Here is a 230,686-nt window from a genome sequence, read left to right as displayed (position 1 = left end):
CAGCAAACAAAGCCTGCTGCAACTGCTCAACCGGCTGGTGCGCGTCAATCAGTCGTTGCACACCGAAGGCGAATCGGACCGCGATTCCTTCGGTGTCGCCTTGCGCCGCGCCCGGGAAGTCCTGCGGCCCGGCAGCCTGGCGATCGTGATCTGTGACGAGCGCGCCCTCTCCGACGGTGCCGAGCAGCAGTTGAGCCTGCTGTCGCGTCATTGCGACCTGTTGCTGCTGCCGCTGTCCGACCCGCTGGACCACGCCCTGCCCGCCGCCGGCCTGCTGCGGTTTGCCCAGCGCGGTGAGCAATTGGAGCTCGACACGCTGAACCTGGAACTGCGCCAGACCTACCGCGCCCAGGCCGAGGCGCGCCTGGAGCGCTGGGAACTGCTGACGCAAAAGCTGCGGATCCTGATGCTGCCCCTGAGCACGCAAGGCGACATGGTCGAACAACTGCGCGAGTACCTGAACCCCAAGCGCCCAGGAAAAACCCGATGAGCAGCCTCGATCAGCTGCAACCGCTGATGGCGCCGCCGCCCATCGGTTTCTGGCCGCCCGCGCCGGGCTGGTGGATGTTGTTGGTGTTATTGCCATTGCTGGGCCTGGGCTTGTGGCAGTTGCGCCGCTTCATTCCCGCCAAGCGCACCGACGACCGCGCCGAACAACCCCTGGATCCGGTGCGCCTGGCCGCGCTGGCCGAGCTGGCGCTGTTACCCAAACCCTACGACGGCGCGCCGGCCGGGGCCTGGCTGCAGCAACTCAACGGGCTGCTCAAGCGCCTGTGCCGCAACCATTATCCCTACAGCCAGAGCCATACTCTCAACGGGCGCAAATGGCTGGCCTTCCTCGACAACCGCTGCCCGGCCGCCGGCCTGACCCGCTGGATGATCCTGGTGGAAGGCGCCTACAAGCCCGAATGCAAGCTTGACGACAAAGCCATTGCCGGCCTGACGCAAGCGGTCGAGACGTGGATTCGCAAACATGTTTGAGTTCGCCTGGCCGTGGATTTTCGCCCTGCTGCCGCTGCCCTGGCTGATGCGCATGGTGCTGCCCGCAGCGGACAGTGGCGAACCGGCACTCAAGGTGAGTTTCCTCGAAGACCTCGAAGGGCTGGTCGGGCGCCGGGCCCGGGCCAATCTGCCGACATGGCGCCAGCAGGCGCCGTTCATCCTGCTTTGGTTGTTGCTGCTGATCGCCGCCGCCCGCCCGCAGTGGCTGGGCGAGCCGTTGCCGATTGCCGCCAGCGGTCGCGACCTGCTGGTGGCGGTGGATGTCTCCGGGTCTATGGATTTTCCTGACATGCAGTGGAAAGACGAGGACATCAGCCGCCTGGCGCTGGTCCAGCACATGCTCGGGGATTTCCTCGAAGGTCGGGAGGGTGACCGGGTCGGCCTGATTCTGTTTGGCAGCCAGGCCTACCTGCAGGCGCCGCTGACCTTCGATCGCCGCACCGTACGCCACTGGCTCGACGAAGCGCGCATCGGCATCGCCGGCAAGAACACGGCGATCGGCGATGCGATTGGCCTGGCCCTCAAACGCCTGCGGCAACGTCCGGCCAACAGCCGCGTGCTGATCCTGGTGACCGATGGCGCCAATAACGGCGGCGAAATCGACCCGCTGACTGCCGCCCAACTGGCTGCCGACGAAAACGTGAAAATCTACCCGATCGGCGTGGGTGCCGATCCGGAGCAAAGTGGCACGGCGGGCTTTCTCGGCGTCAACCCAAGCCTGGATCTCGATGAAGCGACACTCAGGGAAATCGCCCAGGTCACCGGCGGCCGGTATTTCCGCGCCCAGGATGGCAAGCAGTTACTGGCGATCAAGACCACCCTCGACCAACTCGAGCCGGTGACCCAGCAGCCGACCCAGGCCCGTCCCGCCCAGGCGCTTTATCATTGGCCGCTGACCGTTGCCTTGCTGTTGAGCATGTTGCTGGTGGTTCGTGAGCGCTGGCCGGACAACCCCCTGCAACGCCTGTTCACCCAGCCGCTGTTTCAACCCTCGCAAACCTCTGAATGGCGCCAGCGGCTCAAGCGCCTGCGACTGCGGAGGCGCCGATGATCGCGCTCTGGCCGCATTGGCTGCGTCCCGCTTTTATCTTGCTGCTGCCCCTGTTGGGCTGGCTGCTCTGGCAACTGTGGCACCGCCAGAAACGCGTGGGCCGCTGGCAGATGATCCTGCCGCCGGCGTTCCATGCCGTGCTGCTCACCGGTGGCAGTGGTCGCGAAAGCAAGCTGCCGTGGATCGCCCTCGGGCTGGGCTGGCTGCTGGTGGTGCTGGCGTTGCTCGGTCCCAGCTGGACGCGGGTCGAACAGACCAGCCAGAAACCCGCCGATCCGCTGGTGGTGATTCTCGAACTGACGCCAGAGATGCTCGCCACCGACGTCCCGCCTACGCGCCTGGAACAGGCCCGGCGCAAAGTGCTCGACGTGTTGCAGAACCGCAGCGACGCGCAGACCGCGATCATCGTCTATGCCGGCAGCGCCCATACGCTGGTGCCGCTGTCCGACGACCTGGCCACCAGCGCCAACCTGCTCGAAGCCCTGGCGCCATCGATCATGCCGCAAGGCGGCCACCGTGCCGACCTGGCCGTCAACAAGGCCATGGCGTTGCTGGACCAGGCCGGGCTCGGCCACGGCCGGATCCTGTTGATCGGTTCATCCCTGAACGAGCAGGAACGCCTTGGCATAAGCCAGAGGCTCGACGGTTCCGCCACACGTTTGCTGATGCTCGGCATCGGTACGCGTGAAGGTGCGCCCGTGGCCCAGGAAGACGGCAGTTACCTGAAGGATGCCCAAGGCGCGATCCTGGTGCCGCGCCTGGACAGCCCAAGCCTCAAGTCATTTCTCGATGAGCTGGACGGCCGTTACCGTCCCGCGCACCTGGACGACAACGACCTGCGCAGCCTGGGCCTGCTGGACGGTCCGCGCCGCCTGCGCAGCGATGGCCAGAAACTGCGCCTGGACACCTGGGCCGACCAGGGTTATTGGCTGCTGTTGCCGCTCCTGCTGCTGGCCGCCTGCGCCGGGCGTCGGGGCTGGCTGTTCTGCCTGCCGCTGCTGTTTGCGCTGCCGCAGACCAGCCATGCCTTCGAGTTCGAGGACTTGTGGCTGCGCCCCGATCAACAGGGCCAGCACCTGCTCAAGCAGAAACGCCCGGCCGAGGCCGCCACTCGCTTCGAGGACAGCCAATGGCAAGGTGTCGCCCTCTACGAGGCCGGCCAGTACAGCGAGGCCGCCCGGCGTTTCGCTGAAGGCAACGATGCCCGCGCGCATTACAATCGCGGCAATGCGCTGGCCCGCAGCGGCGAACTGGAGGCCGCGATCGATGCCTATGAGCAAGCACTGGAGTTGCAGCCGGACCTGCGCCCGGCGCAGACCAACAAGGCCTTGGTGGAAAGCCTGCTGAAAGAGCAGGCTGCGCCACCGGACCCCGCCAAGCCCGACGAAAACCAGGACCCCGCGCCCACCGAGCAATCGCCGGATAGCGATACCCCGAACCAGTCGTCCGAGCCGGGCCAGCCTTCTTCCGAAGCGCCAGCGACGCCGGAGCAATCCCCGGCGTCCCAGGCGCCACCGACCCGCGCCGAAGACGTGCCCGGCAGCGAACTGCCCGACGAGCAGACCACCACCCCGCCGCTGCGCCCGGCCGCGGGCCAGCGCAATGCCGAAGAGCAGCGCCAGGCACTGGAACAATGGCTGCGCCAGATCCCGGACAACCCGGGCGAACTGCTCAGGCGAAAATTCTGGTATGAACAGCAAAGCCACCAGGCTCAGGAAAAACACCAATGACCCGCTTCACCGCCTATCTCCTCGTCTTGCTGCTCTGGGCTGCCGGGTCCCAGGCCGCGCAGCTGGCTGCCAGCGTGGACCGCAGTCGCCTGAACTCCGGGGAGACCGTCGAGCTGACGCTGGAGTCCAACGATGCCACGCTGTTCGGCAAACCTGACCTGAGCCCGCTCCAGGCGCTGTTCGACGTGCGCGGCACCCGCCAGGTCAACCAGTTGACCACCCTTGACGGCGAGAATCGCGCCACCACCCGCTGGATCGTCACGCTGCTGCCGCGCCAGAGCGGCACGGTGGTGATCCCGCCGCTGCAACTGGGCGAGGTCAGCAGCCAGCCGATCACTTTGCAGGTGATCGAAAGCGAAACCCGCAACGCCTCCGGTACCCTCGCGCCGGTGTTCATCGAAGCCAGCCTCGACCAGAACGACGTGTATGTGCAGGCCCAGGCCATCCTGACCCTGCGTATCTACCATTCGGTGTCGCTGTACGACGACAGCAGCCTGACGCCGCTGCACATTCCCGATGCGCGCACCGAGCAACTGGGCGAATCGCGTACCTACGAAAAAGTCATCAACGATGTGCGCCACGGCGTCATCGAACTGCGTTACGGCATCTACCCGCAGCGCAGCGGCGAACTGGCGATCCCGGCCCAGACCTTCAGCGCCACGCTGGTTGAACCCACGGCCCAGGGCGCCGCAGCGCCGGGTGCCAAACCCGGCCAGTTGATGCGCGTCAGTTCCACGCAACTGCAACTGACCGTCAAGCCCAAGCCCGCCAGTTACCCGGCCGACCTCCCCTGGCTGCCGGCGCGCAGCTTGTCCTTGAGCGAAAGCTGGAGCCCGGAACCGACGCACAGCCAGGTCGGCGATTCGCTCACCCGCAGCCTGACCCTGGAGGCGGAAGGCTTGACCAGCGCCCAGTTGCCGCCGCTTCCGCCTACCGAAATCAATGGCCTGCGGCGCTACCCCGACCAGCCGGTGCTGAGCAGCCGCAGCAGCGAGCGCGGCCTGGTCGGCAGCCGCGAAGACCGCGAAGCCCTGGTGCCCAACCGTAGCGGCACCATCGAGCTGCCGCCGGTGGAAGTGGTCTGGTGGAACACCCTGGAAGACCACCTGGACCGCACCAGCTTGCCGGCCCGGACCCTGCAAGTGGCGAACAACCCGAGCCTGATGGTCGACACACCGGCAGGCACCACCCAGATCGTCACCACTGTCGACAGCGAGACCCTCTGGTACTGGCAACTCAGCACGTTGATCTTGGCCTGCACGACGTTGCTCGGCTTCGGCCTGTGGTGGCGCGCGCGCTGGCAACCGGCGATCCTGCGCTCGGCCCAGGCCGGGCCGAGCCCACGCACCTTGCTGGACGACCTCAAGCGCGCCTGCCTGGCCAACGACTCGCACGCCACCCGACAGGCGCTGGATGCCTGGGCTCGACAGCAGCCGGAAACCCTGGCCGACATGGCGGCGCGTTTCGTGCCACTGTCCGACGCCCTTGATGGCTTGAACGGCGCCCTCTACAGCGAAACCGGCCAGTATTGGCAAGGTGAAGACCTGTGGCGGGCGATCCGGACCATTCCGCCTCTGGAAGGAGCGCCGGACGCTGCCAGTGATTCCAGCCTGCCGCCGCTCTATCCCAAATAACCCGGTTTTGTTGCGCAGGGCTTTTGTGGCAAGGGAGCAAGCTCCCTCGCCACAAAAGCCCTGCCGGTCCATCCGACAAAGTTGGGCAGCCCCTGCCCCGCGTTTCCCAGTAAACTCTGCATTTTTGCGCCGCCTCTCCTCCCGCGGCCATCGTCTGTATTCTGGAGTCTGCCTTGCGTCTGTTTCACACCTCCGACTGGCACCTGGGGCAAAACCTCCACGGCCAGGATCGCGACTTCGAACACGCCTGTTTCCTCGACTGGCTGCTGCGTCAACTGGGCAGCGAAAAGCCCGATGTGCTGCTGATCGCCGGCGATATCTTCGACACCGTCAACCCGCCGGTCAAAGCCCAGGAGCGGCTGTATGACTTCATCGTCAGCGCCCACGAACAGAACGCCAACCTGACCATCGTCATGATTGCCGGCAACCACGACTCCGGCTCACGCATCGAACTGCCAGCGCCGTTGATGCGGCGCTTGCGCACCCATGCCCTGGGCCGGGTGCTGTGGCTGGATGATGGGCAACTGGACGTCGAGCGCCTGTTGCTGCCATTGCCCGACGCCAAGGGCAAGGTCCGCGCCTGGTGCCTGGCGCTGCCGTTCCTGCGACCGGCGGAAGTCACCGGTGCGCAGTTGGGGGATGATTACCTGCGCGGCATCGGCCAGGTTCATGAATGGCTGATCGCCGCTGCCAACGACAAGCGCAAGAAAGGCCAGGCGCTGATCGCCGTCAGCCATGCGCACATGGCCGGCGGCTCGGTATCGGAGGACTCCGAGCGTAGCCTGATCATCGGCAATGCCGAAGCGCTGCCCGCCAGCCTCTTCGGCCCGAGCATCAGCTACGTCGCCCTCGGCCACCTGCACAAGCCGCAGAAGGTCAATGGCGAAGAGCGCATCCGCTACAGCGGCTCGCCGATCCCGCTGTCGTTCTCCGAGATCGGCTATCAGCACCAGATCCTCGACGTCACCCTGGACGGCGAAACCCTGGTGAACGTCGAACCCCGGCTGATTCCCCGCGCCGTCAACCTGCAACGCCTGGGCCCGGCGCCGCTGGCCGATATCCTCCTGCAACTGAAAGACCTGCCGGACATCGATCTGCTGGCGGACGTGCAGCGCCAGCCCTGGCTGGAGGTTCGAGTGCGCCTCGACGAGCCACAGCCCGACTTGCGCCAGCAAGTGGAGACGGCATTGCAAGGCAAAGCCGTGCGCCTGGTGCGAATCGCCGCCGAGTACGCCGGCACTGGCGGCTCCAGCGGTGTCGAGGACGGCGCCGCGCTGGTCGAACTGGACCAGCTCAGCCCGCAGGAACTGTTCAGCCGCGCCTGGCAGGACACCTACGGCAACGAAGTGGACGAACAGACCCTCAAGGATTTTGCCGTGCTGTTGCAAGACGTGCAGATGGAGAGCGAGCAACCATGAAGATCCTCGCGATCCGCCTGAAGAACCTCGCCTCGCTCGCCGGGCCATTTGAAATCGATTTCACCGCCGAGCCGTTGGCCAGCGCCGGCCTGTTCGCCATCACCGGCCCCACCGGCGCCGGCAAGAGCACGCTGCTGGATGCCTTGTGCCTGGCGCTTTTTGGTGCGGTGCCACGCCTGAACAACACCGGTCGTGACGCCAAGGTACCGGACGCCGACGGCGAGATCGCCACGGGCGATCCGCGCACGCTGCTGCGCCGTGGCACCGGCGACGGTTATGCCGAAGTGGATTTTCGCGGTATCGACGGGCGCCGCTACCGGGCTCGCTGGGAGGCCAATCGCGCCCGGGAAAAAGCCGGCGGCAAATTGCAGGCCAGCCGCCAGAGCCTGCGCGACCTGGACAATGACCAACTGCTGGCCAGCCAGAAAGGCGAATACAAGACCCAGCTCGAAGCCGCCTTGGGCCTCAACTTCGAGCAGTTCACCCGCGCCGTGCTGCTGGCCCAGAGCGAGTTCAGCGCCTTTCTCAAGGCCGACGACAACGACCGCAGCGAGTTGCTGGAAAAGCTCACCGACACGGCCCTGTATACGCGCCTGGGTCGCCGCGCCTTCGACAAGGCCAAGCAGGCCAGGGAAACCCACAAGCAGTTGCAGGACCAGGCCTCCGGCGTCACGCCGCTGGCCGCCGAAGCCCGCGCCGAGTTGGACCAACGCTTCAACGACGCCCAGCAACTACTGAAGACCCAGCAGGCACAGCTCAAGCAATTGGAACAGCAGCACACCTGGCTCAGGGACCTGCGCCTGTTGCAGGACGAACAGGCCAGCGCCGCCGAACAACTGCAACGGGCCCAGGCCGATTGGGCTGCGCTGGCCGACGAACGCCAGAAACTGACACGCCTGGAACAACTGGCGCCCCAGCGGCACCAGTTCATCCGCCAGGCGGAATTGAACCGCCAGCTGGAGCCGCTGGCAGTCAGGATCCGGCAACTGACCCAGCAGCAAGTCGAATTGCATGAGCAACAGGCCGAACTGGAGAAAGGCCTGGGCGTGGCGCAATTGGCCTTGGCCGCCGCTCGCCAGCAGAGCACGGACACCGCACCGCTGCTACGCCAGGCATTCGATGAACAAAGCAGCCTCGCCCGCCTGGCCAGGGAAACCGGCCAAGGCGCCGAACAGTTGCAACAGGTCCAACAGGCTTGCACCGACGGCCAGCGCAGCATCGACACCCTGCTCGAACAGCAACGGCAGGTTGGCGAGCGCCTGCAACGGATCGCCGGCGAACTGGAACAAAGTACCGATCTCGCACCGCTGGGCGATGCCTGGTCCGCCTACCGCGATCGCCTGCAACAGTTGATGTTGATCGGCAACCGGCTGAACAAGGGCCAGGACGAACTCGCGCTGCTGGAACAAAGCGCCACTCGCGCCGCCGATGACCTGGCAAGCCGCCGGCAAAACCTCGAAGTGCTCTACAAGGAAGCCGGGGCCGAACCGCAAGCGGTGGCGGAACAGATCCAGTTGCTCGGCAACCTGCTGCACGACAATCGCAAGCAGCTGCGCGCATTCGAAGAACTGACCCGGCTTTGGGCCAGCCAGCAAGACCTGGACAAACGCAGCGCGGAGCTTGAGCAACGCCAGCAGCAAGCCCTGCAGGAGCGCGACCGGCTGGTGCGCGAAGGCGGCGAAGCCAAGGCCGAGCTGGCCATTGCCGAACAGACCTTGACTGTCACCCGTGAACTGTTGGAACGCCAGCGCCTGGCTCGCAGCGAAAGCGTCGAGCAACTGCGCGAACAGTTGCAGGACAACCAGCCGTGCCCGGTCTGCGGCAGCGTCGAACACCCCTACCATCAGCCCGAAGCGCTGCTGCAAAGCCTCGGCCGATTCGATGAAAGCGAAGAGGCCAACGCGCGCAAAGCCGTCGACCTGCTCAATGAAAAAGTCATCGATCTGCGCGCGCAATACAGTGGGGTCATTGCCCAGCTCAAGGAATTCAAACAGCAACAGGAACAACTCGTCGCCCAGCAACAAGGCCTCGCGCCAAGCCTCGAAGCCCATCCGTTGTCGGAGCAGTTGCTGGGCCAGGCTCCAGACCAGCGCGACGCCTGGCTGGCCCAGCAAAACAGCCAGTTGAGCCTGCGCATCAGCCAGGACGAACAACGCCAGGCCGCCCTGCTCACCCTGCAACAGGACGCCGCGCGCCTGGCGCAGCAACTGCGCGAAGCGGAAACGGCCAGCCAGCAGGCGTCACTGCACCTGGGCAACCAGCAACAGGAAATGGCCCGCGACCGCCAGCGCCTGGACGAAGAGCTCGGGCATTTCAGTGCGCTGCTGCCGGCCGATACCTTGCAGGCCCTGCGCAGCGATCCCGCCGCGACGTTCATGCGACTCGACCAGCGGATCACCCAGCGCCTGGCGCAACTGGAACAGCAACGCGAGGAACTCGGCGAACAACTGCAACGCCAGCAAGCCCTGGAGAAAGAGCAGGACCGCCAGCAGACCCGCGTGCAGCAACTCGAAGCGGCGCAGCAGCAATTCAACGCACTGAATGAACAACAACTGGCCTGCCAACAAAAGCTCAGCGAACTGCTTGGCGAACATTCCAGTGCCGAACAATGGCAGCAACAACTCGACCAGGCCCTAGAACAGGCCCGCCATGCAGAGGCAGCGGCCGGTCAGCAGTTACAGGAGTTGCGCAATACCCTCGTGCAACTGGCTGCCGAGCTCCAGGCCCGGCATGAGCAGGCCCAGTCGCTTGAGGCCGAACAGCAAACGCTCGCCGCCGGCATCGCCCAATGGCGCGCTTCTCATCCGGAACTCGACGACGCCGCGCTCGATGACCTGCTCAGCCTCGACGAGCAACAGGTCAGTCAACTGCGGCAACGCCTGCTCACCAGCGAAAAAGCCATCGAGCAGGCCCGCGTCCTGCTCACCGAACGCGAGCAGCGCCTGCACAACCACCAGGCCCAACACAACGGCAACCTGCCGCCCGAAGAACTGACCCAAGCCCTGGCGGTACTGCAGGAGCAGTTTGCCGTTAGCGAACAACGCTGCGCCGAGTTGCGGGCCGAACAGGCTGAAGACCAGCGTCGGCAACATGCCAACCAGGCCCTGGCCCGACAGATCGAGCAGGCCTATGCCGAATACCAGCGCTGGGCACGCCTGGATGCCTTGATCGGTTCGGCCACCGGCGACCGCTTCCGCAAACTGGCCCAGGCGTACAACCTCGACTTGCTGGTGCACCATGCCAACGCCCAGTTGCGCCAGCTGGTTCGCCGTTACCGGCTCAAGCGCGGCGGCAGCATGCTTGGCCTGCTGGTGATGGACACGGAAATGGGCGATGAACTGCGCTCGGTGCATTCGTTGTCCGGCGGCGAGACCTTCCTGGTCTCCCTTGCCCTGGCGCTGGGCCTGGCTTCGATGGCGTCCAGCACGCTGAAAATCGAATCGTTGTTCATCGACGAAGGCTTCGGCAGCCTCGACCCCGAATCGCTGCAACTGGCGATGGACGCCCTCGACGGCTTGCAGGCCCAGGGCCGCAAGGTCGCGGTCATCTCCCATGTGCAGGAAATGCACGAGCGAATCCCGGTGCAGATCCAGGTCCGTCGCCAGGGCAATGGGCTGAGCACGCTGGAGGTGAAATGAGCCGCGCCACGCTGTACTCCTTCCGTCGCTGCCCCTACGCCATGCGCGCACGCATGGCGTTGCGTTACAGCGCGGTCGAACTGACAATCGTCGAAGTCAGCCTGAAGGCCAAGCCCGCCGAGATGCTTGCACTCTCGAGCAAAGGCACGGTGCCGGTGTTGCGGGTCGATGGCCAGGTGATCGACGAAAGCCTGGAGATCATCAACTGGGCCTTGGCCCAACACGATCCGCAGGACTGGCAGCTGCGGGACGATGCCAAGGCCCAGGCGTTGACGGCAGCGTTGATCGAGGAAAACGACCAGGTATTCAAGCTTCACCTGAACCGCTACAAATACCCGGAGCGACATCCCGAATACACGCAGGAACACTACCGCAGCGAAGGCGAGGTTTTTCTGCGCAAACTGGAAGGACTGCTTGAAACCCGTCCGTTCCTGGCGGCGGAACATCAGAGCCTGGCCGACGTGGCGGTGATGCCCTTCATACGCCAGTTCGCCCATGTCGATCGCGACTGGTTTGCCCAGGCGCCCTATCCGCGGCTGCAAGGTTGGTTGCAAAAATTCCTGGATTCCGAGCTGTTCGTAGCGATCATGGCCAAGTAGAAAATGCTCTTGCGACCGCGCTTCTTGTGGCGAGGGAGCTTGCTCCCGCTCGGCTGCGCAGCAGACGCCTTGGGTGTAGACCGAATGGGCCTGCTGCGCAGGCCAGCGGGAGCAAGCTCCCTCGCCACGAAAAGCGCGTAGATCCTTCAAGCGGCGACGCTGCACATGCGCACCACCGCGCAATCAACCTGAAACGGCCCAAACTCAGCCACCCTCGGCGCCGACGGCGGATTACCCACCAATACCCCCAATGCCCTGGCGGTGAGGATGTTATGGGCGATGTTGTGGTTGCACTCGATCGTCCGCGCCAAAGAACCCGCCGACGCCTGCCCCAACCCAAGCAACGAAAACCCATTGGTGATAAACGCCAGGAAGGCAATCACCCAGAACCTGCATCTGCTCATGCGCCGACCGCCCCTTTGCCTGCGCCTCGTTCAACGGCAGTGGAAACCGACGCATGCAGCGATGAATCGACGAAGCCTTGGTATTGGGCGCCGAGGCTGACGACCAGCACCAATGCCACGTAAAGGCCGATGGCGATATAGGCGCCGTGTCTGGCGGAAGAAAGGATTGCGCGGGCCATGGGGTTCTCCGTGGGCATGTTTCGATGCCCACAGAATCAATCAAATAAACCGTTATGAATAGCGACGAATATGCATAGTCACCATCAGGTTTATTGATTGATGAAGCCCTGAAATCAGTCGTTGACCAAGCTCAACAATCGCTCGCGAGCCACTTCCAGCTCGCCGGGAATGGGCTGGGCCGCCGAGACAATTGGAGTGGAGTAGAGAAACAGCAGCATCACTGCCAGACGCATCGCCATGGTGTCGATCCTTATTGGTAAGGAGTCAATTAACTAGCGTCAAATTTAAACACATGGCCATGTGATATCACAACGGGATTTTCGGCCCACGCACGAAGCCTGCGATCTTTTCTCTCCGCTGGCATCCAGCAGGAAATGAAAAGATCGCAGGCTTCAGGGGTCAGCGTGGTTCAGTGTTGAGTCTTGTGATCCAGTGCGGCGTAGAAGTTGGCGCTCTGTTGCAGGTATTTCTCGGTGTAGCTCTGGGTGCGGTTTTTCTTGTCGCTGATTTCGATGCTGGCACTGGCTGGCAATGCCACGGTGGCAGAGATAGCGGAAGCGGCAATAACGGAGAAGAGATTCAGATTCATGGCGGTAGTCCTCGGATTCAGTTTGCTGGTTTGCCCGGTGGGGCCGTGAAGCAAACTTACGCGCCGAGGCGCCTCGTCTTGAAATGCTTTGTAATACTAGCGACTATCAGTCTCGTTGATACAACGGCGAAGGCCCCGTGAATCGGGGCCTACAGCTTACTGACGAACCATGAATTTCAAGTCGCTCGGCGCATCCATCGCCAGCTTCTGCACGGTTTTACCCAGCAGGCCGGTATTCGGATCACGCTCGATGACGAGAATCTGGTTGCTCTTCTGGTTGGCCACCAGGACAAATTTTTCAGTCGGGTCGAGGCTGAATTCCCGAGGGTGGTCGCCCTCGACTGAACGTCGCTGGAGCTCCTTCAGCGTGCCAGCCGCCGGGTCGATGGCGAACACCAGCAGTTCGTTGGTGGTGCCCCGATTACTGACGTACAGGAACTTGCCGTCCCTGGACGCATGCAGCGCTGCCGCCGCTTTACCCGGCTGGGGCTTGCCGGCGGCCAGGTCGACCAGTTGACGCTGGGTAAGGCGACCATCCTGGTAATCGAACACCGCAACCTGGGCGGTCATCTCCATGGTCAGCCAGGCGTGCTTGCCATCGCTGCTGAACAGCAGGTGACGCGGCCCGCTGCCCGGCGGCAACTGCACGAATGCCGGATCGGCAGGCGTCAGCGGCAGCTCGGGGTTGGCTTTCGGGTCGTAGCGATAGACGAACACCTTGTCCGCCCCCAGGTCGTTGGCAAACACATACTTGCCATCCGGCGAAGGCACCGCCGAATGCACATGCCCCGATTTCTGCCGCTCAGGGTTGACCCGACTCGGCTGATGGCTGCCCGATTGCACCACCGGCGCGAGCTTGCCGTCTGCTCCCACCGGCAGCACGACCAAGGTACCGCCCGGGTTTTCCAGAACGGAATAATTACTCACCAGCAGATGCTGGCCGTCATGGCTCAGGCTGGAATGAGTCGGCTCGTTGCCCAGAGACTGCACCTGATTGATCAGGCTCAGTTCATGGGTCTTGGGGTCAACGGCGTAGCTGCTGACCTTGCCCACCGGGTCTTTCTGGCCCGGGCCGTTTTCATTGACCACAAACAGCCGGCTCAGGTCCTTGGAAAGGGTCAACCAGGACGGGTTGTCCGTCTTGATCACCTGCAGTGGCTTGGCGTCGAGCTGGCCGGTCCGGCTGTCGAACTGCATGCGGTAGATGCCCTGGCTCTGGTCCGCCGTGTAGGAGCCCACCAGCAATTGATAGTGCTCGGTGGTTTCTGCCTGGACGCCCATGGCGCCCACGCTACCGGCCATCAGCAATGGCCAGAAACTACGCATCTTCATGCTCGGAGTCCTCGTCGTCGTGGCCGCTGGTCGCCTCCACGCATTCCAGATGGTGATCGCCCGAATCACTGGTGATGACCCAATGTTTCGAGGCTGTGTCGAAGGTCGCGGCCTGCATCTGTGCAGGCGTGAAGCGCCAATGCTCGAGGGTGCGGCCGTTCATGCATTCGACGTGCAGTTGGTCCTGCTCGTCGAGGGAAAAATCGAAAGCGTGCAGCCCGTCGATGATCAGCATGTCGCAGTGTTCGAGGGCGTGCAGCAGAGTGTCGGTCGGGGCAGTCATGGCGATCAGTCAGTCATTGGAAAGGCGGCATGATAACCCAATGTCAGAGTGGGGCTTGGGCCATAAGGTTCGAAAGCGGTGCTGGCCGACCTATCGGTTTCGCGAGCAGGCTCGCTCCCACAGGGGATTTTTGGTGAATGTGAATCCTGTGTGGGAGCGAGCCTGCTCGCGAAGAGGCCGGCACATTCAACTTGAATATAACGACCTCACCGCAATCCTCAGAGCGCCTCACGCCCCGGCACGCCATCCACCAATCGCAGGATCCCCAGCGGGTTGGCGTTCTTCAACGGCTCCGGCAACAGGTTGTCGGGGTAGTTCTGGAAGCACACCGGACGCAGGAACCGGTCGATCGCCAGGGTGCCGACCGAAGTGCCACGCGCATCGGACGTCGCCGGGTAAGGCCCGCCATGGACCATCGAATCGCAGACCTCGACGCCGGTTGGATAACCGTTGAGCAAGATGCGGCCGACCTTCTGTTCCAGCAACGGCGTCAGTTCGCCGAACCGTTCGAAATCCGCCGGCTCGCCAATGATCGTAGCGGTGAGCTGGCCGTGCAGGCCATGCAGCGCAGCGCTCAATTGCGCCTGGTCCGCCACTTCGACAAACACCGTGGTCGGGCCGAAGACCTCTTCCTGCAACGCCTCGTCACCGTTGATCAACAGGCTGGCGTCAGCTTTGAACAATTGCGGTTGCGCCTGGTTGCCTTGCTGCTCGCGACCGGCCAGGTGTTCGATGCCTGGGTGGGCCAGCAATTTTTGCAGGCCTTTGCCGTAACTTTGCAGCGTGCCGGCGTTGAGCATGGTTTGCGGTGCCTGGTCGCCGATCAGCGCAGCCACTTGTTGGGTGAAAGCAGTGAACTCGGGTGAGCGGAGACCGATCACCAGGCCAGGGTTGGTGCAGAACTGGCCGCAGCCTTGCACCACCGAGGCGGTCAGGTCGCGAGCAACGCTGTCGGCGCGCGCTTGCAACGCCTGCGGGAGGACGATCACCGGGTTGATGCTCGACATCTCGGCGAAGACCGGGATCGGCTGGGGCCGCGCGGCCGCCATGTCGCACAGGGCACGCCCGCCTTTCAGGGAACCGGTGAAGCCGACGGCCTGGATCGCCGGATGCTTGACCAGCCATTCGCCGACGCCACCGCCGTAGATCATGTTGAACACGCCGGCCGGCATCGAAGTTTTTTCAGCTGCGCGAATGATCGCATCGGCTACATGCTCGGCGGTGGCCATGTGGCCACTGTGGGCCTTGAATACCACCGGGCAACCAGCGGCCAGCGCGGCAGCGGTGTCGCCGCCAGCGGTGGAGAATGCCAACGGGAAGTTGCTGGCGCCAAACACGGCCACCGGGCCGAGGCCGATGCGGTACTGGCGCAGGTCCGGACGCGGCAGCGGCGTACGCTCCGGCAAGGCCCGGTCGATGCGCGCGCCGTAGAAGTCGCCACGGCGCAAGACCTTGGCGAACAGGCGCATCTGCCCGCTGGTGCGGCCGCGCTCGCCCTGGATCCGTGCGGCCGGCAACGCGGTTTCGCGGCAGACCACGGCGACGAACTCATCACCCAAGGCGTCCAGCTCATCGGCGATGGCATCGAGAAATTCGGCCCGGCGCGCCGCGCTCAGGCTGCGATAGGTTGGATAAGCCGCCGCGGCGGCCTTGGCGGCGGCGTCGACTTCTTCCGCCGTGGCCTGGACAAAATCATGCGGCAAGGCCTCGCCGGTGCTGGCGTCGAAACTTTGCAGGCGAGTCTGGCCGGCCGCGCTGCGGGCGCCGCCGATGTAGTTGTGGCCAAGGATCTGGTTCATCGCAAGTCTCCTTTTAAAGTGTGCCGATAGTACCTGGGTTGAACACCGCGTCTACCGGAGCAATGCCGTTGATCAGCGGGGCGCCGAATTCGGCCTGGCTGATTTCGAACACGTCCCCCGGCTGGGTGCGGATGCCGTCGGCGAACGACAGCGTCGCGGTGCCGAAGAAATGAACGTGCACGTCCCCGGGGCGCAGGAACTGACTGTACTTGAAATGGTGGAACTCGAGGTTCTCGAGGCTGTGGCACATGTTCGCCTCGCCGCTGAGAAATTCGTTCTGCCACAGCACTTCGCCGTTGCGCAGGATACGACTGGTCCCGGACAGATGTTGAGGCAGTTCACCGACGCGAAGTTCCGGGCCGAAGCTGCAACTGCGCAGTTTCGAGTGGGCCAGGTACAGATAATTCTTGCGTTCCATGACGTGATCGGAAAATTCGTTGCCCACCGCAAAGCCAAGCCGATAGGGCTTGCCGTCGTGACCGATGACATACAGGCCGCTGATTTCCGGCTCCTCGCCCGCGTCTTCGGCAAAGGGCGGCAGCGGGAACGGATGGCCGGGACGGACGACGATGCTGCCGTCGCCCTTGTAGAACCATTCCGGCTGAACGCCAGCCTGCCCGGCGGCGGGTTTGCCGCCCTCAACGCCCCATTTGAAGATGCGCATGGTGTCGGTCATGGCGCTCTCGTCGCCAGCCTGCTGGTGCATCTTGTCCCGGGCCGAGGCGCTGCCCAGGTGAGTCAGGCCGGTACCGCTGACCAGCAGGTGCGCCGGGTCCGGGTGATCCAGCGGCGGCAGGATGCGCAATTCGCTCAGCAGTCGCGCATAGTCATGGCTCGCTCCCAGGCCCAGGCCGTCGACCTGTTGCTCAAGCTTGACGCCCGCCTCGATGGCGGCCAGCGCCAGGTCGCGCACCGTCGTGGCGCCCTGCACTTCGCGCACCTGCTCGCCGTCAACCACACCGACGCGGCGTTCGCCGTTACTCAATTCGAACTGAACTAAACGCATGGGTTTCTCCCTGTAAACAAAACTTGAATATGAACGCCGACTCGCTTTGCAGGCTTTTTGTGGCGAGGGAGCTTGCTCCCGCTGGGGGCAAAGCCCCCCTACTTCCAGGCGCCGTGTTCATTCAGGCAAAACACATCGCCCATATTGCGACTGCTACGCAGTCGAGCGGGAGCAAGCTCCCTCGCCACAAAAGCTGCAATCAATCAGCTACGCGTCGCCCCGCGGGCGCTTGCCGCGAACTGGTCAGCCGGTAACACGTGCTTGCGTTCGAGCAAGCGATAGACCACGCCGGTCAACACCAGGCCGAACACCATCACGCACGACAGGAAGTACAGCCCGGACGCCAGGTTGCCGGTGTATTCCTTCAAGGCGCCGATCACGAACGGGCCGATGTAGCCGCCCAGGTTGCCTACCGAGTTGATCAAGGCAATGCCCGCCGCCGCGCTGGCACCGGCGAAGAACCGCCCCGGCAAGGTCCAGAACACTGCCGTGCAGGAAAACAGCGCAAACGCCACCAGGCACAACGCCGCCAGTTGCAGCACCGGCACAGTCAACCAGGCGCTGAGGAACAGACCGATGGCGCCCAATACATACAACACGGCCAGGTGACCGTAACGGTCGTTCAGGCGGTCGGAGCTGCGAGGAATGATCAGCAGGCCGATGATGCCGAAGATATAAGGCACGGAAGAGACAAAGCCGGTCACCAGGTCACTGCCACCGAACTGCTTGATCAACGTCGGCAGCCACAGCCCCAGGCCGTAGATGCTCAGGGTCACCGGCAAGTAGAACAGCGCCAGCAGCAGGACGCGCTTGTCCTTGAGCGCATGCAGCGGGTTGCCATGACGGGTCTGGCCGTATTCTTCCAGGTCCTTTTTCAGCTCACCGGTCAACCAGTCCTTCTCGGCCTGGTCCATCCATTTGACCTGTTGCGGGCCATCCGGCAGATAACGCAGCACCGGCCAGGTCAACAGCACCGCCGGCAGGCCGATGACGATGAACAACCACTGCCAGCCGTGCAGGCCGAGGATGCCGTCCATCCCCAGCAAGCCACCGGAAACGGGGCCGGTGATCATCATCGCAATGGGTTGGGAAAGGATGAACAGCCCGAGGATCTTGCCGCGATGACGCACCGGGAACCACTGGGTGATGTAATACAGCACGCCCGGAAAGAACCCCGCTTCGGCCGCGCCCAGCAGAAAGCGCATCACGTAGAAACTATAGGGCCCTTGCACAAAAGCCATGCCGATGGTGATCGCGCCCCAGGTAATCATGATCCGGGCAAACCAGCGCCGCGCACCGAAGCGTTCCAGCATCAGGTTGCTGGGAATCTCCAGGAGGAAATAACCGATGAAGAACAGGCCCGCGCCGAGGCCGTAGGCGGCGTCGCCGATGCCGATGTCCGCGCCCATGTGCAGCTTGGCAAAGCCCACGGCGGAGCGATCCACGTACGCGATCAGGTAAAGCAGGATCAGGAAGGGAATCAGTTTGAGTGTGATGCGACGTATAAGCCGCAATTCCTGGCTCATGGGACCGGTCTCCGATTGTTGTTGTTATAGAACCTCGGGGGATTTCTCTCGCGAATGACCGCCAGGACAATCCCTCCGTTAAATCGGACTATATAGTAATACTATTTACCCAACAACACTTCCAAACGGCGTAAATTGCGCTTATGTTACGCTTCAGCTCGAACAATATAGTCATACAATAAGAGAATCGATCATGTCTGATAAGAAACCCTCCCTGCGCTCGGCCCAATGGTTTGGCACCGCCGACAAAAACGGCTTCATGTACCGCAGCTGGATGAAAAATCAGGGCATCGCCGACCACCAGTTCCATGGCAAGCCGATCATCGGTATCTGCAACACCTGGTCGGAGCTGACACCGTGCAACGCGCATTTCCGGCAGATCGCCGAGCACGTCAAGCGCGGCGTGATCGAGGCCGGGGGCTTTCCGGTGGAATTCCCGGTGTTCTCCAACGGCGAATCGAACCTGCGCCCCACCGCCATGCTGACCCGCAACCTGGCGAGCATGGACGTGGAAGAGGCGATTCGCGGCAACCCGATTGATGGCGTGGTATTGCTCACCGGTTGCGACAAGACCACTCCGGCCCTGCTGATGGGCGCCGCCAGTTGCGACGTGCCGGCCATCGTCGTCACCGGCGGGCCGATGCTCAACGGCAAGCACAAGGGCCAGGACATCGGCTCGGGCACCGTGGTCTGGCAGTTGAGCGAACAGGTCAAGGCCGGCACCATCACCATCGATGACTTTCTCGCGGCCGAGGGCGGCATGTCCCGCTCGGCCGGGACCTGCAATACCATGGGCACGGCGTCGACCATGGCCTGCATGGCCGAGGCGCTTGGCACTTCCCTGCCGCACAACGCGGCGATTCCGGCGGTGGATGCGCGCCGTTATGTGCTAGCGCACATGTCCGGCATGCGCGCCGTGGAAATGGTCCGCGAAGACTTGAAGCTGTCGAAGATCCTGACCAAGGAAGCCTTCGAAAACGCCATTCGCGTCAACGCCGCCATTGGCGGTTCGACCAACGCGGTGATTCACCTCAAGGCCATCGCCGGGCGCATCGGCGTGCAGCTGGACCTGGACGACTGGACCCGCATCGGTCGTGGTATGCCGACCATCGTCGACCTGCAACCGTCCGGGCGTTTCCTGATGGAAGAGTTCTACTACGCCGGCGGCCTGCCCGCCGTGCTCCGACGCCTCGGCGAAGCCAACCTGATCCCCCACCCGAACGCACTGACGGTGAACGGCAAGAGCCTCGGCGAAAACACCAAGGACGCGCCGATCTACGGCCAGGACGAAGTCATTCGCACTCTCGACAACCCGATCCGCGCCGACGGCGGCATCTGCGTACTGCGCGGCAACCTGGCACCATTGGGCGCAGTGCTCAAGCCGTCCGCGGCCACCGCCGAACTGATGCAGCATCGCGGTCGCGCGGTGGTGTTCGAGAACTTCGACGAGTACAAGGCGCGGATCAACGATCCGGAACTCGACGTCGATGCAGACTCGATCCTGGTCATGAAGAATTGCGGACCGAAGGGTTATCCAGGCATGGCCGAAGTCGGCAACATGGGCTTGCCGGCCAAGCTGCTGGCCCAGGGCGTGACTGACATGGTGCGTATTTCCGACGCGCGCATGAGCGGCACCGCCTACGGCACCGTGGTGCTGCATGTGGCACCGGAAGCGGCGGCCGGTGGGCCTTTGGCCGCGGTGAAAGAAGGTGACTGGATCGAACTCGATTGCGCCAGCGGCCGCTTGCACCTGGACATCCCCGACGCCGAACTCGCCGCGCGCCTGGCCGACCTGGCGCCACCGCAACAATTGCTGGTCGGTGGCTATCGCCAGCTGTATATCGACCATGTGCTGCAAGCCGACCAGGGTTGCGACTTCGACTTCCTGGTGGGCTGCCGTGGCGCCGAGGTGCCGCGTCATTCTCACTGACGCCCCATCACCCTGTGGGAGCGAGCCTGCTCGCGAAAGCGTTGGACCAGCCGGCATTCATGTCGCCTGGCCTACCGCATGTGGCGAGGGAGCTTGCTCCCGCTCGGCCGGGCTGGCGCTCCAGTGCGCAGCGACCGCCCAGGGGCCTGCTTCGCAGTCCAGCGGGAGCAAGCTCCCTCGCCACAAGGTCGCTCAGGCCCAAGGGTTTGGTCTGATGAATATCCGCCGCGCCTGCTATCATGCGCAGCACCCCTCGCCCACAGGATCGCGCCGCTCCCCATGGATTACCGCAAACCCTCCGACCGCAAGAGCATGCACGCGCGCATCGTCCAGGAACTGGGCATGCAGATCGTCTCTGGCCGCTTCAAGCCCGACGACAAACTGCCCGCCGAAGCCTTGCTGTGCGAAGAATATGCCGTCAGCCGCCCGGTGCTGCGCGAAGCCACGCGCGTGCTGGTCGCCAAGGGCCTGGTGTATTCGCGGCCGCGAGTGGGCACGGTGGTCAAGCCGCGTCGGGAATGGCACATGCTCGACCCCGATGTGCTGCACTGGCTGATGCAGAGCAGCCCGCAGAACGAGTTCTTCGGACTGCTCACCAGCGTCCGCAGCATCATCGAGCCGGCCGCTGCCGCCCTCGCCGCGCAATTCGCCACCGACGCCGACATCGCCGCCATCAGCGAAGCCTACCAGCGCATGGAAGCCGCCCCGACCCCGGAAGCCCTCCTGCAACCGGACCTGGACTTTCACAGCCGCATCGCCGACGCCACCCACAACGACCTGCTCGCCAACCTGTGCAACATGCTGTCGGTGGCCATCGCCGAAGCCCTCAAGCACTCCAACCAACGGCCCAATCTGCACGAGCTGGCGATGCCACGGCACAAGGCGATCCTCACCGCCATCGAGAACCGCGATGCCCTCGGCGCCCGCCATGCCACGCTGGTGCAACTGGATGATGCCCGCAGCGCGCTGAATGTCGTGCTGGGTACCGATCCTTCCTGAAGACAGCCCAAATAAAAAAGCCACAACCTCAGGTTGCGGCTTTTTTATTTCTGCCAGGCCTCAGTGAGCGAACAACGAATTGCCCTTCTGCCCCGCCAGCTTCTCCGGCTTGATCAGGAACCGCGCCAGCGCGGGTAGCAGCCACAGCGCACCGAACATGTTCCACAACAACATGAACGTCAGCATCAGGCCCATATCCGCCTGGAACTTGATCGCCGAGAAGATCCAGGTGCAGACACCGATGGCCAGGCACAGCCCGGTGAACAGCACTGCCTTGCCGGTGGATTTCAGCGTCTGGTAATACGCCTCCTGCAACGGCAACCCGGCCCGCAGGAAACTTTCCAGCCGGCTGTAGATGTAGATGCCGTAGTCCACGCCGATGCCCACACCGAGGGCCACCACCGGCAGCGTCGCGACCTTCACACCGATGCCCATGAACGCCATCAGGGCGTTGCCCAGCACCGAGGTCAGCACCAGTGGCAGGACGATGCACAGCGTCGCTGCCCACGAACGGAAGGTGATCATGCACATCGTCGCCACGCAGATATACACGAGGATCAGGATGGTCAGTTCCGACTCCTTGATCACCTCGTTGGTGGCCGCCTCGATGCCGGCGTTGCCGGCGGCGAGGATGAACTCCAGGCCATCGCGGTTGTGCTCCTTGGCGAAGTCCTGCACCGCCGTCACGGCGCGGTCGAGCGTCTCGGCCTTGTGGTCGTTGAGGAACACCAGCACCGGCGCCAGGGAACAGCTGTTGTTGTACAGGCCGTCGGCCCGGGCAATGGAGCTGTTCAGTACATCAGGGTTGCGCGACAGGGTTTCCCACTTCAGGTTGCCCTCGTTCATGCCCTTGATCATCTGCTTGGACACAGTCACCAGGGAAATCGCCGACTGCACGCCCTCGGTGTTCTGCATCTTCCACATCAGCTCGTCGATGGGCGCCATGGCTTCGTAGCGCGAACAGCCTTCGGCCTTGGTCTTGACCATCACCACCAGCACATCGGAGCTGGTGGAATAGTTGCTGATGATGAAGTTGTTGTCCTGGTTGTAGCGCGAGTCCGGACGCAGTTCCGGCGCGCCCTGGTCGAGGTCACCGATCTTCAGGTTCTGGCTGTACCAGAGGCCGCCGCCAAACGCGAGCACGGCCAGGGCAATCGATACCGGCGCGACCTTGGCGCTGGCAAAGTTCGACAGCAGGCGCCAGAACGGATGTTCGCGGGTCGCGTCTTTCTTGCTGCGCTCGACCGCGCGCTTGCTGATACCGACGTAGGAAATCGCCGCCGGCAGCAGGATCAGGTTGGTGAACACAATCACCGCCACGCCGATGGACGCGCCGATGGCCAGTTCGCGAATCACGCCGATGTCGATGATCAGCAAGGTAATGAAGCCGACGGCATCGGCCAGGATCGCGATCATCCCCGGCAGGAACAACTGGCGGAAAGTGCGCCGCGCCGCCGTCAAGGCATTGTCCGCCTCGCTGGACTGCAAGGCGATGCCGTTGATTTTCTGTACGCCGTGGGAAATGCCGATGGCGAAGATCAGGAACGGCACCAGCATCGAATACGGATCCAGGCCGAAACCGGCCGCGTGCATCAGCCCCAGTTGCCAGACCACCGCCACCAGGGTGGTGCTCAATACCGCAACGGTGCTGCGCATGCAGTTGGTGAACCAGTACAGCAGGATCAGGGTGATGACGAAGGCCACGCCGAAGAACAGCACCACCATGACCAGGCCGTCGATCAGGTCGCCGACCTTCTTGGCGAAGCCAACGATGTGAATCTGCACATTCGGGTTCTGCGCTTCGAACTTGTTGCGGATCTTGTCTTCAAGCTCGTGGGAAAACTTCCGATAATCGAGGGCGAGCAATTTGCCCTGGTCCTGCGGGTCGGGATAGGACTCCAGCAGCGGGATATCGATGATGCTCGATTTGAAATCGTTCGCCACCAGGCGCCCGACCTGGCCGGACTTGAGCACGTTGTTGCGCAGCAGGTCGAGGCTGTCGGCCGAACCGTTGTAACTCTGCGGGATCACCTCGCCCCCGGCGAAGCCCTCCTCCGTCACTTCGGTCCAGCGTACGCTCGGGCTCCACAGCGACTTCAGGCCAGAGCGGTCGACGCCGGAGATGTAGAAGACCTCGTCGTGGATCTGGCGCAGGGTCTCCATGTACTCCTTGGAGAAAATATCGCCGTTGGTAGCTTCCACGGAAATCCGTACCGTGTTGCCCAGGTTCGCCAGGTCATTGCGGTGTTCGAGCATCTTCTCGATGAACGGGTGCTCGAGGGGAATCATTTTTTCGAAACTGGTGGACGGCCGGATCAGCGTCGCCTGCCAGAACAGGAAAATGCTGACCAGCAGGCAAATGATGATCACTGCCGGGCGGTTGTTGAAAATCAGGCGCTCGAGGAACGTCGCCTTGTCTTGGTGATGACTGCTCATGGGGACCGCCTTCTTGTTATTGTGCCCGTCTGACAGGCCCGGCTCATTTGCTCAGTTCGGCGCCAGTGGGCGTGGTAGCGCGCACGCCACCCTGCCCCGCCAGGATCAGGTTGCCGTTGCCCGCCGCCGTGACGGCCGCCACGGAAATGCGATCCGGACGGTTGAACACGCTGAAGGTCACGCCATCGTCGGTGCTGCGAATCACGCTGCCGCCGTTGCCGACGATCACGATCGAGCCATCCGGCAACAACGTCGCGCCCGACAGGCCGAATTCCAGCGCGCCACGGGCCGCCTTCAGCTCGACCTGCTCCCAGGTGTCGCCGAAATCCGTGGAGCGATAGAGATTGCCGCGAAGGCCGTAGGCCAACAGGGTCGAAGGCTGGGCGGTGCCGATGGCGCCGAACAGCGAGCCTTCGTACGGACCTTCGAGTTTTTCCCAGGTCTGCCCCCAGTCGGCGGAGCGGAACATGCTGCCGGCCTCGCCGACGATGAACAGCCCGGCGTCTTTTACCGCGGCGATAGCGTTGAGGTGATATTGGTCTTCATTCTCCAGGCGATCGCTGGCCTGCTCCCAGTGCTTGCCGCCATCGGTGGTCGCGTACAGCGCACCGTAGGCGCCCACGGCGAGGCCATTGCTGGCGTCCTTGAACCAGACGTCGAGCAGTGGTGCTTCACGGGTGAGGTCTTCGAACTGCTTGGTCCAGGTGGTGCCGCCGTCCTCGCTGGCGAGGATCTGCGCGTCGTGCCCCACGGCCCAACCGTGCTTGTCATCGACAAAGAAGACTGCAGTGAGCAGTTGGCGCGTCGGCACCTTGGCCTGGGTCCAGGATTTGCCCTGGTCATCGGAAAAGACGATATGCCCACGGTCACCGACCGCGACCAGGCGCTGGCCGGCATGGACCACATCGAGCATGAGGGTTTTGCTGGCCTTGGCCGATTCGACGGAATAGATGACATCGGCCGTCGACGCCGCAACCGCCAGCACCGGCGCCGACAAAACGGCAGAGCCCAGCAGCGAGAGCGCCGAGACCAGCAGCGCAACTCTGCGCAGCACTGGCGGGCGGCAGCGGCCCACAGCCATGACAGGCTCATTCATAGACCTTTCCCCCATTTATTATTGTTAGGTCATTCAACCTTTCAGGGCGCCGTAGTCGGGCATGTCGAGATCGCCTGGCCGGAGCATAGCCCTGAAACCTGCAATCTAGAGCCCCTTCGGAAGCTGGCCTATCCTATCGGGCTTTCGAAAGGTCTGACAATCGACGCCACGTTATCTTTTGTTAACCGGGGGGATATCGGCCAAGGGTGAATCAGAAGACATTCGCGAGGGTGATGGATGTGGCGAGGGAGCTTGCTCCCGCTGGAGGCCGAAGGACTCCCTGACCTTGGTCCACTCGCTATTGCAGCGAAAGTGAAATCCGGATCGGGCCTGCTTCGCAGGCCAGCGGGAGCAAACTCCCTCGCCACAAAGGTACGGCAGTGCCTGTTTATGCCAGGCTCTTGCTCACCACTTCAAACACATCGGCCGACAGCCCGCCAGATGCCAGGATGCGCTCCAGCTCGCCTTTCATCAGCGCCTGGCGGGCGCTGTCGTATTTGCGCCAGCGGGTCAGTGGCGCCAGCTGCCGCGAGGCGATCTGCGGGTTGAAGGCGTTGAGCTGGATCACCAGGTCCGCCAGGAAGCGATAACCCGAACCGTCGGCGGCGTGGAAGTTGATCAGGTTCTGCCCGGCGAACGCGCCGACCAGTGCCCGCACCTTGTTCGGGTTCTTGATGTTGAACGCCGGGTGCTCCATCAACGCCTTGACCCGCGCCAGCCCGCCCGGCAACGGGCTGCCGGCCTGGACGCTGAACCATTGGTCCATGACCAGCGGGTTGCCCTTGAAGTTCTCCGCGAAGACTTCCAGGGCCTTGGCCTTTTCGCTCTCGAACGGCGAGTTGACCAGCACCGCCAGCGCCGTGAGGCGCTCGGTCATGTTGTCGGCGGTGTCGAACTGTTCAAGCGTGGCGCTCAACACTTCGGGCTTGTCGGTCAGCATCAGGTAGGACAGCGCGATGTTCTGCAACGCACGCCGCGCGAAGTGCTCGGCCTCGGCCACGTACGGCGTGCGCCGGGACAGGTCGCGGTTGGCCTCGTAGCGCAGCCACAGCGCTTCGAAGAGGTTTTCGGCCAACTGCCGGCGAGCGAACTCGCGGGCGGCGTGGATCGCCTCGACGTCCGCCACTTCGCTGATTTCGGTCAGGTAGGCTTCGCTTGGCAGCGAGAGCATTTCCGCGACCATCGCCTGATCCAGGGATTCATCCGACAGCACGCTGCGCAACGCGCTGACCAGCCGAGGGTCAAGCACCAGGCTTTCGCCTTTCTGGTGCTGGCCGATCAGTTCTTGCAAGACCTGCACCGACAATTGCTGGCCGGCATCCCAACGGTTGAAGCCGTCGCTGTCGTGTTGCATGAGGAACATCAGTTGATCACGGTCGTACGGGAAGCTCAGCTTCACCGGTGCCGAGAAGCCGCGCAGCAACGAAGGCAAGGGCTTTTCAGCGATATCGACGAAGGTGAAGGTCTGCTCGGCCTCGGTCACCGAGATCACCCGGGTGGTACCGTTCGCCGCCGCTTCGCCGCTCAGGCGCAATGGAATTTCAGCGCCATTGCTGTCCAGCAGGCCCAACTCGACCGGAATCACGAAGGGCAGTTTCTCGGCCTTGTCCGGCGTCGGCGGGCAGCTCTGGCGGAACGTCAGGCTGTAGGTCTTCGCCGCGGCGTCGTAGGCCTCGCTCACCGCCAGCCGTGGCGTACCGGCCTGGCTGTACCAGCGTTTGAACTGGCTCAGGTCGACGCCATTGGCATCCTCCATGGCCTTGATGAAATCGTCGCAGGTCACGGCCTGGCCATCGTGGCGCTCGAAGTACAGGTCGCTGCCCTTGCGGAAGCCGTCGGCGCCCAACAGGGTATGGATCATGCCGACCACTTCCGAGCCCTTTTCATACACGGTCAGGGTGTAGAAGTTGGAAATCTCGATGAAGCTGTCCGGGCGCACCGGGTGAGCCATCGGGCCGGCGTCCTCGGCGAACTGGTGGGTACGCAGGTACGCCACGTCCTGGATGCGCTTGACCGTGGCCGAGTTCATGTCCGCCGAGAACCCGGCGTCGCGAAACACCGTGAAGCCTTCCTTGAGCGACAGCTGGAACCAGTCGCGGCAGGTCACGCGGTTGCCCGACCAGTTATGGAAGTATTCGTGGGCGACGATTGCCTCGACCCGCTGTTGCGCGGCGTCGGTGGCGGTTTCGGCGCGGGCCAGTACGGCGCTGGAGTTGAAGATGTTGAGGCCCTTGTTCTCCATCGCGCCCATGTTGAAATCGTTGACCGCGACAATCATGAAGATGTCCAGGTCGTACTCGCGCCCGTACACCTCCTCGTCCCAGCGCATCGACTTCTTCAGGCTGGTCATGGCGTGCTGGCACTTGTCGATGTTTTCCGGCTCGACGTAGATGCGCAGCGCCACGGTGCGCTCGGTCATGGTGGTGAAGGTGTCTTCGACGCACCACAGGTCACCGGCCACCAGGGCGAACAGGTAGGCCGGCTTCTTGAACGGGTCTTCCCAGGTCGCCCAGTGCCGGCCGTCTTCGCCGGGGCCGCTGGCAATCGGGTTGCCGTTGGAGAGCAGCACCGGGTAGCTGTGCTGTTCGGCGACCACGGTGGTGGTGAACTTGCTCATCACGTCCGGGCGGTCAAGGTAATAGGTGATCTTGCGAAAGCCCTCGGCCTCGCACTGGGTGCAGAACATGCTGCCGGATTTGTACAGGCCTTCCAGCGCCGTGTTGGTTTCCGGATGGATGCGCACGGTGGTATCGACAGTGAACGCCTGGGCCTTGGGCTGCAAGGTCAGGTGGCTGTCATCCAGTTGGTAGTCGCCCTGCCCCAGGTCGGCGTCGTCGAGCTTGATCGAGAGCAATTCCAGCTGCTGGCCATCGAGCACCAGCGGCGGCAATCCGGCGCCGCGCTCGGGGTTGCGGCGCATCACCAGTTGCGCATGGACCAGGCTGTGATCCTCGAACAACTCGAAGGTCAGGTGCGTCTCGTCGATCAGGTATTCGGGCGCCTGATAGTCCTTCAGGTAGATCATCTTCGGTTGTTCGGTGCGCATGGGTCGAATCCTTCTACTGATGCACGGCGAGCTGGTAGGCCGTGTATTTACGAATATTGATCACGCCGGTATCGAAAATCAGGTATTGGCCCTTGATTCCCAGCAGCGTGCCTTCGGCGATCGGGTCCTTGTCCAGATTGAAGCTGACGATCTTCGCCGGGTACTGCTGCACCGGGTAACGGATCTCGATCGGTTCGACGTCCGCTATGGTCTGGATCGCCTGCAAGCCGAATCGTTCCTGCAAACCCTGCAGGCCCTGGGCGCAGCTTTCAAACAGTGAATCACGGATCTGCCGCAAGTCCACCGCCGCGGCGTCACCCTTGAGCAAGGCGCGCCAATTGGTCTTGTCCGCCACCTGGCTGCGGAACAGGTCTTCGACGAAACCCGACTGCTGGCGGGTGGCGACCCGCAGGATCGGCAGCGCCTGGCTTGCACCCTGGTCGAGCCAGCGGGTCGGCAGTTGCGTGGCGCGGGTGATGCCGACTTTCACGCCCGATGAGTTGGCCAGGTAGACCACATGATCGGTCATGCAGAACTGCTCGCCCCAGGCCGGGTCGCGACAGGTACCCGCCTCGAAATGGCAACGCTCGGGGCTCATGATGCACAGGTCGCATTGGGCCAGTCTGGTCATGCAGGGGTAGCAATAACCCTGGCTGAAACTGGTCTTGGTCCGCCGTCCACAGTGGCTGCAGTGGATCGCACCGAGGTATTCCAGGCGAATCCTGCTGCCGATCAACGGGTTGACCGGCACCTCGACATCGTCCAGGCGAAAGGCGTATTGAACGGTCGGCCCGTCAAGGCGTGCCGACATCTTGCTGATTGCACCGCGGCCAATCTCGATCAATGGATGGCGTCCGACTTGAACAGGATATTCGGCACGACGGTGGCTTTCGACTGGCACTCCTGCGGGCCCATGTAGCCGGTGCGCTCTTCTTCGGGCAGGTTCTGGATTTCCCAGGCGATCATCGCCTGCAGCGACAGCTCGCGCTGCTCGGCGGTGAGCTTGTTGCCGTCGGCCCATTTACCGATTTCCACCGCCAGTTTCAGGCTGCGGTAGATGTCGGGGGTGATGTTGTTGATCATTTCGTTGAAGGAAGACATGGGTTCTCCGCGCAATTGCGCATTCTCAAAAGGCACAGGCGCCGATCAAAGGGCCATTTTACGGCGGGCGAACAGCCCGCCCAACAAGCCCGTGAAGCAACCGACGAGCAGCCCGCCGACGTGGGCTGCGTTGGCGATCTCGCCGAAACCGATCAGCGAAACCAGCCCGGACAGGCACAACAGCAACCACACCAGCATCATCACCAGCACCCCACGGGGCAAGTGATAGGCCGGGTTCGGCGCGAGCAACTGGTAGATCCAGCAATGGCCCAACAGGCCGTAAAGCACTCCGGACAGCCCGCCGAACAGGGTCCCGCCGCTGAACAGGTACTGGGCGAAATTGGACACGAGGCTGAACAGCAGCGTCAGCCCCAGCAGGTTGATCCCGCCCTGGCGCGCTTCGATCCGGCGTCCCAGTTCCCAGTACCACATGCCATTCATGGCGATGTGCAGGAAGCCGAAGTGAACCAGCATCGGCGTCACCAGCCGCCACCACTGCCCCGCCGCGAGGCTGTCGGCCAACGGCGTGAACTGGATGTAGTCGCCGACGACGCGAAACTCGAGGAAGGTCAACCAGCGCAGGGTTTCAAGATTTTCCCCCAGCAGGGTCACGGCACTGACGATCAGGCTCAGCAGCAATATCAGGGCCGTCACCGGACTGCGAGTCAGTTGCTGGACGAACCCTGCCCGCCGGGACGTGCTGCCGGTGTCAGGCAGTTCCAGCTGTTGCTCCGGATCGCCGGCGGGAAAACGTTCGTACAACGAACGCACGTTTTCGCTGATTTCATCCGGCACCCAGAGCACCTGCTCGCCCGCCTCTTCGCTGACGCGATGAGGCACCTGCATGCGCTGCAGCAGCTTGACGAAACCGCTCAGGTCCACTGCCAGGGGCAGGCGCAGGACAGCGACGACGCTCATCGCACCATCTCCGGCCGCTCGACATCGACCCAGACGAACTTGTGCGGGTCCAGGCGGGTTTCCTGGTCGAGCCGATAGGCGACCAGCTTGCCGTAGAGCACCGCGCTGTAGTCCAGGCAGGCCAGGTTCGGGCGGATCGGCGCCGGTTTGCCGCTGCGCCAGTAATGGCCGACGAACAACATCGGCTCATCGACGCCATACCGCAGCAGGTTGTTTTTCTCGTCCGGCGACAACGGTGTGCGGGCCACCGGCTCCGGCAACGCGTCGGGCTGGAAGACGATGTCGCCGTAGGTCTGCGGGTTGTCTTCCCAGAATTTGGTGCGGAAGAAGGCGCGGGTCAGGCCGTCGCCACCCGTCAGGGTCATGCCATGGGGCAGGCGCATGTCGGTGCCGCGCAACAGGCGATCGAACACTGTGCAGGCAAAACTGCCCGATTCGGCCGAAGCCTGGAGAAAATGCTCGTCGATGCAGCCTTCCGGGAACAAGCCGCGCAATGGCTCGATCAGGCCCGCGTCCCAGCAAGCGTGGACGACCCGGAAGCGCCCGGCGTCGACAAACAGCGGCAGCTCGTAGAACCACTTGAGAAAGTCACGCCATTCACCCGGGTGCTGCTCGAACTGGGTCAGGGTTTCGTTGAGCAAGCGGGCATGCCGCGGTGTGTGTTCGCGCACGTAGCGCTGGCCGCTGCCCGGCAATGCCGGCGTGCTCCAGCCCAAGGCGTTGAACTCGTGGTTGCCCATGATGCACAGCGCCTGGCCGGCCACGACCATGTCGTGGACGATGTGCAGCGCCTCGCGAATCCGCGGGCCCCGGTCGATGATGTCGCCGAGGAACACCGCCATGCGCGAAGGATGCCGCCAGACCCCGGCCTGCTTGCGGTAACCGAGTCGGTCGAGCAGGTGTTCCAGGGTCAAGGCGCATCCGTGCACATCGCCGATCAGATCGTAACTGCGCGCGGGATCGAGCATCAGTCGCCTCCACCCCCCAACCGACTGCCCCAGCCGAGCTTGGTCCGGCAGACTTCGTAGTAGTTGTGATCCAGCGGATGGATCAGGCGCAGCTTCTGCGCCTTCTTGCTGACGGTGATGGTGTCACCCGGCGCGCAGGTGAAATGGTTCTGGCCGTCACAGGAGACTTGCGGGTAGATCTGCATATCCTTGGACACGACGATTTTCAGCTCACTGTTGCCATCGACCACGATGGGTCGCCCAGACAAGGTATGGGGGTACATGGGCACAATCACAATAGCGTCGAGCTTGGGATGCATGATCGGGCCACCGGCCGACAGCGCGTAGGCGGTGGAACCGGTCGGGGTGGCGACGATCAGGCCGTCGGCCTTCTGGCTGCAGACAAACTGGCCGTCGATGTACAGCTCGAATTCGATCATGCGCGTGGATTTGCCAGGGTGCAGCACCACGTCGTTGAGCGCATCGCCCTGGCCGATGGCCTCGGCGTGACGGCGCACCTCGGCTTGCAGCAGGAAGCGGTTTTCCACCAGGTAATGGCCGTCCAGCACCTCGGCGACCTTGATCTCCAGCTCGTCAGGGCGGATATCGGTGAGAAAGCCCAAGCTGCCACGGTTGATCCCCAGCACCGGGATGTTGTGCCGCGCCAGGGCCCGGGCGGCGCCCAGCAGGCTGCCGTCGCCACCGACGACGATGACCATGTCGCAGACTTCGCCGAGCATCTTGCGCGACGACGTCTGCAGCCCGTGGCCCGGCAGCACTTCGGCGATGGTATCTTCGAGGATCACATGCAGGTGCCGCTCCAGGAGGAAGCGCTTGAGACGGCGAACGGTGTCCAACACCTGGGAACTGCCCAGGCGACCGATGATGCCGATATTGCGAAATTGCTCCATGAGGCTCCTGCGAGGTCTGCGACGGGCGAAAAACCCGATTATGGGCGAAACCGCGCCGTAGACAAAATCCTTTAAGCCTTCAGCGCAACGGCTATGCTCGCACCATGATCCTGTTTCCCGAATTGCTCGACCTGCCCCGCCGCCTGCGCCATCCCGAAGTGCGGGACCTGGCGTGGGTGATCGTCGCCCCGCCGATGCTCATCGACACGCCCTGGCCCCAGCGCCATCCGCTGGCGGGCAGCGGCTGGGTGCAGCAGCCCCATCACCTGGAACACTGGTTGCGCGAACTGGACCGCGACAGCTATCCGTTGTTGCAGTGCCTGTCCCTGGGGCGCACGCGGCGCCTGGGGCTGTATTACGAAAGGCTCTGGCAGTTTGCCGTGCAGCATGCGCCGGGCATCGAACTGATCGCGGCGAACCTGCCGATCCGGCGCGAGGGCCATACGTTGGGCGAATTGGACCTGCTGCTACGCGATAATGAAGGTGTGCATCACCTGGAGCTGGCGATCAAGTTGTACCTGGGCCCGCAACAAGGCAACGGGCGGGATACCGCGCAATGGCTTGGGCCCGGCTGTCACGACCGACTCGACCGCAAGCTGACGCATCTGCATGAACACCAGTTGCCGATCTCGGCACGCCCGGAAAGCCGCGACGCTCTGGCGGCGCTGGGCATCGAGTCGTTCAGCTCACACCTTTGGCTCGGCGGCTACCTGCTCTATCCCTGGCCGGGCGAGGCCGAACCACCGAGCGGTGCGCACCCCCGGCATTTGCGCGGCCGCTGGTTGCACCAGCGGGACTGGCCCGGATTCGTCACCCAGCGCCCGCCAGGGCGCTGGCAGCCCCTGCCCCGCGCGGCCTGGCTGGCCCCGGCCCATTACCCGGTTGACCAGGTCTGGACCAACGGACAACTGGAGGCCTGGCGAACCGCCCTTGATCCCATGGCACCGGCGCAACTGATGGTGCGCCTGAGCGAAAATGCCGAGGGCGAATGGGAAGAAGCCGAGCGGGCGTTCCTGGTGGCGGATCTTTGGCCGGATGTGCCGGGTAATGGTTGAGGTTTGGGGTGCCTGTCAGGGCCCCTTCGCGAGCAGGCTCGCTCCCACAGGGGAATTGATTCCTCCAGGGGGAATGCATTCCAGATGTGGGAGCGAGCCTGCTCGCGAAGGCGTCGCCACGGCCTAGAGCGACAACCGCACCGCCAGCGCCGCCAACGTCACCAGCAACACCGGCACCGTCAGCACAATCCCGACCTTGAAGTAATAACCCCAGCCGATGCGGATATCCTTGCGCGCCAGCACATGCAGCCAAAGCAAGGTTGCCAGGCTGCCGATCGGAGTGATTTTCGGCCCGAGGTCGCTGCCGATGACGTTGGCGTAGATCATCGCCTCCTTGACCACGCCAGTGGCCTGGCTGGCATCGATAGACAAGGCGCCGATCAGCACCGTCGGCAGATTGTTCATCACCGATGACAGCAGCGCGGTCAACAGACCTGTCCCCATCGCCGCGCCCCATACCCCGTAACCGGCGAAGCCATCGAGCCAGGCGGCGAGGTAACCGGTGAGGCCGGCGTTGCGCAGGCCATAGACCACCAGGTACATGCCGAGGGAAAAGATCACGATCTGCCAGGGCGCCTCTTTCATCGCCTTGCGCGTGGAAATCTTGTGTCCTCGAGCCGCCACCGCCAACAGCAGCGCAGCGCAGACCGCCGAAATCGCGCTGATGGGGATGCCCAGCGGCTCCAGGGCAAAGCAGCCGAGCAAAAGGATCGCCAACACCACCCAACCGGCATAAAAAGTTGCCGTATCGTGGATGGCGCTTGCCGGGTCGTCCAGTTGCTGCGGGTCATAGTCGCGCGGGATATCGCGACGAAACATCCACAGCAGTATCGCCAGGCTGGCCGCGACGCTGACCAGGTTCACCGGCACCATGACCGACGCGTAGCGATTGAAGCCGATGCCGAAGAAATCCGCGGAAACGATGTTCACCAGGTTCGATACCACCAGAGGCAGGCTGGCGGTATCGGCGATGAAACCGGCGCCCATCACGAACGCCAGGGTCGCCGCCGGCGAGAACCGCAGGGCCAACAGCATGGAAATCACGATCGGCGTCAGGATCAGCGCCGCCCCATCGTTGGCGAACAATGCCGAGACCAGCGCCCCGAGCAACACCATGAACGCAAACAGCTTGCGCCCGCTGCCTCGCCCCCAACGGGCCACATGCAACGCGGCCCAGGCAAAGAACCCGGCCTCGTCCAGCAACAGGCTGATGATGATCAATGCGACGAACGTACCGGTGGCATTCCAGATGATCTGCCACACCAGGGCAATGTCCCCGACCTGTACCACGCCGCTCAGCAAGGCCAACAGTGCACCGAGGGTGGCACTCCAGCCGACGCCCAACCCCTTGGGCTGCCAGATCACCAGCGTAATGGTCAGCAGGAAAATCAATGACGCGATGAGCATGCGTTACGGCCTTGAAAGAAAAAGAAAAAACCAACAGCAGGACGCAACTGCGCCAGCGAACGGCGAAGATAGGGAGTTTCGGATATTCGGTAAAGCAGGAACTGAATGACTTATGCAGTCATGGATGCACTTGTGGCGAGGGAGCTTGCTCCCTCGCCACGGGTTTCACGGTGATATCAAACCTTCTTATGCTGCTCCACCCACTTGCCATAGGCATCGATGAATTTCTGCAAAAACGGCCTGACCGACTCCGACAGGTTACCCGCCTCGTCGAACGCCGTGCCCGCACCGCTCAGGTAGGCTTCCGGTTGTTGCATGCAAGGCACGTCGAGAAAAACCAGGGATTGGCGCAAGTGGTGGTTAGCGCCAAAACCGCCGATGGCACCGGGTGAGGCGCTGATCACTGCACCCGGCTTGCCGCTCAGGCAACTCTGACCGTAGGGGCGTGAGCCGACATCGATGGCATTCTTCAGCGGGGCCGGCACCGAGCGGTTGTATTCCGGTGTCACGAACAACAACGCATCCGCCGCGCCGACCTTCTGGCGAAACGCGGTATAGGCCGCCGGCGGCGAGACGTCGATGTCTTCGTTATAAAGTGGCAGCTCGCCGATTTCGACGATTTCCAGTTTCAGGTTGGACGGCGCCAGGTCCGCCAGGGCCAACGCGACCTTTCGGTTGATCGACGCCTTGCGCAGGCTGCCCACTAAAACCGCCACTGTGTAGACATTACTCATGAGAGGCTTCTCGACTATCGGCTCAAAGGGAGCCTGTAGTTATAGATGATCGGCACCACAATTGGACCAGTGGATCACCTAAAACCTGCCAACCGGACTATTTTTTTACTGTAGGAAAACTTACCGCGCTTGACCAAGGTCTACAGAACCGCAAATCGAGTGATCTATTTTCAGAGGTTCCAAGCAATGGCAGCAGTACTTGTCGGACAATTTCATGCACGGGACGCCGAAGGTCGCGTCTATTCGGTGCATGAATTCCAAGAATCAGACCCGTCGCAGGACGGCATTGGCAAGGATGTCATCACTTATAAGCTGGCCATTGGAGATCGGGTCAACAAAGTCGACGAGGACACGTTCCTCCTGGTGCAATCCGGCATCCACCTGACCCGCGAGCCTGAAACGCCACGGCAGCCTCAGGCGCCAGTCGAAACGCAGATCGCTCTATAACTGTTTGCATGAGCAGAAGTCGCACCCGTAATTGGGTTAGGATTCAGCCACTCAATGGCTTACCTGCCTAATACGGACCTCTTGCATGCGTTTACGCCACATCGAAGTGATCCAGGCGCTGCTGCAGACTGGCCACCTGGGTACCGCGGCCGAATGGCTGCAATTGCCGGTGGCCGAAGTCGAGTCGATCCTGCGCGATGCGGAGGCCCAGCTCGGTTTCATGCTGTTCGCCAGCGTGCGCGGACGCTTGCAGGCGACTCGGGAAACCCTGGAATTACGCGAAGGCATCACGCGGCTGTACGACACCCTCGAACCGATACAGCGAATGGCCGCCAGCCTGAAGCATTATCAGGCGCCGCCCCTGCGCATCATCTGCACCCCACCACTGGCCCAACAGCTGTTACCCCTGAGCATTGCCGCGCTGCGTCGGCGCCATCCGGATGCGCCGTGCACGCTGCTCAGCCAGCCGACCCGGGAAATCGTCAAGAGCCTGCTGCTGCGTGAAAGCGACTTGGGCCTGAGCCTGCACGATCCCGAACACCCCGACATCGATTGCCAGATGATCGCCCAAGGCAAACTGCAGTTGCTGGCGCCCCATGGCTGGCTGCAACCACGACAGAAATACCTGTCGGTTCAGGATCTGGCGGGCCAGTCGCTGGTCGGGCTGGAGGGGCATGATCCGCTGAGCCCGGCGTTCGACCACAAGCTTGGCGCACTGCGCCCGGCGCCGGTGGTGCAGATACGCGTGCAGACTCATCAGATGATGCGGGCAATGGTGGAGGCCGGCGAAGGCCTGGCGATTGTCGACCCGTTTACCGCCTCGGGGGCCAGGGGCGGCGACCTGGACATCTGTCCGGTATCGCCGGCCGTGCCCATCTGCCTCTATGCATTGAGCCTGAACGGTGCGACGCCTTCACCGGCGGTCCAGTCGTTGCTGGAACGGATCACGGAACAAGCCGAGGCGTTGCTGAACCACTGACCGTCATGCCCAGTGGATCGTCGAACAACCGGTACCAGAACAGCGCCACCTCGGCGGTGTGTCGGTCAATGCCGCGATAGCGCAGGTGATCGATGCCGCCGAGCACATAGCCGCAGCGCTCGTAAAGCCGGCAGGCGCCCAGGTTGTTGTTCTGGGTTTCCAGCATGATGCCCGGCAGTTTTTTCTTGCGGCTCCAGAACTGGGCCACATCGAGCAAGGCCTTGGCTACCCCATGTCGGCGTGCCGGGGCATGCACCGCCAACTCGTCGATATGGGCATACCCGTTCCAATTGGTGCTGACGACCAGATGCCCGACCGGCTGGTCGTCCAGGTAGGCCATGAAGATTTCGCTGTCCGGGGCATCGCGAAAACTGCTGAACTCTTCAGGGTCGATGCCGTAGCACTTGCGGTAGGGAACGATCGGCGTCACCGGCCACTGGCTCACCGGCCGGCCGATCTGCGCCGTGCCGTAGACGCTGACTTCGAAACTGAAATCGCTGCCCCAGATATAAGCGGCGAAGCCGTCATCGGCGACGCGCACCGACAGGCCGGGGTGCTTGGGATTCATGACCGGTTGCATACTGGGGAAGGTCCTCATTCCTTGAGACAACCAACGGCGCGAAGCCATCCATTGCCCTTGCTTGTCGAATCTTCACACGTCACGCGAATAACCATGGCCTGCCTTTACTTCAGATTGGAAGGTATTGGCGACTGCGCCGACAACTGAACGATGCAAACTCTTGTGGGAGCGAGCCTGCTCGCGAAGACGTCGGCACATTCGACACAGATGCCAACTGAACCAGCGCTTTCGCGAGCAGGCTCGCTCCCACAGATATCTCATCAACTCGCGGCAGCCTGCGCCTCGACCAATTGCGTCCACAATGCCGGGGCACCGGCGGACTTGGCGATGGCTTCCAGACGCGCGGCATGTTCGGCCAGGTCGCTTTCGCTGGCGCGGATGATCCGGGCCGGCTTGCGGTCTGCCGACAAACGCCGGATCTCGCTCGCCTGGTTACCCGAACCTTCGCCGGTGCCATTGCCGTCAGACGCATTGCCGGCCAGGGACAGGCTGGTCTGACCGCCAGTCATGGTCAGGTAGACGTCGGCGAGGATCTCGGAGTCGAGCAAGGCGCCGTGCAGCTCACGACCGGAGTTGTCGACCCCATAGCGCTTGCACAAGGCATCAAGGCTGTTGCGCTGGCCCGGATGCCGCTCCCGCGCCATCATCAAGGTATCGAGGATAGTGCAATGCCGGGTGATGTCGGCCCGGTCGTGCTGGCCCATCAGGGCGAATTCATTGTTGATGAACCCGACGTCGAACGCCGCGTTATGGATGATCAACTGCGCGCCCTGGATGAATTCGAAGAACTCATCGGCTACCTCGGCGAAACGCGGCTTGCCCACCAGGAACTCGTTAGTGATGCCGTGCACGCCAATGGCACCCTCGTCGCTTTCGCGGTCCGGTTGCAGGTAAACGTGGAAATGACGACCGGTCAGGCGCCGACCGATCAGCTCGACACAGCCGATTTCGATAATCCGGTGACCGTCGGTCACCGGCATGCCGGTGGTTTCGGTATCCAGTACTACAGATCTGTTGGCCATCAGTGTTCAGCTCTCAAACGGGCAGTCTTGCAAAAGCGCGGATATTAGCACGCCCAGACAGGGGATGAGCCTGAGCCTGCTTTTGTGGTGAGGCCCGGATCAAGCCTGCTTATACCCACGCACCTCATCCACCCCACGATTGGCCAACTGGTCGGCCCGCTCGTTGCCGTGGTGGCCGATGTGCCCGCGCACCCATTTCCAGGTGACGTTATGGCGGTTGACCTGCTCGTCCAGCAGCTTCCAGAGATCAGCGTTCTTGACCGGTTCCTTCGCCGCCGTTTTCCAGCCGCGCTTCTTCCAGTTGGCCATCCACTCGTTGATGCCTTTCATTACATACTGCGAGTCGGTCACCAGCAGCACATCGCATGGCCGCTTGAGTTCTTCCAGGCCGCGAATGGCGCCCATCAGTTCCATGCGATTGTTGGTGGTATTGGCTTCGCCGCCCCAGAGTTCCTTTTCCACGCCCTTGCACACCAGCAACGCACCCCAGCCACCCGGGCCCGGATTGCCCTTGCAGGCGCCGTCAGTGAAAAGTTCTACGCTATCGCTCATGCCAATCTATCCAGAAAAAATGCAAAGGCCCGCCGGTCGGGACCGCTCGACGCCCGAAGCCGAATGCCGGCCAGAACCATTGGAAATAAAAGTTACGGCTCGATGTGACGGCGATTGACCTTGGCCATCGGCAAGGGAATCAGCTTGCCCACCGGCTCGCGCCGCGCCTGGCGTACCGGGCGCAAGCCGACGACGATCTTGCGCGCCACCAACAGATAGAAGCCGCCGCCGGACAATTGCCAGTCACCGGCCTTGCGCTCCCAGCCGGCCAGACGGGCCTGCCACTTGGGCGACGCAAGCGGCGGACGATAGCACCCGAAGCGGCGTTTCTCCAGCGCGAAGCCCAGCAGGTTGAGCCAGTCGCCCACTCGCGAAGCCGAGATGCAACGGGCCTGGCGCAGCGCGTCGCCGGCGAACACATGACGCAGCCCCCAACTGCTCCAGGGGTTGATGCCGATAATCAACAAATGGCCACCGGGACGCACGCTGCTGGCGGCCTCGCGCAACAGCCCGTGGGGCGACAGGCAGAAATCCAGGCCGTGCTGCATGACCACCACGTCGGCGGCATGCTCGCTCAACGGCCAGGCCTGCTCCTCGCAGACGATCTCCACGCCAGGCAACGGCGCGCCCAGGCGTACGTTGCGCTGCACCTGCGGCGCCGACGGCGGGGTCTGCGCCGAGGGGCCGTAATGCACCAGGTAGCCGCCGAAGAACCGGCCCAACTCGTCTTCGAGCATGCGCCGTTCTTCTTCCAGCAGGAATTGCCCGACAGGGCCGGACAGCCATTCACGGGCGGAACTGATCAATGCCAGCCATTCAGGATCAGCCTGAGCGAACGCTTCATCGGTCATTGCATTCTCCAACGCGCCAGGAAGTTCTAAGATGCGCCTTTGTTTTGAGCTTGGCGAATTCAGCGATGATACAGATCAGTGCCCTGCCCGCGTTTACCGATAACTACATCTGGTTGTTACAGGATCACTCGACCCAACGCTGCGCCGTGGTCGACCCGGGCGACGCCGCCCCCGTGCGGGCCTGGCTCGACGCCCATCCGGGCTGGGTCCTGAGCGACATCCTGGTCACTCACCACCACCATGATCATGTCGGCGGTGTCGCGGCGCTGAAAAGCGCGACGAACGCCACCGTCTACGGGCCGGCCGGCGAAAACATCCCGGCGCGGGACATCGCCCTGGAGGACAATGCCAAGGTCAACGTGCTGGGCCTGGACTTCGATATCCACGCCGTGCCCGGACACACCCTTGGGCATATCGCCTACTACCATCGCGGCCTGCTGTTCTGCGGCGACACGCTGTTCGCCGCTGGTTGCGGCCGGCTCTTCGAGGGCACGCCCGAACAGATGCACCACTCCTTGAGCCGCCTCGCCGCACTGCCCGACGATACGCTCGTCTACTGCACCCATGAATATACCCTGAGCAACCTGAAGTTTGCCGTCGCGGTCGAGCCGGCCAACCCGGACATTGCCGCGCGCCTGGAGAAGGTCACCGAGCAGCGCAGCCAGGGCGTCATCACCCTGCCGTCGACCCTGGCCCTGGAAAAGCTCACCAATCCGTTTTTGCGCACCTCTGAAACATCCGTTAAAGAAAAAGCAGACGAACGGAACGGCCAGCGTAACCAGACGGCGAGTGAGGTTTTTGCGGCCTTGAGGGCCTGGAAAGATAAGTTCTAAGCCAGCTACCAATTGATACAAAAATTCTGAATGGTTGACCTGTTGGGGTGCGCTTCCTAGAATCGGCCGACATTTTTGCCCGGAACTTACTTCCAGCCAATGTCGTCATCTATTCGCAGGTCCGTCCAGTCAGACACATTGACCCGCTTGGCTCAAGCCATCGCGGTGGCTGTGTCCGCCACGCTGGCCGGCTGCCAGAGCACCAGCCAGGTGCCGCAGACCGATGTCGCGCATACGCCGAATATCGCCGCGCGAGCCAAGCAAAAACCCGTGTGGCTGACGGAAAAACCCAGCCCGCAAGTGCCCCAGGACGTATGGGAACGCATGCGCCAGGGCTTCCAACTGCAGGAAACCGCCGGGGTCAACCCGCGCATCGAGCAGCAGCGCCTGTGGTTCGCCAGCAATCCGTCCTTCCTGGAAAACGCCGGCGAGCGTGGCAGCCTGTACATCCACTACATCGTCGAGCGTCTGGAAGAGCGCAACATGCCGCTGGAGCTGGCGCTGTTGCCGGTAATCGAAAGCGCCTACAACCCGATGGCCTATTCCCGCGCCAACGCGGTGGGCCTGTGGCAGTTCATCCCCTCCACCGGGCGTTATTTCAACCTGCGCCAGACGCGTTTCTACGATGGACGTCGCGACATCACTGCGTCGACCACGGCCGCCATGGATTACCTGACGCGCCTGCACGACATGTTCAACGGCGACTGGCTGCTGGCGCTGGCGGCCTACAACGCCGGTGAAGGCACGGTCAGCCGGGCCATCGAGCGCAACGAAAAGCTCGGCCTGCCCACCGACTACTGGAACCTGCCTCTGCCCAGCGAAACCCAGGCCTACGTGCCGAAGCTGCTGGCGCTGTCCCAAGTAGTACTGGCCCCCGATGCCTACGGCGTGAACCTCAACCCGATCGCCAACGAACCCTATTTCCAGGTCGTCGAGATCAACCAGCGCATGGACCTCTCCAAGGTCGCAGCGGTGGCGAACATCGACGAAGACGAGCTGTTCCAACTCAACCCGGCGTTCAAGCAGCGCACCACCATCGACGGCCCGCAACACTTGCTGGTCCCGACCTCCAAGGCACAGTTGCTGACCGCCAGCCTGTCGACCATGCGCCCGGAAGAGTTGATCAGCCCGCGCTCGCTCAAGCCGGTCTTCGAAAACGCCGATGACAGCGAAGTGGAAGGTGTACGGCGCAGCTACCGGGTCAAGCGCGGCGACAACCTGGCCCAGATCGCCAAGGCCAACAACGTCCAGACCAAGGACCTGCAACGCTGGAACAAGCTCAGCGGCAACAAGCTCAAGGTCGGCCAGACCCTGGTCATGCAGGACGTCAAGGCCACCAAGGCAACCAAGGCCAGCGGCAAACGCATCAACACCGTCGTGGCCGCCAAGGGCAAGGAACAGAAGAAGCAGACCCAATACAAGGTCAAGCAAGGCGACTCGCTTTACGTGGTTGCCAAGCGCTTCAACGTCGAAATGCAGCACCTCAAGCGCTGGAACCCGCGCATGGGCAAGGCGCTCAAGCCTGGGCAGATGCTGACGGTCTATTCCCCGCACTGACACCGGGGCTCCCTGAAGCAAGGGAGCTTGTTGTGGCGAGGGGATTTATCCCCGCTGGGCTGCGAAGCAGCCCCCCTGGATCTATCTGACACACCGAGTTGTCAGGTTCCAGGGCCGCTTCGCGCCCCAGCGGGGATAAATCCCCTCGCCACAAGCCCCCCGCCTTTTTCCTGCCGATACAAGCTGTTACTGTACAGGCCATAAAAGCCCAAGCCGCCTGGATCGGATCTCAGACTTGATACGTCCCCTCCTCCTGTTCCTGATCAGCCTGGCCTTGAGCTCCCCCGCCGGCGCCACCATCAGCGAAAGCCATGGCTATGCGCAGTTCGGCACGCTCAAGTACCCGGCCAGATTCACCCACTTCGACTGGGTCAACCCGCAAGCGCCCAAGGGCGGCACCTTGCGGGTCATGGCATTTGGCACCTTCGACACACTCAACCCGTATACCTTCAAGGGCAGCAGCCCGGTCTCCACGGCAAACTTCCTGCAATACGGCATCAATGAATTGAACGAGCCGTTGATGGTTGGCACCGGCCAGTACGCACCGTCCGGCGACGAACCGACGTCGAGCTACGGCTTGATCGCCCGATTCGTGGAATACAGCGAGGACCGTAGCTGGGTGGTGTTCAACCTGCGGCCGGAGGCGCGGTTCCATGACGGCGTGCCGATCACCGCTTATGACGTGGCGTTTTCCTACAGGACGCTGCTCAAGGAAGGTCATCCGCAATACCGCACCAACCTGCAGGAAGTGCTGCGGGTCGATATCCTCAATCCGCTGAAAATCCGCTTTGTCTTCAAGCGTGCGGGCAATCCCTTGCTGATCCTGCGCCTGGGGGAACTGCCGGTGCTGCCCCAGCACTACTGGAAAGACCGCGACTTCAAGGCGACCACCTTCGAGCCTCCCCTGGGCAGCGGCCCTTACCGCATCACCAAGGTGCAGCCCGGTCGCCAACTGGTCTTCGAACGGGTCAAGGACTACTGGGGCAAGGACTTGCCGGTCAATCGCGGCAAATACAACTACGACCGCATGGTTGTCGAGTTCTACCGCGACAGCGAGGTGGCCTTCGAAGCGTTCAAGGCCGGTGAATTCGATATCTACATCGAACACCAGGCCAAGAACTGGGCCAACGGCTACAACTTCCCGGCGATCAACCGTGGCGATGTGATCAAGGCGCAGATTCCCCATCAGATTCCGACCCAGACCCAGGGCCTGTTCATGAACACCCGGCGCAGCACCTTCGCCGAGGTCAAGGTGCGCGAAGCCCTGGGGCTGATGTTCGATTTCGAATGGACCAACCGCACATTATTCAGCGGTGCCTACAAACGCACACTCAGCTATTACCCCAACAGTGAATTTTCGGCCACGGGCCTGCCGGTGGGCCACGAATGGCTGCTGCTCAAGCCGTATCGGGAACAATTGCCGCCCCGGTTGCTGACCGAACCCTTCAGCCTGCCTCGCACCGACGGTCGCGGCGTTCCGCGCGAGACACTGCGCAAGGCCCTGGGTCTGTTGAAAGAAGCCGGATGGACCCTCCACGGCCAGCACTTGCTGAACGCCGACAAGCAGCCCTTGCGCTTCGAAATCCTGTTGGTGAACCCGAACCTGGAGCGCATCCTCCAGCCCTACGTCGAGAACCTCGCCAGCATCGGCGTCCAGGCCCGTCTGCGCACGGTGGACCGCGCCCAGTACAAGCAGCGCCTGGACCAGTTCGATTTCGACATGATCCTGCTGACCCTGAGCCAGACCCTCAGCCCGGGCCTTGAGCAATGGCAGTATTTCCACTCCAGCCAGGTCGGGATCAAGGGTAGTAAAAACTATGCGGGCATCGCCAATCCCGTGGTCGATCACCTGCTGGAGAAGCTGCTCGCCGCCCAGACTCGCGACGAACAGGTCGCCGCCGGCAAGGCCCTGGACCGCGTGCTGCTATGGCAGCATTACTGCATTCCCAACTGGTATCTCAATTATCATCGCCTGGCGTACCGCAACCGGTTCGCCTTCGTCACTACGCCGCCCTATACCCTGGGCCTGAGCGCATGGTGGCTGAAATCTTCGGAGAAAGATCAATGAAGCCTTTACGCGCCCTGCTCCTGCAGGCCAGCGGTCTGTTATTCGCCGGGCTGGCCTGTGCCGCGCCGCAGCACGCCTTGACGTTGTATAACGAGCCGCCAAAGTACCCGGCCGACTTCAAGCATTTCGATTATGTAAACCCGGATGCCCCCAAGGGTGGGATATTCCGCCAGGGCGGGTTTGGTGGCTTCGACAGCCTCAACCCGTTTATCAGCAAGGGCGTACCGGCCGAGGATATCGGCCTGATCTACGACACCCTGGCCAAGCAAGGCCTCGACGAGCCCTTTACCGAGTACGGCCTGATCGCCGAAAAGATCGAGAAGGCCCCGGACAATGGCTGGGTGCGCTTCTACCTGCGCCCCGAAGCCCGCTTCAACGACGGCCATCCGGTGCGCGCCGAAGACGTCGTGTTCAGCTTCGAGACCCTGACCAGGGACGGCGCCCCGATGTTTCGCGGTTATTACAACGACGTCGCCGAAGTCGTCGCCGAGACGCCACTCAAGGTCCTGTTCAAGTTCAAGCACACCAATAACCGCGAACTGCCGCTGATCCTCGGCCAACTGCCGGTACTGCCCAAGCACTGGTGGGCCAACCGCGAGTTCAACAAGGGCAACCTGGAGATCCCCCTCGGCAGCGGCCCCTACCGGGTCACCGAAGTGAAGGCGGGGCGTTCGATCCGCTACGAGCGCGTCAAGGACTACTGGGGCAAGGACCTGGCGGTCAACCGAGGGTTCTACAATTTCGATGTACTGACCACCGATTACTACCGCGACAACACTGTGGCGGTAGAGGCGTTGAAAGCCGGGCAATTCGATTTCTGGCTGGAGATGGCCGCCAAGAACTGGGCCAACGCCTACAACATTCCCGCCGTCAGCGAAGGCCGCTTGATCAAGGAACAGATCCCCAACGGCAACCCCACCGGCATGCAGGGTTTTGTCTACAACCTGCGCCGCCCGATCTTCCAGGACGTGCGGGTGCGCCAGGCGTTGAGCCTGTTGCTGGACTTCGAGTGGACCAACAAGCAGTTGTTCCACGGTGCCTACGCCCGCACCCGCAGCTATTTCGAGAACTCGGAAATGGCCGCGACCGGTCTACCCGGCGAAGACGAATTGAAGATTCTCGAACCGCTGCGCGGCAAGATTCCCGAACAGGTCTTCACCGAAACCTTCCAGCCAACGGTCTGCGATGGCAGCGGCATGATCCGCGACCAGCAGCGCAAGGCCTATCAGTTGCTGCAAGAGGCCGGCTGGCGCATCGTCGACGACAAGATGGTCGATGCTCAGGGCAAACCGGTGGTGCTGGAATTCCTCCTGGCCCAGACCGAATTCGAGCGGGTGCTGCTGCCCTTCAAGCGCAACCTGAGCGACCTGGGAATCGAGCTGGTGATTCGCCGCGTCGACGTGTCCCAGTACATCAACCGCGTGCGCTCCCGGGACTTCGATCTGGTGGTGGGCAGCTTCCCGCAGTCCAGCTCACCGGGTAACGAGCAGCGCGAGTTCTGGATGTCGGCTGCCGCGGACAAACCGGGCAGCCGCAATATCATGGGCCTGAAGGACCCGGCCGTCGACCAGTTGGTGGAACAGCTGATCAACGCCGATTCGCGCAAGAGCCTGGTGGCCCATGCCCGGGCGCTGGACCGGGTGTTGCAGTGGGGCTACTACGTGATCCCCAACTGGCACATCAAGACCTGGCGCGTGGCCTACTGGAACCACATCGGCCACCCTGAAATCACCCCGACCTATGACATCGGCACTACCACGTGGTGGGTCAAACCGGACATCAAGCCGGCCGAAGAAGTGGAAAAACAAGTGATCGAGCAGCAAGTCGCCGCCCCTGTGAGCGTGGAGTAACCCGATGCTGGCTTATATTTTTCGGCGCCTGCTGCTCATCATCCCGACCCTGTTCGGCATCCTGCTGATCAACTTCGTGATCATCCAGGCCGCGCCCGGTGGGCCGGTGGAACAGATGATCGCCAAGCTCGAAGGTTTCGAAGGCGCTACCAGCCGCATCGCCGGCGGCGGCGCGGAAGTGTCGGTGGCCGGCTCCTCCTACCGCGGCGCCCAAGGCCTGGATCCGGCACTGATCAAGGAAATCGAGCGCATGTACGGCTTCGACAAGTCGGCCCCCGAACGCCTGTGGATCATGATCAAGAATTACGCCCGCCTGGACTTTGGCGACAGCTTTTTCCGCGACGCCAAGGTCATCGACCTGATCAAGGAAAAGATGCCGGTGTCGATCTCCCTCGGGCTGTGGAGCACGCTGATCATGTACCTGGTGTCGATCCCGCTGGGGATCGCCAAGGCCACGCGGCACGGCAGCCATTTCGACGTGTGGACCAGCTCGGCGATTATCATCGGCTACGCGATCCCGTCGTTCCTGTTCGCCATCCTGCTGATCGTGGTGTTTGCCGGCGGCAGCTATTTCGACTGGTTTCCATTACGGGGCCTGACGTCGAACAATTTCGAAGAGCTGAGCCTGGGCGGCAAGATCCTCGATTATTTCTGGCACCTGGCCTTGCCCGTCACCGCCCTGGTGATCGGCAACTTCGCCACCATGACCCTGCTGACCAAGAACAGTTTCCTCGATGAGATCAACAAGCAGTACGTGGTCACCGCCAAGGCCAAGGGGCTGACGCGCAACCGGGTGCTCTACGGGCATGTATTTCGCAACGCCATGCTGCTGGTGATCGCCGGTTTCCCTTCGGCGTTCATCGGGATCTTCTTTACCGGCTCGCTGCTGGTGGAAGTGATCTTCTCCCTCGACGGCCTCGGGCTGATGAGCTTCGAAGCCGCCATCAACCGTGATTATCCGGTGGTCTTCGGCACACTGTTCATCTTTACCCTGCTGGGGCTGGTAGTGAAACTGATCGGCGACCTGACCTATACCTTCGTCGATCCGCGTATCGACTTCGAAAGCCGGGAGCATTGAGATGAATCTCTCCCCTCTCAATCGTCGCCGTTTCGAACTGTTCAAGGCCAACAAGCGTGGCTGGTGGTCGTTGTGGCTGTTTCTGTTCTTGTTCGTCCTCAGCCTGGGCGCCGAGCTTATCGCCAACGACAAGCCGCTGGTGGTGCACTACGACGACGGCTGGTACTTCCCGGCTCTGAAGCGTTACCCGGAAACGACGTTCGGCGGCGAATTCCCGCTGGAGGCCAACTACAAGAGCCCGTATATCCGCGAGTTGCTCGCCGCCAAGGACGCCTGGGTCGTGTGGGCACCGATTCCATTCAGCTACCAGAGCATCAACTACGACTTGAAGGTCCCGGCCCCGGCACCGCCCTCGTCGGTGAACTGGCTGGGCACCGATGACCAGGGCCGCGACGTGCTGGCGCGGGTCATCTATGGCTTTCGTATCTCAGTGCTGTTCGCGCTGACGTTGACGGTGCTCAGCTCGATCATCGGGGTGATCGCCGGTGCGTTGCAGGGCTTCTATGGCGGCTGGGTAGACCTGGCCGGCCAGCGCTTCCTGGAAATCTGGTCCGGGCTGCCGGTGCTCTATCTGCTGATCATTCTCGCCAGCTTCGTCCAGCCGAACTTCTGGTGGCTGCTGGGCATCATGTTGCTGTTTTCCTGGATGAGCCTGGTGGATGTGGTGCGCGCCGAGTTCCTGCGCGGGCGCAACCTCGAATACGTGCGCGCCGCGCGGGCGCTGGGCATGCAAAATGGCGCGATCATGTTCCGCCACATCCTGCCCAATGCCATGGTCTCGACCATGACCTTCATGCCGTTCATCCTCACCGGCGCCATCGGCACCCTCACCGCCCTGGATTTTCTCGGTTTCGGCCTGCCGGCCGGAGCGCCATCCCTCGGCGAGCTGGTGGCCCAGGGCAAGTCCAACCTGCAGGCGCCCTGGCTGGGCATCAGCGCATTCGCCGTGCTGGCGATCATGCTGAGCCTGTTGGTGTTCATCGGCGAGTCCGCTCGCGATGCCTTCGATCCGAGGAAGTGAAATGAACCAGGACAATCTGATCGAAGTACGCGACCTGGCGGTGGAATTCATCGTTGGCGAACGCCGCCAGCGCGTGGTCGAGGGCGTCAGCTTCGACATCAAGCGCGGCGAAACCCTCGCCCTGGTGGGTGAAAGCGGCTCGGGCAAGTCGGTGACGGCCCATTCGATCCTGCGCTTGCTGCCCTACCCGCTGGCCCACCACCCGACCGGGACCATCCAGTACGCCGGTCAGAATCTGCTGGGCCTCAAGGAAAAGACCATCCGCCATATCCGTGGCAACCGGATCGCGATGATTTTCCAGGAGCCGATGACTTCCCTGAACCCGCTGCACTGCATTGAAAAACAGCTCAATGAAGTGCTCGGCATCCACAAGGGCCTGACCGGCAAGGTCGCCACCCGTCGCTCCCTTGAGCTGCTGGAACTGGTCGGCATCCCCGAACCGCACAAACGGCTCAAGGCGTTGCCCCACGAACTGTCCGGTGGCCAGCGTCAGCGGGTGATGATCGCCATGGCCCTGGCCAACGAGCCGGAATTGCTCATAGCCGACGAACCGACCACCGCCCTGGACGTCACCGTGCAGTTGAAAATCCTCGATCTGCTCAAGGATTTGCAGGCGCGCCTGGGCATGTCGCTGCTGCTGATCAGCCACGATTTGAACCTGGTGCGAAGAATTGCGCATCGCGTATGTGTCATGCAGCGCGGTTGCATCGTCGAACAGGCATCGTGCGCAGAGTTGTTCCGCGCGCCGCAACATCCGTACACTCGGGAATTGCTGGCCGCCGAGCCCAGCGGCAACCCGGCGACCAATGTGGTCGGCCCGCCGCTGCTGGAGGTCGAGGACCTGAAAGTCTGGTTCCCGATCAAGAAAGGCCTGTTCAAGCGCACGACGGATTACATCAAGGCGGTGGACGGAATTCGCTTCAGCCTGCCCCAGGGCCAGACCCTGGGCATCGTCGGCGAGAGCGGTTCCGGCAAGTCCACGCTGGGGCTGGCGATCTTGCGGTTGATCGGCAGCCAGGGCGGGATCCGCTTCGAGGGCAAGCAGCTCGACAGCCTGTCGCAGCAGCAGGTCCGGCCGTTGCGCCGGGAGATGCAAGTGGTGTTTCAGGACCCGTTCGGCAGCCTGAGCCCGCGGATGTGTGTGAGCCAGATCGTCGGTGAAGGGCTGCGGATCCACAAGATCGGCACCGCAGCCGAACAGGAACAAGCGATAATCGCGGCATTGAAGGAGGTAGGCCTGGACCCGGAAACCCGGAACCGCTACCCCCACGAATTTTCCGGAGGGCAACGGCAGCGCATCGCCATTGCCCGGGCCCTGGTGCTCAAGCCGGCGTTGATTCTGCTGGACGAACCAACGTCGGCCCTGGACCGTACCGTGCAACGCCAAGTGGTGGAGCTGTTGCGGTCGCTGCAAACCAAGTACAACCTGACGTACCTGTTTATCAGCCATGACCTGGCTGTCGTCAAAGCGCTGAGCCACCAGCTGATGGTGGTCAAGCATGGCCAAGTGGTCGAACAAGGTGATGCCCGCAGCATATTCGCCGCGCCGCAACACCCCTATACACAGCAGTTGCTGGAGGCCGCTTTCCTGGCCCCGACAACTGCCGAATAACCTGAAAGAGGAGCAACACATGGGTTTTCTCGCCGGTAAGCGCGTACTGATCGTCGGTGTCGCCAGCAAGCTGTCCATCGCATCCGGCATCGCTGCCGCCATGCATCGCGAGGGCGCTGAGCTTGCCTTCACTTATCAGAACGACAAACTCAAGGGTCGTGTCGAAGAGTTCGCGCAAGGCTGGGGTTCGAGCCCTGAACTGTGCTTTCCGTGCGACGTGGCCAGCGATGAAGAAATCGCCAAGGTCTTCGAAGAACTGAGCAAGAAGTGGGATGGCCTGGATTGCATCGTGCACTCCGTGGGCTTCGCCCCGGGCGACCAACTGGACGGCGACTTCACCGAAGCCACCACCCGCGAAGGTTTCCGCATTGCCCACGACATCAGCGCCTACAGCTTCGTGGCCCTGGCCAAGGCCGGTCGCGAAATGATGAAAGGCCGCAACGGCAGCCTGCTGACCCTGTCGTACCTGGGCGCCGAGCGCACCATGCCGAACTACAACGTCATGGGCATGGCCAAGGCTTCCCTGGAAGCCGGCGTCCGCTACCTGGCCGGCTCCCTGGGCCCGGACGGCACCCGCGTGAACTGCGTATCGGCCGGCCCGATCCGCACCCTCGCCGCTTCCGGCATCAAGAACTTCCGCAAGATGCTGGCCGCCAACGAAGCGCAAACCCCGCTGCGTCGCAACGTCACCATCGAAGAAGTCGGCAACGCCGGCGCCTTCCTGTGCTCGGACCTCGCGTCGGGCATCAGCGGTGAAATCATGTACGTAGACGGCGGCTTCAACACCACCGCCATGGGCAACATCGAAGAGTAAATCTTCACGTTGCAATAAAAAACGCCGCTTGCCCTGGAAAGGCCAAGCGGCGTTTTTTATTGCGGCTTTTGGGGGACGGCCAACAACACGAAGGCAAAGGCGAGCAGGAACAACAACGCCGCCATTATTCCCGCCACAGCGTCATACAGGTAGGCCAGGGAGACCAACACCCCCAGCAGCGACGTTGAAACAAGGGGAATATTGGCAAGCGCATACACGCTGATACGCAGTCTGAAAGGCCGGAGCCTGAGAAACCTCTGGGCAATACTGCCTATTCCGGTCAGGGCCAATGATGCCGCAGTCAATATGATCAACAAGACCAGGTAGATCGAAACAGCCGGCACACCCCGTGTGTCGTTGAGATCTTTGGGATTCTCCACCACGCTGTCTGCGGGAAAGAAAAACAGCAGTGCACAGGCCGCCAATAGGCAAAGGATAGCGGCGCCCAGTCTTTTCTCGCTGCGTATCATGGTGGGTCACCTTGAAAAATTGATCGGAAGCTCGCCAGTAATTCGTATTTCATAGTCCTGCGCTCGGGCAACTCGCCCCACTTGATGCAGTGCCGTCGTCGCTTTTTCATCAAGTACCGAACGATGATTGCTGGCATTTGCGTCATAACGATCCGAGAAAGCCTTGGCAGTCCCTGTAAACGACAGGCTACCCGAGGTGTTACGGATCACCTGACCGGTTATTTGAAGCGTGATGTTTCCAAGGTAGATCCTTGCGATATTCGAATCCTGAGCCGTGGAATAGGGAACCCTCATATTGACACTGGTTATCCCTACCCCTGCAGTATTGATAACCGCCATCAGGTCGGGAATCTTGTTCGGCGCTGGGCTGATCCCGATTCTGTCGAGTCGAACACTCGTAGGCTTGCCTTTGCCAAGTAGCCAATGACCGATAGCCTTGAAGGGAGTGAACACGCCTCCAGAGAACTCCTCGAGCTTGCTCGCGATGGCGGTGTTTCAGTCGACGGGATGCTGAATGGGCTGGCCTCTTCGCGAGCAAGCTCGCTCCCACAGTGGAGCTGGGTCATCCGGCGTGTCCAGGCACGACACAAAACCAGGTGGGAGCGAGCCTGCTCGCGAAGGCGGTGGGTCAGTCGACAGGGATGCTGAATGGGCTGGCCTCTTCGCGAGCAGGCTCGCTCCCACATTGGTGCTGCGTCATCCGAAGTATCCAGGCACAACACAAAATCCTGTGGGAGCGAGCTTGCTCGCGAAGGCGGTGGGTCAGTCGACAGGGATGCTGAATGGGCTGGCCTCTTCGCGAGCAGGCTCGCTCCCACATTGGAGCTGCGCCATCCGGAGTATCCGGACACAACCAGAATCCTGTGGGAGCGAGCCTGCTCGCGAAGACGGTGGGTCAGTTGAGGTGATGTCGGCGGGCCGCTCAATCAGCTTGGGCTATTGCGCCGCCCCTGCTTCTGCGCATACATCGCCGCATCTGCCTCCGCCAGAAGGCTGTCGATCGACGCATGCCGCTCGGGGTCGTATTCGATCTGGCCCACGCTGAAGTCAATGGCATAGCCACGCTGCAACGTTGTGTTGCGCTCATCGAGCATTTCCCTGAGCCGCGTCATGATTGCTGTCGTCTCGACATGGGAGGCGCCGGTGAGCAAGGCGACGAACTCGTCTCCGCCCAGGCGACCGATCACGTCGCTTTCACGAAAGGCAATGCGCAATACGTCGGCGAACGTCTTCAGCGCGCCGTCACCCTCGGCATGCCCGAAGCGATCGTTGATCGGCTTGAAGTCGTTGAGATCGAAAAACAGCAGTGTCGCCGGTCGCGAAAGACGGCTGCAGACACTCAGCGCGTGCTGGGCCAGCGTCATGAAGCCGCGCCGATTGGAGAGCAGCGTCAATTCATCCATGCTGGCCATCTGCACGGCAACCAGCTCCTGCTCGGCCATGCTCGCCAGATCGCGCAGCAGCTCACGTTCGTCGTCGTTGAGGGTGCGCGGCTGGGTGTCCAACAAGCACAGGGTGCCCATCTTGCTGCCATCGTCCAGCCCCAGCGGATGTCCCGCATAGAAGCGGATGCCAGGTTGGCCCTTGACCAACGGATTATCGTGGAACCGCACATCATGTTCCGCGTCGCAAATCTCCATGATCTCGTCCTGCAAGATCGCATGCCCGCAGAAGGACACCTCGCGCGGGGTTTCACTGGTTTCCAGGCCGGCATTGGACTTGAACCATTGGCGATTGGCGTCCACCAGCGAAACCAGCGCGATCGGCACGTTGAACAGACGCCGGGCGAGACGGGTCAGGCGGTCAAACCGCTCCTCGGGAGGGGTATCAAGCAGTTTGAGCGACCGCAATTGTTTGAGGCGAACGGCTTCGTTGTCAGGTTTGCCTGGCGCTAGCATCGGTAACTCCGTTGGCGGAACTCATTGGAGTCTAGCCCAGACCGGAGCGAACTCGAACGGGCATTTTCCGGCACGGACGCATACACTCAGGCACAGCCAACAAAACAGGACACTGACCGATGAAGCCCGCCAACCACGACGCCGCTCCACGCTTCTGGCGCGACGCGGCGCTGCCTTTCATCGAGGCCCGGGCCATCGCCGATGGCCGCAAGGTCTGTTATTCGCGTCATTCCCATGATCACTTTTCCATCGGCGCGATCACCGCCGGACGCAGCACCTACCTGCACGAACAATCGCGGTTCCAGGTCCAGAGCGGCACGGTAGTGCTGATGAATCCCGGCGACGTCCATGCTTGCAATCCGATCGACGATCAGCCCTGGTCTTATGTGATGCTGTATGTCGACACCCAATGGCTGCGGGATCTGCAACGCCGTATCGGCTTTGCCCTCTCGCTGGACTTCCAGGCATTCGACACAACCCATAGCCGTGATGTCGCGCTTTTCTCCGGCCTGTGCGGGCTCTACGAAACGCTGGTGGCTGAACATATCGATGCCAGCGGCAAGCAAGTCGCCGCCGAGACGTTTTTCACCGATCTCCAGCATCGACTCAACCCGGCCGGACGCCCGGAGCGTGGCAGCCACCCGGCGCTGATGCGGGCGGCGCAGTTCATTCACGACCATTGCACCGAAGCCCTCAAGCTCGAGGATATCTGCGCCTTCGCGCAGCTTTCGCCGTCTTATTTGAGCCGGGCTTTCAAGCGCCACTACGGCATGACACCGCATGCCTTCCTGATCAACCGGCGCATCCAGTTCGCCCGCCGTCAACTGCGCGAGGGCAAGCTGATTGCCGATGTGGCGCTGGACAGCGGGTTTGCCGATCAGGCGCACTTCCAACGGGCGTTCAAGCAACACCTGGCGGCTACCCCCGGGCAATACCGCGGCTGATGTAGCCACTTGACTCCGTGGCGAGGGAGCTTGCTCCCGCTGGGCTACGCAGTAGCCCCAAAACCTGGCGACTGCTGCGCAGTCGAGCGGGAGCAAGCTCCCTCGCCACAAAAAGCGCCATCACCTAACAACCCTTGCTCGAATCAAGGCAACAGCAAATAAACCGCGCTCGCCACCAACAACGCCGCCATCAATCGATTGAACAGGCGCATGGTCGCCGGGTTACCCAGCCACGTACGCAGGAAGCTGCCCGCATAGGCCCAGCAACCCACCGAGACGTAGCAGATGACAAGGTAGATCGCCGCAAACTGCCACACCAGCCGCGCCTCGCCGTCGGCCACGAAGGCGCCCATCCCCGCCACGCAAGCCAGCCACGCCTTGGGGTTGAGCCACTGCATCAGCGCGCCATGGAACATCGAAGGCGCGCGCCCTTCGTCCCGGTCACCCAGCTCGCCATTGTCCACCGCCAGTTTCCAGGCCATGTACAACAGGAACGCCACACCAGCCAGTTGCACCACACGCGTGAGCCCGGGCCAGCGCTGCAATACTTCGTGCAAGCCCAATCCCATCAAGACCAGCAGCAGGACAAACCCGAGGGTGGCGCCGGCGACATGGCGCAAGGTGGCGCGAAACCCGTAGCGGGCACCGGAGCTGAGGGCGACGATATTGACCGGGCCCGGAGTAATGGAAGCCACCAGGGCAAAGGCGGCCATGGAAAATATCAAGCTCATCACATATCTTCTTCAGTTCAGGAAAGAGGCCTCAAGGTAAAGGGGTCGCCTGCTCGGGTATTGAAGAAAACTGCCTTTGTCGTCGAGCACTTCCGCTTCATTTTTTTACGCAAATTTTACGCGGTAAGCGATTCACCAAATCGATACTGGGCAGCTTTTTGAATCAGGCGTTATCCATGTCCATAGCGGTTCTGCGTCTCATCGGTTTCATCCTCGGGATTTTCCTGATCACCCTTGCGATCAGCATGGCGATTCCGCTGTTTACGTTGATGTTCTACGAGCGCAACGATGACTTGTCGGCATTTCTATGGTCGAGCCTGATCACCTTCGTCTGCGGTGTGGCATTGGTGGCCCGTGGAAGGCCGGACCACGTCCATATGCGTCCCAGGGAAATGTACCTGCTCACCACCGCCAGTTGGGTAATTGTCTGCGCATTCGCCGCCCTGCCGATGGTGTTCATCCAGCACATCAGCTACACCGATGCATTTTTCGAGACCATGTCGGGCATCACCACCACCGGCTCGACCATCCTGACCGGGTTGGATAGCGCATCGCCCGGCCTGTTGATCTGGCGGTCAATGCTGCACTGGCTCGGCGGAATCGGCTTTATCGGCATGGCCGTGGCGGTCCTGCCGCTGCTGCGGGTCGGCGGCATGCGGCTGTTCCAGACCGAATCTTCGGACTGGTCGGAGAAAGTCACGCCGCGCTCTCACGTCGCGGCCAATTACATCCTGTGGATCTACGTCGGCTTGACCGTGCTCTCGACGTTGGGGCTGTGGCTTGCGGGCATGACGCCTTTCGAGGCGATCAACCATGCAATGTCACTGATTTCCACCGGAGGTTTTTCCACCTCCGATTCATCCCTGGCGCACTGGCCCCAACCGGCGGTTCATTGGGTGTCAGTGGTCGTCATGATGGCAGGATCGCTGCCCTTCACGCTGTATGTCGCGACATTGCGGGGCCATCGGCGCGCCCTGCTCAAGGACCAGCAAGTCCGGGGCTTCATCGGCTTCCTGGTCGTGACATGGCTGCTGGTGGGTACCTGGCTGAGCCTTAACAGCGACCATGCGTGGTCGGATGCGGTCCGTATCGTGGCGGTCAACGTCACTTCCGTCGTCACGACCACCGGCGTGGCGTTGGGTGACTACACGCTGTGGGGCAGCTTCGCCCTGCTGCTGTTCTTTTACCTGACGTTCGTCGGCGGCTGTTCGGGATCCACGGCCGGGGGCCTGAAGATTTTTCGCTTTCAAGTCGCCAGGGTGCTGCTGATGGGCAGCTTGAAGCAACTGATCCACCCCCGGGCGGTGATTCAGAAGAAATACAACAACCATCCCATCGACGAGGAAATCGTTCGCTCGCTGCTGACGTTCTCGTTCTTCTTCACCATCACGATCGGCGCCATCGCCCTGGGTCTGGCCCTGATCGGCCTGGACTGGACGACCGCCTTGACCGGTGCCGCCACTGCCGTCTGCAACGTGGGTCCGGGCTTGGGCAACATCATCGGCCCGGCTGGCAACTTCTCGACCTTGCCGGACGCGGCAAAATGGCTGCTGACCATCGGCATGCTGCTGGGACGGCTGGAGATCCTGACGGTGCTGGTGCTGTTCACGCCGGTGTTCTGGAAATATTGATATCCGCAAATTTGCTGTCGATTTTTCGGTGGAGGGCTTTCGGCCACGGCTCTATGCTCCTCCCATGAACCGACAAGACTCGCTCCTACCGCCCCACGCCGAAATGGTCCGCGCCATGCTCGAACGAGACACCGCCTACGAGGGGGTGTTTTTCACCGCGGTCAAGACCACCGGTATTTTCTGTCGCCCCAGCTGCACGGCACGCAAGCCAAAGCCGGAGAACGTCGAGTTCTTTGCCCACGCCGACGAGGCGATGTCCGCCGGCTATCGGGCGTGCCTGCGTTGCAAGCCGCTGGATGCCGCCGCCATTGCCCCGGACTGGATCCAGGCATTGCTCAAAGCCGTCGACGCCGAGCCAGACCTGCGCTGGACCGACGCCCTGCTGCTGGAACAAGGCATCGAACCGCTGAAATTGCGCCGCTGGTTCAAACAGCATTTCGGCATGACCTTCCACGCCTACCTGCGCACCCGGCGCCTGGGCATCGCCCTGGGCGGAATCAAGGAAGGCGCCTCGATCGATAACGCGGCGTTCGATTCCGGCTACGAGTCCCTGAGCGGATTTCGTGATGCCTTCGTCAAATCCTTCCATATCACACCGGGCCGCGCCGGCCTCAGCGAACCCTTGCTGTTCACCCGTCTGACCACGCCATTGGGCCCGATGCTGGCCATGGCCGAACGTCGCGGCCTGGTACTGCTGGAGTTTCTCGATCGGCCGGCCTTGACCAAGGAACTGGAGGAACTGCAGCAACGCTACGGCTACACGGTCGCGCCGGGCCACAACGCGCATCTGCAACAGATCGAAAGCGAGCTGGCCGACTATTTCGCCGGCAAGCTCACGGTTTTCAACGTCCCGTTGCACATGCCTGGCAGCGCCTTCGCGGCCAGGGTCTGGGCCGAGCTGCAGAAAATTCCCTACGGCGAAACCCGCAGCTACGGCGCCGTCGCCAACGCACTGGGCAGCCCTGGCGCCAGCCGCGCCGTGGGCCTGGCCAATGGACAGAACCGACTGGCCATCGTCATCCCTTGTCATCGGGTGATTGGGGCAGATGGCTCTTTGACCGGTTATGGTGGCGGCCAGCCGCGCAAGGCGTTTCTGTTACGTCTGGAGCGAGCCGCGGTGCAGGTTTCGTTGCCTTTGGCGTTTTGACTGATGGCGGCGCCTTATTCGCAAGCAAGCATTTTCCTGGCAGGCCAGGACGAAGACTGGCGACGCCATATCGAGTCGATCGGCCCTTGCCTTCTGCAACCCAAACCGGCCCGGGATCCGTATGAGGCGCTGATGCGGGCGATTGCCTATCAGCAACTGCATGCCAAGGCCGGGGACGCGATTCTCGGCCGGCTGCTCGGACTCTACCCATCGGGGACGTTTCCCGGGCCTGAGCAGATACTGGCAACTGATGTCGCGCAATTGCGCGGTTGTGGATTTTCAGCCAGCAAGATCGCCACCCTCCAGGGTATCGCCCAGGCCACGCTGGACGGCATCGTGCCGGATTACGCCACGGCGCAGGCCATGGACGATGAAGCACTGATCAAGCGCCTGGTCACCCTGCGCGGCGTCGGACGCTGGACCGTGGAGATGCTGTTGATCTATAGCCTGGAACGGCCGGATATCCTGCCGGCGGATGATTTTGGGGTTCGCGAGGGTTATCGGCGGCTCAAAGGGCTGGAAACCCAACCGAGCTCCAGACAGATGAGCGAAATCGGCCGGGCCTGGAGCCCCTATCGTACGGTGGCGGCGTGGTATCTGTGGCGGGTGCCCAAGTGATGTTGGCTTCCAGGTCCAGGGGACGCTTTCGCGAGCAGGCTCGCTCCCACATTGGAATCGGGAAATCCACAAATCCCCTGTGGGAGCGAGCCTGCTCGCGAAAGCGTCAGCTCATCAACGCTGAACTCAGAACATAGCCCCATCGAAGTTGTCCAGAGTACTCAGTCCCTGTTTGGAGAGTCTCCCATGCAGCTCGAAGGATCCTGCCACTGCGGCGCCGTGTCATTCAGCCTGGATTGCGCCCACCCCTACCCCTATCAGCGTTGCTATTGCTCGATCTGCCGCAAGACCCAGGGCGGCGGCGGTTATGCGATCAACCTGGGGGGAGACGCCACGAGCCTGAAGGTGCAGGGTCGCAAGCACATCTCGATCTACCATGCGCGGCTCAAGGACGAGGGCGACAAACGCGCCCACCGCAGCAGTGCCGAACGGCATTTCTGCTCGCTGTGCGGCTCGGGATTATGGTTGTTCAGCCCTGAATGGCCGGAATTGATCCACCCATTTGCCTCTGCCATCGATACGCCGCTGCCGGTGCCCCCTGAACGCACCCATCTGATGCTGGGTTCCAAGGCGCCATGGGTAGAGGTCGAGGCGCGCTCGGGCGACCAGCAGTTCGACGTGTACCCCGAAGAATCGATTGCCCAGTGGCATGAACGCCTGGGTTTGACCCGTTGAGATGCAGCGCGGCTTTGGGCCCTATCGCGAGCAAGCTGGCTCCCACAAGGCATTCGGGAAGAACGCAGGATTCTTGTTTAACGAGAGTCCAATGTGGGAGCGAGCTTGCTCGCGATGGCGCCGTCATGAACACCACAGTCCTAAAGCGCAGGCACACCACTGTGGAACCGAAACTCCACGTCCGTTGATTCGATCAACTCGCGCTCCGCCTCGCCGACCCTCTCTATGACCTGGGCAATATCCTTGGCGTCGCCATACTGGTAGGCCAGCTTCAGGTACCCCTGAAAATGCCGGGCCTCGCTTTTCAGCAGGCCGAAATAGAACTTGCCCAGCTCCTCGTCCAGATGCGGCACCAGGGCCTCGAAACGCTCGCAACTGCGGGCTTCGATAAAAGCGCCGACCACCAGGGTATCCACCAGTTTTACCGGTTCGTGGCTGCGCACCACTTTACGCAGGCCCGAAGCGTAGCGCCCGGCGGAGAGCTGGCGCAGGGCGACCTTGCGTTTTTTCATCAGGCGCATGACCTGCTCGTGATGCACCAGTTCTTCCCGGGCCAGGCGCGACATCATATTGATCAGGTCGACATGGGAGTGATATTTGGCGATCAGGCTCAAGGCAGTGCTGGCGGCCTTGAATTCACAGTTCTTGTGGTCGATCAGCAACGTTTCCTGGTCGGCCAGCGCCGCCTGGACCCAGGCATCGGGGGTGCGGCAGCCGAGGAATTCGTGGATTTCGGGAAGGATCATGAGACTCACGGGCAAAGGTAGTCGAGCGAAGGGCGCCGATTATACCGGCCTGCCCCCAGACCACCAGCCACCGGCGTTGATATGCATCAAGTCGACGAGCCGTGCAGAACAACTATAGTTGAGCAACGCCGTGCCTTTTCATTGCTGGAGACGCCGATCATGCAAGCCATTCGCAGCATCCTCGTGGTCATCGAACCCGAACATTCGGAAAGCCTGGCACTCAAGCGCGCCAAACTGATCGCCGGCGTGACCCAGGCCCATTTGCACTTGCTGGTCTGCGACAAACACCATGACCATGCCGGGATGCTCAGCGTCCTGAAGGCCGCACTGGCGGCCGACGGCTACAGCGTGACCACCGAGCAGGCCTGGAACGAAAGTCTCTACGAAACCATCATCGACGTGCAGCAGGCCGAAGGCTGCGGCCTGGTCATCAAGCAGCACTTCCCCGACAGCCCCTTGAAAAAAGCCCTGCTGACCCCGGCCGACTGGAAACTGCTGCGCCATTGCCCGACTCCGGTGCTGCTGGTCAAGACGTCGGGATCCTGGAAAGACCGGGTGATTCTGGCCGCGGTCGACGTGGGCAATGCCGACGGCGAGCACCGCCACCTGCACTCGACGATTATCGACCATGGCTACGACATCGCCCTCCTCGCCAAGGCGCACCTGCATGTCATCAGCGCCCACCCGTCGCCGATGCTCTCGTCCGCCGACCCGACCTTCCAGCTCAAGGAAACCATCGAGGCGCGCTACCGTGAGCAATGCCGGGCTTTCCAGGCCGAATTCGACATTGATGACGAGCACCTGCATATCCAGGAAGGCCCGGCGGATGTCCTGATTCCATACATGGCCCACAAGCTCCAGGCCGCTGTCACCGTGATCGGCACCGTGGCCCGCTCGGGTTTGTCAGGGGTGCTGATCGGCAACACCGCCGAAGCCGTGCTCGATACGCTGGAAAGCGACGTGCTGGTGCTCAAGCCGCAGGAGGTGGAGGATCATCTGGTGGAAATGGCGGCCAAAGAATAAAAAGGCTTGAACGATCAGCTCTTGTGGCGAGGGAGCTTGCTCCCGCTCGGCTGCGCAGCAGACGCCTGGATTTTCCAGATTCAGAAATTATTCAGGATCAAGGGCGAGGGTCGATTCGCAACCCAGCGGGAGCAAGCTCCCTCGCCACAAGAGCTACTGGGTACAAAGCACCTTGCCATATATGAAAGCCTGTCAGCCGCCGATCGCATCCTTCAAGAACCCCGGCGCGATGTAGCGCTGGTAATGCGCTTCGGACAGGAGGAAAAATTCCCGATCAATGGCATCGCGCAGGTCGGGCAGTTCCCAGTCGCGAAATTCCGGCAGCAGCACCATGCCGTACGCTTCCAGGTTGTTGATCACCCGTGCGCCCCGGGCGATCAACTGATAGGCCCAGCAATATTCCGACTGGTGCGGCACGAAGCGGATCTTGCGCGATTCCAGTTGCTGGCGCAGCAACTGAGGGTCGAAAACCTCCAGCTTGGCCACCATCACCTGCACCAGCAGTTGCTCGAGGCGCATCCACACCGCGCGTTTCTCTTCCTCGTTGTAGCCGTTCCAGTGAATCACTTCATGGTGGAACCGCTTGCAGCCACGGCACACCAGGTCGCCGTAGACAGTGGAGCAGAGGCCGACGCAGGGGGTCTTGATGAGCTGGTTGGGCATAAGGCAACGCACACGCAAAAACAGGACAGGCCGGCATGTTAGCCCTTTGTCTAAGATTGATCACCCCTCAAACTTCCAGGCTCAACTTACCTTTAATTTTTTTTTCCCGTAGAATCAGCCAGCCTTTTAAGGCGCCAATGTCCGTTAGAAGCTGTTTTCAAAGCGTCACGAGCACAGTCGTTCCTTCAGAGCGGTGTTGGCGAAGGGTCTTTCCAGCGGGGAAAGCCCAACGCCAACCCTCATCAGCTCCCGTTCTGCAGGCGTAAAACTTTGAAAGCAGCTTCTGTGAGAAACTCCGGCAACTCTGGCGTGGAGGCCCAAAAAGCCGCCTGACGCGCATGAGTGCCGTGAGTTTCTGGATGAGCGTCCCGGACACCCATTTGGGACCACTGATGAGGGTAATAACTGTGCTTGAAGCCTACCGCAAACATATCGAAGAGCGCGCAGCACTGGGTATCGTTCCCCAGCCGCTTAACGCCGAACAAACCGCAGGCCTGATCGAGCTGCTGAAGAATCCCCCGGCTGGCGAAGAAGCTTTCCTCGTTGACCTGATCACCAATCGCGTTCCGCCTGGAGTCGACGAAGCCGCCTACGTCAAGGCCGGTTTCCTGTCCGCCCTGGCCAAGGGCGAAGCCCAATCCCCTCTGATCGACAAGAAGCGCGCTGTAGAACTGCTCGGCACCATGCAGGGCGGCTACAACATCGTGACCCTGGTAGACCTGCTGGACGACGCCGAGCTGGCTCCGGTCGCCGCCGAAGAACTCAAGCACACACTGCTGATGTTCGATGCCTTCCACGATGTGGCGGAAAAAGCCAAGAACGGCAACGTCCACGCCAAGGCCGTCCTGCAATCCTGGGCCGACGGCGAGTGGTTCAAGAACCGTCCGGTGCTGGCCGACAAGATCAGCCTGCGGGTCTTCAAGGTCACCGGCGAAACCAACACCGACGACCTGTCCCCTGCCCCTGACGCCTGGTCCCGCCCGGACATCCCGCTGCACGCCCTGGCCATGCTGAAAATGGCTCGCGACGGCATCGTGCCCGATGAGCAAGGCAAGACCGGCCCGATGAAGCAGATCGAAGAGATGCGTGGCCAAGGCTTCCCGATCGCCTACGTCGGTGACGTGGTCGGTACCGGTTCCTCGCGTAAATCCGCCACCAACTCGGTGCTGTGGTTCTTCGGCGACGACGTCCCGTATGTGCCGAACAAGCGCGCCGGTGGTTTCTGCTTCGGCAGCAAGATCGCGCCGATTTTCTACAACACCATGGAAGACGCCGGCGCCCTGCCGATCGAATTCGATGTGTCGAACATGCACATGGGCGACGTGATCGACCTGTACCCGCATGCTGGCAAAGTCTGCAAGCACGGCACCGATGAAGTCCTGACCACCTTCGAAATGAAGACCCCGGTCCTGCTTGACGAAGTCCGTGCCGGCGGTCGTATTCCGCTGATCATCGGCCGTGGCCTGACCGAAAAAGCCCGCGCCGAGCTGGGCCTGCCACCTTCGGACCTGTTCAAGAAGCCTGAAGCACCAGCCGAAAGCACCAAGGGCTTCACCCTGGCGCAGAAAATGGTCGGCAAGGCCTGCGGCGTGACCGGCGTTCGCCCGGGCACCTACTGCGAGCCGAAGATGACCACCGTAGGCTCCCAGGACACCACCGGTCCGATGACCCGTGACGAACTGAAAGATCTGGCGTGCCTGGGCTTCTCGACCGACCTGGTGATGCAGTCCTTCTGCCACACCGCGGCGTATCCGAAGCCGATCGACGTGACCACCCACCACACCCTGCCAGACTTCATCATGACCCGTGGCGGCGTGTCCCTGCGTCCGGGCGACGGCATCATCCACAGCTGGCTGAACCGCATGCTGCTGCCGGACACCGTCGGCACCGGTGGCGACTCCCACACCCGTTTCCCGATCGGCATCTCGTTCCCGGCCGGTTCCGGCCTGGTCGCCTTCGCCGCCGCCACCGGCGTGATGCCGCTGGACATGCCCGAGTCGATCCTGGTGCGTTTCAAGGGCAAGCTGCAACCGGGCGTCACCCTGCGTGACCTGGTCCATGCGATCCCTTACTACGCGATCCAGAAAGGCTTGTTGACTGTCGAGAAGAAAGGCAAGAAAAACGCCTTCTCCGGCCGCATCCTGGAAATCGAAGGCCTGGAAACCCTGACCGTCGAGCAGGCTTTCGAACTGTCCGACGCCTCGGCAGAACGTTCGGCCGCAGGTTGCACCATCAAGCTGTCCAAGGAATCGATTGCCGAGTACCTGAAGTCGAACATCACCCTGCTGCGCTGGATGATCGGCGAAGGCTACGGCGATGCCCGCACCCTGGAGCGTCGTGCCCAGGCGATGGAAGCCTGGCTGGCCAACCCGGAACTGCTGGAAGCCGACAAGGACGCCGAGTACGCGGAAATCATCGAAATCGACCTGGCCGACGTCAAGGAGCCTGTGCTCTGCGCGCCGAACGACCCGGACGACGCCCGCCTGCTCTCCAGCGTTGCTGGCGAGAAGATCGACGAAGTGTTCATCGGTTCCTGCATGACCAACATCGGTCACTTCCGCGCTGCCGGCAAGTTGCTCGATCAGGTCAAGGGTCAGCTGCCAACCCGTCTGTGGCTGTCGCCGCCGACCAAGATGGACGCTCACCAGCTCACCGAAGAAGGCTACTACGGCATCTACGGCAAGGCCGGTGCACGGATGGAAATGCCAGGCTGCTCGCTGTGCATGGGTAACCAGGCACGCGTGGAACCGAACTCCACCGTGGTCTCCACTTCGACCCGTAACTTCCCGAACCGTCTGGGTGACGGCGCGAATGTCTACCTGGCTTCGGCTGAGCTGGCATCCGTGGCGTCGATCCTGGGTCGCCTGCCGACCGTCGAGGAGTACATGGAATACGCCGGCAAGATCGACAGCATGGCAGCGGACGTATACCGCTACCTGAGCTTCGACCAGATCGCCGAGTTCCGTGAAGCGGCTGCCAACGCCAACATCCCGGTCGTTCAAGCGTAAAGCTTAAAACGCCCGACAAAAAACGCCGCCCTTCTTGCGAAGGGGCGGCGTTTTTTTATGCCTGGGGATTTGATGCAAGCTGACAGACCGCCTTCGCGAGCAGGCTCGCTCCCACCTTGGACTGCGGATGAACGCAGATCCCTGAACACCTTGGCCCCTTGTGGGAGCGAGCTTGCTCGCGATGGCGGCCGGACAGCCAACATCCATGCCGGCTGAGCCACCTTCCCGCCCTGGATTATCAGGCCATCAGGGAATAGACCAGCGCGGTAATCGCCACCAACCCCACCAGCACCACAAAAACGTTGGACGCCTGACCACGATAGCGGGCCATGGCCGGGACTTTGCGGATGGCGTACATCGGCATCAGGAACAGGATGGCCGCGATGACCGGGCCGCCCAGGGTTTCGATCATGCCGAGGATGCTCGGGTTGAGGGTGGCGACGATCCAGCACACCACCAGCATGAACGCTGCGGTCAGCCGGTCGAGAGTCTTCGGTGCCGGGCGGCGGCCGCTCTTGACGACCAGGCCCTTGAGGCCCTCGCTGGCGCCGATGTAGTGCCCCAGGAACGACTTGGAGATCGCCACGAAGGCAATCAGCGGTGCCGCGAAGGCGATGGTCGGGTTGCTGAAATGGTTCGCCAGGTACGACAGGATCGACAGGTTCTGCGCCTTGGCCTCGGCCAGTTGCGCCGGGGACAGGGTCAGCACGCAACTGAACACGAAGAACAGCACCATCACCACCATCAGCACATGGGCACGCGACAGGATCTGCGCACTGCGTTCCTCGGCGTTGGCACCGTAGCGACGCTTCTGGTCCACCGCGAAGGCCGAGATGATCGGCGAATGGTTGAACGAGAAGACCATCACCGGAATCGCCAGCCACAGGGTGTGCAGCAGGGCCGAAGGCTCAGGCACCGTGGACGCCGTAGCGAGGATGCCGCCGTTCCAGTGCGGAATCAGGAACACCGCCAGGAACAGCAGCGCCACGATAAACGGGTAGACCATCAGGCTCATGGCCTTGACGATCGCTTGTTCGCCGCAGCGCACCACTGCCAGCAGACCGAGGATCAGCACCAGTGACAACACGGCCCGGGGCGGCGGCTGGATGTGCAACTGATGCTCCAGGAAACTGCCCACCGTATTGGTCAACGCCACGCTGTAGATCAGCAGGATCGGAAAGATCGCAAAGAAGTACAACAGCGTGATCAACGCGCCGGCCTTGATACCGAAATGCTCTTCCACGACCTCGGTGATGTCCGCGCCGTCGCGACCGGACAACACGAAGCGGGTCAGCCCACGATGGGCGTAGAAGGTCATGGGAAACGCCAGCGCCGCCAGGATCAGCAGCGGCCAGAAACCACCGAGGCCGGCATTGATCGGCAGGAACAACGTGCCGGCACCGATGGCGGTGCCAAACAGGCCCAGCATCCAGGTCGTGTCATGGCGGCTCCATTCGCCGAGGGTGGCGGGGGCTGTCGTTTCAAAGCGCTCTTCAACGCTGTTGGCCTGATCATTCATCCGGTCGGATCTCCGCATTCCGGTCATATGCACCCGGCCGGGACGAGTCGGAAAAATCCGACAGGCAGCGCCCCTGACCGAAACAGGGGCGCGATTGTCCGGGATTCATGAACAGAAGCAAAGACTTAGCTGAGGAATGGTTATCCGGAGCAGATCATCGATAGAGAAATTCCCCCCATATTCCCTGTGGGAGCGAGCCTGCTCGCGAAGAGGCCCTTCCTGTAACACCTCACTGCCTGAACCAGCGCCTTCGCGAGCAGGCTCGCTCCCACAACGCCTGCGCCGGCCGAAAATGAAATACAAAAAGCCCAAGCTACACCTCCCTGCGGCCCCTACAATCAGGTTGAATATCAAAATCGCCCGCGCCCACAGGAGCACAGCATGACCGCAACCGTTCTGGTACTGGTTGAAACCGTCAACGAATACTTGCCGATTCTCGAACGCCAGGGCTATCACCTGGAACTGGCGCCTACGCCAGCCGAACGCTGGACGGCGATTTTCGAACACGGCGAACGGTTCAGCGCAGTGCTGACGCGCGGCCCCCTGGGTTTGACCGCCGAGGAAATCGACGCCCTGCCCAACCTGAGGATCATTTGCGTGATCGGCGCCGGTTATGAGCAAGTGGACCTGCAAGCCGCCCGCAACCGAGGCATCGTGGTCACCAACGGCGCCGGGGTGAATGCCTCGTCGGTGGCCGACCATGCCATGGCCCTGCTGCTGGCGCTGGTGCGGGACGTGCCTCGGTCCGACGCCGCCCTGCGCCGTGGCGAATGGCCGCGCCAGATGCGCCCCTCCCTGGCGGGCAAGCACCTGGGCGTGCTGGGACTCGGCGCCGTGGGCATGGCGATTGCCAAGCGTGCCGCCCTGGGTTTCGACATGAGCATCAGCTACCACAATCGGCGGGTTCGCAGCGACGTCCCGTATACCTTTTGCGCCACGCCAACGGAATTGGCCCGGGTCTGCGACTTCCTCATCGTGGCCACGCCTGGCGGCCTGGACACCCGGCAACTGATCACCCGACAAGTCCTCGATGCCCTCGGTCCCAATGGCTATCTGGTCAACATCGCCCGGGCCAGCGTAGTCGCCACCGCCGATCTCGTCAGCGCCCTTGAACAGCGGCGAATTGCCGGGGCGGCACTCGATGTGTTCGACCACGAACCGGAAGTGCCCGATGCCTTGAAAAACCTGCCAAACGTGGTCCTGACGCCGCACGTGGCCGGGTTGTCGCCGGAAGCGAACCGGGCGATGGTGGAACTGGTGGGCCAGAACCTGACCGCGTTCTTTGCCGGCGAACCGGTATTGACCCCGGTGCCACTGCCTGAAAGGCAACATTGACTCGACCGATACGAACCCTGCATCCATGGTCGCAGCTCATCAGGTCCGCTGATTACCCAGCAACACGCTGACCTATAAGACCCCGGCGTGCTTGTGGCGCCTCCCAAGCGCCATTAGATTAGCCAATGATCGATGGCCTCCAAAATAAGCAGAAGGGATAAGCATGGCAGTTACTGATCAGTCCACCCGCGTGCGCGACGGTGAAGAACTCGATGCCAGCCTGATCGACCCGTACCTCAAGGCCCATATTCCCGGCCTGACCGGCACGCCGCTGATCAGCCAGTTTCCCGGCGGTGCGTCGAACCTGACCTACCTGCTGGAATACCCCGAGCAGGAGTTCGTGCTGCGACGCCCGCCGTTCGGCCACAAGGCCAAGTCCGCCCACGACATGGGCCGTGAATTCCGCATCCTCAATCAACTGCGCGACGGCTTCCCGTACTGCCCCAAAGCCTACGTTCATTGCACTGACGAATCGGTGATGGGCGCCGAGTTCTACGTGATGGAACGAGTCAAGGGCATCATCCTGCGCTCCGAATTGCCGCCGGAGCTGGGTTTCGATGCAGCCCGCACCGAAGCCCTGTGCAAGAGCTTCATCGACCGGCTCGTCGAACTGCACCGTGTTGACTACACCGCCTGCGGCCTGGCCGACCTGGGCAAGCCCGAAGGCTACGTGGCCCGGCAGATCCGTGGCTGGAGCGACCGTTACGAAAAAGCCCTGACCCCCGATGCGCCGGAATGGACGGCGGTCAAGGCATGGCTTAACGACAAGATGCCCGCCGATCATCCGACCTCAAGCATCGTCCACAACGACTACCGCTTCGACAACGTCATCCTCGACCCGGACAACCCGATGCAGATCATCGGCGTGCTGGACTGGGAACTGACCACCATCGGCGACCCGTTGATGGACCTGGGCAACAGCCTCGCCTACTGGATCGAAGCCGACGACCCGGCGCCGGTCCAACTGATGCGCCGTCAGCCCAGCCATGCGCCGGGCATGCTGACCCGCCGGGAATTTGTCGACTACTACGCCGAGCGCGCCGGAGTCCGCATCGACAACTTCGACTTCTATTACACCTATGGGCTGTTCCGCCTGGCCGGTATCGTCCAGCAGATCTATTACCGCTTCTTCAATGGCCAGACCCAGGACAAACGCTTCGCGCAGTTCGTTCAGATGAACAAGCTGCTGGAGCAGATGAGCCTGCAAGTCATCAGCAAATCCACGCTCTGAGCGCACCTATAACAAGGAAACAGCATGTCCAAGACCCAGTTGTTCGACCTCGACGGCAAGATCGCTTTCGTTTCCGGCGCCAGCCGCGGCATCGGCGAAGCCATCGCCAAACTGCTGGCCCAGCAAGGCGCCCACGTGATCGTTTCGAGCCGCAAACTCGACGGCTGCCAGCACGTCGCCGATGCGATCATCGCCGCTGGCGGCAAGGCCACCGCGATCGCTTGCCACATCGGCGAAATGGAGCAGATCAGCCAGGTGTTCGCCGGGATTCGCGAGCAGTTCGGGCGCCTGGACATCCTGGTGAACAATGCGGCCACCAACCCGCAGTTCTGCAATGTGCTGGATACCGACCTGGGCGCGTTCCAGAAAACCGTCGATGTGAACATCCGCGGCTATTTCTTCATGTCGGTGGAAGCCGGCAAGCTGATGCGCGAGAACGGCGGCGGCAGCATCATCAATGTCGCGTCGATCAATGGCATCTCGCCGGGCATTTTCCAGGGCATCTATTCGGTGACCAAGGCTGCGGTGATCAACATGACCAAGGTCTTCGCCAAGGAGTGCGCGCAGTTCGGCATCCGTTGCAACGCCCTGCTGCCGGGCCTGACCGATACCAAGTTCGCCTCCGCATTGGTCAAAAACGACGCCATCCTGAAGACCGCCCTGGCGCAGATCCCACTCAAGCGCGTGGCCGACCCGAGCGAAATGGCCGGCGCGGTGTTGTACCTGGCCAGCGATGCGTCGAGCTACACCACAGGTGTGGCGTTGAATGTGGATGGCGGGTTCTTGTCCTGACAGATATCCCTTTGTGGGAGCGAGCCTGCTCGCGAAGGCGTCAGGTCAGTCGGCCTCGATGCTGACTGGAGTACCGCTTTCGCGAGCAGGCTCGCTCCCACCGGGAGTTCTCAAGGGCAGAGAAATGAATATTTATTCCACGATTTGCAATTAGAGAATATTTATTCCATAAATAGCCTTCTGAAAATAACAATTCAAAGGGCTCTTTCTCATGCGCGAACTTGGCATCGGTCTGATTGGCACCGGCTTCATGGGCCGTGCCCATGCCTTGGCATTCCATAACGCCAAGGCGGTGTTCGACCTTCCCCTGGACTTGAAACTGGCAGCCCTGGCTGACGCCGATCCGCAACGTGCGCGCCAATGTGCACAGAGTTGGGGGTTCGAGACGGCCCACAGCGACTGGCAACAACTGATCGACAACCCGAACGTCCAGTTGATCGCCATTACCACGCCCAACCATCTGCATTTTCCGATGGCCATGGCCGCGTTGGCGGCGGGCAAGCCGGTCTATTGCGAAAAACCGCTGGCGGTCTCCCTGGAACAGGCCGAGCGGATGCGCCAGGCCGCCAAGGAGGCCGGGGTGGTGACGCGCGTCGGCTACAACTATCAGCACAACCCGATCATCCGGTTGGCGCGGGAAATGATCCAGCGCGGCGAACTGGGGCAGATCATCAGCTTCCAGGGCGAATTCAGCGAGGACTTCATGGCCGACCCGACCTCGCCATGGTCCTGGCGCTGCGAAGCCGAGCACGCCGGTGGCGCCCTGGCCGACCTGGGCAGCCATTTGCTGGCCATGGCTCGTCACCTGCTGGGCGCTGTCGATTCGGTGTGTGCCGACAGCCAGACCGTCCACAACCGGCGTCCGGCCAGCGCTGGCGCGATCGAACAGCGGGTCATTGCAGTTGACGATCAGGTCCAGGCGCTGCTGCGCTTCACCAACGGCGCCCGGGGCACGGTGAGCAGCAGTTGGCTCAAGCACGGCTACAAGAACCACTTGTGCTTCGAGATCAGCGGCACCCTCGGGACGCTGGCCTTCGATCAGGAACGACTGAACGAATTGCGCCTGTGCCGTGCCGGCCAGGCAGGTTTCCAGCGACTATTGGCCGGCCCCGACCTGCCGGGCTACGCCGCCTTCAGCCCGGCGGCCGGGCACCAGCTGGGGTACAACGAATTGAAGACGTTGGAAGTTCAGGAGCTGGTCATGGCCCTGGCGGGCGATGGCGGCAACGGGACAGACTTCGAAGAAGCCTGGGAAGTCGAGCGCCTGGCGGCGGCGATCCGCACAGCGGCGCGGGAGGAGCGCTGGGTGAAAGTACAGGAACAATGAGCACAGCATTGGTGGCAAGGGAGGCTGGGGTGAGTCCAGGGTTGTGTGTCTGGAAGTCAAGAGCCCCGTGGCGAGGGAGCTTGCTCCCGCTGGGCTACGAAGTAGCCCCAAGACCATTCAACGCGGTGTGTCAGGTCGAGCGCATCCAGCTTCTTCGGGGTCGCTTCGCAACCCAGCGGGAGCAAGCTCCCTCGCCACGGGGTTCAACGTTGGGCTTGTAACCCAGCCAAGCGCGCCGCCAGCGCCTTGGCCTGGCTCGCCACATCCCTCACCGCAGTGCTTTCCCACCACATCCCGCGCAATGGCGGGCCCATGGCGAACAGGCGGGTGGCCGGCTCGCCATGGGCGTCCAGCACCGCGCCATCGGCACGCGCGGCGATACCCAGCGCCAAGGGACCGGGCTGGACCAGACCTCGGGCCAGCAACTGTTGCGGCAGGGCGAACGCGACACGGCGCCAGTCATATTCGATGCCGCTGGAGTTGATCAAGGCGGCGCCCTGCACCACCGTCAATCCGGTCTCGCCGCGTCGGCGGATGCTGATGCCTACCGATCCTCCGGAAGCCGCAACAAGCCCCTTGAACGACGCAGCCTGGATTCGCAGCCGTCCTTCCTCATGCAGACGCGCCACCAACTGGGCACTCAACGGTGGCGAACGATGGTGGTGGCTTTCCCACCACGGCCGCACATGCCGGACGAACTGTCGACGTTGCACGTCGCTGGCCTGGTTCCACAAACGGCCGATGTGCGCGCGCACGGTATCCAGTGGCGCCTGCCAATCAATCCCCTGGGCTTGCGCCTGACGGCATTGCTCGCGCAGCGCCCGCATCAGTTGCAATGGCGAACGCAGGTCATGGTCTTCGGCAAGGAAATCCACCCAGGCCGGAGGTTGCCGGCGCACATGGGGTAACAGCCCATGGCGTGAGAACACCTCGATGGGCCCACGATGCCCGGCCTGCTCCAGCGACACCACGGCATCAACCATGGTCAGCCCGGAACCGATGATCAGCACCGTGGACTGCGGATCGAGTTGGCGCATGGCCGTCACATCCCAAGGATCCAGCGCCGTAGCGTTCACGCCGCTGGATTCGGTCTGCGGAGTGCGCGCCGCGGCAAACATGCCCGTGGCCAGCACCGCGAAACGACCCTGCAAGACCCGACCATCCGCCAGCGTCACTCGCACGCTGTCGTCGAGGGCCTGAACGTCGACGGCCTCCCCGCGAACATGCTCCGCCACGGACCCATTCCGGGCGCCCACCGCCCGAGCCTCGGCCAGGCGTTGTTGCACGTAGAGGCCAAACATCCCTCGCGGGGGAAACAGCTCGCTGACCGGCACATGCTGCCGGTCCGACTCGGGCCAGCCGCCGGCCTCGATGAATGCGGCGAGCCATTGCGTGAGGTCATCGGCGTTATCCGGATCAACACTCATGCGCGCCGCGTTGCCGTTAAGGGTGTGGCCCAGCTCTATGGCGCTGTAGGCCTCGCCCCGGCCCAACTCGCTGCGCGGCTCGACAACCAGGACTTCGCGCCGTCCAGGCAGGCGCATCAATTGCGCCGCGAGCATGGCGCCGCTCAAACCGCCGCCAATGACTACAATGTCGGCCTCGCGGATGGTGCCACTCACAGGTTGATCCAGCGCTGCATCCATACCGCTCTCCACTCCCTAATCAAATCACCACATTGCGTACGAATCGCGCGGCTACCAGGCCGTCATTGCGATAGCCATGGGGTTGGTTGCTGGCAAACATGAAAAACTCCCCGGCCTCGACTCGACGCTCTTCGCTGCCCAGCAGCAGCGTCAGGCAGCCTTCGAAGACATAAAGCTGTTCGCTCCAACCGTCGGCGTCGGGCTCCGAATGGTAATGCTCACCGGGTTCCAGACGCCACTCCCAAAGCTCTACCTCGCGGCTGGCGGTGGCTTTGGCCAGCAACACCGCTTTGCTGCCGGCAATCGCACCGGCCCAGGCCAGCTCATTGATACGACTCGGATCGCGCGCGTCGGGAGCCTGGATAAGATCGCTGAAGGCCACGTCGAGGGCTTCGGCGACGCGGTCCAGGGTGGTCAGGCTGACATTTTTCTCACCGGCCTCGATGGCCACCAGCATCCGCCGGCTGACCCCGGACAGCTCGGCCAGCGCCGTCTGGCTGAGCTGCGCAGCATGCCTCAGACGGCGGACGTTCTGGCTGACGTGTTGCAGGACGGACGCCCGCTGGCCATTATCTTTGTGCACTATATTGCTCATCTGCCGGGGTTGCGCATTATACTGCCCAAATTCTTCGTTCGGGCGCATTGTGCGTCCACCTCAAGTGGCGCGCAAGATCATGGCATTGGTGAACTCCCCGCAAGCTTCCTCCCGTTTCTCACGGTTCAGCAAGGCCGAATGCGTGCTGGTGCTGATCACCATGATCTGGGGCGGGACATTCCTGCTGGTCCAGCACGCGATGACCGTCAGCGGACCGATGTTTTTCGTCGGCCTGCGCTTTGCCGCTGCGGCGGCATTCGTTGCGCTGTTCTCCTGGCGACACTTGCGCGACCTGACCTGGTTCGAACTCAAGGCCGGAGCCTTCATCGGCGTGGCGATCATGCTCGGCTATGGCCTGCAGACGGTCGGCCTGCAAACCATCCCCAGCAGCCAATCGGCCTTCATCACCGCCCTCTACGTACCCTTCGTGCCGTTGTTGCAATGGCTGGTGCTGGGCCGCCGGCCAGGGTTGATGCCGAGCATCGGGATCATGCTCGCGTTCACCGGGCTGATGCTGGTGTCCGGCCCGGCCGGCGCGTCGCTGAATTTCAGTTCGGGGGAAATCGCCACCCTGATCAGCGCCATCGCGATCGCCGCCGAGATCATCCTGATCAGCGCTTATGCCGGCCAGGTGGATGTGCGCCGGGTCACGGTCGTGCAGCTGGCCAGTACCGCCGTGCTGGCGTTTCTGATGGTGGTGCCGACCCGGGAAGTGATTCCCGGTTTTTCCTGGCTACTGCTGATCAGCGCCGTAGGCCTGGGCGCCGCCAGCGCGGCGATCCAGGTGGCAATGAACTGGGCCCAGAAAAGCGTCTCGCCGACCCGCGCCACGCTGATCTATGCCGGCGAACCGGTGTGGGCGGGTATTGCCGGGCGCCTGGCCGGCGAACGGTTGCCGGCGATCGCCTTGGTGGGCGCCGGGTTGATTGTGGCGGCGGTGATCGTCAGTGAACTGAAGACCCGCAGCAAAGGCGTTGTAGAAGTGGATGAGGGGCTTGAGCGGGAGCAGTGAGGCATTCCCCACAACCGACTGATGCGGATCGACCAACCCGATAGCGCCGAGCAAAAATCCCGTGGCGAGGGGATTTATCCCCGCTGGTCTGCGCAGCAGACCCAAAGCAGGAGACTCCATTGACCTGACACACCACGTCGGCAGATTTCAGGGCCGCTACGCGACCCAGCGGGGATAAATCCCCTCGCCACAGGTGACAGGTAGCGCTAAAAAGTCAGGAAAATCCACCCACCCTGTAGGATTCTGCGACACCCTGGCGGTTGGTGATCGGGAATACGCCACGTATGATCCCGGACATCCTTTGCCGAATAGAAGCCTATGTCACTGATAGTTCTATTGCTTTTGCCCTTTATCGGCAGCTGTGTCGCGGCGCTGTTACCGCATAACGCCCGTAACGCCGAATCGCTGCTGGCCGGCCTCGTAGCCCTGGCCGGCACTGTTCAGGTGGCCTTGTGGTACCCGCAGATCGCCGATGGCGGCGTAATCCGCGAACAATATGATTGGCTGCCCAGCCTCGGCCTGAATTTCGTGCTGCGCCTGGATGGCTTCGCCTGGCTGTTTTCGTTATTGGTGCTGGGCATCGGCACGCTGGTGTCGTTGTATGCCCGCTATTACATGTCGCCGGACGATCCGGTGCCGCGGTTCTTCGCGTTTTTCCTGGCGTTCATGGGCGCGATGCTCGGGCTGGTGATCTCCGGCAACCTGATCCAGATGGTGTTCTTCTGGGAACTGACCAGCCTGTTCTCGTTCTTGCTGATCGGCTATTGGCATCACCGCGCCGACGCCCGACGCGGCGCCTACATGGCGTTGATGGTGACCGGTGCCGGCGGGCTGTGCCTGTTGGCCGGGGTGATGCTGCTCGGCCATGTGGTGGGCAGCTATGACCTGGACAAGGTCCTGGCCGCCGGCAACCTGATTCGTGACCACGCCCTCTACCCGATCCTGCTGCCGCTGATCCTGATCGGCGCCTTGAGCAAAAGCGCTCAGTTCCCCTTCCACTTCTGGCTGCCCCACGCCATGGCCGCACCCACACCGGTGTCGGCGTACCTGCACTCGGCAACCATGGTCAAGGCCGGTGTCTTCCTGTTGGCGCGGCTGTGGCCGTCGTTGTCGGGCAGCGAGGAATGGTTCTATATCGTCGGCGGCGCGGGGGCCTGCACCCTGGTGCTGGGCGCCTACTGCGCGATGTTTCAGAACGACCTCAAGGGCCTGCTCGCCTATTCGACCATCAGCCACCTCGGACTGATCACCCTGCTGCTGGGTCTCAACAGTCCGCTGGCGGCGGTGGCGGCGGTGTTTCATATCCTCAACCACGCCACGTTCAAGGCCTCACTATTCATGGCCGCCGGGATCATCGACCACGAAAGCGGCACCCGGGACATCCGCAGGCTCAGCGGCCTGGTGCGACTGATTCCGTTCACCGCCACCCTGGCGATGGTCGCCAGCGCGGCGATGGCCGGGGTGCCGTTGCTCAATGGTTTCCTGTCCAAGGAGATGTTCTTCGCCGAGACGGTGTTTATCTCGGCCACCGCCTGGGTCGAGTTGGCGTTGCCGATCATCGCCACCATCGCTGGCACCTTCAGCGTCGCCTACTCCCTGCGCTTTACCGTGGACGTGTTCTTCGGCCCCACCGCCACCGACCTGCCTCACACGCCCCATGAACCGCCACGCTGGATGCGCGCGCCGGTCGAGCTGCTGGTATTCACTTGCCTGCTGGTGGGGATTTTCCCGGCCCAGGTGGTCGGCTCGTTGCTCGCCGCCGCCGCACTCCCGGTGGTGGGCGGCCCGCTGCCCGAATACAGCCTGGCGATCTGGCACGGGCTGAACGCGCCCATGATCATGAGCCTGGTGGCGATGTCCGCGGGCATCGTCCTGTACCTGCTGCTGCGCAAGCAATTCAAGCAAGGCCACATCAAGCATCCGCCGCTGATCGGCCGCCTCAGCGGCAAGCGCCTGTTCGAACGCTGCCTGGTGCTGATGATGCGCCACGGTCGTCGGCTGGAGCGCAAGATCAGCACTCGGCGCCTGCAGGCGCAACTGTTCCTGCTGGTACTGGCGGCGCTCCTGGCCGGGCTGATCCCGATGCTGCACAGCACGCTGGTCTGGGGCGACCGGCCGAAGATTCCCGGCTCCGTGGTGTTCGTCACCCTGTGGGTGCTGGCGATCGCCTGCGCCCTGGGCGCGGCCTGGCAAGCCAAGTACCACCGTCTCGCGGCGCTGACGATGGTCAGTGTCTGCGGCCTGATGACCTGCGTGACCTTCGTCTGGTTCTCGGCACCGGACCTGGCCTTGACGCAACTGGTGGTGGAGGTGGTCACCACGGTGCTGATCCTGCTGGGGCTGCGCTGGTTGCCACGGCGGATCGAGGACGTGTCGCCCCGGCCCAACAGCGAACGGCGCGCGCGCATCCGGCGCCTGCGGGACCTGCTGCTGTCCGGCGCGGTGGGCGGCGGCATGGCGCTGCTGTCCTATGCCATGCTGACGCGCCAGACCCCCAACGACATTTCCTCGTTCTACCTCAGCCGCGCGCTGCCTGAGGGCGGCGGCAGCAACGTGGTGAACGTCATGCTGGTGGACTTCCGCGGTTTCGACACCCTGGGGGAAATCACCGTGCTGGTGGCGGTGGCGCTGGCGGTGTTCGCCCTGCTGCGGCGCTTCCGTCCACCGAAGGAAAGCATGCAATTGCCGGCGCAACAACGCCTGCTGGCACCGGACGTGGTTACCGACCTGGTCAACCCGCGCCACGCCAGCGATACCGCGCTGGGCTTCATGATGGTGCCGTCGGTGCTGGTTCGCCTGTTGCTACCGATTGCCCTGGTGGTGTCGTTCTATCTGTTCATGCGCGGCCACAATCAACCCGGCGGCGGTTTCGTGGCCGGGCTGGTGATGTCGGTGGCGTTCATCCTGCAATACATGGTTGCCGGCACCCAGTGGGTCGAAGCGCAGATGAGCCTGCGACCGCTGCGCTGGATGGGCACCGGGCTGCTGTTCGCCAGCGCCACGGGGTTGGGGGCGCTGGCGGCGGGTTATCCGTTCCTGACCACGCATACCTGGCATTTCGAATTGCCGCTGCTGGGGGATTTCCACCTGGCCAGCGCGCTGTTCTTCGACATCGGCGTCTATGCCGTGGTGGTCGGTTCGACCCTGCTGATTCTCACCGCCCTGGCCCACCAGTCGGTGCGCGCCCACAAGCCGGGCCTGCACGCCAAACCCGTCGCCCCTCTCAAAGGAGCCAACGCCTGATGGAAGAAGTCATCGCAATCGCAATCGGCGTACTGGCCGCCTCCGGTGTCTGGCTGGTGCTACGGCCGCGGACCTTTCAAGTGGTCATGGGCCTGTGCCTGCTGTCGTATGGCGTCAACCTGTTCATCTTCAGCATGGGCAGCCTGTTCATCGGCAAGGAGCCGATCATCAAGGACGGTGTACCCCAGGACCTGCTGCACTACACCGATCCGTTGCCCCAGGCCCTGGTACTGACCGCCATCGTGATCAGCTTCGCCATGACTGCCTTGTTCCTGGTAGTCCTGCTCGCGTCCCGGGGCCTGACCGGCACCGACCATGTGGACGGTCGGGAGCCGAAGGAATGACGTTGACGCCACACTTGATCGCCGCGCCCATCCTGCTTCCGTTGCTGACCGCCGCGGTGATGCTGATGCTCGGCGAGAAGCACCGCCCGCTCAAGGCGCGGATCAATCTGTTCTCCAGCCTGCTGGGCCTGGGCATCGCCGTGCTGTTGTTGCGCTGGACCCAGGAGCAGGCGCTGCCCGCGTCCATTGGCGTCTATCTGCCCGGTAACTGGCAGGCGCCGTTCGGCATCGTGCTGGTGGTCGATCGCCTGTCAGCGCTGATGCTGGTGCTGACCGGCATCATCGGCGTCTGCGCGCTGCTGTTCGCCATGGCCCGTTGGGACCGGGCCGGAGCGAGTTTCCATGCGTTGTTCCAGATCCAGCTGATGGGGCTTTATGGGGCCTTCCTCACGGCGGACCTGTTCAACCTGTTCGTATTTTTCGAGGTGCTGCTGGCGGCGTCCTACGGCCTGATGTTGCATGGATCGGGCCGGGCGCGGGTGTCGTCGGGGCTGCACTACATTTCCATCAACCTGCTGGCCTCGTCGCTGTTCCTGATTGGCGCAGCCCTGATCTACGGCGTCACCGGAACCTTGAACATGGCCGACCTGGCCCTGAAGGTGCCCCTGGTGCCGGAGGCCGACCGCGGCCTGCTGCACGCCGGCGCGGCGATCCTGGCGGTGGCGTTCCTGGCCAAGGCCGGCATGTGGCCGCTGAATTTCTGGCTGGTGCCGGCCTACAGTGCAGCCAGTGCGCCGGTGGCGGCACTGTTTGCGATCATGACCAAGGTCGGCGTCTACACCATCCTGCGGCTGTGGACCTTGCTGTTTTCCGGGCAGGCCGGCGCCTCGGCCTATTTTGGCGCTGACTGGCTGGTCTACGGCGGCCTGGCCACTATCGCCTGCGCAGCCATCGCCATCCTCGCGGCCCAGCGCCTGGAGCGCATGGCCAGCCTGAGCATCCTGGTCTCGGCCGGGATCCTGCTGTCAGCCATCGGTTTTGCCCAGCCAAACCTGGTGGGGGCGGCGCTGTTCTATCTGGTGAGCTCGACCCTGGCGCTGTGCGCGCTGTTCTTGCTGGCCGAGTTGATCGAGCGTTCACGCTCGGCCAATGATCTGCCGCTGGAAGACGATCTCGACAGCCTGCCGCGCCCACTGGAATCGCTGCAGCCGCCCAAAGGCATCAACCTCGACGACGAACAGAAAGCCGTGGTCGGCCAAGTGATCCCCTGGACCATGGCCTTCCTCGGCCTGAGCTTCATCGCCTGTGCGCTGCTGATTATCGGCATGCCACCGCTTTCGGGTTTCATCGCAAAACTCGGGTTGCTCAACGCGTTGCTCAACCCCCAAGGGCTCGGAGCAAGTACCGACACGCCCGTCTCAGCCGCCGCCTGGGGCCTGTTGGCGCTGTTGATCCTGTCCGGGCTCGCCGCGCTGATCGCCTTCTCGCGCCTGGGCATCCAGCGCTTCTGGACGCCACAGGAGCGGCCGTCGCCACTATTGCGGCCGTTCGAATGCGTGCCGATCATCGCGCTACTCGGCCTCGGAATCGCCCTGACCTTCAAGGCCGAGCCGCTAATGCGCTACACCCAGTCCGCCGCCGATGCGCTGAACACACCTGAACATTATGTGATGGCGGTGCTAGGCACCCGCGCCGTCCCCAACCCACAAGCCGCCAGCGCAGTGCAGGCGGTGCAGCCATGAAGCGGCTGTTTCCCGCACCCTGGTTGTCGCTGGCGTTGTGGCTGCTCTGGCTGCTGTTGAACCTGTCCGTCAGCGCCGGCCACCTGCTGCTTGGCGCGGCGCTGGGTTTCCTGGCGCCGTTGATGATGCGACCACTGCGGCCACGGCCCATTCGTATCCGCCGGCCCTGGGTCATGCTGCGGCTGTTCCTGCTGGTGGGGCGCGATGTGCTGGTATCCAACCTGACCGTCGCCTGGGGCGTACTGAACGCCGGACGCCGCCCGCCTCGCTCGCGTTTCGTCAAGGTGCCGCTGGACCTGCACGACGCCAATGGCCTGGCGGTGCTTTCAATGATCACCACGGTGATTCCCGGGACGGTCTGGTCGGAGCTGGCGCTGGACCGCAGCATCCTGTTGATGCACGTGTTCGATCTGGAGGACGAAGACGCATTCATAGCGCACTTCAAGGCCACCTACGAGCGCCCGTTGATGGAGATTTTCGAATGAGCCCGTTGCTGTCCAACGCCATCCTGCTGAGCCTGTTCCTGTTCTCCCTGACCATGGTCCTGACCCTGGTGCGCCTGTTCAAAGGTCCCTCGGCACAGGACCGGGTCCTGGCCCTCGACTACCTGTACATCGTCGCGATGCTGATGATGCTGGTGCTGGGCATCCGTTATGCCAGTGACACCTACTTCGAGGCCGCGCTGCTGATTGCCCTGTTCGGCTTTGTCGGCTCGTTTGCCCTGGCCAAGTTCCTCTTGCGTGGCGAGGTGATCGAATGAACGTCGAGCTGTCGATGTGGGTGGAAATTTCGGTGGCGATCCTGCTGGTGGCCAGCAGCCTGTTCGCCCTGCTCGGGGCAATCGGGCTGGTGCGGCTCAAGGATTATTTCCAGCGCATGCATCCCCCTGCCCTGGCTTCGACGCTGGGCGCCTGGTGCGTTGCCCTCGCCTCGATCATCTACTTTTCAGCGATCAAGTCCGGGCCGGTGCTGCATGCGTGGTTGATACCGATCCTGCTGTCCATCACGGTGCCGGTGACCACCCTGCTGCTGGCCCGGGCGGCGTTGTTCCGCAAGCGTATGGCCGGCGATGACGTGCCGGCGGAAGTGAGTAGTCGCAAGAACGACTGACAAACCGGCTTCGGTGAGTCAGGCTGATTTTTGTTCGGTCTTTTTGGGGCTGCTGCGCAGCCCAGCGGGAGCAAGCTCCCTCGCCACGGGGGTTGTGGTTGCATTCAAGCCCACGCCACCGTCAGCAATCCCGCCCCGAGCACGACACACAACGGCGAATAGACCCAGGTGTCGAGCCGGGCAAACGTCGAGCCCTTGACCTCCTTGAAGAAGCCCACCAGGTTCGACTCGCCAATGGCCCGGGCGAACATCAGCAAGGCAATCGCACTGATCAGCCACTGCAAGGCGCGATGAGTGACGGGCGGCGAAATCAGCCCGACCCGCAGGCACACCAGCAGCGCAATCATCAACAGCGCCAGGGCCACCAGCAGCGTCAGCCATCCCGACGGGTTGAACGCCGGTCGCAGCGTGTCGCCCTGCTTCACCGGAACCTGCGGCACCACCGCCAGGGCTGCCCAGCGCCCCCCCAGGGCCCAATACAAATGAAACAAGCTGATGGTCGCAAACACTGCGACCAGCGACCGAGCCAATAAAAGCGTCATTCGCCAGCCTCCTGAAAAAGGTTGAACAATCATCCTAGCTTGAATCTGACATTTCGCTGGACGGGCACAGGTTGCCAGGTTCCAGCGAATGACGATTTGCCCGGGATCAACTGTTCAACAGGCTGGCAGCACAACGCTCTACAGCCCCGCCGCGACTTTGTCGGCGACGTCCTTGGGCAACCAGGCCTGCCAGACCTGGGGATGGGCCTTGAGGAACGCCTCGGCGGCTTCGCGGGGCGGCGTGCGTTTCTCGCTCATGTCGGCCAGGGCCTTGTTCAGCGGTTCGATGGGCAGGTCGACCTTGCTGAAGAACTCGGCGATGTCCGGATGTTGCTTCTGGAACGGCACGGACACACCGATCGACAGCTTCGAGGCCAGGGAGCGAGTCGGTTTCGGATTCGGATTGTCAGCGTCGGTCAGGGTCTTCCAGGCCTCGGCATCGAATGGCGGTTCTTGCAGTTGCACCAGTTTGAAACGCCCCAGCAACGGCGTGGGCGACCAGTAGTAAAACAGGATCGGCTTGCCACGGCGGATCGAAGAAGTAATTTCCGCATCAAGCGCGGCCCCGGAACCGCTGCGGAAATTCACGTAGCTGTCGGAAAGACCATATGCCTTGAGTTTCTGCTTGTTGACGACTTCGGACGTCCAGCCGATGGGGCTGTTGAGGAAGCGCCCCTTGTCGGGGCTTTCAGGATCCTTGAACACATGTTTGTAGCGCGCCAGGTCCTCGACGCTGCGCAGGTCCGGCGCCAACGGCTTGATCCCCTTGGCCGGGTCGCCCTTGATGACGTATTCCGGCACCCACCAACCTTCGGTCGCGCCCTTGACCGTATCGCCCAGGGCAACCACCTTGCCCTCGGCCTCGGCCTTGACCCACACCGGGCTGCGCCCCGCCCATTCTTCACCGATCACCTGGATATCGTTGTTGGCCAGGGCGGTTTCCAGGGTAATGGTGGTGCCCGGTAACGTGTCGGTCGATAACCCGTAGCCTTTTTCGACGATGATCCGCAGGATGTCGGTGATCAGGCTGCCACTTTCCCAGTTCAGGTCGGCAAAGTGGATCGGCGCCGAAGCAGCAGCGGATGCCGGAAGTGGCGAAACCAACACAGCGAGGGTGGTGGCGCAGGCAGCCAGCCACTGTCGAACTCGTTTCATGCTTGATACCTCATGCCGGACACAGCAATAACCGAACGGCGTTGCGAAGCGAACGCAAGCCTGTGAATAGTTCAGTCATTTGACTGTAGCCAAGGTTCCAGCAACAGCCTTTTAAAAACTGTTAAAGGTATGAGGCGGCCGAAAAAGATTCCGACCCATGGGCCATTTCCCGATGGGCGCGGACTGACTATTCGCTGGCCTTGAACGTCACGAGTTCGCCCTTGCGCCATTTGGCGGCCTTGGCGGTGACCGCTTTCAGCGTCTTGGTCAAACCTTCCTGCAATTGTTCGTGGGCCGCAAAGACGGTCAGCACGCTGTGGCCTTCCTTGAACAGAATCGCATGGCCATCGGCAGTCGTGACGAAGGCATAGTCACCGAGGCCATAGACCGTCAACTTGATTTCACGAAAACGGATTTCAAACTTGCCACCCTCGCGACTTGGCAATACCGCCGCGCGAAAATGGTCACCGACCTTGAGTTCAAGCCGAGGTTTGTCATCAACCACTAGCGCCGATTCCGTATCGAGTTCGGCAACATAGATGCCTTCGGCGGTTTGTTCGGTGATATAGACAAAACGTGACTGGAATTGCTTGACCAGCTTTGCCCGAAGGTCACCCAGTACAAATAACGCGTGCATGTCGAGATTACTTACTGCCAAGGAAACATCCCCATCTTTGAATGACCCGCCCTGAAAGACGGACCACGAGAACCCGCAAGGTCGCAATGACCTGTAGTTGAATTCGAATTGAACGGCGGTGCCCAGACCCGGGCGAGAGAAGACTAATGGATTGCCGCTCTCGCCGTCTTTCCCGACGATCGTCAGAGGCTGAAGGAAAACGCCACTCTGCGCATCGGAAAAGGTGGGACTACTAACTTTAGGGAAATTTCTCAGTTAAAAAAGCATTTTTCTGACATCGAGGGCAAAAAAAATTGCTTTAGATAGGCACAGCCGTCCACACGGCGCCGTCGATTCTAGAGCAGCCGATGGCGCGCAGACTACTCGAAACAACCGACAATTCGTCGGTAAACCATAGAAAAGGAATTCACATGGGTACTTCCCCAACCTTGATTCGCCCCCTTGCCTCGCGTGTTGCCCAAGCATATGAGCGCCCCGTCGCCGACAACCACCTCGCAACGGCCCTGATCCAGCCGCAATACCGAGTCGTCCTGGCCGGCACCTGTTTTTTCCATATCGAAGAAACGGCGACTGGACGTGTAAGAGGTTTCCGCGCCGATCATAACGAAGCCTGCTACCTGGCCAGGCGCCTCGAACAGAGCGCTTGCGTTTTATCCGCGCCCCGTCCATGACTTAACTCAGCCGCCGACCGGCAACTGCTGCCATACTGGCCGCCCAGCGCAGGCCGCCATTCATTGGCGGTCTTCGCACAATAAAATGACTTTGAAGGGAAGGCGCGACGTGACGGAATTGGATATCGGCGAATTTTTCATCCGGGGCGAAGCCAGAGAGGTCGAAGGCGAGTTCCAGGCCGTCATTGTGATGCGCGCCAAATCACCTTCCAACGCTCTCACTTACCACCAGGTGGAGAAGGATCGCTGGTTCAAGACTACGGAAATTGCTGCCGAAGCCGCCAGGGATGCGGCAAGGGCATTGAAGCTCGCTGTGGATGAAGGTGCGTTGAAAGCTTGAAATCGATCGAACTCCTGACGACTGCCTGGCCTCAGATAAGGGAAGCAACCGAGGCGCCATGACGGCGGCAGTCCAGAGGAGTCCTGCACAATGGAACAACCATCACACGAGCTCGAAACCCTGTTTGATCAATTGGGCCTGCCTTCGGAAGGCAGTGCCATCGACGACTTCGTCATGGCACACCCGCTGGATCCGGACACCAAATTGGTCGATGCGCCTTTCTGGTCGGACCAGCAAAAAGACCTGCTGCGCGAATGGCTACTCGCCGACGGTGAGGAAGCAGTGCTGGTGGATCAACTGAATGTGCGCTTGCACGACGGCAAGTAACCTCAAGACCACCGCCAGACCGCTCTTGTGGCGAGGGAGCTTGCTCCCTCGCCACAAGAGCTCGTCGCACCGTTGCGTTGAGGCTCAGCGCGGCTTCTCGGGCTTGTAACCCAACCGCAATCCTCCCCAGTGACGCCCCTTGAGGATGATCGGCACCGACAGGTCGTGCATCAGTTCCCCGGTATCGCGCGTATAGGTTTGCAGCAGCACCGGCTGCTGGTGGCTGCCGCAGCGAATCCCGGTGCGATCGGAAAACTTGCGCTTGGTGCGGTTGCTCAGCGTGTCCACCTGGGGATCGCCGGTCAGCGGCTGGCAGAAGGCGTTGTTGTGGGTCGGCACGTAGCCTTGCTGGGTACAGGCAATCGCAAACACCAGGCCTTCATGCCGGGCAAGCAGCGGTTCCTGGATGGCCGGCAGTACCTGATCGGTGTAGCGGTCAAAACGGGTCTGGAACTTGGCCGGATGGGTGTTGGGGATGGGCTGGTAGTTTCGGTCGAACAGATCTTCGAGGCTGATACGGCCCTGATTGATGTCCGCTTCGAACTGCTCGGCAATCCGGCTCGCGCCTTCGCGGGCCAGGTCATAGACCCGCTGGTGGTAATCATCGAGGCCCACCTCGGCCAACCGCTCGCTGATGGTTTCGGCCTGGCCTTCCATCTGTACGGCAGCCTCGGCCAGGCGCTGGGTCTGTTGATCGCTGATCGCCAGATCGCTACGCATCTGCTCGATGGCATGGAACAGGCTGTCGAGCTGCTCGCGGTTGGTATCGGTGCCTTGGGCGATGGCGCTGACCTGGGTTTCGACACCGGCCGCGAGCCGGGCGATGTTCTCCAGGTGCTGGCCGGTGTGCTCGACTTGCTGCACGCCGCTGTCCAGGTCGCCAGCCAGTTGCCGGATCTGTTCAACCACCTGCGCGGTGCGCTGCTGGATGTCCGCCACCATCACCCCGACCTCGCCGGTCGCCGCGGCGGTGCGCCCGGCCAGGCCGCGAACCTCGTCGGCCACCACCGCGAACCCGCGGCCATGCTCACCGGCCCGGGCCGCTTCGATGGCGGCATTGAGCGCCAACAGGTTGGTCTGGCTGGCGATCGATTGAATCACCAGGCTCACGCGCTGGATTTCGTCGCTGCGCACGCTCAGCGCTTCGATCAACTCGCGGCTGTCATTGGCGCGCTGGCTGAGCTGGTGCATGCGGCTGATGGATTCCACCAGTTCGCTGCGCCCGGCGACGCTGCTGCGGTGGGCCTCGCTGGCTGCGCCCAGCGCCTGCTGGCTGAGCTGCGAGGTGGCCTGCTCGGTCGCGATCATTGCTTCGGCATTGCTGACGATCTGCGCCGCGGCGCCCAGCTGCGACTGGACCTTGCCGGCCAACTGCTTGACCGAATACGCCACCCCCGCCGCCGACAGAGCGTTATGGCTGGTGGTGTAGGAAAGATCGCGAGTCAGCTCGGCCAGGCTGTCACTCGCCGCAGGCGTGGGACTACTGGCCAGGCGCGAGCGCAGGCGTGGCAACCAGACGATGAGCATCGCCAGGGGCAGGCCCAGATACAACGACCAACCGCCCAATGCCATGCCGCACAGCAGCAAAACCAGCGCGACGCTTTGCACGGTCGGCGCAAGCCAGCGCGCCGTACCATGCGCCGCGGGCACCGAGGCCGACGCTGTCGCCGCCAGAGATCCGTCTGTCGCCATGTTTTGTCACCCACATTTCTCATTGTTATGCACGCATTAAACGCCACTACAAGGCCATTATCCATGGTCCATTAGTCGTGTTTTTTTGCGTCAGCACAATGAGCATAGGCGAACAGGCGAAAGCAAAAAGATCGCAGCCCCCGAAAGAAGGCTGCGATCTTTTTCTGGAACGGAATCAGGCCTGACGCTGGTGCTTGTCGATCTGCTCGTGACGTTCCTGGGCTTCAATGCAGTACTTGGTGGTCGGGCTGATCAGCAGGCGCTTGAGGCCGATCGGCTCGCCACTGTCGTCGCACCAGCCAAAGCTTTCGTCGCTGATGCGGTCCAGGGCCTGCTCCAGTTGCGGCAGCATGCGTTGATCGCGATCGATGGCGTTGACCAGCCAGGTGCGCTCTTCTTCCACGGAAGCGGCGTCCGCCGGGTCGGCCGGGGTGTCCAGGCTCTCAATGGCGATTCGGTTCTGTTCGATGCGCTCGTGGGTTTCGACTTTCATGTTCTGCAACAGCTTGGTGAAGTAAGCCAGTTGCTCGGCATTCATGTAGTCATCCGCCGGCATGGCCAGCAACTTTTCCTTTGTCATTGATATCTCTATAAAAAAACGTGCATTAAGGCGAATTATGGAGCGTCCCGCACCGGACTTGGTACGAAAGGCGCCTGCGTGACTTCTCGTACCCGTCCTGAGCCGCCACGCTCATCGGGAAGGCGCCGTTTATTCCAAGCGCCACCCGGCACTCAATTTACGAGGGGCGGCAGTCTAAGGCCGAGTTGGGGTGTCAGCAACCGAAAACATGGGGAAAATGTCCGACAACCGCTTCAAATACTGCCTCGACAGGCTTCTACCGGCCATCGGAGTGCGTTTATAACAAGAAATTCGCTTCAATGGCTGTATTAAGAAGACAAATGGCAACGCCACGCGGGTCAGGCGTGGCGCTTTGTCGCATCGGCAGTGACCTAGCGCTTGAGTTTGCGCTTGTTGCGGTATTGGTCGATGACCACAGCGACGACGATGATCAGCCCCTTGATGATGTCCTGGATATAGGCGTCGACACCGACAAAGGTGAAGCCGCTGGCCATCACCCCGAGGATCAGCGCGCCGATCACCGTCCCGGTGATGCGCCCCACCCCGCCGGCCAGGCTGGTGCCGCCGATGACCGCCGCGGCAATCGCGTCCAGCTCATAAGACATGCCCATGCCCGCCTGTCCGGTCGCCGCACGCGCCGAAGCCACTACGCCGGCGAGGCCCGCCAGCAGCCCGGCGATGCTGTAGACGATCACCAGGTGGCGCTTGACGTTGATGCCCGAGGTCCGTGCCGCCTGCATGTTGCCGCCGATGGCGTAGGTGTATTTGCCGTACTTGGTGTAACGCAAGGCGATGTGAAAGATCACCGCCACCACCAGGAAGATGATCACCGGCATCGCGCCGTGACCGATGGCGGTGTAGGAATCGGACAGCATGCTCACAGGCTGGCCTTCGGTGTAGTACCGCGCCAGGCCACGCGCCGAGACCATCATGCCGAGGGTGGCGATGAAGGGCGGGATGCCGGTAATGGCGATGATGCTGCCGTTGATTGCGCCGGCCAGCAAACCGACCCCCAGCCCCGCCACCACCGGGATCCACACGGGCAGGTCCGTCAGGGAAGGAAACACTGCCCGGGCGAAATCCGAGGTCTGGGCCAGGCTGGCGGCAATCATCGCCGACAGCGCCAGCACCGAGCCGGACGACAGGTCAATGCCGGTGGTGATGATCACCTGGGTCACGCCGATGGCCAGCAGGCCGATGATCGACACCTGCAGGATCATCAGCACCAGGCGTTGCGAATTCATCAGGAAGCTCTGGTCGCGCATGATCCAGCCGAACATCTCGAACACCAGCCCGATGCCGATCAGCACCAGGAAAATGCTCAGTTCCGTCGGCAACCGTCGACGCGTCCTGGCCGGTGCGGCCGCGGGTTTGTTTTCCAGTATCGCGTTCATAGCCATTTACCTTTTTATTCTGGGCGGACGGGTATCAGGACAGGCCCGACGCCAGTTGCATGACTCGTTCCTGGGTCGCTTCGCTACGGTCGAGAGTCCCCATCAGGTCACCCTCGTGCATCACCATGACCCGGTCGCTCATGCCGAGCACTTCGGGTAGCTCGGAGGAAATCATGATGACTGCCATGCCTTCGCTGGCGAGGTAGGAAATGAGTCGGTAGATTTCCGCCTTGGCGCCCACATCGATGCCGCGGGTCGGTTCGTCGAGGATCAGGATGCGCGGGTTGGTCATCAGCCAGCGAGCCAACAATGCTTTCTGCTGGTTGCCGCCGGACAAGGTGTCGATGCATTGCTCGAGGGACGGCGTCTTGACCCGCAGTTTCTTGCACATTTCTTCGCACAGCGCACGCAGGGCTTTTTGCTGGATGAAGCCGTTGCCGACGTAATGGGGCAGCACCGCCATCTCCATGTTTTCCAGCACCGACAGGCACGGGAACAGCCCGCTGAGCTTGCGGTCTTCGGTCAACAGGGCGAAGCCCTTCTCGATCGCCATGTGCGGATCGGTGATGCGCACCGGCTCGCCGTCCAGCAGGATCTCGCCGCCGGTGGCCGGGGTCACGCCAAAGATGGCCTCGGCGACGTTGGTCCGGCCCGAGCCCATCAACCCGGCGATGCCGAGGATCTCGCCGGCATGCAGGTCGAACGACACGCCTTTGAAGATACCGTCCAGGCTCAGGTCGCGTACCGACAGCACCTGATCGCCGATGGGCTTGTCCCGCTCGGGAAACAACTGGCTCAACTCGCGCCCGACCATCATCGAAATCAGGCTGTCGCCGTCCATGCTGTCGGCCCGTTGCAGACCGATGTAGGCCCCGTCACGGAACACCGCCACCTCATCGGCGATGGCGAACACTTCGTTCATCTTGTGGGTGATGTAGATGATGCCCTTACCCTGGGCCTTGAGGTCGGCAATGATTGAAAACAGATGCGCGACTTCCGTCTCGGTGATGGCCGAGGTCGGTTCGTCCATGATCAGGATGTCCGAGTCATACGAAACGGCCTTGGCGATCTCCACCATCTGCCGCTCGGCGATGCTCAGGTTGCCCACCTGCTCCTCGGGGTCGAGCTTGATCCGCAGGCGCTCCAGCAGGCGCGCGGTGCAGCGGTGCATCTCACCGTGGTCGATCATGTGCAGGCCGTTGAGCTGCTCGCGGCCGATCCAGATGTTCTCGGCGATGCTCATGTGCGGCATCAGGTTCAGTTCCTGGTGGATCATCGCGATCCCGGCCTGCAAGGCCGCCAGGGGCGTGTCGAAGGTGATCGGCTTGCCGCGCAGGCGCAGCTCACCGGCATCCGGCTGGTAGATGCCGGCGATGATTTTCATCAGCGTGGATTTGCCTGCGCCGTTTTCGCCCATCAAGGCCAGCACCGAGCCGGGGCGCACCCGCAGTTGCACGTCGGACAGCGCCACCACGCCGGGAAAGCCTTTGCTGACGTTGACGACTTCCAACAGGTACGGTTCGTCGGGTAATGCGCCCGGCTGGAAAGTCGCCGCCGGGACGCTCGTAGCAGTCGCTGATGCGAACATGGTCAGGTACTCCCTCGGCAAGGTCGGCGCGGCGACCTTGCCTGTTTATTGTTGTGATGGAACGGGTGGGACGTCACTTGAACTGATCGACGTTCTCCGGCGTGATCAGGCGATAGGGCACCACGACGGATTCCGTTTTCTCGCCCTTGGCCATTTTCACCGCCGTGTCGATGGAGCCATCGGCCTGGCCCTTGGCGTCCTGGAACACTGAGACCGCCATGTCGCCTTTCTTGATGGCGTTCAATCCGTCCGGCGTGCCGTCGACCCCGGCAATCAGGACGCTGCCCTTCTCTTTGCCAGCGCCCTTGAGCGCCATGGCCGCGCCGATGGCCATCTCGTCGTTGTTGGACACCACAGCCTGGAAGTCGCGGCCCTGGGTCAGCCAGTCATTCACCAGGGTCATGCCCTTGTCCCGCGACCAGGTGCCGGTCTGTTCCTGTTCGATCTTGATGCCCGGGTACTTGGCCAGCACTTCCTTGACGCCCTTGGTGCGGTTGGTCGTGGAGTTGTTGGCCAGGTCGCCCAGCAGAATCACGATGTCGCCCTTGCCGCCCATCTTGTCGGCCAGGTATTGCATCTGCATGCGCCCGGCTTCCAGGTCATCGGAGGCCACGGTGACCACCCCTTCCGGCAACTTCGGATCGTCCGGGCGACGGTTGACGTACACCAGCGGGATGCCGGCGGCGACCGCGGCCTTGGTGATGCGCTGGGTCGCGGCGGTGTCAACGGGGTTGACGATGAGCGCATCGACCTTCTGGCTGATGAAGCTTTCCACCTGGCTCAGCTGCTTGACCACGTCACTGCGGGCATCTTCGAATTGCAGGGTAACGCCGTCCGGCAGGGACTTGGCTTTCTTGTCCATGGATTCGCGCAGGTAGGTCAACCAGGTGTCATCGAACTGGGACATGCTGACGCCGATCTTCAGGTCCGCCAGGGCAACGCCGCTGGCGAACATCAACGACAGGGCCAGCGAGGCAATACGGGTCTTGGTCTTCATGAACGGTCTTTCTCCACATTTTTGTTGGTCTTATGGATAAGGCGTGACGGACTTCAGGAACGCGGCAAACGCACGATCGGTGCGCCGGGCATGCAGCACACCACGGCGCCCTTGCGCTGGATGCACAGGGATTCGATAAAAGGAAGGATTGCGGACAGGCGCAAGGGCAGTGGCAGGTGAAACGCAGAGCGGTTGAAGGTTTTCATCGACGGTACCTGGCTGTGTTTCTTGTTTTTGTTTAGTTCGTCGTTCATTCAAGCCGAGCCTGGATAAACGCGAACAGGGTTGTCGGTCACCTGGAATCGACTTTATTGGAAAATATTTTCCATATCAACTGATTTTAGAATTTTATTCGTTTTTTGTTCCATGACCAACGGGCGTGGATAAACACACCACGTTGCCCTGCTCCGCGCTCTGCCTTGCAGCGTCCAGGACGCGGGTCGTGGCCAAGGCGTCGCGAGCGGCGACCGGCAGCGCCCCGTCGCCCTGCAAGGCAGCCTGGAGGCGCTGGTAGAACGCCAGCCAGCAACCGCGTTCCGAGGCCACGCGTTCGCGCTCGGCACCGTGTTCGAACCAGCCCCAGCGCCGGTGCTCCTCGGCGCCCCAGCGCTCGCCTGCGGTGGCCGGGCTCAATCCCGCCAACGCCTGGGCTTCCTGCCCGTCGAGGCCTTCGACGGTATAGCAGCCTTCGCTGCCACTGACCCGAAAGCGTGGGCGCGGCGCGTCCTGCAGGCAACTGCCGCGCAAGTGCGACACTATGCCGTTGGCGTGGGCCAGCGACATGAAGAAGCCGTTGTCGTAGGCTTGGTCCGGCTGGCGATAATCCAGCTCGGCGTAAACCCGCATCACCGGACCAAACAATTGCAAAGCCTGGTCCACCAGATGGCTGCCCAGGTCCCGCAGGAATCCGCCGCCACTGCTCTTGCCCACCGAGGTCGGTGAGTAACGTTCGACGCTGGATTCAAAGCGGATCACCTGCCCCAGTGCGCCGGATCCGAGCAACTTGCGCACGGTCAGGAAATCCGAATCCCAGCGCCGGTTCTGGTACACGCTCAACGGCACATTGCGCCGTTCGGCGGCCAGCACCATCGTTTCGGCCAAGGCGGCATCAAGGGCGAAAGGCTTGTCGCTGACCACCGCCACGCCGTGCTCGATGGCTTCCAGCACCAGCGCCGGGCGCGCTTCCAGCGGCGTGGACACGACCACCGCATCGACGCCGGCCGCCACCAGTTGCGCAAGGCTGTCGAACGCTTGGGCCTGTGGATGCTCGCTTGCCAGTTGCTGGCGTCGCTCGGCAGAGCGGGTCACCACGCCGACGAAGGTAGCCCCCGGCAGACTGCTGATCAGCGGCGCATGGAAAAAACGCCCGCCCTTGCCGTAGCCTACTAATCCGATTCGCATGAAAGCCCCTTATCTAGATGCAACTCCCACAGTTTGACTGCATGCCCAAAGCGCAACTCGGTCAGCCGTAGAACCGTGGCCGCTCGGGCAGCTCGACCTTGACGATCTGCCCGCTCTGCTGCGCTTCGATACACGCGTCCGCCGCCACCGCCGCGGCGAACCCATCCCAGGCCGAGGGGCCGCCGACCTGGCCGGCGCGCACGCCGTCGATGAAGGCCTGCAGTTCGACGTCGTAAGCGCCGATGAACCGGTCTTTCCAGTCCATCAGGATCGCATTGGAAAGCTTGGCGCCGCTGCGCAGTTGCACCTGGGACGGTTCTGGCAGCCTGGCGATGCCGGTCTCCCCCACTACTTCGCACTGGATGTCGTAGCCGTACTGGCAATTGACGAACACTTCAACGTCGATCCTTGTGCCCTTGGCGGTTTCCAGCAGGACGATCTGTGGATCGCGCAAGTGCGCCAGGGCCTTGCTGGTCTTGCGTGGAAACACCACCTGCACCGAGACGTAGTCGTCGGCCAGCAGCCAGCGCAACACGTCCAGCTCGTGAATCAAGGTGTCGGTGATGGCCATGTCAGTCTTGTAGTTTTCGCCCACGCTGGGGTTGCGGTGGGCACAGTGCAGCATCAACGGCTCGCCGATCTGGCCGCTGTCGATCACCGACTTGAGTGCCCGATAACCTTCGTCGTAGGGGCGCATGAACCCCACCTGCACCAGGCGTTTGCCGTGGGCCACTTCGGCTTCGACGATCCGGCGGCAACCTTCGGCGGTAACGGCCAACGGCTTTTCACAGAACACCGGCTTGCCGGCCGCGATGGCCGCCAGCACGAATTCTTCATGACTCGGGCCCCAGGACGTGACGAGGATCGCCTCGACGTCCGGCGCCTTGATCAGTGCATGGCCGTCGGGATAGACCTCGGCGGTCAACTTCAGGTCGGCCACCACTTTCGCCGCCTGCACCAGGTTGATGTCAGTCACCGCGACGACCTGGCTGTTGAGCAACGTCTGGCTGCAACGACGGATATGGTCCTGGCCGATGGCCCCGGTGCCGATGACGCCCAGCTTCAAAGACATGTGGAACTCCTTTCGTAGGGTTGGGGCAATCAGTATTGACGGGCCTTGGCCAGTCGTTCGTTGAGGGTCTTGGCGACGGCATCGGTACGGGCGCTGGTGGAGACTTGCGCCACGCCGACCCGCCACCACGACAGGTACTTGTGGATCATGGTCTTGGGCAGGACCTTGATGTCGATCAGCGTCGAGACCGTCTGGAGTCGGGCGTCGGCCAGCGCGGCGTGCAGCTCCTCCAGCGTCTTGACCTTGTAGGTCTTGCAACCGTAGGCCGCCGCGCTCATGGCGAAATCCACCGGCACGAAGGCGCCGTCGAGCTTGCCCGTCTCGGGGTTGCGAAAGCGGAACTCGGTGCCGAAGCTGTCCATGCCGTGCTCCATCTGCAGGTTGTTGATGCATCCGAACGTCATGTTGTCCAGCAGCACCACATTGATCTTGCGACGCTCCTGGATCGAGGTGGCAAGTTCGGAGTGCAGCATCATGTAGGAGCCATCGCCCACCAGCGCGTAGACCTCTTTGTCCGGCTCGGCGAGCTTCACGCCCAGGGCGGCATTGACCTCGTAGCCCATGCACGAATAGCCATACTCGACGTGGTAGGTGTTCACGCCCTTGCTGCGCCAGCTGCGCTGCAAATCACCCGGCAGGCTGCCGGCGGCGGCGACGATGACGGCGTCATCGGCCAGGGTTTCGTTGAGGGTGCCGAGCACGCGGCTCTGGGTCAGGCAGGAGCCGGTGAGCTCGATGAACTCGCGAAACACCGCCGGGTCCATGTGGTCGTTGATCTCGGGGACGAAGTCATCAGCCTGGAAATCAGCCTGGTAGACCCGGTCCACTTCCGCCTGTAACTGCGCCTTGGCATCGGCGATCTGCCCGCCCCATTCGGCGCGATAGTCGCCCATCGCGGCGGACAAGGCCTCAAGTCCCGAACGCGCGTCGGCGAGCAATTGCACACCGTCGAGCTTCAAGGCATCGCATGGGCTGATGTTGAGGTTGAGAAACTGCACCTCGGGATGCTGGAACAGCCATTTCGACGCCGTGGTGAAATCACTGTAGCGGGTGCCTATGCCGATGATCAGGTCCGCTTCCTTGGCCAGCAGGTTCGCCGCCAGGCAACCGGTTTCGCCGACGCCGCCGACGTTCAATGGATGACTGGAGAGCACGGCGCTTTTGCCCGCCTGGGTTTCGGCGAAGGGAATGTCATAACGCTCGGCGAAAGCCTGGAGCGCGGCGTTGGCGCCGGAATACCTGACGCCACCGCCGCAGATGATCAGCGGCCGGCGCTTGCCCTTGAGCAGCGCCAAGGCATCGCCGAGCATCGCCTCGGTGGCCGGGCGACGGTCGATGCGGTGGACACGTTTTTGCAGGAAATAATCCGGGTAATCGTAGGCTTCGGCCTGTACATCCTGGGGCAGCGCCAGGGTCACCGCGCCGGTTTCGGCCGGGTCGGTGAGCACGCGCATCGCCTGGATCGCGGCGGTCATCAGTTGCTCGGGGCGGTTGATCCGATCCCAGTATTTGCTCACGGCCTTAAAGGCATCGTTGGTGCTGATGCTCAGGTCATGGAACTGCTCGATCTGCTGCAGCACCGGGTCGGGTTGGCGACTGGCGTAGACATCGCCGGGCAACAGCAGCAAAGGAATGCGGTTGGCCGTCGCGGTGGCGGCGGCGGTCAGCATGTTCGCCGCACCGGGGCCGACCGACGAGCTACAGGCGTAGATCCTGCGCCGTAGGTGCTGCTTGGCAAAGCCGATGGCGGCATGGGCCATGCCCTGCTCGTTGCGGCCCTGATGGACCACCAGGTCGCCACTGTCCTGCTCCAGCGCCTGGCCGAGGCCCAGCACGTTGCCGTGGCCGAAAATGGTAAACACCCCGGCGACGAACTTGCTCTGGACGCCATCGACCTCGATGTACTGGTTATCGAGGAATTTCACCAGGGCCTGGGCCATGGTCAGTCGTGTTGTGGTCATGCTTGCACCTTTTCAAACGCAACTCGGTCAAGTGTGGGAGCGAGCTTGCTCGCGATAGCGGTGTATCAGGCAACTGATGTGTTGAATGGGCTGATGTCATCGCGAGCAAGCTCGCTCCCACAGGGGGGCTCCATTGTTTTGGGGATCACCTCAAGTCTGCGAGCTTTGCAGGTGGCTCATACTCGCCCCCAGCGCCTGGCGGATATCGGCCAGTTCATGGACGCTTTCGGCAAACGGCTCGAAGGACAGGTAGCCTTCATAACCGCCAGCGCGCAGCGCCTCGATCTGCGCGGCGTTGCCAAGAATGTCGGCGTCGCCCACCAGCACCCGATGACCGTCGCGAATGGTTGCCAACGGAGCCTGCGCGTCCTCGACGCCGGAGATGTGCACCAGCCCGGTCAGCTCGGGAAAAAATTCCTTCTCGCCGGCCAGGTGATGATGAAAGGTGTCATGCACCAGGCGGAACACATCCAGCCCGCCGATGGCCTTGATCGCTTCCACCGCCGTGCGTTTACGCCGCAGCGAGCACTCTTCGAAACCCAGCGGCTCGATGAAGCCGTAGATGCCGAAGGCGCGCAGGATCGGCGCCAGCTCGCTGAGCGCGGTGCGTAGCCCCGCCGCGCGTTCGGCGGCGTTGCGCGGGTCGGCGCGGTCGTTGAGCGGGCACATCACCAGCCCCTCGGCGCCGCACTCGCGGGCGTAATCGGCCAGGCGCACGGCCTGGGCGCGGCGCTCTTCGTTCCACACGTCGAACGGGTACAAGGCATTGATGGACAGCACTTTGACGCCGCGGTCCTCACACAACTCACGGACCCGGGCCGGCGGCATGCCGTCTTCGATCTCGACGCCCTTGAGGTCATTGCGGATCTCGATGGCATCGGTTTTCAACGCCAGCGCCAGGTCGATGAAAGCGGGCAGCGACAGGCGCGGGGCAACCATTCGGTTCAAGGCAAAACGCAGGGGCTTGTTCATTGTTGTTCTCCCTCCGGCATTCATGGAAATGGGTTATTGAGCAGTGGGCATGCTGAATTCGGGACCCTTGGCGATGCTGTCCGGCCAGCGCTGCATCACGCTCTTGTAGCGACTGTAGAAGCGCAGGCCTTCCTCGCCATAAGCGTGGTGGTCACCGAACAGCGAGCGCTTCCAGCCGCCAAAGGAGTGCCAGGCCATGGGCACCGGAATCGGTACGTTGATACCGACCATGCCGACCTTGATGCTGCGGGCGAATGCCCGGGCGATGCCGCCGTCACGGGTAAAACACGACACGCCGTTGCCGAATTCATGGGCGTTGATCAGCGCGACCGCCGTGGCGAAATCCGGCACACGAACGATCCCCAGCACCGGGCCGAAAATCTCCTGCCGGTAGATGCTCATCTCGGCAGTGACCTGGTCGAACAGCGTCGCCCCGACAAAGAAGCCCTGCTCGGCCCCGGGCACCTTGAAGCCCCTCCCGTCGACGATCAGCCGCGCGCCTTCGGCCACTCCGGCATCGATGAAACCTTCGACCTTGGCCTTGTGTTCGGCGGTCACCAGCGGCCCCATGTCGGTGCCGGGCTGCTGGCCATTGCCGACTTTCAACTGGTCGATGCGTGGCAACAGCCGAGCAATCAATTCATCCGCGACGTCACCCACCGCCACGGCGATGGAGATCGCCATGCAGCGCTCACCGGCCGAGCCGTAGGCCGCGCCGATCAATGCATCCGCCGCCTGGTCGAGGTCAGCGTCGGGCATGACGATCATGTGGTTTTTCGCCCCGCCCAGGGCCTGCACGCGCTTGCCGTTCGCAGTGCCTTGCTGGTGGATGTATTCGGCGATGGGCGTCGAGCCGACGAAGGAAATCGCCTCGATATCCGGGTGCTGCAACAGCGCATCGACCGCCGTCTTGTCGCCCTGGACCACGTTGAACACGCCATCCGGCAGCCCGGCCTCGGTCAGCAACCGAGCCATCAGCAGACTGGCGGACGGGTCGCGCTCCGAAGGCTTGAGAATGAAGCAGTTGCCCGCCACCAGCGCCAGGGGAATCATCCACAGCGGCACCATCACCGGGAAGTTGAACGGCGTGACCCCGGCACAGACGCCGAGTGGCTGGCGCAGGTTCCAGTTGTCGATGCCGCCGCCGATGTTGTCGCTGAAATCGGTCTTCAGCAGGCTCGGCGCACCGCAGGCGTACTCGACGATCTCGATCCCACGGGTGACTTCGCCGTGGGCGTCGGAGAGTACCTTGCCGTGTTCGCGGCTGATGATCTGCGCCAACTCGTCGTGGTGGCGGTCGAGCAGTTCCTTGAACTTGAACATCACCCGGGAACGGCGCAACGACGACTGCTCGGACCAGCCGGGAAAGGCCGCCAGCGCCGAAGCCACCGCTGCCTCGACGGTACCCGGTTCGGCCAGCGCCACCCGGGCCTGTACCGTGCCGGTAGCGGGATTGAAGACGTTGCTGAACCGCGCGGCGTCGCTGCTGTGCACCTGACCGTTGATGTAATGGCCTATTACCGGGGTGTCGCTCATTGTCCTGGTCTCCGTTGGAATGTTCGAATTCAGAGGTCGAGCAGCCAGCTATGCTGCGGATCGTTATGGAATTGCCAGACCCGCTTCGGACCGGCCATGACGTTCAGGTAATACGACTCGTACCCGTAGGGCACGCTGACCGGGTGGTAACCCTTGGGCACCACGACCAGATCGCTGTTTTCCACGGCCATGGCCTGGTCGATGCTGCGATCGTCGGTGTAGACCCGCTGGAACACGAAGCCCTGGGAGGGGTTGACCTGGTGGTAATAGGTCTCTTCGAGAAAGCTCTGGTGCGGCAAATCGTCGGTGTCGTGCTTGTGCGGCGGATAGCTCGACGAATGCCCCGACGGCGTGCGCACTTCCACCACCAGCAGCGAATGGGCCGGCTCGCTGTCCGGCAGGATGTCGCAGACGTAGCGGGTGTTGGCGCCCTTGCCGCGCACGCTGCGCTTCATGCTCTCGGGACGGATCAGCCGTGGGCCGTACTTATTCGGCGCGCCGCCCGGCGCGGCGCACACCGCCACTTGCACATCGTTCAACGCGGTGATCTGGGCCTGGCTGCCGGGCGGCAGATACGCGGCGTAAGGGGATTTGTCCTCGAATACCGACTGGCGATCGCCGAGGTTGTCCCAATCGAAGGCGCCCTGCCCCGGTGCTTCGCCCTTGAGGTTGATGCGGCCGCTGAGCAGTACCACGCACAATTCCCGGTCTGCGGCGGCCACCGGCAGGCTTTCGCCAAGGCTCAAGCGGTAGGCGGCAAAACCGACGTATTCCAGCGCGTCGCGTGGCAGTTCAACCATGGTCCGGTCGCTGGGATTGCTCTTGATCAGCAGGCTCATGGCGCAGTTCTCTCCTGCAACAGGGCACGCAGGGTGTCGTAGCCCTTCTTGGCATAGATATAACTCGGCGCCACCGCCGGGTCCTGCTCGGCTTCCACCACCAGCCAGCCCTGATAATCGGCAGCCAGCAGGACGTCGAGCAACGCGGCGAAGTCGATATCGCCGTCTCCAGGCACGGTGAACGTGCCGTTGATGATGCAGTCGGGAAAGCTCCAGAGGTTGTTGCGCGCCAACTGCACCACGGGTTTGCGCACGTCCTTGAAGTGCACATGGCAGATGCGCTCGATGTGTTTGCGCAGCACCTGCAGCGGTTCGCCGCCGCCCATGTAGCAATGGCCCGAATCGAACAAGAGGCCGACCTCGCTGCCGGTCAGCGCCATCAGCTTGTCGATGTCCGAAGGCGATTCAACGTAGGCGCCCATGTGGTGGTGGTAGGCCAGGCGCACGCCTTGGGACAAGGTGAAGCGGGCCAGCTCGGTGAGCTTGTCGGCATAGGCCTGCCAGGCTTCGTCGGTGTGAAAGCGTGGCCGCTCGAGCAACGGAATGCGCTGGCCCTGGATCGAATCGGCCACTTCGCCATAGACCAGCACCGTTGCGCCGTTCTGCGCCAGCAGCTCGACATGGCTGGCGATCGCATCGATTTCCTCGGCCGCCGAACGACGCGCCAAGCGACTGGAATACCAGCCGGAGACCAACGCCAGGTCGTAAGGGCGCAACACGTCGCCGACGCCCTTGGCGTCCTTGGGAAACTTGCCGTTGAGCTCGAAACCTTCGTAACCGATTTCCTTGCCTTCGCTCAACGCCGTGCTCAGCGGCGTCTCGCCGCCCAACGATGGCAAGTCGTCGTTGCTCCAGGAAATCGGGTTGATGCCAATTCGAATAGCGGGCATGGCTGCACCTTTTGTTGTTTTCTCTAATGTCCAACCGATCACCTGTGGCGAGGGAGCTTGCTCCCGCTCGGCTGCGAAGCAGACGCAAAAACCAGTGGCTACGGTTTACCTGTCGAATCGGGGTAGCTGACCTCGGGACTGCTTCGCAGTCCAGCGGGAGCAAGCTCCCTCGCCACAAAAGCCCTGTATCTCAGGCACGCGCAGCGCGCCAGGCCTCGATCAATTCCACAAACCGGCCCTGCACATCGCGGATCAGCGTTTCATCATCGATCTCCCCGGCCAGCCAGGCGCGGCTCGGTTCCTGGAAGATCGTCCGGCCCACGGCAAACCCTCTGCAAGTGCTGCTCTGGCTGGCCTGGCGAAAGCCTTCGGCCAACGCGGCGGCGGGGGCGTTGAGGCCCAGCAGCACCACGCCACGGCAATACGGATCGCGCTGCTGGATCAGCTCATCAAGTTGCTTCCACTCATCGCAGGTCTGCGCCTCGATTTTCCACCACGCCGGGAAAATACCCAGGTTGTAGAGCCGCTTGAGCGCGCGATACAGCACGTCCGGATGAGCCGAGGGATGATCCTTGGGCGGAATGACTTCCAGCAGCAATTCATGACCGCTGGCCTGGGACGCCTTGTACAAGCCCAGCAACTGCGCTTCCTGCTCCAGGCGCAGCAGCGGTTCATCGTCAGGATGAAATTGCACCAGGCATTTGATGATCTGCTCTTGTGGCCAGGCAATCAGGTTGCTCCCGATGGAACGGCCGTGTTCGAACGCCAGCGGTCGCGAGCCCTGCACCTCCACCGGCCGCGCGATCCACCAGCCACGCCCGGTGGCCGCATTCAGGGAATCCTGGCCGAAACGCTGGTCGGCCAGCAGACCGACATCCGCCTCGATGCCCTGGCGTTGCAGGTCAGCCTCGACCCGCTCCACGGCCTGGATGAACAGTTGCTTGAGCTCGCCGATGCTGTCGAGGCCACGACCGCCCCGCTGGGCCAGTTCCACCAACTGCCAGCGATGGTCAAAGGCAAAGATGAACAGCTGTTTCCAGACCCTGCGCGGCACGCTGACCTGATGCAGCCGTTGCAGCACGACATCCTGGTCAGGACGGGTGATCGGCGCCGGGCTGGCAAACAGGTAATCGAGCTCGGCCCGGGTCGGCATCGCCGGGGCGCAGGCATGACGCGACACCACCAACCCGCCACAGGCGTTGGCCAACTGGCAGCAGCGCTCATCGCTGGCGTCCTCCAGCCAACCGGCGAGGAAACCCGACATGAACGCGTCGCCCGCGCCCAACACATTCAACACCTCGACCCGCACGCCGGGGTAAATGGCGCCGTCTTCCAGGCGGTTCGGGATATCGCCATGGATCACCGTGCAACCTTGCGGGCCGAGCTTGACCACCAAAGTCGCCGCCGTCAGCGAACGCACGGTACGCAGCGCGGTCAGCAGATCTTCGCTACCCCCGGCGATGAGAAATTCTTCTTCAGTGCCGACGATCAGGTCGAAACGCGCCAGGATGCCTTGCACGTGCTGGCTGACCTTGCGGTCGGCGACAAAACGGGTCTCGCCATCGGCCTTGGGCGCCAGGCCCCAGAGTACCGGGCGGTAATCGATATCGAGGATACGTTTGACCTGGTGCGTCTGCGCATAGTCCAGCGCCTGGATGCTGGCCTGGTAGACGCTGTCGGTGGAGAAGTGCGTGCCGGTGATCAACAGCGCCTTGCTGGAGGCGATGAAGGCTTCGTCGATGTCCTCGGCCCGTAGCGCCATGTCCGCGCAATTTTCACGGTAGAACACCAGGGGAAAGGTCTCGCGGTCCTTGATGCCGAGCAAGACCATGGCCGTCAGTCGCTCGGGGTCGACCTTGATGCCGCTGACGTCGCAGCCTTCGCGCAGCAGGGACTCCACCAGGAAGCGCCCCATATGATCATCGCCCACCCGGCTCAGCATCGCCGACCGCAGCCCGAGACGGGCCGTGCCAAAGGCGATGTTGGCAGATGAGCCACCGAGGTACTTGGCGAAGCTCGAGACATCCTCAAGCCGCGCACCGACTTGCTGCGCGTAGAGATCGACGCCCAGGCGCCCCAGGCAGATCACATCCAATTGACGTCCACTGGCAAAACGAGTCTGGCCCATGCTGGCTCCTGTTATTTTTATCAGCCTGCGCTTGACGCCGGAACCGACGCCAACGCTTTGGTGAATGCAGACTAAAACGAGCGAACGGCAATAATCAATATTTTTTCCATAAATTTTTATCGTGGAATATTTTTTCCAATAGACTGTTACTTGGCCGGACCAGACGCGGTGCATCGTTTCAGCATGGCTTCCAACTGCGCGCGCTCATGATTTTCTCCGCGCCTACGCTGTAGACTGCGACCAGCCAACCTATTGTCGAGGACGACCCGTTTCCCAGGGCGTCCTATAAGAACAAGCCAGAAGGATTTTCTATGACCCGCCCCGATCTGCCGGTGCCGTCCGAGAGCGCGTCCGAACCCGCCCTCCCCAGCCCACCGATCAACGCCGAGCGGCTGCTGCAACTGATCACCGAGGAATACGAAGGCCTGCCGCGCCAGCTCAAACGCATCGCCAGCTACATGAGCCAGCAAAGCGACCGGATCATGGTCGATCGCATCAGCGACATCGCCCGGGAGTGCGAAGTGCACCCCTCGGCCATCGTGCGTTTTTCCCAGCGCTTCGGCTTCAGCGGGTTCAGCGAAATGCAGGCGCTGTTTCGCGAGGCGTACACCCACAAGACCACGCCGGTGCAGAACTACCAGCAACGCATTCGCAGCATGATCGCCAACAAGTCGCAGAAGGCCAGCGCTGGCGATCTCGCGCGCGAATGTGTCAACGCCACCCTGTCGGGTATCGAGCGCCTGGGGCTGGAACTCGACGACGAGGCGTTCGAAAAAGCCGTCGACCTGGTGGTCAACGCCGACAACATCTACGTCGTTGGTGTGCGGCGCTCGTTCGCGGTGGCCGATTACCTGGTCTATAACCTTCAGCACACCAACAAGCGTATTCACCTGGTGTCGGGCCTGGGCGGCAGTTATCGCGAGCAGATGCGCAGCGTCCGGGCCAATGATCTGGTCATCGCCATCAGCTTTACCCCGTACGGCAAGGAAACCCAGCACTGCCTGCGCATCGCCCAGCATCACCAGGCCAAGACGCTGATCATCACCGACAGCAACCTGTCGCCCCTGGCCAAGCGGGCCAATGCGGTGCTGCTGGTGAACGAAGGCAGTTCGTTCGCCTTTCGCTCGTTGAGCGCCACCCTGTGCCTGTGCCAGGCGCTGTTTATCGCCGTGGCCTACCGGCTTGAACTCAAGGTTGATGAAATCCACGAACAGGTCGGATTCGAAGATTGAGCCCGGCCTGAAACAAACCGCTGAAGGAGAAGCCATGAAACTGATCGGCATGCTGGACTCGCCCTATGTGCGACGCGTCGCCATTTCCGCGAAACGCCTGGGGATCGCCCTGGAACACCAATCGGTTTCGGTGTTCAGGCATTTCGAGCAATTCCAGGGCATCAACCCGGTGGTCAAGGCCCCGACCCTGGTGCTGGATGATGGCTCGGTGTTGATGGACTCGACCTTGATCATCGATTACCTGGAAACCTTGGCTGGGCCCGGGAAAAGCCTGATGCCGAGCGATCCGGGGCAACGGCTGCAATCGTTGCAACTGATCGGGTTGGCGTTGGCGGCGTGCGAAAAATCGGTACAGATCTATTACGAACGCACTTTGCGCCCAGCACAAATCCAGCATGAGCCGTGGCTTGCGCGGGTGTCGGGCCAGTTGCTGGCGGCATATGGCGAGTTGGAAAAGGCATTGGTGAAACAACCATTGCCCACCGATGGCTCGATCGACCAGGCCGGCATTAGCGTCGCGGTGGCATGGACCTTCACCAACCTGTTGGTGGCCGATCAGGTGCAAGGCAAGGCCTTCCCACAGATCAGCGCGTTTACCGCTTATGCCGAAGGCCTGGAAGCGTTTGTCAGTACACCGGTGGAATAACCTTCCACAGTACAAAAACTGTGGGAGCGAGCTTGCTCGCGATGACAGCACACCAGTCACTATCGATGTCGACTGTGCTGACGCGATCGCGAGCAAGCTCGCTCCCACAAGGGATTTGTGGTGAACAAAAAATCCTGTTCAACCGAAAAACACTGTGGGAGCGAGCCTGCTCGCGAAGGCGCCAGCGCATCAACATTGATGTCGACTGACACGCCGCTTTCGCGAGCAGGCTCGCTCCCACACTGGTTTGGACTCGGCTCTCAGGCCGGTTGCATTTTCCTCGGCTCTGCAACCGCCGCTACTTCAAACCGGTCCGCCAGGAACGGTGTGATGTCCAGCGGCAACGGTTCGTCGTTCACCAGTTTGTCCAGCAGCACCCCGGTGATGGCCGAGGTCAGGATGCCGGTGCGAAAATGCCCGCAGGCGTTGAGGTAGCCCTCCACGCCGCGCATCGGCCCAAGGATCGGCAATTCATCCGGTGAGCCGGGACGCAGGCCGGCCCAGGTGCGTTTCAGGTTGATGTCGGCCAGTTGCGGGATACACCGCACCGCGCCTTGCACCAACCCCTCGATTTCAGGGTAGGTGGTGGTCACGTCGAACCCCTTGTCTTCCGTGGTGCTGCCGATCAGGATCTCGCCGTTGTCCTTCTGCGCCACATAACAATCGCTGGTGGTCAGGCACCCCCTGAGGATTTTCGGCATGCGCTCGGTCAGCAGGATCTGCCCCTTGACCGGCTTGACCGGAATCCGCACGCCCGTCGCCTGCGCGCTCAAGTCCGCCGCCCAGGCGCCGGCAGCATTGATCAACGTCCGGCAGTTGAACGTGCCGGCTTCGGCGGTTTTCACCCCTGTCACCCGACTGCCATTACGCAACACGTCAGTCACATTGGTGTTGAAGAACAGATCAACACCATTCTGCCGCGCGCCCTCGGTGTAGGCGTCGGCCAGGCGGAACGGGCTGACCTGGTGGTCGCAGAGAAACTCCAGCGCGCCCAAGGCCTCACGGCTGACACTCGGCTCGGCCTCGCGCAACGCCGCCTGGTCGAGCCAGCGCACCTGATCAGCCAGGTGCGGAATGCAGGCGACAATGTGTTCGGCGTAGCAGCGGTCCTCATCGTCATAGATCACGAACTTGAGCCCGGTCTCTTCAAATTTGAAATCCATGCCGTGACGCTCGATCAACTCGGCGTGCAATTGCGGGTACATCGCGTTGGACTGCAAGGCGAAATCGAAAAACGAGTCGGGCAGGATATGCGGCGTGCTGGCATCCACCGCCACGGCGGCGCCTTGGGCCTGGCGCTTGCGGTTGGCCGACATCATGCGGAAAAAAATCACCCCGCAGCCCAGACCCACCGATTCGCCGATGGCCCACAGGCCGCCAGCCGATGCGCGCGTGGCGTTGCCTGGACGCTTGGCATCGATCAGGGCGATCTTCAGGTGCTTGCGCTTGGACAGTTGATAAGCGCAGGACGCCCCGATCACCCCACCACCGGCGATCACTACGTCATAGTGCCTGATCATGGGAAACCGCCTCCGAGTCGTCGTTCCGGAACGCAGAGAAAGGAATCGGATCGATCGGAAAACGTGGCCGTAGCCAGCCCACATCGGTCCGTCCGGTAGCTTCGCGCAGGCGGTCGCTGCAGTAGCCGACACACAGGCGACCCTGGCAATCGCCCATGCTCACCCGGGTACGCATTTTCAGGCTGGCCATGTCTTGCACGCCCTGTTCAAGGGCGCGGTCGATGTCCGCGCGGGTGGCGTGTTCGCAACGGCAGATCACTGTATCGGCGGCTGGCAGCGTGGTTTGCCCGGCGCCGCGCCGGGTGTAGCGATCAACGGCGGCGCGAAAACGAATGATCCGGTCCAATTGGGTCTGATAGTGCCTGCGGCGCCCCAGCGCCGTGGCCTCATCGAGGGCATTACGCTGCAGCAAGACCGACAACGCCGCGATGCGCCCGCTCAACATGGCCGCTTCACCGCCGCGGATCCCGCCCATATCGCCCGTCAGGTGGATATGCGCTTCGCTGCTGCGCTGCCAGGCATCGGACATGGCGCGCAGGTAGCCGTCCTCGCTGAAGCCATGGTCAAGCCCCATCTGCTGGCTCAACTGCGTGCGCGGGATAAACCCGTAGCCGACCGCCAGCGTCTCGGCCGGCAGCTGCTCGGCCTGTCCAAGGTCCGGCTTCCAGTCGGCGGAGTAAGGCGCAACGGTCACGCTGCTCAGTTCACCCTCGCCCTCGGCGCGCACCACGCCCCAACCATAACGCACCGGTATGCGGTGCCGCTTGAGGTACGCCAGCATGCCCAGGCCATCGAGGAATAATTGCGGTTTGTTCAATAACGCCAGGCTTTCCTTGGCGATCCTGCCGAAGGCACAGGCTTCGTAGACACCCGCCACGGTGACGCCCGAGGCGTGCAGCTGGCAGGCCACCAAGGGCAGCAACGGGCCGGTGCCGGCAATCACCACCGGGCTCGGCGGCTTGACCACGCCACTCTTGATCTGCAATTGCAGGCCACCGAGCATCATCACCCCCGGCAGTGTCCAGCCGGGGAACGGCACGCTGCGTTCATGACAGCCGGCTGCCAGGATCAACTGGGAATAGGCCACCTCGCGCAGGCGCTCGTCGCCGTCCAGCAGCATCAGCGCCCGGAACCCCTCGGCACCGATGACCCGACTGCCCAGTCGCACATCAATCAGGCCGGCGTTGCGCTGGAATTCCCCATGGAGCTTTGCCAGGGCCTGGCTGTAACGCGCCCCCAGGTAGTCCAGGCTCACGCCATCGCGCAACGGCCCGCGGTAGACCACGCCGCCCAGGCGTGGCGCTTCTTCGAGCAGCGTGCAACGCAGACCATTGGCGGCCAGCTCGATGGCCGCCGCCATACCCGCCGGCCCGCCGCCGACAATCACCGGATCGAGGTTCATGGCGCCTCCGTTGCGGCAATGCGGTTGACCCGGGTTTCGATCTGCATGCCCGGTCGGACCAGCGTCTGGCAGGCCCGTCGCTTGTGGCGGCCATCGATCCTGACGAGGCAGCATTGGCAAATGCCCATGCCGCAGTAGGCACCGCTGACCTGGCCGTGGTCGTTGCGGGCCACCTGGCGTTGGCCCATGGCCTGGATCACGGTGAGGACGGTCTCACCCTCGGCGGCATCGACAGCCTGGCCGTCCAGGCGAACGCTCATGTCGGCCCGTTTCAGCGGTTGAATATCGAATTTACGGCGTAGAACATTCTCGGAGTTGATCATGCGACTCATCCTTAAGGTTCAGTAGGTCTCGGCTCCTTGCGCCACTTGCCACCCGCTTCTCGTCAGTGCTCGCCAGCGACAGCGCGGCAGAACACAGCGAGGGACGCAGCATGATGGTGCGTGCCGGAATATGTTAGGGATTATTTGTGACGAAGTATTGATCCAGGCCAGGGAATGCATTTGCCGGCGCCCATGAACTTTTTTTCAGAAAGCCGACAGGTAATCTTTGGCAGAATGCTGCGCAATAGCTCCACTTCCCAACCGGTAACGCCCATGAACCGTATCCTGACCATCGAAGACGACGCCGTGACCGCCCGTGAAATCGTCGCCGAACTGACCCGCAACGGCCTGGACGTCGACTGGGTCGACAACGGCCGCGAGGGCCTGGAACGGGCTGTCAGCGGTGACTATGACCTGATCACCCTCGACCGCATGCTGCCCGAGCTCGACGGCCTGGTCATCGTCACCCAGTTGCGCAGCATGGGCGTGGCCACGCCGATCCTGATGATCAGCGCCCTCTCCGATGTCGACGAGCGGGTGCGTGGCTTGCGGGCCGGCGGCGACGATTACCTGACCAAGCCGTTCGCCACCGACGAAATGGCCGCCCGGGTCGAAGTGCTGCTGCGCCGCAACAACGGCGCCCGCGAGCCGGAAACCGTGCTGCGGGTGGCGGACCTGGAGCTGAACCTGATCAGCCGCGAGGCCAGCCGCAACGGCCAGTTGCTGAGCCTGCTGCCGACCGAGTACAAGTTGCTGGAATTTCTGATGCGCAACAGTGGCCAGATCCTCTCGCGCATGATGATTTTCGAAGAAGTCTGGGGTTATCACTTCGACCCGGGCACCAACCTGATCGACGTCCACATCGGTCGCCTGCGCAAGAAGATCGACCCGCCGGGCCTGGAACCGCTGATTCGCACGGTACGAGGCTCCGGCTATGTCATTGCTGAACCCCGCTAAGGGCTGGCGTTCTTCCAGCAGCCGCCTGCTGGCGCTGTACAGTTCGCTGTTCGTGATCTGGAGCGCGATCCTGATGGGGGTCATGTATTACGAGGTGTTCGGCTACCTCGACAGCCTCGCCAAGCATTCCCTGATGCAGCGCCAGCACCTGTTCGCGCGTATCCATGGCGAACAGCTGGAAGACGCGCTCATGGCCAGCCTGTCGCTGGATGAACGCGGCGTCGACGCCTACGGCCTGTTCGACCCGCAACTGCGCCATCTGAGCGGACCGATCCAGCGCATCCCCGCCGACCTGCCGCTGGACGGCAAGATCCATATGCTCGGTGGCTGCGTCGACTCCGACGACCCGATGATCCCCTCCGACAGTTGCGACGCGGTCGCGACCCGGACCCAGGATGGCCGCTGGCTGGTATTGGCGCGGGACAACGGCTCGCTGTTCGCCGTGACCCGCATCATCCTGCACGCGCTGCTCTGGGGGGTCTCGTTGACCATCCTGCCGGGCATCGCCGGCTGGCACCTGTTGCGTCGCCGGCCGCTGCGGCGTATCCGCGCCTTGCAGGCCAGCGCGGAAGCCATCGTCGCCGGCGACCTGACCCATCGCCTGCCGCTGTCGAGCCGTCGCGATGAACTGGACATGCTGGCAGCCATCGTCAATGCCATGCTCGATCGCATCGAACGGCTGATGAATGAGGTCAAGGGCGTCTGCGACAACATCGCCCATGACTTGCGCACCCCGCTGACGCGCCTGCGTGCCCAGCTCTATCGCATCCAGCAGGAGGCCGCGGACGGCTCCCCGGAGGCGTTGCAGATGGATCAGGTGATCGCCGAGACCGATACGCTGATGGCGCGGTTTCGCGGTCTGTTGCGGATCTCGGAACTGGAGGACCAGCAGCGCCGCTCCGGTTTCGTGCGTCTGGATCCGCTGCAGTTGTTGCAGGAATTGCATGACTTCTATCTGCCGCTGGCCGAAGAACGCGAGCTGGTGTTCAAGCTGGAAGTGCCCGACACCCTACCCTTGCTCAACGGTGACCGGGCATTGTTGTTCGAGGCGGTATCGAACCTGTTGAGCAATTCGATCAAATTCACCCCATCGGGCGGCGAGGTGATCCTGCGGGGTGTCGACCAGGGCGACAGCAGCCGCATCGAAGTGCTCGACTCAGGCCCTGGCATTCCCGAGGCGGAACGCAAGGCGGTGTTCCGGCGCTTCTACCGCGCCGAGGGCAGCAGCCAGCACGGCGGCTTCGGCCTGGGCCTGTCGATCGTCGCGGCGATTGTCACCTTGCACGGATTTACCCTGGAAGTGGATCGCAGCGAGCTGGGCGGGGCGCGGTTGGCGCTGGATTGTCGGGCGACGTTGCTTTGATTACGCAGCCCCCATTGACGACGCGGTCCCCGTGGCGAGGGAGCTTGCTCCCGCTCGGCTGCGCAGCAGTCGCAAGCTGTTAGACGCGGTGTGCCTGGGGACTGCCGATTCGACAGGTTTGGGATCGCTGCGCGATCCAGCGGGAGCAAGCTCCCTCGCCACAGGATCCCGTCAGGCTTGAGGCTAGGCCGGATCGCTGCGATGCAGCGGCGTGTTGTACAGCTCATAGCGCAGTTCATCGATCAGCTTGTTCAAGCCTTCCTCGGAGCGGATGCTGTCGACGCTCATGCCGCTCACCACCAGGTCGACCTCGCCGCTTTCCTGGCGATACAGGCGAATGGTCAGCGTGCCGTCGCCATTGAGGCTGCATTCACAGGCCAGCGGTGCAAAGCTTTGCTCGAGTCGGGTACGTAACGGAGCCAGATGGGTCATCTATGCACCTCAGCTTCGAAGTCGCAAATGACCGGTGGCCATGCCCGGCCTCCTGGCTCCCGAAGACGTCCTGTCGATCTCGCATTTGAACGGTTTGCTGCACATCGTGGCGTATTCCTTGACTGTTGCGTGGGGACGCGACATCAACAGCAATGCCGCACCCTCCCAGCCTAAGGACGTTGGGGCCTGAGCAGAACCTGAATTTGCACCAGCGCGCCAGGTGCATTTGCACTGGCTATCATGGCGCCTTCATTCGCCATTCGTTCGCGAACAAGCCCCGTTCCCGCGCCCAGACAATTGCCTCGCTACGGCTATGGACGTCGAGCTTCGAATACAGCGTCGCCACGTGATTGCGCACGGTGTTGGGGGCCAGCTTCAAGCGCGCGGCGATCTCCTTGTCCGCCAGACCCTCGCAAATCAGCCCCAGTACATCACGTTCCCGGGCCGTCAGCTCGGTGAAAGAGGTCGTCGGGGTCTGCGCATTGATGCTCTTCACATTGGCCAGCTTTTCGATCAGGGTGCGGCTGAACCACGACGCGTCCTTCATCACCTCTTCGATGGCCGCCACCAGCTCCAGCTCCGAGCGCTTGCGTTCGGTGATATTCATCAGCACCAGCAGGAAACACGGTTTGTCCTGGATGATGACGGTATCGGCCGCCACTTCGCAGTCGATCTGCTCCCCGCCTTTCTTGTGCACCTTGACGTCGACCCTGGACACGGTGGCAGTCTTTTCCAGGCGCCCGAACAACGTCGCGGCCGCTTCCTTCTCGAGGAAGCCGATCTCGTCCACGGTCTTGCCCAACAGCTCTTCGCTGGCATAACCGGTCGCCTGGAGGAAGGCCTCGTTGATTTCCGCCAATTGCAGTTCTGCGCTGCAGATCAGCGTCGGCACCGGCGACAGCCGGAACGACTTGGCAAAGCGCTCCTCGCTCTGGCGCAGCGCCGTTTCGGCCTTGCGCCGCGGCTCCATGTCCATGAACGAAAACAGCATGCAGTCTTCATCGTGCAGGTCCAGCGGCTGGCCGGCGACGATCACCTGTTTGCTGGTGCCATCGGGCAAGCGCAGCTCGGCCTGCATCTGCGGGATGGTCGCGCCCTGCCCCAGGCGCTCAACGGCCAGGCCACGCTTTTCGGCAGCCTCGAGCACATCCAGTTCATACACCGAACGCCCGATCACCTCTTCGCGGCTATAGCCGGTCATTTCCAGGAAACCCGCGTTGACCTTGATATAACGCAAATCGCTGAGACGGCAGATCACCGCCGGTGCGGGGTTGGCGCCGAAGGTTTTCTCGAAGCGCTGTTCGGCGCTGGCCCATTCCGTGGCATCGCTGAGAATCAGCACCAGGTATTCCGGCTCGTCGTTGCGGTCGGTCAGCACCATGCTGCGGATGCGGTGCACCCAGGTGCGGTCCGGATCGGCCACCGGCGTGACCTCCACCAGCACATCGCTGAACTCGTCGCCGCGAGCGACGCGGGCGATGGGGTAGTTGTCTTCGGGCAGCGAATGGTTGTTGCGATAACGCAAGTTGAAACGCCGGGCGTACTCCTTGGCATTGCTGCCCAACTCGCCAAGCTCCTTGACTCCGTGCATGGCCAACGCTGCTTCGTTGGCCCAGGCAATCGTCTGGTCGACTTCGATCAGCATCACGCCATCCGACAGCCCGGCGATGATCTGCAGCAATTGGCGGCGATTGGTATCGGTGCTTGGGACTTCCAGATTCATTGGTTCTCCATGGAGGGTCAGAGGCGCATGGAGGTTACGACTCCCGCGTGAGTGACGCGTTCCCTGCGCGGAAAACGTCGGTTTTTCCTGATCATTGTTGTTCGGCGGCGGTATCGATGCTCACTACCACCGACATACCCGGTCGCAGCCGCTCGCTTTCGGGCTGGCCCGGATCCACCGTGATACGAACCGGTACACGCTGGGATATCTTGACGAAATTGCCGGTGGCGTTGTCGGCCTGCAACAGGCTGAACTCCGAGCCGGTGGCCGGGGAAATGCGTTCGATATGCCCCTGGAATCGGCGATGGCCGAGGGCATCCACGGTGAAGCTTGCCGGCTGGCCGACCCGCACCTTGTCCATCTGGGTTTCCTTGAGGTTGGCGATCACCCACTTCTGGTTCGGCACCAGCGCCATCAACTGCGCCCCGGAATTGACGTAGGCGCCCAGGCGCACGCCGATCTGCCCCAGTTGACCGTCCCGTGGCGCCAGCACGCGAGTGTTGGACAGGTCGATGCGCGCCAGTTGCACCGCCGCCTCGGCGCTGGCGACGGCGGCTTCCAGGGAGCCGCGGTTGACGATGACGGTTTGCCGGTCCTGACGGGCAATTTCCAGGCTGGCCTGGGCCTGGGCGACGGCCGCGGTGGCTTGGGCGCTGGCGGCGCGGCTGATATCCAGTTCACGCCTGGACACCGAACCGTCCTTTACCAACGCCTCGTTGCGGCGCAGGTCGGCGGCGGCTTTGTGGGCCTGGGCCTGGCTGTCGGCCAGCGCGGCCTGGCGCAGCTTGATGGTCGCCTCGGCGCTGTTGCGCTGCTGTACGACGTTGGCCAGGGCCGCCTGTTGCACCGCCAGTTGCGCCAGCGCCTGGTCGAGCCGTTGCCGGTAGATGCGGTCATCCAGGCGCACCAGCAGATCGCCGGCCTTGACGAACTGGAAATCCTGCACCGGGACTTCATGGACATAACCACTGAGCTGCGGCCCGATGATCGTCACCTGCCCGCGCACCAAGGCATTTTCAGTGGTTTCCACGGCGCTGCTGAACGGCGGCAATTGCCAGGCGTAAAGCACCACCAGCACGCCGACAATCGCCACTGCGGCGAATCCGAGGGATGAAAGCATCCGCACTCGCAAGGAGCGCGGTTTTGTCACCGGAGCGGCAGGAGGCGCCTGGTCTTCCGGCGTATCGGCGATGGCATTGGTGGTCGTGGTGGTCGGCTCGGTCATGGAGAAGTGGCACCGCTGGGTTGTGGCGAAGGAGCAGGCGCTGCGGCGGGCTGAGTGGTGCTCATCAGCCACAGCGCACGAATGGAAATCCAGATCATCGTCAGCACGGCAATCACCGCGATCAGCATGAACACATCGTTATAGGCCAGTATGTTGGCTTCGCGGGTAGCGGCCGCAGCAAGGCTGCGAAGGCCCTGCAGGTGACGCAGGCCCGGATCGGCAATCAGCGAGCCCACCGCCGAACCGCCGCTGTCCACCCGTGCGGCGACGCGAGGGTCGAACTGACTCAGGTTCTCCACCAGATGGCTGGAATAGAATTTCTCGCGCACCACCTGGAACGTGCCGAGCACCGCGGCCCCTACCAGACCGCCGAGGCTCTGGCAGATCCCGAACAGCACGGAAAAACTCACCAGGTTTCGCGGGTTGGTCAGCACATTGCGCACCCCCAGGATCATCGTCGGCCCAAGGAAGAACGTGCTGCCGAATGCCAGCAGGAACTGGCTGAAATACATGTTTTGTGGACGGCTCAGGTTGTTCGAATAACTGTCCATCACCGACCCCGTGGCCATCAAGGCCAGGGAAATGATCAGCGGCATGAACAGGTGCGCCGGGTTGATCGTCAGCGCGCTGGTCACCAGCCCGGCGATACTGCCGATCAGCATCACCACGTAAAGGCTGTGCATCTGCTGACTGCTCATGTTCAGCGTTTGCAGGAAACCCACCGCTCCGGTGGATTGTTCCGAGGTCACCATGCGGATCAGAATCACCGCCAGGGCCAGGCGGATCATCACCCCGCTGCCGAGCCAACGCGTCATCAGCATCGGATTGCTGCGGTTATGTTCGATCGCCAGGCCTGCCATGATCAGCACGATGGAAGCCGCCGAGGCCACGCCGATCCATGGCGCTTCCAACCACCAGTCGATGCGCCCCAGCGACAACACCGCGCACAGCAAGGCGACGCCGCTGGCGAGCACGGTGAAGGTCAGGAAGTCGAGTTTTTCAAAGGTCTTGAAGCGATCACCCGGCGGCAACTTGAGCAGCAGCACGCAGCCCAGCGACAGCAGCGCCATGCCCAGTTCGAACAGGTACAAGCCGCGCCATTCGGCGATTTGCAGTAGGTCTTCAGAGAACAGCCGGGCCATTGGCAGCGCCAACTGCGAAGTGCCCAAGCCCAACACCAGCGCCTTGAGCCGCCACTTGGCCGGGAAAGCCTGGACCATGTAATACAGGCCCAGGGAGCTGAGGGCCGCACCGACCATGCCATGGGCCGCACGCACGGCGATCGCCGAGTTCAGGTCGTTGACGAACAGATGGCCGAAGGTCACCAGGGCGTAAAGCGCCAGGAACACTTCGGTAAACGCGCGCAAGCCGAATTGCTGGCGAAACTTCACCAGCAGCAGGTTCATCGAGACGTTGGTCATGACGTAGGCCGCGGGCAGCCAGGCCATCTCCGCCGTGGTCGCCCCCAGGGAACCTTGCAGATAAGGCAGATTGGCGATCACCAGCGAATTGCCCAAGCCCCCGGTCAACGCCACCAGCACGCCGACCAGCGCGTAGGCAAGCCGCTTGGACGTGGGATGCAACGGCGTCGAGGGCGAACCAGGCAGCGTCGGCCGTTCGTGCGGCTGCCAGGCGCGCGGGGTGTAATGATCCATTCAGAAACCTTGGGGGAACATAACGACAATTGGCCGCTGGAAACTTTCAAATGCTTGTTCGACGACAACGAACGCCAAGAAGTGCCGCAGACGCTTTCGTGGCGAGGGAGCTTGCTCCCGCTGGGCTGCGCAGCAGCCCCATCACTGATAACTCGGTGCCGCTGATAGGGGATCTTCAAGAGGGCTGCCAGGCAGCCAGCGGGAGCAAGCTCCCCCGCCACGGATCGAGGTGGGTTCAGGCGTCGCTGGCAGGGCCTGCCGCTTTCGAGCGGGCGCGATCCTTGGCGGCCTTGGCCTCGGCGGCAAGGCATTCCAGGCAGAACTGCTCGGCGTAAGACATCAGGATTTCGGTAGTATCGCCCTTGATCGTACGCGAGCCCGCGAGAATGTAGCGCATGCGTTTTTCAGTGACGCCGATGCGCAAGGCAATCCAGGCCGGTGTCTGGCCGATGCGGTCGACCAGTTTGTTGGCATATTCGGTGGAGTGGTTGTAGCGCTCGGCGTTGGGGAACATAGGGGGTCCATGGAAAGGGGATCAAGGCAGGGCGGCAGGTTACTCCTTTTTGTGCTGGGGTCATGTTTTTACGCAAGCTTGTAGCCGCCCAAGAGCAGCCACAAGGTTGGATATGCCTGGGGTGCAGGGTTGAGACGCAAGTGTCTATGGGCGGACCCATATATCCCTCATTATCCCAGCTTGTCCGAGGACGTTGACTTGGCGAAGGGTAATGTAATAGCCCTGACCTGGTGTTAAATTTTTAAATGTGTATTTGGCATAGGTAATGGGAAGTAACGTAGATTCTACTGCTGAACCAATAGGTTTGCCTTTATCGTCAGCTTTATAAATGCAGACCTCATAATTTTCGCCATGAGGCTGCCTTTTCAACCAACCGGCCAGTATTCTGTCCTCCTCAATCAAATGATGGCGTTCTAACCCAATAAATTGTGGCTCACCAGGAACAGGGGCCGCCCCCGTATTGCCCGAGAACACAGCACTTTGTGACTTCAATCCGGTATTATCTACCGCGTAAACCGACCCTGTGAAATTTGCATTAAAATCCACCTTAAAAGTAGCCGTAGGCCACTCCACGTACCTGTCCTGGTGTTGTACCGTTTTAGTTTCTCCGTTAACGACGGCAACATAATGAGAGACCAGTAAATTATCGGTAGACTTAAAGGACACTACTAACAACCGATCATCAGACTGGTATTTATTCCCTACCACTGGCTTGGAGGGAGGGATGGGTGATGCCTTTTTTATATTGGACGTGATGCAATTCTGCACGATATTTGAAGCTTCAAAAAAATCCACATTGATAATATTGGATTTTTGGAGCCACTCCGAATCTGCTGAGAACCACTCGTTAATGGCCGCTCCGATTTTTTCAGGGCCGTAGCGCCTGGAATACTTGACAACCTGCAGCGATCTCAAACGGTCCGGCGGGTAGATGTTGTGGATGGTATTCATAATATATTCCCTTATCTGAGCCAAACTGGGCAGGTCCTCTCCGACCCAATCACTTTGGACACCACCCCAGAACATTGGCCCGCCCACCACTGCCCAAGCGAGTATGATATGTTTTCCAGGATACTGCTGGTTGATTTCTTTAAGTGTCAAGCTCGCTGCTTCTGGGGGAATCAAGATATCAGACAAGCCGTCCACAAACTTACTTTTTATAACCTCCCACCAAAACTCTCCAATTTCTGAATCTGCGTGATTTATATCAAAAATGATAATTTCATTATTTCGAGCACCCCCACCCTCATTGAAAAACCTTCGGCAATCGTCAATTAGATGTTTTATGGTTCTAGTTGACTCGACATCCCCGTGATAGAAGTTGAATGCAACCGCATCATGGTACCGGTGCATACGAATACGCAAGTCCAATACGCGAATACCATTCATTAACTGGTAATAGAAGGAGTCTTCTTGACAGGCAACCCAACCCTCTTCCGCGCCCAACACCCCTTTTTTATCCACCCCCGAGTTATGGGCAGAAGGAAGTGCTAACTCATGAAGTTTAAGGATGCCAAGTTTCTCCTTGTTGTCGGTCATCCAAGTATCTGTTCTATGCGCTAATGGTTCGATTGGGGTTGACATGTCTGCGTTCTCTTTGTGGCGAGTAAGGTAAAATGCATGTAGCGCACAGATAGTAAAATCTCCTAACTCCTGAGCGCACAGGCGGCAATTTAAGCTCACTGCCGAGAGAGGGCTACTGTCAGAAATGACAGGTAACTTGATTTTGTTGCTATAGGTCTGATCGTAATTTCATATAAGAGTGGTACTGCACATAAAGGCAAATACCTATGATCGTTTTCCGCGAGATACACACGCCGTGGCGAGGGAGCTTGCTCCCGCTGGCTGCGTAGCAGCCTAGGGAAATATGGCAACGAGCGCATCGTGTAGATATTTTGAAGCTGCTGCGCAGCCCAGCGGGAGCGAGCTCCCTCGCCACAGAAGCTTTATCGGCTTGCCATTCGACTAATGTCTTAGACCAGTCATCGCACAACCCAATCTCCTCGCAGCTATGCTGAGACTGCGCTTTTCTCCACAGCAAAGCCCTTTTCAGCCTAATGCAGCGCCCCTATAAAGCTAGGAAATGCCTACCGTCAGCGGCCACCAGCGAGAAAATTCCCCGTAATGGCCAGTTGACAAGAATCAGCCGCCACCAAATAATCCCTGCCATGTTGTACGACGACGTATAACAAATAAAAACAACAAAAAAGCAAGGGAGCGTCAGAGTGAGCACACGTGTCCGTTTTTCGCCCAAGAACCGTCCAACCCGTCCTTTTTGCCCATCGAATGTCGCCCTGGGCCTGATCAGTTGCAGCAGCCTTGCCATGTTCCTGCCCATGACCGCCAGCGCCGCAGGTTTTGTCGATGACGCCAAAGCCACGCTGAATCTGCGCAACGCCTATTTCAACCGCAACTTCGTCAACGACGCCGCCGCCCAAGGCAAAGCCGAGGAATGGACTCAAAGCTTCATCCTCGACGCCAAGTCCGGTTTCACCCAAGGCACGGTCGGCTTCGGCGTGGACGTGCTCGGCCTGTACTCGGTCAAGCTCGACGGCGGTCGCGGCACCGCCGGTACCCAGTTGCTGCCGGTGCACGACGACGGTCGCCCGGCCGATGACTTCGGCCGTTTGGGCGTGGCCCTCAAGGCCAAGGTCTCGAAGACTGAATTGAAAGTCGGCGAGTGGATGCCGGTGCTGCCGATCCTGCGTTCCGACGATGGTCGTTCCCTGCCGCAAACCTTCCAGGGCGGCCAGGTCACCTCCACCGAGATCAACGGCTTGAGCCTCTATGGCGGTCAGTTCCGTGGCAACAGCCCGCGTAACGACGCGAGCATGGAAGACATGTCGATGAACGGCCGCAGCGCCTTCACTTCCGACCGTTTCAATTTCGGCGGCGGCGAATATGCCTTCAACGAAAAACGCACCCAGGTCGGCGTCTGGTACGCGGAACTGTCCGACATCTACCAGCAGCAATATTTCAACCTGACCCACAGCCAACCCATGGGCGACTGGACCCTGGGCGCCAACCTTGGCTACTTCATCGGCAAGGAAGACGGCAGCGCCCTGGCCGGCGATCTCGACAACAAGACCGCGTTCGCCATGCTCTCGGCCAAATACGGTGGCAACACCTTCTATGTCGGCCTGCAGAAAGTCGGCGGCGATGACGCCTGGATGCGCGTCAACGGCACCAGCGGCGGCACTCTGGCGAACGACAGCTACAACTCCAGCTACGATAACGCCAAGGAAAAATCCTGGCAGTTGCGCCACGACTTCAACTTCGCCGCCGTCGGCGTGCCGGGCCTGACCCTGATGAACCGCTACATCAGTGGTGACAACGTGCACACCGCCACGGTCGACGATGGCAAGGAATGGGGCCGCGAGACTGAGCTGGCTTATACCGTGCAGAGCGGTGCGCTGAAGAGTCTCAACGTGAAATGGCGTAACGCATCGATTCGTCGCGACTTCAACACCAACGAATTCGACGAGAACCGTATCTTCATCAGCTATCCGATTTCGCTGCTGTAACGGAAGGATTCAGCCTGGGCGCATCCCATGGCAATCTACGGCAAGGACGCCGTTCCAGAGCGGTTCGTCGATCAAACGTTGACAAGGCAGCAGAAGGATAAGGATATTCGCCCTCGGTCGTACGACAACTTATAACAACTGTACCTCTCACTGTTTGCTCAGGTAATGCCATGACCACGACACAAATTCGCCACCCCTTCAATCGCCTGCTGTTGACCGGTGCCGCCGGCGGCCTTGGCAAAGTCTTGCGCGAACGCCTCAAGCCTTACGCCCGCCATATTCGCCTGTCGGACATCGCCAACATGGCGCCGGCCATCGACGAAAGCGAAGAAGTGGTGCCCTGCGACCTGTCGGATAAACAGGCTGTGCACCAGTTGGTGGAAGGCGTCGACGCCATCCTGCATTTTGGCGGCGTGTCGGTCGAGCGTCCGTTCGAGGAAATCCTCGGCGCCAACCTCAGCGGCGTGTTCCATATTTATGAAGCCGCGCGCAAGCACGGCGTCAAGCGCGTGATCTTCGCCAGTTCCAACCATGTCATCGGTTTCTACAAGCAGGACCAGACCCTCGACGCCCTCTCCCCGCGCCGTCCGGATGGCTACTACGGCCTGTCCAAGTCCTACGGCGAAGACATGGCCAGTTTCTACTTCGATCGCTACGGCATCGAGACCGTGAGCATCCGCATCGGCTCGTCATTCCCGGAACCACAGAACCGCCGGATGATGAGCACCTGGCTGAGCTTCGACGACCTCACCCAACTGATCGAATGCTCGCTCTACACCCCGAAAGTCGGCCACACCGTGGTTTACGGCGTGTCCGCCAACCGCGATGTCTGGTGGGACAACAGCCACGCCGCGCACCTGGGTTACCAGCCCAAGGACACTTCGGAAATCTTCCGCGCCAAAGTCGAAGCCCAGCCAATGCCGGCCGAGGATGATCCGGCCAGGATCTACCAGGGCGGCGCCTTTGTCGCTGCCGGCCCGTTCGACAACTGATTCGCCTGTTTCATGGGATACACACGAACCAAGGAATCGCCATGCAAGCCGAATTGATTGTCGATGCACGCAACGCCGTCGGGGAAAGCCCGGTGTGGGTCCCCGAGGAGAACGCCCTGTACTGGGTGAACATCCCCAGCGGCGGCCTGCAACGCTGGAACGCCAGCACTGGAAAAATCCAGGGCTGGGAAGCCCCCGAAATGCTCGCCTGCATTGCCCGTCACCAGGACGGTGGCTGGGTCGCGGGCATGGAAAGCGGTTTCTTCCGTCTGCACCCCAATGACGACGGCAGCCTGGACAGCGAACTGTGCGCCAGCGTCGAACACAGCCGCAGCGACATGCGCCTTAACGACGGCCGTTGCGATCGCCAGGGCCGTTTCTGGGCCGGCAGCATGGTGTTGAACATGGGCGCCAATGCCGACGAAGGCCGGATGTACCGTTTTGACGCTGGGCAAAGCAGCCCGGTCGAGCCACAACTCAGCGGTTTCATCGTACCCAACGGCCTGGGTTTCAGCCCCGACGGACGGACGATGTACCTCTCCGATTCGCATCCGTTGAGCCAGCAGATCTGGGCCTTCGACTACGACATCGACAGTGGCACCCCGTCCAACCGGCGCCTGTTCGTCGACATGATGCCCCTGGCCGGTCGCCCGGACGGCGCAGCGGTGGACGCCGACGGTTGCTACTGGATTTGCGCCAATGACGCCGGGCTGATTCACCGCTTCACCCCGGACGGACGCCTCGACCGTTCGCTGGAAGTGCCGGTGAAAAAACCGACCATGTGCGCCTTCGGCGGAAGCCGGCTCGATACGCTCTTCGTCACCTCGATCCGTCCGGGTGACGACAATGATCCGCAATCCCTGGCCGGTGGCGTGTTCGCTCTCAAACCCGGCGTCAAGGGTCTGGCTGAACCTGCTTTCGGAGGACGGAAACACTCCGCGAACTGATCTGCTTTGCCGCTTCACATCGATAGATATAAAAACAACAACACTGGAGATTGACCATGAATTTCAAACGCACGCTTCTGATCGCGGCCCTGCCCCTGGCCTTCCTGGCGCAGGCGGCACAAGCGCTCGATATCAAGATCGCCGACATCCACCCCAAGGGCTACCCGACCGTGGTAGCCGAGGAATCCATGGGTAAAACCCTGGAAAAGGAGAGCAACGGCGAACTGAAGTTCAAGTTCTACCCTGGCGGCGTACTCGGCTCCGAAAAAGAAGTCATCGAGCAGATGCAAGTCGGCGCGATACAGATGTCCCGGGTCAGCCTGGGCATCGTCGGGCCTGTGGTGCCGGACGTGAACGTCTTCAACATGCCGTTCATCTTCCGCGACCAGGCGCACATGCGCGCAGTCATCGATGGTGATGTCGGCGATGCGATCCTCGACAAGATCACCACCTCCGAATTCGGCCTGGTAGCCCTGGCCTGGATGGATGGCGGCACCCGCAACCTCTACACCAAGAAGCCGGTGCGCAAGATCGAAGACCTCAAGGGCATGAAGATCCGCGTCCAGGGCAACCCGATGTTCATCGAGACCTTCAACGCCATGGGCGCCAACGGTATCGCCATGGACACCGGCGAGATCTTCAGCGCCCTGCAGACCGGCGTGATCGACGGCGCGGAAAACAACCCGCCGACCATGCTTGAGCACAACCACTACCAGAACGCCAAGTTCTACAGCCTGACCGGCCACCTGATCCTGCCTGAACCGATCGTGATGTCGAAAAAAACCTGGGAAAAACTGACCCCGGATCAACAAACGATGGTGAAAAAAGCCGCCAAGGCTGCCCAGGCTGAAGAGCGTGTACTGTGGGACAAGAAGTCCGCCGCCAGTGAAGAAAAACTCAAGGCCGCCGGCGTCGAGTTCATCACCGTCGACAAAAAACCCTTCTATGACGCCACCGCGCCGATCCGGGCCAAATACGGTGCTCCGTACGCCGACCTGATCAAGCGCATCGAGGCTGTCCAGTAAGACCCTCTTAATCTGTACTCATGAAAAGGCTGGGCGCGCCTGCGGTTAAAAGGCGCGCCCAGTTACGGTGGAACCCGATGAAGAATTTGCTGCTGCGTATCAACGACAAGATTTACATGACGTGCATCTGGGTCGCCGGCCTTTCCGTCCTGGCAGTTGCCCTGATGATTCCCTGGGGTGTATTCGCCCGTTACGTGCTGGGCTCAGGCTCCAGCTGGCCAGAGCCCACCGCCATTTTGCTGATGATCGTGTTCACCTTCATTGGCGCCGCCGCCAGTTACCGCTCCGGCTCGCACATGGCCGTTGACATGGTCACCAGCCGCCTGCCACCGCATCTGAAAAACGCTGCCTCGATTTTTTCCCAGCTGTTGATGGCCGCTGTCTGCATTTTCATGACCGTCTGGGGCACCAAGCTGTGCATGGCCACTTGGAATCAATTCATGAGCGCCATCCCTACCCTGCGCGTCGGCATCACGTACATGCCGATCCCGATCGGTGGCTTCCTGACCCTGATTTTTGTCCTGGAAAAACTCTTGCTGGGTGATCAAAGCCAGCGTCGGGTCGTGCAGTTCGACCTGGTTGAAGAAAACGAAGGTGCCGTTTAATGGACGCTCTGATTCTGCTGGGCAGTTTTTTGTTGTTGATCCTGATCGGCATGCCGGTCGCCTACGCATTGGGCGCCGCCGCCCTGATCGGGGCGTGGTGGATCGATATTCCGTTCCAGGCCATGATGATTCAGGTAACGGGCGGGGTGAACAAGTTCTCGCTGCTGGCCATTCCGTTCTTCGTCCTGGCCGGCGCGATCATGGCCGAGGGCGGCATGTCCCGCCGCTTGGTGGCATTCGCCAGTGTGTTGGTAGGCTTCGTGCGCGGTGGCCTGTCTTTGGTCAACCTCGTGGCCTCGAGTTTTTTTGGCGCGATCTCCGGCTCCTCGGTGGCCGATACCGCCTCGGTCGGCTCGGTGCTGATCCCGGAAATGACACGCCGGGGCTATCCGCGTGAATACGCCACCGCCGTCACTGTCAGCGGTTCGGTACAAGCGCTGCTGACACCGCCCAGCCACAACGCGGTGCTGTACTCGCTCGCCGCTGGCGGCACCGTCTCGATTGGTTCGCTGTTCATGGCCGGCATCGTCCCCGGTATCATGATGAACCTGTGCCTGATGGCGCTGTGCCTGGTTTTTGCGAAAAAGCGCAATTACCCCAAGGGCGAAGTGATTCCGCTCAAGCAAGCGTTGAAGATCTGCAAGGAAGCCATGTGGGGCATGATGACCCTGTTCATCATCCTTGGCGGCATTCTCTCGGGTGTGTTCACTGCCACCGAATCGGCCGCCATTGCCGTGGTGTGGGCGTTCTTCGTGACCATGTGCATCTATCGCGACTACAAGTGGAGCGAGTTGCCGAAACTGATGCACCGTACGGTACGCACCATCTCCATCGTGATGATCCTGATCGGCTTCGCCGCCAGCTTCGGCTACATCATGACGCTGATGGAGATTCCGGCGAAGATCACCACCGCGTTCCTGACACTGTCGGACAACCGCTACGTGATCCTGATGTGCATCAACGTGATGTTGCTGCTGTTGGGCACCGTGATGGACATGGCGCCGCTGATCCTGATCCTGACGCCGATCCTGATGCCGGTGATCGTCGGCATCGGCGTAGACCCGGTGCAGTTCGGCATGATCATGCTGGTGAACCTCGGTATCGGCCTGATCACACCGCCGGTGGGCGCGGTACTGTTCGTCGGTTCCGCCATCGGCAAGGTGAGCATCGAAAGCACCGTCAAGGCGCTGCTGCCGTTCTACGCCATGCTGTTCCTGGTGCTGATGCTGGTGACCTACATTCCTGCCATTTCGCTGTGGTTGCCGAATCTGGTGTTGTAACCCCAACAGTGAGCAAGCCCTCTTGTGGCGAGGGAGCTTGCTCCCGCTGGACTGCGCAGCAGGCCCCTCCGGTGTCAATCGGGGCGTCTGCTTCGCAGCCGAGCGGGAGCAAGCTCCCTCGCCACAAAAGCTTTCAGCCCTTCCGAAAAAGACGCCGCCATGACACCACCTCTTCTCCATCTCGAAGACGAACTCACTCGCCTCACCCTGGCTCCGCACCTGGGTGCCAGCCTCGTTGAATGGACATTGCGCAGCACCGGTGCGCCGTTGCTGCGCCCGCCCGCACCGCAAGCACTGGAAAACCGCCTGCCGGGAAAGCTCGGCTGCTTTCCGTTGATCCCCTGGTCGAACCGGATTGCCGAGGGCGGTTTCGATTGCCCTGGCGGCTGGCTCGCCCTGGAAGCCAACAGCCCCAACGATCCCTTTCCGATCCATGGCAGTGCCTGGCAGCAACCTTGGCAGGTTACCGAGCGAACCGGCCAGGAAGCCTTGCTGCAACTGGACAGCCTGTACCCCTTCGCCTATTGCGCCAGCCTGCGGATCCGCTTGAGCGGCGGCCAACTGCAAATCGCCCTCCACGTCACCCACATGGCCGAACAGGCTGCCTGGCACGGGTTGGGTTTGCATCCATATTTGCCACGCACCGCCGGTACCCGCCTGCAAACCCGCGCCAGCGAAGTGTGGATGTGCGACGCCTCGAAACTGCCAACGGAACTGAGGGACGTTCCTTCGAAGTGGGATTTCCAACAACCGCGGCTATTGCCCGACACCCTCGTCGACAACGGCTTCGGCGGCTGGGACGGACGATGCCTGATCCAGCAACCGGAACTGGGTTATGAACTGGAATGCCGCGCCAGCGGCAGCGAATATTTCCTGTTGTACTGCCCCGTCGGTCTGGATTTCTTCTGCATCGAACCGGTCAGCCATCCGGTCAACGCTCATCACCTGCCAGGACGGCCGGGGTTGCGCTTGCTGGAGCAAGGACAGTCGGTGGCGTTGGGGTTTTCGATGCAGTGCCGGGAGTTATAAGCACCGCGATCTACGTGGCGAGGGAGCTTGCTCCCGCTGGACTGCGAAGCAGGCCCATCCATTATCAAGCCTGGCGTCTGCTTCGCAGCCGAGCGGGAGCAAGCTCCCTCGCCACAAAAGCCTCCTCCTCCGCTAAGCCCGCAGCAACATGAACCCCGCCACCGCCAGGCACACCCCGGCAAAACCCACCTGCAACGCCCGCGCTGGAACCTTCGCCGAGAAGCGTCGCCCCAAAATCATCCCGACGATGCTCGCCGCAATGAACGCCGCCCCGACCCGGTCGATGCTCACCCCGGCATGAAACGCGCCGACCACGCCGATCAACGAAATCAAGCTGATGACCATCAAGGAGGTGGCGACAATGCCGCGCATCTGCACGTCGGTCAGTTGTTTGAACGCCGGGACGATCAGGAAACCGCCACCCACGCCCAGCAGGCCCGAAACCATGCCCGTGACCGCACCCAAAGCCGACAAGGTGGCGGTGCAGCGGGCGGTCCAGGCCAGGCGCCCGGTCTGCTGATCCAGCATGCAGTTCTTCTGGCCCCAACTGGCCGCACCGTGGTCGCTGGGCCCCGGCCGTGGGGTTTCCCGGCGCAGCATGCGCGCCGCCACCAGCACCATCAGCAGGCTGAACAGAATCATCAGGATTTTTTCCGCAAGCTGGTGGGCGAAATAGACACCCACCGGCGAAAACACCGCGCCCAGCAGCGCAATGAGCAACGCAGCGCGGTAACGCACCAGCCCATGGCGCAACCCATCGATGGCGCCGACAGCTGCGGCGCTGCCCACCGCAAACAACGCCACCGGCGCGGCCTGGGTCATGCTCCAACCCAGGCCCAACACCAACGCCGGCACGGCCAGAATTCCGCCGCCCGCCCCTGTCAGGCCAAGGATCAGGCCCATGATCACACCAAAAAAACTTGCCAGTAACATAACCGTCTCTCAAGCCGCGCACGCCTGTTGTCAGGTGTGATCGCATTTGCAGGACGCGGTGGCCCTCACTTAAGCTGCGGACCATATGTTGTAAGCCCCAAGCGTTGCAACCCGCTATTCATAGATTGGTCTATGACGAGCGAGCTTGCTCCCGCTGGGCCGCGTAGCCGCCCCTTTCATGAGTTCTTCCCGCACAGGTTCGTTGTCATGCCCGCGCAGATCCAAAGCTTCCTCGACCCCGCTTCAAAGACCTATACCTACGTGGTTTATGAACACGCTGGCGGGTCCTGTGCGGTGGTCGACCCGGTGCTCGACTACGACCCGGCGTCAGGCCGCAGCGGCACGGAGCAGGCCGATCGGGTGATCGCTTTCGTGGCTGAACACCAGTTGACGGTGCAATGGCTGCTGGAAACCCACGCCCATGCCGATCACTTGTCCGCCGCCCCTTACCTGCGGGAGAAACTGGGCGGCAAGATCGCCATCGGCGAATCCATCCATCAGGTCCAGAGTGTCTTCAAGACGCTGTTCAATCTCGAAGCGCAATTTGCCGTGGATGGTTCACAGTTCGATCACCTGTTCGCGGCCGACGAATCTTTTTTTATCGGCAACCTCAAGGCCACCGCGCTGCACGTTCCCGGCCACACCCCGGCGGACATGGCCTACCTGATCGATGGCGATGTGATCCTGGTGGGCGACACCCTGTTCATGCCTGACGTGGGCACTGCCCGCTGCGACTTCCCTGGCGGCGACGCCCATCAGCTCTACGCTTCGATCCGCAAGCTGCTGGCCTTCCCTGCCGGCGTTCGACTCTACGTATGCCACGATTACCCGCCGGAGGGCCGCGAGCCCCAGTGCATGAGCACCGTTGGCGAACAGCGCCAGCACAACATCCATGTTCGCGACGGCATCGACGAGACCGCGTTCGTGGCCATGCGCACCCAGCGCGACAAGACCCTGGGCATGCCGACGCTGCTGTTGCCGGCGATCCAGGTGAATGTGCGGGCGGGCCACTTGCCGCCGGCGGAGGGTAATGGCGTGACCTATCTGAAGATTCCGATCAATCAGCTCTAGGATCACCCCATATCCAATGTGGGAGCGAGCTTGCTCGCGAAGGCGGTGGGTCTGCTTGCATTGATGTCGGATGTAATGGCCCCATCGCGAGCAAGCTCGCTCCCACAGAGATCGGCGGCGGTCACATTGCCCGGTCACACCATAAATCCAATGTGGGGGCGCAGCCTTTCAGGTACCCAGCGTCAAGCCATTGGCCGGCAGCGGCAGCGCGGTCTTGTAGCGCACCTGCTTGAGGGCGAAGCTTGAGCGGATATTCGCCACCCCGGGGACTTTGGTCAGGAAATCCATCATGAACCGCTCCAGTGACTGGATGGTCGGCACCAGCACGCGGATCAGGTAATCCGGGTCGCCCGCCATCAGGTAGCACTCCATCACTTCCGGCCGGTCGGAGATCGCCTCTTCGAAATGCTGCAGCGCCTCTTCCACCTGCTTCTCCAGGCTGACATGGATAAACACGTTGACGTGCAGGCCCAGCAGGTCGGCATCCAACAGGGTGACCTGCTCGCGAATCACTCCCAGCTCCTCCATCGCCCGGACCCGATTGAAGCACGGCGTCGGCGACAGGTTGACCGAACGGGCAAGGTCGGCATTGGTGATGCGGGCGTTTTCCTGAAGGCTGTTGAGAATGCCGATGTCGGTGCGATCCAATTTGCGCATGAGACAAAATTTCCTGTTTCTTATCGTTGTGCAGATTTTTTATCTGCAAATCATCTAAACAGCAAGCCAACAGAGAAAAAAATTCTTCTACGTCGAGCCTATGATTGTTGTAGGACAATTTCCCACCTACCCAGGGAAATTCGTCAGCTAGCGCGCCCACTACAAGAAATTCACAAGATCGAGCGTAGAAAGCCATGAACCCAGCGTACGAACCGCTACGCCTGCACGTCCCCGAACCTTCGGGCCGTCCCGGCTGCAAGACCGACTTCTCCTACCTGCATCTGACCGATGCCGGCACGGTGCGCAAACCTCCCATCGACGTCGAACCCGCCGACACCGCCGACCTGGCGCGCAGCCTGATCCGCGTGCTCGACGACCAGGGCAACGCCCTCGGCGAATGGGCTGAAAACGTCCCCGTCGAAATCCTCCGCAAGGGCATGCGCGCCATGCTCAAGACACGCATCTACGACAACCGCATGGTCGTCGCCCAGCGCCAGAAAAAAATGTCGTTCTACATGCAGAGCCTTGGCGAGGAAGCCATCGGCAGCGCCCAGGCCCTGGCCCTGAACATCGACGACATGTGCTTCCCGACCTACCGCCAGCAAAGCATCCTCATGGCCCGCGACGTGCCGCTGGTGGACCTGATCTGCCAACTGTTGTCCAACGAGCGCGATCCGCTCAAGGGCCGGCAGTTGCCGATCATGTATTCGGTCAAGGACGCCGGTTTCTTCACCATTTCCGGCAACCTCGCCACCCAGTTCATCCAGGGCGTAGGCTGGGGCATGGCCTCGGCGATCAAGGGCGACACCAAGATCGCCTCGGCCTGGATTGGCGACGGCGCCACCGCCGAATCGGACTTCCACACCGCCCTCACCTTCGCCCACGTCTACCGCGCCCCGGTGATCCTCAACGTGGTCAACAACCAGTGGGCGATTTCCACTTTCCAGGCGATTGCCGGCGGTGAAGCCACCACTTTCGCCGGACGCGGCGTCGGCTGCGGCATCGCCTCGCTGCGGGTCGATGGCAACGATTTCATCGCCGTCTACGCCGCGTCGCGCTGGGCCGCCGAACGGGCCCGCCGTAACCTCGGTCCGGCCCTGATCGAATGGGTCACCTACCGCGCCGGCCCGCACTCCACGTCTGACGATCCTTCGAAATACCGCCCGGCCGACGACTGGAGTCACTTCCCGTTGGGCGACCCGATTGCGCGCCTCAAGCAGCACCTGGTGAAGATCGGCCAGTGGTCCGAAGAGGAACACGCCGCCGTCACCGCCGAGCTTGAAGCCGAGGTGATCGCCGCGCAGAAAGAAGCCGAGCAGTACGGCACCCTTGCCGGCGGGCAGATTCCGAGCGCCGCGACCATGTTCGAGGACGTCTACAAAGAGATGCCGGAGCACTTGAAGCGCCAGCGTCAGCAGTTGGGGATCTGACATGAACGATCACAACAACAATATTGCGTTGGACACCGCCATGACCACTACCACCATGACCATGATCCAGGCGCTGCGCTCGGCCATGGACGTGATGCTCGAGCGCGACGACAACGTCGTGGTGTTCGGCCAGGACGTCGGTTACTTCGGCGGCGTGTTCCGCTGCACCGAAGGCCTGCAGAACAAGTACGGCACCTCGCGGGTGTTCGACGCGCCGATTTCCGAAAGCGGCATCGTCGGCGTGGCCGTGGGCATGGGCGCCTATGGGCTGCGGCCGGTGGCCGAGATCCAGTTCGCCGACTACGTCTACCCGGCGTCGGACCAGATCATTTCCGAAGCCGCGCGCCTGCGCTATCGCTCGGCCGGCGAGTTCACCGCACCGATGACCCTGCGCATGCCCTGCGGCGGCGGCATCTATGGCGGCCAGACCCACAGCCAGAGCATCGAGGCGATGTTCACCCAGGTCTGCGGGCTGCGCACCGTCATGCCATCCAACCCCTACGACGCCAAGGGCCTGCTGATCGCCTCCATCGAAAACGATGACCCGGTGATCTTCCTTGAACCCAAGCGCCTGTATAACGGCCCGTTCGACGGTCACCATGACCGCCCGGTAACGCCGTGGTCCAAACACCCGCAGGCGCAAGTACCCGACGGCTACTACACCGTGCCGCTGGACGTCGCCGCCATCACCCGTCCGGGCAAGGACGTGACGGTGCTGACCTACGGCACCACGGTCTACGTCTCCCAGGTAGCAGCCGAAGAAACCGGGATCGACGCCGAAGTCATCGACCTGCGCAGCCTGTGGCCGCTGGACCTGGACACCATCGTCAAATCCGTGAAGAAGACCGGCCGCTGCGTGGTGGTCCACGAGGCCACCCGCACCTGCGGTTTCGGCGCCGAGCTGGTGTCGCTGGTGCAAGAACATTGCTTCCACCACCTGGAAGCGCCCATCGAGCGTGTCACCGGTTGGGACACCCCCTACCCGCACGCGCAGGAGTGGGCGTATTTCCCAGGGCCGTCCCGTGTGGGCGCGGCGTTGAAACGGGTCATGGAGGTCTGAATGGGCACGCACGTTATCAAGATGCCGGACATCGGCGAAGGCATCGCGGAAGTTGAATTGTCGGTGTGGCACGTCAAGGTCGGCGACATGGTGGTCGAAGACCAGGTGTTGGCCGATGTCATGACTGACAAGGCGATGGTGGATATTCCTTCGCCGGTGCATGGCCGGGTCATCGCCCTCGGTGGCGAACCGGGTGAGGTCATGGCGGTGGGCAGCGAGCTGATCCGCATTGAAGTGGAAGGCGCCGGCAACCTGAAGGAATCGGCTCAATCGACGGCACCGGTGGCCAAGCCTGAACCCGTCGCGAAGCCTGAACAGGCTTCCCGCCCCGAACCTGTGACGGAAAAACCCGTCGCCGCGCCCCGCCCGGCCCAAGCGGCACAGGCGCCGGTGGCCCGCGATCCCGACGAGCGTCCGCTGGCCTCGCCGGCCGTGCGCAAACACGCGCTAGACCTGGGTATCCAGCTGCGTCTGGTCCAGGGCAGCGGCCCCGCCGGGCGAATTCTGCATGAAGACCTGGAGGCCTATCTGGCCCAAGGCCCATCGTCCCAGGCCAAGGGCGGCTCGGGTTATGCCGAACGTCACGACGAGCAGCAGATCCCGGTGATCGGCATGCGCCGCAAGATCGCCCAGCGCATGCAGGAAGCCACCCAGCGCGCGGCCCATTTCAGCTATGTCGAGGAAATCGACGTCACCGCCCTGGAAGAACTGCGTGTTCATCTGAATGAAAAACACGGTGCCAGTCGCGGCAAGTTGACGTTGCTGCCGTTCCTGGTCCGCGCCCTGGTCGTGGCGCTGCGGGATTTCCCGCAGATGAACGCCCGTTACGACGATGAAGCCCAGGTCATTCACCGCTCCGGCGCCGTGCATGTCGGCGTCGCCACCCAGAGCGATGTCGGCCTGATGGTGCCGGTGGTGCGCCACGCCGAGGCCCGCAGCCTGTGGGACAGCGCGGCGGAAATCTCGCGCCTGGCGACAGCGGCCCGCAACGGCAAGGCCAGTCGCGACGAATTGTCCGGCTCGACCATCACCCTGACCAGCCTTGGCGCGTTGGGCGGCATCGTCAGCACGCCGGTGCTGAACCTGCCGGAAGTGGCGATCGTCGGCGTCAACAAGATCGTCGAGCGGCCCGTGGTGATCAAGGGCCAGATCGTGATCCGCAAGATGATGAACCTCTCCAGCTCCTTCGATCACCGGGTGGTCGACGGCATGGATGCGGCGCAATTCATCCAGGCCCTGCGTGGCCTGCTCGAACAACCCGCCACTTTGTTTGTGGAGTAAGCAATGCACACTCTGAACACCAAGCTGCTGATTATCGGCGGCGGTCCTGGCGGTTACGTGGCGGCGATTCGCGCCGGCCAACTGGGCATTGAAACGATCCTGGTGGAAGGCCAGGCTCTGGGCGGTACTTGCCTGAATATCGGCTGCATTCCGTCCAAGGCGTTGATCCATGTGGCCGAGCAGTTCCACCAGACCCGCCATCACAGCCAGGGCTCGGCCTTGGGCATCACCGTGGCGGCGCCGAGCCTGGACATCGGCAAGAGCGTGGAATGGAAGGATGGCATCGTCGATCGCCTGACCACCGGCGTCGCCGCGTTGCTGAAAAAGCACAAAGTCCAGGTCATTCAGGGCTGGGCCAAAGTGATCGATGGCAAGACCGTTGACGTCGGTGACACCCGCATCCAGTGCGAACACCTGCTGCTGGCCACCGGCTCGAAAAGTGTCGAGCTGCCGATGTTGCCGATTGGCGGGCCGATCGTCTCGTCCACCGAAGCCCTCGCCCCCACCTCGGTGCCCAAGCATCTGGTGGTGGTCGGCGGCGGCTACATCGGTCTGGAGCTGGGCATCGCCTATCGCAAGTTGGGCGCCGAAGTGAGCGTGGTCGAGGCCCAGGAACGGATCCTGCCAGCCTACGACGGCGAGCTGACGCAACCGGTGCACGAGGCGCTCAAGCAACTGGGCGTGAAGCTGTACCTCAAGCACAGCGTCGAAGGCTTCGATGCCCAGGCCAGCACCTTGCAAGTGCGCGATCCCAACGGCGACACGCTGAACCTGGCGACCGACCGCGTGCTGGTGGCGGTCGGACGCAAGCCCAACACCCAGGGTTGGAACCTCGATACGCTGGACCTGGCGATGAACGGCTCGGCGCTGAAAATCGACAACCGGTGCCAGACCAGCATGCGCAATGTCTGGGCCATCGGTGACCTGAGCGGCGAACCGATGCTCGCCCACCGGGCCATGGCCCAGGGCGAAATGGTCGCCGAGCTGATTGCCGGCCAGCATCGGGAATTCAACCCGACGGCCATCGCGGCAGTGTGCTTTACCGATCCGGAGGTGGTCGTGGTCGGCAAGACGCCGGACGAGGCCAAGGCCGCCGGGGTCGATTGCATCGTGTCGAGCTTCCCGTTCGCCGCCAATGGCCGGGCCATGACTCTGGAATCGAAAAGCGGTTTCGTCCGGGTCGTGGCGCGCCGGGACAATCATCTGATAATCGGCTGGCAAGCCGTCGGTGTCGGCGTGTCGGAGTTGTCCACGGCGTTTGGCCAATCCCTGGAAATGGGCGCACGGCTGGAAGACATCGCCAGCACCATCCACGCCCACCCGACGCTGGGCGAGGCCGTGCAGGAAGCGGCGTTGCGGGCATTGGGGCATGCGTTGCATCTATAGGCATGCGGTGCACTGCAGGTATGGGTTTCACCCGTGGCGAGGGAGCTTGCTCCCGCTGGGCTGCGAAGCGGCCCCAATCCCGATGTAGAAATCTTTAAGTCACACCGCGTTGACCGGGTTACGACTGCTTCGCAGCCGAGCGGGAGCAAGCTCCCTCGCCACGGGCAGTCGGCAGAAAATCTGCCTGTTGCCTATCTCTCAGGCTGCGAAACACCCCCGGAATGAAGTATTGTTGTCCCCATTAAAAAACGTCAGAAGCCTTGAACCGTTTCGACGGTTGTCAGGAAATAGAGGGTGTCATGGGTAACGAGAGCATCAATTGGGACAAACTGGGCTTTGACTACATCAAGACCGACAAGCGCTACCTGTCGCACTGGCGCGACGGCGCCTGGGACGCAGGCACCCTGACCGACGACAATGTGCTGCACATCAGCGAGGGTTCCACGGCCCTGCACTACGGCCAGCAATGCTTCGAAGGCCTGAAGGCCTATCGTTGCAAGGACGGTTCGATCAACCTGTTCCGCCCGGACCAGAACGCCGCCCGCATGCAACGCAGCTGCGCCCGCCTGCTGATGCCACATGTCGACACCGAGCAGTTCGTCGAAGCCTGCAAGCAAGTGGTCCGCGCCAACGAGCGCTTCATCCCGCCGTATGGCACCGGCGGTGCGCTGTACCTGCGCCCGTTCGTGATCGGCGTGGGTGACAACATCGGCGTGCGCACCGCGCCCGAGTTTATCTTCTCGATCTTCTGCATCCCGGTCGGCGCCTATTTCAAGGGCGGCCTGACCCCGCACAACTTCCTGATCTCCAGCTTCGACCGCGCGGCCCCGCAAGGCACCGGCGCGGCCAAGGTCGGTGGCAACTACGCCGCCAGCCTGATGCCCGGCTCGCAGGCCAAGAAGGCCAGTTTCGCCGACTGCATCTACCTGGACCCGCTGACCCATTCGAAAATCGAGGAAGTCGGCTCGGCCAACTTCTTCGGCATCACCCACGACAACAAATTCATCACCCCCAACTCCCCTTCGGTATTGCCGGGCATCACCCGCCTGTCGCTGATCGAACTGGCCAAATCACGCCTGGGCCTGGAAGTGATCGAAGGCGACGTATTCATCGACAAGCTGTCGGAGTTCAAGGAAGCCGGCGCCTGCGGTACCGCAGCCGTGATCACGCCGATCGGTGGTATCAGCTACAAGGACAAGCTGCATGTATTCCACAGCGAAACCGAAGTCGGCCCGATCACCCAGAAGCTCTACAAAGAGCTGACCGGCGTACAGACCGGCGACGTGGAAGCGCCAGCGGGCTGGATCGTCAAAGTCTGACCCGTACATCTCGGTAGCAGCGAGCGTTTGTGGAGCGAGCCTGCTCGCGAAAGCGCTGGGTCAGCTTGCAGATATGTTGAATGTGCAGGCCCCTTCGCGAGCAGGCTCGCTCCCACAGGGATTGCCGGTGTCCAGAAATCCTGGATTCACCTCAGGCCCACGGTGGGAGCGAGCTTGCTCGCGATGGCGCCAGTGGGTACGACATCGACTTCTGCATTGACCCCGAACCGCCCCGCCATTTCCCTGCGTCCGCAGGCCGTCAATGTCAGGGCCCGGCTGTCCAGGTCCTGCCGTACCCATTTGCGCTTGATCGCCAGTTGCAGCAACGCCGCGCCCAAGGCTCCGCCCAGGTGCGGTCGGCGCATGCTCCAGTCCAGGCATGGGCAGGCGAACCGGCGTCGTTGAATCATCAGTGTTGAAACGTCCATGCCCAACCCTTCAAACAGCGCTTCGCCGGATTCACTGAGCCGATAGCCCCACCCCTCCACTTCCACCAGCCTCCCGGTTTCCAGCAAGCGATCATGCAGCCGCACCGCCAGCGTACCGGCCATATGGTCGTAGCAGGTGCGGGCGAACTGCAGGCGATCCGGCGTGCGCGGCGTGAAGGTCGGCCTGGCGCCCTGGCCAATCATCATCAACGCCTCCAGGGCCTCGGCTACGCGCTGGTCGGCGAGGCTGTAGTAACGATGGCGCCCCTGGACGTGCAAACGCACCAAGGCGAGGTCCTTGAGCTTCGCCAAGTGCGCACTGGCGGTGGAAGCGCTGACCTCGGCAATCGCCGCCAACTCCGTGCTGGTACGAGCGTGGCCGTCCATCAGCGCGCAGAGCATTCGGGTACGGGCCGGTTCGGCAATCGCTGCGGCCACCTGGGACACGCCCATATCATGGTGTTCTGCGTTCATATTTCGCTCCCGGACGAATCAAGCCATGCATCGACTGGAGATAGTAGCAACACTTTCTCCACCACGAACGAGGCTGCGCTTCATGGACCCGATCACCGCCGCGACTGACACCGATCCCTACCCTTACTACGCAAGCCTGCGAGCCCACGGAGGATTCGGTTTCGACGCGCATCTGAAACTCTGGGTCGCCAGCAGCGCCGAGGCGGTGTGCGCGGTACTGCATCATCCCGATTGCCATGTGCGCCCTGCTGACGAGCCGGTGCCCAAGGCAATTGCCGATGGCCCCGCCGGCCAAGTGTTCGCACACCTGATGCGAATGAACGAAGGCGAACGGCAGCGCTGTCCGAGGGCGGCGATTGCGCCGCGGTTGCAGGATATCGATCCGCGCCAGGTCGAGGCATTGGTCAGGGCACGCTTGCTCAGGGAGGGCGCCGAAGGTCTGCACCAGGCCCAGTTCATCGGCCCGGCCAGCGTGGTGACGGCATTGCTGGGCTTCAACCCGGCGGAGAGCCGCCTGATCAGCGAACTGACCGCTGATTTCGTCGCCTGCCTGTCACCCCTGAGCCAGGCGAAGCAGCTTGAAGCCGCGCACCGGGCCGGCGAGCAATTGATGAGCCTTTTCCAAGAGCGGATCGAGGCACAGGACACTCCCTTGCTGAGCCTCATGTGCCAGGGTTTTGAAGGCGCCGCCCCGGACAGCCGGATCGCCAACCTGATCGGCCTGCTCTCGCAAACCTACGAAGCCACGGCGGGCTTGATCGGCAATGGGCTGTTGGCGTTAGCGCGCGACCCCGCTTTACACCAGCGGGTTCGGGACGATCCCAAACAGATCGGCGCGTTGCTGGCTGAAGTGCAGCGCTTCGACCCGTCGGTGCAGAACACCCGGCGCTTCGTCGCCATGCCCTGCGAAATCCTTGGCACTGCGCTAGAGCCGGGAGATGCGGTACTGGTCCTGCTGGCTTCAGCCAACCGCGACCCGCAGCTCAACCCGCAACCGGACGCCTTGCTGTTGGATCGCGCCAACCGCCGCAGTTTCAGCTTTGGCAGCGGCCGCCATGAATGCCCTGGCCAAGACTTGGCCATGAACATCGCGCGGGCCACCGTGGAAACAATCCTTGAGCGCAATCCACGCCTGGATCGGTTGAGCTGGTGCTATCGCCCCTCGGTCAACGGGCGCATCCCGCTGTTCAGCAATCGGTGATGAAAAAAGGCGCCATCAATCGTCGCGGGTCAGCACTTCCAGCAACTCGATTTCAAAAACCAGGTTGCTGTCGGGCTTGATGTGAGCGCCCATGGAGCGCTCACCATAGGCCAGATGGGCCGGCACTAGCAGCTTGCGCTTGCCGCCGACTTTCATCCCCATCAGGCCAATATCCCAGCCCTTGATCACGCGACCGGTGCCGATCACGCACTGAAAGGGCTTGCCACGACTGTAGGACGAATCGAACTCGGTGCCGTCCTCAAGGGTGCCGCGATATTGGGTGGTAATCAGCGCCCCTTTGACTACGCTTTTGCCGTCGCCCGGTTCCAGGTCGATGATTTGCAGCTCTTCATTCATGGCGTTATTCCCGTGAGATCCAGGCGCGGGGTTTTCGCAGAAATCCGCGCGACAGGCAACCTTTTGCGGCAAAGGGGAACCGCAACGGCCACTTCGGTTCACATGGGTATCGACCCTGCATTTTCAGATAAGGACCTTCTGATGATCGACTCTCGTCCGCTCCACGGTTTCATTCCGCCTTATATTCTCAATCGCATCATTGCCCATGGCTCCGAACAGCAACGTTCCAGCGCCTTGGGCACCCTGACCCACGTCAGGAATCTGCGCCACAACCCTGGCCCGCCGAGCAATCCACCCGCCGCGGCGAAACTGCCCAGACCCGGCCAGGCCGGCCATCCACAGCGCAGCGTGCACGACGCGCAGAACACCATGGAGTTGCCCGGCCAGCCGGTACGCCTGGAAGGCCAGGCGGCCAGCGGCGACCCGGCGGTGGACGAAGCGTATGACGCCCTCGGCGCCACCTATGAATTTTTCTGGAAAGTGCTCGGGCGCGATTCCATCGATAACAAGGGTTTTGCCCTGGTTGGCAGCGTGCATTACGGCCAAGGTTATGAGAATGCCTTCTGGAACGGCGCGCAGATGGTGTTCGGTGACGGTGATGGCGAGATTTTCCAGCGTTTCACCCGCTCCCTGGACGTGGTGGCCCATGAACTGGCCCATGGCGTCACCGAAAGCGAAGCCGGCCTGATCTATGCCAACCAGTCCGGGGCGTTGAACGAGTCGATCTCCGACGTGTTCGGCGTGTTGGTCAAGCAATTCGTATTGGGCCAGACCGCCGACCAGGCCGACTGGCTGATCGGCGCCTACCTGCTCACCGACAAGATCAACGGTGACGGCCTGCGTAGCATGTCCAACCCTGGCACCGCCTACGATGACCCGCTGCTGGGCAAGGACCCGCAACCGGGGCATATGCGCGAATTCGTCATCACCCGTGAAGACAACGGCGGCGTGCACATCAATTCGGGCATTCCCAACCGGGCCTTTTATCTGGTGGCGACAACCCTGGGCGGATTTGCCTGGGAAAAGGCCGGGCGAATCTGGTATGACACCTTGTGCGACAGACAACTGGCCAACGACGCCTCCTTCAGTGCGTTCGCCCGCCTGACCGTCGAGCATGCCCGCCAGCGTTTCGGTGAGCGGGAAGTGCAAGCGGTGCAGGATGGCTGGGCGCAGGTGGGCGTCGACCTGAACGAGGAGAACGGATGAAAACCCTTCCAGACCTTGACGATAAAGCCGTGGTCAAGCTGTCACGCCAAGGTGGCGTGGCGGCCATCCATGCCCTGACCCGCCCCCGGGAAATCGAATTCGCCCAGTGCGATATCAACCAGCGCTCGCGCATCTGCTCGGTGCTGGAGGGCTGCCTGCCGCTCACGTCCTCCACGCCGGGTCGGGGCGACCAGCGGTATTTCCAGATCGAGGTGCGTTACCGGGCGAACGACCAGGATGACGAGATGGTGCTGCAGGTGCCCGAGGACCGGGCACCTGGCGAGCTGGTCCACCTGTGGGACAAGGGCGAAGTGCTCTGAGGGCCTAGCGCGTAGCGGGAACGATCTTGACGATGGCGCCGGACACGGTTTCGATCAGCAGGTACTTGTCGTCGATCTGCACCCATTGCTGCTCGTCGGTCGGCTGCTCGAGTTTCTTCTGCTTCCAGTCCTTCATGGCCCTGTCCGCGCGCTGATAGTCTGCCGGTACCCGGTCATTTTCCACCAGCCGGCGGCCATTGCTCGGCGAATGCTCAAGGGCGTCTCCGGTTTTCTCGACCGCTTGCGCAGCGGGCCCAAAGGCTCCGAGGCCGGCGATCAGGACCAGACTGGCGATCAAGGTTGGTTTACGCATAAAAAACTCCAGTTATCCAAGGTACTGAATCTGGGACTGCACTGGCGGCGAATCATTCCTTTTTCCATGAACCGCATCCCCGTGGCGAGGGAGCTTGCTCCCGCTGGGTTGCGCAGCGACCCCAATCCAGGCAACGCGATCATTCAGTTATACCGCATTCCCCGGGTTTACGACTGCTGCGCAGCCGAGCGGGAGCAAGCTCCCTCGCCACGGGTCTGGCATGGCATAGTGGCGAGCCTTGGCCCAACACCCGCCGGACGAACCCAACATGAGCACCACCACCTCTTCCCCTGCCCTCAAGGAAATCTTCAACGCCGCGCGCCTTGAACACATCGCCAGCGAAATGCGCGCGGTGTACCCGGCCTTCGATGCCAAGGCGTTCTTGAACCTGGCCAACGACGGGTTGGCTGACTTGTCGGTGATGCAGCGCATGGCGCGGGTCAGCGAGTGCCTGCATGAGGTCCTGCCGCTGAGTTACGAAGCCTCGCTGGAGGTGCTGCGAGCCGTGGCCCCGCGTGTGAACAGCATGTTCGTCAGCATGTTCCTGCCGCACTATGTCGCCTCCTACGGTCGGCACACCTTCGAGCTGTCGATGGACGCGCTCAAGTATTTCACCCGGTTTGGCTCCGCTGAGTTTGCCGTGCGGCATTTCCTGCGCGACGACCTGACGCGCACCCTAGGAGTCATGCATGACTGGGCGCTGGACGCCAACGAGCACGTCCGCCGCCTTGCCAGCGAAGGCAGCCGGCCGCGCTTGCCGTGGTCGTTTCACCTGGAGCCGATCCAGGCCAACCCGCAACTCGCCGCCGGAATCCTTGATGCGCTCAAGGCCGACGACAGCCTGTACGTGCGCAAATCCGTCGCCAATCACCTGAACGACGTGACCAAGCAGCATCCCGATTGGGTCCTGGAGCGAATTGAAGGCTGGCCATTGCACGATCGCCATAGCGCCTGGATTGCCCGACACGCCCTGCGCAGCCTGATCAAGCAAGGCAATCTGCGGGCACTGGCGGTTATCGGCGCGGGTGCCAAGGCGCAGGTGGAGGTCTCCGAGCTGCAAGTGACGCCAGCGGTGATTCGCCTGGGCGAGCCCATCACCTTGTCGTTCAAGGTGCGGTCCACGGCCGGACAGAGCCAGCGTCTGGTGATCGATTACGCGATCGACTATGTGAAAGCATCCGGCGGCACGTCAGCCAAAGTGTTCAAGCTCAAGACCTTCGACCTGCCCGCCCTGGCTTCTGCCAACCTCAGCCGTTCCCAGCAGATTCGCGAGCTGACCACCCGCCGGCACTACGCGGGCCGGCATGCGGTCCATTTGCTGATCAATGGCGAACGGCTGGGCAGTACCGCGTTCGAGATCGTTCCCTGAACGATCGCCTCAGGCCATTTCGACGCGTCGCGCCTGACGGATGTCCCTCAGGAAGTGTTCGGCCGGCTGCGGATGCCCCAGCAGGTACCCCTGCAGCGAATCGCAGCCCAACTGGGTGAGGAAGTCCTGTTGCACATCGGTCTCCACGCCTTCGGCAACGATCCGCAAGCCCAAGGCCTGGCCGAGGGCGACGATGGCCGAGACGATAGCCGCGTCGTCACTGTCGTGCTCAAGGTCTCGCACGAAACCGCGGTCGATCTTCAGCTCGTTGGCCGGCAGGCGCTTGAGGTACATCAGGCTTGAATAACCGGTGCCGAAGTCGTCGATGGACAGGTCCACACCCATGTCCGACAGCTGTTGCAGCACCGTCATGCTCGCGTCCGCGTCGCTCATGGCGGTGGTCTCGGTGATTTCCAGGGTCAGGCTGTTGGCCGGCAGGTGGTGCGTCTCCAATGCCTTGGCCACGCTCTGCACCAGGCCCGCATGGCAGAACTGCAACGCTGACAGGTTCACCGCGATACGCCAGTCGGTGTAGCCCAACACGTACCATTCGCGCATCTGCCGGCAGGCTTCGTTCAGCACCCATTCGCCGATCGGGATGATCAGCCCGGTCTTTTCCGCCAGGTCGATGAAAGTGTCGGGCATCAGCAGGCCCTGGGTCGGATGGTGCCAGCGCAGCAGCGCTTCGGCGCCCACCGGACGGCCGTTCGCCGCATCGAACTTGGGCTGGTAGTGGAGGCTGAACTGGCGCTGTTCGACCGCGATGCGCAAATCCTGCAGCAGTTGCAGTTGCCTGCGGGCGTTGCTGTTCATCGAGGCGTCGAAAAAGCTGTAGCCATTCTTGCCGGCACCCTTGGCGTGGTACATCGCCGCATCGGCATTCATCAGCAATTCATCGGCGCTCTGGCCATTGCCAGGGTACAGCGCGATGCCGACGCTGGCGGAAATCTGCAGGTCATGCTCGGCGACCCGGAACGTGCGACCGATCAGCCCGACCTGACGCGCGGCCAGGCGCAAGGCGTCGTCCGGCTCGGCCAGTTGCACCAGCAGGACGAACTCATCACCACCGATCCGCGCCAGGGTGTCCTGGCTGCGCAGGTCTTCACGCAGGCGCAGCGCGACGTCCCGCAGCAACAGGTCACCCATGTGGTGGCCAAAGGCATCGTTGACCGGTTTGAAGCCGTCCAGGTCGATGAACATCAGGGCGAAACAACCGCCCTGCTCTTGCACCCGGTGCATCGCCTGGCCGATGCGATCCGCCAGCAATACCCGGTTGGGCAGGCCGGTCAGGGGGTCGTGCAGGGCCAGTTGGGTCAGCTCGCGATTGGCCTGGGTCAAGGACCTGGCCAACTCCGCGGTACGGGCTTCCAGGCGCGCGTCGAGGATCGAGGTCAGCAAGGCAATCGCCAGCACCGCCAGGGTGGTGATCAGCACCAGGTTATCCAGGCCCTTGCCGCTCAAACCGTCCAGGGAGCCGCAGAAACTGCCTTCGCCGAACTGCGCCGCGGCCATGCCGGTGTAATGCATGCCGACGATGGCAGCGCCCATCACCACGGCGGCACCGGCGCGAGCGAGACGTACATGCGGGGTGTTCTGGCGCAGGTGGAAGGCGATCCATAACGCCGCCGCGCACGCCACCACGGCTATTACCAAGGAGGCGCCGAACAGCGCCGGGTCATAATCGATCCCCGGCTGCATCCGCAAGGCCGCCATACCGGTGTAGTGCATGGCGCTGATCCCAGTGCCCATCACCAGCGCGCCGAACACCAGTTGCCAGGCCCGCAGTTGTGGCTGGCTGACCAGCCAGAGGGCAAAGCCGCTGGAAAGGATGGCGATCAGCAACGACAACGCAGTAATTGCCACATCGTAGCCAAGCTCCACTGGCAAGCTGAATGCGAGCATGCCGATGAAATGCATGGACCAGATGCCCACCCCCATCGCCAAGGCACCACCCGCCATCCAGAAATGCACGGCCCGACCCTGGGCAGTGGTTATGCGTCCGGTCAGGTCCAGCGCGGTATAGGACGCCAGGATCGCGACAAACAGGGAAATCGAAACAAGGGCGGGGGAATAACTGCCGATGAGCATGGATTTTTCTCGTGGCCAAAAGGCCGAACTGCTTCCATGCCTGGTTGAAAAGTCGGCGATTGTACACAATTGGTACGGCGGTGCACGAACCAAGCATCAAAAAGCCATCATCGGCGGGATATTTTCGACGAAAGACACTTCGCCATCGCGAGCAGCTCGCTCCGACAGAGGTTATGGTGCAGAGGAAAATCTCGGATCCAGCCACAAATCCATGTGGGAGCGAGCCTGCTCGCGAAGACGGTAGTCGTCGCAAAGAAGAACCCGAGCCTGAACGGCTTCGGCTAAGATCTGATTCCCTGGCATTCCCCCGCCACAGTGAGCTCCCATGCCCCGCCTCACCCGCACTCACCCGCGTCTTTCCTGCGCCACGGTCATCGGCCTGGCGGCGGGCCTGCTGATCCCTGCGGACTCGATCATCGGCAAGGTCCTGATCGGCTGGAACGTCGGGGTCTGGACCTACCTGGCGCTGATGTTCTGGCTGACGGTGCGAGCCAAGGCACCTGACGTCAAGCGCATCGCCGAGATCGAAGACGAGAACGCCGGGCTGGTCCTGCTGATGGTCTGCATCGCGGCCTTGGCGAGCCTGGCGACCATCACCTTCGAACTGGCCGGCAGCCGCGACCTGCAAACCGCAGGCAAGCTGCTGCATTACGGTTTCACTGCATTGACCGTGATCGGTTCATGGCTACTGATCGGAGTGATTTTCAGCGTGCACTACGCGCGCCTGTATTACACCTGGTCCGGCAAGGAGCCCGCCCTGCGTTTTGCCGAGGGACTGACCACGCCGAACTACTGGGACTTTTTGTACTTCTCTTTCACCATCGGCGTGGCGGTGCAGACTTCGGACGTAGGTGTTGCTACGCGGCAGTTGCGCAAGATCGTGTTGGCGCAGTCGTTGATCGGGTTTGTGTTCAACACGGCGATCCTGGGGTTTTCGATCAATATTGCGGCGGGGTTGTTTGGCTGAAGGGGGGCCACTTTGTGGCCCAGCGGGAGGTGATCAGCATGTTGGCGGTAGCCAGAGCCGGAAGCGTGCCCCGCCCAGCGGCGAGGCTTCGACCGTCAGGGTGCCGCCCTGGGCTTGCAGGGCGCGACGGCTGATCGCCAGGCCGAGGCCGAAGCCGCCCGTGGCGCGATCCCTACTGCGGTCCAGCCGGTAGAACGGCTCGAATACCCGCTCACGCTCGCTGTCGGGAATGCCGATGCCGTCATCGTCGACCCAGATTTCGCAGCCTTGCTCGCTGACCAGCACCCCCACCTGGATGCGCTTTTCGCAATAGCGCATCGCATTGCGCAGCAGGTTCTGCAACGCCCGGGCGGTGAGGCGCGGGTCGAGCTCGAAACGCTCCAGCGCCCCGTGCAGCAAAACGTCGATGACCACCTCCGGCGCCGCCAGATCTTCATCGAGGCTGCCGAGGATGCTGTCGATGAACTCGTCCAGCGGCACTTCGACCCGCTCCGGCAGGCGCTCAGGGTTCTGCAGACGGCTATAGGACAACAGCTCCAGCACCAACTCATCCAACTCACGAATGTGCGCCACCAACCCTTGCAGACGCTCGCGGCTGGGCGCAGGCAGATCCTCGGACAAGGCCAGTGCCAGGCCGAAATCGAGCCGGGTCAAAGGCGTGCGCAGCTCATGGGATACGGCGTTGAGCAGGTCGCGCTGCTGATTGAGCAGGTTCTCGATATCGCCCGCCATGGTGTCGAAAACATGGGCCAGGCTGCCAATGTTGGAGCGCGGCGCGATGTGCGTGCGCTCCCCCAGGTGGCCCTTGCCGAAACGCTCGGCGGTGCGCTTGAGCCGCTCCAGGTCGCGCCAGTGCGGCCGCAGCCAGAGCAGCAGACAGCCGAGCATCGTCGCGCCGATCAGCACGTTGATGCTCCAGTACAGCCAGCTGACATCCGCCGGATCCGGGGGAACGATCATCTTGACCGCGGTGCGCCCATCCAGCGGCGCGGCCGCCAGGGTTCGCCAACCCCAGTCGCCGATGCGCACCACATTCTCACCACGCTGCAGACGCGCCTGCTCGGCGGCGGTGAAACCCGCATCATCGGTGGCGGCGAGCTCGATGCGCAGCGGCTCGAACTCCTTGTCCATCTGCGCCGCCAGCGCCGGCCATTGCGCGCTGGGCACGGCGCGAAACTGCTTGGCCATCAAGGTTTGCAGGCCACGGGAATAGTCGAGGTTGTAAGTCTGGAAGCGCTCATGGAACAGGCGGATCACCAGTTCCGGCATCAGGTAGATCGCCGCGCTGTAGGAGACGATGGTCACAAGATAGAGGCGAATCAGCAGTTTCCACATCGATCAGCATTCCCACTCGGAACGGCTGAACAGGTAACCCTTGCCCCACACGGTCTTGATCTTGCGCGCCTCGCCGGCGTTGTCGTCGAATTTGCGCCGCAATTTGGAAATGGCCACGTCCACCGAGCGATCGGTGCCGTTGAATTCGATGCCGCGCAAGCGCTGCAAAATCTGGTCGCGGCTGAGCACCTCGCCGGAATGCCGGGCCAGCACCACCAGCAGGTTGTACTCGCCGCTGGACAGCTCCACCGGCTGCCCGCGCCAGGTAACGGTGCGCTCGGACAGATCGATGCACAGATTGCCCATGACAATACGGTCGTTGACCGTTTGCGGTTCGGTGAGGCTACTGCGCCGCAGCAGGGTGCGTACCCGCGCCAGCAATACCCGCGGCTCGCAGGGCTTGGTGACGTAGTCATCGGCGCCCATTTCCAGGCCCAGCACCTGGTCGTGGCTGTCATCCCGAGCGGTGAGCATCAGAATCGGCAGGGTCGCCGAATCGGCGCGCAGCAGACGGCAGACCTGCAAGCCATCCAGGCCCGGCAGCATCAGGTCGAGGATCACCAGGTCCGGCGGATTGGCCCGCGCCCGCTCACGGACGTGATCGCCACGATTGAGGACGCTGACCTGATAGCCGTTGCGCTCCAGGTAGCTGGAGATCAGTTCGCAAAGGGCGGCGTCGTCTTCGACGAGGAGGATGTTGGGCATGGGGTGGTCCAGAAAATACGGTGGCATCTGGGCGGGCCTCATCGCGAGCAGGCTCGCTCCCACAGGGTTTTGCTGCATACCGAAACCCCTGTGGGAGCGAGCTTGCTCGCGATAGCGGTCCCACAGGCGCAAGAAATCTCAAGCCACCAAGGATATACGTCCGCGATCACCGTCGAGCAAAACCCTTACACAATTTCACACAGCTTCTACAAAACTTCACCAATCGACCTGCTGCAAGGCCGCCGCACACTCGACGATCCGCCGGCACGCATCCGCCAATTGCATCTGATCGACCACCAAGCCGATCCGGATATGCCCCGCCGCGCTCGGCCCGAACGCCTCGCCCGCCAGCACCGACACGCCATGGCCGTCGAGCAGGCGCTCGGCAAATGCCTGGGCGGCGAGGCCGGTCTGGCGCACGTCGACCATCACGAACATGCCGCCATCGGGCCGTACCGGCCTGAGGCCCGCACGCCCCTCCAGCGCCGCGCACACCAGGTCACGGCGCTGGCGATATTCCTCGCGCATCCGCGCCACTTCAGGCAGATCCCGCTCAAGGGCCACCTGGGCGGCGCGCTGGACGAAGTCCGGCAGGCCGAACAACATGCACAGCGACAGGTTGGCCAGATGCCCGGCCAGGGACTCGGGGCCGATGGCCCAGCCGATGCGCCAGCCTGTCATGGCGTGGGATTTGGACAGGCTGTTGAGGGTGGCGGTGCGCTCGGCCATGCCCGGCAGGCTGGCCGGGCTGATATGTTCGCCGTCGTAGAGCAAGTCGCTGTAGACCTCATCGCTGATCAGCCACAGGTCATGCTCGATGCACAGTTGCGCCAACGCTTGCCAGGTGGCCAGCGGCAGGCTGGCGCCGGAGGGATTGTTGGGGCTGTTGAGCAGCATCGCGCGGGTACGCGGCGTGATCAGCCGGGCCACGTCGGCCGGCTCTACCCGAAAAGCGTTTTCCGGACGCACCGCCACCGGGACCACTTTTGCCCCGCAGACGCCAAAGACCGCTTCGTAGGTGACGTACATCGGTTCAGCGACAATCACCTCGTCGCCAGGGTCGAGCAGGCACTGCGCGACCGCGAAGACCGCACACTGGGCGCCGGGCAGCACCGTGACGTGCCCGGCGCCCACCGGTTGGCCGCAACGTTGCTGGTGGCGCCGGGCGATGCTGGCGCGCAACGCATGCAGGCCACGGGTATCCGAATAATGCGTGTCCCCCGCCCGCAGGCTGGCGACGGCGGCCTCGACAATGGCCGGTGGCGTATCGAAATCCGGATCGCCCACCGACAGCAACAGCACCCCCCTGCCCTGTTCGCGCATGGCCAGCGCCCGGTCATGGATCTGCCAGGCGGCGGCGCCGTCGCCGGTGATGCGTTGGGTCAAGGCTGAAAAGCGCATGCATTGCTCCTGTTAGCGCGGTATCCAGCTTCAACCCTATCTCAAATAACGAAGCGCGCCACCGTCGCATTCAAACCCACCGCCAGGCGCGACAGTTCGTGAGTGGCGTCGCTGGTCTGTTGCGCGCCGCTGGCCGATTGGGTCGCCAGGTCACGGATGTTCATCAGGTTGCGGTCCACTTCACGGGAGACCTGGGCCTGTTCTTCGGACGCGCTGGCAATGACCAGGTTGCGCTCGTTGATCTGGTGGATCGACTGGGTGATCTGTTCCAGCGCCACACCGGCGCCACGGGCCAGTTCCAGGGTGCTTTGGGTGCGCTGGTTGCTTTGCTGCATCGACTGCACGGCCTGGCCGGTGCCGTTCTGGATGCCGGCAACCATTTTTTCGATTTCCTGGGTCGACTGCGCGGTGCGATGGGCCAAGGCGCGGACTTCATCGGCCACCACTGCGAAACCACGTCCGGCCTCCCCGGCCCGGGCCGCTTCGATGGCCGCGTTGAGGGCCAGCAGGTTGGTCTGTTCGGCGATGGCGCGGATCACGTCCAGCACCTTGCCGATGTCACGCCCCTGGACCGCCAAGCCCTCGACCATCGCGGCGGTGGCTTGTACGTCGTGGGTCATGGTCTGGATCGCATCGACGGTTTCCACCACTCGCGTGCGCCCTTCCCGGGCCGCCTGGGTGGACTGGTTCGAGGCTTCGGAAGTGGACACCGCGTTGCGGGCAACCTCCTCGACCGCGGCGGTCATCTCATTGACGGCGGTGGCCGCCTGCTCGATTTCGCTGTGCTGCCGTTGCAAACCACGGGAAGACTCTTGGGTGACGGCACTCAACTCTTCAGCCGCGGCGCCCAGTTGGGTGGCGGAACCGGCAATCTGCTCGATGGTCTGGCGCAGGCTGCCCTGCATGGCGCCCAAGGCCTGGAGCAATCGCGCGGGTTCGTCCTTGCCAGCGTCGACGATGACGGTGACCAGATTGCCGCCGGCGATGGTCCGGGCTGCTTCGAGCGCCCGGTTCAGGGGAGTGACGATACTGCGGGTCAGGAGCAAGGCCAGCAGCACGGTCGCCAGTGCGGCGATAACCGAGACGACGATGATGCCGGTGATGGCGCTGGTGTAATAGTCGCCAGCCTTGGCCGATGCATCGCTGGCGCTGGCCACGTTGAACTCGATGAGTTTGTTGAGCTGTTCGCCCATCAGGTCGGTGCCTTCCTTGATCCGCGTATTGATATGGGCGCGCAGTTGATCAATCTTGTCCTGACGCGACAGCTGGAGCATTTCCTGCTGGGCCTCGAGATACTTTGCAAGCGTCGCGGAAAAAGTCTTGTACAGCTCGGCCTCTTGCGGGGTGGCCGGCAGCGCCGCATAGCTGTTATTGGCCTTGTGCAGTTTTTCCACCAGCACACCGATGCGCCCGTCGGCTTCTTTCAGGCTGGCCGGATCACGGTTCACCAATATGCGAAACGAGAGGATGCGCATGCGCAGGACGCTTTCCATCACACTGGCCAGATGGCTGACGCTGGGCACCTGGGTCTGTTCCATATCCACCGAGGCCTGGCGAATGACAGACATGCGATTGGCGGCGAACACGCCGAGAACAACGACGAGCAGTGCGATGACAGTGAAGCCGAGAAAGGCTCGGGGGGCGATATTCAAACTGCGTAGGGACATGGGGAAGCCTCGGGTGATGGTCGAGCATCCATGCCGCCGGCGTATTGTTTGGGATAATTGTGTGTACGCCTACCTCGTTATCGGCCCGGCCTGCGGCTTTTGCAGGGCAAGGTGAAAAATATTCCGCCGCATCGGTGGCGCGAAGCCGCGATTGACGCCCCGGCCTCGCCCATGGTCTCCTGTCGGCCTAGTTACGGGTGCCCTTCACAGGGTGAAACGGGAAACCGGTGAATCGTGTGCTTTACTCCAAGGCCACGTCAGTCCGGTGCTGCCCCCGCAACGGTAAGCGAGCGAAGCGTCGAATCCACTGTGCCTGGCATGGGAAGGTGACGCTTGCAGGCAAGGCTTCGGCCCAGCCCCTCGCGAGCCCGGAGACCGGCCCATGACTCAAGCTCAACAAACCCGCGGTGGGCGGGCGCTGTTCGAATTCTGGCGAGCCCTCGCCCGGGTTTTCATTGCGCTCGCTTCCCCGCCGACAAACCCGAGGGAAGCGCCATGTCGACCATCAGCAGCACCGCCCGCACCAGCAGCAGCAGCACTGTCACCCTGAGCCAGCGCCTGAGCGCGGCGGTCCTCGCCTCGATCCTCGGCGCGGGCCTGGTCTACTTCGCCGGTTTCTCCCACATCGAAGCGGTGCACAACGCGGCCCACGACACCCGGCATAGCGCCGCATTCCCGTGCCACTGAGACCTGACGACATGATCAAGCGTATCGCCCGGACTGCCGGTTTCAGCGGGCTGCTGGCCGCCCTGCTGCTGACTCTTCTGCAAAGCCTGTGGGTCTCGCCGCTGATTCAGCAGGCCGAAACCTACGAAAAGGCTCCGACCAGCGAAGTCCATGAGCATGCCTCGGGCGCTGCCCACAACCATGACGACGAAGCCTGGGAACCGCAAGACGGCTGGCAACGCCTGCTCGCCACCACGGGCGGCAACCTGGTGGTCGCGGTGGGTTTCGCCCTGATGCTGGCGGGCCTGTACACCTTGCGCGAGCCGACGCGTACGTCCCAAGGCTTGCTTTGGGGCCTGGCCGGCTACGCCACCTTCGTCCTCGCGCCAACGCTTGGCCTGCCACCGGAACTGCCTGGCACGGCGGCGGCCGAGCTGGCCCAGCGGCAGATGTGGTGGATCGGCACGGCGGCGGCCACGGCGGTGGGCATCGCCCTGATTGCCTTCGGCCGGCAATGGCTGCTGAAGCTGCTGGGTGTTGCGACCCTGCTGGTGCCTCACGTCATCGGCGCGCCACAGCCTGAAGTCCACTCGATGCTCGCGCCCGAGGCGCTGGAAAGCCAGTTCAAGATCGCCGCGCAACTGACCAACGTCGCGTTCTGGCTTGCCTTGGGACTGATCAGCGTCTGGCTGTTTCGCCGTGACGCCCAGGCTCGCCACGACGCATGAGTAGCGGGCCGATCCTGGTGGTCGGCCTGGGCTGCCAACGCGGTTGCCCGGCCAGTGCGTTGCGGGCATTGCTTGAGCAGACGCTGCTGGCCCACGGCATAGCGCTCGATAACGTACAGGCCTTGGCCAGCATCGATCTCAAGCACGACGAACCGGGCCTGCTGGAGCTGGCCGAGCAATTGGCGCTGCCACTGACCTGCTTCACTGCCGAGCAGTTGGCGGGTTATCAAACGCAGCTCAGCCAGCGTTCCCGGATCGCCTTCGAGCGTACGGGCTGCCACGGCGTCGCCGAAAGCGCCGCCCTTGCCCTGGCCGATCAACTGGGCGATTCGCCCGCCAGACTGCTGATTACCCGCCAGAAAAGTGCGCAAGCCACTCTGGCATTGGCGGCAGCTTCGTAACCCTCGATAATCGCCGCCGGAATCATGAGCGCTGCTCATGCAAGGCCCTTTTCTACAGGAACCGGTCATGACCGTTTACTTCATCGGTGCCGGCCCCGGCGACCCGGAACTGATCACCGTGAAAGGCCAGCGCCTGATCCACCGTTGCCCGGTGATCATCTACGCCGGCTCCCTGGTGCCGGCGGCCGTGCTCGAAGGCAACAGCGCCGAACAGGTGGTCAACAGCGCAGAGCTGCACCTGGAACAGATCGTCGAACTGATCAGGATCGCGCATCTGAACGGCCAGGACGTGGCCCGGGTGCACTCCGGCGATCCGAGTCTGTATGGCGCCATCGGCGAGCAGATCCGCTGCTTGCGCGAGCTCGACATCCCTTTCGAAATCGTTCCGGGCGTCACCGCCACCTCAGCCTGCGCGGCCCTGCTCGGTGCCGAGCTGACGCTGCCGGACGTGTCCCAGAGCGTGATCCTGACCCGCTACGCGGACAAGACCGCGATGCCCGCTGGGGAAGAACTCGCCAGCCTGGCGCAGCATGGCGCAACCATGGCAATTCACCTGGGCGTCAATCACCTGGAAAAAATAGTCGCCGAACTGCTGCCCCACTACGGCACGGACTGTCCGATCGCGGTGATTCACCGGGCCACGTGGCCGGATCAGGATTGGGTGGTGGGTACGCTGGAGGATATCGCCGGGAAGGTCCAGGCCAAGGGCTTTCGACGTACAGCGCTGATACTGGTGGGGCGTGTGTTGGGCAATGATGTGTTCAGCGAATCATCGCTGTATCGCGCCGGGCATGCGCATCTGTACAGGCCCTGACTCGTCGACATGACCCAACCGGAATCCCTTGTAGGAGCGAGCCTGCTCGCGAAAGCGGTGGATCAGCCGGCAACGATGTCGAATATGCCGGCCCCTTCGCGAGCAGGCTCGCTCCCACAGGGATCGGCGGCGCCCCTGGGATGGCATGCTGACCTTAGAAGCTTTTGTGGCGAGGGAGCTTGCTCCCGCTGGACCGCGAAGCGGTCCCCTGGCGACTCACGCGTCAATCACGGAAGACACGCGGGTTGCCTTGCGATTGCTACGCAATCGAGCGGGAGCAAGCTCCCTCGCCACAGTGTTCTGCGCGCAGCCAGCACCTATCAGTAGTAGGCGTTTTCTTTCTGCGTGTGGTCGGTCACGTCGCGCACGCCCTTGAGTTCCGGGATGCGCTCGAGCAAGGTGCGCTCGATGCCTTCCTTCAAGGTCACGTCAGCCTGGCCGCAGCCCTGGCAACCGCCGCCGAACTGGAGCACGGCGATGCCGTCTTCCACCACGTCGATCAGCGACACCTGGCCGCCGTGGCTGGCCAGCCCCGGGTTGATCTCGGTTTGCAGGTAGTAGTTGATGCGCTCGTTGACCGGGCTGTCGGCGTTGACCATCGGTACCTTGGCGTTCGGCGCCTTGATGGTCAACTGGCCGCCCATGCGGTCGGTGGCGTAGTCGACCACCGCATCGTCCAGGAAAGCTTCGCTGAACGAGTCGATGTACGCAGTGAAGCTCTTGAGCCCCAGCGCGGTGTCTTCGGGTTTTTCTTCTCCCGGCTTGCAGTAGGCAATGCACGTCTCTGCGTACTGGGTGCCGGGCTGGGTGATGAAGATGCGGATCCCGATACCCGGGGTGTTCTGCTTGGACAGCAGGTCGGCCAGGTAATCGTGGGCGGCATCGGTAATGGTAATGGCGGTCATGGAAACTCCTCGCAGGCTTGCCGGCAGTTTACGCCAATCATCGCGCCGGACAAAGTCCCAGTATTTTTGTCAGGAAAGCAGCCGAGCGCGCAAGGGCGCTCCGTCGGCTACGTTGCTCAGAGGTTCTGATAACGATTCATGTCCAGCACGCCCGCTTCCAAGGGGTCGGTTTCCTCGATGTAGCGACTCAGATCGTGGAAATACCGCCAGAACTGCGGATGACTGCGGCGAATCCCCCAGCGCTCGACGATTCGCTCGAAAGCCGCCGCATCCGGCGCGTTCTCCATGGCATCGACAAACGCCGGCACCTGCCCCGCCGGGATATTTAAGATGAAATTTGGATAGCTGCTGAGCACGCCCGGATAAACGGTCAGGGTGTCCAGCCCTGGCTGGTAGCGCAGCGCTTCACCCAGCAGGAACGCCACGTTGCTGTGGGCGCGGTTGCGCAGCAGGCTGTAGACCTCGCGCCGACCGTCCAGGGTTTCGACGCGCAGCATCGTCGCTTCCGGCAGTTGATCAATGACCCTGAGACCCGCCGCCGGACGCGACACCAGGCGACTCAAAGCCTGCTCGGCATCCTGCAGCGCCGGGTCGATATTGGGACGCGAGCAATACGCGCCCGCACAGCGGTTGATCGGGTCGGGGCGCGCGTTCAGCTCGCCATAGCGAAGCAACAGCTGCCGGGCAAAGTCGCGCTTGGGGTCTTCTTCGTCGAGCTTGAGCGCAGTCGGCTTGTCGTCGTCGATGGCCTCGTAATCCAGCCACATCTTGAATTTCCCACCGGCCTGGTACCAGTCGTCGAGGTAACCTTCGCGGGAATCGGCCGGCATCAGGCGCAGGAAGTTCTGTTCCGCGCCGTTGCGGATCAGGTCGAAATACAGCCGGGTCTGGGCCTGGTGGGAGACATTGCCGAACACGTCGAAATTCACCGCCAGTTGATAATAGGTGCGCTCCAGCAGCGGGAAATCGAACAGCCACAGCGTCTGCGGCACCTCGCCAATCAGGCCCTTGGTCACCGAGGCACTGTCGAAATGCCGGAAGATGCTCAGCAGCGCATTGTCATTGCCCGCCCACAGCGTCGACCAGCCCGGCGCCGGGAGCTCGGCGTAGCTGTCGCGGCGCAGGGCTTCGTACGCGTTGCGCTTGTCGCGATAATCGAGCCACAGGCTGACGACGCTGCCGACGTCATCGTTCTGGCCCGGCATCGCCAGCAACGGCGTGGCCTGGCCGCGATAGTTGGGGTCGGTGATGTACAAGTCGTGCTCGGGCGCCTGGAACAACGCCCAGAAGTTATCGCGAATGACGTCCGTGGCGATCTGGCCCCGGCACACCGGGCCACGGATGAACGTGCGCACGAAATACTCGGCGTTATCGAGCATGAACTGATAGCGGGCCTGGGCCGGAATCGCCTCGAAGGTGGAAAACGGATTGGCCCGACGCTCCGGCCCGTAGCCCGGCAATGCGCTGACCTGCCAGTTACCGCTGTAGAACAGACTCCTGATCCGCGCCATCTTCGCCGCGCTCAAGCCATAAGTGATGTGGGTCTTGTGCACGATCACCCCCTGCACCGGCCAGAGCCGGTAATAGATGCGGGTGCCAGGGTCGTCATTTGGACGGCGAGTGTTGATCAGGTCGATTGGCTGGCCGGTCGGCGTGCGCGAGCGCACCCACTGGAAGAAATGCCCCGGCTCGCCGCCCTTGAAATAGATGTGGGCCAGGAAGAGGTGCTCGAACAGCCAGCGACCGACCAGGCTTTCCCGGGCGCCAGGGGCATTGAGCAGGTTTTCCCACTGCACCACCTGCAAGGCTTCGGCGGCGCTTGGCGCCAAGGCCTGCTGGTCGATGGGCGCGCCGGCCGCCAGCCAGCGCTGTAGCGTCTGGTATTGCTGGTCGGTCAGGCCGGTGACCGCCAGAGGCATGCCTTCCTTGGGATGAACAGCCGCGTAGGCGTCGAATTGGTCCGGCGTCGGGCAACTGTTGTCGCGGCTCAAGCCCAGTACGATGTCTTCCGGCAATTTGGCGTTGGGCTGCAAGGGCGTGCGGTGTCCGAGCTCCAGCATGCGAGCCATCAATGCCGCCTGGCTGCCCTGGGCATCGATCACCGAATAAAAGCCCTTGCGCTGCCAGGCCCGCTGGCCGGAGGCATCATAGAACAGGCGGGTCGGGTCAGCGGCCTGGCGGCGCTCGCCGTCATACACCGGCAGCTTGCTCGCACCCCGCAGCGCGCCCTCGCCGCTGCCCAGGTTCAACTGGCAGGCGGAGTCGTAGCAGGCATGGCAAGCCACGCATTTTTCCGTGAAGATCGGCTGGATGTCGCGAGTGTAGGAGATCGCGGAAGCGGGATTCCCGGCGGCTGCGGTAAAACATAACAGCAGCAACAGACTGCCGGATAAGACGCGGTACGGCATGTCTCGGGTCCCTAAGAGATAGTCCGGCGATTCTACCGGGCCAGCATGGCCTTGCAAACATGAGCGATATTCATGCAAAAGCCCTGCATGATCAAATCCCGCACAGGTTTGCTATCATTCCGGCCTTCGTAATGGTCTTTTTTCCAGGTAGTCCTATGTCTGATCGCAGCGCTCGCCTTTATCTTCTCCAGCAAGCCCTCAAGGAACGCATCCTGATCCTCGACGGCGGCATGGGCACGATGATCCAGAGCTACAAGCTGGAGGAGCAGGACTACCGTGGCAAACGCTTCGCCGACTGGCCGAGCGACGTCAAGGGCAACAACGATCTGCTCGTACTGACCCGCCCCGACGTGATTGGCGCTATCGAGAAGGCGTACCTGGATGCCGGCGCCGACATCCTCGAAACCAACACCTTCAACGCCACCCAGGTGTCCCAGGCCGACTACGGCATGCAGGGCCTGGCCTACGAGCTGAACCTGGAAGGCGCGCGCCTGGCCCGCAAGGTGGCCGACGCCAAGACCCTCGAAACCCCGGACAAGCCGCGCTTCGTCGCAGGCGTGCTCGGCCCGACCAGCCGCACCTGCTCGCTGTCGCCGGACGTGAACAACCCCGGCTACCGCAACGTGACCTTCGACGAGTTGGTGGAGAATTACACCGAAGCCACCAAGGGCCTGATCGAAGGCGGCGCCGACCTGATCCTGATCGAGACCATTTTCGATACGCTCAATGCCAAGGCCGCGATCTTCGCCGTGCAAGGCGTCTATGAAGAGCTGGGCATCGAGCTGCCGATCATGATTTCCGGCACCATCACCGACGCCTCCGGCCGCACCCTCTCCGGCCAGACCACCGAAGCCTTCTGGAACTCGGTGGCCCACGCCAAGCCGATCTCCGTCGGCCTGAACTGCGCCCTCGGCGCCAGCGAACTGCGCCCATACCTGGAAGAGCTGTCGAACAAGGCCAGCACCCATGTGTCGGCGCACCCCAACGCCGGCCTGCCCAACGAATTCGGCGAATACGACGAGCTGCCGGTGGACACCGCCAAGGTCATCGAGGAGTTCGCCCAGAGCGGCTTCCTCAATATCGTCGGCGGTTGCTGCGGCACCACCCCGGCGCACATCGAAGCTATCGCCAAGGCCGTCGCTGGTTATGCTCCACGGCAGATTCCCGAGATTCCCCGGGCGTGCCGTCTGTCGGGCCTGGAACCGTTCACCATCGATCGCAGCTCATTGTTCGTCAACGTCGGCGAGCGGACCAACATCACCGGCTCCGCAAAATTCGCCCGGCTGATCCGCGAAGACAACTACACCGAAGCCCTGGAAGTGGCGCTGCAACAGGTCGAGGCCGGCGCCCAGGTGATCGACATCAACATGGACGAGGGCATGCTCGATTCGAAGAAGGCCATGGTGACCTTCCTCAATCTGATCGCCGGCGAACCGGACATCTCCCGCGTGCCGATCATGATCGATTCATCCAAGTGGGAAGTCATCGAAGCGGGCCTCAAGTGCATCCAGGGTAAGGGCATCGTCAACTCCATCAGCATGAAGGAAGGCGTCGAGCAGTTCATCCATCACGCCAAGCTGTGCAAGCGCTACGGCGCCGCCGTGGTGGTGATGGCCTTCGACGAAGCCGGCCAGGCCGACACCGAGGCGCGCAAGAAGGAAATCTGCAAGCGCTCCTACGATATCCTGGTCAACGAGGTTGGCTTCCCGCCGGAAGACATCATCTTCGACCCGAACATCTTCGCCGTCGCCACCGGTATCGAAGAGCACAACAACTATGCCGTGGACTTCATCAACGCCTGCGCCTACATCCGCGATGAACTGCCCTACGCGCTGACCTCCGGTGGTGTGTCCAACGTGTCGTTCTCGTTCCGTGGCAACAACCCGGTGCGCGAGGCGATCCACTCGGTGTTCCTGCTGCACGCGATCCGCGCGGGCCTGACCATGGGCATCGTCAACGCCGGCCAACTGGAGATCTACGACCAGATCCCGGTGGAACTGCGCGACGCGGTGGAAGACGTGATCCTCAACCGTACACCCGAAGGCACCGACGCCCTCCTCGCGATCGCCGACAAGTACAAGGGCGACGGCAGCGTCAAGGAAGCGGAAACCGAAGAATGGCGCGGCTGGGAAGTGAACAAGCGCCTGGAGCACGCGCTGGTCAAGGGCATCACCACCCACATCGTCGAGGACACCGAGGAATCGCGCCTGTCCTTCGCCCGCCCGATCGAAGTGATCGAAGGCCCGCTGATGGCCGGCATGAACATCGTCGGCGACCTGTTTGGCGCCGGCAAGATGTTCCTGCCCCAGGTGGTCAAGTCCGCCCGCGTGATGAAGCAGGCGGTGGCGCACCTGATCCCGTTCATCGAAGCGGAAAAAGGCGACAAGCCAGAGGCCAAGGGCAAGATCCTCATGGCCACGGTCAAGGGCGATGTCCACGACATCGGCAAGAACATCGTCGGCGTGGTGCTGGGGTGCAACGGCTACGACGTGGTCGACCTCGGCGTGATGGTGCCGGCGGAGAAAATCCTTCAGGTGGCCAAGGACGAGAAGTGCGACATCATCGGCCTGTCCGGCCTGATCACACCGTCCCTGGATGAAATGGTGCATGTGGCGCGGGAGATGCAGCGCCAGGACTTCCACCTGCCACTGATGATCGGTGGCGCCACGACCTCCAAGGCCCACACCGCCGTGAAGATCGAGCCCAAGTACAGCAATGATGCAGTGATCTACGTCACCGACGCCTCCCGCGCCGTCGGCGTGGCAACGCAGTTGCTGTCCAAGGAGCTCAAGCCGGCGTTCGTCGAGAAGACCCGCCTGGACTACATCGACGTGCGCGAGCGCACCTCCAACCGCAGCGCCCGCACCGAGCGCCTGAGCTACCCGGCGGCCGTGGCGAAGAAGCCGCAGTTCGACTGGAGCAGCTACCAGCCGGTCAAGCCGACTTTCACCGGCGCACGGGTGCTGGACGATATCGACCTGAACGTCCTGGCCGAGTACATCGACTGGACGCCGTTTTTCATTTCCTGGGACCTGGCCGGCAAATACCCGCGCATCCTTACCGACGAAGTGGTCGGCGAAGCGGCCACCGCGCTGTACGCCGATGCCCGGGCGATGCTGCGCAAGCTGATCGACGAGAAACTTATCAGCGCGCGCGCGGTGTTCGGCTTCTGGCCGGCGAACCAGGTGCATGACGACGACCTGGAAGTCTACGACGATCAAGGCAAGCCACTGGCGCGCCTGCATCACCTGCGCCAGCAGATCATCAAGACCGACGGCAAGCCGAACTTCTCCCTGGCCGACTTCGTCGCACCCAAGGACAGCGGCGTGACCGACTACGTCGGTGGCTTCATCACCACCGCCGGTATCGGTGCCGAAGAAGTCGCCAAGGCCTACCAGAACGCCGGCGACGACTACAACTCGATCATGGTCAAGGCCCTGGCCGACCGCCTGGCCGAAGCTTGCGCCGAATGGCTGCACCAGCAGGTGCGCAAGGAGTATTGGGGCTATGCCAAGGATGAGCGCCTGGACAACGAGGCGCTGATCAAGGAGCAATACACCGGCATCCGCCCTGCCCCGGGTTACCCGGCCTGCCCGGATCACACCGAGAAAGCCACCCTGTTCCGCCTGCTCGACCCCGAGGCCAGCGAACTGAAAGCCGGGCGCAGCGGCGTGTTCCTCACCGAACACTACGCGATGTTCCCGGCGGCGGCGGTCAGCGGCTGGTACTTCGCCCACCCCCAGGCGCAGTATTTCGCCGTGGGCAAGATCGACAAGGACCAGGTGCAGAGCTACACCGCGCGCAAGGGCCAGGACCTGAGCGTGACCGAACGCTGGCTGGCGCCGAACCTGGGCTACGACAACTGATCAGGCGCCTCTGAAAAGATCGCAGCCGAGGCGCGCTGCGATCTTTTCCCTGGGGTTGTCTATGCTTGTCCTGAACTCATGGCAGACGAGGGATTTATGGACGATCCAGTCGACAACAAGCCGCCGACCCTGTTGCAGATGATGCACAGCGTGCTGGCCGCCGCTTTCGGCGTGCAGAGCGGCAAGAACCGCGCCCGGGATTTCACCCACGGCAAGCCAAGTCACTTCGTGATACTGGGAATCGCGTTCACGGTGATCTTCGCCTTGACCCTGTTTGGCATCGTCAAGCTGGTGGTGCATCTGGCGGGGTTGTAGAAACATCTGACGGAAACCCCGATACCCCTGTGGGAGCGAGCTTGCTCGCGATGGCGATGTGTCAGTCAACCTCAATAGTGACTGAACCACCGTCATCGCGAGCAAGCTCGCTCCCACAGTTTCTTCACCACAGGGCTACCGTTTATTGATGACTGACCCAGAACACCGCCGTGCCTACCACCAGGATAATCAGGAACAGAATGGCCCAGGCATCAACGGTACTGTCGCTTTTCCTTGCTTTGGTCGGATTACTCATTGCATCGCCTCTTGTCGGTTTTGTAGGTGATTGCATAGGGACTCGACCACAGTTAAGACGATGATTGCCCGTACGACAAATGTGGGTTAGCCAATAATCGAAGGCATTAGTCGATTTGGTTCTTTACATATACTCAAACATCACTTTTGCGCATAACTCAAAACAGGTATCTTGCACCGGCTCCTCTAGGAGTGCGCGGCCGTGCGCGCAGAATTGCCGAGGCAGAACCCGATTTCAGCGAGCCAACCTGCAGCTGTTTCTGATCGGCCCAAGCCTGAGAACGAGACTTATATGTACGTATATGACGAGTACGATCAGCGGATCATCGAGGACCGCGTCAAGCAGTTCCGTGATCAGACCCGACGCTATCTGGCAGGCGAGCTGAGCGAAGAAGAATTCCGCCCTCTGCGCTTGCAGAATGGCCTGTATATCCAGCGCTTCGCCCCGATGCTGCGCGTCGCGGTGCCTTATGGCCAACTGACCTCGCGCCAGGTGCGCAAGCTGGCCCAGATTGCCCGCGACTATGACAAGGGCTATGCCCATATCAGTACCCGGCAGAACGTCCAGTACAACTGGCCTGCCCTGGAAGACGTGCCCGAGATCCTCGCGGAACTGGCCACCGTGCAGATGCACGCGATCCAGACCAGCGGCAACTGCCTGCGCAACGTGACCACCGACCAGTTTGCCGGCGTCGCGGCCGACGAACTGATCGACCCGCGCCCATGGTGCGAGATCGTTCGCCAATGGACCACGTTCCACCCGGAATTCGCCTACCTGCCGCGCAAGTTCAAGATCGCCATCAATGGCTCGACCTCGGACCGCGCGGCCATCGAAGTCCATGACATCGGCCTCGAAGCGGTCTACAACGCCGCCGGCGAGCTGGGCTTCCGCGTGCTGGTGGGCGGCGGCCTGGGCCGTACGCCGGTGGTCGGCGCGTTCATCAACGAGTTCCTGCCATGGCAGGACCTGCTGAGCTACCTCGATGCCATCCTGCGGGTATACAACCGCTACGGGCGTCGCGACAACAAATACAAGGCGCGGATCAAGATCCTCGTCAAGGCCCTGACGCCTGAAGTGTTCGCCGAAAAGGTCGAGGCCGAAATGGTCCACCTGCGTGGCGGCCAGACCACCCTGACCGAAGCCGAAGTCCATCGCGTGGCCAGGCATTTCGTCGATCCGGCCTACAAGGCCCTGGACAACCAGGACGCCGAACTGGCCGCCCTCGACAAGGAACACCCGGGCTTCGCGCGCTGGCGGACACGCAACACCCTCAAGCACAAGAAACCGGGCTACGTCGCGGTGACCCTGTCGCTGAAGCCGACCGGTGTCGCACCGGGCGATATCACCGACAAGCAGATGGACGCCGTGGCCGACCTGGCCGACCGCTACAGCTTTGGCCAACTGCGCACGTCCCACGAGCAGAACATCATCCTGGCGGACGTTGAACAGAGCCAGTTGTTCACCCTGTGGGGCGAGCTGCGCGAGCAAGGCTTCGCCACGCCGAACATCGGCCTGCTGACCGACATGATCTGCTGCCCGGGCGGGGATTTCTGCTCGCTGGCGAACGCCAAGTCGATTCCGATCGCCGAATCGATCCAGCGCCGCTTCGACGACCTCGACTACCTGTTCGACATCGGCGAGCTGGACCTGAACATATCCGGCTGCATGAATGCCTGTGGTCACCACCACGTCGGCCACATCGGCATCCTCGGCGTGGACAAGAAAGGCGAGGAGTTCTACCAGGTTTCCCTCGGTGGCAGCGGCAGCCGCGACGCCAGCCTGGGCAAGATCCTCGGGCCGTCGTTTGCCCAGGATGACATGCCGGATGTGATCGAGAAGCTGATCGACGTGTACATCGAACAACGTACCGAAGACGAGCGTTTCATCGACACTTATCAACGTATCGGCATCGACCTCTTCAAGGAACGCGTCTATGCAGCGAATCATTAAGAACAACGAGGTCATCGACGAAACCTGGCACTTGCTGCCCAAGGACGCGACCTTCGATGGCATTTCCAACTGCGACGACCTGATCGTGCCCCTCGCCCTTTGGCGCGACCACGCTCATGCGCTCAAAGCCCGTGATGGCGGCCTGGGCGTGTGGCTGGATGCCGACGAAGAAGCGGAAGAAATCGGCGATGACGCCAATCAGCTCCAGGTCATTGCCCTGAACTTCCCGGCCTTCACCGACGGGCGCAGCTACTCCAACGCGCGCCTGTTGCGTGAGCGTTATGGATTCAAGGGCGAATTGCGCGCCATTGGCGATGTGCTGCGCGACCAGCTGTTCTACATGCGCCGCTGCGGTTTTGACGCCTTTGCCCTGCGTGCCGACAAAGACCCCTATGAAGCCCTCGAAAGCCTCAAGGACTTTTCGGTGACCTACCAGGCAGCCACTGACGAACCGTTGCCACTGTTTCGTCGTCGCTGATAGTTGAAGTATGAAAAAGCCCTGATCCGGGTGTACCGGGTCAGGGCTTTTTTGTTGATGAGGGGGGGGCGAAACCTAATCTTCAGCCCACCCTGGACCTTGTGGGAGCGAGCTTGCTCGCGATAGCGCTGGCTCAGCTTGCATCTCTGTTGAATGTGCCGCCGCTATCGCGAGCAAGCTCGCTCCCACAGGGTTTAGTGTGTCCGCTCTTTCCCGGACTACCAGAACCGCTGCTGCGTCAGGCGGCTCCACCAGCTCAGCAGCACCCGGTCCACCGAACCGCTGGCCGCCATGCCGATGCGCTCCTGCAGGCTTTTGCGTTCGGCATAGTGCAGATGATAGAGCTCGGCACCCTTGGCCCGTTCGGCCAGGTATTCATCGCTGGTCTTGAGCTCGTCAACCAGGCGTTTCTCCAGCGCAGCGACACCGAGCCAGACCTCGCCGGTTGCCACTTCATCGATAGCCAGCTGCGGGCGGTAGTTGGACACGAAGTTCTTGAACAACTCATGGGTGATGTCCAGGTCTTCCTGGAATTTTTCCCGGCCCTTCTCGGTATTCTCACCAAACACCGTCAACGTGCGTTTGTACTCGCCGGCGGTCAGCACTTCAAAATCGATGTCGTGTTTCTTCAGCAGGCGATTGACGTTGGGCAATTGGGCCACGACGCCGATGGAGCCGAGGATCGCGAACGGGGCGCTGATGATCTTCTCGCCGATGCACGCCATCATGTAGCCGCCGCTGGCTGCAACCTTGTCGATGCACACCGTCAGCGGCACGCCGGCCTGACGGATCCGCGCCAGTTGCGACGAGGCCAGGCCGTAGCTGTGGACCATGCCGCCACCGCTTTCCAGGCGCAAGACCACTTCATCCTTCGGGGTCGCCAGGGTCAGCAGCGCGGTAATTTCGTGACGCAGGCTCTCGGTGGCGGAAGCCTTGATATCGCCATCGAAGTCCAGCACGAACACCCGGGGCTTGGCCGCTGGCTTGTCTTTCTGTTTCTTCCCGGCCTTCTCGGCCTTGCCTTCACTTTTGCGCAGCGCCTTGAGCTGGTCCTTGTCCAGCAGCGTCTGCTCCAGACGCTCACGCAAGCCCTTGTAGAAATCGTTGAGCTTGCTGACTTGCAACTGCCCGGCCGACTTGCGCCGTCCCTTGCTGCGCAACGCAGCAAAACTGGCCATGACCACCAGAATGGCGATCACCAGCGTCACCGTCTTGGCCAGAAAACCGGCGTATTCGACAAAAAACTCCACAGCGACTCCTTAAATGCAATGCGCCACTGAACGCAGGCGCGTAACGGTCCCAGCATACCCATGCGCCTGCCCCGCTGCCAGCCATGAAACCTGCTGTTACCGTAACGCGGGTGAGTCCGGACGGGCCTGTAACGGTCATTTCAAACGAGCGTATGTTTTTTCGTTGACAGCCCTCCGCCATCCTCATAACCTCGCCAAACCTTCAACGTACCGGGATGACGCGGACGTGGGCAGCATTTATCTGATACGACATGGCCAGGCCTCCTTTGGTGCGGATGACTACGATGTCCTTTCGCCCAATGGCATGCGGCAAGCCCAGGTGCTGGGCGGCCACCTGGCGGAGCTCGGAGTCGTGTTCGATCGCTGCCTCTCGGGCGACCTGCGTCGCCAGCAGGACACCGCCATCGGCACGCTGGGCGCGATGTCCGCTGCCGGGCTGCCGGTTCCCGAGGTGGAAATCGACACCGCGTTCAACGAATTCGATGCCGATGCGGTGATCCGTGCCCTGCTGCCGGACATGCTGCCCCAGGAGCCCGAAGCGCTGCATATCCTGCGCAACGCGGCGCAGAACCGTGGCGAATTCCAGCGCATTTTTGCCTTGATCGTCGAACGCTGGCTCAGCGGCCAGTATGACCCGCCCGGGCTGGAGAGCTGGCTGGGTTTTGTCGAGCGGGTGCAGGCCGGCCTGCACCGCATCCTCGAGAAGGCCGACAAGACCCACAGGATCGCCGTGTTCACCTCCGGCGGGACCATCACCGCCCTGCTTCACCTGATCACCCAGATGCCTGCCCGGCAAGCTTTCGAGCTGAACTGGCAGATCGTCAACACCTCGCTCAACCAACTGAAATTCAGAGGCCGCGAGGTGGCCCTGGCTTCCTTCAACAGTCATGCGCATCTGCAACTGCTGAAGACCCCGGACCTCATCACCTTCCGCTGAGGCCGGATTACTTGCAGACCCTTGCTGTACCACTCAAATAAGGATCGAAACCATGACCTCCGTAGCCGACGCCGTACAAGCCATGAAAGCCAAGTTCAACCCAGCCGCCGCTGCCGGCCTGGACCTGGTGTTTGGTTTCCGCATTGACGAAACAAAGAATTTTTCGCTGATCGTCAAGGACAGCACCTGTGAACTACAGGAAGGTGAAAATCCCGACGCCCAGGTGACTTTGGTCATGGACGGCGAAACCCTGGAAGGTATTGTTGACGGCAGCACCGACGGCATGCAAGCGTTCATGGGCGGCAAACTGCGCGCCGAAGGCGACATGATGCTGGCCATGAAACTGTCCGAGCTGTTCCCATCCTGAGATAGGATCGCGCCCTGGCTGTCACCAAATCCCGCCCTCGTGGCGGGATTTTTTGTTTCTCGGCCGAAACACCTACAATGCCCGCTCCACCCGCTTCGGCCCGACCATGGACATCGACCTCGCCCGTACCTTCCTGGAAATCGTCCGCCACGGCAGCCTCGCCGCTGCGGCGCAAAAGCTGCACGTCACCCAGACGGCGATTACCGCCCGGGTCCAGAAGCTCGAAAGCCAGCTCGGCTGCGCGCTGTTCGTGCGTAACCGTGCCGGTGCGCGATTGACCGCCGATGGCGAAGCCTTCGTGGTCTACGCCAACCAGCTCGTACAGACGTGGGAGGCCGCCCGCCGGGACCTGCCGTTGCCCGAGGGTTATCGCAACGTCTTGCATCTCGGTGGCGAGGTCAGCTTGTGCAATCCCCTGATGCTTGCCTGGGCGGGGGAGCTGCGCCAGAAGATCCCCGGCCATGCCCTGCGCATGGACATCCGCGACGGTGAAAAACTCTTGCAGCAACTGGAGCTGGGTCTGCTGGATGCGGCGGTGGTCTATCAGCCTGAGTACTGGCCGCGATTGCAGGTGGAGCAGTTGCTGGAGGAAAAACTCATCCTGGTGCGCCTGGCCGCTCGCCCCGAGCCCTACGTGTACATCGACTGGAGCGCGGACTTCCGACGACAGCACGACACGGCGCTTCCGGACAAGGCCAAGGCCGCCGTGACCTTCAATCTCGGTCCACTGGCGTTGCAGTACATCCTGGAGAACGGCGGTAGCGGCTACTTCCGCACCCGGGTCGTGCAGAGCTACCTGGACAGCGGCATTCTGGAACGGGTGCCCAAGGCGCCGGAGTTCAACTACCCGACCTACCTGGTGTATTCCAGGGACCGCGATTCGGCGGCGTTGCAGCAGGCGTTCGAGGTTCTGCGGGGGATCGTCAAGGCTGGCAGCGACTGGTCCCAGCGCTGGGATCCGTTGGGTTGATGCCCGGTTATCTGTGGCGAGGGGATTTATCCCCGTTGGGCTGCGCAGCAGTCCCTCGCAACCTTCAAATGGGGCCGCTTCGCGACCCAACGGGGATAAATCCCCTCGCCACAACGGTTCCTAGCTGATCGTTATGCGACTTCTATATCCGCGCGGCGATCTTGTCCTTGGTCTGCAAGCGTTCTTTCTTGAGTGTCTCCAAAGCAGGATCGGACAGCGTGACGGGCGGCTTCTCGGCATTCACGACCTCGGCGTCGATTCGCGCATACTTCTTGAGCAATTCGTCGAGCGTCGGATCCTCGCTACGCTTCTGCTGGATGTGGTCTTTTGTGCAATCAAGATCCTGGCAAAGATCATGGGACACCGGCATGGAGCACCTCCTTTGGTTGGTTCGGTGGCGAGTGCTTTTCATGGCACTGCCTGTCACCAGCATGGCCTTGCCGGTCGGCTTCTGTCGACCGCCAATCCGACCAGCGGTGACCGTTCGTCGTGCCGCGCCGCGCTTCGATCAAACCTTCGGCCCCTTCCCGCTCTCCATTGAACAGTGACCACAAGAACACTCGTACAACCTGTGTGGAGACTTACCTATGGACAGATTTACCCTGCGTCAACTCGGCCTGGCAGTTGCCCTGAGTACCAGCATGGGCATGGCATGGGCCGCGACTTCCAGCGACTTTGTCGACAACGCGGCAGCCGGCGGCATCGCTGAAATCGAAACCAGCAAACTGGCGCTGCAAAAAAGCCAATCGGCGGACATCAAGGAGTTCGCCAACAAGATGATTGCCGACCACACCAAAGCCAATGAAGAGCTGAAGGCGCTGGCGCAAAAACATGACATCGAAGTTCCGGACGACACCACGTTGATGAAAAAGGCCAAGGCCAAGATTCTCGATGTGCGTGACGAGTCCTTCGATCCGGCCTACGCCAACAACCAGGTGATGGCCCATGAGGAAACCATCGCCTTGTTCAAGAAGGAAGCCGAGACCGTCACCGACGACAAGAAGCCCGGCAATACCGAACTCAAGGCGTTTGCCCAGAAAATGCTGCCCGATCTGCAGCATCACCTGGAGATGGCCAAGAAGCTCCAGGCTGCGCATCCTAGTAAATAATGCAGCACGCATGAAAAAGCCCGACCATCGAGTCGGGCTTTTTGTTGGCTAGCTGTCAGCGGTATCGATGTCGGCGTCGGTCTTGTCGCCGGGGCCAGGCCGATCCGGCTCTGGCTTGAAGCCAGGGCTGTAGGTGTTGTCATTGTCTTGGTGATGTTGTTTCTGATCGACCTCGCTGGCAGCGCTGTGAGCCTGGTGTGTTCCAGCCGGGCCGGCGGGCGGGTTACCCGGCGCTTGGGGATCGACGGCCGGATCGCTACGCGAAGACTGGGTCTGCGTCTGGCCTTGTTGCTGGGTATTTGCAGGATCGCTCATTGGACACCTCGTTCATGACAGGGCCGGTTCAATCGACGGCCTTGGTTATTCGAAGGTGGCAAGGCGGCTGGGTTCCATTCTTTTGCAGCATGCTCAGCCGCCCAGTACCGACCTGACCATCCGTGTCAGCGCATCCGGGCTATAGGGTTTGCTCAGCAGATGTGTGTCAGGGCTCAACTGATGATTGCGCGAGATGATGTCGCGGGTGTGCCCCGACGTGAACAACACCGGCACCGGCGGGGACTGGACCTTGGCCCAGGCGGCCAGGTCGGAACTCTTGATCAGCCCGGGCATGACCACGTCGGTGAAGATCAGGTCGACCGAGGTACCCTCCAGCAACAGCTTCATGGCTTCGTCGCCATTCGCGGCGGTCAGGGTGCGATAACCCGACAGCTCGAGCAATTCCACCGAGGCACCGCGCACGTCATCGTTGTCCTCGACCACCAGGATCGTTTCCTGCAGGCCGGACTGATGCGTGCGGTGGTGCGTCTGCTCCTCCGACTCGGGCTTATGGCTGCGCGGGAAGTACATGTGCACCTGGGTGCCTTCTCCCGGATGACTGGAAATCTCGATATGGCCGCCGCTCTGCTTGACGAACCCGAACACCATGCTCAAGCCGAGCCCGGTGCCCTGGCCGTCGGTCTTGGTGGTAAAGAACGGCTCGAAAACCTGCTTGAGGACTTCAGGCGACATGCCTGCGCCACAATCGGTCACCGACAGCCGTACGTAATCGCCGGCGGCAACGCCTTTGCCGGCGCAGGACGAATCATCCAGCGCGATATTTTCGCCGATCAGGCAGATGGTCCCTTCGCCGCCCATGGCATCGCGGGCGTTGATCGCCAGGTTCAACAGGGCGTTTTCCAATTGGTTGCGGTCGACATGGATGCACCACGGCTCATCCGGCAGCGCCACGTCGATCCGGATGGTTTCCCCCAGTGCCCGTTGCAACAACTCACCCAGGCCATCGTAGATGCGCCGGGGGTTGTAGACGGCCGGGGACAACGGCTGGCGCCGGGCAAAAGCCAATAGCTGCGATGACAGCTTGGCGCCCCGCTCCACGGCCTGGATGGACGCCCCGACCCGCCGTTGCACGTTGGCATTGTCAGGCTCGTGGCGAGCCAGCAGATGCAGGTTTCCGGCGATCACCTGAAGCAGATTATTGAAGTCATGGGCCACGCCGCCGGTAAGCCCGCCGATGGCCTCAAGCTTTTGCGATTGGCGCAACTGCTCTTCCGCCGCCAGCCGCGCCTGCACTTCATCGGCGACGCGTTGCTCCAGCTCGCGGGTGAACTTGAGCAGTGACGCTTCGGCAGTCTTGCGCTCATTGATGTCGATCAGCACACCGGGAAAACGCAGGGGTTTGCCCACCGCATCGAACTCGCAGCGGCCGCTGGCCAATACCCAGAGGTATTCCTCCTCGCCACGACGCACACGGTATTCAGCGCTGTAGGGCACGCCCGTGCGCACCGTCAGGTCGACGCGTTGCTCCACGTCGGCAAGATCATCCGGATGGATGCGCTGGCGAGCGATCTCGATGGGCAGTGCATCCAACGAACATTCGGGCGGATAGCCGAACGTACGGGCGAAACGCTCGTCGCCGGACAGTGTATCGGCCGGGATATCCCAGACAAACGAGCCCAGCAACGGCCCGGCCGAAAGCGCCAACTGAATACGTTCGTTGACCGCACGGTAGCTGCGCTCCGCCTCTTGTCGGGCCCGCTCGCTGAGCACCAGTTCGGTGGTTTCCACGACGATCGCCAGGACGCCAGCCGGCGAATGGTCATCGTCGGGCACCGGGCTGTAATAGAGGTCCATCCAGACGTCTTCGGGCTTGCCGTCACGCAGCAATACCAGTTCCTTGCTGCGGTAGGACAAGGTGCCGCCAGCCAGGCACACGTCGAGTACATGGCGATTGAATTCAGCGACTTCCGGCCAACCCAGCTCCACCGCGCGCCCCAACAGGTACGGGTGACGGCCGCCGGCAAACTCGGCATAGGCGTCGTTATAAATCATGAAGCCCTGACGGCCCCACAACATGACCATCGGCAAGGGCGAAGCCAGCATCAACTGGACAGCGCTGCGCAGGCTGGCGGACCAGTGCTCGATCGCGCCCAGTTCGGTGCGACTCCAATCGTAGGCCCGGATACGTCGGGCCATCTCACCGTCCCAACCGGGACACCCGTTACTCTGGGATAAGAACTTCATGGAACGACTCTCACCTCAAACTACCAGCAGGGAAGCGGCATACCACAAGTCCCTTGTGCTAGTGCTTCGAGCGCGGGGTTGGCAAATGGTTCATGCACAAGCCTCTGCGCCGGTCCTGCCTGGTCCTGCCTGGTCCTGGGGACAGGGTGCTGTTCAGCGGAAATCGCGGCTGCGCACATTGATGCCCGCCAGCAATCCAGTCAGGTCGCTCAAGCGCCCGGCGATCAGGTGGCGGACCTCGCCGACACTCTCCCAGCGCCCGTCCACCCGAAGCAATTGCGAACCCACCAGGACCTTGCGTTGACGCTCGGCCAGGTCGCGCCAGACCACCACGTTGAGATTGCCGAATTCATCTTCCAGGGTGACGAAGGTCACGCCACTGGCCGTGCCCGGGCGCTGGCGGCCGGTGACCAGCCCGGCGACGCTGACGTTGCGACCGTGTTCCACCGTCTGCAATTCCCGCGAACTGCGGCAACGCCGGGCGCGCAATTCGGGACGCAACAAGGCCAGCGGATGAGGCCCCAGCGTGGTGCCCAACGTGGCGTAGTCAGCAAACAGGTTCTCCCCCACCGTGGGCGTCGGCAAGACCACGGGCGGTTCCTCCTCGCTGGGCAAACCGGCGAACAGGCCCAGTTGTTTTTGCACCCCGGCGATTTCCCAGCGGGCACGGTGACGATCGCCGGCCATACCGCGCAACGCGCCGGCGTCGGCCAGTTGTTCCATGGCCCGGGCATCGAGTCGAGCCCGTTCGGCAAGGTCCGCCACATCGCTGAAAGGCCGCTGTCTGCGAGCCGCCTCGATACGGCGGGCATCGTCTTCACGAAAGCCCTTGATCAGGCGCAAGCCCATGCGGATCGCCGGCTGCCGGCCCTCCAGGGGTTCGAGGCTGGATTCCCAGTCGCTGGCGCGCACGTCCGCCGCACGGATCTGCAACTGATGCCGGCGGGCATCCTGGAGGATCTGGTCCGGGCTGTAGAAACCCATCGGCCAACTGTTGATAAGGGCGCAGGCGAACGCCGCCGGTTCGTGGCATTTGAGCCAACTGCTGGCGTAGGTCAGCAAGGCGAAACTGGCGGCATGGGACTCCGGAAAGCCGTAGTTGCCGAAGCCCTTGATCTGCTCGAAGATCTGCGCGGCGAATTCAGGCGTGTAGCCGTTGCTCTTCATGCCTTCTGCCAGGCGCTCGCGATGCGGCTCAAGGCCGCCGTGGCGTTTCCACGCGGCCATCGAGCGCCGCAACTGGTCCGCCTCGCCGGGCGTGTAGTCCGCCGCGACGATAGCGATCTGCATCACCTGTTCCTGGAACAACGGAATGCCCAAGGTGCGACCCAGCACTTTTTTCAGTTTTTCCGAAGGATAAGTGACGGGCTCTTCGCCATTTCGCCGCCGCAGATACGGATGCACCATGCCGCCCTGGATCGGTCCCGGCCGCACGATCGCCACTTCGATCACCAGGTCGTAATACTCCTTGGGCTTGAGCCGGGGCAACATCGCCATCTGCGCCCGGGATTCGATCTGGAACACGCCGATGGTGTCGGCGCGGCTGATCATCTCGAACGTCGCCCGATCGTCCTTGGGCAACGACGCCAATGTATGCCGCACACCCCGGTAGTGCTCGATCAGGTCGAAGCAACGGCGGATCGCGCTGAGCATGCCCAGGGCGAGGATGTCCACCTTGAGCAACCCGACCGCATCGAGGTCGTCCTTGTCCCACTGAATGATGGTGCGCTCGGCCATCGCGGCGTTTTCCACCGGCACCAGGGTGTCCAGCGGTTGCTGGGAAATCACGAAACCGCCGGGGTGTTGGGACAGGTGCCGGGGGAAGCCGATCAGTTGCCGGGTCAGGCTCAGCACCCGGCGCAACACCGGGCTGTCCGGGTCGAAACCGCCTTCGCGCAAGCGGTCCAGGGGCGGCGCTTCATCACTCCAGCGCCCGCAGCAATCGGCCAATGCATTGACCTGGTCCGGCGGCAGGCCCAGGGCCTTGGCCACATCGCGCACCGCCCCGGCGCCGTGGTAACTGCTGACCACCGCCGTCAACGCCGCGCGATGCCGGCCGTAACGCTGGAACACATACTGCAAGACTTCTTCGCGGCGCTCGTGTTCGAAATCGACGTCGATGTCCGGCGGTTCATTGCGCTCGCGGGACAGGAAGCGTTCGAACAACATGTCCGTCCGGCTCGGATCGATTTCGGTGATGCCCAGGGCGTAGCACACCGCCGAGTTGGCTGCCGAGCCTCGACCCTGGCAGAGAATGTGGCGGCTGCGGGCGAAACTGACGATGTCCTGCACGGTGAGGAAGTAGCTGTCGTAGCCCAGTTCGGCGATCAGCTTCAATTCCTTGTCGATCTGCACGCGCACCTTGTCTGTCACGCCGTTCTCCCAGCGCTCGCGCAGGCCGCGCTCGGTCAACTCCCGCAGCCACGAGGCCGGATCGTGACCCTCTGGCACCAGCTCGCGCGGGTATTCGTAGCGCAACTGGCCGAGGTCGAACGTACAACGCCGGGCGATTTCCAGGGTTTCATCGAGCAAGGCACGCGGGTAGAGATCGGCCAAGGCCTGCAAGCTGCGCAGATGGCGTTCGCCGTTGGGGTGCAGGCGCTGGCCGGCCTCGGCCACGGTGACGTGGTGACGAATGGCGGTCATGGTGTCTTGCAAGGCACGCCGACCACGCACATGCATGTGCACATCCCCCGTGGCGACGGCGGGAAGGCCAAGGTGTCCGGCCAATGCGAGCAAGTCCGCCAGCCGCTGGCGATCGTCCTGGCCGCAATGCAACTGCACGGCCAGCCATAGTCGCGTCTTGAAGATCTGTTGGAGCCAGCGCCCCTGCACCTCGGGCGCCTTGCCTTCGGGGATCCACAGCGCCAGCAAACCCGGCAGTGGTTCGTCGAAGTCTTCCCGGACGATGCGATAACAGCCTTTCTCGCTGCGCCGCCGGGCGCGGGTGATCAGCCGGCACAAGGTCTGGTAGCCCTCGAGGTTCTCCACCAGCAGCACCAGTTTCGGGCCGTCCTCGATCTGGATTTCGCTGCCGACGATCAATTGCAGCTCAAGCTCCCTGGCCGCCTGCCAGGCCCGGACGATCCCGGCCAGGGTGCATTCATCGGTAATCGCCAGGGCCGCATAACCCTGCTCCTTGGCGCGGCGACACAATTCCAGGGCGCTGGAGGCGCCGCGCTGGAAACTGAAGTTCGACAGGCAATGCAGCTCGGCGTATTCGCTGCTCATGCGAACCAGCCCTGCAGCCACAACGGCCCGCCCTCACCCACCGGTCGGTAGGCCCAGCCGCGTTGCCCGGCGCGGGTTTCGATCAGGTAGTAATCGCGGCGCACGTCGGCTCCGTCCCACCAGCCAGACTCGATGCGCTCCGGCCCCATGAGGATTCGCGCCTGGCCCTCGGGCAACGCCTGGGGCTCGCCGAGCAGCCAGCCGGGACGCTGGACTTCCTCGCGCAGCGGGCATGCCTGTTGCCGCGGCTGGGGAGTCATCTGCCAGGCGCACTCGGGTCGATGATCGTCACCGAATCCCAGCCCCAGCACGGCGTCATCCCCCAGGCGCGCCCGCAGCCGTTCGCGCAGTTGTTCCCAGGGCAAGGACTGTTGAGGACGCTCGTCGAACAACTCCAGGCGCTGGGGCACGAAGCTCGGCAGGTTGTCGGCACACAAGCGAAATCCGCGCACTGGCGCCTCGACCTGTACCTGTTCAAGACGACCACGGGCCAGTTCGAACAGCATCGAAGGCTCCCGCTCGGCGCTGAGCAGGCCGACCTTGATCACCGTGTCCGGCAGACCGGCGTGTTCCAGATGCAAGTCAAAGCGCTGCACACCGCTGTCGCGCCCACACAGGAAAGCCGACAGGTCACCGGTCAACCGGCGCAGCGGAAACAGCAACGCCTGGTGAGACTGCACGTCGTAATTGAGTTCGATGCGCACATCAAAACGGTCCGGGGGCAGGTAGAACGACAGCGCCAGGGTACGACTGCCCGTCAGCGCGTCGAGGTGCTTGAGCACATCGGCCTCGAAGCGCCGCGCCAGGGTGTGCCGGGGCAAGGCCCGGACCTGATCCAGGTGGCGCAGGCCCATGCGCGACAGCGCCGTGGCGACGTCGGGCGCCAGGCCGATGCGGTCTACCGGCATTTGCCCCAGGTACGCTTGCAAGGTTTCGCCATCGGGCACCACCAAGGCGTCATGGGCATTGGCCAACATCCGCGCCGCCACGGGATTAGGGGCGGCGACGATGCGATGACGAAAGCCCAGTTCAGTCAGCTCGGCCCGCAACCGAGCCTCGAACACCGGCCAGGGCCCGAACAGCCCCAGGCTCGATTCGATCTCGAATAGCACCGTGCGCGGGTAATGCACGCTGACCTGGGAACTGAAGCGGTAGGCCCAGGCCGCCAGGAACTGTTGCCAGTGCTCGATCTGCGCCGCGTCGTATTCGGCCGTGGCGAACCCTTTGCTCAGGGCCTGGGCGGCGGTCATGCTCTGACCGGGCCGCAAGCCCAGGGCGCGCGCCGGCCCATTGACCGCTTGCAACACCCGGCGCTGGGCCGGACCGGTCAGCAGCGCCAGGGGCTCGTCGGGATCGGGGCGCTGGCGCAGCGCGGCGTCCAACGCCAGTTGCGGGAAGAGGATACAGACCCAGCGCATCGCAACCTCAATGCCCCATGTGCGTGGTGAACGCAATCGGCGCCGAACGGGCCAGGCCACCCCGGGACTTGAGCACCCGCAATTGTGCGGGGCGAGCATCGATGGCGATGCGCAAGGCCGCCGGGGACGGGTTGACCGCCTCCTGGATCGAGCGCCAGGCGAACGCCAGGGTCTGGCCGGTTTCCGCAGCGACCTGCAGGCGGCGCAAGGCCCGATCATCCGCCTGGCGCGGCCAGCACAGCACCGCGCCGCAACTGCCCGAACGCAGGCATTGCTCGGTGGCCCACAAGGCATCCCGTGGGTCGGCCTGGATGATCGACAACTGGCGCAGGTCCACCCCGGCATTTCGCCAGGCCTGGGGATAGGGTACGAACGGCGGTGCCACCAGCACGATGCGCTCCCCCGCCGCCGACAGCCGCGCCAGGGTCGGCCACACCAGTTGCAACTCGCCCACGCCCGGCGCGCCGATGAGAATTTCCGTCAACGCCGCGTCCGGCCAGCCACCACTGGGCAATGCCGCGTCCAATGCAGCATGACCGGTGGGCTGCGGACTGGCGGCCGGCGGCGCAGGCCGGCCTCTCCAGACCTGGCCGCCATTGAACAGCATGTCCAGTGCAACGACGGCGCCCATCAGCCTTGTCTCACCAGGCCACAGAACACACCTTCGATCGCCAGGTCCTGGTCGGCTTCGACAATGATCGGCTGATAGGCCGGGTTGCGTGGCAACAGGCGCACGCGCTCGCCGACTCGCTCAAAGCGCTTGATGGTCACTTCACCGTCCAGGCGCGCCACGACGATCTGCCCATTGGCGGCCTGGGGCGTACGTTGTACACCGACCAGATCGCCATCGAGGATACCGTCCTCGATCATCGAATCGCCCTGGACCCGCAACAGGTAATCCGGCGCCTTGGTGAAAATCGCCGGGTCCAGCAACAAACGGCTGTGGACCTCGGCATCGGCGCCAATAGGCAGGCCGGCGGCCACCCGTCCCAACACCGGCACGTCCAGCAGCTCGGGGCGCGGCGGCTGGTTCAACAGCCGGATGCCTCGGGCCTGGTGCGGATTGACTTCGATGAAACCGGCTTCGGTCAGCGCCAGCACATGCTTGCGCGCCACGCTGCGGGAGGCAAAACCGAACGCCTCGCTGATTTCAGCGAGGCTGGGAGGCTGGCCCTGCTCGGCGATGCGTTCGCGGATGAAGGTCAGGATGGCGGTACGGCGGGGAGTTAGAGTCGTCATGGAGTACATTTGTACTCCTGTCGGTTTTGCCTGACAAGCGCCGCCAGTCAGTTCATGGGGTGGCCTTGTTGGGGTGTATATCCATTTTTTTGGTAACGGCTGCTTATGGTTCCGCCCTTACGGCGGGTCACTTTTATGAAGCGTAAAAGTAACCAAAACGCTTTTGCCCCACCACTCGGCACCTCGCCTGGGCTCGGTGTGCCCTCACTCCGGCATTGCTCCGTGGGCCCGCCGCGAAGGGCCGTCCCTGGCCCAGCGCGGCTATCCCGGCATCCATGCCGGGATGCCCACTGCGCAATGCCTGCGTTCGGCCAGCGTGGTTAACGGGGCGCCGAAATCAACGTCCACCGCGAGGCGGCCTTTGAGCCGACCTGGTTTGGTGGGTTTTGCATTTCCTCTGTGGGAGCGAGCCTGCTCGCGAAGGCGGTGGGACAGCTTGCATGGATGGCGAATTTGTTGTTTTCCCCAAGAAAAGGATAAACCCGTGGCGAGGGAGCTTGCTCCCGCTGGGCTGCGCAGCAGTCGTAAAAAACCTGCTGTTGTCCGGATGCATCCTGCTGAATGGTTTGGGGCTGCTGCGCAGCCCAGCGGGAGCAAGCTCCCTCGCCACGGGGTTCATCGTCGTCTTTAAATGAACAACATTCTCCCTAGGAGGAATTTTTGCGAGGGCTTCAACACATTCAACATCCATGCAAGCAGGCCCACCGCCTTCGCGAGCAGGCTCGCTCCCACAGTTAGATCGGGGTATAGCTGAAAAGACATGCCGCCTCGCTTTTGATCGTGATCTTATCTTGATCTGGGGCGCCCCGTTAACCACGATGGCCGAACGCAGGCGTTGCGCAGTGGGCATCCTGGCATGGATGCCAGGATAGCCGCGCTGGGCCAAGGATGGCCCTTCGCGGCGGGCCCACGGAGCAATGCTGGAGTGAGGGCACACCGAGCCTAAGCGAGGTGCCGAGTGGTGGGGCGAAGCGCTTTTGGTTACTTTTGGCGCTTTCCAAAAGTGACCCGCTGTAAGAGCGGAACCATAAGCGGCCGTTACCGAAAAAATGGATATGTACCCAATCAGACCGCCTTCGCGAGCAGGCTCGCTCCCACAACGAATCTTCTACAAAGAATCTGCGAACAGTTGGATTCAACTAAAAACCCGCCAGATAGGCCCAGGGAAAAATCCCCCGCTCGTGCCCATCACTGAACACCAGCTGAACCCCATACCCCTGGGCATTGACCTCAACCACCCGCACCCGGGCATCGACCTGAACCGTCAGCCCTTGCAGGCGAAACGCCCGGCATTGGGAACATGGACATTGCCTGCGTAGCTCGACATGGTCCAGCCGCTGCTCGCGACCGTCGGGCCAACTCAGCCGCAACTGGCCCTTGTCCCGGCAATTGCCGATCGTCAACGGAGTCATTGCAACTGGCCCAAGGCAATGCGCACGGCCTTGCGCACTTCCGGATCGCCATCGTCCCGGGCTGCCTGCAAGGCGGGGATCGCTCCCGGATCGTTCAACTCGCCCAACGCCAACGCCGCTTCCTTGCGCAGATTGCTGATGCGATGGCCCAGGGTTTCGATCAGTGCCGGCAACGCCTGGACATAACGCAAGCGGCCAAGACTGCGAGTGGCGCGCAGGCGCACTTGCCAGTAGTCATCATCCAGGGCATCGATCAGGGCCGGGCCGGCATCGGCGTGACCCACTTTGCCCAGCGTGGTGGCGGCCTCTTCACGCACCGTCCAGGCCGGGTCGCACAAGGCCTGGCGCAGCGCCGGCAAGACTTGCGCATCCGCAGCCAGGCCCAGGGCGCCAGTGGCCGCGCGGCGCACTTCGCTGTCCAGGTCGGCGCTGGCGAGCCGGGCCAGGGCCGGCAGAGCCTCAAGCTGCTTGAGCCAGCCCAGCACGCCCACCGCCTCGCGACGCACGCCGGCATCTGCGTCGACCAGGGCCGCGATCGCAGCCGGTGCGGCAACGCCCAGACGCAACTCGCGCAAGGCCCGGAACGCGGCGATGCGCACGCTGGCATCCGCGTGGGTGGTCCAAGGCAATATCACCTCCCCCGCCGCCTCGCTCTTGAGCAGGCTCAGGCTCTGGGCAGCCGCGGCCTGCACGGTCGGGGAGGTATCGGTCAGCGCCTGGCACAGGGCCGCGACCACCGGTGCGTCCTCCCAGGCTTCGAGCAAGCGTGCGGCTTCGGCCCGCACCTCGGCGCTGGGATCCCGGGCCAGACGGTCGACGAGCCACAGCAGGCCTTCGGGTTCCTCCAGGTCAGCCAGTTCGATCAGGGCGATCCGGCGCACCCCGGCGTCGTCGTCCGTCAGGCGTGGTTGCAGGGCAAGAATGTCATCGTTGTCGGTGTTTTCGAAGAGAGAAGTCATAGGGCAAATCGCGGCAAGGAGGTTTCAGGAGGAAGCCCGAGGGGATTGAGGCGCGGCAATTGCCGGCCGTCTGCATGGCGCATCAGCTCGAGGCAATGGCGTTTCAATCGGGAAAACTCAGGGCGGGTGACCAGGTCGGTGGTTCGTGGCCGCGGGAAATCCAAGTGCAGGTCCTCGATGATCCGGCCCGGGCGCGGGCTCATCACCAGCAAGCGATCAGCGAGGAACAACGCCTCGTCGATGTCGTGGGTGACAAAGACAACGGTGGTGCGGATGCGCGTCCAGATGTCCAGCAGCAGCTCCTGCATGTTCAACCGGGTCAATGCATCCAGCGCGCCGAAGGGTTCGTCCATCAGCAACAAACGCGGGCGGTTGACCAGCACCCGGGCGATCTCCACCCGTTGCTGCATGCCGCCGGAAAGTTGGTCTGGCCAGTGTCCGGCGAAACCTTCCAGGCCCACCAGGGCAAGGATTTCATCGGCGGCACGGTATCGTTCGAGCTTGCCCTGGCCGCGCATCTTCAGGCCGAAAGCGACGTTGTCGCGCACACTGCGCCACGGAAACAGGGTGTGCTGCTGGAACACCATGCCGCGCTGGGGCGACGGGCCGGCCACCGGCAGCGCATCGACATTCAACGTGCCGGCACTCGGTTGCAGGTGCCCGGCAAGCGCGCCGAGCAACGTCGATTTGCCGCAGCCGGACGGCCCGAGGATGCAGACGAACTGGCCGGCCTCGATCTGGCAATCCAGCCCCTGCACTGCTTCGAAAGCCTGGGCACCCTGGCCCAGGACAATGGATAACTGGCGGATATCGATCCGCCCTTCAGGGGTTTGCATCGCGCTCATCAGGCTTTTCCTCGGGGTCGGTGCCAAGGCGTGAACAGCCCGCCCAGGCGCTTGATCAACAAACTGCTGCCCATGCCCAACACGCCGATCAACAACATGCCGACGACGATGTCGGGGTAGTTCTGCACGGTGTAGGACGCCCAGGTGTAGTAGCCGATGCCGTACTGGCCGGCGATCATTTCCGCCGTCACCAGGCAGAACCAGGACGTGCCCATACCGATGGCGAGGCCGGTGATGATGCTCGGCGCCGCGCCCGGCAGGATCACCTCCAGCAGGATTGCCCGGCGCCCTGCCCCCAGGCTTTTCGCCGATGCGACCAGGCGCCGGTCAACCCCTTCGACGCCGTGCACGGTGTTGAGCAGGATCGGGAACAGCGCACCGGTGAAGGTGATGAACACCATCGACAGTTCCGACGAGGGAAACATCAGGATCGCCAGCGGGATCCAGGCCACCGCCGGAATCGGCCGCAGCACTTCCAGCGGTGGCAGCAACAGGTCTTCGGCCCACCGGGAACGGCCGATGGCCAAACCCAGCGCCACGCCCACCAGCAACGCCGCGCCATACCCGGCAAAGACCCGCCCCAGGCTGCTGCCCAAGTGCCGAACGAGATGGCCCGACTCGCCCAGGCCGAGCGCGGCCTCGATCACCGCCAGCGGGGCCGGGACGTTGGCGAAAGTCACCAGGCCGAGGTCCCAGTGACCGTTGGCGGCGAGCTGCCAGAACAGCAGGCAGAGCAACAAGGAAGCGGCTCGCAGGAGCCAGCGTTTGGGTGATGGGTACACAAATCTATCCTCCGCAATGGACCCTGTGGGAGCGAGCTTGCTCGCGATAGCGGTATATCAGGCACTTCAACTTCAACTGACCTGACGCCATCGCGAGCAAGCTCGCTCCCACAGGGGGCGGTGTCAGGTTTATCGGGCGGCGACTGCCTGGGTGGTGGCTTCGGTAAAATCAAGGACCTTGCCGCCCTCGGCCGTGGCAAATTGCTCAGCCTGCCCTTTCAACAAGAACGCGCTGAGTTGGCCCTTGGCATCGCTGGCGAACCACGCCTGCTCGGCCAGCAGCTTGATCCCGCTGTCGCTGGCCTGGGCGTAGACGGCGCGGATGCCCTTGCCTTCCTGCTTGAGATTCGCCAGCGCGGTGAAGGCCGATTGCGCCGAGGCGTAATGACGCACTGTCGGCTCGCCGCGTACCCAGATCTGCGCCACATGGCGGGCATCGGTAATGGGCTGGCCGGTCAAGGCATCGGGGTTGCCAAGGGGCGTCTGGGCGTAGCTGCCCAGTTGCGCGGCGTAATCGAGGTTCGACGCCTTGAACGCGGCGCGGATGTACTGATCATCGATGAAGGTGTTGAGGTCCAGGCCGCGATCCGCCTTTTTCAGCAATTTGAGGGTGTCGATCGCGGTGCCGACGGCTTGCCGGTATTCGGGTTTCCAGGTCAGGTCGCGGGTCTGTACGCCCAGCGGCCCGTGAAACAGGTAATTGACCTCGGCATCTACCCCGGTGACCTTGGCGATCAGCTCGCTGTATTTCTCAGGCTCGGCGGCCAGCAGCTGATTGGCCTCGATGGTCGCGCGCAGATAGGCGACGACGATTTCCGGGTACTTTCTGGCATAGGCCTGATCCACCAGCGCGCCGTGGAAAGTCGGCGTCCTGGCCTGCGCACCGTCGTAGATCTTGCGGGCGAAACCGCGGCTGGGGAACAGTTCGGCGAACGGCACGAAATCGGCGTGGGCGTCGATCTTGCCGGCCTGCAGCGCCGAGCCGGCGACCTCCGGTGGCTGGGCGATGATGTTTACGTCCTTGAGCGGATCCCAGCCCTGGGCCGCGACGGCTCGCAGCAACATGCCATGGGCGGTGGAAGCAAACGGCACGGAAATCGTCTTGCCCTTGAGCTCGGCGAGGGACTGCACGCCCGAGGCGCTGGGCACGACAATGCCGTTGCCGCTGCCCTGGGTGCTGCCCGACAGCACGCTGATAAACAGGCTGTGCTTGCCGGCCGTCTCGAACGCCACGCCGTTGAACGCCCCGGGGAAGTCGGCCATGGCGCCGAAGTCGAGTTTGCCGGCGACCATCTCGTTGGTCAGCGGCGCGCCGCTGGTGAAGTTTTTCCATTGGACATCGTACTCGGCGTCCTTGTACGCGCCGTCGTGGGGCAGGTATTTGTCCAGCAGGCCGAGCTCGCGAATCAGCAACCCGCCGGCGGCGCAGTTGATGGTGGTGTCCTGGGTGCCGATGGCAATGCGGATGGTTTCTGCCTGGGCAGGCAAGGTCAATGAAGCCAGTACCAGACCGGCCAGCGCTGCACGCAATAACATGGGTGTGTCCCCTCGAATCATTGATTGGATGTTCGTCTCCGCCACGATCAGGGCGCGGTGGGAAACGAGGGGTGTTCTGGATGGTGCGTCCGGGGGTGGCCGGATGGCTTTTTTTGGGGGCCGTGGTGGCCTCTTCGCGAACAGGCTCGCTCCCACATTGGACCGAGTCGCTGTAAAACTGTGGGAGCGAGCCTGCTCGCGAAGGCGTCTACTCAGTCACCGCAGCAAATAAGGAATCTCGACCTTCACCGCCCCCGTCGGGCAATCCTTTTCACAGGGCATGCAATACCAGCATTCATCGAACGCCATGTAGGCCTTCTGGGTGGCCGGGTTGATCGCCAACAGGTCCATCGGGCAGACATCGACGCAGACCGTGCAGCCCTTGTGGGCGATGCATTTGTCCTCGTCCACGGTGACGGGGGCATTGGAGCGGAAGAATATTTCCTGGGGTTGATAGGCCATGGGCATTCTCTTTGGGTGTAGGGCTCACGCCGCGTCGGCACCGAGCCGAAGCCGGTCGTAGGCCTGCAGTTCGTCGGCATCGAGGGCGATGATGTAGGGCTCGACGGCTTTCTTGAACGAGGTCATCGCGCCGTCCTCACCCTTCTTCAAATGGCAATGGCAGAACCAGTCGCTGTCGTTGCGTTGCGGATGATCGACCCGGTAGTGGTACAACCCCCAACGGCTTTCGGCGCGAAACAGCGAGGCCCGGGCGGCCATCTCGGCGCAATCGCGGATCACGCTGACTTCCATGGCGCGCATCAGTTCGTGGGCGTTGTGGGCCTTGAGCTGATCAAGGTCGCGCTGGATATCGCTGAAGCGTTGCAGGCCGATCTGCATTTTTTTGCTGACCTTCGGCGGTTGCAGGTAATCGTTGACGAAGCGGCGCAACTTGTATTCCACCTGGGCCGGCGGCAGGCCATGCGCGCGGTCGAGGGGCGCGTAGACGCGGTTTTTTTCCTGCTCGATCTGCTGAGTATCCAGCACCGAAAAATCCTTGCCAGCGACAAAGTCCGCCGCGTTCTGGCCGGCAAACCAGCCGTAGGTGAACGCGCCGAGCATGTAGTTGTGTGGCACGGCGGCCATGTCGCCCGCCGAGTACAAACCCTTGACCGAGGTTTCCGCCCGCTCGTTGACCCACACTCCAGAAGCCGAATGACCGCTGCAGAAGCCGATCTCGGAAATGTGCATCTCCACCATCTGCGTGCGGTAATCGGTGCCCCGGTTGGCGTGGAACTGCCCGCGACTGGGGCGCTCGTTGCTGTGCAGGATTTCCTCGATGTTCTGGATGGTTTCCTCGGCCAGGTGATCGAGCTTGAGGAACACCGGACCGTTGCCGCCTTCGAGCTCCTGGTGGAACTCCCACATCATCTGCCCGCTCCAGTAGTCGCATTCGATAAAGCGCTCGCCCTTGTTGTTGGCGGTGTAGCCGCCCAGCGGGCCGGTAACGTAGGCGCACGCCGGGCCGTTGTAATCCTTGATCAACGGGTTGATCTGGAAGCACTCCAGGTTCGCCAGCTCGGCCCCGGCGTGATAGGCCATCGCATAACCGTCGCCGGCATTGGTCGGGTTCTCATAGGTGCCCATCAGGTAGCCGGAGGCCGGCAACCCCAGGCGCCCCGCCGCGCCGCAGCAGAGGATGACGGCCTTGGCCTTGATCACATGGAAGTCGGCGGTGCGGCAGTCAAAACCCATCACACCGTTCACCGCGCCCTCCCCATCGGTCAACAACCGGGTGCAGACCAGCCGGTTGGTGATGCTGACTCGCGCCCGTTTCAACTGGCGATAGAGGACTTTCTTGATGTCGTGACCTTCCGGCATCGGCAGCACATAAGCGCCCATGTGGTGCACCTTTTTCACCGCGTAATCGCCGGTTTCGTCCTTCTCGAACTTCACGCCCCAGCGGTCCAGTTGCTCGATCGTTTCGAAGCTGTGGGTCGCGTAGGCGTACACCGCCGCCTGGTTGACGATGCCGTCGTTGGCGATGGTGATTTCCTTGGTGTACTGCTCGGGCGTCGAATGGCCCGGGATGATCGCGTTGTTGAGCCCGTCCATGCCCATGCTGATAGCGCCGCTGCGCTTGACGTTGGCCTTGTCCACCAGCAACACGCGCAGGTCGCGGTTGCGCTCCTTCGCCTTGATCGCCGCCATGGGGCCGGCGGTGCCGCCGCCGATGACGACGATGTCGTATTCCTGTTCGAGGGTATTCCTGGAGCTTTGGGTCATGCCTGCGTCCCTTTTTGCCGGTCGATGCGCAAGCGATACTGGAAGGCATCGCCACGGTAGTAGAGGTATTCGAAGTCCAGCGGCTGGCCGCCGGCGTCATGGGTCAGCCGTTCGATGCGCATGACCGGCGAGCCGGGCTCGACGTCGAGGGCCTGGCACAAGTCGCTGTCGGCCAGCACCGCATCGATGGCAAGGTCGGCGTGACCGAGGGCCAGGCCACAATCGTTTTCCAGGATCAGGAAGATGTCGCGGGTAACCAGGTCGGCTTTTTCCAGGCGCTCGCCGAGGGCCTTGGGCAGGTAGGTGATTTCCAGGGAAACCGGCTCGCGGTTGATCAGCCGCACCCGCTTGATCTGCGTTACCACGTCGCCTTCCGCCAGTTTCAATCGCTCGGCCACCGACTTGTCCGCCGGGATGAACTTGAAACTGCGCAGGCGGTTGATCACCTCGTAGCCGCGACCGGTCATGGACTCGGCCAGGCCCTGCAGCGTGCTGACGTTCTGGAAGGTCTTGGGCTTGGCGACGAACGTGCCTTTGCCGTGGATCTTGAAAATCAGCCCTTCCTTTTGCAGATCGCCCAAGGCCTGGCGCACGGTGATGCGGCTGACGCGAAACAGCGCGCCCAGCTCGCTTTCCGAAGGCATCTGGCTGCCTTGCGGGTATTCACCGTCAAGAATGCGCGCGCGCAGCACGTCGCGCAGTTGGGTGTGCAGCGGCACGCTGCTGAGGGAGAGAAGATTGTCGGGCATGGGTCGCAAGTCACTTGTCATAACGAGTTATGAGGTGATCTTAGGGAAAGCGCTCAATGCTTGAGAAATACCGTTTGGACATAACCTTAGAGCCGGGTCAGGGCAACAGCAGCCCCTGCTCGCGCTCGCACAACTGCACCACGTAATCCCACAACACCCGCAACCGGACAGACTTGTGCAGCTCGCGGCGGGTGCTGATCCAGTAGCTGCGGCGGATGGTTTCGTCCGGCAGCAGCGGCACCAGCGTCGGGTCGCTGCTGGCCATGTAACACGGCAGCACGGCGATCCCCAGGCCCGAGCGCGCGGCCTGTTGCTGGGCAATGACGCTGGTGCTGTGGAACACCACGCGAGGGTTTCGGCAAAAGCTGTTGAGGAACATCAGCTCCTGGCTGAACAGCAGGTCATCGACGTAGCCGATCCAGGCATGGCGGGCCAGATCCTCGCGACTGCGTAACGGTGGCGAACGGTCTAGGTAAGCCTGGCTGGCGTAGAGCGCGAGGCTGTAGTCGGTGAGCTTGCGCGTCACCAGCAGGTCGGCCGCCGGGCGTTCGAGGTGAATGCTGATTTCCGCCTCGCGGTTGAGGATGCTGACAAACCGCGGCACGGCCACCAGTTCCACCTCAAGCCCCGGATAGCGCTGGAACAAGCCGTCCATGCGACTAGCGAGGAACATGATGCCCAGCCCTTCCGTCACGCCGAGGCGGATCTTGCCCAGCGGCGCGCTGGATTGAGTGATGTCCTCCTGGGCCAGCAACGCGACATTCTCCATGGCCTCGGCATGCTTGAGCAGCGCTTCCCCGGCCGGGGTCAATTCATACCCTTGGGCGTGCTGGACAAACAACGCGGTGCCGAGGCTTTTCTCGATCGCCTCGATGTGCCGCGCCACCGTGGCATGGGTGGTGTTGAGCCGTCGCGCGGCCGTCAGCAGGCGGCCGCTGCGTTGCAGTTCGAGGAAGTAGCGCAGGTCATTCCAGTCGAACATGAGCCATCCTTGAATCGCCTGAAGTCATGACTGTTCATAAACGCACAGCCGCTGCGCAAAAACTAACATTCTTTTGACGAAAACTAACAACTAGGATGAGTCCCACAAGAACAAAAAATGAGGTCGCGAATGCAACCTGTCGTCGATGAATACGATTACGTGATCGTGGGCGCCGGCCCTGCCGGCTGCCTGCTGGCGAACCGGCTTTCGGCCAATCCGCAACACCGGGTGCTGTTGCTCGAAGCCGGCGGGCGGGACAATTATCCGTGGATCCACATCCCGGTCGGTTACCTGTTCTGCATCGGCAACCCGCGCACCGACTGGTGCTTCAAGACCGAAGCGCAACCCGGCCTGCAAGGGCGCGCCTTGAGTTATCCGCGCGGCAAGGTGTTGGGCGGCTGTTCGTCCATCAACGGCATGATCTATATGCGTGGCCAGGCGGCGGACTACGATGGCTGGGCCGCCGAAGGCAATGTCGGCTGGGGCTGGAAGGATGTGTTGCCGCTGTTCCGGCAGAGCGAAAATCACTTCGCGGGGGATTCCGAACTCCACGGCGCAGCCGGGGAATGGCGAGTCGAACGCCAGCGCCTGTCATGGCCGATCCTCGATGCCTTCCGCACCGCCGCCGAACAGAGCGGCATCCCCAGCGTCGAGGATTTCAACGGTGGCGACAACGAAGGTTGCGGCTACTTCCAGGTCAACCAGAAAGCCGGGGTGCGCTGGAACGCGGCCAAGGCCTTCCTCAAACCGATTGGCAATCGCCCCAACCTGACGGTGCTGACCGACGTCGAGGTTGATCGCGTGTTGCTGCGCGACAACCGCGCCGACGCTGTCAGTGCCCGCTGGCAAGGCAAGAACATGAGCTTCAAGGCGCGCAAGGAAATCGTCCTGTGCGCCGGCGCCGTCGGCTCGCCGGGCATCTTGCAGCGCTCCGGGATCGGCCCGCGCAGCCTGTTGCAGCGTCTGGGCATCGGCGTGGTGCATGAACTGCCCGGCGTCGGTGGCAACTTGCAGGACCACTTGCAACTGCGGCTGATCTACCAGCTGGAAAACGCCCGCACCCTGAACCAGATCGCCGGCACCCTGTGGGGCAAGATGGGCATGGGCCTGCGCTACCTGTACGACCGCAGTGGCCCGCTGTCCATGGCCCCCAGCCAACTCGGCGCGTTCGCCCGCTCAGGACCGGAACAGGCCTCGGCCAACCTCGAATATCACGTACAACCGTTGTCCCTGGAACGTTTCGGCGAACCGCTGCACAACTTCCCGGCGTTCACCGCGTCGGTGTGTGACCTGCGCCCGATGAGCCGTGGCCGTGTGGACATCCGCTCGGCCGATCCTCATGAGGCGCCGTCGATCCAACCCAATTACCTGAGCCATCCCGAGGACCTGCGGGTCGCCGCCGACGCCATCCGCCTGACCCGCCGGATTGTCGCCGCGCCGGCCCTGAGCGCCTTCAAACCGGTGGAATACCTGCCAGGCCCGAGCCTGCAGACCGAGGAAGAACTGCACCAGGCCGCCGCCCGCATCGGCACGACGATTTTTCATCCGGTGGGCACCTGTCGCATGGGCCAGGACGGCGATGCGGTGGTCGATGCGCAGCTGCGCGTCCACGGCATCAAGGGCCTGCGCATCGCCGACGCCTCGATCATGCCGCGCATCACCTCCGGCAACACCTGCTCGCCGACGCTGATGATCGCCGAGAAGGCCGCGCGGATGATGCTTGAGCCGGCCACCGTGGGCGCTACGCTGCAGAAGGAGCCAGCGACGGTCTGAACAATACCAAGATCCCTGTGGGAGCGAGCCTGCTCGCGAAAGCGCTGTATCAGTCAACATTGTTCAGCTGACATACCGCCTTCGCGAGCAGGCTCGCTCCCACAGGTTGAAAGGAGTGTGATCCAAGGAAGTGCGTCAAATCAGGAGACGCCCCCAACCCGGCGTCGACAGTGGAACAACAAAAACAATCACTGTGAGGGATACCGCTATGTCTGAACATGTTCAGCCCCTGGAAGCCACGCGCAGCGCAGGCACCAGCCAGGAAACCCAGAAAGTCATCTTCGCCTCGTCCCTGGGGACGGTGTTCGAGTGGTATGACTTTTTCCTCTACGGCGCCCTCGCGGCGGTGATCAGCAAGCAATTCTTCGCCGGGGTGAACGACACCACGGCGTTCATTTTCGCCCTGATGGCTTTCGCTGCCGGTTTCATCGTGCGGCCCTTCGGGGCGCTGGTGTTTGGTCGGCTGGGGGACATGATCGGGCGCAAGTACACGTTCCTGGCGACCATCGTGCTCATGGGCTTGGCGACTTTCTGCGTCGGCCTGCTGCCCAACTACGCGAGCATCGGCATCGCCGCGCCGATCATCCTGGTGGTATTGCGCATGCTCCAGGGTCTGGCCCTGGGCGGTGAATACGGCGGCGCGGCGACCTATGTGGCCGAGCATGCACCGATGGGCAAGCGCGGCTTTCATACCAGCTGGATTCAGTCCACCGCGACACTGGGCCTGTTGCTCTCGCTGCTGGTGGTGCTCGGTTGCCGTTACTTTACCGGTGACCAGTTCGAAGTCTGGGGCTGGCGCATTCCGTTCCTGCTGTCGATCCTGCTGCTGGGCATCTCCACTTGGATCCGCCTGAGCCTGCACGAGTCGCCGGCCTTCCTGAAAATGAAAGAAGAAGGCAAGTGCTGCAAGGCGCCGATCCGCGAGTCCTTCGGCAAATGGGAAAACCTGAAGGTGGTGCTGATCGCCCTGTTCAGCATCAATGCCGGGCAAGCGGTGACCTTCTATGCCGCGCAATTCTACGTGCTGTTCTTCCTCACCCAGTTCCTCAAGATGGACCCGGCCCTTGCCAATAGCCTGCTGATTGTCAGCGTGGTGATCGGCGCGCCGTTCTTCATCTTCTTTGGCTGGCTGTCGGACAAGGTCGGGCGCAAACCGGTGCTGATGATCGGCCTGCTGCTGGCGACGGCGTTGTACTTTCCGATCTTCAAGACGCTCGCCCATTACGCCAACCCGGCCATCGACCTGGCGAGCCGCCAGGCGCCGATCACCGTCGTCGCCGACCCGGCCACCTGCACCTTCCAGTTCGACCCGGTGGGCAAGGCGCGTTTCGACAGCCCTTGCGACAAGGTCAAGACCTTCCTGGTCAAGCAAGGCCTGCCCTACAAAAGCGTCGCGGCACCGGCCGGCAGCAACGTGCAGGTCAGCGTCGGCGACATGAAACTTGAAGGCTACGACGAAGCCGCCCTGCGCGGCGCGGTGACCCTGGCGGGCTACCCGCAACAAGCCGATGCCCAGCAGATCAACCGGCCGATGATCGTTGCCCTGATCGTGGCGCTGATCATCATTTCGGCGATGTGCTACGGCCCGCTGGCGGCGCTGATGGTCGAACTGTTCCCGACCCGCATTCGCTACACCTCCATGTCCCTTCCGTACCACATCGGCAACGGCTGGTTCGGCGGTTTCCTGCCAACCGTGTCGTTCGCCCTGGTGGTCTACACCGGGGATATTTTCTACGGCCTGTGGTACCCGGTGGTGATCACGGGCGTGAGCCTGGTGGTGGGCATGATCTGCCTGCGGGAAACCCGCAACGTCGACCTCGACACCAACTGAAAACCGCCCGTGGCGAGGGGCAGCCCCCCTCGCCACGGCACTCAGAAGTGCGCCTTCACCGTCGCGGTGAAATTGCGCGGCTCAGCGTAATAGTTACCGAAGCTTTCGGTACCGATGGTGGTGTAGTAGCGCTTGTCGAACAGGTTGTTGCCGTTGAGCGCCACCGACCAGGTGTCATCGATGCGGTAGCCGATCCGACCGTTCCACACCGCATAACCGGCCTGGGTAATCTTTTCACCGCTAAGCGGCGATACGCGGAAATTATCGCTCTGCGCATTGACCCCGGCGCCGACGCTGAACCGCTCGAAGGCGCCACCGAGGGCGTAATCGCCCCAAAGGCGCAGCACGTGGCGCGGCACATAGCTGTTGAACGAACCACCATTGAGGCTGCTGTCGATATCTTCCAGGGTCTTGGTCTGGGTGTAGGTATATCCGGCGAGCAGTTGCAGGCGCTCGATGACTTCGCCGCTGATCTCGGCCTCGAAGCCCTGGGCGCGGACCTTGCCAGCGTTCTCGTAGCAGTAGCCGTCCGATGAGGCGCAGGTGGAGTTGTAATCCGTCTGGGCCTGATCCTTCTGCACGGTGCGGAACAGGTTGAACGCCGTGTTCAGGCGCCCTTCGAACCACTCGCCCTTGATCCCCAGTTCATAACTTTCGCCCACCAGCGGCTTGAGCGCCGAGCCGCTTTGCGAGCGGTAGTTGCCTTGGGGCGTGAAGATGTCCGAGTAACTGGCGTAGGCGGTGAGGTGTTCGTTGAGGTCGAGCAACACGCCGGCAAATGGCGTGACCTGGCCGGTCTCGGTGCTCCTGGCGTGTTCGGTGCCGCCGGTGAGAAATACCGAGTCGCTCCTGGAGCTGTACCAGCTCACCCGACCGCCGACAACGAAGGTCAACGGATCCGCCAGTTTCAGGCGCAACGTGGAATACACGCCCTGTTGTTCGGTGAGGGTCTTGACCGGCCCGCCGCGGGTCGAGTTATCAATGAAGTAGCTGTCGTCCGGTTCCGGGATGTGTCGATCCGGGTCGAAGACGTTCTGCTTCTGCGGCAACAAGGCGACCGAATAGAAGTCATCCTTGTCCGAACGACTGGCGTTGGCCCCGAAGATCAATTGATGCTGCTGGCCGAAGGCGTCGAACTTGCCGTCCAGGTAGGCGTCGAGGCCGTAGTCGACCTGATCGTAGTCATACAGGCTGCCCAACAGGTTGGTGGTCGAGCCCCCCGGCGTCACCGCACCCGATGCAAACGCGTATTTGGTGTCCTGGGTGTTTTTTGTATAGACGCCTGCGACTTTCACGGCCCAGTCATCGTTGAGCTGATGTCGAAGGTCGCCGAAGACCGTGGTCCGCTGGCTGCGCCAGGTGTTCCACGACGGGTCCAGGCAAGTGGAACGGCTGAGTTTCAGGTCGCTGCCATTGCGGTAGCGTGGCAGCCCGCCCCAGCAAGGGCTCGCGTCGACATCCTCGTACGCCACGCCCAGGCCGAGCGTGGTGTCGGGCGTCAGGTCCATATCCAGCGCCCCGTAATAGACCTGGTCGTTGCGCCGGGCATCGTCGTAGAAGTAGTGCCGGCTCTGCTCGGCGATCACCGCCCTGCCCCGCACGGTGCCGGCCTCGTTCAACGGGCCACCGGTATCGACCTGCCCGCGATAGTTGTCCCAGGTGCCGCCCGAGAGGCTGAGTTCATTCTGCGCCGTGGCCTGGCCGCGCTTGCGGACGAAATTGACGCCACCGGACGTACCGCCGGATCCCTTCATCATGCCGGCAGCGCCGCGCAGGACTTCGACCCGGTCGTAATAGGCCATGTCACTGCTGAAGCTGTCGGCCTGGACATAGCTGTTGCCCATGTCCAGCGGCACGCCGTCGTACTGGTACTGACCGGACATCCGGAACCCGCGGGAATAGAAATACTTGCCGCCCATGGTCGAGTCGTAGACGGTGATACCCGGGGTCTTTTCCATCACCTGCTCGATGGTGTTCAGGTTCTGATCGTCGAGCATCTTGCGGGTGATCACCGTGACCGATTGCGGCGTTTCGCGCAGCGAATGCTCGCCTTTGCCGATCGTCACCGCCCCAGTGGTGTAGGACCCGCTGTTTTCGGTGGTTGCCGTGAGCAGTTGTCCGTCGATGGTCGTGGTGCCCAATTCCAGCGCCGAGCCGGGCGCAGGTGCGGTACGCAGCCGGTAGGTCCCGTTGGCCTGGGGTTCGGCTTGCAGGCCGCTACTGCCGAGGATGCGCGCGAAACCTTCGGCCACGCCAAAGGAGCCTTTCAGTCCTGGCGACCGCAGCCCCTGCAGTTGTGCGGCATCGAACGAAATCGCGACGCCGGCGAGGCTGGAGAAACGCGTCAGCACATCCACCAGGGCGCCAGCGCCGATATCGTAGGCCTGCACCGCGCGTTGCGGCACCGAAGCCTGCGCCACCGGACTGGCGTACGCCGCCCAAGCGCCGGAAGACGTGGCGGCCAGAAAACCGATTTTCATTGCGATTGCCAGACGACCTGGCGTGTTCACGCGAGACATGTGTCCCCTCCCCCCAAAACAGTCAAGAAAACTCACTGAGGGATGAGCCGAACGATGCCGAGGAAAAGTGCAAAAACATTTTCAACCGGACCAACGCGTGAGCGTCAGCCACGCGACACCTGAACCCAGAACCGGCTGTAGCGGGTCACTCGCAACGAGAAACCGGTTTCGAGTGCCGCCAGGGCAAGATCGGTATTGTCGATGGGGAAAACGCCGGAGACTTTCAAGTCGCCGATGGCCGGGTCGCAGCGCAATATTCCCGTGCGATAGCGGGAAAGCTCCACCAGCAAGGCCGACAGCGGGCGGTCGATGACGATGATGCTGCCCTGTTGCCAGGCACCCACCGATACATCATTGGCGCGCAACGCACCCAGCGACCGACCAGTGAAGCCCAGGCGATTGCCCGCGTCGACCCGCTGGGCTGGCCCGCCGCTGCGCAAACTGACTTGCACGGCCTTCTCCAGCACCGCCACCTCACCGCCGTCGGCCTGGGCGCGGACGATAAATCGCGTTCCCAGGGCCAGCACTTCAGCCTGGCCGGTGACGACCTTGAACGGCCGTTGCAAGGGATCGACCCCGGTCGTCACGAGAATTTCGCCCCGCAGCAGCGTCAGTGTCCGCTGGCGGCCATCGAAACGGACGTTTACCGAGGTGTCGGTGTTGAGCAGCAGCGTGCTGCCGTCCGCCAACTGGAACTCACGCCGCTCGCCCACGCCGGTCCGGTAATCGCAAAGCAGGTTCTGCGCGGTCTCGCTGCGCCAGCCCAGCCATCCCAGGCAGCCGGCGGAGGTCAGCAGCAAGGCGCTGCGCAGCACCTCTCGACGAGGTCGGCCAGGGTGGGCACTCAAGGTTGGCGCCGCCAATGCGCCCGGCACGCTGGCCATCTGTTCCGACACCGCCGCCATGCGTTGCCAGGCCTGCTCGTTCAGCGGATCCGCAGCCAGCCAGGCCCGCCATCCGTCCCGCTCCGCATCAGTCGTCGTGCCGGAATGAAGCCGGGCATACCATTGCGCCGCGACACGGATGGCCTGCAATTGCTCGGGCGACACGTTCATGCGAGCTGCAACTGGATTTGCATCAGACAGCAGTGTTCCATGGCCTTGGCCATGTGGTTGTTGACTGTACGTACGCTGACGCCGAGGCGCTCGGCGATCTGCGGGTAGGTCAGGCCGTTGAACTGCGAGAGGATGAACGCCTGCTTGACCTTGGGCCCCAAGCCTTGCAGCAGCCGATCGATTTCCATCAGGGCCTGGAACAGGATCGCCTGCTCTTCCAGCGATGGCTGCTGCGCTTCAGGCATCGCGGCCAGCGCTTCGAGGTACGACTGCTCAAGGGAACGGCGGCGAAAGAGATCGATCAGCAGCCCTTTGGCGATCATCGACAGATAGGGTCGCGGCTCGCGGATATCCAGGGCCGAGCGCGCCTTGATCACCCGAACGAACGTATCCTGGGCCAGGTCCGCCGCATCGAAGGTATTGCCGAGGCGCTTGCGCAGCCAGCCCTGAAGCCAACCGTGATGGTCGCAATACAGATCGTTGACGGCGCTGCGTAGGGACAGATCGTGGGCGGACATGACAATGGAATTGTTCGCGACTGATAATGACTCGCATTGTCATCGTAGCGACCGCCGTATTGCAACCGGATGTGAGCGAAAAATCCTGCCGTGGCTTCAGCCTGATCAGTGAACCGAATGGCTTTTCACCGTGCTCTCCACCAGATCGAGCATCTGTCCCAGCGCCCATGGCTTGGCGATGAACGAGGCCTGGTGCTTGATCCCCGCGCTTTCCGGCGTCTCGAAGCCCGACATGATCAGCAGCGGTATCTGTGGCCAGCGGTCCCCGGTCAGGTTGGCCAGGTCCGCTCCGTCCATCGCCCCGGGCATGGTGATATCGGTCAGCAGCAGGTCCACATAGTCGGCGCTCTCCTCCAGGAACGTCAGCGCTGAATCTGCGCTTTCCCGAGGCTCGACGACAAAACCTTCCTCTTCCAGGATTTCGCACAGAAACTCCAGGATGGTCGGATCATCCTCAACGACGAGAATCAAACGTGTGGTCGCCTGTCCGTTGCCCTTCGGCATCGAATTCATGAAAGTGACTCTCCTTGATTCCATTAACTTGCTTTGCGGTTTCACCCGCTCTGCAAGTTATGAGCGATGCCCTTGCGAGAAATTCATTCTGCTTGCGCAGACAACCGCCGGGCGTTGCGCCGAACGGCCCGTTGCAACGCAGCGCAACGTTTTATCTGTATATCCATACAGATAAAGCTTGCCGCGACGCCGATCCCTGACCATGCTAGCGCCCCATGAAACCTGCTTAGGAAGAGGCGTTATGCGGCTGTACCTGTGTGAAAAACCGTCCCAGGCCAAGGATATCGCCGCGGTGCTGGGCGCCACGCGACGCGGCGACGGCTGCTGGCTGGGCGCGCACGTCACGGTCACCTGGTGCATCGGCCATCTCCTGGAGACGGCCCCGCCCGACGCCTACGATGCCCGCTACAAGCGTTGGGTACTGGCCGACCTGCCCATTGTGCCGGCGCAATGGAAGATGACCGTCAAACCGAAAACCGCCAGCCAGTACAAAGCGGTCAAGCGCTTGCTGGGCGAGGCAACGGAACTGATCATCGCCACCGACGCCGACCGCGAGGGCGAAATGATTGCCCGCGAGCTGGTCGAGCATTGCCGCTATCGTGGGCCCATCCAGCGCCTGTGGCTGTCGGCGCTGGACGAAGCATCGATCCGCAAGGCCCTGGCCGCCCTCAAGCCCGGAGCGGAAACCTTCAACCTCTACCACTCGGCCCTGGGCCGCTCTCGGGCCGACTGGCTGATCGGCATGAACATGAGTCGCCTGTTCACGCTCCTTGGGCGTCAGTCCGGCTATCAGGGCGTGCTGCCGGTAGGCCGCGTGCAGACACCGACTTTGCGGCTGGTGGTAGACCGCGACCGTAGCATTGCCGATTTCGTCCCGGTCGCCTACTGGGCCATCGACGTGCGACTGAGCCATGCCGGCACGGCCTTTACCGCCCAGTGGCGCGCCGATCCGGATGCCTGCGACGATCAGGAGCGCTGCCTGAACCAGGCCCTCGCCCGCGATGCGGCCCAAGCCATGGGCGATGCCGCCACCGCCCGGGTGATCAAGGTCCGCACCGAACGGCTGCGTGAGGCCGCGCCGCTGCCGTTCGACCTGGGCACGCTGCAGGAGGTCTGCTCGAAAAAGCTCGGCCTTGGCGCCCAGGAAACCCTGGATATTGCCCAGTCGCTCTACGAAACCTACAAGCTCATCACCTATCCGCGCAGCGATTGCGGCTTCCTGCCCTTGAGCCAGCACGGCGAAGCACCCGCCATTCTCGCCGCCCTCGCCCAGGCCGACCCGGGCCTTGCGTCGCTGCGCGAGCACCTGCAACCGCAACGCAAATCACGCGCCTGGAACGATGCCAAGGTCAGCGCGCACCACGGCATCATTCCCACGGCCGCGGCGAAGAACATCGACAAGCTCGCCGGCAAGCAACGGGCCGTCTATACGCTGATTCGCGCGCGCTACCTGGCGCAGTTCCTGCCCAACCACGAATACGACCGGAACCAGGCCGACTTCGATTGTGCCGGCCAAGCCCTGCGGGCCGTCGGCAAGCAGATCATCGAACCTGGCTGGAAACGCGCCCTGCCCGAAGCATTGGCGCCCGCACGCGGCCGCGAAGCACCCGTGCCACAAACCCTGCCGCCGCTTGCCGAAGGCCGCGATTGCAATGTGGACGAGGTGATCCCCAAGGACCTGTGGACCCAGCCGCCCAAGCCGTTTACCGAGGGCGACCTGATCAAGGCGATGAAAAATGTCGCCAAGCTGGTGGAGGACCCACTGCTCAAGCAGAAGCTCAAGGACACCACCGGCATCGGCACCGAAGCAACCCGAGCCTCGATCATCCAGGGCCTGCTCGATCGTGGTTACCTGGTGAAAAACGGCAAGGCCCTGTCCGCCACTCCAGCGGCATTCAGCCTGATCGACGCGGTGCCTCGGGCGATCGCCGACCCGGGCACCACCGCCATCTGGGAACAGGCCCTGGACATGGTGCAGAGCGGTGAGATGAGCCTGGAAGAATTCGTCACGCGACAAGCCGCCTGGATGAGCAAGCACGTCGCCCGCTGCCAAGGCATGAGCCTGACCATCAGCGGCCCGGCCAGCCCCGCCGGACGTGGCGCGGAGCCGTGGAAGAAAAAACGCAAACCAGCCAAGCGCAAGGCCGCCGGCACACCGCGCAAGACGAGCAAGGCCAAGGCCACCTGAACCCACTGAGTCCCTTCGTGGCGAGGGGATTTATCCCCGCTGGGGTGCGAAGCGCCCCCAAAAATATCTGCCACCGCCGTGCTTGCGCAGGAATGCCCGGGGCCGCTTCGCGACCCAGCGGGGATAAATCCCCTCGCCACAAAGAACCCCCTCATCCTAAAGATGCATGATTCCTTTTCGCTGATTTTTCATACCCAAACCATTTTGTCCGACAATATGTAGTGACCAAAAATAATCACTACAAAACCGTTGACGCCTCCGATTTGCCCTTGCATGATGCAGACGTCTCCCCGATCGGGAGTACGGTAAATGTTTGAGCAAGCTCGTCTGACCGCCGAGCTGTTTTTTTCGATAAGGGACTGCCCACAAGGCAGATTGAAGGTGCTGACCTGGCAAGACCGTCCGGTAACAAGGACGAGAAACGCTGGCGATCAATCCTCATGACGCATGGGCTCGACTGTCGAAAGTCGACACTGACCTGAAGATTCTTCGCTGTTTCTCATCGTTGTAGCGCATTTGCGTAGCAGCCCTTCGATAACACTACACAACCGATGCACGACCCCGTCGGATTCGACGGACGAGCGCTGACGACCTGTTTTCGGTAGCAGGCAGGCAATTACCGGACAGCGAAGTTTTGCGAACCACCAGACAGATCAACCAAATGGTCAAGGGGCTTACACATGAATCTGAATAATCAACCATCTATTGATGAACTGGCTCGCATGTTCGCAGCACACAAGGACACCCTGGATAGCCATATCCTGTGGATCAGCAAGACTGGCCAGGTCCATATGGACTGCCTCTCGCCTTTCACCCAGGAAGAAGAATTCGAGAAGAGCCAGGAAGACCTGTGTGCCCGGCTGAAGATGTACCGTCGCGGCCAGGGCTACGTCGGCAAGAAAGCCGCCGCCGACAAGGACTTCATGGGCCGCGTGCTGCAAACGCTGACCCAGGCCTGGCAATCGGTGCAGAACTCTGCCGAGGTCCGGGTCATCGACCGCCTCTGCTGACATCCACAAACACAAAGGGCCCGCTCCTGCATCAGGAGCGGGCCCTTTTTTTGCTTCTAGAAAACCGACCAGCCGATCCGTTGGCTGAGCAGTTCCAGCGCGGCCATGCCGGCCAGGGAGTTGCCGGCGGTATTGAGTTCCGGCGACCAGACGCAGACGCTGAACTGCCCGGGCACCACGGCCACAATCCCGCCCCCCACGCCGCTCTTGCCGGGCAGGCCGACACGATAGGCGAAGTTGCCGGCCTCGTCGTACAAGCCGCTGGTGGCCATGATGGAATTGACTTGCTGGGTCTGGCGAGCGCTGAGGATCTGCTCACCGCTGTGCTTGCAGAAACCATCGTTGGCGAGGAAGCAGAACGCCCGAGCCAGGTCGATGCAGTTCATTCGCAGCGCGCAATGGCTGAAATAGCTGCGCAACACCGCTTCCACGTCGTTATGGAAATTGCCGAAGGACTGCATCAGATAAGCCATCGCTGCGTTGCGGGCGCGGTGCTGATATTCCGACTCGGCGACCTTGCCGTCTACCATCACCTGGGGATTGCCCGACAGCCGCCGGACGAAATCGCGCATCGACAACGCCGGGGCGGCGAAGCGTGACTGGTTGATATCGCAGATCACCAAGGCACCGGCGTTGATGAACGGATTACGCGGCCGGCCGCGCTCGAATTCCAGCTGCACCAGGGAGTTAAAGGGCTGGCCGGAGGGCTCATGGCCCAAGCGCTCCCAGATAGCTTCGCCGGAATGCTCGATGGCCTGCACCAGGCTGAAGACCTTGGAAATACTCTGCACCGAGAACGGCGTCTCGGCATCGCCCGCGCAATACATCTCGCCATCGTTGCTGTACACGGCGATGCCCAATTGATTGGCCGCCACGGTGCCGAGGGCAGGAATGTAGTCGGCCACCTTGCCCTGACCAATCAGGGGGCGAACCGCATCGAGGATCTCGTTCAACAGTGCTTGCATGTGCGCAGGGGTCCGGTCATTCCCCGTTCGAGTGCGGGGATACAGACGCTAGACGCTGGTGGGTGGGGTCAGAGCACACTGATTATCTACCTCCAGGCATTCAACCCTAGTGGCGAGGGGATTTATCCCCTCGCCACAAAAGCCTCGCACAGTGCTTGAGCTGCCTGGGCGCTTGTCGTGATATCCCGCGGTCTATAGTCAAGAATCAACCCGCAGGAGGTAACCGATGCGCCAGATCATGCAAAAGGAACCCTGGTGGGCCGCGCCGCCCCGGCCTGGGCAGGATGAAAGTGAACTGGAATGGGGCTGGCTGGTGGTCTATAGCGAAGGCGAGCCGCGTTTCGAGTTCATCAAGGAACGTCCCACGGACGAGCAGATCCGTCAGCGCAAGGGCTGCCGGGTCACGCTCGGAGCCGAATGATCGCGGTCAGGGTTCGATGACAGGCAGGAACACCGGTCGGTTGCTCAGGTCCGCCGCCACCAGGCTATCGTCGATTTGCCCGGCCAGGTAGTACACCGCCGCCATGACGCCGCTGAGGGGATGCCTGAGCGACTTGAACCAGGCCTCGTCGAATGCCGCACTCAGGCTTTTACGGATCTGCGCTTCCATTTCCGGCCGTTCGCCCTCATGGATGATCGCCCGGATGCCCGCCACGCCTACCGAAATCAGCGCGCCTGCCGCCTTCCCGGCGACGGCCGCCGCCGCACCGGTCGCTCCACGCGTGGCGAACTGCGCCTCGATTTTTTCACTGGTACGTTGCGCCACGGTGGCAATCACGGCGTCCGACGGGCCGGAACCGGTGTCGGCGGCTTTGTCGACATGATCGATCAGCGCCGCATAGGCCGGCAGTGTATTGAGCGGTTCGGTGTGGACCATTTCGTACAACGTTGCGTTGCGCGTCGCCGGCGGCCCCAGGTTGATGGCCGTAATTGCGTGCAGACGTCGACTCATCAGTTCGGTCGGGATTCGGTGCCGTTGCGCAATGACCTGGATCTGTTGGTTGAGCAGGCGCAGGTAATAACCCGTCGCGTTGGCCCGGATCGCCTCGGGATCGATTTCCACCGCCACCGGCTCCAGCACCTGCTCGCGATATTGTTCCTGCAGATAACCCGCCAGGCGCCTGGACGACGAGTCCGCCTCACCCTTGGCGCTTGCCGAATACCAACTGACCTTCACGGCCAGCCACTCCTGGGTCCAGTAGCTGCTGAACCAGGGAATGAATGCAGCCTCGGTGCGCTCGTAGACCAGCACTCGCCAATGTTCCATCGATCCGCGCGCATAGAGTTCGGCTTGCTCGGTGGCGCTTTTCGACGCGGCGATGATCTGCCGGTCCGCCTGCCGCCAGGTGTCCGGCGCAATCGCCACCGGGGCGACCTGTTGGCCGCGCTGCGTCGTGGCGCACCCCGCCAGAACGAGCATCACGGCCAGCATCAGCGAACGCCGCACGATTGCGCCACCTTGGAATCTTCTCAACCATGGATTGAGTGTAGGCCGTTAGACAAATCATTGTGGGAGCGAGCTTGCTCGCGATGGCGGCGTATCAGTCGATATCAACTTTGCTGACACACCGCTATCGCGAGCAAGCTCGCTCCCACAGGGTGGGCTTTGCCCCAAGCTCCCTCGCCACGAATTGTGGTCGCGGCAGTTAAAACCGGGTGAAATGCTCGAATTGCCAGCCATCCGCTGCGCCGTCCTCGGACGGTTTCTGCGAAGTGCCACTCGGCGTCCAATCGGTGCGCTGGCCCAGCAGCGTGCCGAGGTAAGGCCTGGCGACTTCCAGCACCCGCTCATGGTCCAGCTGTTCGGGCTCGACGATGCCGCGATCCGGGTGCTCCACCGCCCAGACAATGCCGGACAGCACGCCTGCCGCCACTTGCAGGGTGGTGGCGCTGTTGAAGGGCACCAGCGCGCGAGCTTCGTCAATGCTCAGCACCGAGCCAAACCAGTAGGCATTCAGCTCATGCCCCATGAACAACACCCCCAGCGCATCTGCCCCGCCGCTGTCGATTTCGCCGTTGAGGATGCGCTGCCGGGCTTGGGGTTGCCAGCCGCGACCGATCAGCTCGTGGACCGAGAGCAAGGCGTCATTGCAGGGGTGATAGGCGTAATGCAGCGTCGGTCGATAGATCAGCCGACGCTGGTCCTTCACGGTAAGCAGGTCAGCTGTGGAAGCGGTTTCATGATGAGTAATCATCAACCCCAGGCACGGACCGCCCAATGGTGTCCAGGTCTTGACCAGCACGCTGGCGCTCGGGCGTGCCAGGTAGATCGCATTGCGACTGCCGAAGCGATGGCGCCGGGCGGACGTCGGCCAGGTTCGCTCATGGCTGCCCCAAGCCAGTTCCGCCGGCTGGCTGCCTTCACTGATGAAGCCCTCCACCGACCAGGTGTTGACGAACTCATCGTCCTCCTTGGGTTGCCGGGAACGCTGGGTATCACGCTCGGCAAAATGAATCACCTTGATCCCCAGCTCCATGCATAACCTGGCCCAATCGACACCGTCGCGGCATTGAGGTATCGGCTGCTCCAACTGCACGGCCAGCTCCACCAGGCCGGCCTTCAGCAAGTGGGTGATCAAGCCCGGATTGGCCCCGTGAGCGACCACCGCCGTCGGCCCTCCCGCCAACTTCTTGCGCAGGCTCAGGACCTGATAACGCAGCGCGTAATTGGTGCGATGGGAAAAATCCAGGTGCGGATCGTCATAGCCGCCGGCCCACGGTTCGACACAGGTATCCAGGTACAGCGCGCCTTTGGCGCAGGCATATTCGATAACCGCCAGGGAGCTGACTTCCACCGAAAGATTGACGATGAAGTCGCCGGGCCTGACCCAGCGATCCAGCGTTTGCGCGAAGGTTTGCTCGGTTAACGCTTTGCGGACAAAACGGATCCCCCGGTCCTTGAACCAGAGGTTCTGGTCGATCACCGGCGCGATCACGGTTATTTGCCTGACCTCTATATGGTCCTGCCCCAATACCAATGGCAAAGTAGCCCGGGCGATGGAGCCGAAACCGATGAAGACCAGGTGGCCGCTGAACGCAACCTGATGGTTCATGTGCCGTCTCCTTGAGGATTTAAGCGCAAAAAATAATCGGACGGCCAAGGCTGCCGTCAAACTGCGCAGATAAGGCGCGGGCCACCCCGCGCCGTATCATTGCCGTTTACGAGGTACCCAGGCCGCCAGACAGATCCGCGCCGGAATGCGCGTGCCCGGTGGCCGTCGCAGGGCTTGGCTCATCACGGTGCTCGGTGGTCTTGCTCACCGTATCGCGCACCGTTTCATAGCCCTCCCGGGCCTTTTGCTTGGCCTTGTCGGCCAGGCCGGCGCTGGTCTTGCCCATCACCCGCTGTTCGGTCGACGTGCTGGGTAAGGCAGCCCCGAGCATGGCGCCCAAGGCGATACCTGCAGCCGCCATCATCAGCGGTTGCTCCTTGAGCAGGCGGCTGAACTGATCACCCAGGTCCTGGGAGCCATGGGCCAGGCGGTCGCCTGTCTGCGTAGCGCTGTGCCGCGCATGACGGGCGCTCGCCCCGAGGCCATCAGCCAGATGCGACGCCTTGTCCTTGAGCTGGTGAAAACCTTCGCGCAAGGAATGGGTGGTGTCATGCAGATGATTGCGCGCGCTGTCCAGGCCACCCGACAGCCCCTCGCTCCAGCCGCTGGCGTCCTGGTCGGGTCCAACGCGATAACCGACCCGGGGCGGATGATTCTGGCCGAGCATCAGCCAGCACAAGCCCACCGTGGTCAGCACGGTTGGCACCGGATTGTTGCGTACCGTCGTGCCCAGATTGCCGAAAAATTCCGCGCCATTGCCCTTCACCAGGCCCAGGGCCTGATCAAGCATCTGCCCTGGCGTGAACTTGCTGCCCAAGGCGTCGACGATGTGGCTGATATGGGCGCGTTGCTCGTCGATTTCACGCTCGATGGTTTCCGGGCTTTTTTCCGATTCGGTCTTGAATTCATCCTTCATGAGGCTTTCCTCCGCAGGGCTTCCTGGTCTTTGTGCAAGGCGTCGAGCGTTCGGTCAGGCTTGAAGTGGGACGGCTCGAATTGCTTCTTGCCGGACTGAACCATGACAAAACCGATGATCATCACCACCACGCCGACAATCAGTGCGGCCAGCCAGGGCGCCATCATCGTGCTCAGGCCATACACCACCGCCATCAGCAGGATGATGAAGCCGGCCATCAGCACCATGGCGCCGCCGGCCACGCCGGCGATACCCGCCTTGAGGGTGTTTAGGCTCGCCTGGAATTCAGCCTTGGCCAGCGCCAGCTCCTTGGTGAAGAGCGAGGGGACTTCGTGGGTCAATTGCCGCAGCAAGCCCATGACCGAGGCATCGTTTTCGGGCGTCGAGGCGCCGGCGGGACGCTGGATATCCGGGTCTGGTCGATTCATCACAATTCTCCTCTGGTATTGGCCGAGCCCGGCAGCGAGCCGGTGGCGGAATCACTGGGATGGTCCTGAACGCTGGGTGAGGTCGGGGTTACGCCGGTGGCGAGGCCGCTGCTGGTCCCTGCCCCCGGACCGATAGGATCAGGCACAGGATCGAAGGGCTGGGCGTCAAAGGGCTGGGCGCCGAAGCCTTCGGCGGCTGGATCCGACTCCGAGGAGGCAGGGCTTTGCGCCTCGGTGGTGATCGGCGAGGTGCCGGCCTTGAGGAAACGTGACAACCCGAACCCCACCGCAATACTGCCGGCGAGGAACAGACCGGGGTTATCCCGCGCCAGGCGAGAGCCATCGTGCAGCAGCTCTTCAGCGCTCTTGTTGCGCAGTTTGCTGGCCAGGCCGCTCATGCTGTCGGCCATGTCCGCCAGGTAGTGCGACAGGCCAAGGGTGTCGTTGGCTTCAAGCTCCGACATCGCGGACTTGGCGCCACGCGCCAGGGCATCGATCTGGTCCGCCGCGGTATCGCGGTACTGGCCGAAATGCGCATCGGCCTTTTCGCGGGCGCTGCCGATGGCTTCGTTGACGTCCTCCTTGATGTGGTTCAGGGATTCTTCAGGTCGTCCCTGGTTTGCGTTACCGCTTTGTCGCTCGGTGTTGTTGTCCGGGATAGTCATGTCTGTCCATCGCCTCCGTGATGAAAAACTCAACATCAGGCAAGCGCCGAAACGCTGCCTGGATAAGTGCCTCTCAGAACAAGTGACGGGACGCGCGGGAGCGTAGTTCCAACGAGTTTTATTGCCGGACGCTGTGCGGTCGTTGCGCGCGTTTGGCTGGGTTTCGCTTAAAAAAACGAGCATTGGAGGTGAACACCAATGCCCGATTCAATACTGCACACGAGAGCTCGTCAGTTCGGCCTCAGGTTTCCATCGTCGCCGCCTGGTTACCGCCCTGCTCGGCGATCTTCGAAAGTTTCTCGTCGGTGGCTTTCTCTTCCTTGAGCGTCGCCAGCAGCAACCCGACCACTTCATCGCCCAGGTTCAAATGTTTGGCCATGGCGATCAACGTGCCGTAGCTGGCGATTTCATAGTGTTCGACTTTCTGTGCGGCACCGATCAGCCCCGCATCGAGCACTGCGCCTTTTTCGATTTCTTCGATCAGCTCCTTGGACTCTTCCACCAGCCCTTCCATGGCGACGCATTTCATGCGCTTGAGCTTGATACCCGCCACTTCGACGAGGGTGTCGATGCGTTCGATCTGGCCTTGGGTTTCCTCAAGATGATCGTTGAAGGCTTGCGCCAGCAAAGGGTTGGTGGTGGCCCGGGCCATGCGCGGCAAGGCACGAGTGATCTGCTTTTCGGCGCTGTAGACATCGGACAGTTCATGAATGAACAGGTCCGTCACGGTTGTTCTGGCCATCTCGGCATCCTCCTTCGGGTTGAAGTGGTGAAGCGCCGCTTCACCTGTCATCAACACTGACCCGAAGCAAAATCCGGATGTTCAAGAAAATTCGTGCACGCCTGGACAGAGGGTTGCGGTTGCGCTTTCAGCCCAGCGCGGTGTCGAGGAACATCATCACCGCAAAGCCCATCATCAGGCCCAGGGTCGCGGGTGTCTCATGGCCGTTGCGATGGGTTTCCGGGATGACTTCATGGGACACCACGAAGATCATCGCCCCCGCCGCCAGTCCGAGGCTGATGGGATAAGCCACGGCCACGCCCGAGGACATGCCCAGGCCGATCACCGCACCCAGCGGTTCCATCAATCCCGAGCCGACCGCGATAAGCGCGGCCCGCAGGGTGCTGATCCCGGTCACACGCAGCGCCATGGCAATGGCAAGGCCTTCGGGGATGTCCTGGATCGCGATAGCGGTGGTCAGGGGCAGACCGACCTTGAGATCGCCATTGGCAAAGCTGACGCCGATGGCCATGCCCTCCGGCAGGTTGTGCAGGGTGATCGCGAGGACGAACAACCACACCCGGTTGATGCGCTTGGCCTCGGGACCGCGGCGCCCACTCAGCTCATGTTCGTGAGGCACGAAGCGGTCGAGCCCGACCATCAACGCGACGCCGAACCCGAGACCGACAACGACCACCAGGGCCGCGAGCAACTGGTTGCCGCAGATGACCTGCGCAGCCTCGATCCCCGGCAATATCAGCGAAAACGAGCTGGCCGCGAGCATCATCCCGGCAGCGAAACCGAGCATGATGTCCTGGGTCCGCGATGAGATATCGCGTAGCACCACCGCCATCATCGCCCCCAGCGCGGTAGCGGCAAAACCGGATAACCCACCCAATGCCGCGTAGCCGAGGTGTTGACGATCGGCCCCCACCAGGGCGTTGTAGCCGCTATACAGCAGCAGTACGGCGACCAGTGCCAATCCCAGCCAGAAGCTCACGCCCAGCAGCAGGTTGTTTTGCACAGGATCAAGCCAGGTACGCCAGGGTGATCGGATCCGGGAGGTGGGCTGGTCCATCAAAGGTCCTTGTTGATTTGGCCGTGCAATACCCGACCGTCGAACGCCATGGCAGAACGGTCAGGCGATATTTTCAGGCGGGGGGGCAAAGCCCCCTCGCCGGTTTCTTACAGTTTGTCACCTTGCATCCCCGAACCCAAGTCGGCGCCCGTGGTGGGATTGCTTTCAGGGTTGGACATCGTCCGCGCCTTCATGTCCATCAACAATGCCTCGTCCTTTTCACTCAACTGTACGCTGGCCATGCCATCGCCGCCGTCGACCGCTGGCGTCGGGTTCTCGACGTACTCCCAATCGTCGCCCTGGTTCCATGGACCGCGTACGGTAGGTTCACCCTGGGACATATTGAAGTACACGTTGGTGAACTCCGGCATGCCTGGCAATTTACCCTGCGGAAAGTTGGGCTGGATCGAATGCAGGGCTTTTTCGAACGACAGCTGGTGGGCGATTTCACGGGTCATCAAGAAGCCCAGGGCTTCTTTTACACCAGGATCGTCAGTGACGTTCATCAGCCGCTCATAAACGATCTTTGCCCGGGCCTCGGCGGCGATATTCGAACGCATGTCCGCCGTCGGTTCGCCGATCGTATCGATGTAGGCGGCGGTCCATGGCACACCGGCCGAGTTGGTCAACGGCGAGCCGGCGCCATACAGCACACTGGTGATGTGCGAATCATTACCGGCCCCGTTGATTTCACGGTACAGCTGGCCCTCCTGCTCGACGCCTTCAGCCATCTTGCCCTTGGCGCCCTTGTTCAGCATGACGATGATCGAACCGATCACCTCCAGATGGCTGAGCTCTTCGGTGGCAATGTCCATCAGCAGGTCCTTGCGGCCCGGATCATCTTCGGACAAGGCCTGGGTGAAATAGCGCGACGCCGCCGCCAATTCGCCCTGGGCGCCGCCAAACTGTTCAAGCAACAGATTGGCCAGTCCTGGATTGGGCTCAGCGACACGCACGGTATATTGCAGTCGTTTGTTATGTACGAACATGATAAAACTCCTCGATCAGGACGCAGTTCATGAGAACACTGCCGACGGCAGGCCCATGAAAGTCAGAAGAAGTTAAACGAATAAAATTTGTTTTTTATTCAAGGCAGAAGACGAATGGTAGTTGCAAGCGACACAAACTCTTCCAACCCTTTATATATATGAATCATTCAACGAAACGGGCATGACATGACCGACGCCGAATAAAAATTGATGTGAGGCCGGAACAGACCCCATGCCAACGGCATGGGGTCTGCAAAGACCACGGGACATTACGATTTACGACCGCCACCGTGGCTGTTTTCACCGCCTTTCTTGCCAGCCTCGGAAGCTTTTTCCCGGTCGTTGGCAAAGTTGCCGCCCGACGCCTGGCCACCTTTGCGACCTGCTTCAGAGGCCCGCTCAGGGTCATTGGCAAAATTGCCACCCGAGGCTTGACCACCTTTGCGGCCGGCCTCTGCGGCACGTTCCGGATCGTTGGCAAAATTGCCACCCGACATATGGCCACCCTTACGGCCGGCCTCGGCTGCGCGTTCCGGATCGTTGGCGAAGTTGCCACCCGATGCCTGGCCGCCTTTCTTGCCGGCTTCCGATGCTTTCTCACGATCGTTAGCGAAATTGCCAGGGTTGTTATTACCTGTATTTGCCATTTCATTCACCTCGTTAGTTGCTATTTGCGAACCCCGTTGGCTCGTATTATTCGGAAAACCTTAACCGTTCAAGGTTTGAAGAAAGTTCTTCAAACGGCGACGAACGGTCATCGCCTTATTTATATACCGCTGCGCTTGGCATGTATTGAAACTCGCTATCAAACAAGCGGCGCTCAATTAACAACAGCAAATACCAATGTGGGAGCGAGCCTGCTCGCGAAAGCGGTAGAAAGTTCAACATTCATATCGAATGATAAATAGCATTCGCGAGCAGGCTCGCTCCCACAGGGGCCTACTCCAAGCCTCAAAAACAGTGCGTGTCTTTCCACGCTGTCCGCCAAGGGCCGAATGGCGCCGGCACCCCACTGCACCGGTCTCGTCACCCAGGCCGCGCGCCGTTCCAGGAAGCCAAAACTCGCGAGCTGCCGGTGTTGTCTTGCACCACCGCACTGACCGGCTTGCGGTGTCCGGGCACCCTGTCGCCGATGCCCGGATAAAAGCAATGTTCAGGGTGAAATCGGATCGCTGGCCGGGAATGTTTCCTCCAGCGCTTCATCCAGTTGATTGTTGGTAATGTCCCGCTCGCCGACCTTGCCACTTTGTTCGCAATGACAATCCGCCGCCGGACATGGCTCGCCATTCGGGTGTTGTTCCGCGCAGGCCTGGCTGCAATAGGCCTCGCCGTCATGATTGAACACCCGCTCGGGATCTACCTCGCAATGGCAGCCGGGGCAGCCACACTGCAGTTCGCTCATGTTTGTCCTCCTCGGGTCCGGTGTCGTCAGGATCCCACCAGTAATTGAACTTCAAGGTTGGCCGCCGCGACGCCATGCTTCGCTACATACACTTCATCGGTCCAGCCTTTGGTCAGGTTGCGATAAGTCTGCGTGCCAAGGGCCGCTCCGCTGTCCCATTCAATGACATCGCCAATGTCGACATCATTGGCGGGCCCCAGCTCAAGCACCGTATGGCCGTCGTCTTCCGCCACGTAGACGCCCACCCTGGCACTCTGGCGATTGATGGCCCTCACCTCACCGGTGGTCTGCTTCATACCTGTCCTCTTTGCGGTTGATGGCAGGTTTGGCGCGGCCGAACCGTGCCGGTCCGCGCCTCACATTGCACCTCAGCGCTTGGCTTCGGTATGCGGATTGGCCGAACGCTCAAGGAACGCCTGGGTGATTTCCGGCAGGTGATCGCGCAGCCATTCAGCCATGGCGATTTCCTGCGGCAGAATCTGCTCGCAGGCCTTTTGGGTTTCCACGTCACCGGCCACTTTCGCCGCTTCGATCAGCACCGTGTACGAAGCAATTTCCAGGTTCTCGAAGACGTAGCCACTCATGGCGCCCTTGACCACTTCGTCGCTCATCGCCATGCCACCCATGGCTTGACCGAACGCCATCAGCTTGCCGGCCATGTCCTTGAGCATCGACGGGCTACCGCCCAGGCGCTGGATGCATTGTTCCACCAGCTTCTGCTGGCCGAGCGTCTCTTCGATGTGCTGTTCGATCCGCGCCTTGAGCACGGGGTAGTGCTCCAGCCGCTCGGCCTGGGCCTTGAGCATTTTCTCCGCTTGCTGTTCCATGGCATGAGCGTCGTTGAGCCAATCCAGCAGGTTCTCTTTAGGGGTTGCCATTTACCTTCTCCTTAATCAGTGTTCATCGACGCACCGCAGTGCGAGAGCGCTGAAATACCGCACATAAGGTGGATGTCTCGCGCGTCGGGAAAGTTTGAACAATCACTCTCGGCGGGCGACGAAAGGCGCGTGGCGAAGCCGATGCTACCCTCAAGGAATCCAGGCCAGCGGAGTACACCAATGCCCGACGATCTTCACCGTGACCCCGTCGAACAATTGCAGGAATACCTGGCCGGGCGGCGCTTCCTGGTGCTCACCGGAGCGGGCATCAGCACGCCGTCCGGCATACCCGACTACCGGGACAGCGACGGTGTGCGACGGGGCAGGCAACCGATGATGTACCAGGAGTTCCTCGCCAGGCCCGAAGCGCGACGGCGCTACTGGGCGCGAGCGATGCTGGGCTGGCCACGCTTGCGCCAGGCACGGCCGAACCAGGCCCATGAGGCCTTGGCGGCGTTGCAGGGCCAGGCGCGCATCAGCGGCTTGATCACCCAGAATGTCGACGCCTTGCATGACCGGGCCGGCAGCCGCGATGTCATCGAGTTGCACGGCAGCCTGCATCGGGTGCTGTGCCTGGACTGCGGCCAGCCGAGCGAGCGGCAGCAGATCCAGTTGTTGATGGAGGACCAGAACCCGTACCTGGCCGGTGTCGATGCGGTGCAAGCGCCCGACGGCGATACCTTGCTGGACCCGGCCTTCGAGGCACGCTTTCAAGTCCCCCGCTGCCCGCATTGCGATGGCGAACGCTTGAAACCAGACGTGGTGTTCTTTGGTGAAAACGTCGCCGCCACCACCGCGACTCGCGCCACCGAGGCTGTCGGGCAGGCGGATGGATTGCTGGTGGTGGGTTCATCGCTGATGGCGTATTCGGCCTTTCGCCTGTGCCGGGCGATCAAGGATCAGGGCAAGCCGCTGCTGGCGATCAACCGCGGCAAGACCCGCGCCGATGAGCTGTTGGATTTGAAGGTTGAAGTGGCTTGCGAAGACTTGTTGCCACTGCTGATCTAACACCGCCATCCACTGTGGGAGCGAGCTTGCTCGCGATAGCATTGGATCAGTTGCATCAATGTTGGCAGACACACCGCTATCGCGAGCAAGCTCGCTCCCACAGGGATTGGGTTATGCCAAAGGTAACTGCATGCCCATATCCTGCCCCCTGAGCGTATCGAACATCGCCTGGGCCGCCGCCGACAATTCATGACCCGGCTTGGTCAGCACGCCAATGGCCCGTTCTATGACCGGATCGCTGAGGGTGATGCAGCGGGCGCCCAGCTCGTGCATCTGGCCGACACACAGGGCAGGCACGGCGCTCACGCCCAGGCCGCTGGCAACCATCCGTCCGACAGTCGCCAATTGATGGCTTTCAAACTCGACCGGCAATTTCAGGCCGCGAGCCTGCAGATGCTCTTCGAGCATCACCCGTACCGTCGAGGGTCGTTGCAAGGTGATGAACGGCTGCTCCAGCAGCATTTGCCAACGTATCTCGCCGAGCTGGGCCAAGGGCGAATCCAGCGGCACCACCGCGACGAAACGATCCAGGTACAACGGCGTGAACGCCAGCGATGAACTTTGCATCGGCTCGAACGCAACGCCCAGCTCTACGTGACGATCGCGGACCATTTCCAGCACCTGCTCGTTGATCACGTCGTTGACCGTGACGTTGACATTCGGGAACCGGGCGCGGAAGGTCTTGAGGATCGGCGGCAGCAGGTTGCCGGCAAACGAGGGCATCGCCGCCAGCGTCACGCGGCCGCGCTGCAAGGTGAAGCGCTGGCGCATTTCATCCTCGGCGTTTTCCCAGTCGGCCACCAAGCGGCGTGCCAGTGGCAGCAGCGATTCACCTTCGGGCGTCAACGCCACGTTACGAGTGTTACGACTGAACAGGCGGCCACCCAGCCCTTCTTCCAGGGCCTTGATCGTCAGGCTCAGGGCCGATTGGGACAGATGCAGCCGCTCGCCGGCGACGGCGAAGCTCAGGCTCTGGGCCACGGCAAGGAAGGCGCGGATTTGCTTGAGGGTCATGGTCGCTGCGCTCCCGGCGGCAAGCAGTGAGTTTCAAGCTGCAAGCGAAGGGCAGCAACTATTGAGTTTTATCAATCAATCACACGCAAAAATCAACTTAACAAATATATGACTTGGCGCAACACTGCATTTCATTGCGACCCCACTCAAGAATAAAAGAGGTGTCTATGGCAGGTTTCGACAAACGCGTGAGCTCCTATGAGGAAGCGCTTGAGGGCTTGAAGGACGGCATGACTGTCATTGCTGGCGGCTTCGGCCTGTGCGGTATCCCGGAAAACCTGATCGCCGAGATCAAGCGCAAGGGCACCCGCGATCTCACCGTGGTTTCCAACAACTGCGGCGTCGACGGTTTCGGCCTCGGCGTGCTGCTGGTGGACCGGCAGATCCGCAAAGTGGTGGCCTCCTACGTGGGCGAAAACGCCCTGTTCGAGCAGCAATTGCTGAGCGGTGAAATCGAAGTCGTGCTCACCCCCCAAGGCACCCTCGCGGAAAAAATGCGTGCGGGTGGCGCGGGCATCCCGGCCTTCTTCACCGCCACCGGTGTCGGCACGCCCGTGGCTGAAGGCAAGGAAGTGCGTGAGTTCCATGGCCGCCAGTACCTGATGGAAGAATCCATCACCGGCGACTTCGCCATCGTCAAAGGCTGGAAGGCCGACCATTTCGGCAACGTGGTCTATCGCCACACCGCGCAGAACTTCAATCCGCTGGCCGCCACGGCGGGCAAGATCACCGTGGTCGAAGTCGAGGAAATCGTCGAGCCCGGCGAGTTGGACCCGGCGCACATCCATACGCCCGGCATCTACGTCGACCGGGTCATTTGCGGCACGTTCGAAAAGCGCATCGAACAGCGCACCGTGCGTAAGTGATCCCCTGCCCCCGGCCCGAATGAAGGAATAACACCATGGCACTTTCCCGCGAACAAATGGCTCAGCGCGTCGCCCGCGAAATGCAGGACGGCTACTACGTGAACCTCGGCATCGGCATCCCGACCCTGGTCGCCAACTACATTCCCGAAGGCATGGAAGTCATGCTGCAATCGGAAAACGGCTTGCTCGGCATGGGCGCATTCCCCACCGAAGCCGAAGTCGACGCGGACATGATCAACGCCGGCAAACAGACGGTCACCGCGCGCATCGGCGCTTCGATCTTTTCTTCGGCCGAATCCTTCGCCATGATCCGTGGCGGCCACATCGACCTGACCGTGCTCGGCGCGTTCGAAGTCGACGTCGAGGGCAACATCGCGTCGTGGATGATTCCCGGCAAGCTGGTCAAGGGCATGGGCGGCGCGATGGACCTGGTGGCCGGTGCCGAGAACATCATCGTCACCATGACTCATGCGTCCAAGGACGGTGAGTCGAAACTGCTGCCGCGCTGCAGCCTGCCGCTGACCGGCGCCGGTTGCATCAAGCGCGTGCTGACCGACCTCGCCTACCTGGAAATCCAGGACGGCGCCTTTATTCTCAAGGAACGTGCCCCAGGCGTCAGCGTCGAGGAAATCGTCGCCAAGACCGCCGGCAAGCTGATCGTGCCGGACCACGTACCTGAAATGCAGTTCGCTGCCCAGTGAGGAGAGATTCGATGCAAGAAGTCGTGATTGTCGCCGCTACCCGTACCGCCATCGGCAGCTTCCAGGGTTCGCTGGCTGCCATTCCCGCGCCGGAACTTGGCGCCGCGGTGATCCGTCGTCTGCTGGAACAGACCGGCCTGTCCGGCGAGCAGGTCGATGAAGTGATCCTCGGCCAGGTATTGACCGCAGGTTCCGGACAGAACCCGGCGCGCCAGGCGTCGATCCTTGCCGGCCTGCCCCATGCCGTGCCAGCACTGACCCTGAACAAGGTCTGCGGCTCGGGTCTCAAGGCGCTGCACCTGGGCGCCCAGGCGATTCGCTGCGGCGATGCCGAAGTCATCATCGCCGGCGGCATGGAGAACATGAGCCTGGCCCCGTATGTGTTGCCAGCGGCCCGCACCGGTTTGCGCATGGGTCACGCGAAGATGATCGACAGCATGATCACCGACGGCCTGTGGGACGCGTTCAACGATTACCACATGGGCATCACCGCCGAGAACCTGGTGGACAAATACGGCATCAGCCGCGAGGCGCAGGATGCTTTCGCCGCGGCGTCCCAACAGAAAGCCGTCGCCGCCATCGAAGGCGGGCGTTTCGCCGATGAGATCACGCCGATCCTGATTCCCCAGCGCAAGGGCGATCCGGTGGCCTTTGCTACTGACGAACAGCCCCGCGCCGGTACTACCGCTGAATCCTTGGGCAAGCTCAAGCCGGCCTTCAAGAAAGACGGCAGCGTCACCGCGGGCAATGCGTCCTCGCTGAACGATGGCGCCGCCGCCGTGATCCTGATGAGCGCGGAAAAAGCCCAGGCGCTGGGCTTGCCGGTATTGGCGAAAATCAGTGCCTACGCCAACGCCGGTGTCGACCCGGCCATCATGGGCATCGGCCCGGTTTCGGCCACCCGCCGCTGCCTGGACAAGGCCGGCTGGTCGCTGGATCAACTTGACCTGATCGAAGCCAACGAAGCCTTCGCCGCCCAATCCCTGGCCGTCGCCAAGGAACTGCAATGGGACATGGACAAGGTCAACGTCAACGGCGGCGCCATCGCCCTGGGCCACCCGATCGGGGCATCGGGGTGCCGGGTGCTGGTGACGCTGTTGCATGAAATGATCAAGCGCGACGCCAGGAAAGGCCTCGCGACACTGTGCATCGGCGGCGGCCAGGGCGTGGCTCTCGCGCTGGAACGGGCGTAACCGGCAACAGGCACAACGGTGGCTGCGCGGACCCACGATATCCGCGTGACCACTGGCAGCAGACCGGCGCAACTTTGGTTGCGCCGGTTTTTTTTGCCTGCACCGGCCCTGTGGCGAGGGAGCTTGCTCCCGCTCGACTGCGCAGCAGTCGCAAAACCGGCTGATGCGATCCGACTGCAGGAACGCAAAGGGCCTGCTGCGCAGGCCAGCGGGAGCAAGCTCCCTCGCCACGGGGGATTCGCCACGGCGCCGAATTCGGCAGCGCCTGCGATCGAATGTGGGAGCGAGCTTGCTCGCGAAGGCGGTGGGTCAGTTTGCATTGATGCTGAATGTGCCGGCCTCTTCGCGAGCGGGCTCGCTCCCACACAGGTTCTGTGACAGCTGCGGAACTCGATAACAGCCAGGATCCATGTGGGAGCGAGCCTGCTCGCGAAGGCGACAAACCAGGCGACGCGGATCCTTCAGGTCCCTGCGCCAAACCGGTCGCGGCTGTTGGTCAGGTGCAGCCACATGGCGGCGCGGGCGGCGTCGGGGTCCTGGCGCTTGATGGCGTTGAAAATCGCCTCGTGCTCCAGGTTCGCAAACTGCGCCAGCTTGCCCAGGTCCGCCTGGCCGCGTTCGGCCATGTTCACCCGGGTGCGGGGGATCATCGCACTGCCCAGGTGCTGCATGATCTCGACAAAACAGCTGTTGTCCGTGGCTTCGGCAATCAGCAAATGAAAACGCCGGTCAGCCTCGACGCAGCTGTCGTTGTTGTTGAGCAAGCGCTGATAGTCGTCCAGCGCCTGGCGCATCTGCTGCAATTGTTCCTCACTGCGACGCTGGGCCGCCAGCGCCGCAGCCTGGGTTTCCAGGCCCAGGCGCAATTCGAGAATCCCGCGCACGCCCGCAGCGGTATCGACGTTGAGCCTCAGCCCCTGCTCTCCCGTCTGCTCCAGTACAAAAGTGCCGATACCATGGCGCGTCTCCACCAGTCCCGAGGCCTGCAACTTGGAAATCGCCTCGCGCACCACCGTGCGGCTGACCCCATGCTCGCGCACGAAGGCACCCTCCGACGGCAGTTTCTCTCCGGGCTTCAACTGCCCCAGCAGGATGCTCTGGCTCAACTTCGCCACCAGGTCATGGGCCAGGTTGTGGGTGCGCTTGCGCAGAGGCGTTTGAGTGTCTTGCTGCATGTGCCACGGGTTCCTTGAAAACAGGCTCGTCGATCCTACCACCCGCCGCGTCGGAGTTGTTTGCGGATGCAGGCAAACTTGTATGACAACAGCCAATATAACGCTGGTTTAATCCCGGAAAGCTCACTAGGCATAGGGTGCCCAAACGCCTGGCCAATCCGGCCACATTCTCACAAAACCCAACAAACACGGCATAAGGATCGACCACATCCAATCCAATCGTGCTCAAAAACTGCTTGTCAGACAAAAAAATCAACTTGTATGATGTCTATCAACATCGACACCTGCACGATGCCCCGCATAAAAATAACGAGTGGGAGAAAATCCAGTGAACTCATCCAGCCTCAAGGCAGATGCCGGCGCGGATCCGGTGCTGTCCTCAGCTATATCCAAGGTCAAGCGCCACATCCTGTCGCTGTTCGTCATCATGTTCATCGTCAACTACATCGACCGTGTGAACATCGGCTTCGTCCGCTCCCATATGGAGCACGACCTGGGCATCGGCGCGGCCGCCTATGGTTTTGGCGCCGGCCTGTTCTTCATCGGCTACGCGCTGTTCGAAGTCCCGTCCAACATCCTCCTGCAACGCATCGGCGCCCGTATCTGGCTGACCCGCATCATGCTCACCTGGGGCTTGGTGGCGGCAGGCATGGCCTTTATCCAGAACGAAACCCACTTCTACATCCTGCGTTTCCTGCTGGGTGTGGCCGAAGCCGGTTTCTTTCCCGGCGTGATCTATTACTTCACCCGTTGGCTGCCCGGCGTCGAGCGCGGCAAGGCCATCGCGATTTTCCTCAGCGGCTCGGCGATCGCTTCGCTGATCTCCGGCCCGCTGTCGGGGCTGCTCCTGCAGATCAACGGCCTGGGCATGCACGGCTGGCAGTGGATGTACTTCATCGAGGGGATGTTTTCGGTCTGCCTGTGTGTGTTCGTCTGGTTCTGGCTGGACTCCAAGCCTCACGACGCCAAGTGGCTCAGCCGCGACGAGCAGGACGCGCTCGTCAAGGCCATCGACGATGAACAGGCGGCCCGTGAAGCGGCGACGCCGATCAAACTGTCGATTGGCCAATTGCTCAAGGACCGCCAGATCATCCTGTTCTGCCTGATCTATTTCTTTATCCAACTGACGATCTACGCGGCGACCTTCTGGTTGCCGAGCATCATCAAGAAGATGGGCGAGCTCAGTGACCTTCAGGTCGGGCTGTTCAATTCGATTCCCTGGTTGCTGTCGATCGTCGGCATGTACGCCTTCGCCTCGCTGTCGGCCAAATGGAAGTTCCAGCAGGCCTGGGTTGCCGCTGCCCTGTTGATCGCTGCGGCAGGCATGTTCATGTCCACCACTGGCGGGCCGATCTTCGCCTTCGTTGCGATCTGCTTCGCGGCCCTGGGTTTCAAGTCTGCCTCCTCGCTGTTCTGGCCGATCCCCCAGGCCTACCTGGACGCCCGGATCGCCGCCGGCGTCATCGCGCTGATCAACTCGGTGGGCAACCTCGGAGGGTTCGTCGCCCCGACTACTTTCGGCCTGCTTGAGCAGCACACCGGCTCGATCCAGGGCGGGCTCTATGGCTTGGCGGCCACATCGATCATTGCCGCGATCATCGTGTTTGCCGCGCGCAATACGCCCAAGCCGAAAACCCTCAAGCCTTCCACCGACCCGGCTACCAGTCACGCCTGACCACAACAATAACTCAAGGATCCGTACACGATGACTACTCCAGAAACCAGCAAAGCCCCGATCATCACCAGCATGCAAGTCGTGCCCGTGGCTGGTCACGACGGCATGTTGCTCAACCTCAGCGGTGCCCATGGCCCGTTTTTCACCCGCAACATCGTGATTCTCAAGGACAACGCCGGGCATACTGGCGTGGGCGAAGTGCCCGGCGGCGAGCGCATTCGCCAGACCCTCGAAGATGCTCGCTCACTGGTGGTCGGCAGCCCCATCGGCACCTACCAGAAAATCCTCAACAGCGTACGCCAGGCCTTTGCCGATCGTGATGCCGGCGGTCGCGGCCTGCAGACCTTCGACCTGCGTATCACCATCCACGCCGTCACCGGCCTGGAAGCGGCGTTGCTCGACCTGCTCGGCCAGCACCTGGATGTGCCGGTCGCCGCCCTGCTTGGCGAAGGCCAGCAGCGCGATGAAGTAAAGATGCTGGGTTATCTGTTCTACGTCGGTGATCGCCAGCAAACCGACCTGCCCTACCGCAGCGAACCGCAGGCTGAAACCGACTGGTTCCGCGTGCGCCACGAAAAAGCCCTGGATGCTGACGCGGTGGTGCGTCTGGCCGAGGCGGCCCACGCGCACTATGGCTTCGAGGATTTCAAGCTCAAGGGCGGCGTGCTCAGGGGCGATGAAGAGATCGAAGCGGTGACGGCCTTGGCCGAGCGTTTCCCCCAGGCACGCATCACCCTGGACCCGAACGGCGCCTGGTCACTCAAGGAGGCCATCCGCCTGTGCCGTGACCAGCACAAGGTGCTGGCCTATGCCGAAGACCCTTGCGGTGCCGAGAATGGTTATTCGGGTCGTGAAGTCATGGCCGAATTCCGTCGCGCCACGGGCCTCAAGACCGCCACCAACATGATCGCCACCGACTGGCGCGAAATGGGACACGCGATTACGTTGCAGTCGGTCGACATTCCCTTGGCGGACCCACATTTCTGGACGATGCAGGGTTCGGTGCGGGTGGCGCAAATGTGCAATGAATGGGGCCTGACCTGGGGCTCTCACTCCAACAACCACTTCGATATTTCCCTGGCGATGTTTACCCACGTCGCGGCCGCCGCGCCGGGCGACATCACCGCGATCGACACTCACTGGATCTGGCAGGACGGCCAACGGCTGACCAAGGCGCCCTTGCAGATCCGCGGTGGCTGCGTGCAGGTGCCGAAGAAACCGGGGCTGGGGATCGAGCTGGACATGGACCAGTTGGCCAAGGCTCATGAGTTGTACAAAGGCATGGGACTCGGGGCGCGGGATGATTCGGTGGCGATGCAGTATCTGATCCCGGGCTGGACGTTCAACAACAAGCAGCCGTGCCTGGTTCGCTGAGAGGCTGAGGACTTTTAGCTCAGCACTGTGGGAGCGAGCCTGCTCGCGATAGCGGAGTGTCTGTCAGCACTTTTGTGACTGATTGACCGCCATCGCGAGCAAGCTCGCTCCCACATTGGATCAATGTGATCCAAATGAATCCGGGCCTACCCCTCCGGTCGCAGGATCAGCACTGCCAGCGGCGGCAGGTTCAGTTCCAGCGACAGCGCCTGGCCATGGCTGGGGATCGCCTCGGTGGAGGCGCCGCCGCCATTGCCATAGTTGGAACCGGCATAGGTGTCGGCGTCGCTGTTGAGCAATTCCACCCAGCGTCCGCCAAACGGCACGCCGACCCGATACGCCTCGCGCGGCACCGGCGTGAAGTTGGCGACCACCAGCACCGGCCGGCCATCCTTGCTCCAGCGCAACCACGCATAGACGCTGTTGACTGCGTCGTCCCCAATCAGCCATTGGAAGCCTTGCGGCGCATCGTCCTGGTCGTGCAGCGCCGGTTCTTCGCGATAGAGCCGGTTCAGGTCGCTCACCAGCTTCTGCACGCCCCGGTGCTCGGGGTATTGCAGCAGGTACCAGTCCAATTGCTGGTCGTGGTTCCACTCGCGCCATTGGCCAAACTCGCAGCCCATGAACAACAGTTTCTTGCCGGGATGGCCCCACATGAAGCTCAGGTAGGCGCGCAGGTTGGCGAATTTCTGCCAGCGGTCACCGGGCATCTTGTCGATCAGCGAGCGTTTGCCGTGGACCACTTCGTCATGGGAAATCGGCAAGACAAAACGCTCGGACCAGGCGTAAACCAGGCCAAAGCTCAATTCATTGTGGTGATGAGCACGGTACACCGGGTCCTGCTGGATGTAATGCAGCGAATCGTGCATCCAGCCCATGTTCCATTTGTAGGCGAAACCCAGGCCGCCTTGCTGCGTGCTCTGGCTGACACCCGGCCACGCCGTGGACTCCTCGGCAATCACCAGCGCGCCGGGCGTCTCCAGTGCAACCACGTCGTTGAGGTGGCGCAGGAAATCGATGGCCTCGAGGTTCTCCCGTCCGCCGTGGCGATTGGGCACCCACTCGCCGGCCTTGCGCGAATAGTCGCGATAGAGCATCGAGGCCACCGCATCGACCCGCAGGCCGTCGACGTGGAAATGCTTGAGCCAATGCAACGCCGAGGCCAGCATGAACCCATGGACTTCGGTGCGCCCGAGGTTGTAGATCAGCGTGTCCCAATCCTGGTGGAAGCCTTCCAGCGGGTTGCCGTATTCATACAGCGCGGTCCCGTCGAATTGAGCCAGGCCGTGGGTATCGGTCGGGAAATGCGCTGGCACCCAGTCGAGGATCACGCCGATATTTGCCTGGTGGCAGGCGTTGACGAACGCGGCGAAGTCATCGGGCGAACCGAAACGTGCGGTCGGGGCAAATTGCGACAGCGGTTGATAGCCCCACGAGCCGCCAAACGGGTGTTCCATGATTGGCATCAGTTCGATGTGGGTGAAGCCCAGGTCCTTGACGTAGGGAATCAGCCGCTCGGCCATTTCATGCCAGTTGTACTGCCGGGAAACCTCCCCCGCCTCGTCGATTTCGCACTGCCAGGAACCGGCGTGCAACTCGTAGATCGACAGCGGCGCGCCGGGTAGCTGGCGCTCGCGGCGGCTTTGCATCCACTCGTCGTCTTGCCACTCGATTTTCAACGGCGCGGCGACCTTGGATGCCGTATCCGGGGGCATCTGGGTGGCCAGGGCCACCGGGTCGGCCTTGAGCGGCAGGATGCCGTGGGCGCCGAGGATTTCGTATTTGTAGCCTTCACCCGGACCCAGCCGCGGGATGAATATCTCCCACACGCCGGACGGATAACGGATGCGCATTGGATGCCGGCGCCCGTCCCAGACGTTGAAGTCGCCCACCACCGACACCCGGCGCGCGTTCGGCGCCCAGACCGCGAAGCGCACACCGTCGATGCCATCGACCGTCTTCAGTTGCGCACCGAGGCACGCGCTGAGGTCGCGGTGATTGCCCTCGGCGAACAGGTAAAGATCCATTTCCCCCAGCAGCGGGCCGAAGCTGTAGGGATCTTCGGCAACCTGCTCGCCGCCCGCCCAACGGGTGCGCAGCAGGTACGGCTGTGCGCGGTCGAAATGGCCGACGAACAGGCCCGGCGTTTCGGTGGCCTGCAACTCGCCCAGCTGTTCGCCGCCGTCACGGGCCAGCACATGCACGCTCAACGCACCGGGCAGATACGCGCGAATGAATTGCCCGCCCGCCCCGTCGCCATGCGGGCCCAGGATCGAGAACGGGTCATGGTGTTCGGCGCGCACCAGCGCGTCGATGTCATGGGGGGCCGGCAACAATGCCTCTTTGGCCTGCCCCTGGGTTTCCTTGTTCGAGACGCTCATGATTCTCTCCACTAAATCGGTCCGGCTAAATCGGAAAAGGGTTGCAGCCCACTCAACAGCCCGTACAGACCGTGCAACGGCACGGGCAGCCAGGCGGGGCGATTCTCGGCTTCATAAGCCACTTCATAGGCCGCCTTCTCCAGGCCGAACAACGCCAGCGCGGCGTCCTCGCCTTCAGCATCCTTCCATTCATGGGCAAGACTAGCTGCCGCCAGCCGATACGCCTCGACAAATGCCTGGCGGGCCTCAATCAAATAGCGCTCGGCGACCCGTTTGCGCGCCGCATCGGCGTCGGCCGTGGTGTCCACGGTGTGCAGTTGGACCGCCATCGCTGCCGCGTAATCGAAGGAACGCAGCACACCGCTGACGTCTTTGTACGGGCTGTGCTTGCCACGCCGCTCATGCAACGGCCGCGCCGGCTCACCCTCGAAGTCGATCAGGTAGGCGTCGCCCTTGATCACCAGCACCTGCCCCAGGTGCAGGTCGCCATGCACCCGGATACGCAAGCCACCGGCGGCCTTGCCGGCCAGCTCCTGGACATGGGCCAGCACGGTTTTCCTGTGTTCCAGCAAGCGTGCGACCATGGCTTGGTCCGCCGGGTTCAATTGCCCCTGGTTCTGCTTGAGCAGACGCAAGGCGTTTTCCACCTGGGCGACGACATCCTTGCCGATCGCCTGGGCCTCTTTGGCGCTGGTGGCCTGCGGCGCGAAGTCCGTGTTGTCGGTGGGCTGGGCAAGCACCTTGTGCATTTCCCCCAGGCGCTGGCCGAGCATGCCGGCGAAGTCCTTCAGCTCACCCAGGGCGTTGTAGTGCTGTTCCTGTTCGGACACCGCGTCCGCCAGTTCGTCGCGCAAGGCGCGCTCGAGGTTGTTCTGGGTCCATTCCCACGCATCACCCTGATTGCTCAGGTAACCCTGGGCGATCATCAGCAGCGCATCCTCGCCCTGGGCGTCGCGGCGAATCACCGAACCCAGCAGCGGCGAAATATTGCTGAAGCCGGCAGCGGTCAGGTAAGCACTCATCTCCAGTTCCGGATGCACGCCCGACGCAACCTTGCGGATCAGCTTGAGCACCAGGCTGCCGCCGACCACCACCGAACTGTTGGACTGCTCGGCGGACAGGTAGCGCACTTCCGGCTCGGCGCCAAGGTTCAGCGCCGCCAGGCCTGCGGTGGGTTCAAACCGCAACTCGCCATCGGCGCACGGCAATACGGTGCTGGCCTGGATGCCTTGCATCACGGCTCGCACGAAGCTCTCCAGGGTGAACGCATCGGTAATCAGCCCGACCTGACGCCCCCGGCGAACCCGCGACAAGGCCAGTTGCTGCGGCAGCGCCGCGCCCACCTGGTCCTCGGCCAACAGACCGAATGGCAGTTGATAGCGCAGCGTCTGACCGGCGCTGGTCACGTCGATTTCGCTCAACAGCACAGGCCGTTGCGGATCACCGAAGCGCACGCCATAGACGATGTCGACTTTCTCGATGGCGCTGTCCTTGCCGGCGAACCAGCGACGGTTCTGCAGCCAGCTTGGCAGAATGCTCTGCTCCAACGTCGTGCGTGACGGCGCCTCAAGCAATTCTTCCAAGCGCTTTTTCAGTACCAGCGTGGTGAAGTCCGGTAGGCTCTGGGCAGGTTCCACATGCCAGCTCGGCATCTGGTTTTCCGCCGCCAGGGCGAACCAATAGAAGCCGTACGGCGCCAGGGTCAGGAGGAAATTCAACTGGCCGATGGGCGGGAAGGCATTACCCCCGAGCATTTCCACCGGGACCATGCCGGCATAGGCCGACAGGTCCAGCTCCGCCGCCTGGGCGCTACGTGAAACGTTGGCGACGCAGAGGATGATTTCATGCTTGCCATCCGGGCCGGTGTATTCACGGGTGTAGGCAAGGATCCGGCGGTTGCTCGGCGACAGCATCTTCAGCGTGCCCCGGCCGAAGGCCTTGGACTGCTTGCGCACCGCGAGCATCCGACGGGTCCAGTTGAGCAGCGAATGCGGGTCGCCGGCCTGGGTCTCGACGTTCACCGAGAGGTAGCCGTACTGCGGATCCATGATTGGCGGCAGCACCAGGCTCGCCGGGTCGGCGCGGGAAAAACCGCCGTTGCGGTCGATCGACCACTGCATCGGCGTGCGCACGCCATCGCGGTCACCGAGGTAGATGTTGTCGCCCATGCCGATTTCATCGCCGTAGTACAAAGTCGGCGTACCGGGCATCGACAGCAGCAAACTGTTGAGCAATTCCACGCGGCGACGGTCGCGCTCCATCAGCGGCGCCAGGCGCCGGCGAATGCCCAGGTTGATCCGCGCCCGGCGATCGGCCGCGTAGTAGTTCCACAGGTAGTCGCGTTCCTTGTCGGTGACCATTTCCAGGGTCAGCTCATCGTGGTTGCGCAAGAAAATCGCCCATTGGCAATTGGCCGGGATTTCCGGCGTCTGGCGCAGGATGTCGGTGATGGGGAAACGATCTTCCTGGGCCAGCGCCATGTACATGCGCGGCATCAACGGGAAGTGGAACGCCATGTGACATTCGTCGCCATTGAGGCCTTGGGCGTCGACATCGCCAAAATACAGCTGGGTGTCTTCCGGCCACTGGTTGGCCTCGGCCAGCAGCATGCGGTCGGGGTAATTGGCGTCGATCTCGGCACGGATCAGCTTGAGGACGTCATGGGTCTCGGGCAGGTTCTCATTGTTGGTGCCGTCGCGCTCGATCAGGTACGGAATCGCGTCCAGACGCAGGCCATCGATGCCCATGTCGAGCCAGTAACGCATCACCGACAGCACGGCCTTGATGACCTGCGGGTTGTCGAAGTTGAGGTCCGGCTGGTGGGAATAGAAGCGGTGCCAGAAGTACTGGCCGGCCACCGGATCCCAGGTCCAGTTGGACTTCTCGGTATCGAGGAAAATGATCCGCGTGCCGTCGTACTTGTGGTCGTCATCCGACCAGACGTAGAAATCCCGCGCTTTCGAGCCCTTCTTGGCCTTGCGCGCGCGCTGGAACCAGGGATGCTGGTCCGAGGTGTGGTTGATGACCAGCTCGGTGATGACCCGCAGGTTGCGCTTGTGGGCCTCGGCGATGAAGCGCCGCGCATCGGCCATGGTGCCGTAGTCGGGGCTGACGCCACGGTATTCGGCGATGTCATAACCGTCATCGCGCCGGGGCGAAGGGTAGAACGGCAGCAGCCAGATGGTGTTGACGCCCAGGTCGGCGATGTAGTCGAGCTTCTCGATCAGCCCGGGAAAGTCGCCGATCCCGTCGTTGTTGGAGTCGAAATAGGATTTGACGTGGACCTGATAGATCACCGCGTCCTTGTACCAGAGCGGGTCGTTGATAAAGGTGGCAGACCGGGGTTTCTTGGCCATTTGCAACTCCTGAAAATTCGATAGAACCGTTGGGCTGGCTGGCGATATCTACGTGGCGAGGGAGCTTGCTCCCGCTGGGCTGCGTAGCGGCCCCAAAAAAAGGCGATGAGCGCTTCGCACTGGAGCGCCAGCCCGGTCAAGCGGGAGCAGCTCCCTCGCCACAAGAGCGATCACTGAAATCGCTTACGCCTCACCCCACGCTGATCCGCCAGATCCCGAACGGCTGGTATGCCGGGTCGATCCGCATGAACTGGTACTTGCCGTACCAGGTCCAGCGGTGGCCGTTCATCAAATCCTCGCCCTGGGTCTGGGCATCGTCCGGCAGGCCCATTTCCCACAACGGTAATTCGAAATTGGCTTCCTGGACGTTGTGCGGATCGAGGCTCACCGCCACCAGGATGAAGTTGCTGCCATCCGGCGTGCGCTTGCCGAAGTACAGGATGTTGTCGTTCCAGGCGTTTTAGATCTTCAGGCCCAGGTGCGTATGCAGCGCCGGGTTCTGGCGGCGAATACGGTTGAGCTGGGCGATCTCGGCGATGATGTTGCCGGGCGCAGTGAAATCCCGTGGCCGGATTTCGTACTTCTCCGAATCGAGGTACTCCTCCTTGCCTGGCACCGCTGCCGATTCGCAAAGCTCGAAGCCCGAATACATGCCCCACAGGCCCGACCCCATGGTCGCCAGCGCGGCGCGAATGAGAAAACCGGCGCGCCCCGACTCGTGAAGGAACGCCGGGTTGATATCCGGTGTATTGACGAAAAAATTCGGCCGGTAGCATTCGCGCAAGGGCGACTCATTGAGCTCGGTGAAATAGGTCGCCAGTTCGGCCTTGGTGTTGCGCCAGGTGAAGTAGGTGTAGCTCTGGGAATAACCGACCTTGCCGAGCCGCGCCATCATCGCCGGCGTGGTGAAGGCTTCCGCCAGGAACATCACGTCGGGGTACTGCGCGCGCACATCGGCGATCAGCCACTGCCAGAACGGCAACGGCTTGGTGTGAGGATTGTCGACGCGGAATATCTTCACGCCCTCGTTGACCCAGCCCACCACAATGTCGCGCAGCTCGGTCCACAGGCTCGGAATCGCATCGGCGGCATAGAAATCGACGTTGACGATGTCCTGGTATTTTTTCGGCGGGTTCTCCGCGTATTTGATCGTGCCGTCCGGCCGCCAGCTGAACCAGCCCGGATGCTGCTTGAGCCAGGGGTGGTCCTGGGAACACTGGATGGCGAAGTCGAGGGCGATCTCCAGGCCGTGATCGGCTGCGGCGGCCACCAGACGGCGGAAATCCTCGCGCGTGCCCAACTGCGGGTGAATCGCCTCGTGCCCGCCCTCCTCGCTGCCAATGGCGTAAGGGCTGCCCGGATCGTCGGGACCGGCGGTCAGGGAGTTGTTCGGACCTTTGCGGAAACTACGGCCGATCGGGTGGATCGGCGGGAAGTACAGCACGTCGAAACCCATGTCCTGGATCACCGCCAGGCGCGAATGCACGTCGTTGAAGGTGCCGTGGCGGCTGGCATCATCAGTGATCGAACGGGGGAACAGTTCATACCAACTGGCGAACTCGGCCCGTTCGCGTTCCACGTCAAGCGGATATTCGGGACTGATGCTCAGGTAAGGCCGATGGTCGGCCAGCGACATCAGGTCCGCACTGCGCGGTTCAAGGAACAAGGCGACCTGTTCTTCCGGCAACAGGCTCGAAAGCTGGTGGTGCAACGCGGCCAGCTGTTCGCTCAATTCGCCATCGCTGCGCTCGGCAGCCTGTTGCACATGATTGCGACCCTCCTGCAGCTCCAGGCTGATGGGGACCCCGGCGGCGAATTTCTTTTCCAGTTCGTAGCGGAAGCTGGCGAACTGATCGAACCAGGCCTCGATGCAAAACACGTAGCGGCCGACGGCCGGTACATTAAATTGACCGCGCCAGCTGTTGTTGCCCAGCTCGGTCATCACTTCGCTGTTCCAGATATCGTCTTCCAGCGCACGCCAGCGGATCCGCACAGCCAACTTATCGTGGCCATCGGCAAACACCTTGCTGGTCACCGTCACGTCCCGTCCGGCCAGGGCCTTGGCGGCAAACTGTCCGCCATCGATCACCGGCATGGTGTTTTCAATCGCAATACGTGGCAATAACAAGGCCTGGGACAACGGCAGATGCGGGTTGTACACCAGGTCAGTCGGCTGTTCGGCAGTCATCGAGCATCGCTCCTTCTACGCCCCATGGACGCGCTTGTGGCGGTAAAGGCCCAATGGGTCCCTGATTTAACTCACTTAAGCTCCGAACCGGACCGGCGACCAAAAGTTCAGCGCGATTTACTGGTCGGCAGCGGGGAATCAAACCCGTCGGGCCATGGTCAACCAGACAAGCACGACTCAAGCCACATCCGCCCCGGAGGCCCGATCGAATGACCATTCCCATCCCGGCCGAAACACCCGATCCGAACATCGACGACCCGACCCTGCCGCCACCCGGTCCGGATCCCGAACCGATTCCAGAGAAAGACCCACCGCTGGACCCGCAACCGCCATTGGGCGATCCGCCGAGCGAGGCGCCGCCAGAGCGGGCTTGATTCGACAGATCAGTGATAAACCTGTGGGAGCGAGCCTGCTCGCGAAAGCGCCGTGCCAGTCAGCATAGGTGGTGCTGATTACTCCGCCTTCGCGAGCAGGCTCGCTCCCACAGGATTCCATGCCCCGTCCGGGCGAATGGTTACAACTTTTCGTTTTTCTCCAACGCGCGAACAATCATCGGCATCACACTGAAAATCGCCAGCGCCAGCACCGTACTGAGCACCGCTGTCGCTTCGCGGCCCAATCCGGCGGCAACGCCGATGGCGGCGGTCATCCACAGGCCGGCGGCGGTGGTCAGGCCTTTTACGTGGCTTTCGTCGCCATTGTCGTTTTTCAGGATGGTGCCGGCGCCGAGGAAGCCAATGCCGGCGACGACGCCTTGGATCACCCGGCTCATCGCGTCGGCCTGGGAACCGGACATCTGCGGCACCAGCACGAACAGCGCAGCGCCCAGCGCCACCAGCATATGGGTGCGCACGCCGGCGGCCTTGCCCTTGTGCTCACGCTCGAATCCCAGGATGCCTCCCAGCAGTGCAGCCATCACCAGGCGTACCGTCACCCGTGTCATCTGCTCGGTATCGGTGATGTCGGCGAATTCAGCTTGCAGGGTTATCCAGACTTCATCCCACCAGGATTCCATGGACCTTCCTCTCTTCACTCGATAAATGATGGACCACAAGCGATGCGAGACGTGCGACCGACCGCTGATCAGCCGCAACGAACCCTGCTGGTGGCATGACACCTAACGTTCAGACATTGAAGGAAGGAGTATCACCATGGCTGTGCGCATCGATCACCAGATCTGTTACTTCGACACCCCCAAAGGCCAGGAGCAGCGGCCCGCGAGCGAACTGACGATCATCACCGACCCAGACAAGGCCATGTCAGCCGTGGAGCTTAATGGCGGGCGGGTCTACCTGACCGAGGCGGAAGTGGATGCGCTGACCGTGGCCGGGGCGGCTGACGGACGGCAAAACCTCAAGGCGACTGATAGCGACTCGGTGGTTTGAACCCTCTGTGGCAAGGGAGCTTGCCCCCTTGCCACAGAGTGTTGTTCGGTCATCGCTGGGGTGCAGCAAAGTGTCGCAGGGCCGGGGCCGCACGGTATCTGATCCGGTTTTTATCCCGTTACCTGAGTCTGTTATGCAAACAGTTCGATGGTCATAGTGCTCCGGCCAGATAGCGGCTGATGAGCGACCGACCATGAGCGAAAGAATCCCCGCCCAGTTGATACAGACCTTCGACCCCGCGCCCACGAGGATCAGGGCCAGGACTACCGACAACCTGATCCACACCCGTAGCTTCAGCGGTTTGTTTCGTACCCTGCGCATCAGCGGTGCCGGCGTCCTGTTCCTGCTGTTCTTCGGCACGGTGTGGCTGGACTGGAACGGTCGCCAGGCAGTGCTCTGGGATCTTTCCGAAAGCAAATTCCACATTTTCGGCGCGACCTTCTGGCCCCAGGACTTCATCCTGCTGTCGGCGTTGTTGATCATTGCCGCGTTCGGCCTGTTTGCGATCACCGTATTTGCCGGCCGTGTGTGGTGCGGATACACCTGCCCCCAGAGCTCATGGACGTGGATCTTCATGTGGGTCGAGAAGATCACCGAAGGTGAGCGCAACCAGCGGATCAAGCTGCAAGCCGCGCCGTGGGGTGTGAACAAAATGCTGCGACGCTCGGCCAAACATACGTTGTGGCTGGCCATCAGCCTGCTCACTGGCCTGACGTTTGTAGGCTACTTCACCCCGATCCGGCCGCTGGCGGAAGAACTGCTGACCCTGCAGCTGGCTGGCGTCAGCCTGTTCTGGGTACTTTTTTTCACCGGGGCGACCTACCTCAATGCCGGCTGGCTGCGCGAAGCCGTGTGCATGCACATGTGTCCTTATGCGCGGTTCCAGAGCGTGATGTTCGATAAAGACACACTGACTATTTCTTACGACGCGGCCCGTGGCGAAATTCGCGGACCGCGCAAACGCGATGCGGTCCCGGCCAACATCGGGTTGGGCGACTGCATTGACTGCCAGATGTGCGTACAGGTCTGCCCGACCGGCATCGATATTCGCGACGGTCTGCAAATGGAGTGCATCGGCTGCGCGGCCTGCATCGACGCCTGTGATTCGATCATGGACAAGATGGGCTACGCCCGTGGCCTGATCAAATACACCTCCGAACGTCAGTTGCAAGGCGGCAAGACTCACCTGCTGCGACCACGGCTGGTCGGCTACACGGCGGTACTGATGGTCATGATCGCTGCGCTGGCCCTGGCACTGGTGGAGCGGCCAATGGTGTCGCTGGATGTGAGCAAGGACCGTGGCCTGTTCCGTGAGAACAGCCAAGGCCAGATCGAAAACATCTACAGCCTGAAGATCATCAACAAGACCCAGCAACGCCAGGCGTACCAATTATCGCTGGTGGACGGCGCTGGTTTCGTCCTGCAAGGCAGGACGCAGCTGAGCCTGGCACCGGGAGAAATCGTCGACGTGCCGGTGTCGGTGGCGATGCTCAACGAACGGCCGGACAAAGGCTCGCAGGAACTGACGTTCAAGGTCGCCGACAGTGATGAGCCCGACATTTACAGCCAAGCAAAAAGCCGTTTTGTGGCACCGATGAATCGGTGAAGCCGTAAGATGCCTTGCTTTTGTGGGGAGCGAGCGTGCTCGCGATGGCGGACCGCCAGACGGCCTCAGCGTTGAATGTGCCGGCCTCATCGCGAGCAAGCTCGCTCCCACACTTAAAAGCGCGAACCACGCGTTATTCCAAACCGGGCCTGCCATGAAACGCTACGAAAAATTTGCCGACGATATCGCCGAACTGATCCGCTCCGGCATGCTCGGGCCCGGCCAACGGGTGCCGTCGGTGCGCTACGCCAGCCAGACCTACGGCGTCAGTCCGTCCACCGTGTTCCAGGCCTATTACCTGCTGGAGCGACGTGGCCTGATCCGCGCCCGGCCGCGCTCCGGCTACTTCGTCAATCATCACGCGCCGAGCCCGTTCTGCGAGCCGGTCGCCAGCAGCCAGGTCCACGAGTCCACCGAGGTCGACGTCAGCGAACTGGTATTTTCGGTGCTCGACTCGATCAAGGATCCGACGACCGTACCGTTCGGCTCGGCATTCCCCAGCCCGACGCTGTTTCCCCTGCAACGCCTGTCCCGCTCGTTGTCCAGCGCCACGCGGGACATGGATCCGCGCGTAGTGGTCACCGACATGTCACCGGGTAACCCTCAACTGCGCCGCCAGATCGCCCTGCGCTATATGGTCGGCGGGCTGATGCTGCCCATGGAGGAACTGCTCGTCACCAACGGCGCCCTGGAGGCATTGAACCTGTGCCTGCAAGCCGTGACCGAGCCGGGCGACCTGGTGGCAATCGAGGCGCCCGCGTTCTATGCCAGCCTGCAAGTGCTCGAACGGCTGAAACTCAAGGCGGTGGAAATCCCCGTCCACCCACGCGACGGCATTGATCTCGACGTGCTGGAACAGACGCTGGCGCGCCATCCGGTCAAGGCCTGCTGGTGCATGACCAGCTTCCAGAACCCGATTGGCGCGACCATGCCCGAAGCGCGCAAACAGGCCTTGGTCGAACTGTTGCGTCGCTACCAGGTGCCGTTGATCGAGGATGATGTCTATGCCGAACTCTACTACGGCCAGCAGGCACCCAAGCCGGCGAAAGCGTTCGACACCGAAGGCCTGGTGATGCACTGCGGCTCATTCGCCAAGAGCCTGGCCCCGGGTTACCGCATCGGCTGGGTCGCGGCCGGGCGCTACGCTCGCAAGATCGAACGACTCAAGTTGATGACCTCCCTGTGCGCCTCGATGCCGGCCCAGGCCGCGATCGCCGATTACCTGCAACATGGAGGCTACGACCGGCACCTGCGCAAGTTGCGCTACGCCCTGGAAGAACAGCAAAGCGCCATGCTCGCCGCCATAGCCCGGTATTTTCCGGCGCAGACTCGGGTGAGCCAGCCGGCGGGTGGTTACTTCTTATGGCTGGAGCTGCCGGAGCAGATCGATTCGCTGAAACTGTTCCAGATGGCCCTGGCGCAAGGCATCAGCATCGCACCGGGGCCGATCTTTTCAGCGACGCGGCGCTTCAGGAACTGTATTCGCCTGAACTATGGCGGGCCCTGGACCGATGTGTCGGAAAAGGCCATGGAGACGTTGGGGCGGATTATTCGATCGTTCTGAGTGCGATTTCGCCTTTGGGATTGCCTTCGCGAGCAGGCTCGCTCCCACACTGGATTTTGCTGCACACCTGAAATATGTGCCAAAAAGAGACCCGATGTGGGAGCGAGCCTGCTCGCGAAGAGGCCGGCACAGACAAGAAGAAACTGAGATCAGCGCCCGCCCCCCAGCTCCACAAACGTCCCGGTCGCATACGAAGCCTTGTCCGACAGCAGCCAGATAATCGCCTCGGCCACTTCGTCCGGCCGTCCGCCCCGGGCCATGGGGATCGCCGATTCCAGCTTGCTGACCCGCTCCGGATCGCCGCTGAGGGCATGGAAATCGGTGTAGATGTAGCCCGGGCGGACCGCATTGACGCGAATACCTTCGCCGGCGACCTCCTTGGAAAGGCCGACCGTGAAGGTGTCCAACGCGCCCTTGGAGGCCGCGTAGTCGACATACTCACCCGGTGCGCCCAAGCGCGCGGCAACCGAGGAAACGTTGACGATGCTGCCGCCCTGCCCGCCATGCCGGGGTGACATGCGCAGCACCGCCTGCTTGGCGCACAACATCGGCCCGAGCACGTTGGTCTTCAGGATCTTGAGCATGCGGAACTCGGACATTTCATCGAGTCGGGACTTGTGGGCAACCGTACCGGCGTTGTTCACCAGGGCGGTGACACGGCCCAGCTCGGTATCCACGCGGTTGAACAGGCCGACCACTTCGTCCTCGATGCTCACGTCGGCCCGCACCGCAATGGCCTGCGCGCCCTTGGCACGGATCTGGGCGAGCACATCCTGGGCAGCGTTTTCATCCGACTGGTAGTTGATGCAGATCCGATAGCCCAGGTCGGCCGCCAACAACGCCGTGGCCGCCCCGATCCCACGCCCGCCACCGGTGATGACGATGACTTTATCCACGCTTGCTCTCCCGTTTCCAGGCAAATACGTCGGGCCCAAGGATAGCGTTGACTCGACGATTTGCACAACGCGACCGGCCTGCCGGGGCGGGACGCTGCTTAGCGGGCGAGAGCCCGCAGGTCCAGGCGCCCGTCCAGCTGCGGCGGGCACCAGTAGTAACCACCGGTAATCGGCCGGCTCATGCGATACAGGCCATCGGTAATACCGTCCTCCAGACCGCTCATGCGCCGCAATTGCGCCTCGAAGGCGTCCAGGGAAAAACCGAACGCCAGGAACATCAGGCCAGCGCGGTCACCTTCGATCCAGGGCATGGAACGGCGTACGACAAAAGCCTCCGGAGCAAAGCTTTCCTGGGCCGTGCGCTTGACGTGGGCCGACTCAGGCGCATCTTCGAGCTCTTCGTTATCGCTCAGGCGCCGGCCCATGATGTTGTCTCGCTCATGGGGGTGCATCGCGGCGAAACCGTCCAGGTCATGCTGCCATTGCTGGATCGCAGCAAAACTGCCACCGCGCAGCCCGTCGTTGCCCTGGGCCAGGGCGGCGGCCACGGCCGCTTCGTCGTGAGGGTTTTCGGTGCCATCTTCGTAGCCGGTCAGGTCGTGGCCGGTCATGTGCCGAAAGGTTTCGTTCATCTGCACCAGACGCAGTGCCGGCGCCAATGCCGCTTCGATGGCGCGACTGCGGTGCATCAGTTCGCCCCGGTCCTCGCCGTGCAGCCAGCACCAGAGCGCGTGCTGGGTCGAAGGGTTGTCCACGCCGACGCCCGCCAGCGCCGGGAACGCGCGCAAGCCCTCGACCTTGGCGCCCAACGCCTGGACCAGCGACTCGCCAAAGCCGACTACCACGCGGCCATCCAGTTGCAACAACAGCTTGTCGATCGCAGCCGGCAGCGCCTCGACCGATTCCAGGGCAAAAAACAGATGACGGGCCTGAGGCGGAACAGGGGTGGCGAGAATGCCGGGCTGGTAGTAACTCATGGGAACTCCTTTGGAAAGAGCCGCGAGTTTACCCGGCGGCCGCCGCTTTGTGTGGTTCGGCTTGAGGCCGGTCGCGTCAGGCCGCCGGGCTTTTTTGTAGGAATGCTCCCGCATCCTTGTGGGACCACTCTGAACCTGGCCCTCTACTCGATCGCCTCGGATTGCCCGACAGCGGAAAACGTCCTAGATTGACCGCCCTCAAGGAAGGCTAACGAGAGCGGTCCAGATGCACATTGCCAAATCGATACTCGCCGGGACTTTTGTCCTGGCCTGCGGGACGACCCCGGGCTTCGCCCAGGAGCGCATTGAAGACACGGTCAATGCCGTTATCCAACCCTTGATGAAAGAGCAGGACATCGCGGGCATGGCCGTGGCGATCACGCACAACGGCCAGCGCCGGTTCTTCAATTATGGCGTTGCCTCCAAAGACACCAGAAAAGCCGTCACCGAGCAGACCCTGTTCGAAGTCGGCTCGATCAGCAAGACGTTTACCGCGACCCTCGGCGCCTACGCCCAGGCCCAGGGCAAACTGCAGCTGTCGGACCTCGCCGGTCGCTACGCCCCCGAACTGCGCGGCAGTGCCCTTGAAAACGCCCGCCTGCTCGATCTCGCCACCTATAGCGCGGGCGGCCTGCCATTGCAGTTTCCCGACGATGCCGACCATCCCGACCGGATGTTCGGCTACTACAAATCCTGGAAACCGCTCTACCCGGCCGGCACCCAGCGGCTCTATTCGAACCCGAGCATCGGCCTGTTCGGCTTCCTGGCGGCCCGCAGCCTGGGTCGACCGTTTGATGAGGTGATGGAACAGACGCTGATGCCGGGGCTGGGCCTCAAGCACAGCTACGTACACGTGCCACAAGATCAAATGGGAACCTACGCCCAAGGTTATGCCAAGGATGGCAAGCCTGTGCGGGTCGGGCCTGGCGCGCTGGCCTCCGAAGCCTACGGGGTGAAGATCAGCTCAGCGGACCTGATCCGGTTTGTCGAGGTCAATCTGCAGCCCGGGAAACTGGACGCGGATCTGCAGCAAGCCATTGCTACGACACAGACAGGTTTCTACAAGGTTGGAAGGATGCACCAGGGGCTGGGCTGGGAGTTCTACCTACCTCCGCTCACCCTCGATGGCTTGCTCGCCGGCAACACCCCACAAATGGCCCTGACGCCGCAAAAGGCCGAGCCGCTCACCCCACCGCTCCCGGCCCCCGACGGCGCCTGGATCAACAAGACAGGGTCGACCAACGGTTTCGGCGCATACGCAGCGTTCGTCGCTGGAGAGGACTTGGGGATCGTGATCTTGGCGAACAAGAACTACCCGATTGAAGCACGGGTGAGAGCCGCACACCAGATCCTGCTGGCATTAGAAGCGCGATGAGCTGCTTTTGTGGCGAGGGAGCTTGCTCCCGCTGGGTCGCGAAGCGGCCCCAAAGCTGTCAGGCGATGAGCCAGGAAGAAGCATAGGGCTGCTTTTCGCAGCCAGCGGGGATAAATCCCCTCACCACAAGGGGACTCATCGCCTTCAGGAATCAATCATCCAACGGCTTCGGCGCAGCCGCAGGCTTGGTCGCCTTGCCCGGCTTGACGCCTTTGGTGTCCTTGGCCGGCTCGGGTTCCGGCGCTGGCGGTGGGGTGGGCGCCGTGGCTTGTTTTTCCGTCTCGGGCAGCTTGTCGACGGTATCGAACAGCGCCTTCAGTTCGATCGCGCCGGAATGTTCAAGCTTCTTTTCCCCATCCTTGCCCACCAGGATGATCTTGGTCTGCGCTCCCGCTCCCAGCTTGAGGGAACGGATCAGCGCCATGGTGCTTTGCGGGTCGAGGTCCTTGCCATCACGCTGGCCGATGGTATTGAGCACGGTATAAAGCACCATGTTGCGCTCCGAGAAACCCTGCTTGCCCGCCGGCTCGTCCAAGGCTTTCTTCAGGCTGACCCACGCAGGATCGACAGAGCTGGGCGCAATGACAATCACGGGCCGGGCCTTGCCCACCTCCGCCACCAGGGGTGAGTCGCCATCGGCAGCGAACAACGGGCCGGCAATGGCCAGCAAGGTAGCGAAGGTCAACGACCGAATAAGCATGCGCCTCTCCTTTTGATAATTACGCTGTACTGATTGCACATGGCGGCGATTGTTCCGCGAGAGTCGCCCGATACCGCTATTGCCTGCCCTGAAGCTTAGGCCAACGGACTCATAGCGCAACCACGGCAGACCGGCATCAGAGGCCAAACGGGAAGGTGTCTTCCTCGCGCTCCAGCGTGTGCGGCGTGGGCAGCGGCGTGACGGCTTCGGTCTGCTCGAACCAGAGCCAGTCATCGAATTGCTCGGCCAGTACCGCTTCGAAATAATGACTCTGGCGTTCGGTTTCAGGGCGGTAGATCACCCCGATGGCGCGTTCGAGCAGCGGCTCGGACAGCACCTCCAACAGCGCCTCGTCCGGGTCGGTCCGCCAGTCCGTAAGCGATGCGCGAACACCCGCCAGCGAAAACTCCCGCTCCCAACTGCCGGCCAGCGCTGGCACCACCTGCTTGATTTTCATCGGCGCGTCCCAGTCGTCGGCCGCCGCCACGCTGCCACGGTCGGTGCCCATGCCCAGCAGCACCGCGCCACGGCCATAAGCCATGCGGCACAACTGGCCGATGTTGAACTCACCTTCCCAGCCCATTCGTGTCGCGGCGGCGTTGCCGATGTGGGAGTTATGCGCCCAGACGATCGCTTTCGCATTGGGCCCGCGATGCTCCAGCAGGCTTTGCAGGGTGTCGAACATGTGGCGGTCGCGCAGGTTCCAGGATCACTTGCCGCCGCGATACATGGCGCGGTAGTACTGTTCGGCGGCGCGTACGACGCGGGCGTTCTGCACCGCGCTGAAAAAGCCCTCGTCATCCTCGATCAACGGATCAAGGCGCTCGGCGAGCAGTGTGTTGAGCTGTTCGACCACGGCGTCTTCGCACGTCGCCAGGTTGCCGCGCTCGGTGAAATGGCCATACAGCGCCGGGTCGTCGTGCCAGGGCGTCAGGCAGCCATAACGATGGCGGGCGTCACGGGCCAGGTGGGGATGGCTCTTGTCGAGGTAATCGAGTACCTCGTCGATGGAATGGCGCAGGCTGTAGACGTCCAAGCCGCGAAACTCCACGCGATGAGCGTCAGGCTGGCCGAGGTTGTAGCCGCGTAACCAACGGACAAAGTCCTGGACATCGGTGTTGCGCCACATCCAGCTGGGAAACCGGGCGAACGCCTGCTGTTTCCAGGCCGAAGGCCCCAGGTCGCGCACGCAACGGTCGATTTGTCCGGCGTCGGGCCAGTCGGCTTCGACCGCGACAATGCCGAAGCCGTGACGCTCGATCAAGTGCCGGGTGATAGCAGCGCGGGTGCGGTAGAAATCATGGGTGCCGTGGCTGGCTTCGCCGATCAGCACGACCTTGGCATCGGCAAAGCGATCAAACATTTCGCCAAAGGTCGGGCTGTCCTCGGCAGGCAGCGGCTCGGCGTGACGGCGCAGGATGTCGGCGATGTCGGTGCGCGGTTCGGCGCGACGACGGCGCAGGCGTTGCAGCAGATCTCTGGCTGGGCTGTTCATGGATCGAGGCCTCATCAGTACCTGGTTTACAGGTATGACTATGCCGAGGCAGCCATGACTCCGACCAAATCAGAACGCGAGCTTGAAGCCGATCATGGCCAACATCACCGCCAGGCAAGGGCGCAGGAGTTCGTCGGAAATGCGTCCCGACAAGTGGCTGCCCAGATAGATGCCCGGCAACGAACCAATCAGCAGAAAGCCGAGGATGTGCCAGTCCATGTTACCCATGCTTGCGTGGCCAAGGCCCGCGACCAGGGTCAGCGGCACGGCATGGGCGATTTCGGTGCCGACCAGGCGCTTGGTGACCAGGAATGGATAAAGGATGAACAGCGCGACGGTGCCCAGGGCGCCGGCGCCGATGGACGTCAATGCGACCATCGTGCCCAGCACCAGGCCGGTGATGACAGTCAGCACGTTCAGCCGCGAG

General features: G+C 62.3%; 204 protein-coding genes, 4 pseudogenes and 1 riboswitch (2 of these 209 cut by a window edge). Of the genes and pseudogenes, 92 read left to right on the top strand and 116 right to left on the bottom strand.

From position 1 onward, the window contains the following. The 8 genes from PSH78_RS11185 to PSH78_RS11150 all read left to right on the top strand — a co-directional run. Positions 1–490, top strand: partial view of a DUF58 domain-containing protein gene (locus tag PSH78_RS11185; protein ID WP_305500480.1) — the 3' portion only. The gene continues 455 nt to the left of window position 1, outside the view; 490 of the gene's 945 nt are visible here — the last part of the coding sequence; its start codon lies beyond the left edge, outside the window; it ends in the stop codon at positions 488–490. Next, complete coding sequence (locus PSH78_RS11180) at positions 487–981, top strand: DUF4381 domain-containing protein (protein ID WP_305500479.1); 495 nt, start codon at positions 487–489, stop codon at positions 979–981. The genes PSH78_RS11185 and PSH78_RS11180 overlap by 4 nt, the downstream gene beginning before the upstream one ends. Beyond that, a complete protein-coding gene (locus PSH78_RS11175; protein WP_305500478.1) occupies positions 974–2,053 on the top strand; it encodes a VWA domain-containing protein in 1,080 nt (359 codons plus the stop codon). The genes PSH78_RS11180 and PSH78_RS11175 overlap by 8 nt, the downstream gene beginning before the upstream one ends. Further along, positions 2,050–3,783 carry a VWA domain-containing protein gene (locus tag PSH78_RS11170; protein ID WP_305500477.1) on the top strand — a complete coding sequence of 578 codons (1,734 nt, stop codon included), beginning with the start codon at positions 2,050–2,052 and terminating at the stop codon, positions 3,781–3,783. The genes PSH78_RS11175 and PSH78_RS11170 overlap by 4 nt, the downstream gene beginning before the upstream one ends. After that, positions 3,780–5,417, top strand: coding sequence for a BatD family protein (locus tag PSH78_RS11165; protein WP_305500476.1), 1,638 nt, complete (start codon positions 3,780–3,782; stop codon positions 5,415–5,417). The genes PSH78_RS11170 and PSH78_RS11165 overlap by 4 nt, the downstream gene beginning before the upstream one ends. A gap of 173 nt (positions 5,418–5,590) precedes the next feature. Next, the gene (locus tag PSH78_RS11160) at positions 5,591–6,835 is read left to right on the top strand and encodes an exonuclease SbcCD subunit D C-terminal domain-containing protein (protein WP_305500475.1); all 1,245 of its coding nucleotides are present in this window, start codon (positions 5,591–5,593) and stop codon (positions 6,833–6,835) included. Beyond that, positions 6,832–10,473 (top strand): AAA family ATPase, encoded by a 3,642-nt coding sequence (locus PSH78_RS11155; protein ID WP_305500474.1) that lies wholly within the window; start codon positions 6,832–6,834, stop codon positions 10,471–10,473. The genes PSH78_RS11160 and PSH78_RS11155 overlap by 4 nt, the downstream gene beginning before the upstream one ends. Then, entirely contained in the window at positions 10,470–11,072 is a 603-nt protein-coding gene (locus tag PSH78_RS11150; RefSeq protein WP_305500472.1) for a glutathione S-transferase, read from the top strand. Before PSH78_RS11155 ends, PSH78_RS11150 begins: the two co-directional genes overlap by 4 nt. Positions 11,073–11,218: 146 nt before the next feature. On the opposite strand, the gene PSH78_RS11145 is transcribed toward PSH78_RS11150, so the two are convergent. The 9 genes from PSH78_RS11145 to PSH78_RS11105 all read right to left on the bottom strand — a co-directional run bounded on the left by PSH78_RS11145 (position 11,219) and on the right by PSH78_RS11105 (position 18,191). Then, complete coding sequence (locus tag PSH78_RS11145; protein WP_305500471.1) at positions 11,219–11,476, bottom strand: hypothetical protein; 258 nt, start codon at positions 11,474–11,476, stop codon at positions 11,219–11,221. Further along, complete coding sequence (locus PSH78_RS11140; RefSeq protein ID WP_305500470.1) at positions 11,473–11,655, bottom strand: hypothetical protein; 183 nt, start codon at positions 11,653–11,655, stop codon at positions 11,473–11,475. The genes PSH78_RS11145 and PSH78_RS11140 overlap by 4 nt, the downstream gene beginning before the upstream one ends. A gap of 114 nt (positions 11,656–11,769) precedes the next feature. Continuing rightward, a complete protein-coding gene (locus PSH78_RS11135) occupies positions 11,770–11,895 on the bottom strand; it encodes a hypothetical protein (RefSeq protein WP_305500469.1) in 126 nt (41 codons plus the stop codon). 170 nt (positions 11,896–12,065) lie between these two features. Beyond that, entirely contained in the window at positions 12,066–12,245 is a 180-nt protein-coding gene (locus tag PSH78_RS11130) for a hypothetical protein (RefSeq protein WP_018611529.1), read from the bottom strand. Positions 12,246–12,401: 156 nt separating this feature from the next. After that, a complete protein-coding gene (locus PSH78_RS11125) occupies positions 12,402–13,577 on the bottom strand; it encodes a lactonase family protein (RefSeq protein ID WP_305500468.1) in 1,176 nt (391 codons plus the stop codon). Beyond that, positions 13,564–13,860 (bottom strand): DUF5629 family protein, encoded by a 297-nt coding sequence (locus PSH78_RS11120; protein ID WP_305500466.1) that lies wholly within the window; start codon positions 13,858–13,860, stop codon positions 13,564–13,566. The genes PSH78_RS11125 and PSH78_RS11120 overlap by 14 nt, the downstream gene beginning before the upstream one ends. Positions 13,861–14,078: 218 nt before the next feature. Then, complete coding sequence (locus tag PSH78_RS11115) at positions 14,079–15,659, bottom strand: aldehyde dehydrogenase (NADP(+)) (RefSeq protein WP_305500465.1); 1,581 nt, start codon at positions 15,657–15,659, stop codon at positions 14,079–14,081. A gap of 13 nt (positions 15,660–15,672) precedes the next feature. Then, the gene (gene araD1, locus PSH78_RS11110) at positions 15,673–16,665 is read right to left on the bottom strand and encodes an AraD1 family protein (RefSeq protein WP_305500463.1); all 993 of its coding nucleotides are present in this window, start codon (positions 16,663–16,665) and stop codon (positions 15,673–15,675) included. 203 nt (positions 16,666–16,868) lie between these two features. Next, positions 16,869–18,191, bottom strand: a complete 1,323-nt coding sequence (locus tag PSH78_RS11105) for an MFS transporter (RefSeq protein ID WP_305500461.1) — start codon at positions 18,189–18,191, stop codon at positions 16,869–16,871. 193 nt (positions 18,192–18,384) lie between these two features. Between PSH78_RS11105 and PSH78_RS11100 the strand changes: the two genes are divergently transcribed. Both PSH78_RS11100 and PSH78_RS11095 read left to right on the top strand, forming a co-directional pair. Further along, complete coding sequence (locus PSH78_RS11100; RefSeq protein ID WP_181290491.1) at positions 18,385–20,121, top strand: IlvD/Edd family dehydratase; 1,737 nt, start codon at positions 18,385–18,387, stop codon at positions 20,119–20,121. Positions 20,122–20,400: 279 nt separating this feature from the next. Beyond that, positions 20,401–21,120: a FadR/GntR family transcriptional regulator gene (locus PSH78_RS11095; protein WP_305500458.1), complete on the top strand. Its 720-nt coding sequence runs from the start codon at positions 20,401–20,403 to the stop codon at positions 21,118–21,120. 60 nt (positions 21,121–21,180) lie between these two features. Here the strand turns inward: PSH78_RS11095 and PSH78_RS11090 are convergent, their stop codons facing one another. The 8 genes from PSH78_RS11090 to PSH78_RS11055 form a co-directional block, all read right to left on the bottom strand. Beyond that, complete coding sequence (locus tag PSH78_RS11090; protein WP_305500456.1) at positions 21,181–23,556, bottom strand: RND family transporter; 2,376 nt, start codon at positions 23,554–23,556, stop codon at positions 21,181–21,183. A gap of 43 nt (positions 23,557–23,599) precedes the next feature. Then, on the bottom strand, positions 23,600–24,652 hold the full coding sequence (locus PSH78_RS11085; protein ID WP_305500455.1) for a YCF48-related protein: 1,053 nt from the start codon (positions 24,650–24,652) through the stop codon (positions 23,600–23,602). Positions 24,653–25,040: 388 nt separating this feature from the next. Beyond that, on the bottom strand, positions 25,041–27,698 hold the full coding sequence (gene pepN / locus PSH78_RS11080) for an aminopeptidase N (protein WP_305500454.1): 2,658 nt from the start codon (positions 27,696–27,698) through the stop codon (positions 25,041–25,043). A gap of 13 nt (positions 27,699–27,711) precedes the next feature. After that, the gene (locus tag PSH78_RS11075; RefSeq protein ID WP_305500452.1) at positions 27,712–28,542 is read right to left on the bottom strand and encodes a DUF2797 domain-containing protein; all 831 of its coding nucleotides are present in this window, start codon (positions 28,540–28,542) and stop codon (positions 27,712–27,714) included. Beyond that, the gene (locus PSH78_RS11070) at positions 28,539–28,799 is read right to left on the bottom strand and encodes a YeaC family protein (RefSeq protein WP_305500450.1); all 261 of its coding nucleotides are present in this window, start codon (positions 28,797–28,799) and stop codon (positions 28,539–28,541) included. Before PSH78_RS11070 ends, PSH78_RS11075 begins: the two co-directional genes overlap by 4 nt. Positions 28,800–28,844: 45 nt before the next feature. Further along, a complete protein-coding gene (locus tag PSH78_RS11065) occupies positions 28,845–29,717 on the bottom strand; it encodes a rhomboid family intramembrane serine protease (RefSeq protein WP_305500449.1) in 873 nt (290 codons plus the stop codon). Continuing rightward, positions 29,714–30,688 (bottom strand): metallophosphoesterase, encoded by a 975-nt coding sequence (locus tag PSH78_RS11060; protein ID WP_305501224.1) that lies wholly within the window; start codon positions 30,686–30,688, stop codon positions 29,714–29,716. Before PSH78_RS11060 ends, PSH78_RS11065 begins: the two co-directional genes overlap by 4 nt. Beyond that, positions 30,685–31,575: an NAD(+) kinase gene (locus PSH78_RS11055; RefSeq protein ID WP_003180647.1), complete on the bottom strand. Its 891-nt coding sequence runs from the start codon at positions 31,573–31,575 to the stop codon at positions 30,685–30,687. Before PSH78_RS11055 ends, PSH78_RS11060 begins: the two co-directional genes overlap by 4 nt. A gap of 104 nt (positions 31,576–31,679) precedes the next feature. Between PSH78_RS11055 and PSH78_RS11050 the strand changes: the two genes are divergently transcribed. Continuing rightward, complete coding sequence (locus PSH78_RS11050) at positions 31,680–32,630, top strand: DUF1853 family protein (RefSeq protein ID WP_305500448.1); 951 nt, start codon at positions 31,680–31,682, stop codon at positions 32,628–32,630. A 123-nt stretch (positions 32,631–32,753) separates the two neighbouring features. Here PSH78_RS11050 and PSH78_RS11045 read toward each other — a convergent pair whose 3' ends face one another. Further along, positions 32,754–34,037: an arsenic transporter gene (locus PSH78_RS11045; protein WP_305500447.1), complete on the bottom strand. Its 1,284-nt coding sequence runs from the start codon at positions 34,035–34,037 to the stop codon at positions 32,754–32,756. A 176-nt stretch (positions 34,038–34,213) separates the two neighbouring features. Then, complete coding sequence (locus PSH78_RS11040; protein ID WP_305500446.1) at positions 34,214–34,771, bottom strand: NADPH-dependent FMN reductase; 558 nt, start codon at positions 34,769–34,771, stop codon at positions 34,214–34,216. A gap of 186 nt (positions 34,772–34,957) precedes the next feature. On the opposite strand from PSH78_RS11040, the gene PSH78_RS11035 reads away from it, so the two are divergent. Beyond that, positions 34,958–35,218 carry a hypothetical protein gene (locus PSH78_RS11035; protein WP_305500444.1) on the top strand — a complete coding sequence of 87 codons (261 nt, stop codon included), beginning with the start codon at positions 34,958–34,960 and terminating at the stop codon, positions 35,216–35,218. Positions 35,219–35,303: 85 nt separating this feature from the next. Then, entirely contained in the window at positions 35,304–36,197 is an 894-nt protein-coding gene (locus PSH78_RS11030; protein ID WP_305500443.1) for a LysR substrate-binding domain-containing protein, read from the top strand. Here PSH78_RS11030 and PSH78_RS11025 read toward each other — a convergent pair. From PSH78_RS11025 to PSH78_RS11010, 4 genes are all read right to left on the bottom strand, one after another. Beyond that, positions 36,163–36,777: a GNAT family N-acetyltransferase gene (locus PSH78_RS11025; protein ID WP_305500442.1), complete on the bottom strand. Its 615-nt coding sequence runs from the start codon at positions 36,775–36,777 to the stop codon at positions 36,163–36,165. The genes PSH78_RS11030 and PSH78_RS11025 overlap by 35 nt on opposite strands. 260 nt (positions 36,778–37,037) lie before the next feature. Beyond that, entirely contained in the window at positions 37,038–37,799 is a 762-nt protein-coding gene (gene dnaQ / locus PSH78_RS11020; RefSeq protein WP_305500441.1) for a DNA polymerase III subunit epsilon, read from the bottom strand. 99 nt (positions 37,800–37,898) lie between these two features. Then, positions 37,899–38,351, bottom strand: coding sequence for a ribonuclease HI (rnhA, locus tag PSH78_RS11015; RefSeq protein ID WP_030142629.1), 453 nt, complete (start codon positions 38,349–38,351; stop codon positions 37,899–37,901). 92 nt (positions 38,352–38,443) lie between these two features. Continuing rightward, entirely contained in the window at positions 38,444–39,202 is a 759-nt protein-coding gene (locus tag PSH78_RS11010; protein ID WP_305500440.1) for a class I SAM-dependent methyltransferase, read from the bottom strand. Positions 39,203–39,267: 65 nt separating this feature from the next. On the opposite strand from PSH78_RS11010, the gene gloB reads away from it, so the two are divergent. From gloB to fabI, 8 genes are all read left to right on the top strand, one after another. Next, positions 39,268–40,035, top strand: a complete 768-nt coding sequence (gloB, locus tag PSH78_RS11005) for a hydroxyacylglutathione hydrolase (protein WP_305500439.1) — start codon at positions 39,268–39,270, stop codon at positions 40,033–40,035. A 99-nt stretch (positions 40,036–40,134) separates the two neighbouring features. Next, entirely contained in the window at positions 40,135–41,592 is a 1,458-nt protein-coding gene (locus PSH78_RS11000) for a transglycosylase SLT domain-containing protein (RefSeq protein WP_305500437.1), read from the top strand. 235 nt (positions 41,593–41,827) lie between these two features. After that, positions 41,828–43,660: an extracellular solute-binding protein gene (locus PSH78_RS10995; RefSeq protein WP_305500436.1), complete on the top strand. Its 1,833-nt coding sequence runs from the start codon at positions 41,828–41,830 to the stop codon at positions 43,658–43,660. Then, positions 43,657–45,510: an extracellular solute-binding protein gene (locus PSH78_RS10990; protein ID WP_305500435.1), complete on the top strand. Its 1,854-nt coding sequence runs from the start codon at positions 43,657–43,659 to the stop codon at positions 45,508–45,510. The genes PSH78_RS10995 and PSH78_RS10990 overlap by 4 nt, the downstream gene beginning before the upstream one ends. A gap of 4 nt (positions 45,511–45,514) precedes the next feature. Next, positions 45,515–46,588: a microcin C ABC transporter permease YejB gene (locus PSH78_RS10985; RefSeq protein WP_305500433.1), complete on the top strand. Its 1,074-nt coding sequence runs from the start codon at positions 45,515–45,517 to the stop codon at positions 46,586–46,588. 1 nt (position 46,589) lies between these two features. Continuing rightward, entirely contained in the window at positions 46,590–47,609 is a 1,020-nt protein-coding gene (locus PSH78_RS10980; RefSeq protein ID WP_305500432.1) for an ABC transporter permease, read from the top strand. Between the two features lies 1 nt (position 47,610). Further along, positions 47,611–49,221: an ABC transporter ATP-binding protein gene (locus PSH78_RS10975; RefSeq protein WP_305500431.1), complete on the top strand. Its 1,611-nt coding sequence runs from the start codon at positions 47,611–47,613 to the stop codon at positions 49,219–49,221. Between the two features lie 19 nt (positions 49,222–49,240). Beyond that, positions 49,241–50,035, top strand: a complete 795-nt coding sequence (gene fabI, locus PSH78_RS10970; protein WP_003202751.1) for an enoyl-ACP reductase FabI — start codon at positions 49,241–49,243, stop codon at positions 50,033–50,035. A 56-nt stretch (positions 50,036–50,091) separates the two neighbouring features. Here fabI and PSH78_RS10965 read toward each other — a convergent pair whose 3' ends face one another. The 3 genes from PSH78_RS10965 to PSH78_RS10955 form a co-directional block, all read right to left on the bottom strand. Further along, positions 50,092–50,505, bottom strand: coding sequence for a hypothetical protein (locus tag PSH78_RS10965; RefSeq protein WP_305500429.1), 414 nt, complete (start codon positions 50,503–50,505; stop codon positions 50,092–50,094). A 6-nt stretch (positions 50,506–50,511) separates the two neighbouring features. Next, positions 50,512–50,958: a lipid II-degrading bacteriocin gene (locus PSH78_RS10960; RefSeq protein ID WP_305500427.1), complete on the bottom strand. Its 447-nt coding sequence runs from the start codon at positions 50,956–50,958 to the stop codon at positions 50,512–50,514. Between the two features lie 473 nt (positions 50,959–51,431). Beyond that, a complete protein-coding gene (locus PSH78_RS10955; RefSeq protein ID WP_305500426.1) occupies positions 51,432–52,403 on the bottom strand; it encodes a diguanylate cyclase in 972 nt (323 codons plus the stop codon). Positions 52,404–52,522: 119 nt separating this feature from the next. Between PSH78_RS10955 and PSH78_RS10950 the strand changes: the two genes are divergently transcribed. Beyond that, positions 52,523–53,347, top strand: a complete 825-nt coding sequence (locus tag PSH78_RS10950) for an AraC family transcriptional regulator (protein ID WP_305500424.1) — start codon at positions 52,523–52,525, stop codon at positions 53,345–53,347. 143 nt (positions 53,348–53,490) lie between these two features. On the opposite strand, the gene PSH78_RS10945 is transcribed toward PSH78_RS10950, so the two are convergent. Continuing rightward, positions 53,491–54,078, bottom strand: coding sequence for a LysE family translocator (locus PSH78_RS10945; RefSeq protein WP_305500422.1), 588 nt, complete (start codon positions 54,076–54,078; stop codon positions 53,491–53,493). Between the two features lie 176 nt (positions 54,079–54,254). On the opposite strand from PSH78_RS10945, the gene PSH78_RS10940 reads away from it, so the two are divergent. From PSH78_RS10940 to PSH78_RS10925, 4 genes are all read left to right on the top strand, one after another. After that, a complete protein-coding gene (locus PSH78_RS10940; RefSeq protein ID WP_305500421.1) occupies positions 54,255–55,709 on the top strand; it encodes a TrkH family potassium uptake protein in 1,455 nt (484 codons plus the stop codon). Positions 55,710–55,773: 64 nt separating this feature from the next. Then, on the top strand, positions 55,774–56,856 hold the full coding sequence (locus PSH78_RS10935) for a bifunctional transcriptional activator/DNA repair enzyme AdaA (protein ID WP_305500420.1): 1,083 nt from the start codon (positions 55,774–55,776) through the stop codon (positions 56,854–56,856). Positions 56,857–56,859: 3 nt separating this feature from the next. Beyond that, entirely contained in the window at positions 56,860–57,474 is a 615-nt protein-coding gene (locus PSH78_RS10930) for a DNA-3-methyladenine glycosylase (protein WP_305500418.1), read from the top strand. 186 nt (positions 57,475–57,660) lie between these two features. After that, positions 57,661–58,149 carry a GFA family protein gene (locus PSH78_RS10925; RefSeq protein ID WP_305500416.1) on the top strand — a complete coding sequence of 163 codons (489 nt, stop codon included), beginning with the start codon at positions 57,661–57,663 and terminating at the stop codon, positions 58,147–58,149. 140 nt (positions 58,150–58,289) lie between these two features. Here the strand turns inward: PSH78_RS10925 and PSH78_RS10920 are convergent, their stop codons facing one another. Further along, positions 58,290–58,895, bottom strand: a complete 606-nt coding sequence (locus tag PSH78_RS10920; protein WP_305500414.1) for a tRNA-(ms[2]io[6]A)-hydroxylase — start codon at positions 58,893–58,895, stop codon at positions 58,290–58,292. A gap of 159 nt (positions 58,896–59,054) precedes the next feature. Between PSH78_RS10920 and PSH78_RS10915 the strand changes: the two genes are divergently transcribed. Beyond that, complete coding sequence (locus PSH78_RS10915) at positions 59,055–59,918, top strand: universal stress protein (protein WP_305500413.1); 864 nt, start codon at positions 59,055–59,057, stop codon at positions 59,916–59,918. 192 nt (positions 59,919–60,110) lie between these two features. Here the strand turns inward: PSH78_RS10915 and PSH78_RS10910 are convergent, their stop codons facing one another. Then, positions 60,111–60,581 carry a DUF1289 domain-containing protein gene (locus tag PSH78_RS10910; RefSeq protein WP_305500411.1) on the bottom strand — a complete coding sequence of 157 codons (471 nt, stop codon included), beginning with the start codon at positions 60,579–60,581 and terminating at the stop codon, positions 60,111–60,113. A gap of 407 nt (positions 60,582–60,988) precedes the next feature. Here PSH78_RS10910 and acnB point away from each other — a divergent pair, with 407 nt between their 5' ends. Continuing rightward, positions 60,989–63,589 carry a bifunctional aconitate hydratase 2/2-methylisocitrate dehydratase gene (gene acnB / locus PSH78_RS10905; RefSeq protein ID WP_305501222.1) on the top strand — a complete coding sequence of 867 codons (2,601 nt, stop codon included), beginning with the start codon at positions 60,989–60,991 and terminating at the stop codon, positions 63,587–63,589. 238 nt (positions 63,590–63,827) lie between these two features. On the opposite strand, the gene PSH78_RS10900 is transcribed toward acnB, so the two are convergent. Continuing rightward, complete coding sequence (locus tag PSH78_RS10900) at positions 63,828–65,108, bottom strand: serine/threonine transporter (RefSeq protein ID WP_305500410.1); 1,281 nt, start codon at positions 65,106–65,108, stop codon at positions 63,828–63,830. Positions 65,109–65,489: 381 nt separating this feature from the next. On the opposite strand from PSH78_RS10900, the gene PSH78_RS10895 reads away from it, so the two are divergent. The 4 genes from PSH78_RS10895 to PSH78_RS10880 all read left to right on the top strand — a co-directional run bounded on the left by PSH78_RS10895 (position 65,490) and on the right by PSH78_RS10880 (position 69,793). Further along, a complete protein-coding gene (locus PSH78_RS10895) occupies positions 65,490–66,443 on the top strand; it encodes a 2-hydroxyacid dehydrogenase (protein WP_305500409.1) in 954 nt (317 codons plus the stop codon). A gap of 163 nt (positions 66,444–66,606) precedes the next feature. Beyond that, positions 66,607–67,674 carry a phosphotransferase family protein gene (locus PSH78_RS10890; RefSeq protein WP_305500407.1) on the top strand — a complete coding sequence of 356 codons (1,068 nt, stop codon included), beginning with the start codon at positions 66,607–66,609 and terminating at the stop codon, positions 67,672–67,674. 24 nt (positions 67,675–67,698) lie between these two features. After that, positions 67,699–68,466, top strand: coding sequence for an SDR family oxidoreductase (locus tag PSH78_RS10885; protein WP_003180553.1), 768 nt, complete (start codon positions 67,699–67,701; stop codon positions 68,464–68,466). A gap of 211 nt (positions 68,467–68,677) precedes the next feature. After that, entirely contained in the window at positions 68,678–69,793 is a 1,116-nt protein-coding gene (locus PSH78_RS10880; RefSeq protein WP_305500406.1) for a Gfo/Idh/MocA family protein, read from the top strand. A gap of 203 nt (positions 69,794–69,996) precedes the next feature. Here PSH78_RS10880 and PSH78_RS10875 read toward each other — a convergent pair whose 3' ends face one another. Together PSH78_RS10875 and PSH78_RS10870 are read right to left on the bottom strand one after the other, a co-directional pair. Beyond that, complete coding sequence (locus PSH78_RS10875) at positions 69,997–71,439, bottom strand: FAD/NAD(P)-binding protein (protein WP_305500404.1); 1,443 nt, start codon at positions 71,437–71,439, stop codon at positions 69,997–69,999. Between the two features lie 19 nt (positions 71,440–71,458). Next, the gene (locus PSH78_RS10870; protein ID WP_305500402.1) at positions 71,459–72,022 is read right to left on the bottom strand and encodes a helix-turn-helix domain-containing protein; all 564 of its coding nucleotides are present in this window, start codon (positions 72,020–72,022) and stop codon (positions 71,459–71,461) included. Between the two features lie 91 nt (positions 72,023–72,113). Here PSH78_RS10870 and PSH78_RS10865 point away from each other — a divergent pair, with 91 nt between their 5' ends. The 7 genes from PSH78_RS10865 (at position 72,114) to PSH78_RS10835 (ending at position 79,425) form a co-directional block, all read left to right on the top strand. Then, entirely contained in the window at positions 72,114–73,046 is a 933-nt protein-coding gene (locus tag PSH78_RS10865) for a DMT family transporter (protein ID WP_305500400.1), read from the top strand. Between the two features lie 318 nt (positions 73,047–73,364). Beyond that, positions 73,365–76,289, top strand: a complete 2,925-nt coding sequence (locus PSH78_RS10860) for a monovalent cation/H+ antiporter subunit A (protein WP_305500398.1) — start codon at positions 73,365–73,367, stop codon at positions 76,287–76,289. After that, positions 76,289–76,633, top strand: a complete 345-nt coding sequence (locus PSH78_RS10855) for a Na+/H+ antiporter subunit C (protein ID WP_003202835.1) — start codon at positions 76,289–76,291, stop codon at positions 76,631–76,633. Before PSH78_RS10860 ends, PSH78_RS10855 begins: the two co-directional genes overlap by 1 nt. Then, complete coding sequence (locus PSH78_RS10850) at positions 76,630–78,315, top strand: monovalent cation/H+ antiporter subunit D (protein WP_305500396.1); 1,686 nt, start codon at positions 76,630–76,632, stop codon at positions 78,313–78,315. The genes PSH78_RS10855 and PSH78_RS10850 overlap by 4 nt, the downstream gene beginning before the upstream one ends. Continuing rightward, positions 78,312–78,800, top strand: a complete 489-nt coding sequence (locus PSH78_RS10845) for a Na+/H+ antiporter subunit E (protein WP_305500394.1) — start codon at positions 78,312–78,314, stop codon at positions 78,798–78,800. The genes PSH78_RS10850 and PSH78_RS10845 overlap by 4 nt, the downstream gene beginning before the upstream one ends. Beyond that, positions 78,797–79,075 carry a K+/H+ antiporter subunit F gene (locus PSH78_RS10840; RefSeq protein ID WP_186615355.1) on the top strand — a complete coding sequence of 93 codons (279 nt, stop codon included), beginning with the start codon at positions 78,797–78,799 and terminating at the stop codon, positions 79,073–79,075. Before PSH78_RS10845 ends, PSH78_RS10840 begins: the two co-directional genes overlap by 4 nt. Beyond that, on the top strand, positions 79,072–79,425 hold the full coding sequence (locus tag PSH78_RS10835) for a Na+/H+ antiporter subunit G (protein ID WP_305500390.1): 354 nt from the start codon (positions 79,072–79,074) through the stop codon (positions 79,423–79,425). Before PSH78_RS10840 ends, PSH78_RS10835 begins: the two co-directional genes overlap by 4 nt. Positions 79,426–79,529: 104 nt before the next feature. On the opposite strand, the gene PSH78_RS10830 is transcribed toward PSH78_RS10835, so the two are convergent. The 3 genes from PSH78_RS10830 to PSH78_RS10820 all read right to left on the bottom strand — a co-directional run bounded on the left by PSH78_RS10830 (position 79,530) and on the right by PSH78_RS10820 (position 81,759). Further along, entirely contained in the window at positions 79,530–79,967 is a 438-nt protein-coding gene (locus tag PSH78_RS10830; protein ID WP_305500389.1) for a DUF3995 domain-containing protein, read from the bottom strand. 138 nt (positions 79,968–80,105) lie between these two features. Then, positions 80,106–81,122, bottom strand: coding sequence for an ABC transporter substrate-binding protein (locus tag PSH78_RS10825; RefSeq protein ID WP_305500387.1), 1,017 nt, complete (start codon positions 81,120–81,122; stop codon positions 80,106–80,108). Positions 81,123–81,309: 187 nt separating this feature from the next. Beyond that, positions 81,310–81,759, bottom strand: a complete 450-nt coding sequence (locus PSH78_RS10820) for a hypothetical protein (RefSeq protein WP_305500385.1) — start codon at positions 81,757–81,759, stop codon at positions 81,310–81,312. A 780-nt stretch (positions 81,760–82,539) separates the two neighbouring features. On the opposite strand from PSH78_RS10820, the gene PSH78_RS10815 reads away from it, so the two are divergent. Both PSH78_RS10815 and PSH78_RS10810 read left to right on the top strand, forming a co-directional pair. Further along, entirely contained in the window at positions 82,540–82,770 is a 231-nt protein-coding gene (locus PSH78_RS10815) for a hypothetical protein (RefSeq protein ID WP_305500383.1), read from the top strand. Between the two features lie 90 nt (positions 82,771–82,860). Next, positions 82,861–83,097: a DUF2789 family protein gene (locus PSH78_RS10810; RefSeq protein WP_305500381.1), complete on the top strand. Its 237-nt coding sequence runs from the start codon at positions 82,861–82,863 to the stop codon at positions 83,095–83,097. A gap of 84 nt (positions 83,098–83,181) precedes the next feature. Here PSH78_RS10810 and PSH78_RS10805 read toward each other — a convergent pair whose 3' ends face one another. The 14 genes from PSH78_RS10805 to iolC form a co-directional block, all read right to left on the bottom strand. Beyond that, complete coding sequence (locus PSH78_RS10805) at positions 83,182–84,405, bottom strand: methyl-accepting chemotaxis protein (protein WP_370871118.1); 1,224 nt, start codon at positions 84,403–84,405, stop codon at positions 83,182–83,184. A gap of 559 nt (positions 84,406–84,964) precedes the next feature. Then, positions 84,965–85,369, bottom strand: a complete 405-nt coding sequence (locus tag PSH78_RS10800; RefSeq protein ID WP_305500378.1) for a TraR/DksA C4-type zinc finger protein — start codon at positions 85,367–85,369, stop codon at positions 84,965–84,967. A 371-nt stretch (positions 85,370–85,740) separates the two neighbouring features. Continuing rightward, positions 85,741–86,763, bottom strand: a complete 1,023-nt coding sequence (locus PSH78_RS10795) for an ABC transporter permease (protein ID WP_014337878.1) — start codon at positions 86,761–86,763, stop codon at positions 85,741–85,743. Between the two features lie 34 nt (positions 86,764–86,797). Next, a complete protein-coding gene (locus PSH78_RS10790) occupies positions 86,798–88,351 on the bottom strand; it encodes a sugar ABC transporter ATP-binding protein (protein ID WP_305500377.1) in 1,554 nt (517 codons plus the stop codon). A gap of 73 nt (positions 88,352–88,424) precedes the next feature. Next, on the bottom strand, positions 88,425–89,348 hold the full coding sequence (locus tag PSH78_RS10785; protein WP_305500376.1) for a sugar ABC transporter substrate-binding protein: 924 nt from the start codon (positions 89,346–89,348) through the stop codon (positions 88,425–88,427). Between the two features lie 53 nt (positions 89,349–89,401). Continuing rightward, on the bottom strand, positions 89,402–89,602 hold the full coding sequence (locus tag PSH78_RS10780) for a hypothetical protein (RefSeq protein WP_305500374.1): 201 nt from the start codon (positions 89,600–89,602) through the stop codon (positions 89,402–89,404). A gap of 94 nt (positions 89,603–89,696) precedes the next feature. Then, positions 89,697–90,749: a Gfo/Idh/MocA family oxidoreductase gene (locus tag PSH78_RS10775; RefSeq protein WP_305500372.1), complete on the bottom strand. Its 1,053-nt coding sequence runs from the start codon at positions 90,747–90,749 to the stop codon at positions 89,697–89,699. A 61-nt stretch (positions 90,750–90,810) separates the two neighbouring features. Continuing rightward, on the bottom strand, positions 90,811–91,821 hold the full coding sequence (locus PSH78_RS10770) for a Gfo/Idh/MocA family protein (protein ID WP_305500370.1): 1,011 nt from the start codon (positions 91,819–91,821) through the stop codon (positions 90,811–90,813). A gap of 29 nt (positions 91,822–91,850) precedes the next feature. After that, entirely contained in the window at positions 91,851–93,782 is a 1,932-nt protein-coding gene (gene iolD / locus PSH78_RS10765) for a 3D-(3,5/4)-trihydroxycyclohexane-1,2-dione acylhydrolase (decyclizing) (protein WP_305500368.1), read from the bottom strand. Between the two features lie 150 nt (positions 93,783–93,932). Beyond that, positions 93,933–94,754, bottom strand: a complete 822-nt coding sequence (locus tag PSH78_RS10760; protein WP_305500366.1) for a TIM barrel protein — start codon at positions 94,752–94,754, stop codon at positions 93,933–93,935. Between the two features lie 33 nt (positions 94,755–94,787). Beyond that, a complete protein-coding gene (locus PSH78_RS10755; protein ID WP_305500364.1) occupies positions 94,788–96,290 on the bottom strand; it encodes a CoA-acylating methylmalonate-semialdehyde dehydrogenase in 1,503 nt (500 codons plus the stop codon). Positions 96,291–96,319: 29 nt separating this feature from the next. Further along, the gene (gene iolB / locus PSH78_RS10750; protein ID WP_305500362.1) at positions 96,320–97,129 is read right to left on the bottom strand and encodes a 5-deoxy-glucuronate isomerase; all 810 of its coding nucleotides are present in this window, start codon (positions 97,127–97,129) and stop codon (positions 96,320–96,322) included. Further along, a complete protein-coding gene (gene iolE, locus PSH78_RS10745; protein ID WP_305500361.1) occupies positions 97,126–98,019 on the bottom strand; it encodes a myo-inosose-2 dehydratase in 894 nt (297 codons plus the stop codon). Before iolE ends, iolB begins: the two co-directional genes overlap by 4 nt. A 190-nt stretch (positions 98,020–98,209) precedes the next feature. Next, entirely contained in the window at positions 98,210–100,147 is a 1,938-nt protein-coding gene (gene iolC, locus PSH78_RS10740) for a 5-dehydro-2-deoxygluconokinase (RefSeq protein ID WP_305500360.1), read from the bottom strand. A gap of 311 nt (positions 100,148–100,458) precedes the next feature. Here iolC and PSH78_RS10735 point away from each other — a divergent pair, with 311 nt between their 5' ends. Together PSH78_RS10735 and PSH78_RS10730 are read left to right on the top strand one after the other, a co-directional pair. Next, positions 100,459–101,379, top strand: a complete 921-nt coding sequence (locus tag PSH78_RS10735) for a MurR/RpiR family transcriptional regulator (RefSeq protein ID WP_305500359.1) — start codon at positions 100,459–100,461, stop codon at positions 101,377–101,379. 34 nt (positions 101,380–101,413) lie between these two features. Further along, complete coding sequence (locus PSH78_RS10730) at positions 101,414–102,025, top strand: glutathione S-transferase N-terminal domain-containing protein (RefSeq protein WP_305500357.1); 612 nt, start codon at positions 101,414–101,416, stop codon at positions 102,023–102,025. A 260-nt stretch (positions 102,026–102,285) separates the two neighbouring features. Here the strand turns inward: PSH78_RS10730 and hcnC are convergent, their stop codons facing one another. The 3 genes from hcnC to hcnA are packed head-to-tail and all read right to left on the bottom strand — an operon-like array spanning position 102,286 to position 105,270. After that, positions 102,286–103,545, bottom strand: coding sequence for a cyanide-forming glycine dehydrogenase subunit HcnC (gene hcnC, locus PSH78_RS10725; RefSeq protein ID WP_305500356.1), 1,260 nt, complete (start codon positions 103,543–103,545; stop codon positions 102,286–102,288). After that, positions 103,529–104,947, bottom strand: a complete 1,419-nt coding sequence (hcnB, locus tag PSH78_RS10720) for a cyanide-forming glycine dehydrogenase subunit HcnB (RefSeq protein ID WP_305500355.1) — start codon at positions 104,945–104,947, stop codon at positions 103,529–103,531. The genes hcnC and hcnB overlap by 17 nt, the downstream gene beginning before the upstream one ends. Further along, positions 104,944–105,270: a cyanide-forming glycine dehydrogenase subunit HcnA gene (gene hcnA, locus PSH78_RS10715; RefSeq protein WP_305500354.1), complete on the bottom strand. Its 327-nt coding sequence runs from the start codon at positions 105,268–105,270 to the stop codon at positions 104,944–104,946. Before hcnA ends, hcnB begins: the two co-directional genes overlap by 4 nt. Before the next feature lie 273 nt (positions 105,271–105,543). Here hcnA and PSH78_RS10710 point away from each other — a divergent pair, with 273 nt between their 5' ends. Beyond that, positions 105,544–106,227: a response regulator transcription factor gene (locus PSH78_RS10710; RefSeq protein WP_305500352.1), complete on the top strand. Its 684-nt coding sequence runs from the start codon at positions 105,544–105,546 to the stop codon at positions 106,225–106,227. After that, the gene (locus PSH78_RS10705) at positions 106,205–107,590 is read left to right on the top strand and encodes a HAMP domain-containing sensor histidine kinase (protein WP_305500350.1); all 1,386 of its coding nucleotides are present in this window, start codon (positions 106,205–106,207) and stop codon (positions 107,588–107,590) included. Before PSH78_RS10710 ends, PSH78_RS10705 begins: the two co-directional genes overlap by 23 nt. Before the next feature lie 183 nt (positions 107,591–107,773). On the opposite strand, the gene PSH78_RS10700 is transcribed toward PSH78_RS10705, so the two are convergent. The 6 genes from PSH78_RS10700 to PSH78_RS10675 all read right to left on the bottom strand — a co-directional run bounded on the left by PSH78_RS10700 (position 107,774) and on the right by PSH78_RS10675 (position 114,723). Further along, positions 107,774–108,022 (bottom strand): DUF1652 domain-containing protein, encoded by a 249-nt coding sequence (locus PSH78_RS10700; protein ID WP_305500349.1) that lies wholly within the window; start codon positions 108,020–108,022, stop codon positions 107,774–107,776. A 238-nt stretch (positions 108,023–108,260) separates the two neighbouring features. Next, positions 108,261–109,745, bottom strand: a complete 1,485-nt coding sequence (locus PSH78_RS10695) for a helix-turn-helix transcriptional regulator (protein WP_305500347.1) — start codon at positions 109,743–109,745, stop codon at positions 108,261–108,263. Positions 109,746–109,836: 91 nt separating this feature from the next. Next, on the bottom strand, positions 109,837–110,970 hold the full coding sequence (locus tag PSH78_RS10690; protein ID WP_305500345.1) for an HlyD family secretion protein: 1,134 nt from the start codon (positions 110,968–110,970) through the stop codon (positions 109,837–109,839). After that, the gene (locus PSH78_RS10685; protein WP_305500344.1) at positions 110,967–112,625 is read right to left on the bottom strand and encodes an MFS transporter; all 1,659 of its coding nucleotides are present in this window, start codon (positions 112,623–112,625) and stop codon (positions 110,967–110,969) included. Before PSH78_RS10685 ends, PSH78_RS10690 begins: the two co-directional genes overlap by 4 nt. A 235-nt stretch (positions 112,626–112,860) precedes the next feature. Then, positions 112,861–113,139, bottom strand: coding sequence for a hypothetical protein (locus tag PSH78_RS10680; RefSeq protein ID WP_305500342.1), 279 nt, complete (start codon positions 113,137–113,139; stop codon positions 112,861–112,863). 144 nt (positions 113,140–113,283) lie between these two features. Beyond that, positions 113,284–114,723, bottom strand: coding sequence for a hypothetical protein (locus PSH78_RS10675; protein ID WP_305500340.1), 1,440 nt, complete (start codon positions 114,721–114,723; stop codon positions 113,284–113,286). A 641-nt stretch (positions 114,724–115,364) separates the two neighbouring features. Here PSH78_RS10675 and PSH78_RS10670 point away from each other — a divergent pair. The 7 genes from PSH78_RS10670 (at position 115,365) to PSH78_RS10640 (ending at position 122,541) form a co-directional block, all read left to right on the top strand. Next, the gene (locus PSH78_RS10670; RefSeq protein ID WP_305500338.1) at positions 115,365–116,663 is read left to right on the top strand and encodes an OprD family porin; all 1,299 of its coding nucleotides are present in this window, start codon (positions 115,365–115,367) and stop codon (positions 116,661–116,663) included. A gap of 170 nt (positions 116,664–116,833) precedes the next feature. Further along, entirely contained in the window at positions 116,834–117,655 is an 822-nt protein-coding gene (locus PSH78_RS10665) for an NAD(P)-dependent oxidoreductase (protein WP_305500337.1), read from the top strand. A 41-nt stretch (positions 117,656–117,696) separates the two neighbouring features. Continuing rightward, entirely contained in the window at positions 117,697–118,602 is a 906-nt protein-coding gene (locus tag PSH78_RS10660) for an SMP-30/gluconolactonase/LRE family protein (RefSeq protein ID WP_305500335.1), read from the top strand. Positions 118,603–118,658: 56 nt separating this feature from the next. After that, positions 118,659–119,627 (top strand): TRAP transporter substrate-binding protein, encoded by a 969-nt coding sequence (locus tag PSH78_RS10655; protein WP_305500334.1) that lies wholly within the window; start codon positions 118,659–118,661, stop codon positions 119,625–119,627. A gap of 77 nt (positions 119,628–119,704) precedes the next feature. Continuing rightward, positions 119,705–120,232, top strand: a complete 528-nt coding sequence (locus tag PSH78_RS10650; protein WP_305500332.1) for a TRAP transporter small permease — start codon at positions 119,705–119,707, stop codon at positions 120,230–120,232. After that, positions 120,232–121,512 carry a TRAP transporter large permease gene (locus PSH78_RS10645; protein ID WP_305500330.1) on the top strand — a complete coding sequence of 427 codons (1,281 nt, stop codon included), beginning with the start codon at positions 120,232–120,234 and terminating at the stop codon, positions 121,510–121,512. The genes PSH78_RS10650 and PSH78_RS10645 overlap by 1 nt, the downstream gene beginning before the upstream one ends. Positions 121,513–121,671: 159 nt before the next feature. Further along, a complete protein-coding gene (locus PSH78_RS10640) occupies positions 121,672–122,541 on the top strand; it encodes an aldose 1-epimerase (RefSeq protein WP_305500328.1) in 870 nt (289 codons plus the stop codon). Between the two features lie 132 nt (positions 122,542–122,673). Here PSH78_RS10640 and PSH78_RS10635 read toward each other — a convergent pair whose 3' ends face one another. Then, on the bottom strand, positions 122,674–123,474 hold the full coding sequence (locus PSH78_RS10635; RefSeq protein ID WP_305500327.1) for a sulfite exporter TauE/SafE family protein: 801 nt from the start codon (positions 123,472–123,474) through the stop codon (positions 122,674–122,676). Between the two features lie 207 nt (positions 123,475–123,681). Between PSH78_RS10635 and PSH78_RS10630 the strand changes: the two genes are divergently transcribed. Next, positions 123,682–124,545: an MBL fold metallo-hydrolase gene (locus tag PSH78_RS10630; protein ID WP_305500325.1), complete on the top strand. Its 864-nt coding sequence runs from the start codon at positions 123,682–123,684 to the stop codon at positions 124,543–124,545. 168 nt (positions 124,546–124,713) lie between these two features. On the opposite strand, the gene bkdR is transcribed toward PSH78_RS10630, so the two are convergent. Beyond that, positions 124,714–125,202, bottom strand: a complete 489-nt coding sequence (bkdR, locus tag PSH78_RS10625) for a Bkd operon transcriptional regulator BkdR (RefSeq protein WP_003202929.1) — start codon at positions 125,200–125,202, stop codon at positions 124,714–124,716. Positions 125,203–125,396: 194 nt separating this feature from the next. On the opposite strand from bkdR, the gene PSH78_RS10620 reads away from it, so the two are divergent. The 5 genes from PSH78_RS10620 (at position 125,397) to PSH78_RS10600 (ending at position 131,678) form a co-directional block, all read left to right on the top strand. After that, the gene (locus PSH78_RS10620; RefSeq protein WP_305500323.1) at positions 125,397–126,632 is read left to right on the top strand and encodes a 3-methyl-2-oxobutanoate dehydrogenase (2-methylpropanoyl-transferring) subunit alpha; all 1,236 of its coding nucleotides are present in this window, start codon (positions 125,397–125,399) and stop codon (positions 126,630–126,632) included. 1 nt (position 126,633) lies between these two features. Beyond that, a complete protein-coding gene (locus tag PSH78_RS10615; protein ID WP_305500321.1) occupies positions 126,634–127,692 on the top strand; it encodes an alpha-ketoacid dehydrogenase subunit beta in 1,059 nt (352 codons plus the stop codon). Further along, complete coding sequence (locus tag PSH78_RS10610; RefSeq protein ID WP_305500319.1) at positions 127,693–128,973, top strand: dihydrolipoamide acetyltransferase family protein; 1,281 nt, start codon at positions 127,693–127,695, stop codon at positions 128,971–128,973. Between the two features lie 3 nt (positions 128,974–128,976). After that, the gene (lpdA, locus tag PSH78_RS10605) at positions 128,977–130,359 is read left to right on the top strand and encodes a dihydrolipoyl dehydrogenase (protein ID WP_305500318.1); all 1,383 of its coding nucleotides are present in this window, start codon (positions 128,977–128,979) and stop codon (positions 130,357–130,359) included. A gap of 299 nt (positions 130,360–130,658) precedes the next feature. After that, positions 130,659–131,678, top strand: coding sequence for a branched-chain amino acid aminotransferase (locus tag PSH78_RS10600; protein ID WP_305500317.1), 1,020 nt, complete (start codon positions 130,659–130,661; stop codon positions 131,676–131,678). A gap of 146 nt (positions 131,679–131,824) precedes the next feature. On the opposite strand, the gene PSH78_RS10595 is transcribed toward PSH78_RS10600, so the two are convergent. Next, entirely contained in the window at positions 131,825–132,580 is a 756-nt protein-coding gene (locus tag PSH78_RS10595) for a helix-turn-helix transcriptional regulator (protein WP_305500316.1), read from the bottom strand. Positions 132,581–132,662: 82 nt separating this feature from the next. Between PSH78_RS10595 and PSH78_RS10590 the strand changes: the two genes are divergently transcribed. Then, on the top strand, positions 132,663–133,781 hold the full coding sequence (locus PSH78_RS10590; RefSeq protein ID WP_305500315.1) for a cytochrome P450: 1,119 nt from the start codon (positions 132,663–132,665) through the stop codon (positions 133,779–133,781). A gap of 15 nt (positions 133,782–133,796) precedes the next feature. Here PSH78_RS10590 and PSH78_RS10585 read toward each other — a convergent pair whose 3' ends face one another. Then, positions 133,797–134,138, bottom strand: a complete 342-nt coding sequence (locus PSH78_RS10585; protein ID WP_305500313.1) for an FKBP-type peptidyl-prolyl cis-trans isomerase — start codon at positions 134,136–134,138, stop codon at positions 133,797–133,799. Positions 134,139–134,279: 141 nt separating this feature from the next. Between PSH78_RS10585 and PSH78_RS10580 the strand changes: the two genes are divergently transcribed. Both PSH78_RS10580 and PSH78_RS10575 read left to right on the top strand, forming a co-directional pair. Then, complete coding sequence (locus PSH78_RS10580) at positions 134,280–135,344, top strand: M4 family metallopeptidase (RefSeq protein ID WP_305500311.1); 1,065 nt, start codon at positions 134,280–134,282, stop codon at positions 135,342–135,344. Further along, positions 135,341–135,664 carry a protealysin inhibitor emfourin gene (locus PSH78_RS10575; RefSeq protein WP_305500309.1) on the top strand — a complete coding sequence of 108 codons (324 nt, stop codon included), beginning with the start codon at positions 135,341–135,343 and terminating at the stop codon, positions 135,662–135,664. Before PSH78_RS10580 ends, PSH78_RS10575 begins: the two co-directional genes overlap by 4 nt. A 4-nt stretch (positions 135,665–135,668) precedes the next feature. Here the strand turns inward: PSH78_RS10575 and PSH78_RS10570 are convergent, their stop codons facing one another. Then, positions 135,669–135,977: an RcnB family protein gene (locus PSH78_RS10570; protein ID WP_305500308.1), complete on the bottom strand. Its 309-nt coding sequence runs from the start codon at positions 135,975–135,977 to the stop codon at positions 135,669–135,671. 268 nt (positions 135,978–136,245) lie between these two features. On the opposite strand from PSH78_RS10570, the gene PSH78_RS10565 reads away from it, so the two are divergent. Beyond that, entirely contained in the window at positions 136,246–137,346 is a 1,101-nt protein-coding gene (locus PSH78_RS10565; RefSeq protein ID WP_305500307.1) for a DNA alkylation repair protein, read from the top strand. 9 nt (positions 137,347–137,355) lie between these two features. Here PSH78_RS10565 and PSH78_RS10560 read toward each other — a convergent pair whose 3' ends face one another. Beyond that, complete coding sequence (locus tag PSH78_RS10560; protein ID WP_305500306.1) at positions 137,356–139,434, bottom strand: bifunctional diguanylate cyclase/phosphodiesterase; 2,079 nt, start codon at positions 139,432–139,434, stop codon at positions 137,356–137,358. A 325-nt stretch (positions 139,435–139,759) separates the two neighbouring features. Between PSH78_RS10560 and PSH78_RS10555 the strand changes: the two genes are divergently transcribed. Then, a complete protein-coding gene (locus tag PSH78_RS10555) occupies positions 139,760–140,401 on the top strand; it encodes a DUF1345 domain-containing protein (RefSeq protein WP_305500305.1) in 642 nt (213 codons plus the stop codon). A 33-nt stretch (positions 140,402–140,434) separates the two neighbouring features. Here the strand turns inward: PSH78_RS10555 and PSH78_RS10550 are convergent, their stop codons facing one another. The 5 genes and pseudogenes from PSH78_RS10550 to PSH78_RS26610 form a co-directional block, all read right to left on the bottom strand. After that, a complete protein-coding gene (locus tag PSH78_RS10550) occupies positions 140,435–141,736 on the bottom strand; it encodes an ATP-binding protein (RefSeq protein WP_305500303.1) in 1,302 nt (433 codons plus the stop codon). 3 nt (positions 141,737–141,739) lie between these two features. After that, the gene (locus tag PSH78_RS10545) at positions 141,740–142,441 is read right to left on the bottom strand and encodes a response regulator transcription factor (RefSeq protein WP_305500301.1); all 702 of its coding nucleotides are present in this window, start codon (positions 142,439–142,441) and stop codon (positions 141,740–141,742) included. Between the two features lie 216 nt (positions 142,442–142,657). Continuing rightward, the gene (locus PSH78_RS10540; RefSeq protein ID WP_305500299.1) at positions 142,658–143,842 is read right to left on the bottom strand and encodes a pyridoxal phosphate-dependent aminotransferase; all 1,185 of its coding nucleotides are present in this window, start codon (positions 143,840–143,842) and stop codon (positions 142,658–142,660) included. A gap of 41 nt (positions 143,843–143,883) precedes the next feature. Next, positions 143,884–144,483: pseudogene (locus PSH78_RS26615) on the bottom strand (methyl-accepting chemotaxis protein); the annotation flags it as partial. A gap of 303 nt (positions 144,484–144,786) precedes the next feature. Continuing rightward, positions 144,787–145,509: pseudogene (locus tag PSH78_RS26610) on the bottom strand (MCP four helix bundle domain-containing protein); the annotation flags it as partial. Positions 145,510–145,687: 178 nt separating this feature from the next. After that, positions 145,688–145,908: riboswitch (cobalamin riboswitch) on the top strand. A gap of 96 nt (positions 145,909–146,004) precedes the next feature. On the opposite strand from PSH78_RS26610, the gene PSH78_RS10530 reads away from it, so the two are divergent. The 4 genes from PSH78_RS10530 to cobM all read left to right on the top strand — a co-directional run bounded on the left by PSH78_RS10530 (position 146,005) and on the right by cobM (position 148,118). Beyond that, on the top strand, positions 146,005–146,196 hold the full coding sequence (locus PSH78_RS10530) for a CbtB-domain containing protein (protein WP_305500295.1): 192 nt from the start codon (positions 146,005–146,007) through the stop codon (positions 146,194–146,196). Positions 146,197–146,207: 11 nt separating this feature from the next. Continuing rightward, entirely contained in the window at positions 146,208–146,903 is a 696-nt protein-coding gene (locus PSH78_RS10525; protein WP_305500294.1) for a CbtA family protein, read from the top strand. Beyond that, positions 146,900–147,304 carry a cobalamin biosynthesis protein gene (locus tag PSH78_RS10520; RefSeq protein WP_305500293.1) on the top strand — a complete coding sequence of 135 codons (405 nt, stop codon included), beginning with the start codon at positions 146,900–146,902 and terminating at the stop codon, positions 147,302–147,304. The genes PSH78_RS10525 and PSH78_RS10520 overlap by 4 nt, the downstream gene beginning before the upstream one ends. Before the next feature lie 67 nt (positions 147,305–147,371). Then, positions 147,372–148,118, top strand: a complete 747-nt coding sequence (cobM, locus tag PSH78_RS10515) for a precorrin-4 C(11)-methyltransferase (RefSeq protein ID WP_305500291.1) — start codon at positions 147,372–147,374, stop codon at positions 148,116–148,118. A gap of 320 nt (positions 148,119–148,438) precedes the next feature. Here the strand turns inward: cobM and nfuA are convergent, their stop codons facing one another. Continuing rightward, positions 148,439–149,023, bottom strand: coding sequence for a Fe-S biogenesis protein NfuA (gene nfuA / locus PSH78_RS10510; protein ID WP_003182850.1), 585 nt, complete (start codon positions 149,021–149,023; stop codon positions 148,439–148,441). 116 nt (positions 149,024–149,139) lie between these two features. After that, positions 149,140–151,431 carry a fatty acid cis/trans isomerase gene (locus PSH78_RS10505; protein WP_305500290.1) on the bottom strand — a complete coding sequence of 764 codons (2,292 nt, stop codon included), beginning with the start codon at positions 151,429–151,431 and terminating at the stop codon, positions 149,140–149,142. Positions 151,432–151,586: 155 nt separating this feature from the next. Between PSH78_RS10505 and metH the strand changes: the two genes are divergently transcribed. From metH to PSH78_RS10485, 4 genes are all read left to right on the top strand, one after another. Then, positions 151,587–155,297, top strand: coding sequence for a methionine synthase (gene metH, locus PSH78_RS10500; RefSeq protein ID WP_305500288.1), 3,711 nt, complete (start codon positions 151,587–151,589; stop codon positions 155,295–155,297). A 96-nt stretch (positions 155,298–155,393) separates the two neighbouring features. After that, on the top strand, positions 155,394–155,612 hold the full coding sequence (locus PSH78_RS10495; protein WP_024781254.1) for a DUF2970 domain-containing protein: 219 nt from the start codon (positions 155,394–155,396) through the stop codon (positions 155,610–155,612). A 547-nt stretch (positions 155,613–156,159) separates the two neighbouring features. After that, on the top strand, positions 156,160–157,818 hold the full coding sequence (locus PSH78_RS10490; RefSeq protein ID WP_305500287.1) for a nitrite/sulfite reductase: 1,659 nt from the start codon (positions 156,160–156,162) through the stop codon (positions 157,816–157,818). Further along, positions 157,802–158,296, top strand: a complete 495-nt coding sequence (locus PSH78_RS10485) for a DUF934 domain-containing protein (RefSeq protein WP_305500286.1) — start codon at positions 157,802–157,804, stop codon at positions 158,294–158,296. Before PSH78_RS10490 ends, PSH78_RS10485 begins: the two co-directional genes overlap by 17 nt. A gap of 218 nt (positions 158,297–158,514) precedes the next feature. On the opposite strand, the gene sohB is transcribed toward PSH78_RS10485, so the two are convergent. Continuing rightward, positions 158,515–159,546: a protease SohB gene (gene sohB, locus PSH78_RS10480; RefSeq protein ID WP_305500284.1), complete on the bottom strand. Its 1,032-nt coding sequence runs from the start codon at positions 159,544–159,546 to the stop codon at positions 158,515–158,517. 226 nt (positions 159,547–159,772) lie between these two features. On the opposite strand from sohB, the gene PSH78_RS10475 reads away from it, so the two are divergent. The 3 genes from PSH78_RS10475 (at position 159,773) to PSH78_RS10465 (ending at position 161,820) form a co-directional block, all read left to right on the top strand. Further along, entirely contained in the window at positions 159,773–160,483 is a 711-nt protein-coding gene (locus PSH78_RS10475; protein WP_305500283.1) for a histidine phosphatase family protein, read from the top strand. 52 nt (positions 160,484–160,535) lie between these two features. Beyond that, a complete protein-coding gene (locus PSH78_RS10470) occupies positions 160,536–160,850 on the top strand; it encodes an SCP2 sterol-binding domain-containing protein (protein WP_103302367.1) in 315 nt (104 codons plus the stop codon). Positions 160,851–160,956: 106 nt separating this feature from the next. Then, entirely contained in the window at positions 160,957–161,820 is an 864-nt protein-coding gene (locus tag PSH78_RS10465; protein ID WP_305501220.1) for a LysR family transcriptional regulator, read from the top strand. 142 nt (positions 161,821–161,962) lie between these two features. On the opposite strand, the gene PSH78_RS10460 is transcribed toward PSH78_RS10465, so the two are convergent. Continuing rightward, positions 161,963–162,190: a YdcH family protein gene (locus PSH78_RS10460; RefSeq protein ID WP_305500279.1), complete on the bottom strand. Its 228-nt coding sequence runs from the start codon at positions 162,188–162,190 to the stop codon at positions 161,963–161,965. Positions 162,191–162,407: 217 nt separating this feature from the next. Here PSH78_RS10460 and PSH78_RS10455 point away from each other — a divergent pair, with 217 nt between their 5' ends. Continuing rightward, the gene (locus PSH78_RS10455) at positions 162,408–162,929 is read left to right on the top strand and encodes a DUF4142 domain-containing protein (RefSeq protein WP_305500278.1); all 522 of its coding nucleotides are present in this window, start codon (positions 162,408–162,410) and stop codon (positions 162,927–162,929) included. Between the two features lie 48 nt (positions 162,930–162,977). Here PSH78_RS10455 and PSH78_RS10450 read toward each other — a convergent pair whose 3' ends face one another. The 6 genes from PSH78_RS10450 to lexA all read right to left on the bottom strand — a co-directional run bounded on the left by PSH78_RS10450 (position 162,978) and on the right by lexA (position 171,346). Beyond that, entirely contained in the window at positions 162,978–163,244 is a 267-nt protein-coding gene (locus tag PSH78_RS10450; RefSeq protein ID WP_305500276.1) for a hypothetical protein, read from the bottom strand. Between the two features lie 93 nt (positions 163,245–163,337). Then, positions 163,338–165,449: an ATP-binding protein gene (locus tag PSH78_RS10445; protein WP_305500275.1), complete on the bottom strand. Its 2,112-nt coding sequence runs from the start codon at positions 165,447–165,449 to the stop codon at positions 163,338–163,340. Positions 165,450–165,602: 153 nt separating this feature from the next. Next, a complete protein-coding gene (locus tag PSH78_RS10440) occupies positions 165,603–168,701 on the bottom strand; it encodes an error-prone DNA polymerase (protein WP_305500273.1) in 3,099 nt (1,032 codons plus the stop codon). After that, positions 168,677–170,098 (bottom strand): DNA polymerase Y family protein, encoded by a 1,422-nt coding sequence (locus PSH78_RS10435; RefSeq protein ID WP_305500272.1) that lies wholly within the window; start codon positions 170,096–170,098, stop codon positions 168,677–168,679. Before PSH78_RS10435 ends, PSH78_RS10440 begins: the two co-directional genes overlap by 25 nt. Positions 170,099–170,105: 7 nt before the next feature. Continuing rightward, positions 170,106–170,729: a translesion DNA synthesis-associated protein ImuA gene (gene imuA, locus PSH78_RS10430; protein ID WP_305500271.1), complete on the bottom strand. Its 624-nt coding sequence runs from the start codon at positions 170,727–170,729 to the stop codon at positions 170,106–170,108. Next, positions 170,729–171,346 (bottom strand): transcriptional repressor LexA, encoded by a 618-nt coding sequence (gene lexA / locus PSH78_RS10425; protein WP_305500270.1) that lies wholly within the window; start codon positions 171,344–171,346, stop codon positions 170,729–170,731. Before lexA ends, imuA begins: the two co-directional genes overlap by 1 nt. A gap of 431 nt (positions 171,347–171,777) precedes the next feature. Between lexA and PSH78_RS10420 the strand changes: the two genes are divergently transcribed. Next, positions 171,778–171,972, top strand: coding sequence for a hypothetical protein (locus PSH78_RS10420; protein WP_305500268.1), 195 nt, complete (start codon positions 171,778–171,780; stop codon positions 171,970–171,972). 504 nt (positions 171,973–172,476) lie between these two features. Here PSH78_RS10420 and PSH78_RS10415 read toward each other — a convergent pair. The 9 genes from PSH78_RS10415 to PSH78_RS10375 form a co-directional block, all read right to left on the bottom strand. After that, positions 172,477–172,749 carry a gamma-butyrobetaine hydroxylase-like domain-containing protein gene (locus tag PSH78_RS10415; protein WP_305500266.1) on the bottom strand — a complete coding sequence of 91 codons (273 nt, stop codon included), beginning with the start codon at positions 172,747–172,749 and terminating at the stop codon, positions 172,477–172,479. Then, positions 172,746–173,708: a HEAT repeat domain-containing protein gene (locus PSH78_RS10410; RefSeq protein ID WP_305500264.1), complete on the bottom strand. Its 963-nt coding sequence runs from the start codon at positions 173,706–173,708 to the stop codon at positions 172,746–172,748. The genes PSH78_RS10415 and PSH78_RS10410 overlap by 4 nt, the downstream gene beginning before the upstream one ends. Then, complete coding sequence (locus PSH78_RS10405; protein ID WP_305500263.1) at positions 173,705–174,553, bottom strand: ABC transporter ATP-binding protein; 849 nt, start codon at positions 174,551–174,553, stop codon at positions 173,705–173,707. The genes PSH78_RS10410 and PSH78_RS10405 overlap by 4 nt, the downstream gene beginning before the upstream one ends. Then, positions 174,553–175,335, bottom strand: a complete 783-nt coding sequence (locus PSH78_RS10400; protein ID WP_305500262.1) for an ABC transporter permease — start codon at positions 175,333–175,335, stop codon at positions 174,553–174,555. The genes PSH78_RS10405 and PSH78_RS10400 overlap by 1 nt, the downstream gene beginning before the upstream one ends. Positions 175,336–175,464: 129 nt before the next feature. Then, positions 175,465–176,871 carry an ABC transporter substrate-binding protein gene (locus PSH78_RS10395; RefSeq protein ID WP_305500261.1) on the bottom strand — a complete coding sequence of 469 codons (1,407 nt, stop codon included), beginning with the start codon at positions 176,869–176,871 and terminating at the stop codon, positions 175,465–175,467. A 216-nt stretch (positions 176,872–177,087) separates the two neighbouring features. Continuing rightward, the gene (locus PSH78_RS10390) at positions 177,088–177,333 is read right to left on the bottom strand and encodes a ferredoxin family protein (protein WP_003180418.1); all 246 of its coding nucleotides are present in this window, start codon (positions 177,331–177,333) and stop codon (positions 177,088–177,090) included. Positions 177,334–177,357: 24 nt separating this feature from the next. Further along, positions 177,358–179,097, bottom strand: a complete 1,740-nt coding sequence (locus PSH78_RS10385) for a fumarate reductase/succinate dehydrogenase flavoprotein subunit (RefSeq protein ID WP_305500259.1) — start codon at positions 179,095–179,097, stop codon at positions 177,358–177,360. Then, positions 179,094–179,846: a GntR family transcriptional regulator gene (locus PSH78_RS10380; protein WP_305500258.1), complete on the bottom strand. Its 753-nt coding sequence runs from the start codon at positions 179,844–179,846 to the stop codon at positions 179,094–179,096. Before PSH78_RS10380 ends, PSH78_RS10385 begins: the two co-directional genes overlap by 4 nt. 97 nt (positions 179,847–179,943) lie before the next feature. Beyond that, positions 179,944–180,828, bottom strand: coding sequence for a LysR family transcriptional regulator (locus PSH78_RS10375; RefSeq protein WP_305500256.1), 885 nt, complete (start codon positions 180,826–180,828; stop codon positions 179,944–179,946). A gap of 129 nt (positions 180,829–180,957) precedes the next feature. Here PSH78_RS10375 and PSH78_RS10370 point away from each other — a divergent pair, with 129 nt between their 5' ends. Further along, the gene (locus tag PSH78_RS10370; RefSeq protein WP_305500254.1) at positions 180,958–182,601 is read left to right on the top strand and encodes a GMC family oxidoreductase; all 1,644 of its coding nucleotides are present in this window, start codon (positions 180,958–180,960) and stop codon (positions 182,599–182,601) included. A gap of 208 nt (positions 182,602–182,809) precedes the next feature. Beyond that, positions 182,810–184,432, top strand: coding sequence for an MFS transporter (locus PSH78_RS10365; RefSeq protein WP_305500253.1), 1,623 nt, complete (start codon positions 182,810–182,812; stop codon positions 184,430–184,432). A 41-nt stretch (positions 184,433–184,473) separates the two neighbouring features. On the opposite strand, the gene PSH78_RS10360 is transcribed toward PSH78_RS10365, so the two are convergent. From PSH78_RS10360 to PSH78_RS10345, 4 genes are all read right to left on the bottom strand, one after another. Further along, positions 184,474–186,951, bottom strand: coding sequence for a TonB-dependent siderophore receptor (locus PSH78_RS10360; RefSeq protein ID WP_305500252.1), 2,478 nt, complete (start codon positions 186,949–186,951; stop codon positions 184,474–184,476). 104 nt (positions 186,952–187,055) lie between these two features. Continuing rightward, positions 187,056–188,006: a FecR domain-containing protein gene (locus tag PSH78_RS10355; protein ID WP_305500250.1), complete on the bottom strand. Its 951-nt coding sequence runs from the start codon at positions 188,004–188,006 to the stop codon at positions 187,056–187,058. Beyond that, positions 188,003–188,524, bottom strand: coding sequence for a sigma-70 family RNA polymerase sigma factor (locus PSH78_RS10350; RefSeq protein ID WP_305500248.1), 522 nt, complete (start codon positions 188,522–188,524; stop codon positions 188,003–188,005). The genes PSH78_RS10355 and PSH78_RS10350 overlap by 4 nt, the downstream gene beginning before the upstream one ends. Before the next feature lie 105 nt (positions 188,525–188,629). Continuing rightward, entirely contained in the window at positions 188,630–189,037 is a 408-nt protein-coding gene (locus tag PSH78_RS10345; protein WP_305500247.1) for a response regulator, read from the bottom strand. Positions 189,038–189,278: 241 nt separating this feature from the next. Here PSH78_RS10345 and PSH78_RS10340 point away from each other — a divergent pair, with 241 nt between their 5' ends. Then, positions 189,279–191,225, top strand: a complete 1,947-nt coding sequence (locus tag PSH78_RS10340; protein WP_305500246.1) for a DNA topoisomerase III — start codon at positions 189,279–189,281, stop codon at positions 191,223–191,225. 680 nt (positions 191,226–191,905) lie between these two features. Further along, the gene (locus tag PSH78_RS10335; protein WP_305500244.1) at positions 191,906–192,235 is read left to right on the top strand and encodes a hypothetical protein; all 330 of its coding nucleotides are present in this window, start codon (positions 191,906–191,908) and stop codon (positions 192,233–192,235) included. Between the two features lie 56 nt (positions 192,236–192,291). Here PSH78_RS10335 and glsB read toward each other — a convergent pair whose 3' ends face one another. After that, positions 192,292–193,200, bottom strand: a complete 909-nt coding sequence (glsB, locus tag PSH78_RS10330; RefSeq protein WP_305500243.1) for a glutaminase B — start codon at positions 193,198–193,200, stop codon at positions 192,292–192,294. A gap of 226 nt (positions 193,201–193,426) precedes the next feature. Between glsB and PSH78_RS10325 the strand changes: the two genes are divergently transcribed. Beyond that, positions 193,427–193,621 carry a hypothetical protein gene (locus PSH78_RS10325; protein WP_305500242.1) on the top strand — a complete coding sequence of 65 codons (195 nt, stop codon included), beginning with the start codon at positions 193,427–193,429 and terminating at the stop codon, positions 193,619–193,621. 6 nt (positions 193,622–193,627) lie between these two features. Here the strand turns inward: PSH78_RS10325 and PSH78_RS10320 are convergent, their stop codons facing one another. The 12 genes from PSH78_RS10320 to PSH78_RS10265 form a co-directional block, all read right to left on the bottom strand. Next, positions 193,628–194,647 carry a hypothetical protein gene (locus tag PSH78_RS10320; protein WP_305500240.1) on the bottom strand — a complete coding sequence of 340 codons (1,020 nt, stop codon included), beginning with the start codon at positions 194,645–194,647 and terminating at the stop codon, positions 193,628–193,630. Positions 194,648–194,846: 199 nt separating this feature from the next. Next, entirely contained in the window at positions 194,847–196,253 is a 1,407-nt protein-coding gene (locus tag PSH78_RS10315) for a saccharopine dehydrogenase C-terminal domain-containing protein (protein WP_305500238.1), read from the bottom strand. 106 nt (positions 196,254–196,359) lie between these two features. Continuing rightward, the gene (locus PSH78_RS10310) at positions 196,360–197,169 is read right to left on the bottom strand and encodes a DUF3618 domain-containing protein (RefSeq protein WP_305500236.1); all 810 of its coding nucleotides are present in this window, start codon (positions 197,167–197,169) and stop codon (positions 196,360–196,362) included. Next, a complete protein-coding gene (locus PSH78_RS10305) occupies positions 197,166–197,597 on the bottom strand; it encodes a phage holin family protein (protein ID WP_305500235.1) in 432 nt (143 codons plus the stop codon). Before PSH78_RS10305 ends, PSH78_RS10310 begins: the two co-directional genes overlap by 4 nt. Then, positions 197,597–198,262: a hypothetical protein gene (locus PSH78_RS10300; protein ID WP_305500233.1), complete on the bottom strand. Its 666-nt coding sequence runs from the start codon at positions 198,260–198,262 to the stop codon at positions 197,597–197,599. Before PSH78_RS10300 ends, PSH78_RS10305 begins: the two co-directional genes overlap by 1 nt. Before the next feature lie 241 nt (positions 198,263–198,503). Continuing rightward, the gene (locus PSH78_RS10295; protein WP_305500231.1) at positions 198,504–199,004 is read right to left on the bottom strand and encodes a ferritin-like domain-containing protein; all 501 of its coding nucleotides are present in this window, start codon (positions 199,002–199,004) and stop codon (positions 198,504–198,506) included. 127 nt (positions 199,005–199,131) lie between these two features. Next, complete coding sequence (locus PSH78_RS10290; protein WP_305500230.1) at positions 199,132–200,061, bottom strand: ZIP family metal transporter; 930 nt, start codon at positions 200,059–200,061, stop codon at positions 199,132–199,134. Positions 200,062–200,168: 107 nt separating this feature from the next. Further along, positions 200,169–201,050 carry a manganese catalase family protein gene (locus PSH78_RS10285; protein WP_305500229.1) on the bottom strand — a complete coding sequence of 294 codons (882 nt, stop codon included), beginning with the start codon at positions 201,048–201,050 and terminating at the stop codon, positions 200,169–200,171. Positions 201,051–201,319: 269 nt separating this feature from the next. Beyond that, positions 201,320–201,697: a general stress protein gene (locus tag PSH78_RS10280; protein ID WP_039589227.1), complete on the bottom strand. Its 378-nt coding sequence runs from the start codon at positions 201,695–201,697 to the stop codon at positions 201,320–201,322. A gap of 506 nt (positions 201,698–202,203) precedes the next feature. Continuing rightward, positions 202,204–202,452, bottom strand: a complete 249-nt coding sequence (locus tag PSH78_RS10275; protein WP_305500228.1) for a metallothionein — start codon at positions 202,450–202,452, stop codon at positions 202,204–202,206. A 26-nt stretch (positions 202,453–202,478) separates the two neighbouring features. Then, positions 202,479–202,748: a hypothetical protein gene (locus PSH78_RS10270; protein WP_305500227.1), complete on the bottom strand. Its 270-nt coding sequence runs from the start codon at positions 202,746–202,748 to the stop codon at positions 202,479–202,481. Between the two features lie 72 nt (positions 202,749–202,820). Then, positions 202,821–203,330, bottom strand: a complete 510-nt coding sequence (locus PSH78_RS10265) for a ferritin-like domain-containing protein (RefSeq protein ID WP_305500226.1) — start codon at positions 203,328–203,330, stop codon at positions 202,821–202,823. A 180-nt stretch (positions 203,331–203,510) separates the two neighbouring features. Here PSH78_RS10265 and PSH78_RS10260 point away from each other — a divergent pair, with 180 nt between their 5' ends. Beyond that, positions 203,511–204,338, top strand: a complete 828-nt coding sequence (locus PSH78_RS10260) for an NAD-dependent protein deacetylase (protein WP_305500224.1) — start codon at positions 203,511–203,513, stop codon at positions 204,336–204,338. Positions 204,339–204,449: 111 nt separating this feature from the next. Here PSH78_RS10260 and PSH78_RS10255 read toward each other — a convergent pair whose 3' ends face one another. Further along, a complete protein-coding gene (locus PSH78_RS10255; RefSeq protein ID WP_305500223.1) occupies positions 204,450–205,352 on the bottom strand; it encodes a LysR family transcriptional regulator in 903 nt (300 codons plus the stop codon). A 167-nt stretch (positions 205,353–205,519) separates the two neighbouring features. Between PSH78_RS10255 and PSH78_RS10250 the strand changes: the two genes are divergently transcribed. From PSH78_RS10250 to PSH78_RS10240, 3 genes are read left to right on the top strand one after another with little or no spacing between them, the layout of a single operon-like run. Beyond that, entirely contained in the window at positions 205,520–206,218 is a 699-nt protein-coding gene (locus tag PSH78_RS10250; RefSeq protein ID WP_305500221.1) for a CoA transferase subunit A, read from the top strand. A 35-nt stretch (positions 206,219–206,253) separates the two neighbouring features. After that, positions 206,254–206,919: a CoA transferase subunit B gene (locus PSH78_RS10245; protein WP_003180355.1), complete on the top strand. Its 666-nt coding sequence runs from the start codon at positions 206,254–206,256 to the stop codon at positions 206,917–206,919. An 11-nt stretch (positions 206,920–206,930) separates the two neighbouring features. Beyond that, entirely contained in the window at positions 206,931–208,112 is a 1,182-nt protein-coding gene (locus PSH78_RS10240; protein ID WP_305500220.1) for an acetyl-CoA C-acetyltransferase, read from the top strand. Positions 208,113–208,573: 461 nt separating this feature from the next. Here the strand turns inward: PSH78_RS10240 and PSH78_RS10235 are convergent, their stop codons facing one another. Then, complete coding sequence (locus PSH78_RS10235) at positions 208,574–209,287, bottom strand: FadR/GntR family transcriptional regulator (RefSeq protein ID WP_305500218.1); 714 nt, start codon at positions 209,285–209,287, stop codon at positions 208,574–208,576. Positions 209,288–209,615: 328 nt separating this feature from the next. Between PSH78_RS10235 and PSH78_RS10230 the strand changes: the two genes are divergently transcribed. Continuing rightward, positions 209,616–210,962: an MFS transporter gene (locus PSH78_RS10230; RefSeq protein ID WP_305500217.1), complete on the top strand. Its 1,347-nt coding sequence runs from the start codon at positions 209,616–209,618 to the stop codon at positions 210,960–210,962. 30 nt (positions 210,963–210,992) lie between these two features. Next, positions 210,993–212,336 carry a glucarate dehydratase gene (gudD, locus tag PSH78_RS10225; RefSeq protein ID WP_305500215.1) on the top strand — a complete coding sequence of 448 codons (1,344 nt, stop codon included), beginning with the start codon at positions 210,993–210,995 and terminating at the stop codon, positions 212,334–212,336. A 146-nt stretch (positions 212,337–212,482) separates the two neighbouring features. Here gudD and glgB read toward each other — a convergent pair whose 3' ends face one another. From glgB to PSH78_RS10210, 3 genes and pseudogenes are all read right to left on the bottom strand, one after another. After that, on the bottom strand, positions 212,483–214,717 hold the full coding sequence (gene glgB, locus PSH78_RS10220) for a 1,4-alpha-glucan branching protein GlgB (protein ID WP_305500213.1): 2,235 nt from the start codon (positions 214,715–214,717) through the stop codon (positions 212,483–212,485). A gap of 11 nt (positions 214,718–214,728) precedes the next feature. After that, positions 214,729–218,073, bottom strand: a complete 3,345-nt coding sequence (gene treS / locus PSH78_RS10215; protein ID WP_305500212.1) for a maltose alpha-D-glucosyltransferase — start codon at positions 218,071–218,073, stop codon at positions 214,729–214,731. A gap of 190 nt (positions 218,074–218,263) precedes the next feature. Beyond that, positions 218,264–220,261, bottom strand: a pseudogene (locus PSH78_RS10210) (alpha-1,4-glucan--maltose-1-phosphate maltosyltransferase). Between the two features lie 209 nt (positions 220,262–220,470). Between PSH78_RS10210 and PSH78_RS10205 the strand changes: the two are divergent. After that, entirely contained in the window at positions 220,471–220,635 is a 165-nt protein-coding gene (locus PSH78_RS10205; RefSeq protein WP_305500211.1) for a hypothetical protein, read from the top strand. Positions 220,636–220,775: 140 nt separating this feature from the next. On the opposite strand, the gene PSH78_RS10200 is transcribed toward PSH78_RS10205, so the two are convergent. Continuing rightward, positions 220,776–221,276: an MgtC/SapB family protein gene (locus tag PSH78_RS10200; protein ID WP_305500210.1), complete on the bottom strand. Its 501-nt coding sequence runs from the start codon at positions 221,274–221,276 to the stop codon at positions 220,776–220,778. Between the two features lie 136 nt (positions 221,277–221,412). On the opposite strand from PSH78_RS10200, the gene PSH78_RS10195 reads away from it, so the two are divergent. From PSH78_RS10195 to mapR, 3 genes are all read left to right on the top strand, one after another. Further along, positions 221,413–221,646, top strand: a complete 234-nt coding sequence (locus tag PSH78_RS10195) for a DUF3203 family protein (protein ID WP_305500209.1) — start codon at positions 221,413–221,415, stop codon at positions 221,644–221,646. A gap of 193 nt (positions 221,647–221,839) precedes the next feature. Further along, positions 221,840–223,252: a cytochrome c oxidase accessory protein CcoG gene (gene ccoG, locus PSH78_RS10190; protein WP_305500208.1), complete on the top strand. Its 1,413-nt coding sequence runs from the start codon at positions 221,840–221,842 to the stop codon at positions 223,250–223,252. Positions 223,253–223,406: 154 nt separating this feature from the next. Beyond that, positions 223,407–224,816 (top strand): GntR family transcriptional regulator MpaR, encoded by a 1,410-nt coding sequence (mapR, locus tag PSH78_RS10185; protein ID WP_305500207.1) that lies wholly within the window; start codon positions 223,407–223,409, stop codon positions 224,814–224,816. Between the two features lie 149 nt (positions 224,817–224,965). On the opposite strand, the gene PSH78_RS10180 is transcribed toward mapR, so the two are convergent. Together PSH78_RS10180 and PSH78_RS10175 are read right to left on the bottom strand one after the other, a co-directional pair. Next, entirely contained in the window at positions 224,966–225,712 is a 747-nt protein-coding gene (locus PSH78_RS10180) for an SDR family oxidoreductase (protein WP_305500206.1), read from the bottom strand. 98 nt (positions 225,713–225,810) lie between these two features. Continuing rightward, the gene (locus PSH78_RS10175) at positions 225,811–226,689 is read right to left on the bottom strand and encodes a Dyp-type peroxidase (RefSeq protein WP_305500205.1); all 879 of its coding nucleotides are present in this window, start codon (positions 226,687–226,689) and stop codon (positions 225,811–225,813) included. 226 nt (positions 226,690–226,915) lie between these two features. On the opposite strand from PSH78_RS10175, the gene ampC reads away from it, so the two are divergent. Continuing rightward, positions 226,916–228,064 (top strand): class C beta-lactamase, encoded by a 1,149-nt coding sequence (gene ampC, locus PSH78_RS10170; RefSeq protein ID WP_305500203.1) that lies wholly within the window; start codon positions 226,916–226,918, stop codon positions 228,062–228,064. Between the two features lie 151 nt (positions 228,065–228,215). Here the strand turns inward: ampC and PSH78_RS10165 are convergent, their stop codons facing one another. The 3 genes and pseudogenes from PSH78_RS10165 to PSH78_RS10155 all read right to left on the bottom strand — a co-directional run. Then, positions 228,216–228,764, bottom strand: coding sequence for a DUF4174 domain-containing protein (locus tag PSH78_RS10165; protein ID WP_305500201.1), 549 nt, complete (start codon positions 228,762–228,764; stop codon positions 228,216–228,218). Positions 228,765–228,900: 136 nt separating this feature from the next. Then, positions 228,901–230,259, bottom strand: a pseudogene (locus PSH78_RS10160) (erythromycin esterase family protein). A 69-nt stretch (positions 230,260–230,328) separates the two neighbouring features. Continuing rightward, positions 230,329–230,686, bottom strand: partial view of a sulfite exporter TauE/SafE family protein gene (locus PSH78_RS10155; RefSeq protein WP_305500200.1) — the final stretch only. 428 nt of this gene lie beyond the right edge of the window; the window shows 358 of its 786 coding nt (coding positions 429–786); its start codon lies off the right edge, out of view — the gene reads right to left on this strand; its stop codon occupies positions 230,329–230,331.

The organism is Pseudomonas sp. FP198, assembly GCF_030687895.1.
In the GTDB taxonomy this organism is placed as follows: Bacteria; Pseudomonadota; Gammaproteobacteria; order Pseudomonadales; family Pseudomonadaceae; genus Aquipseudomonas.
The sequence above is the reverse complement of the archived record's forward strand: the minus strand, read 5'-3'. Positions and strand labels throughout refer to the sequence as shown.

Coding starts and splice junctions, on each gene's coding strand:
- PSH78_RS10360 (WP_305500252.1), bottom strand. CDS start 186,951: ATGTCTCGCGTGAACACGCCAGGTCGTCTGGCAATCGCAATGAAAATC.
- PSH78_RS10365 (WP_305500253.1), top strand. CDS start 182,810: ATGTCTGAACATGTTCAGCCCCTGGAAGCCACGCGCAGCGCAGGCACC.
- PSH78_RS10810 (WP_305500381.1), top strand. CDS start 82,861: ATGGAACAACCATCACACGAGCTCGAAACCCTGTTTGATCAATTGGGC.
- PSH78_RS11030 (WP_305500443.1), top strand. CDS start 35,304: ATGCGTTTACGCCACATCGAAGTGATCCAGGCGCTGCTGCAGACTGGC.
- PSH78_RS11070 (WP_305500450.1), bottom strand. CDS start 28,799: ATGTCTTCCTTCAACGAAATGATCAACAACATCACCCCCGACATCTAC.
- PSH78_RS10325 (WP_305500242.1), top strand. CDS start 193,427: ATGCGCCAGATCATGCAAAAGGAACCCTGGTGGGCCGCGCCGCCCCGG.
- PSH78_RS10645 (WP_305500330.1), top strand. CDS start 120,232: ATGGACGCTCTGATTCTGCTGGGCAGTTTTTTGTTGTTGATCCTGATC.
- PSH78_RS10825 (WP_305500387.1), bottom strand. CDS start 81,122: ATGAAACGAGTTCGACAGTGGCTGGCTGCCTGCGCCACCACCCTCGCT.
- PSH78_RS10565 (WP_305500307.1), top strand. CDS start 136,246: ATGAGCACCACCACCTCTTCCCCTGCCCTCAAGGAAATCTTCAACGCC.
- PSH78_RS10345 (WP_305500247.1), bottom strand. CDS start 189,037: ATGAATTCGATGCCGAAGGGCAACGGACAGGCGACCACACGTTTGATT.
- PSH78_RS11130 (WP_018611529.1), bottom strand. CDS start 12,245: ATGAATCTGAATCTCTTCTCCGTTATTGCCGCTTCCGCTATCTCTGCC.
- PSH78_RS10390 (WP_003180418.1), bottom strand. CDS start 177,333: ATGGCCTATCAACCCCAGGAAATATTCTTCCGCTCCAATGCCCCCGTC.
- PSH78_RS11085 (WP_305500455.1), bottom strand. CDS start 24,652: ATGAATGAGCCTGTCATGGCTGTGGGCCGCTGCCGCCCGCCAGTGCTG.
- bkdR (WP_003202929.1), bottom strand. CDS start 125,202: ATGCGCAAATTGGATCGCACCGACATCGGCATTCTCAACAGCCTTCAG.
- PSH78_RS10255 (WP_305500223.1), bottom strand. CDS start 205,352: ATGACCCTCAAGCAAATCCGCGCCTTCCTTGCCGTGGCCCAGAGCCTG.
- PSH78_RS10265 (WP_305500226.1), bottom strand. CDS start 203,330: ATGGCAACCCCTAAAGAGAACCTGCTGGATTGGCTCAACGACGCTCAT.
- glgB (WP_305500213.1), bottom strand. CDS start 214,717: ATGAGCGTCTCGAACAAGGAAACCCAGGGGCAGGCCAAAGAGGCATTG.
- PSH78_RS11145 (WP_305500471.1), bottom strand. CDS start 11,476: ATGAGCAGATGCAGGTTCTGGGTGATTGCCTTCCTGGCGTTTATCACC.
- PSH78_RS10860 (WP_305500398.1), top strand. CDS start 73,365: ATGTCACTGATAGTTCTATTGCTTTTGCCCTTTATCGGCAGCTGTGTC.
- PSH78_RS10865 (WP_305500400.1), top strand. CDS start 72,114: ATGGCATTGGTGAACTCCCCGCAAGCTTCCTCCCGTTTCTCACGGTTC.
- PSH78_RS10575 (WP_305500309.1), top strand. CDS start 135,341: ATGAAAACCCTTCCAGACCTTGACGATAAAGCCGTGGTCAAGCTGTCA.
- PSH78_RS10890 (WP_305500407.1), top strand. CDS start 66,607: ATGGCAGTTACTGATCAGTCCACCCGCGTGCGCGACGGTGAAGAACTC.
- PSH78_RS10695 (WP_305500347.1), bottom strand. CDS start 109,745: ATGAATCTGGAAGTCCCAAGCACCGATACCAATCGCCGCCAATTGCTG.
- PSH78_RS10335 (WP_305500244.1), top strand. CDS start 191,906: ATGAATCTGAATAATCAACCATCTATTGATGAACTGGCTCGCATGTTC.
- hcnA (WP_305500354.1), bottom strand. CDS start 105,270: ATGATCAACTCCGAGAATGTTCTACGCCGTAAATTCGATATTCAACCG.
- PSH78_RS10940 (WP_305500421.1), top strand. CDS start 54,255: ATGTCCATAGCGGTTCTGCGTCTCATCGGTTTCATCCTCGGGATTTTC.
- PSH78_RS10205 (WP_305500211.1), top strand. CDS start 220,471: ATGACCATTCCCATCCCGGCCGAAACACCCGATCCGAACATCGACGAC.
- PSH78_RS10355 (WP_305500250.1), bottom strand. CDS start 188,006: ATGAACGTGTCGCCCGAGCAATTGCAGGCCATCCGTGTCGCGGCGCAA.
- PSH78_RS11025 (WP_305500442.1), bottom strand. CDS start 36,777: ATGCAACCGGTCATGAATCCCAAGCACCCCGGCCTGTCGGTGCGCGTC.
- PSH78_RS10485 (WP_305500286.1), top strand. CDS start 157,802: ATGCAGCGAATCATTAAGAACAACGAGGTCATCGACGAAACCTGGCAC.
- PSH78_RS10395 (WP_305500261.1), bottom strand. CDS start 176,871: ATGTTATTGCGTGCAGCGCTGGCCGGTCTGGTACTGGCTTCATTGACC.
- PSH78_RS10410 (WP_305500264.1), bottom strand. CDS start 173,708: ATGACTTCTCTCTTCGAAAACACCGACAACGATGACATTCTTGCCCTG.
- PSH78_RS10600 (WP_305500317.1), top strand. CDS start 130,659: ATGGGTAACGAGAGCATCAATTGGGACAAACTGGGCTTTGACTACATC.
- PSH78_RS10640 (WP_305500328.1), top strand. CDS start 121,672: ATGACACCACCTCTTCTCCATCTCGAAGACGAACTCACTCGCCTCACC.
- PSH78_RS10305 (WP_305500235.1), bottom strand. CDS start 197,597: ATGAATCGACCAGACCCGGATATCCAGCGTCCCGCCGGCGCCTCGACG.
- PSH78_RS10760 (WP_305500366.1), bottom strand. CDS start 94,754: ATGAACAAGCCCCTGCGTTTTGCCTTGAACCGAATGGTTGCCCCGCGC.
- nfuA (WP_003182850.1), bottom strand. CDS start 149,023: ATGACCGCCATTACCATTACCGATGCCGCCCACGATTACCTGGCCGAC.
- PSH78_RS10420 (WP_305500268.1), top strand. CDS start 171,778: ATGGATGGCGAATTTGTTGTTTTCCCCAAGAAAAGGATAAACCCGTGG.
- hcnC (WP_305500356.1), bottom strand. CDS start 103,545: ATGATCAGGCACTATGACGTAGTGATCGCCGGTGGTGGGGTGATCGGG.
- PSH78_RS11135 (WP_305500469.1), bottom strand. CDS start 11,895: ATGGCGATGCGTCTGGCAGTGATGCTGCTGTTTCTCTACTCCACTCCA.
- PSH78_RS10980 (WP_305500432.1), top strand. CDS start 46,590: ATGAATCTCTCCCCTCTCAATCGTCGCCGTTTCGAACTGTTCAAGGCC.
- PSH78_RS10785 (WP_305500376.1), bottom strand. CDS start 89,348: ATGAAGACCAAGACCCGTATTGCCTCGCTGGCCCTGTCGTTGATGTTC.
- PSH78_RS10795 (WP_014337878.1), bottom strand. CDS start 86,763: ATGAACGCGATACTGGAAAACAAACCCGCGGCCGCACCGGCCAGGACG.
- PSH78_RS10700 (WP_305500349.1), bottom strand. CDS start 108,022: ATGACCCATCTGGCTCCGTTACGTACCCGACTCGAGCAAAGCTTTGCA.
- PSH78_RS10200 (WP_305500210.1), bottom strand. CDS start 221,276: ATGGAATCCTGGTGGGATGAAGTCTGGATAACCCTGCAAGCTGAATTC.
- PSH78_RS10885 (WP_003180553.1), top strand. CDS start 67,699: ATGTCCAAGACCCAGTTGTTCGACCTCGACGGCAAGATCGCTTTCGTT.
- PSH78_RS10465 (WP_305501220.1), top strand. CDS start 160,957: ATGGACATCGACCTCGCCCGTACCTTCCTGGAAATCGTCCGCCACGGC.
- PSH78_RS11000 (WP_305500437.1), top strand. CDS start 40,135: ATGTCGTCATCTATTCGCAGGTCCGTCCAGTCAGACACATTGACCCGC.
- PSH78_RS10240 (WP_305500220.1), top strand. CDS start 206,931: ATGCAAGAAGTCGTGATTGTCGCCGCTACCCGTACCGCCATCGGCAGC.
- iolC (WP_305500360.1), bottom strand. CDS start 100,147: ATGGGCCAGACTCGTTTTGCCAGTGGACGTCAATTGGATGTGATCTGC.
- PSH78_RS10570 (WP_305500308.1), bottom strand. CDS start 135,977: ATGCGTAAACCAACCTTGATCGCCAGTCTGGTCCTGATCGCCGGCCTC.
- PSH78_RS11010 (WP_305500440.1), bottom strand. CDS start 39,202: ATGACCGATGAAGCGTTCGCTCAGGCTGATCCTGAATGGCTGGCATTG.
- PSH78_RS11105 (WP_305500461.1), bottom strand. CDS start 18,191: ATGAGCCAGGAATTGCGGCTTATACGTCGCATCACACTCAAACTGATT.
- PSH78_RS10455 (WP_305500278.1), top strand. CDS start 162,408: ATGGACAGATTTACCCTGCGTCAACTCGGCCTGGCAGTTGCCCTGAGT.
- PSH78_RS10530 (WP_305500295.1), top strand. CDS start 146,005: ATGTCGACCATCAGCAGCACCGCCCGCACCAGCAGCAGCAGCACTGTC.
- PSH78_RS10350 (WP_305500248.1), bottom strand. CDS start 188,524: ATGTCCGCCCACGATCTGTCCCTACGCAGCGCCGTCAACGATCTGTAT.
- PSH78_RS10800 (WP_305500378.1), bottom strand. CDS start 85,369: ATGACAAAGGAAAAGTTGCTGGCCATGCCGGCGGATGACTACATGAAT.
- PSH78_RS10435 (WP_305500272.1), bottom strand. CDS start 170,098: ATGCGCTGGGTCTGTATCCTCTTCCCGCAACTGGCGTTGGACGCCGCG.
- PSH78_RS10850 (WP_305500396.1), top strand. CDS start 76,630: ATGACGTTGACGCCACACTTGATCGCCGCGCCCATCCTGCTTCCGTTG.
- ampC (WP_305500203.1), top strand. CDS start 226,916: ATGCACATTGCCAAATCGATACTCGCCGGGACTTTTGTCCTGGCCTGC.
- PSH78_RS11170 (WP_305500477.1), top strand. CDS start 2,050: ATGATCGCGCTCTGGCCGCATTGGCTGCGTCCCGCTTTTATCTTGCTG.
- PSH78_RS11045 (WP_305500447.1), bottom strand. CDS start 34,037: ATGCTCATCGCGTCATTGATTTTCCTGCTGACCATTACGCTGGTGATC.
- PSH78_RS10840 (WP_186615355.1), top strand. CDS start 78,797: ATGAGCCCGTTGCTGTCCAACGCCATCCTGCTGAGCCTGTTCCTGTTC.
- PSH78_RS10895 (WP_305500409.1), top strand. CDS start 65,490: ATGACCGCAACCGTTCTGGTACTGGTTGAAACCGTCAACGAATACTTG.
- PSH78_RS10835 (WP_305500390.1), top strand. CDS start 79,072: ATGAACGTCGAGCTGTCGATGTGGGTGGAAATTTCGGTGGCGATCCTG.
- PSH78_RS10855 (WP_003202835.1), top strand. CDS start 76,289: ATGGAAGAAGTCATCGCAATCGCAATCGGCGTACTGGCCGCCTCCGGT.
- PSH78_RS10470 (WP_103302367.1), top strand. CDS start 160,536: ATGACCTCCGTAGCCGACGCCGTACAAGCCATGAAAGCCAAGTTCAAC.
- gloB (WP_305500439.1), top strand. CDS start 39,268: ATGATACAGATCAGTGCCCTGCCCGCGTTTACCGATAACTACATCTGG.
- PSH78_RS10620 (WP_305500323.1), top strand. CDS start 125,397: ATGAACCCAGCGTACGAACCGCTACGCCTGCACGTCCCCGAACCTTCG.
- PSH78_RS10285 (WP_305500229.1), bottom strand. CDS start 201,050: ATGTTCGTACATAACAAACGACTGCAATATACCGTGCGTGTCGCTGAG.
- PSH78_RS10555 (WP_305500305.1), top strand. CDS start 139,760: ATGCCCCGCCTCACCCGCACTCACCCGCGTCTTTCCTGCGCCACGGTC.
- cobM (WP_305500291.1), top strand. CDS start 147,372: ATGACCGTTTACTTCATCGGTGCCGGCCCCGGCGACCCGGAACTGATC.
- PSH78_RS10415 (WP_305500266.1), bottom strand. CDS start 172,749: ATGACTCCGTTGACGATCGGCAATTGCCGGGACAAGGGCCAGTTGCGG.
- PSH78_RS10490 (WP_305500287.1), top strand. CDS start 156,160: ATGTACGTATATGACGAGTACGATCAGCGGATCATCGAGGACCGCGTC.
- PSH78_RS10955 (WP_305500426.1), bottom strand. CDS start 52,403: ATGCTAGCGCCAGGCAAACCTGACAACGAAGCCGTTCGCCTCAAACAA.
- PSH78_RS10920 (WP_305500414.1), bottom strand. CDS start 58,895: ATGATCCTTCCCGAAATCCACGAATTCCTCGGCTGCCGCACCCCCGAT.
- PSH78_RS10910 (WP_305500411.1), bottom strand. CDS start 60,581: ATGCCCAACCAGCTCATCAAGACCCCCTGCGTCGGCCTCTGCTCCACT.
- PSH78_RS11120 (WP_305500466.1), bottom strand. CDS start 13,860: ATGACTGCCCCGACCGACACTCTGCTGCACGCCCTCGAACACTGCGAC.
- PSH78_RS11100 (WP_181290491.1), top strand. CDS start 18,385: ATGTCTGATAAGAAACCCTCCCTGCGCTCGGCCCAATGGTTTGGCACC.
- PSH78_RS10790 (WP_305500377.1), bottom strand. CDS start 88,351: ATGTTCGCATCAGCGACTGCTACGAGCGTCCCGGCGGCGACTTTCCAG.
- PSH78_RS10755 (WP_305500364.1), bottom strand. CDS start 96,290: ATGAGCGACACCCCGGTAATAGGCCATTACATCAACGGTCAGGTGCAC.
- PSH78_RS10950 (WP_305500424.1), top strand. CDS start 52,523: ATGAAGCCCGCCAACCACGACGCCGCTCCACGCTTCTGGCGCGACGCG.
- PSH78_RS10275 (WP_305500228.1), bottom strand. CDS start 202,452: ATGAGCGAACTGCAGTGTGGCTGCCCCGGCTGCCATTGCGAGGTAGAT.
- PSH78_RS11125 (WP_305500468.1), bottom strand. CDS start 13,577: ATGAAGATGCGTAGTTTCTGGCCATTGCTGATGGCCGGTAGCGTGGGC.
- PSH78_RS10770 (WP_305500370.1), bottom strand. CDS start 91,821: ATGTCTTTGAAGCTGGGCGTCATCGGCACCGGGGCCATCGGCCAGGAC.
- iolE (WP_305500361.1), bottom strand. CDS start 98,019: ATGCCCGCTATTCGAATTGGCATCAACCCGATTTCCTGGAGCAACGAC.
- PSH78_RS10900 (WP_305500410.1), bottom strand. CDS start 65,108: ATGAATGATCAGGCCAACAGCGTTGAAGAGCGCTTTGAAACGACAGCC.
- imuA (WP_305500271.1), bottom strand. CDS start 170,729: ATGGGCGCCGTCGTTGCACTGGACATGCTGTTCAATGGCGGCCAGGTC.
- PSH78_RS10495 (WP_024781254.1), top strand. CDS start 155,394: ATGGACGATCCAGTCGACAACAAGCCGCCGACCCTGTTGCAGATGATG.
- PSH78_RS10280 (WP_039589227.1), bottom strand. CDS start 201,697: ATGGCAAATACAGGTAATAACAACCCTGGCAATTTCGCTAACGATCGT.
- PSH78_RS11175 (WP_305500478.1), top strand. CDS start 974: ATGTTTGAGTTCGCCTGGCCGTGGATTTTCGCCCTGCTGCCGCTGCCC.
- PSH78_RS10540 (WP_305500299.1), bottom strand. CDS start 143,842: ATGCGCTTTTCAGCCTTGACCCAACGCATCACCGGCGACGGCGCCGCC.
- PSH78_RS10260 (WP_305500224.1), top strand. CDS start 203,511: ATGCCCGACGATCTTCACCGTGACCCCGTCGAACAATTGCAGGAATAC.
- PSH78_RS10235 (WP_305500218.1), bottom strand. CDS start 209,287: ATGCAGCAAGACACTCAAACGCCTCTGCGCAAGCGCACCCACAACCTG.
- PSH78_RS10550 (WP_305500303.1), bottom strand. CDS start 141,736: ATGTGGAAACTGCTGATTCGCCTCTATCTTGTGACCATCGTCTCCTAC.
- PSH78_RS10375 (WP_305500256.1), bottom strand. CDS start 180,828: ATGTTCGACTGGAATGACCTGCGCTACTTCCTCGAACTGCAACGCAGC.
- treS (WP_305500212.1), bottom strand. CDS start 218,073: ATGGCCAAGAAACCCCGGTCTGCCACCTTTATCAACGACCCGCTCTGG.
- lexA (WP_305500270.1), bottom strand. CDS start 171,346: ATGTACTCCATGACGACTCTAACTCCCCGCCGTACCGCCATCCTGACC.
- PSH78_RS10990 (WP_305500435.1), top strand. CDS start 43,657: ATGAAGCCTTTACGCGCCCTGCTCCTGCAGGCCAGCGGTCTGTTATTC.
- PSH78_RS10775 (WP_305500372.1), bottom strand. CDS start 90,749: ATGCGAATCGGATTAGTAGGCTACGGCAAGGGCGGGCGTTTTTTCCAT.
- PSH78_RS10705 (WP_305500350.1), top strand. CDS start 106,205: ATGTCATTGCTGAACCCCGCTAAGGGCTGGCGTTCTTCCAGCAGCCGC.
- PSH78_RS10270 (WP_305500227.1), bottom strand. CDS start 202,748: ATGAAGCAGACCACCGGTGAGGTGAGGGCCATCAATCGCCAGAGTGCC.
- metH (WP_305500288.1), top strand. CDS start 151,587: ATGTCTGATCGCAGCGCTCGCCTTTATCTTCTCCAGCAAGCCCTCAAG.
- lpdA (WP_305500318.1), top strand. CDS start 128,977: ATGCACACTCTGAACACCAAGCTGCTGATTATCGGCGGCGGTCCTGGC.
- PSH78_RS10245 (WP_003180355.1), top strand. CDS start 206,254: ATGGCACTTTCCCGCGAACAAATGGCTCAGCGCGTCGCCCGCGAAATG.
- PSH78_RS10195 (WP_305500209.1), top strand. CDS start 221,413: ATGGCTGTGCGCATCGATCACCAGATCTGTTACTTCGACACCCCCAAA.
- PSH78_RS10385 (WP_305500259.1), bottom strand. CDS start 179,097: ATGACCCAAAGCTCCAGGAATACCCTCGAACAGGAATACGACATCGTC.
- PSH78_RS11095 (WP_305500458.1), top strand. CDS start 20,401: ATGGATTACCGCAAACCCTCCGACCGCAAGAGCATGCACGCGCGCATC.
- PSH78_RS10610 (WP_305500319.1), top strand. CDS start 127,693: ATGGGCACGCACGTTATCAAGATGCCGGACATCGGCGAAGGCATCGCG.
- PSH78_RS10680 (WP_305500342.1), bottom strand. CDS start 113,139: ATGTTCCCCAACGCCGAGCGCTACAACCACTCCACCGAATATGCCAAC.
- PSH78_RS10445 (WP_305500275.1), bottom strand. CDS start 165,449: ATGAAGTTCTTATCCCAGAGTAACGGGTGTCCCGGTTGGGACGGTGAG.
- PSH78_RS10730 (WP_305500357.1), top strand. CDS start 101,414: ATGAAACTGATCGGCATGCTGGACTCGCCCTATGTGCGACGCGTCGCC.
- PSH78_RS10615 (WP_305500321.1), top strand. CDS start 126,634: ATGAACGATCACAACAACAATATTGCGTTGGACACCGCCATGACCACT.
- PSH78_RS10830 (WP_305500389.1), bottom strand. CDS start 79,967: ATGACGCTTTTATTGGCTCGGTCGCTGGTCGCAGTGTTTGCGACCATC.
- PSH78_RS10935 (WP_305500420.1), top strand. CDS start 55,774: ATGAACCGACAAGACTCGCTCCTACCGCCCCACGCCGAAATGGTCCGC.
- PSH78_RS10165 (WP_305500201.1), bottom strand. CDS start 228,764: ATGCTTATTCGGTCGTTGACCTTCGCTACCTTGCTGGCCATTGCCGGC.
- PSH78_RS10875 (WP_305500404.1), bottom strand. CDS start 71,439: ATGGATGCAGCGCTGGATCAACCTGTGAGTGGCACCATCCGCGAGGCC.
- PSH78_RS10735 (WP_305500359.1), top strand. CDS start 100,459: ATGACCCGCCCCGATCTGCCGGTGCCGTCCGAGAGCGCGTCCGAACCC.
- PSH78_RS11050 (WP_305500448.1), top strand. CDS start 31,680: ATGATCCTGTTTCCCGAATTGCTCGACCTGCCCCGCCGCCTGCGCCAT.
- PSH78_RS10805 (WP_370871118.1), bottom strand. CDS start 84,405: ATGATCGCGACCGAGCAGGCCACCTCGCAGCTCAGCCAGCAGGCGCTG.
- pepN (WP_305500454.1), bottom strand. CDS start 27,698: ATGCGCACCGAACAACCGAAGATGATCTACCTGAAGGACTATCAGGCG.
- PSH78_RS10545 (WP_305500301.1), bottom strand. CDS start 142,441: ATGCCCAACATCCTCCTCGTCGAAGACGACGCCGCCCTTTGCGAACTG.
- PSH78_RS11150 (WP_305500472.1), top strand. CDS start 10,470: ATGAGCCGCGCCACGCTGTACTCCTTCCGTCGCTGCCCCTACGCCATG.
- PSH78_RS10845 (WP_305500394.1), top strand. CDS start 78,312: ATGAAGCGGCTGTTTCCCGCACCCTGGTTGTCGCTGGCGTTGTGGCTG.
- PSH78_RS10915 (WP_305500413.1), top strand. CDS start 59,055: ATGCAAGCCATTCGCAGCATCCTCGTGGTCATCGAACCCGAACATTCG.
- araD1 (WP_305500463.1), bottom strand. CDS start 16,665: ATGCGTTTAGTTCAGTTCGAATTGAGTAACGGCGAACGCCGCGTCGGT.
- PSH78_RS11165 (WP_305500476.1), top strand. CDS start 3,780: ATGACCCGCTTCACCGCCTATCTCCTCGTCTTGCTGCTCTGGGCTGCC.
- PSH78_RS10985 (WP_305500433.1), top strand. CDS start 45,515: ATGCTGGCTTATATTTTTCGGCGCCTGCTGCTCATCATCCCGACCCTG.
- PSH78_RS10880 (WP_305500406.1), top strand. CDS start 68,678: ATGCGCGAACTTGGCATCGGTCTGATTGGCACCGGCTTCATGGGCCGT.
- PSH78_RS10595 (WP_305500316.1), bottom strand. CDS start 132,580: ATGAACGCAGAACACCATGATATGGGCGTGTCCCAGGTGGCCGCAGCG.
- PSH78_RS10525 (WP_305500294.1), top strand. CDS start 146,208: ATGATCAAGCGTATCGCCCGGACTGCCGGTTTCAGCGGGCTGCTGGCC.
- PSH78_RS10965 (WP_305500429.1), bottom strand. CDS start 50,505: ATGATACGCAGCGAGAAAAGACTGGGCGCCGCTATCCTTTGCCTATTG.
- PSH78_RS10710 (WP_305500352.1), top strand. CDS start 105,544: ATGAACCGTATCCTGACCATCGAAGACGACGCCGTGACCGCCCGTGAA.
- gudD (WP_305500215.1), top strand. CDS start 210,993: ATGACTACTCCAGAAACCAGCAAAGCCCCGATCATCACCAGCATGCAA.
- PSH78_RS10520 (WP_305500293.1), top strand. CDS start 146,900: ATGAGTAGCGGGCCGATCCTGGTGGTCGGCCTGGGCTGCCAACGCGGT.
- PSH78_RS11065 (WP_305500449.1), bottom strand. CDS start 29,717: ATGAGCGTCGTCGCTGTCCTGCGCCTGCCCCTGGCAGTGGACCTGAGC.
- hcnB (WP_305500355.1), bottom strand. CDS start 104,947: ATGAACCTCGATCCGGTGATTGTCGGCGGCGGGCCGGCGGGTATGGCG.
- PSH78_RS10315 (WP_305500238.1), bottom strand. CDS start 196,253: ATGAACCATCAGGTTGCGTTCAGCGGCCACCTGGTCTTCATCGGTTTC.
- PSH78_RS10945 (WP_305500422.1), bottom strand. CDS start 54,078: ATGAGCTTGATATTTTCCATGGCCGCCTTTGCCCTGGTGGCTTCCATT.
- PSH78_RS10675 (WP_305500340.1), bottom strand. CDS start 114,723: ATGTCAACCCCAATCGAACCATTAGCGCATAGAACAGATACTTGGATG.
- PSH78_RS11090 (WP_305500456.1), bottom strand. CDS start 23,556: ATGAGCAGTCATCACCAAGACAAGGCGACGTTCCTCGAGCGCCTGATT.
- PSH78_RS11155 (WP_305500474.1), top strand. CDS start 6,832: ATGAAGATCCTCGCGATCCGCCTGAAGAACCTCGCCTCGCTCGCCGGG.
- PSH78_RS10630 (WP_305500325.1), top strand. CDS start 123,682: ATGCCCGCGCAGATCCAAAGCTTCCTCGACCCCGCTTCAAAGACCTAT.
- PSH78_RS10310 (WP_305500236.1), bottom strand. CDS start 197,169: ATGAAGGATGAATTCAAGACCGAATCGGAAAAAAGCCCGGAAACCATC.
- PSH78_RS10505 (WP_305500290.1), bottom strand. CDS start 151,431: ATGCCGTACCGCGTCTTATCCGGCAGTCTGTTGCTGCTGTTATGTTTT.
- mapR (WP_305500207.1), top strand. CDS start 223,407: ATGAAACGCTACGAAAAATTTGCCGACGATATCGCCGAACTGATCCGC.
- PSH78_RS11115 (WP_305500465.1), bottom strand. CDS start 15,659: ATGAACCAGATCCTTGGCCACAACTACATCGGCGGCGCCCGCAGCGCG.
- PSH78_RS10560 (WP_305500306.1), bottom strand. CDS start 139,434: ATGCTCATCGGCAGTTATTCCCCCGCCCTTGTTTCGATTTCCCTGTTT.
- PSH78_RS10580 (WP_305500311.1), top strand. CDS start 134,280: ATGATCGACTCTCGTCCGCTCCACGGTTTCATTCCGCCTTATATTCTC.
- PSH78_RS11035 (WP_305500444.1), top strand. CDS start 34,958: ATGGCAGCAGTACTTGTCGGACAATTTCATGCACGGGACGCCGAAGGT.
- PSH78_RS10380 (WP_305500258.1), bottom strand. CDS start 179,846: ATGCCCGACAATCTTCTCTCCCTCAGCAGCGTGCCGCTGCACACCCAA.
- PSH78_RS10290 (WP_305500230.1), bottom strand. CDS start 200,061: ATGGACCAGCCCACCTCCCGGATCCGATCACCCTGGCGTACCTGGCTT.
- PSH78_RS10250 (WP_305500221.1), top strand. CDS start 205,520: ATGGCAGGTTTCGACAAACGCGTGAGCTCCTATGAGGAAGCGCTTGAG.
- iolD (WP_305500368.1), bottom strand. CDS start 93,782: ATGACCACAACACGACTGACCATGGCCCAGGCCCTGGTGAAATTCCTC.
- PSH78_RS10925 (WP_305500416.1), top strand. CDS start 57,661: ATGCAGCTCGAAGGATCCTGCCACTGCGGCGCCGTGTCATTCAGCCTG.
- PSH78_RS10405 (WP_305500263.1), bottom strand. CDS start 174,553: ATGAGCGCGATGCAAACCCCTGAAGGGCGGATCGATATCCGCCAGTTA.
- PSH78_RS11140 (WP_305500470.1), bottom strand. CDS start 11,655: ATGGCCCGCGCAATCCTTTCTTCCGCCAGACACGGCGCCTATATCGCC.
- glsB (WP_305500243.1), bottom strand. CDS start 193,200: ATGCAAGCACTGTTGAACGAGATCCTCGATGCGGTTCGCCCCCTGATT.
- PSH78_RS10370 (WP_305500254.1), top strand. CDS start 180,958: ATGCAACCTGTCGTCGATGAATACGATTACGTGATCGTGGGCGCCGGC.
- dnaQ (WP_305500441.1), bottom strand. CDS start 37,799: ATGGCCAACAGATCTGTAGTACTGGATACCGAAACCACCGGCATGCCG.
- PSH78_RS11040 (WP_305500446.1), bottom strand. CDS start 34,771: ATGAGTAATGTCTACACAGTGGCGGTTTTAGTGGGCAGCCTGCGCAAG.
- PSH78_RS10300 (WP_305500233.1), bottom strand. CDS start 198,262: ATGACTATCCCGGACAACAACACCGAGCGACAAAGCGGTAACGCAAAC.
- PSH78_RS10585 (WP_305500313.1), bottom strand. CDS start 134,138: ATGAATGAAGAGCTGCAAATCATCGACCTGGAACCGGGCGACGGCAAA.
- PSH78_RS10660 (WP_305500335.1), top strand. CDS start 117,697: ATGCAAGCCGAATTGATTGTCGATGCACGCAACGCCGTCGGGGAAAGC.
- PSH78_RS11055 (WP_003180647.1), bottom strand. CDS start 31,575: ATGGAGCAATTTCGCAATATCGGCATCATCGGTCGCCTGGGCAGTTCC.
- PSH78_RS10635 (WP_305500327.1), bottom strand. CDS start 123,474: ATGTTACTGGCAAGTTTTTTTGGTGTGATCATGGGCCTGATCCTTGGC.
- PSH78_RS10685 (WP_305500344.1), bottom strand. CDS start 112,625: ATGGATCATTACACCCCGCGCGCCTGGCAGCCGCACGAACGGCCGACG.
- PSH78_RS11180 (WP_305500479.1), top strand. CDS start 487: ATGAGCAGCCTCGATCAGCTGCAACCGCTGATGGCGCCGCCGCCCATC.
- PSH78_RS10340 (WP_305500246.1), top strand. CDS start 189,279: ATGCGGCTGTACCTGTGTGAAAAACCGTCCCAGGCCAAGGATATCGCC.
- PSH78_RS10175 (WP_305500205.1), bottom strand. CDS start 226,689: ATGAGTTACTACCAGCCCGGCATTCTCGCCACCCCTGTTCCGCCTCAG.
- PSH78_RS10820 (WP_305500385.1), bottom strand. CDS start 81,759: ATGCACGCGTTATTTGTACTGGGTGACCTTCGGGCAAAGCTGGTCAAG.
- PSH78_RS10690 (WP_305500345.1), bottom strand. CDS start 110,970: ATGACCGAGCCGACCACCACGACCACCAATGCCATCGCCGATACGCCG.
- PSH78_RS10930 (WP_305500418.1), top strand. CDS start 56,860: ATGGCGGCGCCTTATTCGCAAGCAAGCATTTTCCTGGCAGGCCAGGAC.
- PSH78_RS10665 (WP_305500337.1), top strand. CDS start 116,834: ATGACCACGACACAAATTCGCCACCCCTTCAATCGCCTGCTGTTGACC.
- PSH78_RS10780 (WP_305500374.1), bottom strand. CDS start 89,602: ATGAACGACGAACTAAACAAAAACAAGAAACACAGCCAGGTACCGTCG.
- PSH78_RS10460 (WP_305500279.1), bottom strand. CDS start 162,190: ATGCCGGTGTCCCATGATCTTTGCCAGGATCTTGATTGCACAAAAGAC.
- PSH78_RS10450 (WP_305500276.1), bottom strand. CDS start 163,244: ATGAGCGATCCTGCAAATACCCAGCAACAAGGCCAGACGCAGACCCAG.
- PSH78_RS10590 (WP_305500315.1), top strand. CDS start 132,663: ATGGACCCGATCACCGCCGCGACTGACACCGATCCCTACCCTTACTAC.
- ccoG (WP_305500208.1), top strand. CDS start 221,840: ATGAGCGAAAGAATCCCCGCCCAGTTGATACAGACCTTCGACCCCGCG.
- PSH78_RS10295 (WP_305500231.1), bottom strand. CDS start 199,004: ATGGCCAGAACAACCGTGACGGACCTGTTCATTCATGAACTGTCCGAT.
- fabI (WP_003202751.1), top strand. CDS start 49,241: ATGGGTTTTCTCGCCGGTAAGCGCGTACTGATCGTCGGTGTCGCCAGC.
- PSH78_RS10650 (WP_305500332.1), top strand. CDS start 119,705: ATGAAGAATTTGCTGCTGCGTATCAACGACAAGATTTACATGACGTGC.
- PSH78_RS10975 (WP_305500431.1), top strand. CDS start 47,611: ATGAACCAGGACAATCTGATCGAAGTACGCGACCTGGCGGTGGAATTC.
- PSH78_RS10655 (WP_305500334.1), top strand. CDS start 118,659: ATGAATTTCAAACGCACGCTTCTGATCGCGGCCCTGCCCCTGGCCTTC.
- rnhA (WP_030142629.1), bottom strand. CDS start 38,351: ATGAGCGATAGCGTAGAACTTTTCACTGACGGCGCCTGCAAGGGCAAT.
- iolB (WP_305500362.1), bottom strand. CDS start 97,129: ATGAGCCTGCTGATCAAGAGCAATCCCAGCGACCGGACCATGGTTGAA.